A 229320-nucleotide genomic window follows, 5' to 3' on the forward strand; every position below is an offset into this window, starting at 1 on the left:
TCGTCCTACCCGCACCCCCGCCTCATGCCGGAGTTCTGGCAGTTCCCGACGGTGTCGATGGGTCTCGGCCCGATCAATGCGATCTTCCAGGCGCAGCTCAACCGGTACCTGACCAATCGAGGCATCAAGGATGCCTCCGACCAGCAGGTCTGGGCGTTCCTCGGCGACGGCGAGATGGACGAGGTCGAGAGCCGCGGGCAACTGCAGGTCGCCGCGAACGACGGCCTCGACAACCTCAACTTCGTGATCAACTGCAACCTGCAGCGCCTCGACGGCCCCGTGCGCGGCAACGGCAAGATCATCCAGGAGCTCGAGAGCTTCTTCCGCGGTGCGGGCTGGAACGTCATCAAGGTCGTCTGGGGTCGCGAGTGGGACGACCTGCTCGCCCGCGACCACGACGGAGCCCTCCGCCACCTCATGAACGTCACGCCCGACGGCGACTACCAGACCTACAAGGCCGAGTCGGGCGCGTACGTGCGCGAGAACTTCTTCGGACGCGACCCGCGTGCCCTCGATCTCGTCTCCCACCTCAGCGACGACGAGGTCTGGGGCCTCAAGCGCGGCGGCCACGACTATCGCAAGATCTATGCGGCGTTCAAAGCGGCCACCGAGCACAAGGGCCAGCCCACAGTCATCCTGGCGAAGACCATCAAGGGCTATGGCCTCGGCAAGTCCTTCGAGGGGCGCAATGCGACGCACCAGATGAAGAAGATGACGCTCGACAACCTCAAGACGTTCCGCGACGAGATGCGCATCCCCATCTCCGACGCGCAACTCGAGGAGAACCCCTACCTGCCGCCGTACTACCACCCCGGCCAGGGCGACGAGGCGATCCAGTACCTCCAGGAGCGTCGTCGCGCACTCGGCGGCTACGTTCCCGAGCGCCGCACCAAGCACGTCGAGATCTCGCTGCCCGACGACTCGGCCTACGCCATCGCGAAGAAGGGATCGGGCACCCAGGAGATCGCCACGACCATGGCGTTCGTCCGGCTGCTGAAGGATCTCATCCGGTCGAAGGACTTCGGCCACCGCATCGTGCCGATCATTCCCGACGAGGCCCGCACGTTCGGCATCGACGCATTCTTCCCGACGGCCAAGATCTACAACCCGAACGGCCAGCACTACACCTCGGTCGATCGCGAACTGCTGCTCGCCTACAAGGAGAGCCCGCAGGGCCAGATCGTGCACGTCGGCATCAACGAGGCGGGCGCGTTCGCGGCGTTCACGAACATCGGCACGTCGTACTCGACGCAGGGCGAACCGCTCATCCCGGTCTACGTCTTCTACTCGATGTTCGGCTTCCAGCGCACCGGCGATGCCATGTGGGCGGCCGGCGACCAGATGGCCCGCGGGTTCATCATCGGTGCGACGGCCGGTCGCACGACCCTCACGGGTGAAGGCCTCCAGCACGCCGACGGCCACTCGCCGCTGCTGGCCTCGACGAACCCCGCCGTCGTCTCGTACGACCCGGCGTACGGCTATGAGATCGGGCACATCATGCGCTCGGGGCTCGAGCGCATGTACGGCGGCTCGCACCCCGACCCGAACGTCATGTACTACGTCACCGTCTACAACGAGCCGCTCGTGCAGCCGGCCGAGCCCGAGGGTGTCGACGTCGACGGAATCATCAGAGGCATCCACCGCCTGAACGAGTCGGCCGTCGAGGGCCCCAAGGCGCAGCTGCTCGCCTCAGGCGTCTCGGTGCCGTGGATCCTCGAGGCGCAGCAGCTCCTCGCGGACGACTGGGGCGTGTCGGCCGATGTGTGGTCGGTCACGAGCTGGGCCGAGTTGCGCCGCGACGGTCTCGCCGCCGACGAGCACAACTTCCTGAACCCCGATGCCGAGCGGAAGGTCGCCTACGTCACGCAGAAGCTCGGAGGGGCGAACGGCCCGTTCGTCGCCGTCTCCGACTTCATGCACGCCGTTCCCGACCAGATCCGCGCGTACGTGCCCGGAGACTACGCCACGCTCGGCGCCGACGACTTCGGGTTCTCAGACACGCGGCCCGCAGCACGTCGCTTCTTCAAGATCGACGGCCCGTCGGTCGTCGTCCGCACGCTCGAACTCCTCGCAGACCGCGGTGAGGTCGACCGTTCACTGCCGACCCAGGCGATCGAGAAGTACCGCCTGCACGACGTGAACGCCGGCACCACCGGATCGGCCGGCGGCGAGAGCTAGCAGGCGACGAGGTGGCGACGAAGCCCAAGACGAAGGCGGAGACGCTCGCATGGTTGCGTACCATCGCGGGCGAGCTCGCGACGGCGACGCTCAAGCGTCTCGAAGACACCTTGCCGTGGTACGGCGACATGCCGCCGAGTCGTCGCTCCGCCGTCGGCCTCGTCGCCCAGGCGGGCATCTCCTCCTTCGTCGCCTGGTTCGACGACCCCAGGTCCACCCCGTGGATCGCAGCCGACGTCTTCGGTGCCGCTCCGCGTGAGCTGCTCCGCTCCGTGAGCCTGCAGCAGACCCTGCAGCTCATCCGGGTGACGGTAGAGGTCGTCGAAGACCGCGTCAAAGACGGCGGTGAGCCGCTTCGCGAGGCGATCCTCCTCTATTCGAGGGAGATCGCCTTCGCGGCGGCCGACGTATACGCACGAGCTGCTGAGGCACGCGGTCTCTGGGACGCACGGCTCGAGGCACTCGTGGTCGACTCGATCCTCTCGGGCGAGGCCGACGACGAACTGCCGAGCCGCATCGCGGCACTCGGCTGGCACGGACACGGCGAGGTATCGGTGCTCGTCGGCACCGCTCCGAAGCAACTCGACGTCGATCATGTACGTCGCGCGGCCCGCCACATGCACGCCGACGTCCTGATCGGCGTGCAGGGCAACCGGCTCGTGCTCGTGATCGGCCGCGCCGACCCGCTCGCGCGCGAGACCGAAGAGGCGATCGGCACCGCCCCGGCGCTCACCTTCATGGAGATCGCCGCGCAACTCGAACCGCAGTTCGGGTCGGGGCATCTGGTGCTCGGGCACGCGGTGCCGAATCTCGTGGATGCCTCGAAGAGCGCCAAGGCGGCGCTCGCGGGTTTCGCCGTGGCGAGATCGTGGCGTCACGCACCTCGCCCGGTGCACGCCGACGATCTGCTGCCCGAACGGGCCCTCGCCGGCGACCCCCTCGCCCGGGCGACGCTCGTGCACCGCATCTACCGCCCCCTGCAGGCGCACTCGACCGAACTGCTCACCACGCTGTGGAGCTACCTCGACAACGGCCGCTCGCTCGAGGCCACGGCTCGTGAGCTCTTCGTGCACCCCAACACCGTGCGTTATCGCCTGAAGCGGGTCTCCGACGTGATCGGCTGGGACGCGACGGGCGCGCGCGAGGCGCTCATCCTGCAGTCGGCGCTCATCATCGGCTCGATGAGCGACCACGAATCGGCGCCTCGTCGGCGACCGACCAGCTGACACGCTTCTGTACCGTTCGTACAAGCCTTCTGCCGAGAGCTTGTCGCGTGTGCACACCCGAGGCCGTCGTCCGGTTGGCAGACTGGTGTGGTGATCGTCGTCGTCTGCCCTGGACAGGGCTCTCAGACCCCCGGATTCCTCGCTCCCTGGCTTGCCGAATCGGCCTACGCCGAACGGCTGTCGACGCTCTCGGACGCCGCTGGGCTCGATCTCGCGCACCTCGGCACCGAAGCGGATACCGACACGATCCGCGATACCGCGGTCGCGCAACCGCTCATCGTGGCCGCGGGCATCCTGACCCTCGGCTCGCTTCTCGCCGACGGCCGGGCCGCGCGCATCGGCGGCATCGCGGGCCACTCGGTCGGCGAGATCACCGCAGCCGCCGGTACCGGCGTGCTCAGCGAGAGCGATGCGATCCGTTTCGTCGCCGAGCGCGGCCGTGCGATGGCGGATGCCGCTGCGCTCGAGCCGACCGGCATGAGTGCGGTCATCGGCGCCGACGAGGCCGTATTGCTCCCCCGTCTCGACGAACTCGGTCTCGAGCCCGCCAACTTCAACGGCGGCGGCCAGATCGTCGTGGCCGGCGCGCTCGAGGCACTCGACGCGCTGAAGGCCGACCCGCCCGCGGGCGCCCGAGTCATTCCCCTCCAGGTCGCCGGCGCCTTCCACACCCGCTATATGCGGCCGGCGACTGATCGCCTTGCCGCAGTGGCGACCGAGCTCTCCCCCGCCGACCCGGCGCTGGCCCTCTGGTCGAACTGTGACGGCGGCCAGGTGACATCCGGTGCCGCATTCCTCGAACTGCTCGTCGGTCAGGTCTCCTCACCCGTACGCTGGGATCGCTGCATGGATTCCCTCCAGGCGGCAGGAGTCACCGGCATCATCGAACTCGCCCCCGCCGGCGCGCTCGTCGGTCTCGCGAAGCGCGCCCTGAAGGGCGTGCCGACGGTCGCCGTGAAGACTCCCGAAGACCTGTCGGCGGCGATCGAGCTCATCGAGCAACACGCCTGAGCCGACGACGCAGACGAGAAAGCCGAGCATGACGAACCCCACTCTCCAGCAGTCGCACGGGCCAGCCTTCACGAGGATCTACTCGGTCGGCGCCGCCCGAGGCGAGAACGCCGTTCCGAACGACGATCTCGTCGGCCCGATCGATTCGTCCGACGAGTGGATCCAGCAGCGCACGGGAATCGTGACCCGCACGCGCGCCGGTGCCGAGGTCTCGGCCACCGATCTGGCGACCGACGCTGCACGTGAGGCGATCGCACGCTCCGAACTCGACCCCGGGCTCATCGACCTCGTCATCATCGCCACCATCTCGAACGTGCAGCAGACGCCGTCGATGGCTGCGGTCGTCGCCGACCGTGTCGGGGCGAACCCCGCCGCCGCGTTCGACATGAACGCGGCCTGTGCGGGCTACGCATACGCGGTCGCGCAGGCCGACGCGCTCATCCGGTCGGGCGCGGCGACGTACGCGCTCGTCATCGGCGCCGAGAAGCTCTCCGACGTCGTGGACCCGACCGACCGGTCGATCTCCTTCCTTCTCGGCGACGGCGCCGGCGCGATCGTCATCGGCCCGAGCGACACGCCCGGCATCGCACGCACCATCTGGGGATCCGACGGCTCGAAGGCGGGCGCGGTCGGCATGAACCACACACTCACCGAGTTCCGCAACGGCGAATCCGAATGGCCGACGCTCCGTCAGGAGGGCCAGACGGTCTTCCGCTGGGCCGTCTGGGACATGGCGAAGGTCGCGAAGCAGGCACTGGATGCCGCGGGCGTGACCTCCGACGACCTCGCCGCGTTCATCCCCCACCAGGCGAATCTGCGCATCATCGACGAGTTCGCCAAGCAGCTGAAGCTGCCGGAGACGGTCGTCATCGCCCGCGACATCACGACGACGGGCAACACCTCGGCCGCCTCGATCCCGCTCGCGACGCACCGTCTGCTCGACGAGCACCCCGAACTTTCCGGAGGCCTCGCCCTCCAGATCGGCTTCGGCGCCGGACTCGTGTTCGGTGCCCAAGTGGTGGTTCTGCCCTGAACCACCTCCCCCTGTCCATCTAGACTGTCTCTCGGTCAAACGAGACACCCTCAAGGAGAAGAACAATGGCATTGTCCACGGAAGAAGTGCTTGCCGGCCTGGCCGAGCTCATCAATGACGAGACCGGCATCGCGACCGACACGGTTGAGCTGGACAAGTCGTTCACCGACGACCTCGACATCGACTCGATCTCCATGATGACGATCGTCGTCAACGCCGAAGAGAAGTTCGACGTGAAGATCCCCGACGAAGAGGTCAAGAACCTGAAGACCGTCGGCGACGCCGTCACCTTCATCGTCAAGGCTCAGGCCTAGCAACTGCGTGGAGCGGGCCGGCGCGTTCGCCCGGCCCGCTCGATCAGTGCGACCAATCTCTCCATCGGAGTGTTTCTCGAATGACCAAGAAGATCGTCATCACCGGCATCGGTGCGACCTCGCCGCTCGGCGGCACCGCCACTGAGAGCTGGAGTGCCCTGCTCGCCGGCGAGTCCGGCGCGCACACCCTCGACTACGACTGGGTCGGCGAGTACGAACTGCCGGTCACGTTCGCCGCCGAGGCGAAGGTGCGGCCCGAAGAAGTACTCGAACGGCCCGTCGCGAAGCGTCTCGACCCCTCCAGCCAGTTCGCCCTGATCTCCGCGAAGGAGGCCTGGGCCGATGCCGGCGCCCCCGACGTCGCCCCCGAACGCCTGGGCGTCGACTACGCGACCGGGATCGGCGGCATCTGGACCCTGCTCGACGCCTGGGACACGCTGCGCGAACGCGGCCCCCGCCGCGTGCTGCCGATGACCGTGCCGATGCTGATGCCGAACGCTGCTTCCGCGGCGATCTCGATGCACTTCGGCGCCCGGGCGTTCGCCCGCACCGTCGCCTCCGCCTGCGCCTCGAGCACCGAGTCGCTCGCGAACGCCTTCGAGCACCTTCAGCTCGGACTCGCCGACGTCGTCATCGCCGGCGGCTCCGAGTCCGCCGTGCACCCGATCACCCTCGCCTCGTTCTCGTCGATGCAGGCGCTCTCGCGTCGCAACGACGACCCGGCGCACGCCTCGCGTCCATACAGCGTCGATCGTGACGGATTCGTCATGGGCGAGGGCGCCGCGAGCCTCGTGCTCGAAACCGAAGAGCACGCGCTCGCACGTGGCGCGCGCATCTACGCCGAGCTGGCCGGCGGATCGGTGAGCGCCGATTCCTACCACATCACCGCGAACGACCCCGAGGGCCACGGCGCGAGCCGCGCGGTGCTCGACGCACTCGCGCAGGCGGGCGCCACGCCCGACGAGGTCACGCACATCAACGCGCACGCGACGAGCACCCCGGTCGGCGACATCGCCGAGTACACGGCGCTGCGCAGCGTCTTCGGCGATCGCGTGCACGAGATTCCGCTCTCGGCCACCAAGGCGTCGACCGGTCACCTGCTGGGCGGCACCGGGGCACTCGAAGCGGTGTTCACGATCCTCGCGCTGCAGAATCGCCTCGCCCCGCCGACGATCAACCTCACGACGCAGGATCCCGACATTCCGCTGCTCATCTCCGGCGAGCCGCAGGCGCTCGGCGATGGGCCTCAACTCGCGATCAGCAACTCGTTCGGGTTCGGCGGCCACAACGCCGTCGTCGCGATCCGCACCCCGTAGAGCCAGGGGTCGCGGTGCCCCGCACCCGCCGCATGCATGAGAAGACCCCGGTCGCAGTTCTGCGCCGGGGTCTTCTCGTGCACGGTCCGAGGGTTTCGCTCGTGCGCTGCCGGGAAGCATCATCCGACCTCGCGTCACGCCGCCGGCGGACCGAGGTTCGCTCAGCCCACCTGGTGCAGCCAGACGACCGGGGCGAAGTCGCTCGCATGACGGAAGGGTTCGAGTTCGTCGTCCCACGCCTGCCCGAGGGCGAGGCGCAGTTCGCGATGCAGTTCGACGGGGTCGGAGCCGCCGACGTCCATCGCGTAACGGATGCGATCTTCGGGCACCACGGTGTTGCCCGCTGTGTCGGTCTGGGCGAAGAAGACGCCGAGCTCCGGCGTGTGCATCCACCTGGCACCATCGGATCCGGGGGTCGGGTCTTCACTCACCTCGAATCGCAGCTGCTCCCAACCGCGCAGCGCCGAGGCGAGCCTCGCGCCGCTGCCGGCCTCGCCCTCCCAGTAGAACTCCGCGCGCATCGCGCCGCGAAGCACCGGCTGCTCACTCCAGTCGAAATTCACGGCGCCGCCGAGCGCAGTGCCCGCGGCCCACTCGACATGCGGACACAGCGCCCTCGGCGAGGAGTGCACGAACAGCACGCCTCGCGCGGTGCGCGACGCCCGCGTGGCATTCATCGTCATCACTGTCTCCGTTCTCGAGGTGCGTCTTCCCCAACGACCTCTGACAGACAGCTGACGGTATTCGATTGTCGACGAGCGAGCCGTCACCGCTGATTATGCCCCGCATCAGGCTGATTGACAAGGCAAAAAACCATATACTCGGTGAAACGTTGATTTCGATCGGAGAACGCATGGCCGTCCGTGACGCATTGCTCGCCCTGCTCTCGGCAGGCCCTGGCTACGGGTTCCAGTTGCACGGCGATCTCGCGGGTCGCACCGGCGGGCGACGCCGCGTGAACGTCGGGCAGAGCTACGCGACGCTCGAACGGCTCGGCAAGCAGGAACTCGTCGAATCGGCGGGCACCACCGACGACGGCCTTCCGCTCTACCGGGCGACGGCCGCCGGCTCTGCTGCGACTTCGGCATGGTTCGCCGGCACGGATGCGCCGGGCAGCGACCCATGGGATGAGACCGTCGATCGGGTGCTCGTTGCCGCGTCGCTGCCCGGGGTCGACGCCGGCCCGATCGTCGCCGCGGAGCGCGTGCGATGGCGAGAGCGGGAGCGCGCGACATCCGCTCGCTCGACGCCCGACGCGGATGCGAGTGCCGAGACGGCGGCCGACGCGCTCGCAGCCGCTCGCCTCGTCGCCCTTGCTGCAGCGGCGGAGTCGGCGCGCGCGACGGCAGTGCTGAGCTGGCTCGATGCAGTCGATGCTGCCTCGGCCGCCGGCGATCTGTCTTTCGCGACGCGACTGGAGCGGCCGCGACGCGGTCGGCCTTCGGCCACGAAGCCCGGCGATGCTCGTGCCGAGCCCGGTCAGGCGTCGACGGAGGCGTAACTCTCGACGATCGCGAGGTCGAGCGGGAACTCCACCGGGAAGTCGCCGAACAGCAACCGACCCGCGCCGGTCGCCGCGTCTGTCACGGCGCCCGCGACCTGCTCGGCGAGCTCCGTCGGCGTGTGCACGATGATCTCGTCGTGGAGGTAGTAGACGAGGTGCGGCATCCGCTCGAAGGCAGACCCCGAGCGGGAGGCGGCGACGCTCGGCTGCGCAGCAGTACTCGCGATGGTCACGAGCTTCGATCGCAGGCCCGCCATCCAGCAGAGCGCCCACTCCGCCGCGGTGCCCTGCACGACGAAGTTGCGGGTGAAACGGCCCCAGTCGCGAGCCCGCGACCTGGCACGGCGTTCGTCGGCGGCGGTGGCCTCCGGCTGACTGGCCAGTGACTGCGCCGCGCGCCACTCCGCACCCGGCGGCGGCGACGAACGGCCCAGAAGCGTCGTGACACCGGCGCCGCGTTCACCTTCGGCGGCAGCACGATCGACGAGCGCCATCGCGCGCGGATACGCACGGGCGAGCCGCGGCACCAGGCGACCGCTCTCACCTGAGGTGGCTCCGTACATGGCGCCGAGGATCGCGACCTTCGCCTGATCGCGGGTCTGGACGACGCCCGCACCGACGATGCCGCTATAGAAGTCCCGCCCCCGGCCTGCGGCGGCCATCGCCTCGTCGTGCGCCAGCCCCGCGAGCACACGCGGCTCGAGCTGCGCTGCATCGGCGACGACGAGCGACCAGCCGGGGTCGGCGACGACCGCGTGGCGAACGTTCTTCGGCAGCTGCAGGGCGCCGCCGCCCGACGTCGCCCATCGCCCGGTCGCAGTGCCGCCCGGCACGTACTCGGGCCGGAACCGCCCGTCGACGATCCATTCGTCGAGCCACGACCACCCGTTCGCGCTGAAGAGTCGCGCGAGTTTCTTGTATGCGACGAGGGGCTCGATCGCCGGGTGATCGTGCTCGCCCAGCTCCCACCGACTCGTCGACTCGACCTGGATGCCGGCCCCACGAAGCGCTTTCAGCAGGTCGACCTGGGAGTCGACGTTCACCGTCGGAGCGCCGAGCATGGCGCGCACCTCGGCCGCGAGCTGCTCCATGCGCGCGGGCTTCCGGCCGGGCGCTGGCCGAGGGCCGAGCTCGGTCTCGAGCACCCGTTCGTGCACCTCGCGGTGCCAGGGCAGCCCGGCTGCGTGCAGTTCGGCGCCGATGAGCGCGCCGGCGGACTCCGCCGCGAGCAGCAGGCGGAGGGCCCCCGGCCGCTCCGACGCCGCGACGAGGGCGAGCTGTCGCGCGTGCTCGGCGAGCACGGCATCGACCGGCACGCCGAGCACATCGCGTGGGCCGACGGCCTGCTCGGGCATCGGGGCATCCGTCGCGATCTCGAAGTCATCGAGATCGAAGAGCGCCGAGTGCGCAGCGGATGCCGCGGGCACGACCAGCGCCGCCTGCTCCGCCTGCCCGGCCTCCGACGGTCCGGCGGGCAACCACTCGGCGCGCGGGCGGCCACCGTGCGCGCGGGCGGCCACCGTGGTCGTCGAATGATCGAGGATCGCGGCTGCGAGCACGAGGTCGTGGCAACGGTCGACACGCACGCCGGCGGCGAGGAGGCGGGGGTACCACCGCCTGGTATCGGCCCAGACCCACCGGGGGTGATGCGACGATTCGAACGCCTGCACGACGCCCGCCAACTCGTGCAGCGCCACCGTCTCGAGTGGCCCGCTCGAGACGGAGGGATCCACGAGGCCGACCCTGCCGGGCCCCATCGCACCGACCGCAATCCGCATGCCCCCATTCTCGCGGATGCGTCCGACATGCCCTGCTGCCGTCGAATACCGAGGTTCGCCTGTCGGTGGCTGCGACGAGGGTGATACTCATGCAGGTGAGCTTCCGATGCGGGCACGGTGCCGAGCCGGGCGAGCCGGGCGTCGTCGCGCTCGCTCGCGCGTGCCCGCTCTGCGTGCTGCTGCACGAGACCCAGCGTTCGCGGCACGAGCTGCTCGGGCGGGTGACGCCGCCGCACCGACGGGCGCTCGCCCGCGAGACGCGTATCGGCACGAGCTACGAGTGGCGATGCGCACGGGGGCACGACCGGTACCTCGCGACGATCGGCGAGGTGCTGACCGGGCCGAGCTGCGCGAAATGCCGAGCGAACGCCGCGGCGCCCGGCGCGCGCCGCGAGGCCGGCGTCGCGTTCATGAAGCCGGGGCTCAGGGTCGGCACCTCGCAGATCGAACAGCGCCTGCGCATGCTGCTCGGCGAGCGCATCCGCCTGCATCATCGTGTCAACGCCGTTCGCATCGCCCGCATGTTCTACGGCAAGCAGGAGGTCTGGCCCGACATCCTCGTGCCGCAACTTCGCATCGCCGTCGAGTACGACGATCCGGGGCGATCGCGGCGGGCTCACCTCGGCGTCAAGGCCGGATCGGACCTCGAGAAGGATGCGGCGCTGCGCGAGGTCGGGTGGGAGGTCATCCGCATCCGTGCCGGCGGGCTCGAGCCGATCGGCCCGTACAGCATCGTCTGCCGCAGCCTCACGATCGCCGTCGTCGACGACGTCGTCTCGACCATGCGCGAGATCCGGGGCGACGCGGCGGTCGACGCGCTGCTATTACCGCAGGGGCAGGCCGTTGATCCGCAAGCGTGAATCCTCGATGACCTCGGCATTCGCCGACGGGTCGAACCTCCATCGGCCCGACCGGTAGATTGGGCCACCATGAGTTCCGTGCGGCCTGCTGGCGCGCCACTGCTTCTCCGGTTTCCGTTCACCGGACGTTGGGTGGCGCAGAACAGCCCTGCCGACCGCGTACCCAGCCACGGCACGCATGCGTTCGGGTCGAGCCATGCGATCGACTTCGTCGCCGTCGACGAACACGGCCGCTCGGCGCCGCGAGGCTGGCGCTCGGCGTTCGCGACCGAGCCGCCCGATCGGTTCATCGGGTTCGATGCTCCGGTACTCGCGCCGGTCGACGGCAGCGTCGTGATCGCCCACGACCGAGAACCCGACCACGAGGCCCGGCGCTCACCGCTGACGCTCCTGCCGTACCTGCTCAGCCAGTCGCGCCGGGCTCAGCAGAGCGCAGGCGGACTCGCCGGCAACCACGTCGTGATCGCCGCGCGCGAGGCCGGGCCCTTCGTGCTGCTCGCGCACCTGCGCCGAGGATCGATGGGTGTTCGGGTCGGCGACGTGGTGCGCGTCGGCATGCCGATCGGCCGATGCGGCAACTCGGGCAACAGCACCGAACCGCATGTGCACGTCCAGGCATCAGATTCCATCGAATGGTCGACGGCACGCGGCATTCCGATCGCCTTCGCTTCGGCAGCCGAGCGAGCAGGGTGGATGCCGCGCAACCGCGTTGCCTTCGACGTGAAGTGAGGCCGCACCGACCCCGAACGCCGGTGTCACCGCTCCCCCGGGCGATTCATGCGAATCGGATGATGCGTGCTGAACAGGCGGCCCAGTAGCCTCCGGGCAGATGCGAAGACATCGCACGAAACGAAAGGCCGTCGAAATGAACAGCTTCTGGGATTTCCTTGTCTGGCTCTTCTGGTTCTACGTGATCATCTCGTGCATCTGGATCTTCATCACGGTGATCATCGACATCTTCAGGGACAGCACCCTGAACGGATGGGCGAAGGCCCTGTGGGTGCTGTTCCTCGTGTTCCTGCCGTTCCTCGCCGCGTTCATCTACCTGATCGCGCGCGGCCGCAGCATGTCGGAGCGCAATGCAGCCAGGGTCGCCGACTCGCAAGCGGCAAGCGCCGAATACATCCGGAGCGTCGCCGGCGGCTCAGCATCGTCTGCGGCAGCGGAGATCGAGAAGGGCAAGCAACTCCTCGACTCGGGTGCGATCACGCAGGCTGAATACGACGCACTCAAGAACAAGGCGTTGCAAGCCGCGTAGGGTCGCAGCTCGGGAACTGCTCGCGCTCAGCGCTCAGCGCTCAGCGCTCAGCGTGCCTGCGACCGCGTCTCGGCGAGTGATCGCTCGAGCAGTGTTCGCAGTGCGCCTCGATCCACACCCGTCAATCGCGTGAGGTAGAGGCAGACCTTGCTCGCACGATGCGTTCCGAGCGCGGCGACGAGGTCGGGCCATCGTTCCGAGAAGTCGTCGACGAGGTAGATCGTGTGCTTCGCGGGGCCCGGCGCGAATGCGAGCAGCGGTGCGCGGCCCTCGCGACCGCTCTCATAGCGGTACTCGTACGCTCCGAACCCGATGATGCGACCGGCCCACACGACCGGCCGTTCACCGCTGACTTCGCCGAGCATCGCGAGCAGTTCGTCGGCTTCGGCCCGCCGAGGGCCCGCGGCGCGGTCGAGTACCTCGGCGACCGGCAGATCGGACGGTGACATTGCGGGCTGCTTCGCTGCCATGGGATCTCCCTGTGATCGTCGGGAACATCCAGCGTACTGCGACCGGGTTCGTCCAAGGTCAGGTGATCAGGCGGAGGATCACCGCGGCGATCTCGTCGATGAACGACTCGCGCTCCGATCGCTCGGACTCAGGAGTCTGCACGCGTTGCACCAGTGCCTCGGTGATCCCTCCGACGAGGATCAGGCTCGTCAGACCCCCCGGCGCTTCGTTCGTCAACCCGGCGCGCACGAAGGCCGCGAATGCCTCGTCGATCGCATCGGCGAAGGTGCGATATGCGATGCGCCGCTGCCGCTCCAGTTCGGCAGAGACACCGACCGACTCGACCTCGAGCACGCGCGCCTTTCGCCCGTCACGGAGCATCGGCTCGAGCGAGCGAGCAAGCAGCGCCCGCACGGATGCTGCGAGTTCATCGGTTGCGCTCACCTTCGCGCCCGAGATGCCGCTGAGCACCTCGTCGTTGAGCGCCCGATAGAGCTCTGTCAGGAGCATCTCCTGATCGGGGTAGAGCTCATAGAACGAACGGCTGGAGACGCCCGCCGACTTGCACACCGCCTGCACCGTCGTCGCGCGATAGCCGATCGTGCCGTACAGCTCGAGCGCTGCATCCATGAGCTGACGGCGCCGCGTCTCGTCACGCATGCGACGCACGGAACCGCGCCACACCACAGCTGTCGTTCGATCGTCGCCCATACCACCACCATGCCATTGAAAATGTGTGTTTTCGATGCAATACTCAGCCGCATGCCCTATCTGGTCAAGCAGAGCGACCGCAGCGCCGCGGTCACGAAATCCATTCCCACCGACGATTCGCTCCCGAGAGCCTGCATCATCGGAGCCGGATCGAGCGGCATCGCCGCAGCGAAGGCGCTTTCTCTCGCCGGAGTTCCGTTCGACTGCTTCGAAGCAGGTGGCGCGATCGGCGGCAACTGGGTCTTCGACAACCCCAACGGCCGCTCCGCCTGCTACGACACGCTCGAGATCAACACCTCGTGCGCGCGCATGGCGTTCTCCGACTTTCCGATGCCGGCGAGCTACCCCGCCTATGCGCGCCATGACCAGGTGCACGCCTACTTCGAGCAGTACGTCGACCACTTCGGCTTCCGCAGCGACATCACGCTGCACACCTCGGTGACCGACGTCGCTCGAAGTGACGACGGCGCGTGGCTGGTGCAGACGAACGGACCAGACGGCGAACGCACCCGGAGCTACGATGCGGTGCTCGTCGCCAACGGCCACCACTGGGATCCGCGGCTGCCGGATCCCGCCTACCCGGGAGCGTTCGACGGGGAACAGCTGCATGCGCACGACTACCGATCGGGTGACCAGCTCGAGGGCCGCAACATCGTCGTCGTGGGGGCCGGCAACTCCGCCATGGACATCGCCGTGGAAGGGTCGCACCGCGCCCGCAGCGTCAACCTGTCGATTCGCCGGGGGCAATGGGTCATGAAGAAATGGCTGCTCGGTCGGCCTGCCGATCAGATCGCGTTTCCGGGGTGGCTGCCGTGGTGGGCGACGAGCCTCCGCTTGCGCATCGGTGCGCTGACCTCCGGCGGTCTGGCGAGATACGGCCTGCCCGAACCGTCGCATCGGCCGGGGCAGTCCCATCCCGTGCAATCGGATCGCATTCGACAACGAATCGCCGCCGGACGTGTGATCGTGCGCCCCGGCATCGAACGACTCGACGGCGACGGGGTGGTCTTCACCGACGGCAGCCGGGTGGCCGCAGACCTCATCGTGTGGGCGACCGGATACAACGTCACGTTCCCGTTCCTCGACCCGGCACTGGTGGCGGCGGAGGAGAACGAGTTGCCGCTCTTCAAGCGGACGCTGCACCCCGACCTGCCCGGGCTGTACTTCATCGGACTTCTCCAGCCGGTCGGCGCCGTGATGCCCCTCGCAGAGGCGCAGAGTGCGTGGGTCGCCGAGATTCTCGCAGGGCGCTATGTCGCCCCCGCCGATGCTGAGCTGCGGAGCCGGATGGAACGAGATCACCGCCGCAACAAGCGGCAGTTCTACCGTTCCCCGCGACACACCATGGAGGTCGACTTCGATCACTTCCTGTGGGATCTCGCGCGCGAGCGCAAACGCGGCCGCGGTCGCGCCGAGCGCCGTCCTGTCGCGACCCCGTCGCCGGTTCCGAGTGACGGGCCCTCGCGCCAGGCAACGGAGGTGCGAGCATGACCGGCCTGGCCGACCGTGTCGTCGCCGTGATCGGCGGCGCGAACGGTATCGGCCGCGAGACGGCACGCCGGCTCGCACTCGCGGGCGCCAGGGTCGCGATCGGCGACCGGGACGGAGCCGCCGCCCTCCGCGCTGCCGAGGCGCTGGAAGGCACAGCCATCGGCCTTGCGGTCGATGTGACGAGCACCGCATCGCTCGAGTCGTTCCTCACTGCGGTCGACTCCGCTTTGGGCCCGGTCGAGACGCTCGTCAACAGCGCCGGAGTGATGTGGGTCGGGCCGTTCGATGCAGAACCCGAATCTGCGGCCCGTGCGCAGATCGACGTCAACCTGCTCGGGGCGATCAACGCCGTGAAGGCGACGGCAGCCCGCATGCTGCGGCAGCGCTCGGGCCACATCGTCGTGATCGCCTCGGCGGCCTCGCTCCTGCCGACCCCCGGTGAGGCGACGTATGCCGCCAGCAAGCACGGCGTGCTCGGCTACCTCAAAGCCGTGCGGGCAGAACTGCGCGGCAGCGGCGTGGAGGTCTCGGTCATCATGCCGACCGTGGTCGAGACAGCACTGGCCGCCGGTACTTCCCCGGGTGCGGCGAAGATGCTCCAGCCGGCGGATGTCGCTCGCGCCGTGCTCACCACGATCACGCGTCCACGGTTCGAGGTGACGATCCCTGCCTACCTCGGTCCGGTCCGTCGCGCGATCGATATCCTCCCTGCCGCGATGCGCGACGCTCTGCTCCGCCGGCTCGTTCCCGACCAGGTGCGGGCGAGTGACCGCAAGGCCCGGCAAGACTATGAGGCGACGTTCCTGGATCGCGCCTGATGGCGGCGGTGACCGTCGGACTCGATGCACAGCTGCACCGCCGCAGTCCGCGTCGTTCGGCCTGGCCGGACGACTGCTGGTGAGTGCCATACTCGAAGTATGAGCGACGTAGACGAGCGACCCCCGAGCCGCCTTCTGACCGAGGACGAGTGCTGGCAGCGCCTCACCGACGCCCCGTACGGGCGCGTCGCCGCGAGCGCCGCGGGTGAAGTCGACATCTTCCCGGTGAACCATGCCGTCGATCACGGCACCATCGTCTTCCGCACATCGGCAGGTACGAAGCTGCTGGAGCTGACGATCCACCACGGCGTCGCCTTCGAAATCGACGGGTACTCCGACACCGATGCGTTCAGCGTCGTGGTGAAGGGCACCGCCGAGGAATTCGACCGCCAGTCGGAGGTGGCTGAGGCGGAGCGGCTCGGCATCACCCCCTGGGCGCCCGAGCAGAAAGACCGCTGGGTGCGAATCAGGCCGACCCACGTGGGCGGCCGCACCTTCCAGCGGCCCCGCGACTGACCCGGCCCGAGCCGCTCACAGACCCGGCTCGACTCCGGCGCGCGGTCGGCGCAGCACGGTTCGCCAGATCGTGACGAGCATCGCGGCGAAGGTGACGAGCCAGGCTGCGAGTGCGATCCAGATCTCGACGGAGCCGATCGCGTGCACCAGCGGCAGATGGTCGACATCGCCGAGGAACTGGGAGCCGACACCGTACATTCCCAGCGGGAAGATGATGCTCCACAGCGTTGCCTCGTAGCGCAGCGGCACTCGGTGGCGCACGTGACGCCAGTATCCGGCGATCACGAGCGGCGGAATCAGCCAGGTTCCGAATGCCCAGAAGAACACGGATGCACCGGCGATGAGTCCGCGGGTGGCATCCACCACCGGGGCATCGGCCATCTCCACGATGCGAGCGCCGGCGACCACGGTGATTGCGGTCGCACCCATCGCCACCCAGTAGGGCGGGGTGAGATCGGCCGGCCGGAACGGGTACGCCAACATCCGCACGCCCACGAAGACGCCCACCGCGCCGTAGAGGAATATGCCGACCGACCACGAGAAGACCGCGAGCAGCGACATCGCCGGCCGCATCGAGGCGGGCAGTTCCACTTGCAGCGTCGCCGCGAGTACCGCGATCGACTGGCTTGCCACCGCCCAGATGAACCAGGTGCCGTTCGCCGTGGCCAGCGCCCTCGCTGGCCGATGCTGCCCGAGCACGGCGGTCCACGGCACCGTGTAGCCGAGCACGATCCACGCGAGCGCGGCGAGGATCATCAGAACGAGCGATGGGGCATGGAGCTCCTCTTGGGCCAACCGACTGCCGAGCACGCAGGTCGCTGCCACGAAGGTGAAGAAGCCGAACGCACGAGCCGGATCGGCGAAGTCGGCGGCCATGGCCTCGCGGTGGCGCACCACGCGCACGACGCTCAGAGCGACCAGCACCACATAGGCGACGGCGGCGATCACCAGTAGCAGTTCGGAGATCGCCATCGCGTTGTTGGTGCGCATCGCCACCGACAGGATGCCGGTCGCCATCACCAGCGCGAAGTACCCCGGTGTGAGCCCGCGCACTGCCGCGTCGGCGCGTGAGAGCAGCGTGCTGCGGTCAGCAGGCGTTCGCGGCGGCGTGGACACGCGCTCAGAGTATCGCCCGCGGGGACGGCGGTTCGACGATCAACGCCTCGTCGTGGATGAACCACACGGCGACGCACCCTTGAATGTGCGCGCATCGGGCGCTGCAGCGCGGGGGCGCTGGATCATCGAGCGCGCACCCGGAACACGTGCGTGAAGCTCGACTCGCGCGGACTCAACACGTACGCATCGAGCACTCCGGGCCCGCATGCAGCTGTTCCGACGCCGTGCTGTCGGGCGTCGAGGGAGAGGTGGGTCCGCCCGTCCGCAGTCAGATCCGACTCATGCGACGCGGCCGCGAGCGTCGCCTGACTGAACGACCGAACGGTCATCGCGAACGGATCGCCCTCGATGGCGAGCTGCGCGCCCTCGAAGCCGAGGGCCAGTCTCGTGACGTCGGCGCGCGCACCGGATTCCTGCGGTCGCACGTAGTCCACGTGAAGATCAACAGGTGCGGCCTCGTACCAGCCGAACTTCGCACCCTGGCCGGTGTCCGGATAGGCCTGGCCCGGCCCGCGACCGCGCCAGGCCACCGTCTGCGCTTCGCCATCGATGACGAGCTCGAGCCCGATTCGGGCCCACGGCACCTCCCAACCGCCTTCGGGACGCACCTTCGTTTCGAGCGCGAGTGTCTCGCCGTCGCTCGACCACACGAAGTCGACCGAGATGCCATTGGCTTGATCAGCTGCGGCGTAGCGCATTCGGACGGTCAGCACCTCGCCGCCGTCGGAATCGGGCACCGCCACCATCTCGATGAGTCGCGGATGAAGCCGGTCGAGCCCGGTGTCGGTCCACTGCCGTTCCACCGGCACGCCACCGACGATGAAGTCGGCGACGCCGAAGTCGTTGTCGATCGGTGCACGCCAGAAGTTCGCCCTGAACGACGAGATGCGGAGGCCGTCGAGGTCGATGAGCGATCCGGTCGTGCGATCGAAGGCAGCTGGACCGAGCCGGGCGACGGCGGCATCGGTCACGACCACGGCCGTCGCCCGTGGGCGCGGCGGCGTCGGCGGCGTCGCAACGAATTGACCCCACGCGATCTCGTGGCCCGCTTCAGCCCATGGGGTCGCGGTTGCGAGGCGAGCGGACACGGTGACGATGGCCGGCCTCGAGCTGCCTCGAGAAGCATCGTCGGGCAACTGCACGCGCACCTCCTCCCCCGGCGCAAGGCTCGGCACGGTCAGCACACCGTGGGCCTCGACCACACCGTCCGCTGCGACGGTGTACTCGAAGACCACGTTCGATGTGTCGGCGAAGTCGAAGGCGTTCCGCACGTCCGCGCAGCCGGCGTTCACTGTGATGCGGATCGGCTCGATGACCTTCTTGAAGTCGATGAGACCCGGGCGAGGGCCCAGATTCGCATCGACGAGACCGTCGGCAACGAAGTTGCCGTCATGGATCTCCTCGCCGAAGTCGCCGCCGTATCGGAAGTGGTTCGCCCCCGAGGCATCCGTTGCCGAAATGCCGTGCTCGATCCATTCCCAGACGAACCCGCCCATCAACCGCGGGTAGGTCTCGAACAGGGATTGGTACTCGCTCAGCCCCCCGGGGCCGTTGCCCATCGCGTGACCGTACTCGCAGAGCACGAACGGCATGCGTCGTCGCTGCGCGTCGAGTTCGGCGTCGGCAAGGGGTTCCTCCTGGCAGCGACCGATCAGCTCGGTCTCGTGGTGGTCGGCGTACATTCGGGAGTAGACGTCGGCGTACGCGCACGTCTGGTCGCCCTCGTAGTGGATCGGGCGGGAGGGGTCGCGCTGTTTCGCCCAACGGGACATCGCCGCGAGGTTCTCGCCCGTTCCCGACTCGTTGCCGAGTGACCACATGATGACGGACGGATGATTCTTGTCGCGCTCGACCGTACGTCGCATGCGGTCGACGAGCGCATCGTGCCACGCCGGCTCGTCGGCCGGGTTGCGCTGCCAGGCCTGATGCTCGAAGCCGTGGGTCTCGAGGTCGCACTCCAGCACGACGTAGAACCCGAGGCGATCGGCGAGGTCGAGGAAATCGGGATGGGGCGGGTAGTGCGACGTGCGAACGGCGTTGATGTTGTGCTGCTTCATGAGCCGCAGCTCCGCCTCGAGCCGATCTCGCGGCACGATGCGTCCGAGCTCCGGGTGGTGCTCGTGCCGGTTGACGCCTCGCAGCAGGATGCCGCGGCCGTTGACGAGGAACCGGCCATCCTCGACGACGACGGTGCGGAAGCCGAGCTGCACCGTGACGGTCTCGCTCGGTGTGCTGATCGTCGCCTCGTAGAGTCGCGGCGACTCCGCCGACCAGCCGTGAACTTCAGGGATGCGGTGCTCGGTGCCGGACACCGTGACCAACCCGAGCTCGGGCACGGAGATCTCGGCTTCGATGCTCTCGCCGTCGCGCGTCGCCTCGATGCGGAGCACTCCCACCGAGGTTCGGTGGTCGAAGTCGGCGTGGACGAAGACGTCGTCGATGCCGTCCACCGGTCTCGCGAGCAACGTGACGTCGCGGAAGATGCCGGGCAACCACCACATGTCTTGATCTTCGAGATAGCTGGCGGCCGAGAACTGGGCGACCCGCACCGCCAGCACGTTCCGACCCTGCGTGAGGGCGTGGCTCGCGTCGAACTCATGCGACAGACGGCTCCCCCGGGTGGTGCCGAGCCGGATTCCGTTCAACCAGACCGTCGCGGCGGAGTCGATGCCGTCGAATCTCAACACTGCGGAGGGCAGGAACTCGGGTCCGACGTCGAACTCCAGCACGTGGTCGCCGATGGGATTGGCATCGGGGGCGTGCGGCGGCTCGACCGCGAACGGGTACTGGATGTTCGTGTACGCGGGTGAGCCGTGACCATGCATCACCCAGCTCGAGGGAACGGGCAGCTCGCCGAAGCCGTCGAGACGCCTGCCCGCCTGCCACCCGTCGTCGGGTGCCTGGCGGATTCCCGGGTGGAGACGGAAGCGCCAGGTGCCGTTGAGCGACCGGCTGGCGGCGTCGGTCTGGAGTCGAGCCCGGGGGGCGTTCGTACCGTTGGGCGGCGCCGGCGAGTGGAGGGCCTCTGCCCGGTCGCTTCCGCGGTCCACTCTGCGCTCCGGCTCGGCATCGGGAGTCATCGCCGCTGCAAGGCCCGGCTCGTCGGAACGTCGGCCGGCGATCACTGCATCGTCCCCGCGACCTTGCCCTTGATGCTTCAATCGTCTGTCCTTCGCTCGAGCGTGAGTGCGCCCACGACCTTCATGGGCGTCGCAGCGACTCTATGCGGGAAGACTCTGTGATCCCCCCGAGCGCGCTGAAGCTCTCGTGGCAGCGGAGTCGCTCGCTGACAACGCTGTTGCCGAGTCGCGCGAATCAGTCGCCGTCAGATTCGATGCCGCGCCGGGGAAAGCCGTCGAGCAGCTTCCGCATGACTCGCCAGTCGTCGTCGGTGTCCGTCCAGTTCACCTCTGGGTCGCGAAGTCGTTTCAGCCGGACTCCGTCGAGGAGCAGCCGAAGGATCCGCGCGACCTCGTCACCGTCTTCGAACTCGCGCTCGATCTGCGGCACCATGAGATCGAACGTGCGCTCGCTGCGTCGCGCGAAGTACTCATGTGCGGGGTGCCCCGGGTCGAGCGCCTCCGCCTCGAGGGCGTCGAAGCTCCGCGCCTCGTCGGGATGCGCCGCATAGAATCCGCGCGCCGCATCGAGCATCTCGAGGAGCGGCACGTCGAAACCTCCGTCATCGAGGATCTCGGCGAGGTCGACTTCGTCGCGATGATCGAGCACCGCCTCGAGCAATGTCGGTATGTCGGGGAAGTAGTGCATCAGCCCCGGCGCGGACATGCCGCAGCGTCGGGCGATCTCGCGCAGGCTGAGCCCGCGGTAACCGTCGCTCGCGATGGCCGCCTGGGTGGCGTCGATGATCTCGGCTCGTCGAGCCTCGGGAGTCAAACGGCGTGCCATGCGTCCTCCTTTGCTCATTCGTACTTGCGCTTCCGCCACGATACACGTGCGCTCACCCCTATCTTACAGCTGTTAGATAGAACGGAAAGGCTGTTCAATGACGAACTCGTCCCCCGACACCGTGACGATCACGGCGTCGAATCCGGCGGTGAAGGTGCGACTCTCGCCGCGCGTGAAGCACCTGTTCGGCTTCATCGTTCCGGTCAACCTCGCGATCTACATCGTGGTCGACGCGGTGCCCGGCATCCTCCTCCCGCTCCAGATCCAAGGCATCGACGAGGCGAACAAGGCCGCGAACCTCGCGCTCGTCACCGGCATCGGAGCCTTCGCGGCGATGATCGTGAGTCCGATCGCGGGTCTGGTCTCAGACCGCACGCGGAGCAGGTTCGGTCGGCGCACCCCCTGGATCCTCGGCGGAGCGCTCGCGACCGGACTCACGCTCTTCGCGATGGGCTTCGCCAACGGCGTCGTGCAACTGGTCATCGCCTGGACGATCATGCAGATCACGCTCAACCTGATGATCAGCCCGCTGACGGCGCTGCTGCCCGATCGGGTGCCGTCGGCCGTGCGCGGTGCGTTCTCGACGCTCGTCGGCATCGGCATGATGGTCGGCATTCTCGGTGGTCAGATCCTGGGCGCGAGCCTGGCATCCGACATCCAGACCGCATACCTGATCCTGCCCGGCCTGATGATCGTCATGATCGTGCTGTTCGTGGTGTTCTGCCCCGACACCGACTCACGAAGCCGGGTGAACGAGAAGTTCTCGTTCATCGTCTTTCTGAAGACGTTCTGGGTGAACCCCCGCCGACACCCCGACTTCTTCTGGGGCTTCATGAGCCGACTGACGCTGTACACCGGGTACTTCATCATCACCGGCTACCAGCTCTACCTGCTGCAGGACTACATCGGACTCGGAGACGATGCCATCACCCTCGTCCCCCTCCTCGGTCTGGTGCATCTCGTCGTCATCGTCATGGCGATGGCCTTCGCCGGCCCCCTCTCCGACAAGATCGGTCGCCGCAAGCCCATCGTCATCGGTGCGGCGCTGCTGATGGGCATCTCGATGCTCGCCCCCGTGATTCTGCACACCGTCACCGGCATGTTCGTGTTCACGGCGATCTGCAGCCTCGGCTTCGGCGCCTACATGTCGGTCGACGCCGCACTGATGAGCGAGGTCCTCCCCTCCGAGGGAACCTTCGCGAAGGATCTCGGCGTGCTCAACATCGCCGCCACCTTGCCGCAGACGATCGGCCCGTTCCTCGGCGGCGCCATCGTGGTCGGCTTCGGGTACCTCGGACTGTTCCCGGTCGCGATCGCGCTCGCGATCGTCGGCGCACTCTGCATCGCTCCCATCAAGTCCGTTCGATAGGAAACTGGATATATGACTCTCTCGCTCGTCCCTGCACCCGCCCGCATCCTCGCGCATGAAGGATCGCTCGAGATCGGCGACGGCACGCACGTCGTCGTCGAGTCGAACGAATTGACAGCGACGGCGCGGCGCTTCATCGACGACGTGCGCATCGACACCGGCATCGCCCTCGAACTTGCGTCGCCCTCCGATTCGGGGACTCCCGTCGTGCTCGCGCTCGACACCGCCGAACTCGATTCCGTGGCTGCGGCCGGTGGCGTTCGCGCCGACGGCAGATCGGTAGCGGATGCCGCAGACGAGCGCCATGGCATCAGCATCACCCCTGAGGGGGTGCGTGTCTGGGGCGCCACCGCCGAGGGCGTGCACCGCGGCCTCACCTCGCTGCGCCAGCTCATCGCCGCCGTATCCCGGGACCGACTTGCGGCGCTGCCCGCTGCAGAGATCCTCGACGGCCCCCGGTTCGCGTGGCGCGGACTGTCGTTCGACGTCGCGCGCACCTTCCACGGGCCCGAGACGGTGCGACGCGTGATCGACATGTGCTCACTGCACAAGCTGAACGTGCTGCACCTGCACCTGACCGACGACCAGGGCTGGCGCATCGAGGTGCCGACCCGGCCGGCGCTGACCGCGATCGGCGGCGCCGGCGCGCTGGGCGACCGCCCCGGCGGCTACTACACGCTCGCCGAGATGGCCGAGCTCGTCGAATACGCAGCCGCGCGCTTCGTCACGCTCGTGCCCGAGATCGACATGCCCGGACACACCGGCGCGATCTTCCGCGCCTACCCCGAACTCGCACCCGCGGACGGGCGGGCGGGCGAGGTCGCCCCCGGACTTGCGATCGGCACCCTCGACCCGGAGCGCCCGGAGACGTGGGCCTTCGTCGAAGACGTGCTCGACGCCGTCATCCCCCAGTTCCCGCAGAGCGCGTACGTGCACGTCGGCGGCGACGAGGCGTTCGGCATGGCCGACGAGGCACACGCTGCGTTCGTCGAGCGGGCCGTCGCACTCGTCCGCGCCCGCGGGCGACGCGCACTCGGATGGCAGGAGACCGCACGCGCGGCGATCGGTGCAGACGAGATCGTGCAGTACTGGATCGACTCGCGCGAAACGTCGGCGATGATGGACAACGAGGCGCTCAAGACGATGGTCCCGTCAGAGCTCTTGCCGCTCATCGTCGAAACGATGGCCAAGGCCGAGCACGACGTGCCCCGTGCCCTCGCGACGGGCGCCAAGCTCCTCATCTCACCGACGAGTCGGCTGTACTTCGATCGACCCCACGCCGAGGACTCCGCCGACCCCGCGCAGGAAGAGATGCGCGCCCGGGTCGGACTGCCGGTCTACCCGCCGATGTCGCTCCGGCACGGCGTCGAGTGGGATCCGGTCGACGACACCCCTGGCGTTTCATCCGACGACCAGATCGCGGGCGTGGAGGCGGCCATCTGGTGCGAGACCATCGCCAACCGCGACGAACTCGAGTTCATGCTCCTGCCACGCATCGGCGGCCTCGCTGAGAAGAGCTGGGCACGGCGCACTGTCACCGAGTGGAATGACTACGCCGAGCGGATCGCCGCACAGGCGACGATATGGGACGCGCGCGGCTGGACCTGGTTCGCCGCGAACACCGTCGACTGGGCGGCAGACGAAGTCACCGCCCGCTGAACCGCACCGGACTGCGCCGATCCCGAGACGGAGAACTGAATTGACCACTGACACCACCGTCGTGCGCTTCCCGTACGAAGACTCGTCCTTGCCCATCGAGAATCGCATCGAAGACCTCCTCTCCCGCCTGGACGATGCCGACAAGGCCGGTCTCCTCTTCCACACGATGGTGTCCGTGCAGGAGCTCACCGAGCCGAATGCCATGTTCGGCCTGCCTTCCGTGGCGAGCCTGATCCACGACCGGCGGATGAACCACTTCAACCTCCTCGGGTCGGCACCGAGCGGGCGCGAGTTCGCGGAGTGGCAGAACGCTGCGCAGCGACTCGCCCGCGAACTGCCGCTCCGCATCCCGATCACGTTCTCGACGGATCCACGCCATTCGTTCACCGACAACCCCGGCGCATCGATGCTCGCCGGCCCGTTCTCGCAGTGGCCGGAATCGCTCGGCCTCGCGGCGATCGGATCAGCCCGCCGCGTCGAGCGGTTCGCCGACGTCGCGCGGCAGGAGTACTTGGCCGTCGGGCTGCGCGTGGCGCTGCATCCCCAGATCGATCTGGCCACCGAGCCGCGCTGGTCACGCATCAACGCGACCTTCGGGGAAGACGCCGATCTGGCCTCGCGGCTCGTCGCGGGATACATCCGCGGATTTCAGGGCGACCATCTCGGCGCCGAATCGGTCTCGACCATGGCCAAGCACTTCCCCGGCGGCGGGCCGCAGAAAGACGGCGAGGACCCCCACTTCGAGTACGGCCGCGAGCAGGTCTACCCCGGCGACAACTTCGAGTACCACCTCGAGCCGTTCGCGGCCGCCATCGCCGCCGGCGTCTCGCAGATGATGCCGTACTACGGGATGCCGGTGGGAACCGAGTACGACGAGGTCGGGTTCGGATTCAATCGCTCGGTGCTGCAAGGACTGTTGCGAGATCGCTTCGGGTTCGACGGCATCGTCTGCACCGACTGGGGGCTGATCACCGATTCTCCCCTGATGCCGGCGAAGGCCTGGGGTGTCGAGCACCTCACGCCCGCCGAACGGATGCTGAAGATCCTCGACGCCGGCGCCGACCAGTTCGGCGGCGAACTGTGCACCGACCTCCTGCTCGAACTGGTCGACGCCGGCACGCTCACCCGCGATCGCCTCGACGTCTCCGTGCGCCGTCTGCTTCGCGAGAAGTTCAGGCTCGGCCTGTTCGACGACCCCTTCGTCGACGCAGACCGTGCGCAGTCGGTCGTGGGCAACGCCGACTTCGTTGCCGAGGGTCTCGCCGCGCAGAGCGACTCGCTCACACTTCTCACCAACAGGGATCAGACGCTCCCCCTCGGCCGGGGCATCCGCGTCTACGCCGAAGGTGTGGATGCCCGGCATCTTCGCGAGTACGCGACCATCGTCGCAACCCCTGACGAAGCGGATGTCGCGATCCTGCGGGTCAAGGCACCCTACGAACCCCGGACGAACGGGTTCGAAGCGTACTTCCATACCGGGTCTCTCGAGTTCCCATCGCAGGAGCTCGAACGCCTGACGAGTATCGCCTCCGCCGTGCCCACGGTCATCGACATCTACCTCGAACGGCCGACGGTACTCGGAGGGATGGAGCACACCGCAGCTGCCGTGATCGGGAGCTATGGGGCATCCGACGCTGCACTCCTCCGCGTGCTGTTCGGTGACCGCAGTCCGCTCGGATCACTCCCGTTCGATCTGCCACAGTCGATGGACGCCGTGATCGCCAGCCGCACGGACGTGCCGTTCGACACCGCCGAACCCACCTTCCGGTTCGGGCACGGTCTGCGCTACGACGCGTAAGCGTGTGCAGCACCGTCCCGACCCCCGATGCCCGGCACTGCAATCGTGGCGCTCAACCGTCGCGCGAGACCGGCGCGTCGCCCAGCGCTGCGGCGAGCTCCGCGCCCCGAGGGTCGTGCGTGGCGAACGCCGTCCCTGAGCCGCGCCGATCGCGCGAGAACTCGCTCAACCCGGCTTCGACGGTCTTGCTGTACGGCAGGAATGCCATCGCGATCGCACCCAGCAGCGCGAACACGATCGGCACCCCCGCGGTCGCGATGCGTATGCCGAGTTGAGCGGTCTCAGATTGGACCTCGGCGAGCTGGTCGTAACCGAATGCGGAGATGATCCACATGAACAGCGCCGTCTGGATTCCGATGAGCGGAGCAGACAGGAGCGCACGCAACGACGCGAACGACCCCGTCTTGCGGGTGCCGGTGGTGCGTTCGTTCTCGTCGATGAGCGCTGCCTCGAGGGGGCTGCCCGCGGTCATCATGATCTGGCGTCCGCTCATGAGCACGAGGTAGCACAGCAACGCATGCCACCATTCGGTCGCGAAGAACAGCGCGGCGAGTCCGAGCACGTACGGAACCATCCCGACGAAGATGCTGGTTCGGCTGCCGATGCGCTTGATCATGCGGGCGAACAGCGGCAGGAGCAGGAGCACGACGGCCATCGAACCGATGTCGGTGATCGTGGCCTCGGTGCCGGAGCTGCGGATCACGTGATCCATGAAGTAGAGGAACGCCGTGAAGTACATGCCCATCGGTGCGAGCGCGGTGGCACTGTAGGCGAACCAGGCCCAGAACGCCCGCATCCGGAGGATCGATGCGGCATCCGCTGTGAGTTGGCTCCAGGTGACGTGCTGTTCGCCTGCGTCGCCGTTCTCGTAGAGCTCGGGAGGATCCTTGAGTTTGAGGATGGGGATGAGGTAGAGCGCGGCGTTCAGCAGCACGACGCCCATGAGCATCGCGGCGATCGTGGTGCGCTCGGTGATCGAATCGCCCACGAGTAGTTGCGTGGCGACCACGGTCGCGAAGGCGGAGGTGATGTTGCCGATCCACGTCTTGCCGACCTCGACGTCGATGCGATCCTCGCGCGTCGGTGCCGCGAGGTAGATGTAGCCGGTGGCGGAGATGAGGTAGAAGGTCGACGCGACATCGAACAGGAACAGCTCGAACAGGAAGACCAGCATCATCGTGCTCTGCGACCACGACGGGTCCGTCCAGGCCATCGCGACGAGCCCGATGAGCATGAACGGAACGGTCGTGCGCATGACCCGCAGGAACTTGCCCCGCCCCGGCCGGTAGCGCATCTTGTCGAGCATCACCCCGAACACGGGATCGTTGATCACGTTCCAGATGTTGAAGGCGAGGTACACCCATCCGACATACTGCGGATCGAGTCCGATCACGTCCGTGTAGAACTTCACGTACACGTTGTGGATGATGACCGTCGACATCCACGTGGCCGGCAACGGCGTGGAGAGGAGCGCCTTCTGCCGGAAACTCAGCGCCACGACTCAACCGACTGTCAGCTCGAAATCACCCAGACCTGCTGCGACCGACACCCACACGCCATCGCGCGTGAACGGCATCGGCTCGCCGTCGCGGAGCACACTCACCGCTCCGTCGGGAGCGAAGAAGACGGAGGGTGCCCCCGTTTCCGCTCCACGCCACCCGGCGTGCAGCGTGCCGTCGACGACGCGCCAGTGCAGGCCGTCTCCGGCGAAGGCGAGCGGGCGGGGGCGGGTCAGGGCTGCCGCCGCCTCGGACGCGGCGAAGCCCTTCTGCCAGCACCAGTAGGTCCACGACCACCCGCGAGCATCGAACACGTCCTGCAGAGCCTCGGCATGACTTTCGACCCCGTCGCCGAGGTCGAGGGCACCCCATTCGCCGACGATCACCGGCACGCCGAGGCGCTCGGCGGTCTCGGCGTGGCGGGAGAAGATCGTCGCCGCGCGGGTGTTGCTCGACAACGCGATTGCCGCGGTGTCGACGGTCAGGTCGTACCCGTGCGGTGAGTAGGCCCAGTTCGCGTCATCGAGCGCGGGCTGTCCGGAAGGCACTCCGAGGTTTGCGAAGTAGTTGTGCTCGCGCAGGATGAGGCCGTGCGGGTCTTCCGCCCGGACCGAGGCGCGCACGCGCTCCATGAATGGGGCGACCGCGTCGGATTCGAAGGCAGCCACGAGGGGATGAACCGCGTCGCCGACCTCTCGGTGCACCGTCTCGTCTTCGAGACGAGCCAGCTGCGCGAACTTCGCCTCCGGATCCGCGAAGTCGGCGAACACCTGCTCAGGATCCTGGCCGGTCGCGTGTGCGAACGCACCGATGAGCGAGGCGAAGATCTGAGGTGCGATGCTGCCGGGTGTCGGCTCGTTCAGAAGGTCGTATCCGACGACGGCGCGGTGATCGCGGAACCGCCGGGCGACGTGCGCCCACATGGCGGCGAAACGATCCTGCAGTCCGACGCCCCCAGGCCCCGCGGCGTTCGACCAGAACTGGTCGAGTGCCTCGTGCACCGCAGGACTCGCGAGATACGCATCGCTCCACAGTTCCGTGGCAGCGAAATCCTGCGAGGTGAGCGTCGCCCAGACCGGCGCACCGTCGCTGAACGCCTGCGAGTACAGGTCTTGGTGCGAGTCGAGCACTGCGAGCATGCCCGCATCGTGGATCACATCCAACTGACCCGCGACCCAATCGAGGTACGCCTCGTCGTAGTGGCCGGGCTCGGGCTCGACAGCCGCCCAGATGACCCCGAACCGCACGAGCGTGAACCCACGGGCGGCGAGGTCTGCAATATCCTCCGGGGTCCAGTCGCCACCGAACCCTCGATCGAGGTAGCTGCCGGTCGGCAGATGGTTGCCCTTCGAGATGAGGTTGATGCCGTGGAATACCCGATGACGACCGAGAGAGTCGCGCAGGCGAGACCCATCCGTACGCAGAATCGTGCCGTGGCCGCTCACGTCGGGCCGGAGAAGAGCTTCGTCACTGCTCGCAGCGGGTGCGGTGCGACTGAGGGTCTGGTCGTGCGTCATTGCTCTCCCGGCGCGAACCTCAGCGTTCGCGCATGCTCATGAAAGTGGGACATCTGACCCACTCGGACGAAAGTACCGTGCACGCGCACTGAGATCAAGCGCCGGCATCCCACTCCGCGGCGACCAGATCGACGCCCGCTGCACCCGATGGCCGCAGGTGCTCCTGAGTTCGCTGCCGTACGGCGGTCCGCACGGGCGGAGCCCCGTCCAAGAGTGGGCGGAAGCCGGTAGGGTCGGGAGAGGTGCGCGAATCCTCAAGGCGCGCCTCGACATGTACGACGATTAGGGCTGCGGCGGCTCCAGATCTCCGAGCTCGCAGTCCTCCCCGGCTGATCGGAGTTCCCGTGGTCGCTCCTGCTTCGCTTCCGTACATCGACGGCGACGCCGCCCGCGCTGCGCTCCCCCTCCGTGACGCGATCGACGCCGTCGCCCGGGTCCTCGCGGTCGTCGATGCCGATGCACAGCCCGCTCGCACCTCCACAGCGCTGAGCCGCGGCCAGTTCCTCCTCATGCCGGGCGAGCTCGGCGAGTTCGCCGGATGCAAGGTACTCACGGTCGCCGAGCCCGGACTCGCACAGGCGCCCGAACGGATCCAGGGGATGATGCTGCTGTTCGATGCGCGCTCGCTCGCTCCCGTCGCCGTGCTCGACGGCGCCGCCCTCACCGCTCTGCGCACGCCCGCCGTCTCCGCCGCGATTGCGGACCTCGTCACCCCCGCGGACGCGTCGACGGTCGCCGTGTTCGGCACCGGCCCGCAGGCGCGGGCCCACATCGAGGCGATCCGTGCGATCCGCCCCGTGGCACGCACGTTCGTGGTCGGGCGCACCGCCGACCGGACTGCCGCTGCCGCCGCGAAGTGGAGCGACCACCGTCTCGCAGTGATCCCGGCCAGACCGGATATCGTCGCCGAGTGCGACATCGTCGTCTGCGCAACGACGGCCGCGGCACCGGTGCTCACCTCTGGAAGCATCGGGCCGCGCACCACCGTCGTGGCCGTCGGATCGCACGAGCCGCATCGCCGCGAGTTGCCCGGGGAGTTGCTCGGCCGGAGCCAAGTGCTGGTGGAGGGTCGCAGAGTGGCGCTGTCAGAAGCCGGCGACGTGATCATGGCGATCGCTGAGGGTGAACTCGACGACTCGGACCTCGTCACGTTCCGCGACATCGCGACAGGGTCGGCCGAAATCGCATTCGACAAACCCCGCGTGGTCAAGACGTGCGGCATGGTCTGGCAGGACGTGGTCATCGCCGCCGCTGTCGCCGCACGACGCGGCATCCGACTGCAAGAAGGAGATCTCGGCTGACGGTTCCCCTCACGACCGAGGAGTGGACGGACTTCGCGGCGTAGCAGTCATCGTCACCGTCGTGCGATCTCGGTGATGCGCCGTCGCGGACCGGGTGCCATGATGACGAGACATGATCTGCAAGGGGGAATGCGCATGTCGATCGAAGCAACCACAGGGGCGGGGCTGACGAAGGACGAGATGGCCGAGGAGGTGGCCCGTCTCTCAACGCCCGACCGCTTGTCGACGCCGTTCGGTGACTTCGAGTTCTTCGACGGCGTGCCTGAGCCGAACTCGGTTCAGACGATCTTCGACGGACTCGATCTCGTCCGCGGCATCACTGCGTTCCTCAACACGATCCCGGGTGCGTCACTCGTCGCCATGCGGCACGGGCTGCGCATCGCCGGCGTCGACTCGCCCGACAAGATCGCGTTCACCGATCCGAAATGCAACTCCGGCGCTCTCTGGCTCACGCCGAACACCGAGACCACCTACGGCGTCGCCTTCCTCGATCTGCTGGCGTGGGGTCCGACGGTGATCGAGGCGCCCCCGCAGGCGCTCGGCGTCGTCGACGACTTCTGGTTCCGGTACGTCGCCGACATGGGCATCGCAGGCCCCGACAAGGGCGCCGGCGGCAAGTACCTCTTCCTGCCGCCGGGCTACGACGGCGAGCGGCCCGACGGGTACTACACCTACGAGAGCCCGACGTTCACGAACTTCGTCGTGATCCGCGCCTTGGGCGGCGTGCCATCCATCTTGCAGTCCCGTATCTACCGATTGAGTGACGCCGCGGCCCCGCCGGAGAACACGTTCGTGAACATCGCCGACCAGGTCTTCAACACGATCCACTCGAACGACTTCTCGTTCTTCGATGAGGTCGCCGAACTCGTCGCCGAAGAACCAGCCGCCGCGCTCGACCCGGAGCGCGCGGGCACGCTGGCCGCCCTCGGCATCGCACACGGAGTGCCCTTCGCACCCGATGAGCATCGGCGCGGGATCCTCGACGACGCCGCCCGCATCGGTGCCGGAATGGCGCGTGCCAACCTCTACCGGCCGCGCAACCCGGAGTCGTACCGCTGGGATGGGTCGTCGTGGAAGGAGGGGTTCGTCGGCGGCAGCTACGAGTTCTTGAACGACGGTGCGCGCAATCTCGATGCCCGTACGCTCTTCCACTATGCGGCGACGGTGATCACGCCGGCGATGGCGCACGCACAGGTCGGCGCCGGCTCGGCCTACATCTACACCGCTCAAGACGCAGATGGCGCCCTGCTGGATGGAGCTGCCACGTACTCGCTGACGATCCCGCCGAACCCGCCGGCGAAGAACTTCTGGGCGTTCGACCTGTACGACACCCAGACCCGTTCGCTACTGCAGTCAACGCTCTACCCGGCACTGTCCAGCCTCGGCGAGGGTCTCCAGGCCGAGGCCGACGGTTCGTACGTGCTGTGGTTCGCGCCGACCGCCCCGGAAGACAAGGAATCCAACTGGATCCCGACGCTGCCCGGCAAATCGTGGTGGCCCCTGCTGCGCCTCTACGGCCCGCTCGAGTCATGGTTCGACAACACCTGGCGCCTGCCCGAGATCGTCCGCGTGAGCGAGTGAGTCACGAGTTTCTGCCCGGCCTTGCGCAGTTGCGCTGTCAACCGGGGGTTCGAGGGTTGGATCATCGTCGAAACTCCTCGGGCCGCTCATTGCGAACTTGTTCCACCGCTCGGGCGTCTTCGGCGTCGACGGTGCGTGCCTCGGCGAGGACCCGATCGATGCTGCCGGCCGGGATCACCACGGCCCCGGCGGTGTCCGCGTAAATGTAGTCGCCCGGGACGACCGTCACGCCGGCGATTTCGACTGCGACGTCGGCCGCGTATGGCACCACGGTGCTCCCGCCCCATCGGGTCGCCTCGCCTCGGCACCAAGTAGAGAATTCAAAGCCGCCCAGCTGAGCGAAGTCCCGCAGCCGCCCATCGGCGAGAACGCCGGCGATGTGTCGGTGTTCGCCGCGTGAAAGCTTGATGCCCCCTCCGTGAGACGCGTCGGGATAGCCGCCGCTGGAAAGGACGAGTACCCGCCCTTGCGCGTCTGGCCCGACGGCCTGAGAGAAGACGCGGGCGAAGTCCGTCTGTTGCAGGTCGTCGCGGTACGGCAAGTAGGCGATGGTGGCAGCCGGCCCGAAGAGCGGACGGGTCGGATCGGGACTGATGAGGGGAAGGAGATCGGCTCGATGCGGGTGGATCCGGCCCACGGCGTCCACCAGGGCGGCGCATCCCAGTTCGGCGGCTTCAGCGGCTCGGTCCTGGGTGTCGTGATCGCTCATCAGGTCTACCCATCGGCCTTGGTCGGGCGGTCGGCGTACACGCCTTCGAGCATGCCTGTAGCCTGGCCGATCTCGATGAGGTAGCCGTCTGGGTCGCGCAGGTAGCATCGCAGTTCGGCTTTGCGATCGAGAGGCTCGGTGAGGAACTCGGCACCTTTGCCGACGGCGTGCGCATAGAACGCGGCGATATCGGCGACGCGGACATTGAGGAAGCTGGACACCGGGTCGCCTGGTTGCGGGACGGTCAAGGTGACTCCCGGCTTGTCCGGGGTGGGGCCGCCGCCGGGGTTCATGATGATCCAGCTACCCGCGATCTTCACGATCGCCGGATTCTCTTCCAGCACGACCTCGCCGCCGAAGACGTCGGCGTAGAAGGCCCGTGAGGTGGCGACGTCGCGGACGGTGATGAAGTGGGTGAGGACTATCCCCTCGACGGGGGGCCGGAAGGTTGTCGTGGGTGGTCATCGGTCTGTCCCTTGAATGAGTGCAGCCTGGTTGCTGCGGTCGTTGCTGTCGTGACCTAGCGGAGGTGGTTCCACCGGTCAGGGTCGTCTTCGAGCGTGTCCCGGTCCCAATCGCCGTGTACGGCGGCGGCCCGATACGCAGAGTGCAGGAACTCCAGTACCGTTCGGTCGGGATCGTCAGTCGCGGCCACGGCTTCGTAGGGCAGCAGGAACTGGCCGTTCTCAGCGCTGTAATAGGCAGCGTCGGGTCCGACCCGATAGTCGGCGAAACCATCGGGCTCCGGGTAGGCATACGCGTAGAACGCGCCTTCCTCCCCGCCGCCGGGCCAGAACCCGCAGCTGAAGAGCTCCTGCGAGTAGCCCTCCACCATCACCCAATCGCCCACGTTCGGGGCACCGCCGGGATGCTTGGGCGCGTCCCTGCCGGAGAACCGGGTGCAGGCGAGATCCATCGACCCCCAGAAGAAGTGAACCGGGCTGACCTTACCGACGAAGTGCGACCGGAACTCGTCCATCACCCGGTGCGCCTGCAGCAGCTGCTCCCAGAACAGGCGCGCCGCAGCGCGGTCGTAGGAGGCATGCTCGGTGTCCTCGGCGAACGGGATGGCGGGATCCACCTCGTTCGGCCCGGATGAGATCTCGGCTTCGATGCCCAACTCGCTCAGCGCTTGCAAGGTCTGAGCGTGGAACTCCGCCACCGGCTTCGCCTCCAGTCGGACGGTTCGAGCGTCGCCGTCGCTGTTGCGAAGGCGGAGTTGGTGGTCGATGAAGTCGAACTCGAGATCGAACAGCCGGCGCCCGGCGGGAATGCTGCCGGTGCTCAGCCCGCGCGGGGTGACGTAGAGGGTCACCTGCCACCAGTGGTTGACCAGTGGCGCGTGCACGAGCCGGACCTTGCCAACGATCTGGGTCCACATGTGCAAAGTGTCACGGGTCGCCGTCCAGTCGTCGACTCTCAGCTGGGGCCAGACCCTGTTCGGTGTCGGCGTATCTGTGCTCATGATCTTCTCCATCAGGGAGAGCGGGACTCAATGAGGGTTAGAGGAGCAGCTCGATGAGCGGGTTCAGGAAGTAGCGCAGTGAGTATGCCTCCCACACCGCACCGAGAACGAGCAACGCGAGCGCCGGCAGCGCCAGCAGGCCGAGCCGTTGCAGACCCCGGACATAGCCTTGGCGCCGGTTCTTCGCACCGACGGTTCGGGGGAAGAGCCAGTGCGTGCCCAGGAGGTATACGCCGAGCAGGAGCAGTATGTAGGCCTGGAACTCGATCACGAGCGTCAGTGAGTGCGGAATGAGCACGACCCATCTCTCGGGTGAGGCCGGAACGAGCGTGATGCCGGTCTCGACCGCCCAATAGCCGAAGAACGCGAGACCGGCGAACGGCACGATGACCGACGGCAGCACGATGGTCAGCAGGCTGAGCCGGAAGAGGTTGACAGCCAGGATCGTGAGCGCGAACAGCGGCGGGGTGGTGACGAGCCAGCGGACCAACTCGCCGGTGCCGTCGGTCTCCAGGGACGCGGCCCGCAATGCGTTGAGGTCGGGGAAGATGAGCCCGATCGCGAACCCGATGATGAAGAGGCCGTAGGCCGCCGCGTTGATGATGAGATACGCGCGCATGTGTTGACGGATGATTCGGAAGGGCCGCCGCCAGAAGGGCCCGCGTTGGGCCGACGCCTTGGGAGGGGCGTCGGTCATGGATGTGCTCGGCGAGTGGACGGATGCCATCGGTGCGTCTCCTTCTCAGATCTGCGATGCGTCGAATGCTGTGGCGCAAGTCCACACCGTGTTCTCGGAACCAGGTCAAGCGGCGGGGTCTGCGCGGCACAGTCGGAGAACCTCCTAGGCGGCCGGCGGGCGATGGTCTCCGGGAGACCTGCTTCGGACCCGGCCCGCTTACGGCGTCGAGCGAGACGTTCGGCACATGGTCCGAACACGGCTCCACTGTGCAGGACTTCCGGATCTCCCGGCTCGGCCTCCTGCGCGGGGGCAGGAGCTGCACGGCGCGGTCGTTGGGGCCGCCCGGGTTCGCGTGGCACGCATCCCCGCAACCGACGTATGGTGAGCAGGGATACTGCGCAGTTCTTCATCCCGGCTGGTGGCGGGCCGAGTCGACCACACCGATCCGCGCTTCCCGCGGCGCATCACCTCAAGGAACAGGAGTACCAGGATGCCTGAAACGAACTCGCTCGGACTCGCCGAGAAGAACGGCCTCGTCACCGCTGCCGGAGACGGGATCGGCCGGGCCAGCGCCTTGGCCTTCGCGGCGGCCGGAGCGCGCGTGTTGATCTCGGACATCGCGCCTGAAGGTCTCGAGGAGACTGCGCGATTGATCCGCGAGGCCGGCGGCATCGTCGAGACCATGGTCGGCGACGCATCCGCTGAATCCATGGCGGAAGCGAGCGTCGCTCGGGTCGTCGAACTGTGGGGGTCTCTCGACTTCGCCCACAACAACGCCGGTATCGGCGCGCCGAACGCTCCGTTCACCGAACAGGACCGCGCCGCTTGGGAGCGCATCTTCTCCGTCAACGTGTTCGGGACCATGGCCTTCATGAAGCACGAGCTCCGTCAGATGGAGAAGCAAGCCTCCGGCGCCATCGTGAACACTGCGTCGATGGCGGGTAAGGACGGATCCCCCGGGCTGTCGCCGTATGTCGCTTCGAAGTGGGCAGTGAACGGTATGACGCAGACCGCTGCACTCGAGTACGCCGCGAGGGGTATCCGCGTCAACTCGATCTGCCCCGGAGCGACGCTGACGACTGCACTGCGAACCTGGCGAGCCTCTTCGCCCGAGGCGTACGACGCCGTCGCCGCATCCATCCCGATGCGACGGATGGGTGAGCCGGAGGAGCAGGCCGCGGCGGCCGTGTGGCTCTGCTCCGCCCAGGCGAGCTACATCACCGGCACCCTGCTCAATGTCGAAGGCGGCGACGGCATCCTCGGCAAGCAGTAGCCCCAAGCGCGCCAGCGGACCGATCGCAACCCACAGCCGGACACGGTCCAGCGTGCACATTCGCTGGGTCTGCCGACGCCACCGCCTGGTGACCCGCCCCGCTGAGGGATGGCTTAGTGCTTTCTCTCTCTTCGACACCCTCTTCGACGTTCTACGCGGAGAGGGGGTCGATGGGGATTGAGCATCGTTCAGCGCCAGAGGCCGCTAAACCGCCGGCGCGGGGCTGCCCTGGCGCAAGTGGCGGGCGGTGAGCACGAGGTCGAGCAGGCAGATCGCGGCGACGAGGAGGAGGCATCCTCTTGTCACGGAGTCGGCGTAGGGCTGCGCGAAGATCGGACCGGCTGCCACCCACCAGACGAGCAGGACGACCCAGAGCGTGTTCCCGACGATGGCGAGCAGCCTGGTTGTGCGTGTCCAGCGCCCCGCGACGAGAACGGCGATCATGCTTGCCAAGGTCGCCGCCCAGAGCACGATCGCCCATGGACCCCGCGTGGCCAAGAAGGCCTCGTCGATCACGAACGCGTCGAGGAGCGGCTGCGGCAACTCGGGCCACAACGTGGCGAGGTTGATCGCGGCCACCAGAGCTGCGATGCCCACGAGTGCGCCCGCGATCGCGAGCACATAGAGCGGGCGACTGATGCGGTCGCGGTCGAGCGCCGCTGCTGCCCGGGGCGTCCACTCCGGAGCATCACCGCCGCGCCGCGCCGCCATCACTGCCGCCACGATGCTCAGCGAAACGAGCAGACCCGGCCACCAGAACGCGCCGAGACCCGCGGACAGCCACCAGGTGCCGAGCCGACTGAGCCAGTCGTCGCCGGCGCCGGTCGCGGGGGCGGTGTAGGCCGCGATGAGCGTGATCACCCACTGCACCGCCACGCCGCCGAGCGAGATCCATGCGAATCGGGGCGCGTCCGCAGGTCGGATGATCGTGAACCCGGCGGGTCGGTAGCGGTCGGCAACGTCGGCGGGTCGCCCGAACTCCGCGAGCAGTTCGAGCGTCGTCGCGGTGTCGGGCTCGTTGTCGCCGACGCGCCCGCGCAGTTCCTCGGTGAGCAGCGAGCGCAGTTCGAACCCAACGTCGGTGCGCTGCCGCTTCGGTAGGTGGCGTACGACTTCGGTGACGTAGGACTGTATGAGGGCATCCGGCTTCATTGCTTCTCTCCGTCCAAGAGTTGGGACATGACGGTTGCGAGAGAGGCCCACGATGCAGACAGCTCTCGATAGAGCTCGGCGCCGATGGCGTTGAGCGAGTAATACCGACGTGGTGGGCCGTTCTCCGCCTTCCACTGCGAGGCGAGGAGTCCTTGGGCCTCGAGCCGTCGCAGCAGGGGGTACAGCGTGCCTTCTTCAATGGGCAGCCCGCGCTTGGCAAGCGCCTGGCGCAGTGAGTAGCCGTACTGCTCCTCGCGGAGCTGGGACAGAACGGCGAGCACGAGGACGCCCTTGCGAAGGTCCTGTTCGTGCTTCGCGATCGCTACCATGCGGCATACATTACATAGTGCTACACAGTACCGCAAGCAGACCGGCCCGCTCGCTCGCGTGAATGCGACCCTGACTCTCACCGATTCCAGGTATCGGGGGTGCGCCGGGGGTGCGCGACTTGAAGGCTGAGAGCCGAAGCGGGCGAGCAGAGGGGCTAAGAACGCCGTCTAGTCAGCCGTTTGAGTGGTAGGGCGGACGGGACTTGAACCCGTGACCGATGGCTTAGACCGGGCGCGACTCCCCCGGCCGAACACCTGGAGATACCTCGAGTGATCTCGAGCTGATCAGGTTCTTCTCGTCGAACCTGCGATCAGTCTATCGAATTGCCTCGGCTCGCCTCGGGCGGGATCGAATCGATAAACGACCAATAAACGTGCACGCATCAAGTGCGATTCGATCTCCAGCCCCCCTCAGCTCAGCGCACCTCTGGATCCAGCACGATCCTGGGCACTTCTCGCGGCCCCTCAAGAACTAAAAGCTCAGCGGCAGTTTCCAGCACTTCCGAGCCCGGTGCATCAGCAATGAGCTCATGGATCGGGATTCTCGGTGTCAATGATTTCGCTCGCGTCGCCGACTGCGCACAACGACTCAGCTTCGATCACGGTCTGGTCGATGTCGGCGTACAGGACGATGCCTTCGAGCGGTCCAGCTTCACCGTACAGACGGATGAGGGTGTCGTCCGGGCTGCTGGCTTCGACGGTTCGGGTGACCATCCCGAGGCTCGTCCAGTGCGCCTCGACGGTTGCGATCGTGGATTCAGGGTCTGCACCCGGGCCGGTGGTGTCGCCAACGAAGGTGACACCTGTTTCGCCGTCCTTTAAGGTGCAGTCCTCGATTCCGAGATCATCGAACGGTGACCAACCTTCGGTTCCGAGTTCGGCGATGGTGGAGCTCAGAACATCGACCACCGACTGTCGAGATTTCTCGGGAGTCATGGATTCCTCCTTCGACGGGGCTGGAGAGCCGCATGCGGTGAGCGCGGCCAGCGAGAGCGAGAAGGCTACGAAGGCATACGGTAGGCGGCGTCTGGGCCTCACAGGCTCGGTCCCCTCATTCCTTCGAGCAGCATTCGCTGGGTGTCTGTCATCTGCGGCGGGGTGTGCACGCTCATCCGCTCTGGCTGTCCCGTGGTGGCGAAGGCGACGTTGGACAACGATTCGGTTCGTCTATCGAGATACCCGAAATCCGGCGCCTTCATCGTAGTGCTGTGGTCCGTGACCGGGTTTTTCGCGGGATCCCCATCAATGCCATTCGTGCCGAAGGTCGTGGCGCCGAAACTGTCGTCCATAGGGTTTGCTCGCCCGCTGCCCTCGCGACCTGTCCATGCCCACTGATCTCCATCGCCTGCTTCTAGTTGAGGGATCACGTCCTGCGCCTGCCCAGCGTAGAACGTGTCAGCTTGCACAGAGTCGGCCGTGCCGATAACTGGCTCGATACCGGCCGAGCCAATGCTGACGAACGCGTCGACGTTCAAATCGGATCGGTAAAGCGCAAGAGTTGCCGTTGTTGTGCCATAAGAATGGCCGACGACGTTCAATGAAACGTCTCGCCCCTCTCGCGTTGCGTTGAACCCCTCGAGGTCTCGGATGAGGTTGCCCGCTCCGGTGTCGGCGTAGTCGCCGTGAAGAACACCGAAGTTGAAGTCCGGATATCCAGGAACCGGTGGCGTCTCGTATCCAACCCAGGCCACAACCGAGTGCGCTGTTCCACCATCAACAGCGTGCTGTGCGAGATAGAGATTCTGGGCCGCTGCAGTCCAACCGCTCATGTCCGCAGTGGTCGCGCTCATACCCGGGATCGCGTAGGTGACGTTCTCAGCGGAGTCAAGATCACCGACCGCGATCTGTGCAAGCGGCGGGTTGTCATCTGTGAGGCCAACCAGCTGACGTTCAACGCCACTTCGCGTATCGAGGGCGTCCTTGATGTTCAAGAGCGCATCGAGCTTCTGCTGTGGTAGCTCGAGGTTGACGGCGTAGGGGCGTTGAGTGGCGGCCTCTGCACGTGTCCTTGCAATGTCGGCCTTGGCTGCTTTGATCTCAGCGGCGAGTTGGATCCTGTTGGCTTTGTCGCGTGCCCAGTAGGCGACGCCGCCGAGGTTGCCGATGACGGCGGGCATCGCGGCGATCAACGCTAGATGTTCGGAGGCAGGCGTGCCTGCATCGCCGTCGAGGTTGTAGCCGTTCCACCATGCGGCGACGTCTTCGGGTGCTGCGCGGGCGACGAGGTCGGCGAGGTTCGGGTTCATCGCCAGGGCCGCACGGATCTCTGCGGCACTCAGCCCGGCAAGGAGCGCGAGCGCAGCAGCGGGTGTCGTCTCGGTGCTGATCGCGTCCATCCGGCCGAGTTGACCGCGAGACTCCAGACCGGTCAATGACGCGATGCACTCCCGGTCGGCCGATTCCCGCCGGGCGACGAGTTCATCGCGCTGCGCCTCGATGAGCGCCAACTTGCTGGCCGCTCCCTCGAGGAGGTCGTCGACACGCGCGATCTCCGAACTCGGGCCGAGCGGCGCCCCCGGCGTAGCAGCTTCCGCCGTCAACCGATCAAGAGACCTATTCCACGAGCCGACATCACTGTGGATGCCGCGCGCTTTCGCTTCGAGCGCATGAGATTCCCCCGCGATCTGCTCGATCGTCGTGGCGTAGCGATCGAGTGCTGCGGCATCGATCTCGAGGCTGTTGACGAGATTCTGGATGTCGGCAGTGGTCGCTGCGACAGCGCCGGTGAAGGCGACCGCCGTCACGCTCGACCATTGAGCCCCGGCTGCGGTCGCGGCGCGTTCGACAGCCGGCACAGTCGTGCCACGCAGCGTTTCCGCCTTCGATCGTCGGAGACCGGCCGCATACCGAAGATCGTCAACGCTGCCGGCGCCGGGCTGCTGCCTCGTCCACTCGTTCATCGTGTGGTCGCCGACGACGCCAGCTGACGATCAGCGTTCTCCATCTCGGAGACAAACACGCGGGCGCCGCCGGCAGCATCCGTCAACATCGCGGTGACGGCCGTACCAAGCGCGGCCTGCAGCTGAGCCGACCGATCTGCGGCGTCGACGACAGCCTGGGACCCCGCGAACACGACCGTTCGCGGCATGCTCGACAGTGGTACCACCGCATTCTCGAGCGTCGCCGAGATATCGGTGATGAACGCCCCCGAGACTCTCAGTTCAGAGCTCATCGGCGGGGAGCGCTACCGGGCGATGCGCGAAGCGATCTGCGCATCGACGTCGCCCAGCGTCGTCGCCGTCGTACGGAGGAACAACGCGAGGTCGTCGAGCCCGCCGATCGCGTTCGTCGCACCCGACGTGAACCGGTTGTACGCATCAGCGAACGCACCCGACGCCTTGTCGGTCGTGAAGCCCTGAGCGACGAGCGCATTGATCTGACCCTGCAGCTTCGCGAGCGTCGTGTTGATCTCGTCACGGCCCACCGCGAGCTGGTCGGCCTTCGCGTTCAGCTCACCGAAAGTGACGTTCATGTTCGCCATGCTGGTTCCCCAAGTCTCTGATGGTCGGCGCAGTCGCCGACGCAACTGGCATCGAGCCTATGCCACCGCAGACCACCGAATTGCGCTTTTCCACAGGCTTCCGCCCGCTCCTTCAGCGGCGGTCGAGGTGGGAGCGGGCTTCATTCCGATGACATCAGGGCTACCCCTGAGATTCGCTCCTGCGCGTACTGCTCGACGACTCGAGCCAGCCGCAGGCGTCCGACTCCGCGCTCGCGCGTCGGTTAGGCTCGTCGCGGTCAAGTCCCGGGTAGTGGTGTAGCGGCTGGTGGTCCTTCGGGTTGGTGATTGGTCAGGCGGTCAACGCGAGGGGTGGGTCGGTGGTCACCTCGTTTCCGGTGTCGGGCACGAGGTTGAGTCGGCAGCGGGCGAGGACATCCAAGCCGAGGTAGCGGCGGCCTTCGGCCCATTCGTCGGTCTGTTCGGCCAGCACGGCGCCGACGAGGCGGATGATCGCGTCCCGATTCGGGAAGATGCCAACACTGTCGGTGCGGCGGCGGATCTCCTTGTTGAGCCGTTCGGCGGGGTTGTTCGACCAGATCTGCATCCACACGTCCTTCGGGAAAGTCGTGAACGCGAGGATGTCCGCGCGGGCCGCGTCGAGGTGCTCAGCAACCTTGGGCAGCTTCTCGCTCACGTAGTCGATGAGCCGGTCGAACTGGGCGTGCACACTGTCGGCGTCGGGCTGGTCGTAGACGGAGTGCAGCATCGCTTTCACGGCCGGCCACATGCTCTTCGGGCAGATGGGACTGCTGAAGGTTTGGTTGACTCCTGACCCGCATCTGTTGGGGTGCGGGAGGATGGAGCATCATGCCCAAGAAGTACACGGATGAATTCAAGCGCGATGTCGTCGCGGTGGTTCGGCAGGGAGGGGCGACGCAGCGGCAGATCGCGGCGGACTTCGGGATCTCGAAGACCGCACTGTCGACCTGGATCCAGAAGGTCGAGCTCGAGGAGCGGGGGCTGATCGATCGTGCACCCGATGGGAGTCTGCCGGCCGGTGATGACGGGGTCGCGTTGCGGGAAGCGTTGAAGCGGATTCGGCTGCTCGAGCAGGAGGCCGAGGTCATGCGCCGCGCGGTCGCGTATCTGTCCCAGGCGGCACTCCCAAAATGATGTACCCGCTGGTCCGTGACCTTGCCGATACGACCGCGCCCGTCCGGGTGCCGGTCGCGGTGACCTGCCGGGTGCTCGGCTTTTCGAAGCAGGGCTATTACGCATGGGTGGCCAACCCGGTCTCTGACCGGGACTGGGGCGAAGCGCATCTGATCAACGCCGCGTACGACGTCCATCACGACGATCCGGCGTTCGGGTATCGACTGATCAGCGACGAACTCGCCGAGCAGGGGTTCGTGCTCAGTGAGCGGCGGGTGTGGCGGCTCTGCTCGCAGCAGGGCTTGTGGAGCGTGTTCGCGAAGAGGAAGAGCAAACGGCCTCGCCCCGGGCCTCCCGTGCACGACGATCTCTGCGCCGTGACCGATGAGCACGGGCGGATTCGGCACGAGTTCACCGCTGACGGCCCGAACGAGTTGTGGTTGACCGACATCACCGAGCACAAGACCGCCGAGGGCAAGCTGTATCTCTGCGCGATCAAGGACGTGTACTCGAACCGGATCGTGGGCTACTCGATCGACTCGCGGATGAAGGCGCGTCTGGCCGTCGACGCTCTCACCATGGCTGTCACACACCGAGGGAACCCGCGGGGCGTGATCGTGCACTCCGATAGGGGGTCGCAATTCCGTGCCAGGAAATACGTTCGCGCGCTGCGCCAGCACAAGCTGCACGGATCAATGGGCCGTGTCGGGGCGTGTGGCGATAACGCGGCGATGGAATCGTTTTTCGCCTTGCTGCAGAAGAACGTCCTCGATCGGCAGAAGTGGACCACCCGGGAAGAGCTCAGACGAGCGATGATCACCTGGATCGAACGGACCTATCACCGGCGGCGACGCCAACGCGGACTCGGCAAGCTCACGCCCATCGAGTTCGAGACCATAATGAGAACCGACGTCGCTCTCGCGGCATAAGGACACGAGTCAACTCAACCTTCAGCAGTCCCGATCGACATCAGGTTCGCGGCGTAGTGGGTTCGGCACCGCTGCCAGCTGGCGGCGGGCAGGTTCGCCGCGATCGCGTCGCGGAGCCCGGCGTGCGCGTCGGACGTGACCAGGCGCACCCCGGACAAGCCGCGGGCGACGAGGTCGGCGAAGAACGTGTTCCACGCCGCCCCGGTCTCACTGGTCGCGACGCGCACGCCGAGGACCTCGCGGTGTCCGTCGCCGTTCACACCGGTGGCCAGCATCACGACGGCGTTGATCACCCGCCCGCCTTCACGGACCTTCATGGTCAGCGCGTCCGCGGCGACGAACGTGAACGGGCCCGCGTCGCCGAGGGGGCGGTGCCGGAACTGGTCGACGTGTTCGTCGAGGTCGGCCGCCATGCGGGAGACCTGCGACTTCGACAACGAGTGGATCCCAAGCTGTTTGACGAGCTTGTCCATCCGCCGGGTGGACACGCCGGCCAGGTAGCAGTCCGCGACCACGGTGATCAGGGCGGACTCCGCCCGCTTCCGTCGCTCGAGCAGCCAGTCCGGGAAGTACGTACCCTGCCGCAGCTTCGGCACGGCGACGTCGATCGTGCCGACCCGGGTATCCAGGTCGCGGTGCCGGTACCCGTTGCGCTGCGCGATCCGATCCGGGGACGCCTTGCCCCATTCGGCGCCCACGACGGCGTCAGCGTGTTCGGACAGCAGTGCGTTGATCATCGTCTGCAGCAGGCTGCGCATCAGATCCGGCGACGCATCGGTCAGGGCTTCGACCAGCAGGCCGGAAGGGTCGACAATATGAGGAGCGGTCATCGTGAGATGTCCTTTCGAGTGGGTTGTAGGAGATTCCTCGAAGGGCCACCACGGTGACCGCGCCCACGTCCAAGACGAGGTCGGCCCCGGGCGGGCTACACCACTCTATGGGGCACTACTTCCCGAGCCGAAGAGCGTGTAGGTCGAACCGCCGTAGCTGGCGTCTGAGTAGACGGTACCAAGCACGACGCTGGACGCAGCCGTCGCGCTTCGACTCGTGACTTGGGTGAGCCCGTCGATGTAGGCGGATGCCTCCTCGGTCGTGTCGAAGCAGACCGGTTCGGGCGCAGTCTCGGTTGAACCGATGGGGAGCGCCTCGCCGACGCAATGCGTCTCGCCTTCGGACACGGAGGCAGACGCAGTCGCGCTCTGCACTGAAACGCTCGGCGCGGCGTGAGCAAGCGAAACAGGGGACAGCGCGCCGGCGACCAATGCGATCGCGGTCATGGTGACAGAGAGGTTCATCAGGTGGTTCCTTCGGGTCTTTCCAGATGACAGCGGATTCGCCGTCTACCACTGATGTCCCGATGGGCTGCCACGGTTGCATCTCCGCGACCACCGCGTTCCGAGTGAGGCGATTTGCAGAAAAGTGCAACCACCCGCCTCCATTCGGACATCAGTGATCAGGACCCGGTATCGGTGCCGCGTCCATGACTGGAGGGAACGCAATGTCAAAACTGCTGAGAATGGGGGCCGCAGTCGCGGCGGCATCACTCGCGATGGGTCTCCTGGCCACATCGCCAGCATTCGCAGACGAGCCATACCCAGACGCTTCGCCCGGACAGCTCACCGCGATCAATGAAGCCGGCGACTTCCTCACCGAGTACGGCGTCGATCAGGCGACTCAGGACGCACTCTTCGACAAGTTCCTGGCCGGCGAGCCGTGGGACTCGTTCACGAGCGCGTCGACCCCCGTTCGCGTCGAAGAATCGGTCGAGGACGGATACGACAAGACGGTCTCGTACTACTCGGACGGCTCCGTGGCTGTGTCCCGACTCGAGATCCCGGTGGCCCGCGCCAGCAGCGGCGGCATCAGTACCATGAGTGAGCCGAACGGCTGCACAATCGGAAGCGGCGGTGCACGTACCAACTGCAACGTCGACACCTGGGTCGGGCTCATCTCGATGGGCTTCAAGGCAAACTACAATGTCAGCAGCAACACCGTATCCAGCGTCTGGGGTGCATCGTGGACGATCGGCGGCTCGTGCTCGTCGTCGTTGGCCTACCTCGGACGTCCGAACAGCAACACCGGCCTCGAGACCGTTTCTGCGCAGATGTGCGGCGTGCCCTATGCCACGTCGTTCAACCTCCAGGTCCAGGTCTCGGGCGGCACGGCAACTGAGAGTTGGTGGTGATCTAGATGGTCGAGTGGCATCTGCTTGTCGCAGGACAGGTCGTTCTGCTCGCTGGAGTGGTGACTGCACTTGTGATCTGGGTGCGTCGACGCAACCACGCACGGCAGCGATAACTCGAACTCACGACCAGGCGGCCCTCCCTCGGGAGGGCCGCCTTTCGTACGCCCGGTCGAGATGTCGTAGCGTAGCTCAGCGACAACTCAGCCTGAGCTGACCGCACCACGTGGTGGATAACGCTCGAGTTCGGCGCTGTGCCTAGCTTGGGAGCTGCTGCCGGGCGTGGTTGAGTCGGTAGGAGGTGGTGCCGGTTTCGATGATGGTGCCGTTGAAGGTGAGTCGGTCGACGATCGCGGCGCAGAGGCGCGGGTCGGTGAAGGTCTTCGTCCAGCCACTGAACGATTCATTCGAGGCGATCGCGACGGAGGCTTTCTCTTCGCGTTCGGTGAGGACCTGGAAGAGGAGTTCGGCGCCGCGGCGGTCGAGTTCCATGTACCCGAGTTCGTCAATCTATGCGGATATCCGCATAGATTGACGAGGTCGGCTACCTCCCCTTCGAGCAAGACGCCGCGAACCTGTTCTTCCAACTCGTGTCGTCGCGGTACGAACACGCGTCGCTGATCCTGACGAGCAACCTACCGTTCAGCGGATGGGGCGGCGTATTCGGCGACCAGGTCGTCGCCGCCGCGATGATCGACCGCATCGTCCACCACGCCGACGTCCTCGCACTCAAGGGCGCCAGCTACCGGCTACGCGACCGCGGCATCGACACCCTGCCCAGCATCAGAGCCGAACAAGACCAGGGCTAAACTGCCCGCAGACCGTTCACTTTTCGACCGCCGCAAACGACCAGAATTCGAGCGTCGTCGACATTAGGGATTCTACGGAAGATGGCAAGAATGCCATCGGCATGCCAACTGCCGTGGAAAATGCCATCTTCGCTTGGAACCTACAGCTAGATCCACCGCGCAAACAGCTCTACTCCTTCGGCGCCAGCTGCTGCAACACATCGGCCGGCGCCGACTTGACCGTCCGATCAGGCTCGGCGTAATGCGCCTTCGTCGTCGACGTCGACGTGTGGCCGAGCATGTCCGCGGCTGCTTGCATCCCGAGCTCCTTCGCGAGGAGCGTCGGTCCGGTTCGACGGAATGCGTGAGGCGAGATCTTCAGATCCTTGAGACCGGCGACTTCTAGGATCTTCCGGAAGGTTCGCCTGATGTTGTTGGGCGTGAGTGGTGTGCCCGTCCGAGTCGCAAACAGCAGGCTCTCGTCGCCCTCCCCGCCGATGATCGTCAAGCGATGCCGAATGACCTCTGCTGCGAACGCCGGCACGGCAACGACGCGATTCGACTCGTGCGTCTTCGGGTGGTCCTGCCGAAGCACGCCGACACCCGTGCGCACGATCACCGTGCCGTTGATGTGCACCTGCGGCGGATCCGCCGTCATGTCAACATCGCGCTTGCGCAACGCCAGCACTTCGCCGATTCGCGTCGCTGTCCCGAGCATGACCTCGATGAGGTCGCGCACAAGGCCATCTGACTTCGGCCCCATCGTTTCCGCGCTCGTGCGATAGTGGCGCGCGGCTTCGCGGATGGCCGCGATCTGCTCCGGTGTGAGTGCCTTCGGCGTGCGTTTCGGTGCCTTCATCCGCCAGACCTCTTTGATCGGATTCCTCGGAATGAGCTCCCTGCGCGCCGCAAAGCCCAGCACCATGCTCAACATCGTGCGCGAGTGCTTCGCCTTCGTGTACGACACCGCACGCTGCACTTTCAGGAATCGCTCGATACGCGCGACCGTCACCTCGCGAATCGTGAACTCCTTGAACGTCGGCAGCACAAGGCCACGCAACTCGCTGGCGTAGACCTCCTTCGTACTCGGCGCACGGTCGGGGTCGAGCATCAGATCTTCGAGCCAAGCCTCTGCGAGCATCGTGAACGGCGAGTCTGCCGTCAGGTCGGTCGAGTCCCCGACGCGCATTCGCGATGCGAGTTCGACCTTCAGTGCGGATCGAGCCGCGTTCCGACTCGCAGCGGTGACCGTCACGCGCCGCGTCTGCCCGTCCCAGTCCCTGAAGCGGGTCACTGCACGAAACCGCCCGCCTCCGAGCGAAGAGACTGCGATGTCGCCGAACGTTCCGATCGGCAGCCGCGGACGCCCGGCCATCAGCTGGCGCCCTCGAGCGCGCCGCTGAGGCTTGGCTCATGCAGACCCTCGAGCCAGCCGAGCACGTCGGACACGCGGAACCGGATTTCGCGGCCGACGCGAATTCCGGATGGACCACGGCCATGGGCGCGCAGGTCGTAGATCGCCTGCACCTGGACGCCGAGATACTCGGCGAGTTCGCATGTCGTCAGCACCGGCTCCAAGCCGATTGCGGTAAGTCGTTCGGCGTTCATACCTAGGAGGTATGCGAGGCCGTTCCAGCTGAACCGAGGCCAGCCGTGGCTGACTCGAACACGCCACCGCAGAACGATGGAGTTGTCGAATAAACGGCCAATAAGTGGCACACACATCAGGTCTCATCCTTTTCACTAGGACGAGAAACCCTGATCAGATCGATTTCAAGGTAGGGCGGACGGGACTTGAACCCGTGACCGATGGATTATGAGTCCACTGCTCTGACCGGCTGAGCTACCGCCCCGCGCGCCGGATCACTCGGAAGTGGAGGCCGACGCGGCGTCGGTGACCGGATCGGCCACCGGCCTTCCACGATACAGGCTCTCGAAGGTCGAGATCGTGCGCTGGATATCGTGTGCCGCGATGAGACGGATCGACCCTTCCTTCAGCGCACGGTAGTCGTCTGGCGAGGCCTCGAGCACGGTGCGGAGTTTCGCGGCGAGGTCTTCGGCACTGCCCGGCTCGAAGAGGTAGCCGTTCTCACCGTCGTGCACGAGGTGAGGCAGGGCCATCGCGTTCGCCGCGACCACGGGCAGGGCCGAGGCCATGGCCTCCATCGTGACGATGCTCTGCAACTCCGCGATCGACGGCATCGCGAGCACGGATGCCCGGTGGTAGGCCTCACGCAACTGCTCGTCGGTCACGTAGCCGGTGAAGGTCACGCGGTCGGCGATGCCCAGGTCGGCGGCCATGTGCTCGAGGTGCCGCTTCTGGTCTCCCCCGCCGACGATCTCGACCTTCGCGTCGAGCTCTTTCGGCAGCAAGGTGAGGGCCCGCAGGAGCACGTCGATCTGCTTCTCGCCGGTCACCCGACCGACGAAGAGGATGCGGTTCTCGGTGCGCGGCTCCCAGTTCGGCGAGTACTTGTGCGCGTCGATGCCGCACGAGATCGCATGAACACCCACGAGGTCAGTGTGCTTCTCGAGGAACTGCGCGGCCTTGCGGGTCGGCGTCGTGACGGCTTCCGCACGACCGAAGGTGCGGCCTGCGGCCTTCCACGCAAGGCCCACCGCCCACTCCTGCCAAGCCCTCGGCAAGAGCGTGAACTCGAGCATGTTCTCGGGCATGAAGTGGTTGGTGCCGACGATGCGGATGCCGCGCTTCTGGGCTTCGATCGAGAGCCCACGACCAGTGATGATGTGCGACTGGAAGTGCACGACATCGGGCCCGACACGGTCGATGACTCTGGCGCTGTTCTGTTTGATACGCCACGGCAACGCGAACCGCAGCCAGTCGTGCGGGTACCAACGCCAGCTGAGCAGGCGGTGCGCGGTGATCTGCTGCCCCTCGTGCACCTCTTTCCAGGTTCCGTGCTTGCGGCTTCCGGCCGGGGCCATGACGTGCACGTCGTGACCGCGCTCCGCGAGGCCTGCCGCGAGGCGCTCGGCGAACCGCGCGGCGCCGTTGACGTCGGGGGCGAAGGTGTCGGCGCCGATCAGAACCGTGAGTGGTCGTTCGGGTGCGGCTCCGGCGGTGTCGGCGGTACTCGCACCGGGGGTGTCAGACACGTTGGGGTAGTTCCTCACCATTTCAAGGGATCGAGGGCCATCGGCCCTCGTCGGGGCGCCGCCATAGGGATCGGCGCGCGAACTCAATCCGACGATAGTCTACGCAATCGACCAGGTCGTTCCCTGCGCATGCATGTCGCCGAAGCGGCATCCGCTCGGTTCACAGGCGCGTCTGCGGGTGATTGCGCGCCAGTTGGAAGACGCCCCAGACGGCGATGACCCCGGCCACGATGAACACGCCGATGGCCCACGGCGGGGCCTGCGACGCCTCGCCGAGCACGACGATGCCGATCGCCACGGCGACCATCGGGTCGACGACCGTGAGCCCTGCGATGACGAGGTCGGGCGGCCCCGAGGCGTAGGCGTTCTGTACGAAATACGCGCCGAGCGCGGCCGCACCGACCAGACCGAGCACGCAGAGGGTGGTGAGCCAATCGAACTCCCCCTGCTCGATGCGCCCGATCACGACCTTGGCGAGCGTGGCGACGAAGCCGTAGAGCACGCCGGCCATGATGACGTAGAAGATCGCGCGGATGTGCTGGCGGAAGATCGCGAAGGCGAGGCCCGCGAGCACGAGCACGACGGCGAGGATGATGAGGATCGTGACGAGCTGCCGGTCGGTGACCGGCTTGTCGACCGCCGTGAACGCCGCGACGCCGACGAAGAGGAAGACGCCGCCCACGCACATGACGATCGCCGAGATCGATTTGCTGTTCAGCTTCACATGGTTGATGCGCGAGTTGAGGATCGAGGTGATGACGAGTGCGATGGCGCCGAGCGGCTGCACCACGATGAGCGGGGCGAAGTAGAGGCTCGACAGCTGGAAGACGATCGCGAGGCCGAGCATGACCGTGCCGAGCACCCACGAGGGCCGCGCGAGCAGCAGTGCGAGCTGCTTGACGTTCAGGCCCTTGCCGAAGCTGTCGACCGTGCGCGACTCGACCTTGACCACGCCTCGGTGCTGGAACTGCGCGCCGAGCGAGAGGAACACGGCGCCGACGAGGGCGAGCGGGATTCCGATGAACTGTGTGGGGTCGAGTGCGATCTGCTCAGTGAGGTCGCTCAAGTCCGGTTCCACGCATCGACCCTACCGGTTCGGCGGTGGATATCCTTGCCGAATGGCCGTGCTCCCCATTCGAATCACCGGCGACCCGGTGCTGCATTCCCCAGCCCTCCCGGTCGAGAACATCGACGACGAAGTGCGCGCCCTCGTGGCCGACATGTTCGAGACGATGGATGCCGCGCCGGGCGTGGGGCTCGCCGGTCCGCAGGTGGGCGCGGGGCTCCGCCTGTTCACCTATGCATGGGTGGAGGAGAGCGGCAACCGCTGGCGCGGCGTCGCGATCAATCCCGAGCTCTGGATCTCGCCCCCGCCCGCCGGGGAGCCCGACATCGACGAAGAGGAGGGATGCCTCTCATTCCCCGGCGAACGCTTCGGGCTCCGCCGCGCCGAGCGCGCGATCCTTCGCGCCACTGACCTCGACGGTGAGCGCTTCGAGATCGAGGCCGAAGGATGGCTCGCTCGCATCTTCCAGCACGAATACGACCACCTCGACGGCACGCTGTACACCGATCGGCTCGGGGAGCGCGACCAGCGCATCGTCGCGAAGATCACCCGCAAGCTCGGGTGGGGCCGGCCGGGTGCGCAGTGGATGCCGGGCGTCGACGACCTCGACGCCTGAACAGGCCCAGATTCACGGATGCCGCGTGGCGCCGATTCACGCCAGCGCGCGGATGCCGGCCGCGACCACAGCGGCGACGGCCACGACGATGACGAACGGCACTCGGAGCGCGTAGAGCGCCGCGGCGACGATCACCGCGGGCACCCGTGCGTCGACCACGATCTGCTGGCCGACGCCGAGGGTCTGCACCGCGATGAGCGCTGCAAGCAGCGCGACGGTGAGCAGGTCGGCGATGCGCGCCGGACGCTCGCGCTCGAGGAACCCGGCGGGCACGAGGTGGCCGGCGAGCTTGAGTGCGAGGGTCGCCGCACTGGCGATGAGGATGATGTGCCAGGTGGTCACGCGGTTCGCCTCCGATCGAAGAGGTTGAACCAGCCGACGACGACCGCGACGACCGCGGCGACGAGCACTGGGAGCCCGGGCATGAGCACCGGAGTGGCGAGGGTTGCGACGATCGCCGCTGCGACGGCGACGGCACCCGCCTGGAACCGCTTGAGCCGGGGCCACAACAAGCCGAGGAAAGCCGCAGCCGCAGCGGCATCCAGCCCCCAGGTCCGGGTGTCGCCGATGGCGTCGCCGATGAGGGCACCGGCGAGCGTGGTCAGGTTCCAGCCGACGAAGACCACGATGCCCGTGACCCAGAAGCCCACCCGTGCGGCCCGATCATTCGGTTGGGCGAGCGCGACGGCGGTCGACTCGTCGATCGTGATCCACGCGGCGGCGACGCGGCGCACGATGCTGCCACGCCCCGTTTCGGGGTCGATGCCGTCGACGATCGGCTTCATGCGCATGCCGTAGACGACGTTGCGGATGCCGAGCATCGCCGCGGTGGCGATCGCCGAGCCGCCTGCGGCGACGCCCCCGCTCGCGAGCACCCCCACGAGGGCGAACTGCGAGCCTCCCGTGAACATCACGAGGCTGAGGAAGCACGTCTGCCAGACATCGAGCCCGGCCGCGACCGCGAGGGCTCCGAACGAGATGCCGTAGATGGCGGTGGCGATCCCGACGGCGAGGCTGTCACGGATCGCAGCGGTTCGGCCTGCGGCCTCGACGGCAGCCTCATCGCCGCCACCGGGTGCCGCTGCCTCGGCGCGCTCGTCCACAGGCCACTCCAGAATCCGTTCAGGCCGCCCGACTCCGACGACGCTCGCCGATCCGACTCCGCTCGCCGATCGAGCGTCTCACGATCGATCGGAGACGAAAGAGGCCCGGCCTCCGAAGAGACCGGGCCGCTGCTCCCCCACTTGGACTCGAACCAAGAACCTACCGGTTAACAGCCGATTGCTCTGCCAATTGAGCTATGGAGGATCGCTTGTTCAGCGATGGATACTCTAGCAAAAGGTACGCCCGACTCCCAATCCGAGGCACCCCGCACGATGCGGTTTCATGCGCACGTCGGGAACACCGCGGCATCCATCATGCCGTCGGGCCCATGTCGAGGTCGTCGATCACCGCGTGACCGGCATCGAGCGCTCCGGCCAGCGCCTTCACATACGGATGCCGCGGGTCGTCGAGTACCTCGTCGATCGTGCCGATCGCCACGAGCCGGCCGCGATCGAGCACGGCGATGCGCTCGGCCGTGCTGCGGAGCACCGGCAGGTCGTGGCTGATGATGATCGCCGAGAAGGTGTGTTCGTGACGGAGTTCGCCGATCAGCTGCGCCACGACGTCGCGCACCGTGAGGTCGATGCCGGCGGTCGGTTCGTCGGCGATGAGCACCGATGGGCCGAGCACGAGCGCCCGCGCCAGCGCGACGCGCTGCCGCTGCCCGCCCGAGAGCTCGTACGGGTACAGGTCGAGCTTGCCGAGCGAGAGCCGAACGCCGTCGAGCATCGTGGCCACCCTCGTGGCGAGGGCGCGGGCGTTGTATCGGTGGTCGCGCTCGAGGATCGGCTCGCCGATGATCTCGGCGACCGTGCGATCGGCCGGCAGCGTCGAGGCGGCATCCTGCGGCAGGTAGCCGATGTGGAACTGGTACTCGGGAAGCCGGCGTTTCTGGATGCGGCGCAGCGACTGACCGAGCACGGTCGCATCACCGCCGGTGACGACCGGGCGCCCCTCAGCCGACCGCGTGTCGAACGCGACCCCCGAGAGCAGCCGGGCGAGGGTGGTCTTGCCGCTTCCTGCGCTGCCCAGCAGCCCGAGCACCTCGCCGGGAGCGACCGTGAGGCTCAGCCCGTGCAACGCGACGTGAGCGGGGCTCGGCCCCTTCGCCGGGTACTCGACCGACAGGTCGTCGAGCACGATCGGGAAGCCGTGGGCGGCGGCACGCATCATCCTGCCTCCCGGATTCGACTGAGCTCGACGCGCCGCTCGGCCTGGGCCACCGGGTCGGGCACCGGCAGCGACGCGAGCAGGCGCTGCGTGTACGGCTCGCTCGGCGCACCGAGCACCTCGGCACCCGTGCCCTCCTCGACGAGCGCACCCCGGTAGAGCACCGCGATGCGGTCGGCGACGATGTCGACGACGGCGAGGTCGTGACTGATGAAGAGCGAGGCGAACCCGAACTCCCGCTGCAGCTCGGCGAAGAGCTCGAGCACCCTCGCCTGCACCGACACGTCGAGCGCAGACGTCGGTTCGTCGGCGATCAGCAGCTCGGGCTCGAGCGCGAGTGCGCGGGCCAGGCTCGCGCGCTGGCGCTGGCCGCCCGACAGCTCATGCGGGTATCGATCGCCGTAGGCCTTCGGCAGTTGCACCGCCTCGAGCAGTTCATCGACGCGTGCTCGCGCCGCCGCGGGGTTCGACGCCCGCCCGTGGATGACGAGCGGCTCCGCGACGCAGTCGGCGATCGTCAGCAACGGGTTGAAGCTCGAAGCCGGGTCTTGGAAGACGAAGCCGATGCGGCTGCGCAGCGGCCGGAACGCACGCTCGCGCACACCGTGCATCTCGTGACCGAGCACGCGGAGCGAGCCTCCGGTGACCTTCGTCAGGCCCGCGATCGCGCGACCGATCGTGGTCTTGCCCGATCCGGACTCCCCCACGAGGCCGAGTACTTCGCCCGGTCGGATCACGAAGTCGACGCCGCCGACGGCCTGGAAGCCAGGCCTTCCCATGCGACCCGGGTAGACGATCTCGAGACCGGATGCCTCGACCACCGGCGTCTGCTCAGCCCAGTCCGACGGTCGCTGCGCGACACGTTCGATGGCGCTCGCGGTGCCGGTGCCGACGTACGGCACCGCGGCCAGCAACGTCTTCGTGTATTCGTCGTTCGGCGAGGCGAAGAGCGTCTTCGCGTCGGCCTCCTCGACGACACGCCCCTGGTACATCACGGCCACCCGGTCGGCGAGATCGGCGACCACGCCCATGTTGTGCGTGATGAGCACGATGCCCATGCCGAACTCGTCGCGGCAGCGGCGAAGCAGGTCGAGGATCTCGGCCTGCACCGTCACGTCGAGCGCGGTGGTCGGCTCGTCGGCGACGATGAGGCCGGGGTCGAGCACGAGCGCCATCGCGATGACGACGCGCTGCTTCTGACCGCCCGAGAACTCGTGCGGGTAGTGATCGATGCGGTGCTCTGGGTCGGGGATGCCGACGCGCCCGAGGATCTCGATCGCCTTCGCCCGCGCTTCCTTCTTCGAGATCTTGCTGTGGGCGCGGAGCCCCTCGATGATCTGCCAGCCGACCGTGAATACCGGGTTCAGCGCCGTCGAAGGCTCCTGGAACACCATCGCGACATCCGTGCCCCTGACGGCGCGAAGCTGCTTCTTCGAAAGCGCAACGACGTCGTGCTCTGCCGTGCCCGCCTTGTTCGACAGGATGACGGCACCGCTCGTGGTCGCCGTCTCGGGCAGCAGTCCGAGGATCGTCTTCGCCGTGACCGTCTTGCCGCTGCCGGACTCGCCGACGATCGCGAGCACCTCGCCGCGATCGACCGTCAGCGAAACGCCGTCGACGGCCTTCACCGCACCCGCGTCGGTGGAGAATGAGACGCCGAGCGCCTCGATGTTGACGACCGTGCTCATGGCCGTACCTCGATTCCGTGCTCGTCGAATGATTCGCCGCCTTCGAGACCGTCGAGTCCCCCGGGGCCGGCCGTCAGCGTTCCGCCGGGAACGACGGATGTCTCGGCGACGTCGCCCGATGCCTGCGCCACCCGACGACGACCGCGCAGTCGCGGGTCGGCGAGGTCGTTCAGGCTCTCACCGACGAGCGTGACGCCGAGCACCACGAGCACGATCGCGAGGCCCGGATAGAGGGCCGTCCACCAGATGCCGCTCGAGACGTCTGACAGCGAATTGTTGAGGTCGTACCCCCAGTCGGCCGCCGAGGTCGGCTCGATGCCGAAGCCGATGAAGCCGAGGCCCGCGAGCGTCAGGATCGCCTCCGACGCGTTCAGCGTGAAGATGAGCGGGAGGGTTCGGGTCGCGTTCCGCAAGACGTGGCGGAACATGACGCGGCCGTTGGAGGCGCCGAGCACCTTCGCCGACTCGACGAAGGCCTCGGCCTTGATGCGGACGGTCTCGGCGCGGATCACCCGGAAGTACTGCGGGATGAAGACCACGGTGATGGCGATCGCCGCCGCGAACACGCCGCCCCAGAGGCTCGACTGGCCGCCCGAGATCACGATCGCCATGACGATCGCGAGCAGCAGCGAGGGGAAGGCGTAGATGGCGTCGCTGAGGACGACGAGCAGGCGGTCGAGCGCGCCGCCAAAATACCCCGAAACGAGGCCGAGCAGCACGCCCGCGAAGATCGAGAGCACGACGGCGATGATGATCACGAGGATCGCGGTCTGCGACCCCCAGATCACGCGCGACAGCACGTCGTAGCCGCCCACCGTGGTTCCGAAGAGGTGCTCCGCCGACGGGGGCTGCTGGGCGCCGAACGGACCATCGGCACCGCGCAACTGCGCGAAGCCGTACGGAGCGATGAACGGCGCGAGGATCGCGATCAACACGAACAGCCCGGTGAGCAGTAGGCCGGCGACGAGCATGCCGCGCTGCAGGCCGACGCTCTGGCGCAGTTGGTGCACGACGGGAAGCCGGTCGCGGAGGCGCCGCTTCGGCGCACTGGTGACGGTGTCGGTCGACATGTCAGTACCTCACCCTCGGGTCGATGAGCGCCGCGATGATGTCGACGATGAAGTTGGTGAGCGCGACGATGACGGCGAGCAGTGCGACGATGCCCTGCACGGCGACGAAGTCGCGCGCCTTGATGTACTCGATGAGCTGGAAGCCGAGTCCGTTCCACTCGAACGTCGTCTCGGTGAGCACTGCGCCGCCGAGCAGCAGAGCGATCTGCAGCCCGATGACCGTGATGATCGGGATGAGTGCCGGGCGGTACGCGTGCTTGCGCACGAGCCGGTACTCGCTGACCCCGCGTGAGCGCGCCGCGTCGACGTAATCGGTCGACAGCGTGCCGATGACGTTGGTGCGGACGAGTCGCAGGAAGATGCCGGCCGTCAGGAGGCCGAGCGCGATGGCCGGCAGCACCGCGTGGGCGAGCACGTCGCCGAGCACGGCCGGGTCGCCGGTCATGATCGCATCGATCGTGTACAGGCCCGTCTTGTTGGGCAGCACCTGCATCTGCAGCTGCGCGCCGACGGAGGCCCGCCCGGCCACCGGCAGCCACCCGAGCCAGACGGAGAAGACGAGCTTCAGCAGCAGGCCGGCGAAGAACACCGGAGTTGCGTAGCAGAGGATGGCGAACACGCGCAGCGAGGCATCCTGCCCCTTGTCGCGGAAGTACGCGGCGACGAGTCCGAACGGGATGCCGACGACGAAGGCCACGAGGAGCGCGTAGAACGCGAGCTCGAGGGTCGCGCTGCCGTAGGTGAAGAGCAGCTCGGTGACCGGACGGTTGTCGGTGAGCGTGGTGCCGAAGTTGCCCGTCATGATCTGCCCGATGTACTCGAAGTACTGCACGATGATCGGGCGATCGTAGCCGGCGGCCTGGATGCGCTCGGCGAGCTGGTCGGCGGGGAGCTGGCCTCCGAGCTTGGCGGTGATCGGGTCGCCGGTCGAGCGCATGAGCACGAAGACCAGGGTGACGAGGATGAACACCGTCGGGATGATGAGGAGCGCCCGCACGATGATGTAGCGGCGCAGGCCGCCGCCGGAGGATCTCGGCGGTCGCCGCCGTTCAGTGGAAGCGCTGCCGGCGGGCGCCGTCGTCGTTGAGGTCAATGTTCGCCAATCGGGTGGGGGCTCGAATGCGGGTGGCCCGCTCCGAAGAGCGGGCCACCCGTTCCTGCGTATGCGACTCTAGTCGCTCAGCCGACTCAGCCCTTCGAGAGCGCCGCGTAGCGGAACTTGAACGACGCGTCGAGCGTCTCGTCGGCGCCCTCCACATCGGTGCCGGTGACCGCGACCTGAGCACCCTGCAGGTACGGCACGGTCGACAGGTCGGCCGCCACCATCTGCTGGATCTCCTCGATCTGCGCGGTGCGCGCGGCGGGGTCGGGCTCCGATGCCTGCTTGATGATCAGGTCGTTGACCTCCTGGTTCACGTAGTGGTTCGAGAGGAAGTTCTCGATCAGGAAGAACGGCGTGACGTAGTTGTCCGCATCCGAGTAGTCGGGGAACCAGCCGAGCTGGTACGCGGGGTAGGCGTCGGCGACGCGGTCTTCGGAGTACTGCACCCACTCGGTGGTCTGCAGGTTCACCGTGAACAGGCCGCTCGCCTCGAGCTGGTCCTTGATGAGCGCGTACTCGTCGGCCGACGAGGGGCCGTAGTGGTCGTTCGAGTACTGCAGGTTCAGTTCGACCGGCGTGGTCACGCCGGCGGCTTCGAGCGTGGCCGTCGCCTTGTCGGCGTCGGGCGCGCCCGCGCCGTCGCCGTAGAGCTCCTTCAGCGGCTCGATCGAACCTTCGATGCCGGCGGGCACGTAGGAGTAGAGCGGCGTGTAGGTGCCCTTGTAGACCTGCTCGGCGATCTCGTCGCGGTCGATGAGGTCGGCGACGGCCTGACGCACGGCGAGCGCCTTGGCCGGGTCGGCTTCAGCGGTCTTCGCACCGAACGGCTGCGTGTCGAAGTTGAAGACGATGTAGCGGATCTCGCCGCCGGGGCCCTCGACCACGTTGACCGCGTCATTGCCCTTGAGGTCTTCGATGTCGGTCGCGGAGAGGCTGCGGTAGGCGACGTCGATGCCGCCCTCCTGCACATCGAGCTTCAGGTTCGACGACTCGGCGTAGTACTTCAGGTTGACCGTTTCGGTCTTCGCCTCGGCGAGAAGGCCCTGGTACTCGGGGTTCTTCTTGAACGAGATGAGCGTGTTGAAGTCGTAGCTCGTGATCATGTAGGGCCCGGCGAACGCGTTCGCCGCGACGATGTCGTCGTCGGAGGTGAGCTCATCGGCCGCGAAGGACTCTTCGTCGACGATCGCGCCCGGGAAGCTCGTGAGGATGAGCGGGAAGACCTGGTCGTTCTCCGCCTTCAGGTGGAACACGACGGTCGTGTCGTCGACGGCCTCGGTGCTGTCGAGGTTGTACAGCAGGCTCGAAGCGCCGTTGGGGTCGGCGATCGCGAGCTGGCGGTCGAACGAGAACTTCACGTCGGAAGCGGTGAGATCGTTGCCGTTGGCCCACTTCAGGCCCTCGGGCAGGGTCACCGTGTACTCGGTCGGCGAGGTGAACTCGGCCGTCTCGGCGAGGTCGGGCACGACGTCGGTGCTCTGGTAGTCGGTGTTCAGCAGGTATGGGAAGACCTGCGTCTGCACGGCGAGCGAGCCGTTGTCGTACGAGCCGGCCGGGTCGAGCGTGGTCACCTTGTCGGTCGTGCCGATGGTGAGGGTGCTGCCCGAGGCCTCGCCGCCGCCACCACCGCCGGCGGAGCAGCCGGCGAATGCGAGGGCTGCGACCGAGAGACCGGCCACTGCGATGAGGCCGCGCCGACCGTTCTTGGATGCGGATGTCATATCCGTCTACCTCTTCCTGTCATGACTGAAGCGCGCTGCGCCGAGCGCACGCGCGTTTTCGTATCCCCAAGACGTAGCACACGGCGCTTGAATGCTGCTTGGCACAGCTGACCGACGGCCGAATATTTACCGATCTGCAACCTTCGACGCAAGCGATGCGCGTTCGGGGCCGCGCATGAGCGGGTGACTCGAAGCCGGCCGTCAATCGGCTCTGGTCAGTCGGCCCTGAGTCAGTCGGCCCTGAGCGCCCGGCGCTCGGTCTCGATCTCGACGAGAGCCCGCTGCAGGGTTGCGAACGCGGCGGTGTCGGCGCGATCGGTGCGCTGCAGTCGGCCGAGCAGCTCCGATTTCTGACGCAGCAGTTCGCGGTCGATGAGCGCACCCGCCACGCCCTGCACGTAGACCGCGAGCTCTGCCTCGCTGCGCTGCGGCACGGGAGCGACGGCGAGCTGATGCACGAGTCCGGCGAACGGCGCCGGCACCTCGGCGATGACGCGGTCGACGCTCACGTGCGGGTCGGACGAGGCGAGCACGGATGCGATGCCGTCGCGGATCACTGCGAGCGACGGGTTGCCGAAGCGGCAGTCGACCGCGTGACGGAGCAGCTCCGTGCCGAGCGCGTCGGGGTACTGCACCATGACCTGCAGCGCGTCGCGCTCGAGGCGGGTCGCGGGGTCGCTGGGCAGTTGCGTGATGGAGAACGGGCGCTCAGGGGCATCCGGCGTCTCGGTGGCGGCGGTGGCGGATGCCGCAGGCCGCCCGCCGCCCGCCTCACCCGGCTTCGGCCGGCTCGACGCCGAGCGCACCGCGCGCGTGACCTCCCCGAGCTCGACGCCGAGCATGCGGGCGAGCTCGCGTGTGTATCCCGGTCGCATGGCCGGGTCGCGAATCTCGGCGACGACGGGCGCCGCCGCCCGGAGCGCGGCGACCCGGCCCTCGACGGTCTCGAGGTCGTAGCGGGCGAGCGTGTGCCTGATCACGAACTCGAACATCGGCGTGCGCGACTCGACGAGCGTACGCACGGCCGCGTCACCGCGGGCGAGGCGCAGGTCGCACGGGTCGAGCCCGTCGGGCGCCACGGCGACGAAGGTCTGGGCCGCGAAACGCTGCTCTTCTCCGAAGGCGCGCATCGCCGCCTGCTGGCCGGCGGCATCACCGTCGAAGGTGAACACGACCTCGCCGACGCCGGAGGCATCGCCGAGCACTCTGCGCAGCACCTTGATGTGATCGACGCCGAACGCGGTGCCGCACGTCGCGATCGCCGTGGTGACGCCGGCGAGGTGGCAGGCCATGACGTCGGTGTACCCCTCGACGACGACGACGCGGTGGGTCTTGGAGATGTCGCGCTTGGCGAGGTCGAGCCCGTAGAGCACCTGCGACTTGTGATAGATCGCGGTCTCGGGGGTGTTCAGGTACTTGGGCCCCTTGTCGTCGTCGAGCAGGCGCCGGGCGCCGAAGCCGACGGTCTGGCCCGTCACGTCGCGGATCGGCCACACGAGGCGGCCTCGGAAGCGGTCGTAGACACCGCGGTCGCCCTGGGAGACGAGGCCGGATGCCGCGAGCTCCTCGGTCGTGAACCCCCGGCCCGTGAGGTGGTCGGTCAGGGCATCCCAGCTCTTCGGCGCGAAGCCCACCCCGAAGCGCCGCGCGGCCTCGGCGTCGAAGCCGCGCTCGCCGAGGAACCGCCGTCCGACGTCGGCGTCGGGGGCGCTCAGACGCTCGACGAAGAAGTCGGCGGCCGCTTGGTTGGCCGCGAGCAGTCGGGCACGGTTGCCGTGGTCGGAGGCCTGGCCTCCGTCTTCGTAGTGGAGCTCGAAGCTGATGCGGCCCGCGAGTCGCTCGACCGCCTCGGTGAACGAGACATGGTCCATGCGCTGCAGGAAGGTGTAGACGTCACCGGATTCGCCGCAACCGAAGCAGTGGTAGTAGCCGAGCCCGGGGCGCACGTGGAAACTCGGGCTGCGTTCGTCGTGGAAGGGGCAGAGCCCCTTCATCGAGCCGACCCCGGCGGACTTCAGGCTGACGTGCTCGCCCACGATGTCGGCGATGTTCGTGCGTGCCTTCACTTCTTCGACGTCATCCTGTCGAATTCGGCCCGCCATGGCTCTCATCCTATGTTCCCCGGGCTCGCCGAAGGGATGCCGCGGACCGGAGCCGTCACTGCCGCACGAGCCGCTCATGCCAGGCGAGCGCCGACTGGTCGGTGAGACTCGCGACCTGGTCGGCGACGACGCGTTTGCGGGCCGCATCGTCGGCCGCCGAACGCCAGTCTTCCGCGAAGCCGACATCGAGGTGCGCCTCGCCCGTCTCGTACAGCGCTTCGGCCAGTGTCGTGAGCACCTCCCGCTGCTGGTGGTAGATCGGCTGACGCGTGTTCTTCGACATCACGTACGCCGCCACGATGCCCTTCAGCACCGCGATCTCGGCCTGAATCTCGCGTGGAACGATGACATCGGCATCGAAGCGGATGAGGCTCGCGAGCGGGAAGGCCGAACGAGTGGCATCCGTCGCCGCATGGGCGAATCGACCGATGAGCTGACTCGTGAGGTTCTTGAGTCGCGCCTGGTCGCGGCGACCGCCGCTCCAGGTGTCGAGCCAGCCGTCGAGGGAATCGAGTCGGTCGAAGGCCGCGATGAGCTCGTCGTGGCCGATCGCGCCACCGATCCACTCGTGCATCGAATCGACGAGGCTCTCGTGGTCGACGCGGGCCCCGAGCGCGGCGACGTCGACATAGCCGCCGACGATCGCGTCTTCGAAGTCGTGCACCGAGTAGGCGATGTCGTCGGAGAGGTCCATGACCTGCGCCTCGATGCAGAGCCGGCGCTCGGGTGCACCCGCCCGGAGCCATCTGAACACCTCGGTGTCGCCCTGGTAGAAGCCGAACTTCGCCCGGCCCGACGGGTCGGCGACGCTCGTCGCCTCGGGCCACGGGTACTTGCAGCTCGCGTCGAGGCTCGCACGCGTGAGATTGAGGCCGTAGCTGCGGCCGTCGGCACCGAACACCTTCGGCTCGAGTCTCGTGAGCAGCCTCAGCGTCTGCGCGTTGCCCTCGAAGCCCCCGATGTCGGCGGCCCAGGCGTTGAGCGCCCGCTCGCCGTTGTGGCCGAACGGCGGGTGCCCCAGGTCATGCGCGAGGCACGCGGTGTCGACGACATCGGGATCGAGCCCGAGACTCGCGGCGAGCTCGCGGCCGACCTGGGCGACCTCGAGCGAGTGCGTGAGCCGATTGCGTGCGAAGTCGAGGCCTGCGGCAGGGCTCAGTACCTGGGTCTTCGCAGCGAGTCGCCGCAGCGCGCTCGAGTGCAGCAGCCTGGCACGGTCGCGCGCGAAGTCGCTGCGCCGCGAGGAGTGCTCTTCGGGGAGCCGGCGCTCGGTGTCGAGGGCCTCGTAGCCCCCGAAGAGTGGTTCGCGCACGCTCAGCCGCCACTCGTGTCGAGTTCGGCGCCGACCAGGGTGACCCGGTCGTGGCCGACCAGCTCCTGCGAGTCGAGCCAGCCCTCGGGCAACGCTGGCTTCTTGGGCGTGCCAGCCCGCCCCCGCGGCCCTTCGGCGCCTTCACCCGGGTAGGGCATCGACCAGTCGAGCGTGCCGAGCAGTTCGTCGAGTTGCGCGAGCGACTCCACGGTCGCGAGCCTTGCCCGCAGGTCGCCGCCCACGGGATAGCCCTTGAAGTACCAGGCGACGTGCTTGCGGATGTCGCGGCACCCGCGCTCTTCGCTGTCGAAGAACTCGGCGAGGAGCTCGGCGTGCCGCCGGAACGTCTGCGCGACCTGACCGAGCGACGGCTGGAACGTGACGGTCGCCGAGTCCGCCGAAGGGCGGAACGCCGCCGCGAGATCGCCGAAGAGCCACGGGCGCCCGAGGCATCCGCGCCCGACGACGACGCCGTCGCATCCGGTCTCTTCGACCATGCGCAGCGCGTCGTCGGCCGACCAGATGTCGCCGTTGCCGAGCACCGGCACACTCGTAACGGTCTCTTTGAGCTTCGCGATGGCAGACCAGTCGGCCTGACCTGAGTAGAACTCCGAGGCTGTGCGCGCGTGCAGCGCGACGGCGGCGACGCCCGCGCCCTCGGCGATGCGGCCGGCCTCGAGGTAGGTGAGGTGGTCGGCGTCGATGCCCTTGCGCATCTTGACGGTGAGCGGAATGTCGCCGGCCGCCTTCACGGCGCCCTCGACGATGTCGCGGAAGAGCCCGTTCTTCCACGGCAGCGCCGCGCCGCCGCCTTTTCGGGTGACCTTCGGCACGGGGCATCCGAAGTTCAGGTCGATGTGGTCGGCCCGATCTTCGGCGACGAGCATGGTGACCGCCTCTGACACGGTCTTCGGGTCGACGCCGTAGAGCTGGATGGAGCGCAGCGACTCGGACTCGTGGTGCGTGATGAGGCGCATCGACTCGGGTGTGCGCTCGACGAGGGCACGCGAGGTGATCATCTCGCTGACGTAGAGGCCGGCGCCGAACTCGCGGCAGAGCAGGCGGAAGGCCGTGTTCGTGATGCCGGCCATGGGGGCGAGCACGACGGGCACGTCGAGCGCGAGCCGGCCGATCGCCAGCGGGCCGCGAGACAGTGTGGTGGAGGACATCACCGTCGATTCTCCCAGAATTCCGGGCGCACTCGCCCGCTTCGCCCGAGCGCGCCTAGGATTCTCGGAGGACGAGGCTGGGGAGGACGAGATGGCGGAGCTCACGGGCGCGGATCGGGTGCGGGCTGATGCCGAGGCCCGCGGCCTCGACGTCGAGATCATCGACCGACCGGCGGCGCGCAGTCTCGAGGAGGCCGCCGAGCTCATGGGCATCACGCCCTCCGACATCGTCAAGTCACTCGTCGTCAAGCGCAGCGACGGCGCGTTCGTCTTCGCCCTCGTTCCGGGTGGTCGCAAGATCTCGTGGCCGAAGCTGCGCACGCTGCTCAGCGTGAACAAGCTCCAGCTGCCCGATGCCTCCGTCGCGCTCGCCGCGACGGGCTACGAACGCGGCACCATCACGCCGCTCGGATCGACCACGGCTTGGCCGGTCGTCGTCGATGCCTCGATTGCGGGGCGGCGCGTGTCGATGGGCGCAGGCGAGCACGGTCGCAGCCTCTTCGTCGACGCCGATCGGCTCATCGACGCCTTCGGCGCGACCGTGGCCGACATCAGCGATCCCGAGTAGCTACTCCCCCGGCCGAGTGCCCGGAACGTAGCAGGCGTCGCCCTCGCAGACCATGGCCGACGGGTCGCCCATGATCATCGAGAACGGCGTGGGCGCCGCGGCATCCGCCCTGCCCGTGGCCTCCGCCGCAGCCTCGGCCACTGTCTCGGGCGCCGGCACGGGGGCCGTCACGCGGCTGCTCCGTCACGCTCACCGGCGACCTGGGTGATCGCCCGGGCGAAGACCTCTGCGGGCTGTGCACCCGAGATGCCGTACTTGCCCTCGATGACGAAGAACGGCACGCCGTTGATGCCGTACTCCCGTGCTTGCGCGATGTCGGCCTGCACGGCGGCGGCATAGCGACCCGATTCGAGTGCCTCGCGTGCCGCGTCGGCGTCGAGGCCGACCTCGGCACCGAGTTCGACGAGTTCGTCGACGCGGCCGAGGTGACGGCCCTCGGTGAAGTAGGCACGCAACAGGCGCTCGGTCAGTTCGAGTTGGCGACCCCGCTCCTTCGCGAAGTGCAGCAGTTCGTGCGCCTTCAGCGTCTTCGTGTGCTGCAGTGCGTCGAAGTCGTAGTCGAGTCCGGCGCTCGCCGCCACACCCGTGACGTGCTCGAGCATCTGCTGCACGCGCTCGGCGGGCATGCCCTTGTGCCTCGCGAGGAAGTCGATCTCCGAGCCTTCGAAATCGACCGGGGTGTCGGGCGCGAGCTCGAAGGAGTGATACGTGATGTCGAGCTCCGGCGCATCCTCGCCGAGCGATGCGATCCCGCTCTCGAGATGGCGCTTGCCGATGTAGCACCAGGGGCAGGCGATGTCGGACCAGATGTCGATCTTGATGGGTTCACTCACACTGCATGCGAACGGATGCTTCGCCCTCCGTATTCCCGGGTGGGCTCCGCTCCCGGTCGGGCTGCGACGAAGCCCTGCTCAGCTGACGGTCGGCGCGTCGATCGCCCCGCCGAATCGACGGCTTCGGCCCGCGTACAGCCCGATCGCATTCCACAGGTCGACGCGCGAGAAGTCGGGCCACAGCGTGTCGAGGAACACCATCTCGGCATACGCCGACTGCCACAGCATGAAGTTCGAGGTGCGCTGCTCCCCCGAGCTGCGCACGAAGAGGTCGACATCGGGAAGGTCTGGCACGTAGAGGCGCTTCGCGATGAGCTTCTCCGAGACCGCAGAGGGCCTCAGACGACCGGATGCCACGTCGTCGGCGATCGACCGCACGGCGTCGGCGATCTCGGTGCGCCCGCCGTAGTTGACGCACATCGTGAGAGTCAGCGTGTCGTTGCCCGCCGTCAGCTGTTCGGCGAACTGCAGCTCTGTGATGACCGAGGCCCAGAGGCGTGGCCGGCGACCGGCCCAGCGGATGCGCACGCCCCACTCGTTGAGCTGGTCGCGCCGCCGGTGCAGCACGTCGCGGTTGTAGCCCATGAGGAACCGCACCTCCTCGGGCGACCGCTTCCAGTTCTCGGTCGAGAACGCGTAGACCGAGAGGTGCTTGACGCCGGCCTGGATGGCACCGGCGACGACGTCGAGCAGTGCGGCCTCGCCCGCCTTGTGCCCTTCGATGCGGGTCAGGCCCCGCTTGTTCGCCCATCGGCCGTTGCCGTCCATGACGATGGCGACATGCTCGGGCACGGCGCCCCTCGGCAGTTCGGGCGGATAGATACCCGTCCAGTCGAGCGGTACGTAGGCGACCGCGTCGCGGTGGGTGAAGGGCTTCGGGCTCACTGTGCGGTCGTCTCCCTCGACACGTGGGGCAGCGAGCGGAGGCCGCGCTCGAGATGCCACTGGGTGTAGGCGGCGATGATGCCGCTGGCCTGGCCGCGATCGCGATCTCCGGAGGCCTCTGCGTGGGCCCAGTCGCCGGCGAGCAGTGCGCCGAGGAGCGCAACGGTGGAGCCGGCGATGCGGGGCGTGCCCGGCGGCGCGCACTCGTCGCACGCGACGCCGCCCAGTTGCACGACGACGGCCGTATGCTCGCCGGCCCTGCCGCAGCGCGCGCAATCCTGGAAGCTCGGCGCCCACCCCGCGAGAGCGAGCGCGCGCAGGAGGTAGGAGTCGAGGGTGAGGCCCGCGCCGTGCTCGCGTCGTGAGAGCGAGCGCAGTGCGCCGACGAGCAACAGGTACTGCTGCAGCGAGCCTTCGGCCTCGGTGAGCTTGTCGGCTGCCTCGACCATGGCGTTCGCCGCCGTGTAAGCCGAGTAGTCCTGCGTGATGAGGGCGCCGTAGGCGCCGAGCGACTCGGCCTGCGTCACGACGTCGAGGCTCCGGCCCTCGTAGAGCTGCAGGTCGGCGACCATGAACGGCTCGAGCCTCGATCCGAACTTCGAGCCGGTGCGCCGCACGCCCTTGGCGACGGCGCGGACCTTGCCGTGCTGCCGGGTCAACAGGGTGACGATGCGGTCGGCTTCGCCCAGCTTGTGGGTGCGGAGCACGACGGCTTCATCTCGGTACACGGGCACCCTTCATTCTCCCACCCTCCATGGGCGAACCGGCCGAAGCGGATGCCGCGGCGCGGTGGTCTCTCCGCACCGACCACGCGTGATTCACTGGTGCCGTGAGCTCAGCACTCTTCACCCTTCCGCTCTGGCTCGACCTCACCGCCGTCGCCATCGGAGCGATTCAGGGGGCGATGTTCGCCGCCCGCCTCACCGAACGGCGCATCGACCTGCTCGGCGTCGCCCTCATCGGCATCATCGTCGGCCTCGGCGGCGGTCTCCTGCGCGATCTGCTGCTGAACCAGCTGCCGGCAGCGATGTCGAGCAACTGGTACCTGCCGATCGCAACCGCCGCAGCGCTGCTCGGCATGGCGCTGCTACGGGTCTTCACCCGACTCAACGGCCTCATCATCGCGCTCGACGCCGTGACGATCGGCATGTTCGCCGCGATCGGCACCTCGAAGGCCCTCGCCTACGGTGTTCCCGTCATCCCAGCGATCTTCGTCGGTGTGGTCACCGCCGTCGGCGGCTCGATCCTGCGCGACGTCGCCCTGAACCTTCCGATCGCGGTCATGCACGTCGGCTCGCTCTATGCCGTCGCCGCGACCGCCGGCACCGTGCTGCTCGTCGTGCTCTTCTCGCTCGGGGTGAACATCTTCATCGCCGCGACGGTGTGCGTCGTCGTCACCACGCTCACCCGTCTCGGCTCCGTGCGCTTCGGCTGGAGCCTCCCCGAGCAACGAGCGCTCGGCTCGTGGAAGGTGTGGCGCCGAGCCTGACCGTCTCGGGTGCCGTCGAGTCGCCGACGGTGCTGCGGAACCAGATCGGAATCAGACCCCGACGACCTCACGCTCGGCCTCGACGAGCGCTGCGCTGCGGAGCGCACGGTTGATCGCCGAGACGACCGCCTTCAGCGATGCCGTGGAGATGTCGGCGTCGATGCCGACGCCCCAGAGCACCCGGCCCTCGACCTCGAGCTCGACGTAGGCTGCGGCCAGCGAGTTGCCGCTCGCCGCGAGCGTGTGCTCGACGTAGTCTCGCAACGACACCTCGACGCCCTCGGCACCCATCACGGCGAGGAACGCGGAGATCGGACCGTTGCCGCTCGCATCGGCCTCGACCCGCTCGTCGCCGTCGCGCAGGCCGACGCGAACGTTGACGACCCCGTTGAGCGCGCTCTCGGTGCGCAGCGACAGCAGCTCGAACCGGCCCCACTGCTCGTCGGGGCGGTCCTGTGATGCCGGCAGGTACTCGTCGGTGAAGACGCGCCAGATGTCGTCGCTCGAGACCTCGCCGCCCTCGGCGTCGGTCTTGGCCTGCACGACGCCCGAGAACTCGATCTGGAGGCGACGCGGCAGGTCGAGTGCGTGGTCGGTCTTCAGCAGGTACGCGACCCCGCCCTTGCCCGACTGCGAGTTCACGCGAATGACCGCCTCGTAGCTGCGGCCCAGGTCTCGTGGGTCGACGGGCAGGTACGGCACCGCCCACTCCAGTTCTCCGAGCGCGACGCCTCGGCGGTCGGCCTCGGCATCCATGGCCTCGAAGCCCTTCTTGATCGCATCCTGATGCGAACCCGAGAAGGCCGTGTAGACCAGATCGCCGGCCCACGGATGGCGCTCGGCCACGGGCAGCTGGTTGCAGTACTCGACGGTGCGCTTGATCTCATCGATGTCGGAGAAGTCGATCTGCGGGTCGACGCCCTGCGTGAACAGGTTCACGCCGAGCGCGACGAGATCGACGTTGCCGGTGCGCTCGCCATTGCCGAACAGGCAGCCCTCGATGCGGTCGGCTCCGGCCAGGTAGCCGAGCTCGGCGGCGGCGATCGCTGTGCCGCGATCGTTGTGCGGGTGCAGCGAGAGCAGCACGTTCTCGCGGTGGTTGAGGTGCCGCGACATCCACTCGATCGAATCTGCGTAGACGTTGGGCGTCGCCATCTCGACCGTCGCGGGCAGGTTGATGATGACCTTGCGTTCGGGAGTGGGCTCGAAGATCTCGATGACCTGGTTGCAGACATCGACCGCGAACTCGAGTTCGGTGCCCGTGTAGCTCTCGGGCGAGTACTCGTAGTAGACCGTCGTGCCCGGCACTCTCGCCTCCATGGCGCGACAGGTGCGCGCACCGTGCAGCGCGATGTCGATGATGCCCTGCTTGTCGGTGCGGAAGACGACCTCGCGCTGCAGGATGCTCGTCGAGTTGTAGAGGTGCACGATCGCCTGCTTGGCGCCCACGATCGACTCGTAGGTGCGCTCGATCAGGTGGTCGCGTGCCTGTGTCAGTACCTGGATGGTGACATCGTCGGGAATCGCGCCCTCTTCGATGAGGCTGCGCACGAAGTCGAAGTCGGTCTGGCTCGCCGAGGGGAACCCGACCTCGATCTCCTTGTAGCCCATCTTGACCAGGAGGTCGAACATGATGCGCTTGCGCTCGGGGCTCATCGGGTCGATGAGGGCCTGGTTGCCATCGCGCAGGTCGACGGCGCACCAGCGCGGCGCCTGCTCGATGCGCTTGGACGGCCACGTACGATCGGGCAGATCGACGCGGATCTGCTCGTGGAACGGGCGGTAGCGATGCACGGGCATCGATGACGGCTGCTGTGTGTTCTGCATGGGGTGCTCTTCTCGCTTACGGATGGGTTTCAGCCGACGACGAACTCCGCAGCGAGGGAGGCCTGTGACTAGGACTCGCTGCGGCAGCTAAGGAGAAGCAGGCCGTGAAGCACAGGTCAAGGCTAGCACCGCGCGCACGCCGGCGCGCAAGAATGACGAGCGAGCGGATGCTTCCCGCGAGGCATCCGCTCGCTCGCCGGCCGGTGACGGGTCGAGCCGCGGGCTATTCGACCGCCAGCGCCGCAACGGGTGAGACCCGCATCGCGCGCCGCGCCGGTGCGACAGAGGCGACCACTGTGAGCACGGCCGCCGCGACGAGCAGCCCTCCGAAGAGTGCCCACGGGATTCCCGGCAACACGAGGGCGGGCGCGCCCTGGGCCTGCGTACTGCCGAGGAGCGATTGCGCACCCGCCCACCCGTACCCGAATCCCAGCAGCAGGCCCGTCAGTGTGGCCGCGAGTGTGAGTGCCGCGCTCTCGGCGACGATCATGCCGCGCAGCTGTCGCCGGTCGAAGCCGAGCGCACGCAGCAGGCCGAGCTCGCGAGTGCGCTGCATGACGCTCAGCGACAGCGTGTTCACGAGGCCGACCGCGGCGATCACGGCGCTGAAGCCGATGAGCGCTGAGAACACCGCAACGGTCGCGTCGATCACCGGGGTGATCTCACGCAGCAACTCGGGTCGATCGGCGAACGCCGTCGTGAGCATCGTGCGGTACGACTCCATCGTCACGGCGAACGTCGTCACGAGCGTCACGCCGATGACGAGGCCGATCGTCATGCGCGAGCTGCGCTCGGGGTGGCGCACGGCGTTCTCGGCTGCGAGCCGTGCCGCCGGAGATGCGCCGAACATCCGCCCGACGAGTCGCAGGACGGGCGGCATGACGACGTCGGCGCCGAGCACGATGCCCGTGAACGACACGACACCGCCGACCAGACCGACCAGCACGCCCAACGGCGACGAGAGCCCCGCCACCACGCCGATGATGAGCAGCAGCGTGCCGCAGGCGACGAAGACGAGAGCGGTGATGTTGCGCCCGCGACGGTTGCCGAGCTCGTCACGGTCGTGCTCGTTCGCGTTGCCGATCGCCTGGATCGGGCGCACCTTCAGCACCCGGCGCGACCCCACCCACGAGGCGAGCCATGTCGTCAGCACGACCGCGACGGCGGGCAGTGCCGCCCACGGGTTCGCGTAGTCGTACCCGGTTGCCGGCAGCAGTTCAGCCGCGACGGCGACGCGCTCGAGCGCGAACGCCGCCCCGGTGCCTGCGATGACACCGACGGAGGCACCCGCGACCCCGACGAGCAGGCCGGTGCGGGCGATCTGTGCGCGCTGGTTTCGAGCGCTCGACCCGAGGAGCCGCTGCAGGGCGATGAGTCGCGTGCGCCCTGCCACCACCGTCGCCACCGTGTTCGCGGTGACGACCGAGCTCACGTACACGGCGATCACGATGAACACCGTGGCGACCAGCACGAGCAGGAGTCCGACCATCTCGCTAGCGCCCGTGACGTCGTCGGCCGCGATCGCCGCGGCCAGGATTCCCGTCACGTGCAGCAGTGCACTGCCGAAGGTTCCCGCGAGCGCCGCGACCAGCAGGGTCGGCCACTGGCCGGCGAACGTGGTGCGCATCAGGCCGCACGCTCCATGCCCAGCATGAATGCCGAGATCTCTTCGGCGCTCGAGCGCCCCGCGTCGCGCACGATTCGGCCGTCGGCGAGGAACAGGATGCGGTCCGCGTGGCTCGCGGCGATCGGGTCGTGCGTGACCATCGCGATCGACTGGCCGTAGCGGGCGCTCGCTGCGGCGAGGAGGCCGAGCACCTCGCGACCGGTGCGAGAGTCGAGATTGCCGGTGGGCTCGTCGGCGAAGACGAGATCGGGACGGGTCGCGAGTGCCCGCGCGATCGCCACGCGCTGCTGTTGTCCGCCCGAGAGTTCGTGCGGGCGGTGGCCGACGCGCGGGCGGAGGCCGAGCGTGTCGAGGAGTTCGTCGATCCAGGCCTGTTCGTCGCGGCTCGGGCTGCGTCCGTCGAGTTCGAACGGCAGCAGCACATTGCCGCGCACGTCGAGCGTCGGCACGAGGTTGAACGATTGGAAGACGAATCCGATGCGGCGCCGGCGCAGGACGGTCAGGGCGGAGTCGGAGAGCTCGGTGATGTCGGTGTCGCCGAGCCACACCTGGCCGGTGCTCGGCGAATCGAGGCCCGCCATGATGTGCATGAGCGTCGACTTGCCCGACCCCGATGGGCCCATGATGGCGGTGAACTCACCGCGGCGGAGGCCGAGCGAGATGTCGTCGAGGGCGGTGACGGCGCCGGGGCCGGTTCCGTAGCGCTTGCCGAGTTCAGCGACGCGGGCGATCAGACCGAGGTCGGAGGGTTGGATCTGCATGTCGTCGACGCTACGGATGGCACGGGAACGTGGCATCCGGCCGTCGGATGGTTCACCGTCATCCTGCAGGATGACCTTTCTCAGGAACGACTCCGCGAAATCGGCCGCTTCTCAGGAAAATTCGGGTCGATCGCAGCGCCCGGCACGAATTTCTCCTGAGAAGAGGTAATGCGGGGTCAGGGGGCCGTCGGCAGCTCGTGCTCGTAGGCGAAGACGACGAGCTGCACGCGATCGCGCAGGCCGAGCTTGGCGAGGATGCGGCTCACGTGGGTCTTCACCGTGGCCTCGGAGAGGAACTCGGATGCCGCGATCTCGCCGTTGCTGAGTCCGCGCGCGGCGAGCCCGAAGATCTCGCGCTCGCGCGGGGTGAGCTCCGACCAGGCAGCGGGCGTCGCGCGACGACCGCTCCCCCGCCCCACGTGCGCGAAGAGCGCTCGCGTGGCCGCCGCCGCGATGACCTGGTTGCCCTGATGCACCGTGCGCACGGCGGCGAGCAGGAACTCGGGATCGGCGTCTTTCAGCACGAAGCCGCTCGCACCCGCGCGGATCGCCCGGGCCGCGTTCTCGTCGAGGTCGAAGGTCGTGAGCACGACGATGCGCGGCGGCGCGACCCCGTCACGGTCGGCGGCGGCCAGGATCTGCTCGGTGGCGGCGATTCCGTCTTGCACCGGCATTCGTACGTCCATGAGCACCACGTCGGGTCGCTCACGGCGCACGAGCTCGACGGCGGCCCCGCCGTCGCTCGCCTCCCCGATGACCTCGAGGTCGGGTTGCGATTCGATCAGCATGCGCACTCCGGCACGGAAGAGCGCCTGGTCATCGACGAGGGCCACGCGGATGCCGCTCATGCCGGGCTGCCCGTCTGCGCCGGAATGCGGGCGGTCACGCGGAACATGCCGTCGGCGCCCGCCTCGATCTGCAAGGTGCCCCCGGCGAGCTGCGCCCGTTCACGCATGCCGGGGATACCGTGCCGGAACGCGTGCGTCTCTGGCGTCGGGGCATCCGCTCGCCTGGAGTTCACGATCTCGACCGTGACGCCGGCGGCGTCCCACACCAGTTCGAGTTGCACGGGCGCGGTGACATCGCCGTGACGTAGTGCATTGGTCAGCGCCTCCTGAACGATGCGGTAGACCGCGATCTGGTGCCCGGTGCCGAGCGGAAGCCGCTGCCCTGCCTCGGAGAAGCGCACATCGAGTCCGGCGGAGCGCACCCGCTCGAGCAGACCCGTGAGGTCGTCGATCACGGGCTGCGGCGCCCCGGCCTCGTCATGGCGGAGTTCGGCGAGGAGCAGCCGCACATCGCCGAGCGCCCCTCGGGCGACGCCCGCGATCGTATCGAGCGCCTCGACGGCCGCGTCCGGCCGCGTCGGCGCGGCGAACCGGCCGCCGTCGGCCTGCGCGATCACGACCGCGAGCGAGTGGGCGACGACGTCGTGCATGTCGCGGGCGATGCGGTTGCGCTCCTGCTCGACGACGTAGCGGTACTCGACGAGCCCGCGTTCGCGGTTCGCCGCATCTTCGCGACGACTGACCTCGCGGGTGTCGCGCACCGAACGCACGAGGAGGCCGGCGGTCCACGACAGCACGAGCACGGCGATCGAGGCGACGAAGAGCACCCCCGTCACGACCACCGTGCTGATCACGTTCGACGGGTCGGCGAAGCCGGCATTGTCGATGAGCGGTTTGACCACGGCGAGGTATCCCGTGGCGAGCACCGCGCCGGCGCCCGCCGAGGCGAGCCCGACCCATCTCACGACGCGGCCGCCGTGCGCCGCGCTCGAGTAGAGCACACCGAGCACCGCGGCGTCGTAGAGCTGCAGGTCGCGCAGCATGAGCATCTGCACGAGGGCACCGATCCACGCGAGTGCGAGCGACCACGCGGGCAGGCCACGGCGAACCGCGAGCGCCGATGCGAACAGGCAGAGCGCCACGACATCGACCCAGTTGCCGAGCAGCGCGAACGGAAGGCAGGCCAGCCCGAACACCCCGGCGAGCACGATATCGATCGTGAGCTTCGAGCGGCTGATCCTCATGGGCACCGATCCACCGTACGCGTTCGGGCAGGGTCGACCCGCAGCCGAGGCCCGGAATCATCCTCGAGTCGTACGGCGGCGCCGCCCTCGCTCGGTCTCAGAACCCGAGGCGGCCGAGCTGCTTCGGGTCGCGTTGCCACTCCTTGGCGACCTTCACGTGCAGTGCGAGATGCACCTTGCGGCCGAGCAGCCCCTCGATCTGCGCGCGCGCGGTGGTGCCGACCTCGCGAAGCCGCGAACCGCCCTTGCCGATGATGATGCCCTTCTGACTGTCGCGTTCGACGTACAGATTCGCGTAGATCTCGAGCAGGTTCTTGTCTTCGCGTTCGACCATGTCGTCGACCGTGACCGCGATCGAGTGCGGCAGTTCGTCGGAGACGCCCTCGAGCGCGGCCTCGCGGATGAACTCGGCGATGCGCTCACTCGTGTCTTCATCGGTCAGCGTCTCGGCCGGATACAGCGGCTGGTCGGACTCGGGCAGGAGTGCGAGCAGTTCGTCGACCAGCACGTCGAGCTGCTCACCGCGCGGGGCGGAGACGGGAATGATGGCCGACCACTCGCGAAGCGTGGAGACGGCGAGCAGTTGCTCCGCGACCTTGGTCTTCGACACGGCATCCGTCTTCGTGACGATCGCGACCTTCCTGGCCCGCGGGTACTGCTCGAGCTGCTCGTTGATGTACTTGTCGCCCGGCCCGATCGGTTCGTTCGCCGGTACGCAGAACGCGATGACGTCGACGTCGCCGAGCGTCGACTGCACGAGCGAATTGAGGCGCTCGCCGAGCAGCGTGCGGGGGCGGTGCAGCCCCGGCGTGTCGACGAGGATGACCTGACCGTGCTCGCGATGGACGATTCCGCGGATGGCGCGGCGCGTCGTCTGCGGCTTGGAACTCGTGATCGCGACCTTCTCGCCGACGAGCGCGTTGGTGAGCGTCGACTTGCCGACGTTCGGCCGCCCCACGAACGAGACGAATCCGGCACGGTATTCAGCCACGGCTGTTCCTTCCATCGGTGTCGCCCGACTCGAACGCGCTCTGCACGTCGATGAGCGCCTGGTCGCGCTCGACGAGGATCGTCGAGATGCGCTTGCGCCGGCCCTCGGTGCGCTCGGCTTCGAGCACGAGGCCCGAGACCGAGACCCGCTCACCGGGCTGCGCGAGACGCCCGAGTTCCTTCGCGAGCAGGCCCCCGGCCGTGTCGACGTCGTCGTCTTCGATGTCGAGCCCGAAGATGTCGCCGAGTTCGTCGATCGGAAGCCGCACGTTCACGCGGAACCGCCCGTCGCCGAGATCTTCGACCTGTGCGGCCTCTCGGTCGTACTCGTCGGCGATGTCACCCACGAGTTCCTCGATGACGTCTTCGAGCGTGACGAGGCCGGCGATGCCGCCGTACTCGTCGACCACCATCGCGAGGTGGTTCGACTCGAGCTGCATCCGGCGCAGCAACGCGTCGGCCTTCATCGACTCGGGCACGAAGATCGCGGGTCTCACGAACTCGCCGACCGTCAACGACTCGGCGTCGAGCGGCCGCTCGAACGCGAGACGGGCGAGATCACGCAGGTAGAGCACGCCGGTGACGTCGTCGGCATCACTCTCGACCACGGGGATGCGCGAGTAGCCGGCCTTCAGGAACAGGGCCATCGCACTCGGCAGGTGCGCAGCGGCCTCGATCGTGATCATGTCGGTGCGCGGCACCATGACCTCGCGCACGACCGTGTCGTTGAACGCGAAGATCGAGTGGATGAGCTCGCGGTCGGCTTCTTCGAGCACATCGAGCTCGGCCGCCTCGTCGACCATGCTGAGCAGTTGTTCTTCGCTGGAGACGCCGGCGAAACGGATGCGGCCGGGGGTCACGCGGTTGCCGAGCGAGACGAGTGCACCGGCGAGCGGGCCGAGAAGCACGCGCAGGAAGTGCACGAGCGGCGCCGTCAGCTTCAGGACGAGCTCGGCGTTGACCCGCCCGACGCTGCGGGGGCTCGCGCCCACGAGCACGAATGAGACGGCCGTCATGATGAGTGCCGAGTAGACCAGCACGAGCCAGACATTGTCGAGGAAGGAGGCGAAGGCGAGCGTCACGAGCACCGCCGCGGTCGTCTCGGCGATGATTCGCATGAAGTTGACCGCGTTGACGTGCGCCCCGGTGTCGTCGGCGATCGCGAGGAGCGAACGTCGCGCGCGGGACGTGAGCGCGAGATCCGTCACGTCGGCGCGGGAGCTCGAGGCGATCGCCGAGTCGACCGCGGCCATGAGACCGCCGAAGGCGACGAGCGCGAGAGCTGCGCCGAGGAAGAGCCAGGGCAGCATGGTCAGCGGCGTCGCTCCTGCATGGAGAAGCCGACGAGGATGTCGCGCTGGGCGCCGAACATCTCCTTCTCCTCCGCCGGTTCGGCGTGGTCGAACCCGAGCAGGTGCAGGATGCCGTGCGTCGTCAGCAGCAGCAGTTCGTCGATGAGCGGATGCCCCGCGGTGCGCGACTGCGCCTCGGCGACCTGCGGGCACAGCACGATGTCACCGAGGAGCCCCGGCGGGGTCGGCGCGTCGTCGGTGCCCGGACGCAGCTCGTCCATCGGAAAGCTCAGCACGTCGGTCGGCCCGGGCTCGTCCATCCACTGCACGTGCAGCTGCTCCATCGCTCCCTCGTCGACGAGCACGATGGCGATCTCGGCGTCGGGGTGCACGTGCATCGCGTCGAGCGCATACACCGCCAACCGCTGGAGGGCGGCCTCGTCGACCTCGATCGCTGACTCGTTGTTGATCTCGATGCTCATGCCTTGCCCTTCCTCGGCTGGTGATCGCGAGGGCCGGCGCGACGTTCGGCACGATTGGCGAACTCGCGCGCCTGGTCGCGCTCGAATCGCTGCGCCTGCTGGCGCTGGTCGTACTCGGTGTAGGCGTCGACGATGCGGCCGACGAGCGTGTGCCGCACGACGTCGTCGCTCGTGAGCCGTACGAACTCGATGTCGTCGACGTGGTCGAGGATTCGCGTGACGAGCCGCAGGCCGCTGGCCCCGCCCGGCAGGTCGATCTGGGTGACGTCGCCGGTGACGACCATGCGCGAGCCGAACCCGAGCCTGGTCAGGAACATCTTCATCTGCTCGGGCGTGGTGTTCTGCGCCTCGTCGAGCACGACGAACGAATCGTTCAGGGTCCTGCCTCGCATATACGCGAGCGGAGCGACCTCGACGGTGCCCGAGGCCAGGAGCTTCGGCACGAGCTCGGGGTCCATCATCTCGTTGAGCGCGTCGTACAGCGGCCGCAGGTACGGGTCGATCTTGTCGGTGAGGGTGCCGGGCAGGAATCCGAGTCGCTCGCCCGCCTCCACGGCCGGGCGCGTCAGGATGATGCGGCTGACCTCTTTGCGCTGCAGCGCCTGCACGGCCTTGGCCATCGCCAGGTAGGTCTTGCCGGTGCCCGCCGGCCCGATGCCGAACACGATCGTGTGCTCGTCGATCGCATCGACGTAGGCGCGTTGGCCCTCGGTCTTCGGCCGGATCGTCTTGCCCCGGCTCGAGACGATGACCTGTCCGAGCAGTTCGGACGGCCTGGAACTGGAATCGGCTTCGAGCATTCGGGCCGAGCTCCTCACTTCGGTGGGTGTGGGGTCCTGCCCGCCGCGCACGAGTTCGAGCAGTTCTTCGATGAGTCGGCGCACATGCATGCGGCCGTCGAGGTCGCCGCGGATCGCGATCTCGTTGCCGCGAACGTGCACTTGCACGCCGGGGTATTCGCGCTGCACCTGGGTGAGCAGACGATCCTGCGGACCGAGGAGTCGCACCATGGCGACGCCGTCGACGGTCAGCCGCTCCTCGTCGGGTGCCGCGTGATCGCCGATCGGATCAGTCTCCGGCAAGCGTGGCCTCCTCGAGACCTCCGGCCAACACGTGCGCGTGCACGTGGAAGACGGTTTGGCCCGCCGCAGGCCCGGTATTGAAGACGAGCCGGAACTGACCGGCGGCGAGTTCGTCTGCGACGCCGTGCGCGACATCGACGAGTTCGGCGAGCAGGCCCGGGTCGCCGGCGGCGAGTTCGACGACGTCGCGGTACTCGCCGGACTTCGGGGTGACGACGACGTGCACGGGTGCCTTCGGCGCGATGTCGTGGAACGCGATGACGCGATCGGTCTCTGCGACCAGGCGCGCGGGGATCTCACGGGCGGCGATGCGCTCGAAGAGGGTCGGTTCTGCGCGGGACTCGGTCATGACTCCATCGTAGCGACGGATGCCTCACCACCGCCCGAGCGCGGCATTGAGCACCGCGATCGCGGCGGGCCCGGCCGTCGAGGTGCGAAGCACGGATGCCCCGAGCCGCACCGGTTCGGCGCCGGCGACGGTCAGCCGTTCGAGCTCCGCCGGCGAGATGCCGCCCTCGGGGCCGACGACGAGCGCGAGGTCACGGCCGTCGGTGCGGAGATCGGTGAGCGACGCCGTCGCGGCCGGTTCGAGCAGCAGCACCCGCTGGCCGTCGAGGCGCTCGACGAGCTGGGCGGTCGTCGCGACGGGAGCAACCGGCGGCAGCCAGGCGCGCATCGACTGCTTGACCGCTTCGCGCACGATGGTCGACCAGCGGGCTCGGCCCTTCTCGGCCTTCGGCCCTTCCCAGCGGGAGACCGAGCGGCTCGCCGCCCACGGCACGATCGCGTCGACGCCGAGTTCGGTCGCCGCCTGCACCGCGAGTTCGTCGCGATCGCCCTTCGCGAGCGCCTGCACGAGGGTGATCCGCGGCGACGCCGGCTCCTCGACGAGCACCTCGTCGACCGTGAGTTCGAGCTCACGTGTGCCGGTCGACGAGACGACGCCGTGCACGAGCGCGCCGCGTCCGTCGCCGATCGCGATGCGCTCACCCGGCCGCACCCGCGAGACGGTGACGGCGTGCCGTGCCTCGTCGCCCGAGAGCGCCACCGTCGCGCCGGGCGCGACAGCGGCGAGATCGAGCGTCTCGTCGAGGTAGAGGTGGCTCACCGGGGCGTCCGCCTAACCGAGGAAGCGGTCGCGCAGGCGGGCGAAGATGCCCTGCTGGAAGTGGCTGAGCTCGGGAGCGGGCGCCTTCTTCGACGCGGCGAACTGCTGCATGAGATCGCGCTCCCTCGACGAGAGCTTGGTGGGCGTGACCACCTGGATGCCCACCTTGAGATCGCCACGACCGGAGCCGCGCAGGCGCGAGACGCCCCGGTCTCTCACCGTGAGGATCTCGCCGCTCTGCAGGCCCGCCTTGAGTTCGAGCTCGACGTCGCCGTCGAGCGCGGGGATCGTGGCGTTCGCACCGAGGATCGCATCGCTCATCGCGACCTCGAGCGTGCACAGCAGATCGTCGCCGTTGCGGCTGAAGACCTCGTGGTTCTTGACCTTGATCTCGAGGTAGAGGTCGCCGTTCGGGCCCCCGGCGGGGCCCGCCTCGCCGGAACCCGGCATCTGCAGGCGCACGCCCGTGTCGACGCCCGCGGGAACGTCGACGGGCACCGTGCGGCGTGCCCGAACGCGGCCCTGGCCCTGGCAGGTCACGCACGGCGTCGCGATGACGGTGCCGTAGCCGCGGCACGTTCCGCACGGGCTCGAGGTCATGACGTTGCCGAGGAGTGAGCGCACCGAGCGCTGGATCGAGCCGGTGCCGTGGCAGATGTCGCAGGTGACGGGCGAGGTGCCGGGCTGGCAGCACGAGCCGTGACAGGTCTCGCACGTCACTGCGGTGTCGACCTCGATGTCGCGGTGCGTGCCGAAGATGACCTCGTCGAGGCCGACCTCGACTCGGAGCAGCGCGTCTTGGCCGCGTTCGCGGCGTGATCGCGGCCCGCGGGTCTGTTGACCCGCACCGAAGAAGGTCTCGAAGATGTCGCCGAAGTTGCCGAAGTTCTGGCCGCCGCCGAAGCCGCCCTGGCCGCCGAGGTCGTACTGCTCGCGCTGCCGGGCGTCGGAGAGCACGTCATAGGCGTGCGTGACCTCCTTGAAGCGCTCGGATGCTTCGGCGCCCGGGTTCACATCGGGGTGCAGTTCACGCGCGAGGCGTCGATACGCCTTCTTGATCTCGTCTGGCGTCGCTTCGCGCGAGACGCCGAGGACCTCGTAGTGGTCTGCCACGGAGGGCTTGTCCTTTCGATTGCCGGATGCCGGTCGGGTGCGACGGGCGGCGGGTTCAGTTCTCGCCGAGCGTTCGGGAGAGGTAACGGGCGACGGCGCGAACGGCCGCCATGCTGTGCGAATAGTCCATGCGCGTCGGGCCGACGATGCCGAGCCGCGAGATGTCACGGCCGGGGATCTCGAAGGCGCTCGAGACCACCGAGGTCTCACCGAGGCCGAACGAGGCGTTCTCCCGGCCGATGCGCACAGTGACGGCGTGCTCGTCGGTCGCCATCTCGCCGAAGAGCTTCAGCAGCACGACCTGCTCTTCGATCGCCTCGATGACGCCGAGGATGGAGCCGGCGAAATCCTGCTCGGTGCGCACGAGGTTCGCCGCACCGGCGACCACCAGACGATCTTGCCGCTGGGCTCGCGCCTGGTCGGCGAGCGTGGCGGCGAGGGTGTGCAGCACTGCGGCGTGATGCCGGTCGACCTGGTCGATCTCGCCCGACAGTGCGTCCGCGGCATCCGCCATGGCTCGGCCGCCTGCGATCTCGTTCAGGCGCACACGGAGGTCGCCGAGCGTCTGCTCGTCGACCGGCTGCTCGAGCTCGGCGAGGCGCTGCTCGACCTGACCGGAGTCGGTAATGAGGATGCACAGCACCCGGTCGGGTGCGAGCGAGATGAGTTCCACGTGCCGAACGCGCGCGCTGCCGAAGCTCGGGTACTGCACGACCGCGAGCTGATTGGTCAGCTGGGCGATGAGGCGCACGGTTCGCGCGAGCAGTTCGTCGAGGTCGCTCGATTCGCCGAGGAAGGTCTCGATCGCCGTGCGCTGGGCCGAACTCAGCGGCCGCACGTCGGTGAGTCGATCGACGAAGACCCGGTACCCCTTGTCGGTCGGAATCCGGCCCGACGAGGTGTGCGGGGCCGCGATGAGCTCCTCCTCTTCGAGGAGGGCCATGTCGTTGCGGATCGTCGCCGCTGACACGCCGAAGGCATGCCGTTCGACGATCGACTTCGAGCCGACGGGCTCACGCGACGCGACGTAGTCCTGCACGATCGCGCGCAGCACGGCGAGACTGCGTTCGGAGACCATGTCCGCCCTCGCTTCCTCCTGCGCTTAGCACTCGTACCGAGTGACTGCCAATCATATCGCGACATCCGGGGCGCGGGCGTTGCCAGCCGCTGCTCGGCGGCGCTAGCTTATGGGTACCCGCGAGTCCTCTCAGGCTGCGATTCCCCCGTCGCGCGAGCCGCGGTTCGACCCGAGAACCCGAAAGGCACCCCATCATGACCGATCCCAACACCCCCGCGCCCGACTCCGACTCGCGCCCGACGCCGCCTCCGCCGCCCGCAGCACCGCAGGCCGCACCCGCGGGCGCGCCGGTCGCCGCCGCGCCCCTCTCGCAGGAACAGGATGTGCAGTGGGGTTCGTTCGCGCACCTCGGCGGCGTGCTCGGTTTCCTGCCGTCGCTCATCATCTGGCTCGTCTTCAAAGACCGTGGATCGTTCACGAACACCGAGGCGAAGGAGGCGCTGAACTTCCAGATCACGATTCTCATGGCCTACGTGGTCGGCGCGATCCTGTCGGTCATCCTCATCGGCGTCTTCGTCGTCTGGGCCGCCTGGATCGTCAGCGTCGTCTTCTCGATCATCGCCTTCCTCAAGGCGAAAGACGCACAGCACTACCGCTACCCGTTCGCGATCCGCCTCATCAAGTGATGAGGCGGCGGTGACCGCGCCGGGCGAATTCCGCACCTTGCGCGCGCCGCTGTGCCAACATGAAGTGATTCGAACCTCGCCCGTCGGGCGTCGAGACCGAGCCTCGCCTCCGGGCGAGCCGACCAAGGAGAAACCATGTCCGACACGACTCCGCCTCCCCCGCCGCCGTCGAACCCCTACCAGCAGCCGGGTGCCAACCAGTTGAGCCCCTCAGACGAGAAGCTCTGGGCCACGCTGGTGCACATCGGAGGCATCTTCTTCAGCTTCGTGCCCGCCCTGATCGGCTATCTGATCCTGAAGGACCGGGGCCCGTTCGTGCGCGCGCACACGGCGACGGCCCTGAACTTCCAGATCACGATGGCGATCGCCTACGTGATCGGGTACATCCTCATCTTCGTCCTCGTCGGCGTCATCGTGCTGGCCGCGGTGTGGGTCGTCAACATCATCTTCAGCATCATGGCAGCGGTGAAGGCCAACCAGGGCCAGCCCTACACCTACCCGCTCGCGATCAAGTTCGTGAGCTGAGCTCCGACGAATCGTCGAGCAGCCGCCTGACCACGGCGTCCGCGAGCAGCCGCCCTCTCCTGGTGAGTGTCACCACTCCCGAGAGGGCGGCTTTCGCGTCCACGAGGCCGTCGGCGATGAGGCCCGCGACGGCATGACGGCCACCGGCGTGCATCGAGGTGACGGCGATGCCCTCGCGGATGCGGGTGAGGAGCAGCACCCGCTCGATCTCGCGGGTCGGAGCGTCGAGCGTTTCACGGCCGACCGCGGGTGAGACGCCGGCCGTCACCCGGTCGGCATATGCCGAGGGGTGTTTCGCATTCCACCAGCGCACACCTCCGACGTGGCTGTGGGCGCCGGGTCCGATACCCCACCAGTCGTCACCGCGCCAGTAGCCGAGGTTGTGCCGCGAGCGATGCCGGGCATCGCTCGCCCAGTTGCTGACCTCGTACCATTCGTAGCCGGCAGCGGTGAGCGCGTCGTCGACCAGCTCGTACATGTCGGCCTCGAGGTCGTCGTCGGGCTGGGCGAGCTCGCCTCGGCGGATCTGCCGCGCGAGCTTCGTGCCGTCTTCGACGATCAGCGCGTAGGCGCTCACATGGTCGGGTCGCTCGACGACGACAGCCTCGACGCTGCGGCGCCAGTCGTCGATCGATTCCCCGGGCGTTCCGTAGATCAGGTCGAGGCTGACGTCGAGACCCGCGTCTCGCGCCCAACGTACGACGAGCGGCACTCGCACCGGGTCGTGCGTGCGGTCGAGCGCTGCGAGCACGTGCGGCACGGCCGACTGCATGCCGAACGAGACGCGGGTGAAGCCGCCCTCGGCGAGCCGCACGAGGTCTTCGGGGCCGACCGAGTCGGGGTTCGCCTCGGTCGTGACCTCGGCGCCAGGCTCGAATCCGAACTCGTCGCGCACTGCACCGAGCATGCGCACGAGGTCGTCGGCCGGCAACAGGGTCGGAGTGCCGCCGCCGAAGAAGACCGTCGAGGCCGGTCGCGCAGGCACAGCGGATGCCTCGAGCATCTGTCGCGACATCCGGATCTCGGCGATCGCATGGTCGGCGTAGTCGACCTGTCGTGCCCCACGCAACTCATCGGAGGTGTAGGTGTTGAAGTCGCAGTATCCGCAACGCACACGGCAGAACGGCACGTGCAGGTACACGCCGAAGGCACGGTCTCGGGCGCCGACCGCGGCCGAGACCGGGAGGAGCCCGTCAGCGGGCGCCGGATCGCCCAGCGGCAGGGCGGATGCCACGACTAGACGCCGCTTGCGGGGTGCAGCGCCCGCAGCTCGAGCTTCGTGAGCTCACGGCGGCGCTTGCGCCGTCGCGGTGCGGTGACGCCCGATGTGGCGAGCAGCGAGCGGATGGTCAACCAGACGGTGTCGTCGTCGCGGTGCTCGAGGATGAACGACTCCTCGCCGCTCTCGGGGCCGTCGGCCGTGGTGCCGTAGGCGAAGCCGATGCGACCGGGCTCGTCGATGACGTAGACCACCAGCACCGGCGTCTTCGCGACGCCGAAGCGGCGCTTGCGTTCGAGCACGGCCGTCATGCCCGACGCGATGTACGGAGTGCCGTCGGCACCGAAGCGTTCCTCGGCGCGCTGCTCCGGCTGCTCAGCGAGCGGTGCGCCGCCGGCGTCGTAGACGATGCCCGGATACTGAGCGCCCGTGCCCGCCGAGACCTCGGAGACCTCGAACCCTGAACCGCGTTGGATACCCCACGTCATGAGCGACTCCGCAGCACGTTCGAATCGCGCGGCGCCGGAGCCGAGACGGACCGCGTCCTCGGCGGGACGGTAGCCGGCAGGCGGGTATCGCAGCAGATCGGGTGCGAGGGTCGCTCCGATGGCGCCATAGGTGACCGACTGGTCGGTGAACGTGCTTCGGCGGGTCATGATCGGCCTTCTACTTCTTGTCCTTCTTCTCGACGTCTCCGCTGAGCGCGGCGATGAATGCCTCTTGGGGCACTTCGACGCGACCGACCATCTTCATGCGCTTCTTGCCCTCCTTCTGCTTCTCGAGGAGCTTGCGCTTTCGGCTGATGTCACCGCCGTAGCACTTGGCAAGCACGTCTTTGCGCATCGCGCGGATCGATTCGCGCGCGATGATGCGGGCGCCGATCGCAGCCTGGATCGGCACCTCGAACTGCTGGCGCGGGATGAGTTCGCGGAGGCGCCCCGTCATGAGCACGCCGTAGGCGTACGCCTTGTCGCGGTGCACGATCGCGCTGAATGCGTCGACCTGCTCGCCCTGCAGCAGGATGTCGACCTTCACGAGATCGGCGGCCTGATCGCCCGTCGGCTCATAGTCGAGCGAGGCGTAACCGGCGGTCTTCGACTTCAACTGATCGAAGAAGTCGAAGACGATCTCGCCGAGCGGGATGTTGTAGCGGATCTCGACCCGATCTTCGCCGAGGTACTCCATGCCGATGAGCGACCCGCGACGCGACTGGCAGAGCTCCATGATCGTGCCGACGTAGTCCTTCGGTGCGAGGATCGCGGCCCGCACCATGGGCTCGCGCACCTCGGTGATCTTCGCTCCGGTCGGGAACTCGCTCGGGTTGGTGACCGTGACGGTCTTCCGGTCTTCGCTCGTGACTTCGTAGACCACCGACGGTGCCGTCGCGATGAGGTCGAGGCCGAACTCGCGCTGCAGGCGCTCGGTGACGATCTCGAGGTGCAGGAGGCCGAGGAAGCCGCAGCGGAAGCCGAAGCCGAGCGCAACCGAGGTCTCCGGCTCGTAGACGAGCGCGGCATCAGACAGCTTGAGCTTGTCGAGTGCTTCGCGAAGCTCGGGGTAGTCGCTGCCGTCGATCGGGTAGAGCCCCGAGAACACCATCGGAAGCGGCTCGGTGTACCCGGGCAGCGCCTCGGTCGCCGACTTCGCCGCCGTCGTCACCGTGTCGCCGACCTTCGACTGCCGCACGTCTTTCACGCCCGTGATGAGGTAGCCCACCTCGCCGACGCCGAGGCCCTTCGAGGGTTGCGGTTCCGGCGCGCTCACGCCGATCTCGAGGATCTCGTGGGTCGCCCTCGTCGACATCATCTGGATGCGCTCGCGCGGGTTCAGGTGTCCGTCGATCATGCGGACGTAGGTGACGACACCGCGGTAGCTGTCGTACACCGAGTCGAAGATCATCGCCCGCGCCGGGGCATCCGCGTCGCCGACCGGTGCCGGAATGCGCTCGACGACCCGGTCGAGCAGGTCTTCGACGCCGACGCCGGTCTTGCCCGAGACCTTGAGCACGTCGTCGGGCGAACCGCCGATGAGGTCGGCGAGCTCTTTCGCGTACTTCTCGGGGTCGGCGGCCGGCAGGTCGATCTTGTTCAGCACGGGGATGATCTCGAGGTCGTTCTCGAGCGCCAGGTAGAGGTTCGCGAGGGTCTGAGCCTCGATGCCCTGTGCCGCGTCGACGAGCAGGATCGCGCCCTCGCAGGCCGCGAGCGAGCGGGAGACCTCGTAGCTGAAGTCGACGTGACCGGGTGTGTCGATCATGTTCAGCGCGAAGGAGGTGTCGCCGAGCTGCCACGGCATGCGCACCGCCTGGCTCTTGATCGTGATGCCGCGCTCGCGCTCGATGTCCATGCGGTCGAGATACTGCGCGCGCATGTCGCGGTCGCTCACGACGCCGGTGATGCCGAGCATTCGGTCGGCGAGCGTCGACTTGCCGTGGTCGATGTGCGCGATGATGCAGAAGTTGCGGATCAGCGCGGGGTCGGTGGTTGCAGGCACCGGCGGGTTCGTGGCTCTCGGGGACATCCCGTCGATTCTCCCACGACTTCGCCGCTGACTTCGGACAGGTGCCTCCCGGCACGCCCCGGCTACGCTCGGAAGGACCATGACCGTCGCCCGCGTCGTATTCGTGCACGGCCTGCGCACCTCGGCGACGATGTGGCGCAGGCAGCTGATCGATCTCGCCGGTCATGACATCGACGCCGTGGCGATCGACCTGCCGGGTCACGGCTCGCGCATCGGCGAACCGTTCACAGTGAGCGCCGCGATGCACGCCTTGGCCGGCGCGTTGCCGGCCCGCGACGAACCCGCACGTACGACAGTGCCACCGACACTGCTCGTCGGCCTGAGCCTCGGTGGCTATCTCGCCGTCGAGTTCGCGGCGAGGCACCCGGGTCGCATCGACGGACTCGTGGCGGCCTCGTGCGGAACTCGGCCGAGGGGTGCGGGCCTCGCAGGCTACCGGCGACTCGCCGCGCTGATCGGCCGGCTCCCCGATCGCGGCAGGGCCCTGAACGATGCGATGGTGCGAACCTTCCTCCGAGGTGCCGCCATCGACGATGTGCTCGCGGGCGGGGTGGCGATCGACGTCATGCGTCCGGTGCTCACCGCAATCTCGGAGCTCGACCCTGAGGCGGCGCTCGCTCGGGTCGACAAGCCCGTATGGTTCGTGAACGGGCGCTTCGACCATTTCCGTCTCGAAGAACGGCGGATGCTGCGTGCCACCGCTCGTGGACGGCTGGTCGTGGTGCCGGGGGCCACCCACCTGGTCAGCCTCAGCCGGCCAGACGATTTCTCGGCCGTGGTACTGGGCGCCGTCGCCGAACTCCAGACGCTCGCGCACCGGCGACGCGCATGACCTGTCGCGCCGGACCGACCCTTGTCTGGGAATCATCGTTCGGCGCGCCTGGGCGAGCGTTGGTGCCGTGGCCGCGGAACTGGTATCGTTGCCTGTTGGCTTGCGTGCGGGTCCCACCCCGCACGATTCGCCGGTGGGGCCCCTCTACCTCTCCCGGCACATCCGGTACCCGCATAGAACGAAAGACGAACTCCACGTGGCAAACATCAAGTCGCAGATCAAGCGCAACCGCACGAACCTCAAGGCGCAGGAGCGCAACAAGGCCGTCAAGAGCGAGCTGAAGACCGTCATCCGCACCGCGAAGGACGCGATCGCGACGGGCGACAAGGCCTCGGCGACGACCGCCCTCCGTGCCGCGACCCGCAAGCTCGACAAGGCCTCGAGCAAGGGCGTCATCCACAAGAACCAGGCCGCGAACCGCAAGTCGGCCCTCGCGAAGCAGGTCGCCGCGCTCTGACGCAGCACGCACTCGAATGAAGGCCTCGGCACGAATGTGTCGAGGCCTTCGTCATGCCGCGGGCGCGACACCGGGAGGATGTGGGCGGGCCTGCCGGTCAGTCGCGAGACGCTAGTCTCGCCCGCGCGAGGAGATGACGCCGACGAGTCGCTCGAGGGCGAACACGGGATCGCGCTCGGCGCCCTTGACCGCGGCATCCGTGGCAGCGAGCGCCTCGATCGCGCGGCCGAGCCCCTCGTCGGTCCAGCCCGCGAGATCGCGCCGGGCGCGGTCGACCTGCCACGGAGCGAGCCCGAGCGAGCCGGCGAGCTGAGCCCCACCGCCGCGGGCGCCCGACACCTTGGCCATGGTGCGCACCTTCATGGCGAACGCGGCGACCAAGGGCACCGCGTCGGCACCGCTGTCGAGCGCGTGACGGAGTGCGATGAGCGCCTCGCCATGCCTGCCGGCGATCGCGGCGTCGGCGACCGCGAAGGCGTTGGTCTCGACCCGACCGCCGTAGTAGCGTGCGACGACGGCCTCGGTGATGTCGGATGGCGCGTCGGCGAGCAGCTGCCGGCAGGCGGCCGAGAGTTCGCGCAGGTCGTCGCTGAACGCCCCGACGAGAGCCCGCAGCGCACCGGGGCTGATCTTGCGGCCGGCGGCACGGAACTCGGCTGCTGCGAACTCTTGCTTCTCGGCGTCCTTCTTGAGTTCGGCGCAGACGATCTCGATGCCGCCCCCACCCCCGCCGCGAATCGCGTCGAGGAGCTTCTTGCCGCGCACGCCGTTGCGGTGGCGCAGCACGAGTGTCGTCGACTCGGCGGTCTGCTCGAGGTACTCGAGTGCGTCGAGCAGGAAGTCGTCGCTCGCACGCTCGACGCCGCTCACCCGGATGAGGCGCGGCTCACCGAACAACGAGGGACTCGCGAGCGTCATGAGCTCGCCGCGTCGATAGCCGTCGGCTTCGAGGTCGCTCACTTCGAGAGCGGGATCTTCGCCGCGCAGGAAGTCGCGCAACATCGTGATCGACCGCTCGGCGAGCACGTCTTCGGCCCCCGTGACGAGCACAACGGGCGCGGGCCGAATCGCATGCCACGCGAGTTGCGGGATCACCGCCTTCGTCTTGGGCGATGCCCCGGAGCGTGAACCCCCTGTGCGCGATGCGCCTGTGCGCGATGCGCCTGTGCGCGATGCCACCGCACCTCCCGTTCGTCGCATCGAGTCTACGGGCCGCCGGCGACACCGGCGCCTGCGTTCCCGCGCTCGCTCCACACCCGGAACCCGTCTCCGTCGGCCGTCAGCAGCGCGGTGCCCGAGCGGTCGGTTCGCACGACCGTCGTGCCCTCGGCGCGCAGCAGATCGAGAAGCCGATCGGTCGGGTGGCCGTAGCTGTTCTCGCTCCCGACGCCCACGACCCCCGCAGTCGCGCCGAGCTCGTCGTACAGGCGCTCGCTCTGGTCGGCCGACCCGTGGTGCGCGACCTTCACGAGATCGACCCGACCGATGTCGGCGGAGCGGAGCAGACGATCCTGCGCCCCTTCACCGAGGTCGCCGAGAAAGGCGCCGCGGTAGCGCGGCGTGGTGACGTCGAGCACGATGCTCGCGTCGTTGCCCGGCTCGGCGCCCGGCGTCGGCCAGAGCACGCGCCACCGGGCATCGCCGAACGTGCCGCCGAAGCCCGCCACGACCTCGACCGGTTCGGCGCCGGCCTCGACGAGCTGATGCAGGGCCCGAGCCGATCGATCGCCGTCGAGCGGCCCGTGGAGGACGGTGTCGACCCGGCCGGCGACCGCCGAGACTCCCCCGACGTGGTCGGCATCCCAATGCGTCAGCACGAGCAGGTCGATTCGAGCGATGCCGAGCAGGGTCAGGCAGCGAGACAGTGCGGCGGGCTCCGGACCGGTGTCGATGAGCGCCGTCGCCGCTCTCGTGCGCAGGAGGATCGCGTCACCCTGCCCCACGTCGCACGCGGCGACATCCCAGTCTGAAGGCCGAGTCGCTGCGCCGACGAGCGGCCGGCCTGCGAAGAGGCCGACCGGGACTGCGATCGCGACGAGCAGCACCGCAGCGGCGATACCGCGGAGCGGGCCGCGACGGCGTGAGCCGAGCGCGAGCCAGAGCGTGACGGCCGTGCACGCCGCGAGGAGCAGGGCGCCCGGGGCGTCGGGCAGCCACTCGAGACGCGACGCGGGCATCGCCGATGACGCCCGGGCAAGCAGCGCGATCCACGACGCCGGGAGCCACGCGAACTGCAGGCACGCGAAACCGACTGATGGCAGTACCGGGAGGAGCAGGCAGCCGATGAGTCCGACGACCGTGCCGACGGGCGCTGCCGGCGCCGCCAGCAGGTTCGCCGGCACTCCGTACAGGGCGATCGCCGGGTCGAGCAGCACGAGCACGGGCTGGCACGCGAGCTGGGCCGAGAGCGGAACGCCGATGAGGGCGGCGATCGGCACGGGCATCCACCGTGCCAGCGCTTCGGTGAGCGGCCGCGCGAGCAGCAACAGGCCGGCGGTCGCGAACACCGACAGCGCGAACCCGTAGTCGCGGGCATACCAGGGGTCGACCACGAGCAGCACGATGACGGCGACCGACAGTGCGGCGGCCGGCCCGCCCGGCCGGCCGGCCGCGACCGCCAGGAGTACGACGACGGCCATCGCCGCGGCTCGAACGACGCTCGGCTCGGGCGTGACGAGCACGACGAATCCCGCGAGGGCGGTGAACGCGATCGCCGCTCGCACGAGACGAGGCAATCCGAGCAGCGCGGCGAACGCGAAGGCCGCGGCCGTGACGATGGCGCAGTTCGCGCCGGAGACGGCGGTCAGATGGCTGAGCGACGACGCTTTCATCGCCGCGTCGAGGCTTTCGTCGACCGCGCTCGTGTCACCGATCGCGAGCCCGGGTACGAGCGCCCCGCCGTCACCGTCGAGCGAGCGCGCCGCCTCGGCGAAGCCCGTGCGCAGACCCACGGTCCAGGCGATCCACGGGGGCGGCCCGGCAATCGAGCCGACCTCGCCGGCAAGTCGGAGCCGGAAGGCCGCCCCCTCTTCGGCGGGCAGGGCCGTGACCCTCGCCGTGACCGCGACGCGAGCACCGAGTTGCAACTGCGAGGCCGGCAGCGACATCACCGCCGTCACCGGCACCGCGCGCACTGCAGCACCGTCGACGGAGATCGCCCGGCCCTCGACCCGAAGCGCCGGCGCCTCACCATCGGTGAACCAGCCCGCCCGCATCGCTCGGGGAGCGCCGGTGAGTTCGATCACGGCGCTCACGCTGCGGTGATTCTGTGCCGCGTCGGCGAGCCGAGAACCTTCGCGCGCGTCGAGCCCGAGGGCCGCGGCGCTCGTCACCAGTGCTCCGGCCGACAGTATGACGAGTCCCGTCGCCGAGAGCCGTACGATCGGCGCGGCGACGGCGCGCTCGCCCTTCGAGACGAATCGGCACCGCCCGCGCACGGCAGCAGCGACTGCGACGCCGGCTGCGAGGCCCGCCCCCGCCCAGAGGCCCCACGCGAGGCCCCAGGAGCTCTCAGCACCGCCGGGAATGCCGATGGCGCACCAACCGGCCACCCACGCGAAGGTCGCGGGCACGAGCAGTCGCACGTCGTGCACTTCAGGGCGCCACGAGTTGCTCGAGGCCCGCGAACACGGCGTCGCCGATGCCGGCCACGTCGAGCAACTGGTCGACGGAGGTGAACGGCCCGTTGGCTTCGCGCCAGTCGATGATCCGTTGGGCGAGCGCCGGGCCGATGCGCGGGAGCGTCTCGAGTTCGGTGATGCCCGCGGAGTTCAGATGCACGAGCCCGTCGGCACCGCCCGGCCCCGAGGCGACACCACCGGCCTCGGCGGGCGGTTGGGCCTGACCCGGTACCGGAACGACGAGCTGCTCGCCGTCGACGAGCGGGCGCGCGAGGTTCACGCCGGCGGGATCTGCCTCGGCCGTGAACCCGCCGGCCGCCGCGACCGCGTCGACCACCCGGGCGCGGTCGCGAGTTCGACGAGGCCCGGCGCGCGACCGCGCCGAGCACGTGCACGAGCACGGACGGTGACGCCGCTTGCGACGGCGGGTCGGTCGATGCATCCGCTCGCCCGGCGCCGGATGCCTCGATTCGTGCCTGCTCACCGCCGCCGCCCCCGCTGAACGACAGCAGAGCTGCGACCGCCACTGCCATCACGAACAGCACGACGGCCGCACCGACCGCAACCCGCACCCGCGGGCCGGCTCGGCGCGCCGACGGGTCGAGTGCCGCGAGCGGGTCGACGGCGTCGCGTGCGGGCATGCTGGCACGCTAGATCGACCGGCATCACTCGAGGCGAAGTCTGACGCGCCCAGTGAAACCGGCGTGACATCCGCACCCTGTCGAGGAGGAGTCGCTCAGCGCGTGTCGTCGGCCAGGATCCGGTTCATGACGGCGACGGCCTCGGCCACCAACGCCACCCGTTCCGCGAGCGGCGCGTCGGCGCGGGCACAACCGACCTTCACGCCGGCCCACTCGAGCCGGCCCGCAGCCGTCACGACGTCGGCGACGGCCCGCTCGGTCATCAGCGAACTCGTCGTGCCATGCAGGATCTGCGGCGACGGAGCGAACGGCAGGTGCGCATCGATCCAGGCGGGCCCGAACTCGGTGTCGGTATCGGCCACGCCCGAAGCGATGAACCCCTTCAGAAGCCCGCGTCCGGCCGCCAGACGCGCGTGCTCCACCGCCGTATCGGTCGTGCGCCCCTCGATGACCGAGCGTCCCCAGTTGAGCGAGACACCGATGTCGGCACCCGAGCGCTCGATCGCGTCGAGCTCGTCTGCCAGATCGAGGAAGCCCTTCTCCGGCGCCCGGCCTTCCCGCCATGCGTCGCAATGCTCGAGCACGAGCTCGACGTCGCCCCAGTTCCACGCGGCGATCTCGTCGAGAGACCGGGCGAGCGCATCGGCGCTGCCCCGCGCACCCCTCGGCGCGCTGTGCAGCTCGACGACACCCACGACCGGTCGGGCCTGCGCATGGTCGAACGCGCGCACGCCGTCGAGCAGCCGACGGACCTCGGCGACGGCGGCCTGGCGACCGCCGGCCTCGACGGACGCGAGACCGTACTCCGGTGCCGTCGCGATCCGGCCCATCGTGAACGGGATGTCGGTCACGACGGCCCGGAGCGCCGCAGGGAACCGGCGATGAAGCCAGCCGTCATCGTGCGGATGGATGCTGCCCGACCACGGCAGCTCCAGCGCCCCGACACCGGCTGTCGCGGCCAACGCCTCGAAGAACTCGGACTCGACGACCGGATCCCATGAGCGGTGCGCGGGCGACGCCGCATACGCCCCGACGACGAGGCCGGCGAATCGGCCTGATGCCGGTTCCGCCTCGGTGCCCGGGTCACTCACGGTCGATCAGGCCTTCGTCGCGATGTTCACGAGGCGCGGAGCGCGGACGATCACGTTCACGACCTCGCGCTCACCGACGGCGCGGGCGACCGCCGCCGAGGCACGCGCCATCGCCTCGAGCTCGGCGCCCGAGACCTTTGGCGACACTTCGAGGCGATCGCGCACCTTTCCGTCGACCTGTACGACGGCCGTCACCGACTCCTCGACGAGGAGCGCGGGATCGGCCTTGCGCCACGGCACGAGCGCGACGGACGGCTCATAGCCGAGTCGCTGCCACATGTCTTCCGCGGCGAACGGTGCGAAGAGGTCGAGGATCATCGCAGTGACCTCCGATGCCTCGCGCACCGCGGCATCGCCGGCACCCGCGCCGGAGTCGATCGTCTTGCGCGTCGCGTTGACGAGTTCCATGAGCCGTGCAACCACGACGTTGAACTTGAACGCCTCGACGAGCGCCGGAGCATCCGCCAGCAGTCGATGCGTGATGCGGCGCAAGGCGATGTCGCCCGTCTTCCATTCGACATCGGGGGTCGAGGTGACCTCGCCCGAGATGCGCCAGGCACGCGCCAGGAACTTCGCGGAACCGACCGGCGAGACATCCGCCCAGTCGATGTCGTCTTCCGGCGGACCGGCGAACGCGAGCGTGACCCGCAGTGCATCGGCGCCGTGGGCCGCGAGCTCGCTCGCGAACTCGACGAGATTGCCCTTCGACTTCGACATCTTCGCGCCGTTCAGGATCACCATGCCCTGGTTCAGGAGCGAGGTGAACGGTTCGGTGAAACTCAGGTACCCGAGATCGAAGAGCACCTTCGTGATGAACCGCGAATAGAGCAGGTGCAGGATCGCGTGCTCGACCCCGCCGACGTACTGGTCGACGGGCAGCCACTTCTCGGCCTCGGCCGGATCGAACGCGCGCTCGTCGTTGTTCGGGTCGAGGTAGCGCAGGTAGTACCACGAACTGTCGACGAACGTGTCCATCGTGTCGGAGTCGCGCTGGGCGGCACCGCCGCAGTTCGGGCAGTCGACGTTGACCCACTCCTCGGCTGCTCCGAGCGGGCTCTTGCCCTTCGGCTTCAGGTCGAGCCCCGCGGCATCGGGCAGTCGCACCGGCAGTTCGGCCTCGGGAACCGGCACCTCACCGCACGTCGGGCAGTGGATGATCGGGATCGGCGTGCCCCAGTAGCGCTGACGGGAGATCAGCCAGTCGCGCAGGCGGTAGTTCTTCGACGAACGGCCGAGGCCGCGCTCGGCGAGGATCTCGGTCACCCGGCGGATCGCGTTGGACTTGGAGAGCCCGTCGAGCGGACCCGAGTTCATGAGCCGGCCCTCGCCCGCGAGCGCGATGCCGGTCGACGCGGGGTCTTCGACGGGCAGGTCGTCGGGCAGCACCGGGTCGCCGTTCTCGTCGAGCGGGATGACGGGGATGACGCCGGTGACCGGGGCATTCGTGTCGACGACGACCCGCACCGGCAGGTCGAAGGCCCGAGCGAAGTCGAGGTCGCGCTGGTCGTGTGCCGGTACGGCCATGATCGCGCCGTGCCCGTAGTCGGCGAGCACGTAGTCGGCGGCCCAGATCGGCAGCCGCTCGCCGTTGACCGGGTTGATCGCGTAGCGCTCGAGGAAGACGCCCGTCTTCGGCCGGTCGGTCGAGAGCCGGTCGATGTCGCTCTCGGCACGGACCGAGTCGAGGTAGTCCTGGAAGCGTGCGCCCACCTCGGCCGAGGCTCCGCCCGCGAGCTCTGCCGCGAGCTCGGAGTCGGGCGCGACGACCATGAACGTCGTGCCGAAGAGGGTGTCGGGGCGAGTCGTGAAGACCGGGATGCGCTCTTCGCGCCCCTCGATCTCGAACTCCACGTCGGCGCCGGACGAGCGGCCGATCCAGTTGCGCTGCATCGACAGCACCTTCGCCGGCCAGGCGCCCTCGAGCTGGTTGAGGTCGTCGAGCAGCCGGTCGGCGTAGTCGGTGACCCGGAAGTACCACTGCGTGAGGGCCTTCTTCGTGACGACCGCGCCGCAGCGCTCGCAGTGGCCGTCGACGACCTGCTCGTTGGCGAGCACGGTCTGGTCGTTCGGACACCAGTTGACCTGGCCCGCCTTGCGGTACGCGATGCCCTGCTCGTAGAGCTTCAGGAAGAGCCACTGGTTCCACTTGTAGTACTCGGGGTCGCTCGTGTGCAGCTCCCGCGACCAGTCGAACGACGGCGCATATTGCCGGAAGGCGCGCTTCTGCTGCTCGATGTTCTCGTAGGTCCACGCGCGCGGGTCGACGCCGCGCTTGATGGCGGCGTTCTCGGCAGGCAGGCCGAAGGAGTCCCAGCCGACGGGGTGCAGCACATCGAACCCCTGGTGACGCCAGTACCTCGCGACGGTGTCGCCGTAGCCGAACGCCTCGGCGTGACCCATGTGCAGGTCGCCGGAGGGGTAGGAGAACATGTCGAGCACGTACTTGCGCGGCCGCGTGTCGCCGGCGCGACCTGCACGGAAGGGTTCGGACTCGTCCCACACGGGAAGCCACTTCGCCTGGATGGCGGCGAAGTCGTACGCGCCGGCATCGGCGTGCGCTGGGTCCTGGTCGTGTGCCACGTGACTCTCAATCGTGTGTCGCTCGGGGAGGGGTTTCGGGCACGCCGGATCGCGGCGTACTCGGACATCAAGACTACTCACTCCGAGTCGCGGCCCGCGCCGAGAACTGCGAGCAGTGCGCGTGCCTTGACGCGGGTCTCCTCGATCTCCTCGGCTGCGACCGAGAGCGCGGTGATGCCGCCGCCGGTGCCGATCGAGGCACCTCGCGGGGTGAGCACGATCGAGCGGATCACCATGGCCAGATCGGCGCTGCCGTCGACGCCGAGGTACCCGAACGCACCGGAGTAGACACCCCGGGGCCCCTGCTCGAGCTCGTGCAGGATCGTCATGGCGCTGCGCTTCGGAGCCCCGGTCATGGAGCCGGCAGGGAACGCCGACTCCACGACATCGAGCGCGGTGAGCGGATGCCGCAGCCGCGCGGTCACCGTCGAGACGAGTTGGTGCACGTGCGCGTACTGCTCGACCTCGAGCAACCACGGCACCTCGACCGTGCCGAGCTCGGCGATGCGGCCGAGATCGTTGCGCATCAGATCGACGATCATGAGATTCTCCGCGCGCTCCTTCTCGCTCTCGACGAGCTCGCGGCGGAGCGCCTCGTCGGCGACGGGATCGCCGCTTCGCGGCCGAGTGCCCTTCATCGGCTTCGTCGTGACGAACCCGCCGGAGTCGACGCGGAGGAACTGCTCGGGCGAAGCGCTGAGCAGCGCGACGTCGCCGAAACGCACGTAACCGCCGTGATGGCTCGGGCTCGAGGCCCGCAGCGCCAGGTAGGCGGTGGCGGGGTCGGGGTGCACGTCGACGTCGATCCGGTTCGTGAGACAGAGCTGGTAGGCGTCGCCGCGCACGATCGCAGCCTGGCACTCCGCGATGAGCCCCGTGTACCGCTCCGGGTCGTGGCGCCAACGTGCCGATCCGACGGCTCGACGCGCGTCTGCGGTCACCTGCGCGGCCGAGTCCCCCGGCACGGATGACGCGTCGAGCCCGTCGACGGCACGGGCGAGTTCCTCGTCCCAGCCGGCGACGGGCGCAGCTGCGTCCTCGACATCGTCGCCGTCGCCGTCGCCGTCGACCAGCCAGACGAGCCGCATCGAACGCGCGCCGTGATCGAACACGAGCGCCCGGTCGATGAACAGGAACGCGGCATCCGGAGTCTCGGCCTCGGCGATCGCCACCTCGTTCAGCTGCGCTCCGAGCTCGTAGCCGAACCAGCCGAACCAGCCGAGGGGCAGGGGGCAGTCGGCGAATGCGTCGGCCTCGTCGAGTGCGCTCGCGCCCGCGACCGGTCGACCTTCGCCGAGCACCCTGCCGAGCACCTCGAAGATCGATCCCGAGGTCGTGACCGGGGCCCGCACGGCCCCGTCGGCGAGAGGCAGCGACCGGGTCACGGTGCCCCGGAGCGCGTCGGCCGTCACGAACTCGGAGCCCGGGTTCGCGACCGCGAGCACGCTCGCGCCCGACGAGGCGTCTGCGCCGCCGTCGAGCCATACGACGTGCGTCGACTCGGCGTACAGCGCGGTGAAGACCGCGTCGGGTTCGCGCCACCCCGGCAGAGTGCGGTGGCGGAGGCGACGCGGCATCCCCTCAGCCTAATCAGGGCTGTGCGCCGCCCGGAACGCCGGCAGACGGGAACGCCGGCAGACGGCCGTGTTCGATCGTCACCACGCGATCGACGAGTGACCGGTCGACCGGAGCATGCGAGATGAGCACCACACTGCAGCCGGTGCGAGTCGCGGCGTCGGTCAGATCGCGCAGCAGTGCGTCGGCATGCGCGGGGTCGACGCTCGCCGTCGGTTCGTCGAGCACGAGCACCGGAAAGCGGGCGAGCATCGCGCGGGCCAGTGCGATGCGCTGCGCCTGCCCACCCGAGACGAGGGCGCCGCGCTCGCCCACCTTCGCGCCCAGTCCGCCGCGCTCATCGACCCAGTCGCGCAGGCCCACCCGGCCCAGCACCTCGAGCAGTTCGTCGTCGCTCGCCGTGTCGCGCGCGAAGATGAGGTTCTGGCGGACATCTTCGTCGAAGAGCCACGGTCGCTGCTCGACGAGGCCCACGAGGCCGCGCACCTCGGCAGGATCGAGTGTCGAGGCTTCCACGCCGCCGAGCCGGTACGAGCCCGCGTAGTCGAGGAACCGAACCAGCACGTGGGCGAGCGTGGTCTTGCCCGCGCCGGATCCACCGCGGACGAGCAGGCGTTCGCCGGGTGCGATCGTGAGGTCGACGCGGTCCAGCGCTGCTCCCGTGCCGTCCGCGGTGACGCCTCCGGCGCCATCGGCGGCCGTCGGCGGCCAGCTCGCACGCACCCCGCGCAGCTCGATCATCGGCGGCCGATCGGACGCCGGCGGCGCGGCCGGCGCCACCGGCGCCAGGGGGATGCCGGCCGGCACCGTGTCGGGCACGGCGCTCGCGACTCGCGTGGCGCTCGCCCGCGCGAGTCGGAGCGACGATGCGGCGAGCGGCACGGCCGTCGCGACCTCTGCGATCGCGAGCGGCACGAGGCAGAGCATGGCGAAGGTCGGGCCGTCGATGCGGCCGTCGTGCAGAAGCGGCACCGCCGCCGCGAGGCTCGCGGCCACGGCGAAGCCGCCGATCGTGCTCATCGCCGCTGCCGCGACGCCCGTGGCTGCCGCGCGCGTGCGCGTCGCTCGCGCATACCGATCACCGAGTTCGTCGATGCGCCGACGACCGACTGCCGCGGCATCGAAGGCCACGAGCACGTCGAGCGTCTGCACGTACTCGACGACCGCCGCCTGCAGTTCGCCGCGAAGCGGCGCCGTCGTGCGCTCGGCCCGGGCGAGCGCACGCTGCTGCACGAGAAGCGCGCCGCCGATGCCCACGACGAGGCAGACGAGCACCGCGAGCGCCGACTGCGGTGCGATGAACCCGATGCCGACGACGGCGGCCGCGAGCACGATCGCCGCGCTCACGAGCGGCTGCACCGCCCGCAACGGCACGTTCTGCAGCTCGTCGACATCGCTCACGAATCGATCGAGCAGATCGCCTCGTCGCACGGACGCGATGCCGTCGGGGGCGACCGGCAGCATGCGCTCGAACACGTCCGAGCGGATCGCAGCGAGCTGCCTGAACGAGGCGTCGTGGCCGCTCAGTCGCTCGAGGTAGCGGAACACCGAGCGGCCGAGCGCGAACGCACGAACACCCACGATCGCCATCGAGAGGTACAGCACGGGGGGCTGCTCATCCGCACGCGCGATCAACCAGGCCGAACAGGCGAGCAGGACGACGCTCGATCCGGCCGAACCGATGCCGAACAGCACAGCAGGGGCGAACCGGCGCCAGTTCGGAATGGCACGGCGCAGGATGTCACGGGCCGGATCAGACACGGGCCGCCTCCAACTCGATCACGCGGTCGGCGTCGTCGGCGAGTGCCGCGCGATGGGTCGACACGACGACGATCCGTCCCTCCGCGACGAGCTCGAGGAGCGCGCTGCCGAGCTCGGACTCGCGGCCGGCGTCCTGCGCAGAACTCGGCTCGTCGAGGAGCAGCAGCGGGGCGTCGCGAGCGAGCAGGCGATGGATCGCCCGAGCGGTCGCGACACGCTGCGCCTGACCGCCCGAGAGCCCGGAACCACCCGGTCCGAGCCGCAACTCGGGATCGAGGTCGACGCCCGCGAGCCGGCAGGCGCGAGTGCAGAGCGCGGGGTCGGCGTGCTCGTCGCCGAGCCTGACGTTCGAGGCGATCGTGCCGGCGAGCAGTGCCGTCGTCTGGCCCGACCACGCGATCTGCGACCGGCTGCTCGCGCCCTCACCGGTGCGTGCACCGAGCCTTCCCCCATCGAGTCGGGCCTCCCCCTCGAACACCGCGAAGCCGAGCAGCGCGGAGAACAGGCTCGACTTGCCCGAGCCGCTCGCCCCGATCACCGCGACGAGCTCGCCCCGATGCGCCTCGAGATCGAAGCCGTCGAGCACGACCCGGTCACCGCGCAGGACCCGGATGCCGCGGAGCCGCAGCCCCTCACCGACATCCGCGATCTCGTCGGTTCCGTCGGTCTCGCCGATGTCATCGCATACCGGTGCCCGGCCCTCCCGCTCGCTCGCGTCGAGCAGGTCGAACGCGTCGACCGACGCTTCGACTCCCTCGGTCGAGGCGTGGAAGGCGGCGCCGACGTTCCGGAGCGGGAGGAAGACCTCGGGCGCGAGCACGAGCACGAACAATCCCGCGATGAGGGTCATGTCGCCGACGACGAGTCGCAGGCCGATCGAGACGGCGACGAGGGCGACGGAGAGGCTCGCCGCGAATTCGAGGGTGAAGCCCGAGAGGAAGGTGATGCGCAGCACTTTCATGGCGTGTGAGCGGTAGTCGTCGGTCACGGCCCGGATCCGTGCCGTCTGCCGCTCGGCACGACGGAAGAGCAGCAGCGTCGACAGCCCGCCGACGACCTCGAGGAAGCCGCGTGAGAGTGTCGCGAGACTCTCCCACTGTCGTCGTTGCACGACCTGGGTGGCCATGCCGATGAGCGCCATGAACACGGGGATGAGCGGCAGCACGATGACGAGCACGAGCCCCGAGAGCGGGTCGGCGAACCACGCCATCGTGACGAGCACGGGCGTGACGACGATCGTCGACACGAGCTGCGGCAGATACTGCCCGAAGTACGCGTCGAGCGCGTCGAGGCCGGGCCCGAGCAGCGTCGCGATGCGCGCGGTCGGAAAACCGGGCAGCCCCTCCGGGTCGGCCTCGAGCGCCTCGAGCAGTTCGCGCCTCAGCTCACCCTTCACCCGGGTGGCGCCGGCCGTGCCCACGACGTCCCACGCCCACGCGGCGGCGGCGCGAACGGATGCCGCGGCGACGAGCAGCACGAGCAGCGACACGGCCTCGGGCATTCGCCTGCCGTCGAGGATGCCCGTCACGAGGGTGGCGAGCGCCCACGCGAACGCGACGATGGCGCCGCTCTGCACGAGCGCCAGGGCACCGCCGGCGGCAATGAAGCGGCGGGCGGATCGGGAGCGGCGAAGGAGCCGCGGATCGAGCGGTTTCACCTAGTGCGCAGCCGCCTCGATCGTGTCGCGTGAGACGCGTTTGCGGAAGACCCAGTACGTCCAGCCCTGGTAGAGGAGCACGAGCGGAAGGAAGACCACGGCGACCCAGCTCATGACGGTGAGCGTGTACGTCGAGCTCGAGGCGTTCACGATCGTGAGGCTGTTCGCCGGGTCGTTCGATGCCGGCATCACGTCGGGGAACAACGCGGCGAAGAGCGCGAACACCGCGGCCGCGACCGTGACGGCCAGCAGGGTGAAGGCGATGCCCTCCGCGCCGCGCAGGTTGGCGAGCCATCCGCCGATCAATGCGATCGCGGCGACGACCGCGAGGATCCAGAACCAGGGTGTGCCGTATGCGAGACCCGTCCAGAGCAGGAACGCGGCAGCGACGACGATCGTGATGAGACCCGACTTCGCGGCGAGGCGCCGGGCGCGCTCGCGCAACTCGCCCTCGGTCTTCAGCGAGGCGAAGATGACCCCGTGGGTGAAGAAGAGCAGCAGCGTCGTGAGACCGCCGAGCAGCGCGTACGGGTTCAGCAGATCGAAGAGCGTGCCCGTGTAGTTGTGATCCGCGTCGAGGGGCACCCCCTGCACGATGTTCGCGAACGCGACGCCCCAGAGCAGTGCCGGCACGGCGGAGCCCACGACGATCATGCCGTCGAACCACTTCTTCCACTTCGACTCGGGTCGCTGATGGCGGTACTCGAACGAGACGCCGCGAGCGATGAGCGCGAGCAGGATGAGGAGCAATGCGAGGTAGAACCCCGAGAAGAGCGTGGCATACCACTCGGGGAACGCCGCGAAGAGCGAGGCTCCCGCGACGATCACCCACGTCTCGTTGAGATCCCAGACGGGGCCGATCGTGTTGATGAGCACGCGGCGATCGGTGTCGTCCCTGCCGAGGAACGGGAGGGACATGCCGACGCCGAAGTCGAAGCCGTCGAGCACGAAGTAGCCGACGAAGAGGAACGCGACGATCCAGAACCAGAGCACTGTGAGATCCATGGCGGTGTCCTTCTAGTAGACCGTCGAGGCGGGCTCGACGCGGCCGGTTTCGGGATCGGGTTCGCCGACTTCCGGCGGGCCCTTCCGGATGGCGCGGATGATGAGGCGCACCTCGACGACGGCGAGGGCGCCGTAGATGAGGGTGAACGCCACGAGCGAGATGAGCACGTCGAGTCCGGTCACGTTCGGCGAGACGGCCGATTCCGTCGGCAGCAGGCTGAACACGATCCAGGGCTGACGCCCCATCTCGGTGAAGACCCAGCCGACGATCATCGCGGCGAGCGAGAGCGGGAAGCTCCAGACGGCGACCCTCCAGATCCACGTCTGCTTCGGCATCCGTCCCCGACGTGTCAGCCAGAGGCCGACGACGGCGACGAGCACGTGGGCGAGCCCGAGGCCGATCATCCAGCGGAACGACCAGTACGTGACCCAGATGATCGGCGTGTAGTCGCCGGGTCCGTAGAGCTCCTGGTACTGCGCCTGCAGATCGTTGATGCCTTCGACGCAGCCGTCGAAGGTGTGTGTCGACAGGAACGAGAGCAGGTAGGGCACGCGGATCGAGAAGAGCTCGGTCGAGCCGTCGGGGGTGCCGAGGGTGAAGATCGAGAAGGAGGCGTCCGCGCCGCACGCCGTGTCGTACATCGCCTCGGCCGCCGCCATCTTCATCGGCTGGGTCGCGACCATGGCGAGGCTCAGCTGGTCGCCGAACAGGGTCGTGAGGATGCCGGAACCGACCATCACCCAGAGGCCGAACTTCAGGGCGGGACGCATGGTGTCGAGGTGCTGATTGCGGGCGAGGTGCCACGCGGCGGCGCTGATGATGAGACCGGCCGACACCATGAAGCTCGCGGCGATCGTATGCGGAAACGCTGCGAGCGCGACCGGATTGGCGAGCAGTTCGCCGATGTCGACGAGTTCGGCACGGCCTCGCTCGACGTTCATCTCGTAGCCGACCGGGTTCTGCATGAACGCGTTCGCGGCGATGATGAAATACGCCGAGACGATCGAGCCGATAGCGGTGCACCAGATGGTGGCGAGGTGGAGTCCGCGCGGGAGCTTGTCCCAGCCGAAGATCCAGAGTCCGATGAAGGTCGCCTCGAAGAAGAAGGCGAGCAGACCCTCGAGCGCGAGCGGGGCGCCGAAGACATCGCCGACGAATCGTGAATACTCCGACCAGTTCATGCCGAACTGGAACTCCTGCACGATGCCGGTGACGACGCCCATCGCGAAGTTGATGAGGAAGATCGTGCCGAAGAATCTCGTGATCCTCAGGTACTCGGCCTTCCCCGTGCGGTGCCAGGCCGTCTGGAAGACGGCCGTCGAGGTCGCGAGTCCGATCGTGATCGGCACGAAGAGGAAGTGGTAGACGGTGGTGAGCCCGAACTGCCACCGGGAGAGAAGCAGCGGATCCAGCAACTCGTTCAAGAGCGGTCCCTTTCGCACGCGATCGTGTCGTGACGTGGTCGGTTTCTACGCACGGTAGAACTTTCTTCTACCGAGAGTAGAACATTTCACCGACGGCCGGTAATCTGGACGTATGGCGAGTCTGGGCGAACTGGAGCGCTCCGTGATGGAGGTGCTGTGGTCGCGCGACGCCGAGCTCACGGCGAACGAACTGCGCGATGAGCTCGCGCATCGCGGCGGCGAGCCCGGGCGTTCCGTCGCGACGACGACGATGCTCACGGTGCTGTCACGACTCGAGCGCAAGGGGTTCGTGTCGCGCGCGCGCGACACCCGCCCCCACCGCTACCAGGCGCTCCTGACCCGTGAAGAGCACACCGCTGAGCTCATGCACGAAGTGCTCGACCGCGCGAGCGATCGCGATGCCGCGCTCGCACGATTCGTCGGCACGGTGAGTGCCGGAGAGGCCGCGACGCTGCGGCGAATCCTCGACGGCCTCCCCCGATCCTGACGATGCTCGCCGTCGCCGCACTGCTCGGCGGGTTCGCCCTCCTGCTCGCCTGGCCCGTTCCCCTCGCGCTCTCGCGCGCCTCGTGGCCCGCCCGATCGCCGGCGATCGCTCTCGCGCTCTGGCAGGCGATCGCGCTCGGCGGCGGTCTCTCGATGATCGGCTGCCTGCTCGTCTTCGGCGCCTCCCCGGCCGGTTCGCTGCTGGGCGCCGCCGAAGCGCTCCTCCCCCGGCTGTTCTTCGGCCCGATCCCGCCCGAATTCGGCGTCGTGCACCTCGCGGCTCTTCACCCTCGCAGCGGGGCTCGCGCTCCACCTCGCCCTCAACCTCGCGCTGACCGCGGTGCGTGCCGAGCGCGAACGCCGCCGCCAGCACCAGCTCATCGACCTGCTCAGCGACCCGATGCCCGGTCAGCCCAGCACCCGGGTACTGGCCCATCCGGCTCCCCTCGCCTACTGCGTGCCGGGCATTCGTACGGCGACCGTGCTCACCGAAGGCCTCGTCGACGCCCTCGACGAGGCCGAGCTGCGCGCCGTCATCGCGCACGAACGCGCGCACCTCGACCAGCTCCACCACCTCGTGCTCCTGGCGTTCCGAGCCTGGCACAGCGCCCTGCCCTGGTTCCCGATCGCCAACCGCGCCGAGCGATCCGTCGCGCTCCTCGCCGAGATGCTCGCCGACGACCGCGCCCGCCGCGAAGCGGATGACGACGCGCTTCGTCGCGCGATGCTGCAGGTGGGCAGCGACGGCGAACCCGGAGCGTATTCCGAGTCGGGCGGCGTCGTTCCCGACGCGATGATGCTCGATGCACGGCTCGCCCGCCTCGACGATTCGCAGCGCCCCTCCGGGCCGCTGACCGGCTCGGCCGTGGTGTGGGCCGCCGCGGTCATCGTCGCCGTGCCGGTCGTCGCCCTGGTCGCCACCCTCGGCGCGGTCGTCTGACCGGCCACGCTCCGAGGCGCTCGCAGCGAATCATTCCGCGGGGTGATGCCGTTGTCCAGCGCGGGTCGCTACGCTCGAACGATGAACGAGATCCTCGACTGGATCCTCGACACCGTACAGGCCGTCGAACCGATCGCCCGAACGCTGATCGCCGGCATCGGCATACTGCTCGAGACCTCCGTGCTCATCGGCCTCGTCGTACCGGGCGACACGATCGTGATCGTCGCCTCGACGGCCGTCGGCGGCATCGGCGAGTACCTCGCGCTCACGGTCACGGTCATCGTCGGCGCGCTCATCGGTGAGAGCATCGGCTTCGCCCTCGGCCGGTGGTTCGGTCCGCACATCCACCGCTCATGGGTCGGGCGCAGGATCGGCGATGAGAATTGGGCGAAGGCCCGGCGATACCTCGAACGCCGCGGCGGCCCCGCCGTCTTCATCTCGAGGTTCCTCCCCGTGTTGCACTCGCTCATCCCCCTCACCGTCGGCATGAGTTCGATGCGATATCGCAGGTTCATGGCCTGGACGGTGCCGGCATGCGTCATCTGGGCCTTCACCTACGTGACGGTCGGGTGGCTGGCCGCGGGCAGCTACCGGGAGCTGAGCGGGCAACTGCACTGGGCGGGCTACCTGTTCGTCGGCGTCATCGCACTCTTCCTCCTGGCGGTCTGGAGCGTGAAGAAGCTCCTCGTGCGCTCCGAGGCCAAGCACATGAGGGCGACGGATGCCCCGGAGCAGGTGTCGTCGAAGGCCGACGGCGGGGTGCCCGCCGACGGCGAAGGGCCGGACACCGCGGCATCCGACCCTTCGAACCTCGACGCGAAGAACCGCTAGAAGAGCGACTTCTCGGCGAGCCAGTCCGTCGCGATCTGCTCGGCCGACTGCTGTTCGTCGACGCTCAAGGCGTTGAGCGCCACGAGGTCGTCGGCGGTCAACGCCGCGCTCACGGTGTTGACGACCTCTGCCATCTCGTCAGTGACCTTCTCACTCACGACCGGCACCACGTTCGACGCCAGGAAGAGCCCTTCGGGGTCTTCGAGCGTCACGAGGTCGCTCGTCGAGATCGCCGGGTTGGCGCTGAAGATGTTGACGAGCTGCACTTGGCCGTCTTCGAGCGCTTTGATGGTCAGCGGGCCGCCGTTGTCTTCGATCGGGGTGAACCCGACCTCGACGCCGTACACCGACTCGAGGCCATCGGGACCGTATGGGCGTGTCGCGAGTTCGGAGTTGCCGCCGAGAGTCAGCGGAGTCGTGACCCCCGCGAGGTCGGCAAGACTCGTCACCCCGTTCGCCTCCGAGAACTCCTTCGTGACGTTGTAGGAGTCTTGGTCGGTGGCGGGTGCCTGATCGAGCACGCGCAGTCCGTCAGGCAGCGAAGTCTCGAGCTCGGCGTACACGTCGTCGCTCGTCGTGGCCGTCGTATCGGGCACGTAGTACTGCAGCAGGTTGCCCGTGTACTCGGGGAAGACGTCGATCTCGCCGGCCTCGATCTCGGGGATGTACACCTCGCGCTGGCCGATGCGGAACTGGCGATCGACGGTGAATCCGTTCTCCTCGAGCGCCTGTGCGTAGATCTCGGCGATGATCTCGTTGGAGTAGTAGTCCTGCGAGCCGACGACGATCGCCTCGGACGAAGCGTCGCCGGTTTCCGATCCGCTCTCCAGCGGATCACCCGACGCGCACCCTGCCAGGGCCACTGTCGCCCCGACCGCGACCGCTGCGAGTGCAACGAGCCGGCCTTTTCCTGTGATGTTCATTCTCGATTCCCTTCGGTGACGGGTTGCCCCACGACCGCTCGGGGCCGGGTCGGCCCTGAGCGGAGCTGTCTGGTTCTGGTCGCCCGCACGCCGGCGGGCACGACGAGGCGCTGCACGATGGCGAAGACGCCGTCGATCGCGAGAGCGAGCAGGATCACGAGGATCGAACCGCCGAGCATCTCGTCGTAGTTGCGGGTCTTCAGCCCCGCGAAGATGAACCGGCCGAGGCCGAAATCGGCGATGTAGGCTGCGAGCGTCGCCGTCGCGACGATCTGCAGCGTCGCAGACCGGATGCCGCCCACGACGATGGGCATGCCGAGCGGGAGTTCGACCTTGCCGACGATCTGCCGCTCGCGCATGCCCATGGCGCGCGCGGCGTCGACCGTGCGCCGATCGACGGATTCGAGACCCGCGTACGCTCCCGCCAGCAGCGGCGGGATCGCGAGGATGACGAGCGCGATGATCGGTGCGCGCAGGCCGATGCCGAGCCAGAGTCCGAACAGGGTCAGCACGCCCAGGGTGGGCAGCGCACGGAGGCCGCCCGCGATCATCACCGTGAGCTCTCTGCCCCGCCCGGTGTGCCCGACGAACGCTCCGATCGGCAGCGCGATGAGCGCGGCGATGGCGAGCACGATCACCGAGATCGCGAGATGCTGCACGATGCGCTCGGGAATGCTCCCGGCCCCGGTCCAATTCGCGGGGTCGATGATCCAGGCGATGGCCTCGAGCACGAGGTTCACGAGCGGTCGACCTCCTTCACGAGCGTCGTCGCCGCGGCACCCCTGCCCGTCTTCGCCTTCGGCCTCGACCACGGCATGAGCATCCGCCCGAGGGCCACGCTCGCCCAGTCGAGCCCGATCGCGAGGGCCATGGTGGCAACGATGCCCGTCACGATCTCGCCTTCGATACCACGCTGCAGCCCGTCGGTGAAGAGGCTGCCGAGACTCTGCACGCCGATGACGGCGCCGATCGTCGCGAGGCTCACGGTGCTCACGATGACGACCCGGAGTCCGGAGAGCAGCACCGGTCCGGCGAGCGGCAGCTCGACCGCCCAGAAGCGGCCCGTCGACGAATAGCCGATCGCGGTCGCCGACTGCCGCACGTCGGGTTCGACCGCGTCGAACGCGTCGGCGGCGGTACGTACGATCACGGCGATGCCGTAGAGCGTCAACGCGACCACGAGGTTGATCGGGGAGGTCGTGCGCTGCCCGGTGACGACCGGCAGTGCGATGAGCAGCGCGAGCGACGGGATCGCGTACAGGAGCCCGCAGAGCGTGAGCAGCACCCCGCGCGACCACTGGTGGCGATGCGCGAGCCATCCGATCGGCACGGAGATCACGAAGCTCAGTATGATCGCGGGCACCGACAATGCCAGGTGGATGAGCAACAGCTCGCCGACCAGGTCGAGGTTCGCCCAGAACCAGGTCACGAGGCGAGCACTCCCGCGGGGCGTCCGTCGTCGTCGACGACGAGCCTGCGCCCGTCGACCTCGGTCACGTGCAGGGCGCGCTTGCCGCGATCGGCCCCGACGAAGTCGGCGACGAAGTCGTCGGCGGGATTCGCGAGGATCTCCGCCGGTGACGCGGCCTGCGAGATCTGACCGCCGAGCTGCATGATCACGACCTGATCGCCGAGGAGGAACGCCTCGTCGATGTCATGGGTGACGAAGACGACGGTCTTGCCGAGTTCGCCCTGCAGACGCAGCAGCTCCCGCTGCAGTTCGGCACGCACGATCGGGTCGACGGCTCCGAACGGCTCGTCCATGAGCAGGATGTTGGGGTCGACGGCGAGTCCGCGTGCGACGCCGACGCGTTGCTGCTGCCCACCCGAGAGCTGGCTCGGATATTTATCGGCGAGCGAGCGGTCGAGCCCCACGGTGTCGAGCAGTTCGAGCGCCCGAGCGTGCGCTTCGCGCCTCCGTTCGCCGCAGAGCATCGGCACGGTGGCGACGTTGTCGATCACCTTTCGGTGCGGCAGCAGCCCCGAGTTCTGCATCACGTAGCCGATACCGCGTCGAAGCCCGACGGGTTCGAGCGTGGCGACATCCGTGCCGTCGATGAGCACCTGGCCCGACGTCGCATCCACCATGCGGTTGATCATGCGCAGGAGCGTCGTCTTGCCCGAGCCGGAAGAGCCGACGAGGACCGTCGTCTTCCGCGGCGGGATGACGATGTCGACGCCCGAGACGGCGACGGTGCCGTCGGGGAACTGCTTCGTGACGCCACGGAACTCGATCATGCTGCCTCATTCCACGCCCGGCGTTCGCCGGACCGGATACCAGCCAAACACCATTCGCAGCTCTGGGCAACGAGCACGACTCGGCGCGTCGCGCCCGCAGCGCGTCAGGCGACGTGGCTGGCCGCGACCGGCTCGCCGAGGTGTTCGGTGAGGTACTCGCGCACGAGGCGCTTCGCCTCAGCGAGGTACCGGTCATCGCCCGCGACATCCCGCTCGAATGCACGGCTGACGAGGGCATCGCCCAGCTCGATCGAGACACCGATGCGGAAGCGCAGCTCGGCCTGGTCGGAGTCGCCGCCGAACTCGGCCTCGATGAGGCGCGCGAGGCGGTGGGCGAGCTCGGGTTCGATGTCACCCTCGGCGGTCTCACGGCGCCCAGCGTGCACGACGCTGAAACCCGGTTCGTCGCGATACATCGCGGCCGCCGCTTCGAGCGCCACATCCATGACGTGCCACCAGTGGAGCAGCTCGATGCCCTCCATGTCGTCGGCGACGCGCTCGCGGAAGCGCCGGACCGAACGTTCGCGGAGCGCGTACAGCACGGCAACGCGATCGGGGAAGTACCGGTACACCGTGCCGATCGAGGCGCCGGCACGTTCGGCGACCATCTGCGTGGTCAGCCGTTCGAACCCGGACTCGTCGACGATCTCGGCCGCGGCATCGAGCAGGGCGTCGAGCCGCTGCGTGCTGCGTCGCTGGGTCGGTTCGGTGCGGATCGAGCGTCTCCGTCGCGGATCGGCCCCCAGGATCAGGTCGACGTTGGGCACGGAACCTCCTCAGTTGCCCGTCCACTCTACCCGGAGCGACGCCCGTCATCCGACCACGGCACGCTCGTTTCGCACCGGGGCGCCGCCCCATGACAGACTGAGTGGATGCCGGCGAGCTCCCCCACTCCGGCCGGGCAACGAGAGCATCAGGTCCGGCATCGTGCCGCGCGCCTCGAAGACCGCATCCACGAGATCCGTGACCGCTGGGCCCGACGACGAGGCCATGTTCCGACCGTCGTGCCCTACACCGGCTACGGCTCCACCGAATGGGTTCGAGTGCTCTGCCGCGTCCTGCTCAGTCGGCCGGTCGACCCCGATGACACGTCGAAGCGGCGGCGTCGCCGCCGTGAACAGGGCATCCGCGGATGGCGCAGCTTCACGAGCGTGCCGGTCAGCGATGTGCCCGTCGTGATCGAGGTCGGCGGCAGCCGCATCGAAGTGCTCGCCGACCGCGGCGGGGTGGTCGACACGAAGGTGCCCGTCGAACTCGAGCCCGGTTGGCACCGTGCGACCCTGTACACCGAGGGGGCCGAACCCGTCGAGGCACCGATCTGGATCGTCGGTCCGGACGTCGGGTTCGGCGTCATCTCCGACGTCGACGACACGGTGATGGTCACCGCACTCCCCCGGCCGTTCGTCGCCTTCTGGAACACCTTCGTGCTCGACGAGCACGCGCGAATCCCCACCCCGGGCATGGCGGTGCTGTTCGAGCGACTGGTGCGCGCGCACCCGGGGTCGCCGGTCATCTACCTCTCGACCGGTGCTTGGAATGTCGCACCGACGCTCACGCGATTCCTCTCGCGCAACCTCTATCCGGTCGGTCCCCTGCTCCTCACCGACTGGGGGCCGACGCACGACCGCTGGTTCCGAAGCGGCCGGGCGCACAAGCAGGAGAACCTCCGCAGGCTCGCCGAGGAGTTCCCCGACATCCGATGGCTCCTGATCGGCGATGACGGTCAGCACGATGAAGAGCTCTACGAGCGTTTCGCGCTCGAGCATCCCGAGAACGTCGCCGCCGTCGCGATCCGCCGACTCTCCGCAGGCGAGGCCGTGCTCGCCGGCGGCCGCACCAAGGGCGAGCAGCACGCTCCGAGCGTGCCCTGGGTCTCGGCGAGCGACGGCTCGGCGATCGCCGACCGGCTCGCCGACCTCGGCGTGCTCTGACCGGAACTACGCCGCGACTGCGGGGCGTCGCCCGCGTGCGAGCCGCGCGAGCCCCCGGTTGACCTGCCTGGCCCACAGGGGACCGAGGTAGAGGAAGGCCGTATACCCCTGCACGAGGGTGGCGCCGGCATCGAGTCGTTCCTGCACGTCGGCGGCGGTCTCGACCCCGCCGACCGAGACGACGCAGAGCTCAGCGGGCACCTGTGCACGGATGAGGCGGAGCACCTCGAGCGATCGAGCGGCGAGCGGCGCGCCCGAGAGTCCGCCGGCACCGATTGCCTCGACAGCGGATGCCTCGGCGCGGAGCCCCTCTCGGGAGATGGTCGTGTTCGTCGCGATGATGCCGTCGAGGCCGAGGCGGCCGACGAGTTCGCAGATGCGTACGATCTCCGAGTCGGCGAGATCGGGGGCGATCTTCACGAGCAGGGGGGTCTCGCCCGCCGCCGCGCGGACCGCTTCGAGGAGCGGCGCGAGCGAGTCGATCTCCTGCAGGCCGCGAAGGCCCGGAGTGTTCGGCGAGCTGACGTTCACCACGAGGTAGTCGGCGTACGGCGCGAGCACCGTGGCGCTCCGCTCGTAGTCGGCGATCGCGTCCTCGACGGCCGTCACCCGGCTCTTGCCGATGTTCACGCCGAGCACCGGTCGGTGGCGGCGACGTGACAGCCGGGAGAGACGACCGGCCGCGGCATCCGCACCGCGATTGTTGAAGCCCATGCGGTTGACGACCGCTCGATCGCTCACGAGCCGGAAGAGTCGCGGGCGCGGGTTGCCCGGCTGGGCGATCGCCGTGATGGTGCCGACCTCGACGTGCCCGAAGCCGAGGTGTCCGAGGCCCCGCACCGCGAATCCGTCTTTGTCGAAGCCGGCGGCGACGCCGAACGGTGACGGGAAGCGCAGGCCCAGGGTCTCGACGGAGAGCGCCGGATCAGGCGCCGTGAAGCGCTCGACGAGCCTGCCGAGACCGAGCGTCGGCAGCGCCCGGATGGCGCGGAACGCGAGATGGTGGGCATCCTCCGGGTCCATGCGGGAGAGGAAGACGGAGAAGAGAAGTCGATACATCGCGCCTCAGGCTACCGGAACAGGAGCGCCCGGCCCGACCCGGTCCGACCTCACTCGACCGGTCTCGCCGGGATACGGCCGTGCTCCTCGCGGAGCTGATCGATCGCCGACTCGAAGTCGTCGAGCGAATCGAACGCCTGGTACACGCTCGCGAAGCGCAGGTACGCCACCTCGTCGAGTTCGCGGAGCGGCGGCAGGATCGCGAGGCCGATGTCGTTCGCCTCGATCTGCGACGTGCCCGTCGAGCGGATCGTCTCCTCGACCTTCTGCGCGAGGACCGCGAGATCGGAGTCGGTGACGGGGCGGCCCTGGCACGCCTTTCTGACGCCGAGCACGACCTTCTCGCGGCTGAACGGTTCGACCACACCGGAACGCTTGATGACGACGAGGCTCGCCGTCTCGGTGGTGGAGAATCGGCGCCCGCACTCGGGGCACTGTCGTCGGCGCCGGATCGACAGTCCGTCATCGCTCGTTCGGGAGTCGATGACACGCGAATCGGGGTGACGGCAGAAGGGACAGTACATGGTGCTCCCAGACTAGCGAGGCGATCGGGACGGAGGGCTCAGGCGTCAGTCGGAGAATCGGGCGGTGACCGCCGCGCCGTGGGCGGGCAGGTTCTCTTCCGCCGAGAGTGCGGCGATGACGGGCGCCACCTCGCGGAGCGCAGCCTCGTCGTATCGGACGATCTGCTGCGGACGAAGGAACGTCGCCGCCGAGAGGCCCGAAGCGTGGCGCGCCTGACCACCGGTCGGCAGCACGTGATTCGATCCGGCCGCGTAGTCGCCGAGACTGACCGGCGAGTACGGGCCCACGAAGATGGCGCCGGCGTTCTCGACGCGGGCGAGGGTGCCGTCGACATCGCGCACCTGGATCTCGAGGTGCTCGGGCCCGAAGGCGTTCGCGAAGTCGGCGGCCTGCTCGAGGTCGTCGACGAGCACGAGCGCCGACTGCACGCCGCCGATCGCCGATCGCACCCGCGCGCTGTGCTTCGTGGCTTCGCTGCGGGTCTCGAGCCGCTCTTCGACACGGGCCGCGAACTCCGCCGAATCGGTCACGAGCAGCGAGGCGGCGAGTTCGTCGTGCTCGGCCTGGCTCACGAGGTCTGCCGCGACGAAGTCGGGGTCGGCACTGTCGTCGGCGATGACGAGGATGTCGGTCGGCCCTGCCTCGGCATCGATGCCCGTGACCGCCTGCACGACCCGCTTCGCAGCAGCCACGAAGACGTTGCCGGGCCCCGTGACGCGCTGCACCGGCTCGAGCCCGATGCCGGCCACACCGTACGCGAAGGCGCCGATCGCGCCGGCCCCGCCCATGGCGTAGACCTCGGTGATGCCGAGGAGCGCCGCGATACCCGCGATCGTCGGGTGGATGGCCCCGCCGAACGCCGACTGCGGCGGGGACGCGAGCGCGATCGAACGCACCCCTGCGACCTGCGCCGGCACGACGTTCATGATGACGCTCGACGGATAGACGGCCTTGCCGCCCGGCACGTAGAGCCCGACACGGCCGACCGGCTGCCACCGCTGCTCGACCACCGCGCCGGGCGCGAGTGCGGTCACCCGCGGCGCGGGCACCTGCGCCTCGCTCGCCGCACGAACGCGCTCGATGGTCTGGAGCGCGGCCGCCCTGATGTCGGGAGCGAGCCCGGCAAGCGCTGCGGTGAGCTCGTCGGCCGGCACCCGGACTGCGGCGGGACGAACACCGTCGAACCGCTCAGCCTGATCGAGCAGCGCCGTCTCGCCGTGGCGACGGACCTCGTCGACCAGTGCGCCGGCGGCGTCGAGCGCCGCCGAGACGTCGGTCGCAGCACGCGGCACGAGGGCCAGCAGCTCCGCCGTCGTCGGTCGTCTTCCACGGAGATCGATGGTGCGCAGCATGATGTCTCCAGCCTATCGACGCGCCACCGAGCCGGCAGCGCCGACGTCAGACGAGGCAGTTCGGACCGAGCAGGCTCTTCAGCTCCCCGTAGAGGTCGGCGGTCACCGTGACCGGGTACTGCCCGACCTCGAAGATGCGACCGACGCGTCCCTTCGTCAGTGTGATTCGCACCTCGGTCTGCCCGCGATGACGTACGAGCACGTCTCGGAGCGCCTCGGTCGTCTCCTGCGTCGCCCGCTGGTCGGGCAGCGAGATCTTCACGATTCCGGATTCCTCGTCTTGACCGATCTCGGGCGTGAACACGCTGTAGGCATGCAGGTTCATGCCGTCGTCACGCATGCTGACCCGACCGCGAACGACCACGATCGAATCGGCCTGCAGGCCGGGGGCGAACTCCTGGTACGCCTTGCCCATGAACATCACCGTGATCTCGCCCGAGAAGTCCTCGACCGTGATCATGCCGTACTGGTTGCCCGAGGCCTTCGCAATGCGATGCTGCACGCTCGTGACGAGACCCGCCACCGTGACGGTGTCGGCATCCTGCGTCGAGTCCGAGGTCATCAGGTCGGTGATGGTCGTCGAGGCGTGCTTCGCGAGTGGAACCTCGAGCCCGGCGAGCGGGTGATCGGACACGTAGAGTCCCAGCATGTCGCGCTCGAAGGCCAGTTTCTGCTTCTTCGGCCATTCCGGACGCGCGGGCACGAGCGACGGCGCGGCATCCCGCTCGGCGTCGTCGAAGAGGCTGTCGAAGTCGAAGCCGAAGTCGCCGACCTCCTCGGCCCGCTTCTCCTTCACGACCGACTCGACGGCGCCCTCATGGATCTCGACGAGCGAGCGACGCGTCGCGCCGAGCGAGTCGAACGCGCCGGCCTTCACGAGAGACTCGACCGTGCGCTTGTTCGCCACCGGGAGCGGCGACTTCTTCAGGAAGTCGTGGAAGGACTCGAACCGGCCCTTCGTCTCACGTGCGCTGCGGATCGCGTCGACCACGTTGAACCCGACGTTGCGCACCGCGCCGAGCCCGAAGCGGATGTCTTCACCGACGGCGGCGAAGTAGCCGATCGATTCGTTCACGTCGGGCGGCAGCACCTTGATGCCCATTCGACGGCATTCGTTGAGGTAGAGGGCGAGCTTGTCACGCGAATCACCGACACTGGTGAGCAGCGCCGCCATGTACTCGGCCGGGTAGTGCGCCTTGAGGTACGCGGTCCAGTAGCTCAGCACGCCGTAGGCGGCCGAGTGGGCCTTGTTGAACGCGTAGTCCGAGAACGGGAGCAGGATCTCCCAGAGCTTCTGGATCGCAGCATCCGAATAGCCGTTGGCCTTCATGCCTCCCGAGAAGCCCTCGTACTGCTTGTCGAGTTCGGACTTCTTCTTCTTGCCCATCGCGCGCCGCAGGATGTCGGCCTGGCCGAGCGAGAACCCTGCGACCTTCTGCGCGATCGCCATCACCTGCTCCTGATAGATGATCAGGCCGTAGCTCGTATCGAGGATCTCCCGGAGCGACTCTTCGAATTCGGGGTGGATCGGGGTGATCTCCTGCAGGCGGTTCTTGCGCAACGCGTAGTTGATGTGCGAGTTCGCACCCATGGGGCCAGGGCGGTACAGTGCGATGACGGCCGAGATGTCTTCGAAGTTGTCGGGCTTCATCTGTCGCAGCAGCGACCGCATCGGCCCGCCGTCGAGCTGGAAGACCCCGAGCGTGTCGCCCCTCGCAAGCAGGTCGTAGGCGCCCTGGTCGTCGAGCGCGAGGTCTTCGAGCACCGGCCGATGCCCGCGGTTCGCCTCGATGTTGTCGAGGGCGTCGTCGATGATGGTGAGGTTGCGCAGCCCCAGGAAGTCCATCTTGATGAGGCCGAGCGACTCGCACGCCGGGTAATCGAACTGCGTGACGATCTGACCGTCCTGCTCGCGCTTCATGATCGGGATGATGTCGATCAGCGGATCGCTCGACATGATCACGCCGGCCGCGTGCACGCCCCACTGGCGCTTCAGGTTCTCGAGGCCGAGCGCGGTCTCGAAGACGGTCTTCGCCTCGGGATCCGTCTCGACGATGGCCCGGATGTCGGAGGCCTCTTTGTACCGCGGATGCTTCGTGTCGAAGATGCCGGTGAGCGGGATGTCTTTCCCCATGACGGCGGGCGGCATCGCCTTCGTGAGCTTCTCGCCCATCGAGAACGGGAAGCCGAGCACGCGGCCCGAGTCCTTGAGCGCCTGCTTGGCCTTGATCGTGCCGTAGGTGACGATCTGAGCGACGCGCTCGTCGCCGTATTTCTCGGTCACGTACTTGATGACCTCGCCGCGCCGACGCTCGTCGAAGTCGACGTCGAAGTCGGGCATCGAGACGCGGTCGGGGTTCAGGAACCGCTCGAAGATGAGGCCGTGCTGCAGCGGATCGAGATCGGTGATGCGCATGGCGTAGGCCGCCATCGAGCCGGCACCGGAGCCGCGGCCGGGCCCGACGCGGATGCCGTTGCTCTTCGACCAGTTGATGAAGTCGGCGACGACGAGGAAGTAGCCGGGGAAGCCCATCTGCAGGATGACGCCGACCTCGTAGTCGGCCTGTTTGCGCACCTCGGCGGGGATGCCGTTCGGATATCGCGCCTCGAGTCCGCGGTCGACCTCTTTGACGAACCAGGTGTCTTCGCTCTCGCCCGCCGGCACCGGGAAGCGCGGCATGTAGTTGGCGCTGGTGTTGAACTGCACGTCGGCGCGCTCGGCGATGAGCAGCGTGTTGTCGCACGCCTCGGGGTGGTCGCGGAAGACGTGCCGCATCTCGGCGGCCGTCTTCAGGTAGAACTCGTCGGCATCGAACTTGAACCGGTTCGGGTCGTCGAGCGTCGAGCCCGACTGCACGCAGAGCAGGGCCGCGTGGCTCTTGGCGTCGGCGGCGTGCGTGTAATGCAGGTCGTTCGTGGCGAGGAGCGGCAGCCCCAGGTCTCTCGCGAGCCGGTGCAGGTCTTCCATGATGCGGCGCTCGATGCCGAGGCCGTGGTCCATGATCTCGGCGAAGTAGTTCTCTCTGCCGAAGATGTCGCGAAAGTCGGATGCCGCCTTGACCGCCTCGTCGTACTGGCCGAGCCGGAGGCGTGTCTGCACCTCGCCCGACGGGCACCCGGTCGTCGCGATGAGCCCCTTCGAGTACGTCGACAACAGCTCGCGATCCATGCGGGGCTTGAAGTAGTAGCCCTCGATCGAGGCCCGGCTCGAGAGCCGGAAGAGGTTGTGCATGCCCTCGGTCGTCTCGGACAGCAGCGTCATATGCGTGTACGCGCCGGACCCTGAGACATCGTCGCCGCCGCCGTTGCCCCAGCGGATGCGGGTCTTGTCGCCGCGCGCCGTGCCCGGCGTGACATACGCCTCGGTGCCGATGATCGGCTTGATGCCGGCGTCGGTGGCCTGCTTCCAGAAGTCATAGGCGCCGAACACGTTGCCATGGTCGGTGACGGCGACGGCGGGCATGCCCTCGCCCTTGGCCGCCTGGATGAGCTCCCCCACCCTGGCTGCGCCGTCGAGCATCGAGTACTCGCTGTGCACGTGCAGATGGACGAAGGAATCGGTGGCCACTGGGCTCCTCATCGGGGTGTTGCGAGTGTGTTCCGGGGGTCTTCGAAGTCTACGGCGACCGGGCGACGCCCGGCTGCGTGGCACGCGATCGGTGCGGCTTCAGTCGCCGCGGAGCACGCCGAGCGCGTGAGCGAGGTCGGCCGGGTACTCCGACACGAACGTCGACCACTCGCCGTCGCCGGGGTGCGTGAAGGCGAGTTGCTTCGCGTGGAGCCACTGCCGGTCGAGGCGGAGCTTCGCCGAGAGCGTCGGGTCTGCGCCGTACATCGAGTCACCGGCGCACGGATGCCGCTGCGCCGCCATATGCACCCGGATCTGGTGCGTGCGGCCGGTCTCGAGGTGTACTTCGAGCAGCGACGCGTAGGGGAACGCCTCGATGGTCTCGTAGTGTGTGACGGCGTGCTTGCCGTCAGCCGTGACCGCGAACTTCCACTCGGAGCGTGGGTGACGGCCGACCGGCGCGTCGATCGTTCCCGCGAGCGGATCGGGATGGCCCTGAACGACCGTGTGGTAGATCTTCTCGACCTCGCGGTCGTGGAACTGACGCTTGAGCTCGGTGTAGGCGCGCTCCGACTTGGCGACGACCATGAGCCCGCTGGTGCCGGCGTCGAGACGGTGCACGACGCCCTGTCGCTCGGATGCGCCGGACGTCGAGATGCGGAAGCCCGCGGCCGCGAGCGCCCCGACGACAGTCGGTCCGTTCCAGCCCACCGAGGGGTGGGCGGCGACGCCCGCCGGCTTGTCGACGACCACGAGGTCGTCGTCATCGTGGACGATGCCGAGGTCGGACACCGCGATCGGGTCGATCGTGAGCCCGCGGGGTTCCTCCCAGCTCACCTCGAGCCATGCGCCGCCTCGGAGTCGATCGGACTTGTCGACGGGCGCCCCGTCGAGCGAGACGCCCCCGGCCGATGCGATGTCGGCCGCCAGCGTGCGCGAGAAACCGAGCAGTTTCGCGAGGCCCGCGTCGACGCGCGCGCCCTCGAGCCCGTCGGGGACGGGAAACGAACGGTGTTCCATCAGGCTCCGGTCGCGGCGGCCTTCGACGGCCGCAGCTCACGGGACCCGTCGAGACCGATGCCGCGGATCGTGAGCATCATGAAGATCACCATGCTCGACACGATCGCGATGTCTGCGATGTTGTAGATCGCCGGGATCAGCCACGGCGTCGAGATGAAGTCGACCACGTGTCCGAGGCCGAACGACGGCTCGCGGAAGAGCCGGTCGGTCAGGTTGCCGAGCACGCCGCCGAGCAGGAGTCCGAACACCACGGCCCAGGCGATCGAACGGATGCGCCGCGCGAACCAGATGATGACGGTGATCACGCCGGCGGCGAGGATCGTGAAGATCCACGTCATGCCGCTCGCGAGCGAGAACGCGGCACCGGGGTTGCGCACGAACTGCCATTCGAGCACCGAGCCGAGCACGGGCACGATCTCGCCCTCGGTGAGATTGCCGACGACGAGGAACTTGCTCAGCTGGTCGAGGCCGTACGCCGCGAATGCGGCGCCGGCCACGACCAGGAGGGCGGTGGCTGAGCCGACCTTCGCGGCCCGCTCAGCCCCCAAAGCCCTGGAACGTCGGTGCCGGCTGTTCGGCGACCGGCGACGAGAAGCCCTGGTTGCCGCTGACCTGCACCGGCGCGGCGGTGTCGAGCTCGCGGAGCTGGCCCTCGATGTAGCCCTTCAGCTTGGCGCGGTAGTCGCGTTCGAACACGCGGAGCTCGTCGACCCGCTTCTCGAGCGCCACGCGCTCCTGGTCGAGCACGCCGATCTGGGCGCGCTGCTTGGCTTCGGCCTCGGCGACGACCCGCGCGGCGGTGGCGTGGCCCTCGGCGATGAGCGCGTCGCGCTTCTCGACACCCTCGCGGACATGCTCTTCGTGCAGACGACGGGCGAGCTGCAGGAGGTTCGTCGTGCTCGCCTGCTCATCGAGGTCGGACTGCTGCGATGCGGGCTGCTGCATCGGCACCGCGACCGTGGGCGCGGGCGCGGCCGGCGCAGCCGGCTCGGTGTAGATCGCGGCGGCGGGCGCGGCGGCAGGCGCTTTGGCGACCTCCGCGGCACGGGCCTCGGCCGCCGACAGCCGCTGACGCAGCTCCTCGTTCTCTCCGCTCAGTCGACGAAGCTCCACCACGACCTCGTCGAGGAAGTCGTCGACCTCGTCCTGGTCGTAGCCTTCGCGGAATTTCGTCGCCTGGAAGCGCTTGTTGACCACATCTTCCGGAGTTAGCGCCATGGCTTTCCACCCTCAAATCTGTCGAGCTCGATCGATAACGTTCAGCTAACGGTAGCAAAGACATCCTCAGAGTCGTGAGTGCCGATCGTCTCGACCTCGACCCTCGCAGGAGATCATCAGCCGGGCATGGATGCTGCCTGTGCCAGAAGGGACACCACGGTCATCGCCACGATCACGACGAGCATGGCGAGACTCCACCCCAGATCCAATGCGATCTGACCGATGCGGATCGGCGGCACGAGCCGCCTGAAGAAGCGCACGGGAGGATCGGTGAGGCTGTAGACGGCCTCCACGATCACGAGCCAGGCGCCGGTGGGGCGCCACGACCGATTGAACGTTCGCACGAGATCCAGCACGAACCGCCCCCACATCACGAAGAAGTAGATGAGCAGCAGCGCATAGAGGATGTTCCAGACGACGAGCAGCGCGCCCACGACGGGCTACGCGTGCGTGAAGAACGACGCGTCCACGTCGCCTTCGCTCTCGCCGGTCTCCCCCGAGACGACCACATGGGCGGGCGAGAGCAGGAACACCTTGTTCGTGACCCGTTCGATCTTGCCGTAGAGGCCCTGCGAGAGGCCGCTTGCGAAGTCGATGAGACGCCGTGCGTCGGCATCCGACATCTGCGAGAGGTTGATGATCACCGGTACTCCCTCACGGAAGGACTCGGCGATCACCTGCGCGTCACGGTACTGACGCGGGTGGACGGTCAGGATCTCGTTCATCTCCACCTGCGGTGCGGTCGGTTGGACATGGTTCTTGCGCAATGGCGTGACCGATGCCCCGGACTTCGGTACGGGCGCGGCGTTCGCGACCGGGGCAACCGGTGCGGGCGCTTGCGCCTGGGTGGTCTCCTCTTCGAACTCTTCATCGGCGAGTCCGAGATAGACCATCGTCTTCTTGAGCGGGTTCGACATCGCTGCCTCCGTCTGTGTTCCGTCTCTTCGAGGTTAACCGGCGACCGGCCGATTCCCGGTGATTGCCGTGCCGATTCTCAGGTGTGTCGCACCCTCCAGGATCGCGTCGCGAAAATCGTGCGACATCCCCATGGACAGATCGCTCGCCGTCGGCTCGAGTCGTCGCAGCCGCTCCGACATCGCACGCACGCGCGCGAACGCCGGGCGCGCGGGTTCGCCGAGCGGCGCGACCGCCATGAGCCCGCGCAAGCGAAGCCCGGCCGTCTCGAGCACGTGTTCGGCGAGCGACTCCAGGGCTTCGGGAGCGACGCCCCCGCGACCCGGGTCCTCGGTGAGGTTGACCTGCACGAAGCAGTCGACCGATGCCTCGTCTGAACGCAGGGCATCGACGAGCGCCGCACGGTCGACCGAGTGGATCGCCGATGCGTACGCGCGCACCTGTCTGGCCTTCTTGCTCTGCAGCTGGCCGACGAAGTGCCAGCGAAGCTCGAGGTCGCCGAGCTCGGCGGCCTTCGCCTGTGCCTCTTGATGGCGGTTCTCGCCGATGTCGAGCACACCGAGCTCGGCCAGTTCGGCGACGAGCGCCGCCGGGTGGAACTTGGTGACGACGATCGTCGTGATCGCGTCGGGGTCACGGCCCGCATCGCGGGCGGCCTCCGCGACCCGGCCCGTCACCTCGGCGAGGCGCCCGGCCAGGGAACCGGAGTCCCCCGCGTCGGTGCCGGGAGCCGTGCTCACTTCAGGAAGTCGGGAATGTCGAGATCGTCATCGGACGCGTCGAAGGCCGGGTCCGAGACGATCTGGTCGGCCGTCGTCGTCTCGGCCTCGCCCCAGTTCGCCGTCTCGACGAGTTCGTCGATGTCGATCTCGGTGATGACCTCGGCAGCGTCGCCGGCGAGGACGCCGCCTCCGACGGCGGCACCGACCGCCGCCGGTACGAAGTTGGTGCGTCGCGCCTCGACCGGCTTGGCGTTCGGCTCGCCGCCGTCGAAGCCGGCCGCGATGACCGTGACGCGCACCTCGTCGCCGAGCGTGTCGTCGATGACGGCACCGAAGATGATGTTGGCCTCAGGGTGCACGGCCTCCTGCACGAGCCGTGCGGCGTCGTTGATCTCGAAGATGCCGAGATTCGAGCCGCCCTGGATCGAGAGCAGCACCCCGTGGGCACCGTCGATCGATGCTTCGAGCAGCGGACTCGCGACGGCGAGTTCGGCCGCCTTGATCGAACGATCGGCCCCCCGCGACGAACCGATGCCCATGAGCGCCGAGCCCGCCCCCTGCATGACCGATTTCACGTCGGCGAAGTCGAGGTTGATGAGGCCCGGGGTCGTGATGAGGTCGGTGATGCCCTGCACACCGGCGAGGAGCACCTGATCGGCGGTGGCGAAGGCCTCGAGCATCGAGATGCCGCGATCGCTGATCTCGAGAAGTCGATCGTTCGGCACCACGATGAGGGTGTCGACCTCTTCCTTCAGGCGTGCGACGCCCTGCTCGGCCTGCGTCTGCCGGCGCTTGCCCTCGAAGCCGAACGGCTTCGTGACGACACCGATCGTGAGGGCGCCGATGGACTTCGCGATGCGAGCGACCACCGGTGCGCCGCCGGTGCCGGTGCCGCCGCCCTCGCCCGCCGTGACGAAGACCATGTCGGCGCCCGCGAGCGCCTCCTCGATCTCCTCCGCGTGATCCTCGGCGGCGTGACGGCCGACCTCGGGATCTGCACCGGCCCCCAACCCGCGCGTGAGGTCGCGCCCCACATCGAGCTTGACGTCGGCGTCCGACATCAGCAGTGCCTGTGCGTCGGTGTTGATCGCGATGAACTCGACTCCGCGGAGTCCGAGCTCGATCATGCGGTTGACGGCGTTGACACCGCCGCCGCCGATACCGACGACCTTGATGACGGCGAGGTAGTTCTGGTTTGTCGACATGACCGGCCTTCCGTGCGAACTCTGAACCCTGAACCTCTAGTCGAAGGTTAAAGTTTTGCTGAGTATGCAATTCCTGATTCGAAGGTAGGCGCCCTGCACCCCGCGAGGCGCCATGACACTCCGCGTGTCGCGAACCTCACGGCCGATCGCCCCGGATTCGAGGCCACGGGCACCCGAACGGGTCATCGATCAGCGGGTGACGGCGCTCGTCGGCGACGACACGTCGTACTCGCCGACCGATTCGGGCGGTGCTGCGACCATGAGCCGTGCGAGCACCGCTGCCTTCTGCGCAGACTCCTCCGCGCTCCCCCACACGACCGTGGCACCCGTCGAGAGCTCGAGCCGAACATCGTCGGCGGTCGCCGCCGAGGCACCGACGAGGAGGCTCCGAACCTCCGCAGGCAGGCTCCGGATGACTGCGGCCGCAGCGCGGAACCCCTCTCCGGCGACGCCGCCCTCCGCGACGATCAGCGGCTGCCCGTCCGGGCGTTCCTCCGGCCGCTCGATGACGACGCCCGCCGCATCGACGAGCTCGAGCCCGTCGCCCGTGTCGACGACGCCCACGGGCACCCGTTCGACGATGCGCACAACCAGGGTGCCGGGCGGAACGGTCTCGGTCGAGTACGTCTCGATGAGCGGGAAGCTCGAGAGCGCGGCGAGCACATCGGCGCTCGCGATGAGGGGCAGCGGCGTGCCGAGTTGCTCGTCGAACGCCGCCTGCACTTCGGTGACGGGAATGCGCGAGGCACCCTCGACGCGCACCTCACGCAGCGCCATGAGCGGCGAATACGCCCCGACCGCGACGACGACCACGAGGGCCGCGATCGAGCCGAGCCCGACCGACCACGCGATGCGTCGGCGTCGCGAACGCTTCGTGAAGCGCCGCACCTCCTGACGCTCGTATCTGCGGCGTTCCCGTGCCGCGGCGGCGAGCTCGCGCTTGGCAGTGCGAGCACTCTTCGGCGTTGCGGGTCGCGCCTGCCCGGTGCCGGGGTCGGGATCCGCCGCGTCGATGCGCGGCGCCACCGGAGCGTCGACCACGATCGCGATCGGCTCGGTGGTGACCCGGTCGGCGTCGGAGCCGTGACTCCGGCTCGCGTCGCGTGCCGCCGCCGCCGGCTGCTGCGTCGCCGCCGATCGCGACGTTCGCGCGATCGGCCCGTCGAAGCCCTGCGGCCGTTTCACGCGCGCTCCGGCGTCATCCGCGCTCCCGCTCGAGCGACCCGAGGAGCTGCGGCACGATGCGGTAGACGTCGCCGCAACCGAGGGTGATCACGAAATCGCCGTCACGGGCGATGCTCGCGGTGTAATCGGCCGCCCGCTGCCAATCGGGCTCGTAGGCGACGTGCCGGGAATCGGCGAATCGCTCGCTCACGAGCGCACCGGTCACTCCGGGCACCGGGTCTTCGCGCGCGCCGTAGACCTCGAGCACGACGGTCTCGTCGGCATACTCCTCGAGCACCTCGGCGAACTCCTTCGCGAAGGCCTGCGTGCGGCTGTACGTGTGCGGCTGGTGCACCGCGATGATGCGGCCTGCACCGACGACCGTGCGCGCAGCCGCCAGCGCGGCAGCGACCTCGGTCGGGTGGTGCGCGTAGTCGTCGTAGACGCTCACACCGCCGACCGTGCCGTGCAGTTCGAAGCGACGCCCGGTGCCCGCGAAGCGGGCGATGCCCGCGAGGGATGCCGCAGGGTCGAAGCCGAGTCCCACGAGCACGGCGAACGCACCCGCCGCGTTGATCGCATTGTGCAGTCCGGGAATCAGCAGCTCGGCCCGATACGTCGCGCCCGCATAGTCGAGGGCGAATGCCACCGGCCCGTCGGTCTCGACCGAGTGCAGCCGCACGGTGGCATCGGCCGCCTGGCCGAACGTGACGACGCGCCGGTGCGACATCCGCTCGGTCACGCGCACGGCGCCCGCGTCGTCGGAGGAGACCACGACCAGTTCGCGTGAACGATCGGCGAACTCGACGAACGCCTGCTCGAACGCGTCGCGCGAACCGTAGTGGTCGAGGTGGTCGGGGTCGACGTTCGTGATGAGCGCGACCGAGGTGTCGTAGAGCAGGAACGAACCGTCGGACTCGTCGGCTTCGACGACGAACAGTTCGCCGTCGCCCGCGGCCGACGAGACGCCGAGTCCCTCGATGACCCCGCCGTTGACGAAGCTCGGGTCTTCGCCGAGTGCGAGCAGGGCGGTCACGATCATGCCGGTCGAGGTCGTCTTGCCATGGGCGCCGGCGACCGAGACGAGTCGGCGGCCGGCGATGAGGGCGGCCAGGGCGAGCGATCGGTGCAGCACCGGGAGGCCTCGCTCGAGTGCGAGCCGGTACTCGGGATTGTCCTCCCAGAGCGCGCCGGTGACGACCACGGTGTCGATGTCGTCGGCGAGGTTCGCGGCGTCATGGCCGATCGCGATCTCGGCACCGAGTTCGCGAAGCGCCGCGATGTTCGCGGAATCGCGAACATCGGAGCCCGTCACCCGGTGCCCGTCGCCGAGCATGAGGCGGGCGATGCCGCTCATGCCCGATCCGCCGATGCCGACGAAGTGCACGGCGCCGAGTTCGGCGGGGATCTGAGCGGAGAGGTCGGGCTTGATCGTCACGTGCTGCGGCTTCCTGGGTGGGTCGATTGCGGACGGATGCGGTGCGCCGAAGCGCTGAGGTTCCGATGAGCGGATGCTGCGGCATCCGCACACTCAACGTTACGCGCCTTGCGGGCTCGAGCCGGCTGCCCCGCCGAGCGCTTCGTCGACGAGGGCGACCATGCGGTCGGTGCCGTCGCGGAACCCCACGGATGCGGCGGCCGACGCCATCGCACGCAATCGCTCGGAGCCCGAGAGCATCGGCAACAAGTTCGTGCCGACCCATTCGGGCACGAACTCGGCGTCGTCGACGAGCACCGCCCCGCCCGCGGCCACCACTCCGGCGGCGTTGAAGCGCTGCTCGCCGTTGCCGACGGGATACGGCACGAAGACGGCGGGGATGCCGAGCGCAGAGAGCTCGCACACCGTCGCCGCCCCCGCGCGCGACACTGCAGCGTCGGCGATCGCGAGTGCCAGGTCCATACGATCGGCGTACTCGACCATGCGGTAGCCGGCGACGCCGGGATCGGCGACCTCTGCGTTCGCCCCGGTGACGTGCAGCACCTGCCAGCCGGCCGCGGTGACGGCCTCTGCCGACTCGACCATCGTGCGGTTGATGCGCCGGGCGCCGAGGGAGCCGCCGGTGGCCAGGAGCACCGGACGCGAGGCGTCGAGTCCGAAGAGGTCGGCCGCCTCGCCGCGGAGTGCGGCGGGGTCGAGGGTCTCGATCTCTCGGCGAAGGGGCATGCCGACGAGCCTGGCCCGCGGCAGCGGTGTGCCTTCGAAGGCGACCCCGACCGTCGCGGCGAATCGTGCGCCGAGGCGGTTCGCGAGCCCCGGGCGTGCATTGGCCTCGTGGATCGCGATGGGGATGCCGAGACGACGGGCTGCGAGATAGGCGGGGGTCGACACATACCCGCCGACGCCCACGACCACCTCGACGCCGCGCTCCTCGATGATGCCGCGAACCGTCGCGATCGAATCGCGGAACCGGCCGGGGAACGCCAGGGCGGCGCGGTTCGGCCGGCGCGGGAACGGCACCTTCGCGATCGTCAGCAGCTCGTAGCCGCGGGCCGGCACGAGGCGAGCCTCGAGGCCCTCTGCGGTGCCGAGCACGAGCACGGATGCCTCGGGGTCGCGTTCACGCAGTCGATCGGCGACCGCGAGCAGCGGGTTGACGTGGCCGGCGGTGCCGCCGCCTGCGAGCAGGTACGTGGTCATCGCGCTGCCCGTGTCGCCGCGGAGCGACTGCTCTTGCGGGCCGCGGCACGCGCGGCAGCACGCGCCGGGGCCTCCGGGTCACGCGCGACCGACAGCACGATGCCGATCGCGAAGAGCGTGGTGAGCAGGGCCGTGCCGCCCGCGGAGACGAGCGGCAACGGCACACCGAGAACAGGGAAGACGCCGAGCACGACACCGATATTGACACACGCCTGACCGACGATCCACACGAGCACCGCCGCCGATGCCGCGCGTCCGAATGGCGTGCGCGCCCCGCGCAGCACACGTGCGAGGGCGACGGCGAGCACGACGAACATCGCGATGACCACGATCGCGCCGATCAGTCCGAGCTCCTCGCCGATGATGGCGAAGATGAAATCGTTGTCGGCCGCGGGCAGCCACGACCACTTCGCGGCCGAGTTGCCGAGCCCGACGCCGAACACACCGCCGTTCGCGAGGGCGAACGAGCCGTGCTGGATCTGCCAGCAGTCGCTGATGGCGTCACCGGTGCCGCCGCTCCCGCAGTTCGCGTCGAGGAAGGAGGTGATGCGCCGCAGGCGATTCTCGCTGGAGACCGCGACGAGCACGAAGACCACGATCGCGGCGAAGATCGGAGGAAGCAGCAGCCGCAGTCGCACGCCGATGAGGAAGAGCGAGCCGAGCAGCATCGCGCCCATGATCATGACCGTGCCGAGATCGCCGCCGAGGAGCACCAGACCGATCGCACCGCCGCCGACGAGCACGATCGGCAGCACGCCGTGCACGAAGTCCCCGAGCTGCGCCTCCTTCTTCGTGACGATGAGACCGAGCCACATGACGAGGGCGACCTTGATGATCTCAGACGGCTGGAACTGCATGGGCCCGAGCTGGATCCAGTTGGTGTTGCCGCCGACCGTGATGCCGAGCGGCGTCGCCACGACGAGGACCTGCAACGCGCAGGAGGCGGCGAGCACCGGCCAGGCCAGCCGCATCCACAGCTTCTCGGGCATGCGGCTCGCGATGAGCATGATCGGGATGCCGAAGGCGGCGAAGACGCCCTGACGCAGCGCCTGGGCGAAGAAACTCTCGTCTTCGAGGTGCGACTGCACGACGGAGGCCGACAGCACCATGACGAGGCCGAAGGCGACCAGGAAGAGCGTCGTGCCGAGCAGCAGCAGGTAGTCGGCAGACTCGACGCGGAACACGCGGCCGAGCCGGATGCGAGCAGCCGAGATGCCCGGTCGGTCAGGCCCCTGGGAGCGGTTCGCTCGGGGCGGAGTCGCCATCCGCCTCACCTCCCAGCATCGATCCGACCGCCTCGTGGAACCGTCGTCCACGGTCGCCGTAGTCGGCGAACTGGTCCATCGACGCCGCAGCGGGCGCGAGGAGCACGGTGTCGCCCTCTTCAGCAACCGCCGCAGCCAGGGCGACCGCGTCGGGCATCACCGTCTCAGTGTCATCCGTGACCACTTCGAAGAGCGGCAGATCGGGGGCGTGTCGGCGGAACGCCGCCACGAGCTCTGACCGATCCACGCCGATCACGATCGCGGCGCGGAGGCGCGCCGCGTGATCGGCCACGAGCGCATCGGCGTCGACGCCCTTCAGGAGCCCGCCGACGATCCAGACGACCTTCCCGAAGGCGCGCAACGATGCCTCGGCGGCGTGCGGGTTGGTCGCCTTCGAGTCGTCGACCCAGCGGATGCCGCCGGAGACCGCCACCGTCTCGATGCGGTGCGCGTCGAGGCGGAACTCGCCGAGCGCGTCGTGGATCACGCCCACCGGCACCCCGAACGATCGCACGAGCGCCGACGACGCGAGAATGTTCGCGACGACGTGCGGAGCAGCGAGGCCGCGGGGCTCGAGTTCGTCGACCGTGATGAGTTCGAGCGCCGCGGTACGACGATCGTCGAGGAACGCGCGGTCGCACAGAATGCCGTCGACGACGCCGAAGTCGCTCGGGCCCGGCACGTCGAGTCCGAAGCCGATGGCACGGGCACCCTCCTCGACCTCCGCGTCCTCCACCATGCGGCGGGTCGCCTCGTCGGCGCGGTTGTACACGCACGCGGCCTTCGTGTTCGCGTAGACCCGTGCCTTGGCGGCCCGGTAGGCATCGAACGAGCCGTGCCAGTCGAGGTGGTCGTCGGCGACGTTCAGCACGGTCGCCGCCCAGGGGTGCACCGCGCCCGGCCCAGACGTCGGCAGGTGGTGCAGCTGGTAGCTCGAGAGCTCGACCACGAGCACGTCGAAACCGCCCGGATCACGCACGGCGTCGAGCACCGGCACGCCGATGTTGCCGCACGGCGCCGCCCGCAGGCCGTTCGCCGCCAGGAAGGTCGCGGCCATCTGCACCGTCGTCGTCTTGCCGTTCGTGCCGGTCACGAGGATCCACTCGGCGGTGTGCACCTTGTCGCGAACCCGCCAGGCGAGTTCGATGTCGCCCCAGACCGCGATCGACGACTCGGCCGCCCAGGTGAGCACCGGGTGGTCTGGATGGAACCCCGGAGAGACCACGACGAGCTCCGGTGCGAAGCCGACGACGTCGTCTGGCACGGCATCGAGCGGATGCCGCAGCAGGTCGGCCCCGATGACCTCGAGAATGCGCGCGCGGTCGTCGTCGACCTCGGGCGCGACGACGAGCACCGAGGCACCGAGCTCTGTGAGCGTGTCGGCGACGGCGAATCCGGTCACGCCGAGCCCCATGACGACGACCCGGAGGCCCTGCCAGTCGGCGTTCCAGCCGGTCAGCGTGTCGAGGCGGCCGGCGGCGGGCGAAGCGGCATCCGTCATCAGCTCTGCAGCCACTCGAAGTAGAAGGATCCGACGCCGGCTGCGACGAGCAGTCCGCCGATGATCCAGAAGCGCACGACGATCGTGACCTCCGCCCAGCCCTTCAGCTCGAAGTGGTGGTGGATCGGGCTCATCAGGAAGATGCGCTTGCCGCGCGTGAGCTTGAAGTACACCCGCTGCACGATGACCGAACCGGTCTCGATGACGAAGAGTCCGCCGATGAGCAGCAGGAGGAGTTCGGTGTGGCTGACGATCGCGAGCGCCGCCAGTGCACCGCCGAGGGCCAGCGATCCGGTGTCGCCCATGTAGATCTTGGCCGGGTTCGTGTTCCACCAGAGGAAGCCGATGAGCCCGCCGACGATCGCTGTCGCCACGATGGCGATGTCGAGCGGGTCCCGCACGTCGTACGCGCGGTAGGCGTCGCTCGCATTGAGGCTCTCGCTGAAGCGGGACTGGTTGAACTGCCAGAAGCCGATGACCACGAACGAGCCGATCGCGAGGATCGAAGCGCCGGTGGCGAGCCCGTCGAGGCCGTCGGTGACGTTCACGGCGTTGGAGGTGCCGGCAGTGATCAGGCAGATCCAGAGCACGTACAGGATGACGCCGACGACCGTGCCGAACACCATGAAGTCGAGCGGGAGGTCTCTGATGAACGAGATCTTCGTGTTCGCCGGCGTGATGCCGTAGTTGTTCGGGAACTGCAGGGCGAGCAGCGCGAACACGCCCGCCACGATCACCTGGCCCGATATCTTGGCCCAGCCGCCGAGACCGAGGCTCTGCTTCTTGCGGGTCTTCAGGAAGTCGTCGAGGAAGCCGACGGCACCGAGTCCGACCATCATGAAGAGCACGAGCATGCCCGACGCCGTGGGTCTCTCGTTGCTGATCAGCAGGGTCGACACGAAGTACCCGAACAGGGTGCCCAGGATGAAGATGATGCCGCCCATCGTGGGCGTGCCGCGCTTGACGTGATGGCTCTGCGGCCCGTCGTCGCGAATGAACTGCCCCCACCCGAGCCTCGTGAAGAGGCGGATGAACAGCGGTGTCAGGAATAGCGTGAAGGCGAGTGACAACGCCCCAGCGGCCAGCAGTGCTCTCACGCGAACCATTCTCCCAGTCGGTCGCCCAGCAGCCGAAGACCCGCCGCGTTCGACGATTTCACCAGCACGGTGTCACCCGGCCGCGCCGACGACGTGACGAGGGCGAGCGCTTCTTCAGCGGAATCGACGAACGCGGATTCGCCGTCCCACGAGCCCTCATTGATCGCCGTGATGTGCAGGCGCCGCGCGCCAGCCCCCACGACGATGAGCTGCGAGATGCCGAGTCGCACCGCGAGCAGTCCGATGCGGTCGTGCTCCTCACCGGAGAACTCGCCCAGCTCGCTCATCTCGCCGAGCACGGCGATGGTGCGTGCGCCGGGATTCTTCACCTGTGCGAGCGTCTTCAGCGCCGCCGACATCGAGTCGGGGCTCGCGTTGTACGCGTCATTGATGATCGTGATGCCGTCGCGGCCCCCCATGACCTGCATGCGCCAGCGCTCGGCCAGCGTCACCTGTTCGAGCGCGGCGACGACCGATGCGAGCGGCACACCGAGTTCGACGGATGCCGCGATCGCCGCGAGCGCGTTCATGACGTGGTGCTCCCCGAGCACCGAGAAGTGCACATGTGCCCGCTCACCGCCGGGGATCGTCACCGTGAAGTCGGTGCCGCGAGCGTGGGCCCGAACATCGGTGGCCCGAACATCGGCGGAGTCGCCGAATCCGAACCAGACGATGCGCGCCGCCGTCCGGTCCGCCATGGGCACCACGCGCGGGTCGTCGACGTTCAGCACCGCGACATCCGTCTCGAGGAGGTCGGTGACCATCTCGGACTTGGCGCGCACGGTCTGCTCGATGCCGCCGAACTCGCCGGCGTGGGCGAGGCCGACCTTCAACACGATGCCGACATCGGGCCTGGCCATGCGCACGAGCCGGGCGATCTCGCCGACACCGGAGGCGCCCATCTCGGCGACGAGGAACTCGGTCTCGTTCGTGAGCTCGAGCATCGTGATCGGCGCACCCACCTCGTTGTTGAACGAGGCGCGCGCTGCGACGGTCGGGCCGACGCGCTCGAGCACGGTTCGCAGCAGGTTCTTCGTGGTCGTCTTGCCGTTCGATCCGGTGACTCCGACGATGCGGAGGCGCCCGAGGTCTCGGACGCGACGCACGACCTCGGTCGCGAGCGCGCCGAGCGCATCGACCGAGTCGGCGACGACGATCTGCGGAACGGGTAGGTCGAGCGCGTGCTCGACGACGAGGAGTGCCGCGCCTCGTTCGGCGGCGGCCGGTGCGAAACGGTGACCGTCGTCGAATTCGCCGCGCTTTGCGACGAACACGCCGCCGGTGCCGACCTCGCGGGAGTCGGTCGTCACGGCGCCGTCGACGATCGTGTCGGGAGTGGCCGGCGTCCCGTCGATGCGGAGCACGCCGCCGACGGCCGACGCGATCTCGGCCAGGGTCAGGGCGATCATTCGAGCCACCCCGCATCGCGCAGGGCCTGCTTGGCGTCGTCTCGTGCGGAGTACGGGATCTTCTCGCCCTTCACTTCGTGGTAGTCCTCGTGACCCGGACCGGCGTAGAGGATCGCGTCGCCGTCGCCCGCGAGGGCGAGGGCCGCGCGGAACGCCTCGCGTGGATCGGCGATCTCGTGGATCTCACCGCCGGGCACCACCTCGCGCGCACCTGCGATGAGCGTCGCACGGATCGAGGCCGGGTCTTCCCATCGCGGATGGAAGTCGGTCACGACGACCACGTCGGCGCCTCGGGCGGCGATCGCACCCATCTCGGCGCGTTTGGTGGTGTCGCGGTCGCCGTCGGCCCCGAAGACCATGATGATGCGGCCCTCGGTCGAGCGCCGGATCGCACCGAGCGTCTGCAGGAACGCGTCGGGCGTGTGGCCGTAGTCGATGTAGACGACGGGCCCGCGATCGCCCGAGATGCGCTCGGCCCGCCCGGGGATGAACGCATCGATTCCGTCGCCCTCGAGCGCCGCCGCGATGACGTCGAGCTCGTGGCCCGCCTCGACGAGCATGACGATCGCGAGGGCTGCATTGGCGGCCATGTACCAGCCGAGGAGCGGCACCCGCGTCTCGAGGCGCCGGCCCCCGGAGCCCTCGAGCACGAAGGACGTGTGGTCGGCGCTCTCTTCGAGCACGGTGACGCGCCAGTCGGCGTCGACGCCGTCGATCGTCGTCAGGGTCGTCACGGGGATGCGCGACTCGCCCACGAGGCGCCGGCCCCACTCGGAGTCGATCGTGACGACGCCGCGCCGCGCACGCTCGGGCCGGAACAACTCGCGCTTCGCATCGAAGTACTCGTCCATCGAGGAGTAGTCGTCGAGGTGGTCGTGGGTGAGGTTCGTGAACCCGACGACATCGAACACGAGACCGTCGACGCGGTGGCGCGACAGCGCCTGCGCCGAGACCTCGATGCCGACCGCTCGCACCTCGACCTCGCGCATGCGGGCGAGGAGCGCGTGCAGCTCGCTCGCCTCGGGAGTGGTCAGCGAGCTCGTGACGACCTCGTCGCCGATGCGGCGCTCGGCCGTCGATGTGAGTCCGGCCGTGATGCCGAGTTGACGGAGGATGCCGTACAGCAGGTAGACGACGCTCGTCTTGCCGTTGGTGCCGGTGACCGCGAACATCGTCGCCGGGTTCTCGGCGGTGCGGTGGATCCACGCCGCGACCTCGCCGAGCGCGGCGCGCGCGTCGTCGGCCACGAGGATCGGGAGACCCGCGTCGGCGGCATGCTCGGCGCCCGCCCGGTCGGTGAGCAGAGCGACGGCGCCCGCTTCACGCGCGGATGCCGCGAAGTCTGCGCCGTGGGCGTTGCGCCCGGGCACGCCGACGTACAGGTCGCCGGGCTCAGCGGACTTCGAGGAGAGGCCGACCCCGGTGACCTCGAGACCGTCGACCGCGCCGAGCACGGTGAACCCGAACTCTTCGGCGAGCTCGGAGAGCGATCGAGGACTCGGGTGCTTCGGCCGGAGAGCCGTGAGAGGCGATCCGGTCACGAACCCAACTTTCTCACCAGGTTGCTGGCAGCTCGGGCGCCGGGGCGCCGGATGGAACGGTCCGATACTTCTTCAGCACCTGGCTCATCACCTCTTGGAAGACGGGAGCGGATGCGGCGGACGAGTTCATCTTAACTGGATTCATGATGCTCACCGAAACGACGAACTCCGGATCGTCTGCCGGGGCGAAGCCGGAGACGGAGACGAGGTATCCCTCCTGATAGCCGCCGTTGCCGTCCGGCACCTGCGCAGTGCCCGTCTTCGCGGCGACCCGGTACCCTGGGATGTTCCATTCATCCGAGAGCCAGGCGTCCTGGTAGACGCGTTCGAGCATCTGGCTCGTCGCGGTCGCGGCCTCGGGCGAGACGACCTGTTCGCCCTGCGGCGCGGGCGTCTCGGCGGTCACATCGTCGCCGTCGCGGACGCAGCCGTCGACGAGCGTCACGGGCATGCGAACGCCGCCGTTGGCGATGGTCTGGTAGACGCTCGCGATCTGCACCGCGGTCGTCGTCAGGCCCTGTCCGAACATCGTGGCGTACTTGGTCTGGTTGTCCCAGTCGTCGGGGTCTCCGTGCAGGTCACCGCTCGCCTCGGCGAGGAATCCGACCTCGGACTCGGCACCGAGTCCGAACTTCAGCATGTCGTCGTAGCGAGCGCGGTCGGTCATCAGCTCGCCGAACTGCGACATGCCGGTGTTCGACGACTCGACGAGAACGCCGGTGAGGGTGAGCTGCTGATCATCGTGGAACGAGCTGTCGTTGACGTCGGCCCCGTTGGGGGAACTTGATGCGATACGGCGCGACGATCCTGCTATACGGGTCGGCGAGGCCCGCATTGATCACGGATGCCGCGGTGAGCGCCTTGAACGTCGAGCCCGGCTCGTACGGGGCGGTGAACGAACGCGATCCGCGGTCGTCTGCGTCGATGGCCGACGGGTCGTTCGGATCGACGGTCGGCACGTCGGCGACGGCCAGCAGCCGCCCCGTCTTCGCCTCCATGACGGTGACCGTCGCCCAGTCTGCGCCGGTCGCCTGGCGCTGGGCCTCTGCGATGCGCTGCACTTCCCATTGCAGGTCGGTGTCGATCGTGAGCTGCAGCTTGCCGCCGTCGTGCGCCTGCTCGTGCACGATCTCGGTACCGGGGATCTTGACCCAGTCCTGCAGGCTGTGCAGATAGCTGATCTTGCCGTTCTCGCCGGCCAGGCACTGGTCTTCCGAGAGCTCGAGGCCCTGGAGCGGATTGCCGTCGGGACCGACCCAACCGACGAGGTTGCCCGCCACCGCCCCGCTCGGGTAACGCCGACTGGGGTGTTCGTCTGCATAGACCCACGGGATGTCGAGCGCCTTCACCTTCTCGTACGTCTCGGTGTCGACGAGCTTCGAGACGTACGCGTAGTCGGCCTTCGGGTCCTCTGCGAGTTCAGACGTGATGATGCCCTGCACCTGGTCGCCGGTCAGCCCGACGACGGCACCGAGTTCCGCCGCGAGTTCCGGCAGCGGCACGACGACCTCCTTCGTCGCCTCCGGGTTCTCGGGGTCGGGCACCTCCCGCACGACTTCCGCCTTCGACGCCTGCTTGGGCGAGAGCACGATGTCGTACCTCATGACGGTGTCGGCCAGCACCTTGCCGTTCGCATCGACGATGTCGCCGCGTGCACCGTAGACCGTGACCGGCTCCGAGCGCGCCTCCTGTGCCTGCTCGTTGAGCTCGGCCGCGCGCACGATCTGGATGTCGACGAGCCGCACGACGAAGACGCCGACCAGCGCGACCAGCACGGCGGCGGAGAGCAGGATCCTCCGCATCGGGTGGCGGCTGGTGCGATTCATCCGGTACTTCCTTGCATGCATCGTGCGATCAGTGCGTGGCGGGGGTCGGCAGGCCGCCGTCGACGGGCATCGCCGGAGTTCCCGCTGGGATGTCGGTCTCCGCCCCTGCCGCCTGACCGGGAGCCGCCCCGATCGGAGTCTCTCCTGCCGTCGGCTGAGCCTCGAGCGGCGCGCCGTCGATCAGCGCATTCGGGACGAGCGGCGCAGATGCCCGCGCACCGCCCTCCGCCGCCATCGGTTGGCCGAGCACCGCGCCGTCGGAGAGCCGGAGGTAGACCGGGTTGGCGTTCGACACCATGCCGAGTTCCTCGGCCCTCGTGGCGAGGTACTGGGGCGACTCGACGCGGTCGACCGCTTCGGAGAGCTTCTGCTCGTCGCGCATGAGTGAGGACTGCTGCATCTGCAGCGCATCGATCTCGTAGGCGCCCTGGGTGACCGCGATCGAGAGCAGCAACTGCGCGACGATGATGACCGCGACGCCGCCGAGCGCGATGATCGCGTAACCGAGGCGCGGCTTCGACCGCGGCGCCCGTTCGGGTGCCGGGCGGAGGCGACGCGGCGCGCGCTCGGGAGCCCGTGGTGCGGGAAGGGACTGGACCGGCACGGCGCTCATGACGGCCTCCTCACTCGTTCTGCGGCTCGGAGTCGCACGGGCTTGGCTCGCGGGTTCTCGGCCTGCTCGTCTTCACTCGCGAGCTCGGCCCCCCGCACCAGGAGGGTGAACTCCGCTCGGTGCTCTGGCAGCTCCATCGGGAGACCGGCGGGGGCGGTGGAACTCGACGCGGCCGAGAGCGAACGCTTGACGATACGGTCCTCGAGCGACTGGTAGGCCAGCACGACGATGCGACCGCCGACGGCGATCGCGTCGAGGGCGGCCGGCATGGCCCGCTCGAGCACGGAGAGTTCTTCATTGACCTCGATGCGGAGCGCCTGGAAGACGCGTTTCGCGGGGTGACCCTGACGCTGCACGGCGACCGGCGTCGCTGCTTGGATGACCGCGACGAGTTCGGCAGAGCGGGTGATCGGCGATTCGGCCCTCGCTCGCACGATCGCCCGGGCGTATCGCGCTGCGAGCTTCTCCTCGCCGTAGTCGAGGAAGATGCGCCGAAGCTCGTCTTCACCCTCCTCGGCGATCACGTCGGCAGCGGTGCGCCCGCTCGTGAAGTCCATGCGCATGTCGAGCGGCGCATCCTTCGAGTAGGCGAACCCCCGCTCGGCCCGGTCGAGCTGGAGCGATGAGACGCCGAGGTCGAAGAGCACCCCCTGCACCTCGCGGTAGCCCTCGCTGCGAACGGCCTCGCCGATGCCGTCGTAGACCGTGTGCACGAAGCGCGCACGGTCGCCGAACTTCGAGAGACGTTCGCGGGCGATGCCGAGGGCGTCGGTGTCGCGGTCGAGACCGATGACCGTGAGGTTCGGGAACCGTTCGAGGAACGCGGCGGCGTGACCGCCCATGCCGAGAGTCGCATCGACCATGACGGCGCCGTCGGCCTCGAGGGCCGGCGCCAGAAGCTCGAGCGTGCGCTCGAGCATGACCGGGGTGTGGATGCGTTCGATGTCCATGATTCCGCCTTCCCTTCGTGGCCTCGGGTTCCGATCCCCATCCGTTCGTCCTGATGCGGGGAAGTGCACCAGGCGCGGCCGGCTGGGAGTCGGAGCCAGAGGACTAGAAGAGTCCGGGGATCACCTCCTCCGCCGTGTCCGCGAAGGCCGCCTCCTGCTCGGCGAGGTAGCTCGCCCATGCCGTCGCGTCCCAGATCTCCACCCGGCTGCCCGTGCCGATGACCGTGAGGTCGCGGTCGAGGCCCGCATAGGCGCGGAGCGTTGCGGGGATGGTGACGCGATGTTGCTTGTCGGGGGTCTCCGCGGAAGCTCCCGACAGGAAGACGCGCATGTAATCGCGCGCTTGCTTGCTCGTGACCGGGGCTTGGCGGATCTTGTCGCTCATGTTCTCGAATTCCCGCGCGCTGAACACGTAGATGCAGTGTTCCTGCCCGCGCGTGAGCACGAGACCGCTCGAGAGCTCCTCCCGGAACTTCGCCGGAAGAATGACGCGGCCCTTCTCGTCGAGCTTTGGTTCATAGCTACCGAGGAACACCACATCACCCCCTTTCCTCCGGCCAGAATCCAGGTGACCCCACTTTACTCCACTCTCATCCACCAATCAATGACAAACGCGATTTTCTGCAAAGTGACGCGCGCGAAGCCCCCGTGAATGCTGGGACTCAGCGAGTGGAGCGGAGTGGAGGGACTACGCCCGGCGCGACCTGGCATGACGCAGGTGACTCGGGTGCTCGGGCCCGGGGCGGACGCAGCAATCGCCGTCAACGCCGTCGTGAGCGCGCCGGGCGCACGAAAAAACGGGCCGATCCGAAGATCGACCCGTTCAGGTGGTGTGAAGTGGAGGGATCAGTCCTGCCCGTCCTGGCGGCGGTCCCAACGATCGTTCATACGATCCATGAAGCTGCCGCCGGAAGTGCTGCGGCCACGCTGCTTCTCGGCGGTGGGCTCAGCAGGTGGAGCAGCGGCTGCACCGCGCTTGGACGGGGTGATCGCGACGAGGACGCCGGCGAACATGAGCGCGAAACCCACGACCCCGATGACGAGGAGTTGCGAGGCGACACCCGCGATGAGAGCGCCGGCACCGGCGACGGCGAGCAGCACACCGAGCACGATGGCCCGGTAGTTCGGGCGTCGACCGCGACCGCCACCGACCGCTTGCACGAAGTCGGCATCGTTGCGATAGAGGTTCCGCTCCATCTCCTCGAGAAGACGTTGCTCCTGCTCCGAAAGCGGCATCTCATTCCCCTCAGCCTCGGGACCGACGCATCCGAGTCCATTCTAGCCCCGCTCAGCCTCGCTAGGCTAGGCGGGTGGCTCACGGTTCCCGACTGGTCGATCTGGTGCACGAACGCATCGAGGGTTTCCTCGCCGAACGCTCTTCCATTCTCCGCGAGATCAGCCCCGACCTCGAACCGCTCGACACGTTCTCAAGGCGGTTTCTCAGCGGAGGCAAGCGCTTCCGGGCGCTGTTCTGCTATTGGGGGTGGGAGGCCGTCGACGGGCGCACCTTCGACCCGTTCGCACCCGAGGGCGGCCGCGATCGGTTCCCGGTCGTCTCGGCGGCAGCCGCGCTCGAACTGTTCCACGCCGCAGCCCTGCTGCACGACGACATCATCGACAATTCCGACACCCGCCGCGGCGCGCCGTCGGGCCACCGTCTCTTCGAACTGCTGCACGCCGAGTCCGGCTGGGACGGATCCTCGCCCGAGTTCGGTCGGGCCGCCGCACTCCTCCTCGGCGATCTCCTCCTCGGGTGGAGCGACGAGCTCTTCGACGAGGGCCTCGCGACCCTCGCCGACCGCGAGGCGGCGCGACGCGCGCGCACCGAGTTCATGCGCATGCGCACCGAGGTGACGGCCGGACAGTACCTCGACATCCTCGAGGAACGTGCATGGCGGAGCCAGGCCGAATCCGAACAGCGCCTCCGAGCCGAACGCGTCATCGTCTTCAAGTCGGCCAAGTACAGCGTCGAGGCACCGCTCGTGATCGGCGGCGCCATCGCAGGGGCCACGACGGCACAGGTCGCGGCGCTCCGCGCCTTCGGCATGCCGCTCGGCATCGCCTACCAACTGCGCGACGACCTGCTCGGCGTGTTCGGCGATCCCGAGGTCACGGGCAAGCCGAGTGGCGACGACCTCCGAGAGGGGAAGCGCACCATCCTCATCGCCGTCGCCCGGGAACGGCTCGCGCCCGGCCAGCGCCGTCTCCTCGACGAACTCCTCGGTGATCCCGAACTCGCGCCGGAACAGGTGCGGATGCTGCAGCAGACTATCCGCGAGTGCGGTGCCGTCGACGAGGTCGAGGCCCTCATCGCGTCGAACGTCGCGACGGCCATGGCCGCGCTCGAGGATGCTCCGCTCAGCGGGAGCGCCCGCGCCGAACTCGGCTCGCTCGCCAGAACGGTCACGCGTCGCACGAGCTGAGCGCCGGGGGTCGGCGGCGAGGGCGCCTCGTCAGCTCAGGCGAGGGCCTGCGCGATGCGCCGCACCTCGGCCTTGCGTCCGGCGAGGAGCGCGGCGATGGGCGTCGTGCCGAGGCTGTTCTCCTCGGCGAGCATCCACTCGAGCGCCTCTGCGTCGGTGAAGCCCGCGTCGGAGAGCACATTGGCGGTGCCGTGCAGCTCCGGCAGTGGCGCGTTGTCGCGCAGGAACACGGACGGCACCTTCAGCACACCGTCGACGCGCCCCGCGAGGAGATGGCGGTCGTCGATGAGTCGCCGGATGCGGCTCGGGCTCTGCCCGAGCAACTCGACGAGTTCGGGAACGGTCAGCCAGTCGGTTTCGGCAGCATCGGTCACGGTTCAAGCCTGCCACGACCCTGCCGACTTCGGTAACCCGGCGAATGCGACGCGCACGGGCGGGCCGGCCGACCGGCTTCGGCGGACTCGCGCCGAGGTGTTTGACACCCTTTTCTCCCTGTGCGACGGTTGCCGCATGGTCGGGAGCACGCCGCCGACCTACTGGGGAGGACGATGACGTACGACGCCGCGCCGTTGGACGGGCAGGCAGGCCGCACGGGCCGAGCCTCGTCCGATGCGCACCGACGCCGCGGCATCCGTCACCTGATCACGCTGCCGCTGGCCGTGATCGGCACGATCGCCGTCACGCTCGGCATCGCGCAACCCGCCGAGGCGGCTCCGCAGTCGTCGAAGCGCATGCCGAAGGCGAAGCCGTCCTCCACCGACGCGGCCGCGACGCACACGACGCCGCGCTCCGTCGGCAGGTCATCGAACGCTGCGCCGCCCGAGGTGACGGTCGGCGACGGCGACACCGTCAGCGGGATCGCCGAGCGGTACGGCGTTGCCACCGCCGACATCCTCGCGCTCAACGGACTCAGCTGGTCGAGCCTGATCTTCGCCGGGCAACGACTCGCGCTGCCCGGCGGCGCGTCGGCACCCGCGACATCCCCGGTCGCCGCAGAACTGCCCCGGCACATCGTCGTCGCCGGCGACACCATGAGCGGCATCGCCGCCGTCCACGGCGTCTCCCTCGACCAGATGCTGAGCGCGAACGGGCTGAGCCGGCAGAGCCTCATCTTCCCGGGGCAGTCGATCGTGCTTCCGCCAGGCGGCGGCGAGGCCGTATCGGCATCCGCCGCTCCCGATGCACCCGCTTCTCCCCCGACTGCGCCCGTCGCACCGGTCGCCTCGGTCAGCGTCGCGCTCACCGAGGAGATGCGGTCGAACGCGAGCATCATCATCGAGGTCGGCCGCTCGCTCGGCGTGCCGGAGCAGGGCATCGTCGTCGCCCTCGCCGCCGCGGCACAGGAGTCCGGACTCAAGAATTCCGACTACGGCGACCTCGACTCACTCGGCCTGTTCCAGCAGCGCCCGAGTCAGGGCTGGGGCACGGTCGATGAGGTGCTCGACCCGGTGCGGGCGGCGAGCGCGTTCTACGGCGGTGCCCAGAACCCCAACGCCGGACGCACGGTCGGCCTGCTCGACATTGCCGGCTGGGAGTCACTCACCGTCACTCAGGCCGCGCAGGCGGTGCAGGTGAGTGAGTTCCCGGACCACTATGCGAAGTGGGAGACCGCGGCGCGGGCCTGGCTCTCGGAGCTCGGCTGATCGTCGGAACGAGCATCACGATGACATTCCGATCGGCGCGCCATCGGCGTTTGCACGGGTTGGGGCATATGCCCTTTCGTAGACTCTCAGGGTGACCACCGCACCCGTCGACCCCATGATCGGCCGTCTCATCGACGGCCGTTATCAGGTGCGCTCGCGGATCGCCCGCGGCGGCATGGCGACGGTGTACCTCGCGACCGACCTGCGCCTGGAGCGCCGCGTCGCGATCAAGATCATGCATGGCCACCTGGCCGACGACAACACGTTCAAGACCCGGTTCGTGCAAGAGGCGCGTTCGGCCGCCCGCCTCGCCCACCCGAACGTCGTGAACGTCTTCGATCAAGGTCAAGACGCCGACATGGCGTACCTCGTCATGGAGTACCTGCCCGGCATCACGCTGCGCGAACTGCTGAAGGACTACAAGAAGCTCACACCCGAGCAGACCGTCGACATCATGGACGCGGTGCTCGCCGGGCTCGCAGCAGCGCACAAGGCGGGCATCGTGCACCGCGATCTGAAGCCCGAGAACGTGCTGCTCGCCGACGACGGCCGCATCAAGCTCGGCGACTTCGGTCTGGCACGCGCTGCGAGTGCCAACACGGCGACCGGCCAGGCGCTGCTCGGAACGATCGCCTACCTCTCCCCTGAACTCGTCACGCGCGGCGTCGCCGACGCGCGCAGCGACATCTATGCCGTCGGCATCATGATGTACGAGATGCTCACCGGCGAGCAACCGTATGTGGGCGAGGCGCCGATGGCCATCGCCTACCAGCACGCGAACGATCAGGTGCCGACTCCGAGCTCGAAGAACCCCGCCGTCCCCGTCGAGCTCGATGAACTCGTGCTGTGGGCGACCACGCGCGACCCCGAAGAGCGGCCGAACGACGCCCGGGCGATGCTCGAACGGCTGCGTGAGGTCGAACCGTCGATCCGGTTCTCGCACCTTCCGCTTGCGACACAGGCCACCATGGTGCTGTCGGATGCCTCGCTGCCCGGCGTCGCGACGGCCGAGACCAGCGTGCTCGGCGCAGGCGCGGCGCCGCTCGCCGTCACCGAGACGACGAGCGGCGGGTCATCCGACGGTGAAGACGCACAGGCGCTCACGAAGAGCGCAGCGAGCCGCAAACGACGCGGGTACTGGATCATCGCACTCGTGCTGCTGCTCACCGGCCTTGCCGCGGGCACAGGCTGGTATTTCGGCGCCGGCCCGGGCGCCCTCGCCCCGGTGCCCGAAACGGCGACGCTCGCACCCGACGCGGCGACCGGCATCCTCGAAGAGGCCGGGTTCTCCGTCGAACCGGCCGAGCGCAACGATCCGATCGTGCCGGCCGGCCAGGTGTCGGGCACCGACCCCGCTGCCGGCGAGCAGGCGCAGCGGGGTTCGACGGTGACGCTCTTCGTCTCGATCGGTCCGAGCATCCTCCCGGTTCCCGAGGTACGCGGCACGCCTTCCGACGACGCGCGAGCGGCGTTGGAGGACTTCACCGTCGTCGATCCCGACATCCTGCAGTACACAGAGGATGCTCCCGTCGACACGGTCATCGACGTGCTCGACGCCGACGGAGCCACGGTCGGTGCCGAATACCCCGAGCTCGGAGAACTGACGCTCGTCGTCTCGGCCGGGCCCGTTCCCGATGTCGTCGGAATGCCCGTCGCCGAGGCGGAAGCGACGCTCACCGCAGCCGGGTTGCAGTTCGCCCACCTCGATCCGGTCTTCGACAACTCGGGCGCGATCGCCGACGGACACGTCGTCGCCGCAGAGCCGACGACGGAGACCGTACGACAGGGCGACACGATCAACCTCACGCTCTCGAAGGGTCAAGACCTCGTCGCCGTGCCGAACGTCGTCGGGAAGAAGATGCCCGAGGCGATCGCCGCGCTGGAAGCCGCAGGCTTCGAAGTCGGTCATTCCTTTCCCGAGCTCTTCCTGCCCGCGGTCACCGTGACGGCGCAAGATCCGGTTGCAGAAGCCCCGGCGGTCCGTGGCAGCAAAGTGAATCTCGTCGGTACGCTCACGCTCTGATCGCGCTGAGACATCCCCGAGACGCAGAAACGGCGAATGCCACCGGCATCCGCCGTTCCGTCTCGACGCGCTCGGGTCAGCGAGCTGCGAGCTCCTCGGCGACGAGGAACGCGAGCTCGAGCGACTGCATGTGGTTCAGCCGCGGGTCGCAGAGAGACTCGTAGCGCGTCGCCAGCGTCGCCTCATCGATGTGCTCGGAGCCGCCGAGGCACTCGGTGACGTCGTCGCCCGTGAGCTCGACGTGGATGCCGCCCGGGTGGGTGCCCGCGTCGCGGTGCGCCTCGAAGAAGCCCTTGACCTCGTCGACGACGTCGTCGAAGCGACGCGTCTTGTACCCGTTGGGCGTCGTGATGCCGTTGCCGTGCATGGGGTCGGTGACCCACAGCGGAGTCGCGTCGCTCGCCTTGATCGCCTCGAGCAGCGGCGGCAGCGCCTCGCGGATCTTGCCGGCGCCCATGCGCGTGATGAAGGTGAGGCGACCCGGCTCGCGCTCGGGGTCGAGCTTCTCGACGAGTTCGAGCATCGTCTCGGGCGTCGTCGACGGGCCGAGCTTCACGCCGATCGGGTTGCGCACCCGCGAGAGGAAGTCGACGTGAGCGCCGTCGAGTTCGCGCGTGCGCTCGCCGATCCAGATGAAGTGGCTCGAGGTGTCGTAGGGGGTGCCCGTGCGGGAGTCGATGCGGGTCATGGGGCGCTCGTAGTCCATGAGCAGCCCCTCGTGGCCGGTGTAGAACTCGGTGTGCTTGATCGCCTCGAAGTCGGCGCCGCACGCTCCCATGAACTTGATTGCACGATCGATCTCGCGCGCCAGATTCTCGTAACGGGCGTTCGCGGGGTTGGCCGCGAAGCCCTGATTCCACGAGTGCACCTGACGGAGGTCGGCGAAGCCGCCCTGGGTGAATGCGCGGATGAGATTCAGCGTCGACGCTGCCGTGTGGTAGCCCCTGATGAGCCGTGCGGGGTCGGCCGCACGCGACTCCGGGGTGAAGTCGTAGCCGTTGACGATATCGCCGCGGTAGGCGGGCAGTGTGACCTCGCCGCGCGTCTCGGTATCGCTCGAGCGGGGCTTGGCGAACTGGCCGGCCATGCGGCCCATCTTCACGACCGGCATGGATGCCCCGTAGGTGAGCACGACCGCCATCTGCAGCACCGTCTTGACGCGGTTCCGGATCTGGTCGGCCGTGGCCCCCGCGAAGGTCTCGGCGCAGTCTCCGCCCTGCAGCAGGAACGCCTCTCCGCGCGACGCGGCCGCGAGACGATCGCGCAGGCTGTCGACTTCGCCCGCGAAGACGAGCGGCGGCAGCGACGCCAGTTCAGCGGATGCCGCGTGGGCGGCCTCGAGATCGGGCCACGTCGGCTGCTGCTTGATGGGCAGGGTACGCCAATAGTCGAGGCCGGCAATCACGGAGGGATCAGCATTCACGACCGGCTCGACGAGCTGTACCACGGGGACGTCCTGAGGGTTCGGGGCGCACTCGGCGCCGGAAAAGATGGCGGCGACGCACGTCGCGTCGCCGCGGATCGAGCCTATCGCGATTGCGAGGCGCGCTTCTCCTTGACCGAACTCGCGTAGACGTCGACGTATTCCTGGCCGCTCAGTCCGCGAAGATCGTAGACGAGTTCATCCGTCACCGAACGCAACACGAACCGGTCGCCCTCGAGCCCTTCGAAGCGACTGAAGTCGATCGGCTCGCCGAGGATGATGCCGATGCGACGCACCTTTGGCAGACGTGAACCGATCGGCATCACGTGCTCGGTGCCGATCATCGCGACGGGAATCACTGGAACACCCGCTTCGAGCACCATGCGCGCCACGCCGGTGCGCCCTCGATAGAGCTTGCCGTCTGGACTGCGGGTGCCTTCGGGATAGATGCCGAGGATCTTGCCGTCTCCGAGCACCCGGAGGCCGGTCTCGAGAGATGCCTCGGAGGCCTTGCCGCCCGAGCGGTCGATCGGCAATTGCCCCGCGGCCTGGAAGAAGACCTTCGTCGCCCAGCCCTTCAGCCCCTTGCCGGTGAAGTACTCGCTCTTGGCGAGGAAGACGACCGGGCGATCGATGATGAGCGGAAGGAAGATGGAGTCGATGAACGAGAGGTGGTTCGAGGCGAGCACGACCGCACCCTCTTTCGGCACGGACTCGAGCCCGACGACCCACGGACGGAAGATCGAGAGGAGGATCGGCCCGATCACGAGGTTCTTCATGATCCAGTAGAACACCGTCGACCTCCTTCGCCCTTCCGCACCGACCAAGCCTAGCGTCGCTGGTCTCAGCCGTGCTCGGCGACCCACTGGCGGGCGAGGTCGGCCGCACCGACGACACCGGCGTCGTTGACGAGTTCGGCGATCACGAAATCGGGCTCCGGGTGGTAACCGCGGGCCGGCAGATGGTCGAGGTACGCGGCACGGATCGGCTCGAGCAGGAGTTCGCCTGCGACGGCGACGCCGCCGCCGAAGACGAAGCGTTGCGGGTCGAGCACCGCCGAGAGGCTCGCCGCTGCCTGCCCGAGCCACCCGCCGAGCTGCCGCAGTGCCGCCGCCGCACCGGCATCGCCGGACTGGATGAGCTCGCCGACGAGTCGGCCGTCGAGTTCGCCGTGCTCCGACCGCGCTCGCGCGAGAGCCTGGCCGATGCCGCCGGCGTCGGCGATGTCGTTCGCCATGCGCAGCAGCGCGCGGCCGGAACCGTACTGCTCGATGCATCCGTGCTGACCGCACCCGCACGCGAGGCCGCCGGGCACGATGCGGAGGTGGCCGAGTTCGGCGCCGGCGCCGAAACCGCCGCGGAACAGGCGATCGCCGGCGACGATCGCCCCGCCCACGCCCGTGCCGATCGTGAGCATCACCATGTCGCTGACGAGGCGGCCGGCACCGAACCGGAACTCGGCCCATCCCGCCGCGTTGGCGTCGTTGTCGACGACGACGGCGGTGCCGACGCGCGCCTCGAGCTTCGCCCGGAACGGTTCATTGCGCCAGTCGATGTTCGGCGCGTAGTACACGGTCGACTGGGCCGCGTCGACGAATCCGGCAGCGGCCACGCCGATCGCGACGATCTCCTCGTCGGCGCGCGCGCGAAGCGACTCGATCATCTCGACGACCGCGTCTTCGAGGCCGGTCGAGTCGCCGGCGGGCGTCGCCACGCGCTCGCTCGCTCGGATGTTGCCGAACTGGTCGACGATCGCACCGGCGATCTTCGTTCCACCGATGTCGATACCGATCGCATGCACCGAAAAGGCTGCCTTTCAGACGGGAAGCGTGATGGAGCTGAGACCGAGATCGGCCGCGAGCAACGACTAGAGTGTAATAGACCCCAAATGCCGAGGTTCGCGCAGTACCCGAGCCGCGCGCATCCCGCCGGTGCCGAAGGAGCTACCGTGATCGAGTTCGCCACCCCGCCCCTGGTCGCAGCTGACCCAGAGGCGAACACCACTGACCTGCTGGTCGATCGCGTCGCCGCGACGCCCGACTCCGTGCTGTTCTCACTCCCGACCGCCGACGGCGGCTGGTCGCCGGTGACCTCCAAGGAGTTCTACGACCAGGTGATCGCCCTCGCGAAGGGCCTCGTCGCGGCGGGCATCCAGCCCGGCGACAAGATCGGCCTGATGTGCAAGACGCGGTACGAGTGGACCCTGATCGACTTCGCGACGTGGTTCGCCGGTGCAGTGCTCGTGCCGATCTACGAGACGAGCTCGCCGTCGCAGGTGCGTTGGATCCTCAGCGACTCGGGCGCCATCAGCGTCATGGTCGAGACCCCCGACCACTTCGCCCGGTTCGACGAGGTGCACCCCGACCTCCCCGCGATCCGCAGCGTCTGGCAGATCGACCTCGGCGATCTCGACAAGCTCGTCGCGGGCGGCGCCGAGGTGACCGACGACGAGATCGAACGTCGTCGCAACCTCGCAGTCGGCTCCGACATGGCCACGCTCATCTACACGTCCGGTTCGACCGGCAAGCCCAAGGGCTGCGTGCTCACACACTCGAACTTCGTCGAGCTCTCCCGCAACTCCGCGGTCGCGCTCGACGAGGTCGTGCTCGACCCCGATGGCGCCTCGACGCTCCTCTTCATCACCACGGCGCACGTCTTCGCCCGCTTCATCGCGGTGCTCTCGGTGCATGCCGGTGTACGGGTCGGCCATCAGGCCGACACGAAGCAGCTCCTGCCGGCGCTCGCGAGCTTCAAGCCGACCTTCCTCCTCGCCGTCCCCCGAGTGTTCGAGAAGGTCTACAACGCGTCGGAGCAGAAGGCCGAGGCCGGCGGCAAGGGCAAGATCTTCCGTGCCGCGGCCGACACCGCGGTCGCGTATTCGATGGCGAAGGAGTCGGGTTCCGTACCGCTCGGCCTGAAGCTCAAGTTCAAGGTGCTCGACTCGCTCGTGCTGTCGAAACTCCGTGCAGCGATGGGCGGCAACGTCAAGTACGCCGTCTCGGGCTCCGCACCGCTCGGCCCGCGACTCGGCCACTTCTATCACGCACTCGGAATCACGATCCTCGAGGGCTACGGCCTCACCGAGACCACGGCGCCCGCCACCGTGAACCTGGCCAGCAAGTCGAAGATCGGCACCGTCGGTCCGACGCTGCCCGGCGTCTCGGTCCGACTCGCCGACGACGGTGAGATCCACGTCAAGGGCATCGACGTCTTCAAGGAGTACTGGAAGAACCCCGAGGCGACTGCCGAGTCGTTCGACGGCGAGTGGTTCAAGACCGGCGACCTCGGCTCGTTCGACGCCGAGGGCTTCCTCACGATCACGGGCCGCAAGAAGGAGATCATCGTCACGGCCGGTGGCAAGAACGTATCTCCCGCCGCGCTCGAAGACCCGATCCGTGCGAATCCGCTCGTCGGCCAGGTCGTCGTGGTCGGCGACAAGAAGCCCTTCATCTCGGCACTCATCACGCTCGACCCCGAGATGCTGCCGGTCTGGCTCAACAACAACGGTGAAGACGCGGGCATGTCGGTCGACGAGGCCATTGTGAACCCCGCCGTGCTCGCCGAGGTGCAGCGCGCCATCGACGCAGCCAACGAGACGGTCTCGCGTGCGGAGTCGATCCGCAAGTTCACGTTGCTCCCGATCGAGCTCACCGAGGCCAGCGGCCACCTGACGCCCAAGCTGAGCATCAAGCGCAGCGTCATCCTCGAGGACTTCGCTCCGAACATCGAGGCGATGTACTCCGGCGCCCCGGCGACCGAGGGCCACTCGATCGTGCACTGAAGTCGTTCCGAACGACGAAGGCTCCGCGGATTCCGCGGAGCCTTCGTCATTCGCCTGATGTTCTGAGAACCCCGGTCGTGGGACTCCGGTTCGGTGACAGCTGAGCGTCACCGACGGCGGAGGCTCAGAACCAGTCGGACTCGCGCACTTCCTTCATCGCGAGTCGGCGCTCGGCCTTCTCGAGGCGGTCGAGGTAGAGCAGTCCGTCGAGGTGATCGGTCTCGTGCTGCAGCGCCTGCGCCATGAGTCCGGTGCCCGAGAGCTCGATCTCGTCGCCATCGAGGTCGATCCCCCGCACGCGCGCGAACGGATGCCGCGGCGTCTTGTGCCAGAGGCCGGGAACCGAGAGGCATCCCTCGTCGATGAGGTCCTGCTCCCCCGAGACCTCGAGCACGGGATTGAGGATGTAACCGACCTCACCATCGACGTTGTAGCTGAACGCGCGCAGGTTCACCCCGATCTGGGCGGCGGCGACCCCCGCTCGGCCCGGCAGCCTGACGCTGTCGAGCAGGTCGGCCACGAGTCCGCGCACTCGATCGTCGACCTGTTCGACGGGGGCGGAGACGGTCTTCAAGACGGGGTCGCCGAACAGGCGAATCGGGCGTTCCGGCAAGGGTTCTCCGTTTCAGTGCTCGCGCTCGGCGGGCATGCCTTCCACCACGAGTGCCGCGAGCTCACGAGCTGCCTGCTGGGTGACTGGACGCAACTCGTGCCAGTTCACGACGGAACCTGCGGCGAGCTGTGGGTCGTAGGGAATTCGCACGATCTCACGGACGCGCGATTGGAAGTGCGCCTCGATCTCATCGACTTTCACGAGGTGCGTTCCCTGTGTCGCGAGGTTGATCGCGACGACCGCGTTGCGCACGAGTTCGCCGTAGCCGTTGGCTTCGAGCCAGGTGAGCGTCTCGGAGGCGAGTCGTGCCTCGTCGACGCTGCCGCCCGAGACGATCACGACGGAGTCGGCGCGCTGCAGGGTCGACCGCATGACCGCGTGCACGATGCCCGTACCGCAATCGGTGAGCACGATCGAGTAGTAACGGGCCGCAAGGCCGGCGACGACGTTGTAGTCGTTGTCGTCGAACGCCTCGGAAAGCGTCGGGTCGGTGTCGGACGCGAGAATGTCGAGGCGCGTCTCGTCACGCGAGACGAAGCGCGAGAAATCGGTGTAGCCGCTGATCGACGACGCCTTCGCCACGACGTCGCGCACCGTCTCGCGGGTCTGCCGGTCGACGCGCTCGGCGAGGGTGCCCCGGTCTGGGTTGGCGTCGATGGCGATGATGCGGTCGTCACGGGCATCGGCGAGCGCCATACCGAGAAGTGCCGTGATCGTCGTCTTGCCGACCCCGCCCTTTCGGGTGAGCACCGGAACGAACCGCGCGCCGCCCTCGAACCGGCGCTGGATGCGTTGGCTCAAGGCCTTGTACGCCTGCACCTTCGGCGAGTCGCCGAGATTCACGAGGTGCAGCGACGCCTCATAGACCAGCCGGTTGAGCCCGCCCTGCGGGGCCGGCCGGGTCGTTCGGTTCAGGTCGATCAGCCGGTCGGCCGTGAGCGACTCCGCCGACTCGGGCACTTCGACCGGGAGGGCGGCGTCATCGGGCACATCGGGATCATCGACGATCGCGACGTGGCTGCCGGTGTCGGAGCTGACGCGCTCACGCCGGGTCTTCGATGCGTCGGACGCGAGCAGCGCGCTGTAGGGCGACGGGTCGCGCCGTGATCGGTAGCCGACGCCGGCGAGTGCGGGCGTGACGAGCTCGACCGACGTCGTGCCGGTGCTGCCGCCGACGAGGCTGCCGGGGTTCACTGCGACGTCATCGATCGCCACGGCGACCTCGTCGTCTGGCATCTCGTGCACCGGGGCCGGTGGAAGGTCGACGCGCACGTTCGGGTTCTCAGCGTCGTCTCCGGCCGAATGCACGCCGGATGCCGGTGACCTGCGGCCGCGCTCGAGTGCGGACGCGCGTCGAGCTGCGGCGCCGCGACGCGATGCAACGCCGTTGTCGAATTCGTCTTCCGTCACCGATACCCCTCCTCGTCAGTGCCAACCGGTACTCAGCCTAGCGCGGCCGCACCACGACGAGCAGGTCACCCGCCTCGACCTGCTGCGTCTTGGGGATCGCGACACGCTCGACCACGCCCGCGATCGGCGACGTGATCGCAGCCTCCATCTTCATGGCCTCGATCGATGCGACGCTCTGGCCGGCGGCGATCTCGGCACCGTCTTCGACCTGGAGCGTCACCACACCGGAGAACGGCGCGGCGATCTGCCCGGGCTGCGAGGCATCCGCCTTCTCTGCCGTGCGAGTCTCGACGACGATCGAGCGATCGCGAACGAACACGGGACGAAGCTGCCCGTTCAGGATCGTCATGACCGTGCGCATGCCCTTGTCGTCGGCCTCGCCGATCGCTTCGAGCCCGGCATAGAGCCGCACACCCTTGTCGATCTCGACGACGTGCTCGGCCCCTTGCTGCAGACCGTAGAGGTAGTCGGCGGTGTCGATCGCCGAGAGATCGCCGAAGAGCTCGCGAATCTGCTCGAACTGGCGCGTGGGTGCAGGGAACAGGAGCGCGTTCAGCATCGCCCGCCGAGTGATGCTGTCAGCCTCGAGCGCCTCGCGCTGCTCTGCGGTGAGCTCGGTCACGCCGGTGCGGACGTCTTTGCCGGCGAGCACCTTCGTGCGGAACGGCTCGGGCCAGCCGCCGGGCAGATCGCCCAGCTCGCCGGCCATGAACCCGATCACCGAATCGGGTACGTCGTACTTCTCGGGATTCGCAGCGAAGTCGTCGGGGTCGGCCCTGACCGCCGCGAGGTGCAGCGCGAGGTCGCCGACGACCTTCGACGACGGCGTGACCTTCGGTACGCGGCCGAGGATGCGGTCGGCGGCGGCGTACAGGTCTTCGATGAGTTCGAAGTCGTCGGCAAGGCCGAGCGCGATCGCCTGCTGGCGCAGGTTCGACAGTTGACCGCCGGGGATCTCGTGGTGATAGACGCGGCCCGTGGGGCCGGGCAGGCCCGACTCGAACGGGCGATACAGCCGACGCACCGCCTCCCAGTAGGGCTCGAGATCGGAGACCGCGTCGAGCGAGATGCCCGTGTCGCGCTCGGTGTGGGCGAGCGCCGCGACGAGTGACGACGCCGAGGGCTGGCTCGTGGTGCCCGCCATCGGTGCGCTCGCGACGTCGACGGCATCGACACCGGCCCGACTCGCGGCCAGGAGCGTCGCCAGCTGGCCGCCTGCGGTGTCGTGGGTGTGCAGGTGCACGGGAAGGTCGAAGCGCTCCCGCAGGGCGCCGACGAGCTTCTCAGCTGCGGCCGGGCGCAGGAGACCCGCCATGTCCTTGATCGCGAGCACGTGCGCGCCGGCGCCGACGATCTGCTCGGCGAGCGACAGGTAGTAGTCGAGCGTGTACAGGTCTTCGGCCGGGTCGAGAAGATCGCCCGTGTAACACAGCGCAACCTCGGCCACCGCATGCCCGGTCGAGAGCACCGAGTCGATCGCCGGACGCATCTGCGAGACGTCGTTCAGCGCGTCGAAGATGCGGAAGATGTCGACGCCCGTCGCGGCAGCTTCGCGCACGAACGCATCGGTCACCTCGGTCGGGTACGGCGTGTAGCCGACCGTGTTGCGCCCGCGGAGCAGCATCTGGATGTTGATGTTCGGCAGTGCCTCGCGAAGCGCGGCGAGGCGCTCCCACGGGTCTTCACCGAGGAAGCGCAGTGCGACGTCGTACGTTGCACCGCCCCACGCCTCGACCGAGAGCAACTCGGGGGTCATGCGAGCCACGTAGGGCGCGACGGCCACGAGGTCGCGCGTGCGCACTCGGGTCGCGAGCAGCGACTGATGGGCGTCACGGAACGTGGTCTCGGTCACCGCGAGCGGCGTCTGCACGCGGAGCGCCTTCGCGAAGCCGGTCGGGCCGAGCTCGAGCAACTGCTGGCGGGAGCCGGCAGGCGCCGGGGTCGAGAGGTCGATCTCCGGCAGCTTCTCGGCGGGGCTGACGGTGGTCGGCGCAGGCCCGTTCGGCTGGTTCACCGTGACATCCGCGAGCCAGTTGAGGATCTTCGTGCCGCGGTCCTTCGAGACCCGGCCGCGCACCAGTTGCGGGCGCTCGTCGATGAACGACGTGCTCAGGTCGCCGGCGACGAAGGCGTGGTCTTCGAGCACGGCCTGCAGGAAGGGGATGTTGGTCGAGACGCCGCGGATGCGGAACTCGGCGAGTGCGCGCTTGGCACGGGCGACGGCCGCCGGGTAGTCGCGACCGCGGCACGTGAGCTTGGCGAGCATCGAGTCGAAGTGCGGGCTGATCTGGGCGCCCGGGTTGATCGTGCCGCCGTCGAGTCGGATGCCGGCGCCGCCGGGCGAACGGTACGTCGTGATCTTGCCCGTGTCGGGCCGGAACCCGGCGGTCGGATCCTCGGTCGTGATGCGGCACTGCAGCGCAGCGCCGCGGAGGCGGATCGACTCCTGCTGCAACCCGAGGTCGGTGAGCGACTCCCCCGCCGCGATGCGGATCTGCGAGACGACGAGGTCGACGTCGGTGACCTCTTCGGTCACCGTGTGCTCGACCTGGATGCGCGGATTCATCTCGATGAACACGTGCTGACCGGCACGCTCGCCTGCGGTGTCGAGCAGGAACTCGACGGTGCCGGCGTTGATGTATCCGATCGACTTCGCGAACGCGATCGCGTCGCGGTACAGGGACCGGCGCACGTCGTCGGAGAGGTTCGGCGCCGGTGCGATCTCGATCACCTTCTGGTGGCGGCGCTGCACCGAGCAGTCGCGCTCGAAGAGATGCACCGTCTCGCCCGAGGCATCCGCCAGCACCTGGACCTCGATGTGACGGGGCCGCAGCACCGCCTGTTCGAGGAACATCGTCGAGTCGCCGAAGGCGCTGTCGGCCTCGCGCATGGCCTCTTCGAGGGAGGCGCGCAGCTCGTCTTTCGAGGCGACGCGACGCATGCCCCGGCCGCCGCCGCCGGCGACCGCCTTGGCGAAGATCGGGAAGCCGACCTCATCGGCCTGAGCGACGAGTTCTTCGATGTCGCGCGACGGTGGCGTGGACTTCAGCACGGGGACGCCGGCCGCGATCGCGTGCTCCTTCGCCGTGACCTTGTTGCCCGCCATCTCGAGCACGTGCTTGGGCGGGCCGATGAAGGTGATGCCGGCCGCCTCGGCCGCCTGTGCGAGTTCGGGGTTCTCGGAGAGGAACCCGTAGCCGGGGTAGATCGCGTCGGCGCCCGAGAGCCTGGCCACGCGGATGATCTCGGCGACATCGAGGTACGCGCGCACCGGATGTCCCGGCTCGCCGATCTGGTAGGCCTCGTCGGCCTTCAACCGGTGCAGGGAGTTGCGGTCTTCGAAGGGATACACCGCGACCGTCTTCGCACCGAGTTCGACGGCGGCGCGGAACGCTCGGATGGCGATCTCGCCGCGATTGGCAACCAGGATCTTCGTGAACATGCAGGCCTTTCAGACGGGACTTCGCACAGCGAACGTTTAGGTATCGCCCGAGTAGTAAAGGTAACGTATCTGCCGTGCACGTACTCAGCGTCAGTTCTCTCAAGGGCGGTGTCGGCAAGACGACCGTCACTCTCGGGCTGGCGTCTGCCGCGTTCGCACGCGGTGTCAAGACCCTCGTGGTCGACCTCGATCCGCAGTCCGATGTCTCGACCGGCATGGACATCCAGGTCGGCGGCCACCTCAATGTCGCCGATGTGCTCGCCTCCCCCAAGGAGAAGATCGTGCGCTCGGCGATCGCGCCGAGCGGCTGGGCGCGATCGAACCCGCAGTCGACGATCGACGTCATGATCGGCAGCCCGTCGGCGATCAACTTCGACGGGCCGCACCCGTCGATCCGCGACATCTGGAAGCTCGAAGAGGCGCTCGCCAACGTCGAGGCCGACTACGAGCTCGTGCTCATCGACTGCGCGCCGTCGCTGAACGCGCTGACCCGCACCGCGTGGGCGGCGAGCGACCGTGTCGCCGTCGTCACCGAACCCGGGCTCTTCTCAGTGGCCGCCGCCGACCGAGCGCTCCGTGCGATCGAGGAGATCAGGCGTGGACTCTCACCCCGGCTCCAGCCGCTCGGCATCATCGTGAACCGTGCACGAGTGCAATCACTCGAGCACCAGTTCCGCATCAAGGAGCTGCGCGACATGTTCGGCCCGCTCGTGCTCGCGCCGCAGTTGCCCGAACGCACCTCGCTCCAGCAGGCGCAGGGCGCGGCGAAGCCGCTGCACATGTGGCCCGGCGAGAGCGCCGAAGAGATGTCGACGAATTTCGATCAGCTGCTCGAGCGGGTGCTTCGCACCGCTCGCATCGGCGAGTTCGCCGGCACACCGCTCGAGGCCGCCCCGACTCCGACGGTCTGAACCGCCGAGCCCGTCGCAGTGCCGTGCACCGCGCGGTTCAGGAGATCTTGCGCGAGCGCTCGCCACGCCGTGCGGCGAGTTCGTCAAGCGGATCGGCCGGATGCGTGTCGATCTCGACGAGGGTCGACTCGACCTCGCGCAGCACCTTGCCGACCGCGATGCCGAACACCCCCTGGCCGCGGTTCACGAGGTCGATCACCTCGTCATCAGAGGTGCAGAGGTAGACGCTCGCGCCGTCGCTCATGAGCGTCGTCTGGGCGAGGTCTTCAATACCGGCCTCACGGAGCTGCGTCACCGCGACGCGGATCTGCTGCAGAGAGATGCCGGTGTCGAGGAGGCGCTTCACGAGCTTCAGAACGAGGATGTCGCGGAAGCCGTAGAGCCGCTGCGTGCCGGAACCTGCGGCGCTGCGCACCGTGGGTTCGACGAGCTGGGTGCGTGCCCAGTAGTCGAGCTGGCGATAGCTGATGCCCGCCGCTCGCGCCGCGACCGCCCCGCGATAACCCGCGACGTCGTCGTACTCGGGCAGGCCGTCGGTGAACAGCAACCCGAGGTCGTATCGCGGGCGTCGAGTCGGGTCGAGCTCACTCATCGGATTCGCCCCTCACTCTCGCGCCGGCACCCCGTCGACGCGAGTTCCACGCTACCGAGGGCTGCAGCCTCTGTCGAACACATCCGGCCGAACGTCACGGCGTGTCGCGAGTTCATCGTGAGAGTCGGCCGAGCGTGGCGCGCACGACGCTGGCATGCACAGCCTCGAGATGCTGCGCGAGTTCGAGCCCGCGCTCGGCGGCACGAGCCTTGTCTGCGGCATCCGCTCGTCGCGACGGCGCGATCGCGCGCTCGACGAGTGCGGCTTCGCGCTCGGCCGCCGTGCGCACGCCTCGAAGATGACGCGGCTCGATGCCGACCGATCTGAGAGCGACGAGCGATCGCAGCACGCCGAGCGCCTCATCGCCGTAGTGCTCGGCCGCAGGCAGGAGCGAAGCCGAGACCGCCTCGTCGAACAGGGCAGCTGTGGCGCCGGCCTGCGCGATGAGTTCGCCCCGACGCAGCCTCTGCGCACCCGCGAGGAACGAAGCAGCGCTCGTGGCCCCGGGCAGCGCGGGCGTCTCGCCCGCGTCGATCGCTTCGAGGTGGGTTCGGATGACCTTGAGCGGCAGGTAGTGATCGCGCTGCATGGACAGCACGACCGTGATGCGCTCGACGTCGGCCGCCGAGAACTTGCGGTAGCCGGCCGCGGTGCGCGCCGGTGAGACGAGACGTTGCTCTTCGAGGAAGCGCAGCTTCGACGGGGTCAGGTCGGGGAACTCGGGTTGCAGCCGCGCGAGCACCTGACCGATGCCCAGCAGTGGCGCCTGACCGCTCGCGCGCGTTGACGCAGCGGGAGCCGACACTATTCGCTCGCCACCGGCGCCAGGTCGCGGCGCGAAGCGTAGAACGTGAGGCGGAACTTGCCGATCTGCACCTCTGCCCCGTCGCTCAGGAGCGCAGTCTCGATGCGGACTCCGTCGTAGTACGTGCCGTTCAGCGAACTGAGGTCCCGCACTTCGAAGGCGGAACGATGCCGCAGGAACTCCGCGTGCTTGCGGGAGACGGTGACGTCGTCGAGGAAGATGTCGGCGTCGGGGTGGCGACCCACGAGGGTCACGTCGGTGTCGAGGAGGAACCGGGCGCCGCTGTTGGGGCCGCGACGCACGATGAGCAATGCAGAGCCCGAGGGCAGCGCGGCGATGGCCTCCTGTTCTTCGGCGGTGATATCGGCGTCGAGCGCGCTCAGCTGCGCCGCCGCTTCACGGCTGAAGCCCATGGTCGTGTCGGTCGCTCCGTCGACCGTTGCATGCGTCGACGTGATCGTCGACGGCTCGCCCCTGGTCTCGTCGGCACCACCGGTCTGAGTGTTGTCGGAATCCGCCACACTAACCTCCCTGCTCAAGCGTATCCGATCGAGGCTCCTCCGCCACCCGCGGAATGCGGATGACGCGAGCGGTCTCGATCGCGTAGATGATGCCCGCCCACCAGTACAGGAACGCACCCCAGAGGGTGATGGCCCAGCCGATCGGCTGACTGAGATCGGCGACGGCCGGGAATGCCAGCCCGAGCATGATGACCGGCAGGCCGAAGAACAGCGCGAACGTCGCGACCTTGCCGAGCTGATGCACGGGCAGCGGCCCGAACCCGTGGTTCGCGAGCACCACGCCGAGCGCGAGGAGGAAGACGTCACGGGCGGCGATGACGATGACGATCCACCACGGCACGAGGGACTGCGCAGCAAGTCCCACGAGCGCGGCGAAGATGTAGAGCCGATCGGCGGCGGGATCGAGCAGTTGCCCGAGCCTGGTCACCTTGCCGAGACGGCGCGCGAGATAGCCGTCGAGCAGGTCGGTCAGGCTCGCGACGATGAGCACGACGAGCGCGACCGTGTAGTCGCCGCGGACCACGTAGATCAGGAAGACCGGCACGAGCGCCAGACGGAGCATGCTGAGGATGTTCGGGATCGTCCAGATCTCCGAACCGATCTCCCCCGAGCGCTCCCCAGCCACGCTCCGATCCTATCGACCTCGCAGAAGGCACACCGGGCCGGCTCATCGTGTGTCTCGTCATCCGCCCTGTGATCAGAGACGGGTGGCGAGCGTCGACCATGACTCGGCGAATCGCGGATGCAGCGGCAGCTCCACGACCCGTTCGACCGAGATCCAGCGCAGCTCGATGCTCTCGGGGTCGTTCACGACGGGTTCGAATCGCTCCGCAGCATCCGCGACGACCGTCGTGTACGACCAGTAGCCGAGGTCGAGGACGGAACTGAAGCGCACTTCGAGCAGCTCGGGCGGTACGCCGGCCTCTTCGCCCGCTTCGCGGACAGCCGCCTCGACCGCGCTCTCGTGCTCGTGTCGAGCTCCGCCAGGCATGCCCCAGGTGCCGCCGAAGTGGCTCCACAGGGCTCGATGCTGCAGGAGCACCTCGGAGTCGGGGCTCACCACGAGCAACCCCGCCGCGCCGTATCGGCCCCAGTACTTCGCCCCGTCGGGCCCCTGGACCCACTCGTCGCCGGATGCACCGCTCATGACTCCAGCATGGTGCACGAAGGGCGGACTCGGCGTGCCGCACCCGTAGGCTGAGGAGATGAACGGCGAGTCCCCCGTGCGCGTCGACGCCTGGCTGTGGGCGGTGCGACAGTTCAAGACGCGGTCCGCGGCCACGAGCGCGTGCCGCGCCGGGCATGTTCGAGTGAACGGCGAGCGGGCGAAGGCGGCTCAGCCGGTGCGACCGGGCGACGAGGTGCGGGTGCGCATCGACGGGTTCGACCGCATGCTCGTCGTGCGCCGGACACTGGTGAAGCGGGTCTCCGCGACGATCGCCGCGACCGCGGTCGAGGACCGCACGCCTCCCCCACCGCCGCGCGAGACCGTCGCGCTCGTCGCGGTGCGCGATCGCGGGGCCGGTCGTCCGACCAAACGCGAACGGCGCGACCTCGAGCGCCTCCGCGGTCATTGAGTCGGCGCGGCGTAGCCTGAGCATCGTGCGCAAAGAACTGAGCCATGAACCCGACGCCCGCCGGTACGTGCTGCGGGTCGACGGCGACATCGCGAGCGTGCTCGACTACCGGGTGCTCGGCGATGCCGTCGCATTCACCCGAACCTTCACGAATCCGCGCTATCGCGGCAGCGGCCTCGCGGGCGAGCTCGTCGAGTTCGCCGCTGATGACGTCGAAGCCGACGGGGCGCTCCGAATCGTGCCGAGCTGCTGGTACGTCGGCGAGTGGTTCGACCGGCACCCGGATCGAGCAGCTCTGCTCGACCCGCGCACGGCCTGAGCCGGATCAGTACCAGTTCATCGACTGCGAGTGCGACCACGCGCTGCACGGCGTGCCGTATCCGCGCGAGATGTAGTCGAGCCCCCAACTGATCTGCGTCGCGGCGTTCGTCTGCCAATCGGCGCCGGCGGTGGCCATCTTGCTGCCGGGCAACGACTGCGGAATACCGGTGGCGCCGCTCGAGGCGTTGTAGGCGGTGTACGACCAGCCCGACTCCTTTTGCCAGAGCTGGCTCAGGCACTGGAACTGCGACTCGTCCCAGCCGTACTTCGACGCGGCGAGCGCGCGTGCGGTCGCCTTGGCGCCCTCCGGCGTGTTCGCCTGGGCGAGCGCCGCGGCCGCAGCCGCAGTCTGCTCGACCTGCACGCGGTCGAACTCGGCGGCCGCGGCGGTGGCCTTCGCCGCCTCGCTGCGGGTCTGCTTCGTGAGGTCGACGATCGAGTCGATCGGCAGCACCTCGTAGTCGCCGAGCGAGGCGACGGATGCCGCGAGGCCGCTGGCGTCGACCTTGCCGTCCACGGCAGCAAGAGTGACGCTCGCGGCCGTGAGCGTGTCCTTCGCACTGTTGCGCGTGCGAGCCTCGGCGATCGCGCTGTACGCGCCGAGCTGTCCCTCCTGCACGCCCATGGTCTCGGTGAGCGAGGTCGTCTCGTCGATGCTCGCCTGCGTGGCGATGGCCGACTGCACGGTGAAGCCGGTGCCGACGACGGCACCGACCGCGACGACGGCGGCCGCTGCGATGACGAGTCGCCGTCGGCCGAGTCGACGGCGACGGATGCTGCGGCGGGGGTGCTGCTCTTCTGAGACGTGTGCGGTTTCGGACGTGGAGGGGGTGACGTTTCGCATAGGTTCGGGATGCTCGGATCGATTTCTGATCGGTGACGCCCGCCGAGCGAGGGCACAAGTCAGCCACTCTGCCCCGTGTTTCTGAAGAGATCCTCAGTTCACCCTGTGCAAAGCATGATGATCGACCTCCCAGCCAGGGATACTGGGCGAATGCCCAGCTGATCCGGTCGGTTCACCAGGCTCGACGGCCGCTCAGCCCCGATCCGCTTCCGTGTCGAATCCGTCGCGCAGCGCCCGCTCCTCGGAATCCTCGAGTTCTTCGAACACCGTGATCTGGAGCCCGGCCGGGGCGTCGAGCCGCGAGTTGAGCGAGCGCCACGGCGTCTCGACCGGTTCGGCGACGACCGAGGCACCTGCCTCTGCGAGTCGTCTCGTGGTGCCCGCGCCATCGGTCACCTCGAAGGCGAGCCGGATGCGCTGGCTCGGGCGTCCGTCGGCCTCGATCTCATCGATCACGCGCTTGTGCGTCGGATTCGCGATCTCGATCGTCGCGCGCCCCGCCTCGAGGATCGTCACCCGGTCGTCACCGCCCTCCGCATAGGCCATGAGCTCGGGCATGCCGAGCGCGTCGCGGTAGAAGGCCACGGCTCGCTCGTAGTCCTCTGCCTCGATCACGACTCGCAGTTGCAGAACCGGGGGCTGCGCGGCATCCGTCATGCCTGCATCATCCCAGACCGGATCGCGAGTGGTCAGCCCGCGTCGCGGGCGACGGGCCAGCACCGCGTCGTCACGCCGATGGCATCCCACACGTTGATGACGATGATGAGCGAGATGAGCGCGGCGGTACGCTCCTCGCCGAAGACGGCGATCGCAGCGGCGAGATCCTCTTCGGGCACGTGGGTCTCCGAGAGTCGGGTGACCGACTCGGTGAGGTGGAGTGCGGCACGTTCCGCAGCAGTGAACAGCCCGGAATCGCGCCACACCACGACGGCGTGCAGCTTCTGCTCCGAGACCCCGGCGGCGCGCGCGTCCTTCGAGTGCAGATCGACGCAGTAGACGCATCCGTTGATCTGGGAGGCGCGCAGCGCCGACGTGGTGAACCAAGCGACGCTCGACGCCTTCATGAAGGCGCACGAGTACGACCGAACCCTGCGCCGGCGCCGCGCCGAGTACCGCGCACGCCGCGAACTCCTCGAGGGAAGCGTCGCGGCAGAGCTCCACGGATGCCGGGTGAGCGGCATGCGCGCCGGCCTGCACTGCCTGATCGAGTTGCCGACCGACATCGACGAGCGCGACGTCACCGCCGCCGCGTTGCGGCTCGGCGTTCGGCTCGACGGGCTCCGTTCATTCCGGCTCGGTGGGCCATCGGCGCTCCGGGCGCCGGCGATGGTCGTCGGCTACGGAGCCCCGGCGCCGCATCGCTTCGAAACGGCCCTCGACCGCGCGATCACCGCGATCCGCGCGGAGCTCGAGAGCTGACCGCCGCAGTCATGCCCCGGTCTCCGACTCCGCATCCAATGCGAGATACGCACGTTCGACGGCGCCGACGAGCCCCTCGACCGGAATCGGCCAGTCGTCGTGCGCGTCGAGGGCTTCGGCCGCCGTGGATCCAGACGTGTGAGCCCTGCGGAACCGATCGGCGATGAGCCCCAGCTCCGCCGCCTGCCGTTGCACGAAGGCGCGGTCGACGACGCGGCCGTGACCGGGCACCACCCGGTCGTCCGGCCGCATGGCCGCGGCGAGGTCGTCGAGCACACCGGGCCAGCCGAGCGGAAAACTGCCCGACCCGTACATCACGGGGCCGGACTCCTCGATCAGGTCGCCGAGGATCCAGACCCGCTCGTCGGGCACGAAGAGCACGAGATCGGTGTCGGTGTGCGCGGGCGGCTGCGGCCGCAGTTCCACGAGCCGGTCACCGAGATCCAGCACCAGGGGTTCGGCGAGCGGATGCGTCGGCGGCGTGAGCATGACATCGGCCCACTGTCGCTCGGGCTCACGGCCCGGATCAGCGCGCCACGCGGTGAGACGCGGCCCTTCGAAGGCAGCGAAGTGAGCGGCGATGCGGGCGTGGCCGTAGATCGCGGCATCCGTCACCGTGCCGGGCCCGAAGATCTGGTTGCCGAAGGTGTGGTCGAAGTGCGCGTGAGTGTTCACGACCCACCGCACCGGGCGCTCGAAGCGATCCGCGATGTCGGCAGCGAGTTCGACGGCCTCGTTCGGCTGCACACGCGTGTCGACGAGGAGGAGCCCGCCTGCGCCCTCGATCACGACGATCGAGATGTCGAACGGGTCGTACCGGCGTTGGTGCACGCCGGGCGCCACGGTGAGCCAGGTTGCCATGGCTCGAGACTACGGTGCGCCGCCGGTGAGCATCGGGGCAGACAGAGGAAACGCAAAGCTTCGCGCCGTAGCGTGGCATCCGTGACCCCGCTCGACGGTACCCCGCCCACCCGGCACGGCACCCCGCCCATGCTCACGGACCGCGCACAGCGCACGCTCGAGACCATCGACGGCCAGACCCTCGACGAGATGCGCGCCCTTCGCGACGAGACCGAGCGCTTCATGCTGCGCTACAAGTTCGGCATGGACGAGGTGATCACGAAGCTGTCGATCCTGCGCGAGGAGTTCAGCCAGACGCACGACTACAACCCGATCGAGCACATCTCGAGCCGCCTGAAGAGCCTCGACAGCGTCGTCGAGAAGATGCAGCGCAAGGGCGTCGATCCGACGTTCGAGACGATTCGCGAAACGATCACCGACATCGCGGGCGTGCGGGTGACGTGCAGCTTCGTCTCTGACGCGTACCGCATCTTCGAGCTGCTCACGGCGCAGCCTGACATCCGAGTGCTGCAGGTCAAGGACTACATCAGTGCACCGAAGGCCAACGGCTATCAGAGCCTGCACGTCATCCTCGAAGTGCCGGTGTTCCTCTCGACCGGTGCGCACCCGGTCGCCGTCGAAGTGCAGATCCGCACGATCGCGATGGACTTCTGGGCGAGCCTCGAGCACAAGATCTACTACAAGTACGATCGCAAGGTGCCGCAGGAACTGCTCGACGGCCTGACGGATGCCGCGCACACCGCATCCGAACTCGACGCGCGCATGGAACGGTTGCACCGCGAGGTGCACGGAGCGCCGCAGACGCCGATCGGCGGGGCGGTGCACCCGGCTCCCGGGCGGCCCGGCAACCCGATCTGAGCGACAGGCAGTCGACGTCGGGTGAGCATCGCGACCTGATTCAGGGTTGTTGCTTCGCCCGGCTCGGTTGCACGCGCATCGGTTCGCCCGGCATCTTCGGAAAGTCGGGTGGGAACGGCAGCTCGCCGAGCCCATCGTCGAGATCACGCTGCCACCACTCGAGTAGCACGTCGATGCGGCCGGACGCGTCGTGCATGCCGTGCCACGGGTCGCCCCGCTGCGCGAGCCTCTCGGGCACTGTGCGCACCGTGTGGTCGCCCGGGTCGGTCGACTCGAGCTCATCCCACTCGAGCGGGCACGACACCGATGCCTCGGGCAGTGGGCGCGGGCAGTAGGCACCCGCCATGGTTCGGTCGCGGTTCGCCTGGTTGTAGTCGATGAAGATGCGGTCGCCGCGCTCCTCCTTCCACCAGTTGGTGGTGACCTCGCCCGGCATCCGGCGCTCGAGTTCGCGACCCAGGGCGATGACGGCGTGCCGGACGTCAAGGAACTCGTGCTCGGCCTCGATGGGCGCGAAGACGTGGATGCCGCGACTGCCCGAACTCTTCACGAACGCAGAGAGCCCGACCTCGCCGAGGAGCTCGCGCAGCGCGAGGGCGACGGGTACGGCCTCCGCGAAGCCGGTGCCGGGCTGCGGATCGAGGTCGATGCGCAACTGATCCGGATTGTCCGGCCGCTCGGCGCGCGAGGCCCACGGGTGGAAGACGATCGTGTTCATCTGCGCCGCCCAGACCGCTGCGGCGGGCTCGTCGATGACCAGCTGCGGATGCGTGCGACCGCTCGGGTAGGTGACGGGAACGGAACGCACCCACTCGGGTGCGCCCTTCGGCGGGTTCTTCGAGAAGAACTGCTCGCCGTCGACGCCGCCCGGAAATCGCTGCAGCGACACCGGACGGTCTCCGTTCGCCTCGACGAAGGGGGCACCGACGGCGATGAAGTACTCGGCGAGCTCGAGCTTCGTGATGCCGGCCTCGGGCCAGATCACTCGCGATGGACTCGATATCCGCACGTCGCGATCGCCGTGCGGGCCAGGGACGGTGAGAGTGACGGCATCGGCCATGAACGAGACGCTACTCCTCTCGCGGGGGCCATGCCGATGCGCCGACGCGTCAGGCGATCTGCGCCGTCGCCTGCGTCGCGTATCGGCGTGCCGCCCGCTCTCTGGCTTTGGCGGCCTCCTCGTCGCGGTTCTTCGGCGGCGCGGTGGTCACGAGGTCGTCGAGCAGATGGCGCGTCACGTGCGCGATCTCGGCCACTGCGCGGTCGAACGCCTCGGCGTTGGCCTTCGAGGGTTTCGTCGAACCGCTCACCTTGCGCACGAACTGCAGCGCCGCGGCGTGCACCTCGTCGTCGGTGGTGGCCGGCTCGAAATTGTGGAGGGTGTGGATGTTCCTGCACATGTCACGAGCCTAACCCGCGTCGTCGAGGATGTCTCGGTTCGGCGCCGCTCGGTTCGGTTCGTCAGTGCTTCTGGACGCGAGCGGCACGAGCCGCTTCGCGGGCGGCTTCCCTCGCCGTGTCGGCGGCCGCAGCCTCCTCAGGCGTCGGAGCGGAGCCGCCGAGCGCCCGCGGCTGCCACCACTTGCCGGCGCCATCGACGGGATACTCGGCCTGCAACCGGTCGACCATGCGCTGCAGCGTCGCCCGCAGTCGCTCGGTCACCGAGTGCGGGTCTTCATCGGCCGACACCGTGATCGGGTCGCCGAACGCGAAGCTCACCGGCACGCCGAACCGCTCGAAGAACCCCACCTTGTGTCCCTTGGTCATCAGCCGGTGCCCGCCCCAGACGGCGACGGGGATGATCGGGACCCCGGCCTCGGCGGCCAGACGTGCCGCCCCGGTCTTGAGTTCGCGCACCGTGAACGACGCACTGACACCGGCCTCGGGGAAGACGCCGAGGAGTTCACCGTCGCGCAGAGCTGCCACTGCCTTCGAATAGGCGGCAGCGCCCGCCTTCATGTCGACGGCGATGTGCTTCATGCCGCGGAGCAGCGCCCCGACGATCGGCTTGTCGAAGGCGCCCTGCTTGGCCATGAAGCGGATGCGCCGGCGATTGGCGAGCCACGTCGCCCACTCCACGAGGGCGAACTCGAAGTAGCCGAAATGCGTCATCGCGAGCACGGCGCCGCCGGTCGCGGGCAGGTGCTCGGCTCCGGTCGTGCGGCGTCTGAGCCCCCAGAACCCGAAGAGCGCACGCCCGGCGACGATCGCCGTGCTGTAGATCGGTTCACTCGGGCGTCGCGTCATGTGCTCAGCGTAAGCCTCAGCGCTGAGCGCGACCTGCGTTCGCGCGCGTCACATCGGCGCGTGGTGCAGGTCGGCGACCGGCTTCAGCCGGAACAGTCGTACGACCCGGCCCGACTCCCGTTCATATGCGCGGTATCCGGGCCACTGCGCCTCGATGCGCGCCCAGGCCGCGTCGCGCTCGTCGTCGACGACGAGGCTTGCGCGCACCGGCATTCGCCTGCCGCGCACCGTGATCGAGGCCTCGGGGTGTGCAAGCAGGTTGTACGTCCAGCCGGGATGCCGGTCGCGGGCGAAACTCGTGCCCGCGACGATGGCGTGCCCGCGGCCGTCAGGGGTGTACATGAGTGCCGTGTCGCGCGGCTCGCCCGACTTCGCACCCGTCGTGTGCAGCACGAGCGACGGCACGAGCAGGGCGCTCAGTTGCAGCCGCCCGCCCGAAGCCCCACCGACCACGCGCTCGAGCGGGGGCAGGATCCGCGGTGCGCTCCAGCGGAAGAGGCGCGTGCGGGTGAGCGGCGACACCACGGAACGGACGAGCTGCAGCACGATCGGCATCCCGCCATTCTGCCGCGCGAAGGTACGGCGTCACCAGCCGGCGTCAGGGTGCCCGTCACGAACCGTCGTCGCGCTCCTTCTCCACGGCTTCGCGCGCGGCGACGAGTTCGTCCGCGGCATCCGCTGCTCGTTGCTCTGCCCGCTGCATGCGCCGAATCGCCATCGTCGGCGCGCCGTACCGTGCACTCACGCGGTCGTGCTCGTCGTGAACCCCGGTCACGATGTAGGCCCCCGCGATGAGAATGACCTGGCTCGAGAGATTCAGCCAGATGAGCAGTGCGATGAGCGAGGTGAACGAAGCCAGGAGCGGATTGCTCGACGCTCCCCCGACGAACAGGCTCGAGAGCAGCTGCAGCACCGAGAGCCCGACTCCGCCGAGCAGCGCCCCCGTCCAGAGCGAGCGCGCATTCGGTCGAATACCCGAAAGCACGCGGAACATGACCGCGATCAGCAGCGTGTCGATCGCGAAGATCACGAGGATCGAGATGATCCGCGTGACCCCGTCGAAGACCGGGTCGCGCGTCGAGATACCGAGCCAGCCGAGCGCGGTGCCGAGCGCGGTCGTGCTGAAGACGGTGATCGCTGCGGCGACGGCGAATGCGGCGCCGAACGCGATCGCGAGGAGCAGGTCGCGGAGCAGCAGCCAGAGGAAGAACGTCTGATCGTCGGGCTGCGAGCCGAGGGTTCGGAACGCGGTGCGGAGCGAACTGATCGCACCGATCGCGGCACCGATGAGACCGACGAGCGCGACGGCCCCGGCGATGCTGAGCGTCAGCGGCTGCACGATGTCGTCGGGATCGATGAGGCCGTCCTCGCCCAACAGGCCAGGGATCGCGGCGTCGACGGTCTCGACGAGGGCCGCGAGTGCGTCGGGATTGCCGGCCAGCACGACGCCGGCGACGGCGAACCCCAGGAACACGCCTGCGAAGATCGAGAAGAGCACGCGATAGGTGACACTGTCGGCGAGCATCGCGCCATGGCGTTCGAGGTACAGCAGGAACGCACGCACCGGCTTCCGCTCGAGCGACCACGCCGTCACGCGCGTGCCGACGGCGATGAGTCCCGCGAACGGCCCGGTCTTCACCGTCGCCTCACGATCTGCCCCTTGATTGCTCATGCTGTCAGGCTATCGAGGCACGGACACCCCGTGATGGCGTTGCACGCCGGCGCAACGCAGAACGGCGGCGACGCCGAGCGTGAGCCCGCCGTCGCCGCCGCCTGATCGTTCAGCGCGGATCAGTACCAGCCGGACGACTCCGACTTGTCCCAGGCTCCGCACGGGTTTCCGTAGCGCCCGGCGATGTAGCCGAGACCCCACGTGATCTGGGTGGCGGGGTTGGTCTGCCAGTCGGCGCCTGCCGAGGCCATCTTGCTCCCGGGGAGGGCCTGCGGAATGCCGTAGGCGCCGCTCGACGAGTTCTCGGCGTAGACGTTCCAGCCGGACTCCTTGTTCCAGAGCGAGACGAGGCAGCCGAACTGGTCTTCGCCCCACCCGTACATGGAGGCCATCAGGTCGCGGGCGATCGCCTGGGCGCCGCTCGGGTTGGCAGGGCCGGTCGGTCGAGACCCGGTCGAGGGCGTCGCCGCCGCCTTCTCCGCCTCGGCTGCGGCGGCAGCAGCGGCCGCGGCAGCAGCAGCCGCGGCGGCGGCCTGCTCGGAGGCGATGCGATCGACCTCGGCCACGGCGGCCAGCACCGGCTCGACGTGCGCTTCGGTGCGATCAGCGAGCTCGAAGACCCGCTCGGGCGAGAGCAGCCGGTAGTGGCCGAGCGCGGCGACCGAGGACGCCAGCTCCGTGGCATCCGTCTTGCCCTGGGCGGCGACGAGCGTGTCGTTCGCCGCGGCGAGGGTGTCGTTCGCGGTCTTGACCGCGCGGGCCTCGAGGATGCCGGCATGGGAGCCGAGTTGTTCGACGTCGAGGTTCGCGGCGTCGCGCAGCACGTCGGTCTCGGCGATGCTGTCGTTCGTCGACGCGACGGCGGACTGCACGGCGAAGCCGGTGCCGACCATTGCGCCGACTGCGACGACGGCCCCGGCTGCGAGAATCGGACCGCTGCGCCAGAGTGGGACCTTGCGGTGGTTGCGTGGGCGGAGCGCCCCCGTCTCATGGGCTTCGGGCGTGTGGAGTTCTGAGGAGGAAGGCTGGTTCTGCATGACTTTCACAATGCGGATCGCCGCCCGCGCACTGCGCAGGGTGACCCTTGATCGACGTTCCTCGGGCGGGGGCGCCCGGGCGAAGTGGCCAGTCTGCCGAGGTGTTCTGGACAGAACCTCACCTTCTCCTGTGAAAGTCATCTGAACCGGGCCCTCCTACCCCACGCGATTCGGCGCGGCGGAACAGCATCGCCTCCGTCGATGTTCTCCTCAGTGGACGTCACGATCGGTGACCCACGAGCGCTCGCTCGCCCGTGGGACTACGGTCGAGAACGAGCACTGCTCGAGAATCAGGAGAACGCACGATGAGCACACGAACCGAGACCGCGATCCTCGCCGGCGGCTGCTTCTGGGGCATGGAGGACCTGATCCGCAAGCGGCCCGGCGTCATTGCCACGCGCGTCGGCTACACGGGCGGAGACGTGCCGAACGCGACCTACCGCAACCACGGCACCCACGCCGAGGCGATCGAGATCGTCTACGATCCCGAGGTCGAGTCGTACCGCGACCTGCTGGAGTTCTTCTTCCAGATCCACGACCCGTCGACGCTGAATCGCCAGGGCAACGACATCGGCACGAGCTACCGCTCGGCGATCTTCCCGACGAACGACGAGCAGGCCGATATCGCTCGCGAAACCATCGCCGACGTCGACGCCTCCGGCCTCTGGCCGGGCCCGGCCACGACCGAGATCACGCCCGCCGGCCCGTTCTGGGAGGCCGAGCCAGAGCACCAGGACTACCTCGAGAAGTATCCGAACGGGTACACCTGCCACTTCGTGCGGCCGGGGTGGAAGCTGCCCAAGCGCGACAGCGCGACGACGGCCTGAGCTCGATCGCGGCGCGGCCGGCGCGGCCTGAGTCGGGCGGCCGCGGCCGCCTCAGGCGGGCACGCCCAGTCCGTCGAGCGCATCCTGCACGATCGTGAGACCTTCGAGGCCGGGCATCCCGCTGATGCTGTCGTCGACCTTTCGCGCGGCGCGTCGGCCTTCGGGTCCGCTCATCAGGTGATGCATCATGTGCTGCACGTCGTCGACGGTCATGATGCTCGACCCGACCGGAGCCCAGAACCGGCTCAGCGCGAAACGCGTGATCTTCTGCGCCCTCACGCTCGCGCCGAGCCGGTCGCGCGCCTGCGAGGTGTAGAAGGCAACATGACGTGCCTCCTGCTTCGCGATTCGCCGTAGCAGTTCGGCGAGCACCGGATTGCCCTCGAGCTCGGCCATGCGCTGGTAGGCGGAGATCGCCGACCACTCGTTCGCCGCGCCCCACGACATGTGCACGGCGACGAAGTCGGTGCCGACGAGTGAGCCGAGCACCGATTGCTTGATCGGATCGAGGCGATCCTTCCAGCCGAGCTTCAGGCGGCTCGCTCTGAGCACGTCGTAGTCGATCGTGATGTCGTGCATCGCGAGCACCGCAGCGAGCGCCTCGCCGTGCCAGAACTCCTCGCGGTTCCACATCGTCATGAAGGCGCTCACGTCGGCCTCGCGATGCGACGGAGTCGTCAGCAGGTCGCGGGTGTAGCAGACGGTGTGGTACTCGACGTCAGCCATGTACCGCACGGTGCGAAGTGATCGTGCAGGCAGCGGGTGCTCGCGAAAGCTCTCGAGGTCGAGATCGTCCCAGTTCACGCTGACGGATGTCGCGGTGTATCGGTCGATGTCGAATGCCATGCGAGTCCTTCCTCGAGTGTGCACGCGATCAGCGTGAGAGTTCCGCTCGCACGCGTGCGGCGGTGCGAGCGTGCGTTCCGGGCAGATCACGGATCCGGCGATCGATGCCGTCGGCGAGCGCCGAGCCCTCCTGCCCCGACCAGACGAATCGGGCGAAGAACCGGCGGTCGGTCGGGCCGAGTGCTCGGGCGCCGACGGGCATGCCCGAACTGCGAACCTCGCTGCGGGTCAGTCGCACCGTTCTCGGCGATGCCGCCAATCGGTGCCGGGCCTCCTCGTCGAAGAACCTCGTGTGGCGTTCCTTCACCATGAGTACGCGAGTGAGCGCCTCGGCGAGCGCGCCGTCTCCCGCGCGGTCGATCGCGCGTCGGTACGCGGCATCCAGCACCCAACCGTCGATGAGCCCGATCGCCATGTGTGCGCCCACGATCGAGCCGCCCTGCACGAAGCCGGCGAGCGAGCGCCGCACCGGGCCGCGCCTCGGTCGCGCGGTCGTTGCGTGACCTGATGCGAGAGGACGCGCGCCGTTCGCTTCGACGAGCGCGCCGAGCGCGTCGGCGATCCAGAACTTCTCGTACGCCCAGGTCACCAGAAATGCGGTGACGCGGGCGTCTTTGTGCGTCGCCGTGACGAGCAGGTTGCGAAGGTGCGCCATGGTGGCGCCCTCGAGCACCTGAAGCACCGCGAGCAGCCGCGTCACGTCGGGGGCGATCGGCGTCGCTGCGACCGCGGCGAGATCGAACCCGGCCCGAAGGCTGCCGTGCGCGGTGCGCGTGTACTCGCGCACATCGAACTCCGTCGCCAGAGCGACCGTCATGTGTCGAGCCGCGGCATCGGTGCCCCTCCGTTTGACTTCAAGGGTACTTGAAGTTTTACGGTAGAGACATGCAAATCGTGAAGTCGGTGACCGCCAGGTGACCTATGTGATCGCCCTCCCGTGCGTCGACGTGAAAGACAAAGCCTGCATCGACGAGTGCCCGGTCGACTGCATCTACGAGGGTGAACGGTCGCTGTACATCCACCCTGACGAGTGCGTCGACTGCGGGGCGTGCGAGCCCGTCTGCCCGGTCGAGGCGATCTACTACGAAGACGACCTGCCCGAGATGTGGTCCGACTACTACACGGCCAACGTCGAGTTCTTCGAGATCTCGATGGGCGCGGCTCCCGCACTCGGCTCGCCGGGCGGTGCTGCGAAGACCGGCGCACTGCCGTTCGATCACCCGGTCATCTCGGCCCTGCCGCCGCAAGAGGTTCGCGCATGACGGATGCCGCCACCGCGCGCCGATCTACCGGCACGCCGATCGCCACCACCTCGACCACCGACGCATTCAAGACCGCGTTCCGCGGTCACCCGGCCGGCGTCGCACTCATCACGAGCATGGCGCCGGACGGACCGGTGGGCCTGACCGCATCGAGCGTCGCCTCGGTCTCCGCCGAGCCTCCGGCGATCTCGTTCTCGGTGACCAGGGCGACCGGATCGGCGGGCGGTCTGCTTGCGGCCGAGAGCATGCTCGTGCACTTCCTCGGGGCCCAGCACGTCGATGTCGCCCGTGCTTTCGCGCGGTCGGGTCAGCCGCGGTTCACGCCCGAGCAGGGCTGGTCGCATCTCGAGACCGGCGAACCGTGGCTTTCCGACGCCCCGGCGGCGCTCCGCTGCCGTACGCTGCACGTGGTGCAGGTCGGCGGGTCATCGCTCGTGGTCGCCGAAGTGCTCGACGTATTCCTCGGCGAAGAGGCGCCGTCGCTTCTCTACCGCGATCGGGGCTTCATCCGCCTCGACCACGGCGTTGCCGAACTCTGACCACCCCGCCGCGCCGCACCCGCGGACGGCACATCGAAAGGAAGCATCCGGATGCCCGCCTATTCTCTGCCCGAACTGCCCTACGACTACGCTGCGCTCGCCCCGCACATCTCGGCGACGATCATGGAGCTGCACCACTCAAAGCACCACCAGGCCTATGTGACGGGCGCGAACACGGCGCTCGAACAGCTCGCCGAAGCCCGAGAGAGCGGCAACCTCGCGAACGTCAACAAGCTCGAGAAGGACCTCGCGTTCAACCTCGGCGGCCACATCAACCACAGCGTGTTCTGGCAGAACATGTCGCCCGATGGCGGCGGCTCCCCCGAAGGCGAGCTCGCGGCGGCGATCGATGACGGCTTCGGCTCGTTCGACGCGTTCCGCGCGCACTTCACGGCGACGGCACTCGGCGTGCAGGGCTCGGGGTGGGCCGTGCTGGCCTGGGACAGCGTCGGCGCGCGTCCCGTGGTCTTCCAGCTCTTCGACCAGCAGGGCAATGCGCCCTTGGGCGTGACTCCGTTGCTGCAGCTCGACGTGTGGGAGCACGCGTACTACCTCGACTACCGGAACGTGCGCGCAGACTATGTGAAGGCGTTCTGGGAGATCGTGAACTGGGCCGACGTGCAGGCCCGGTTCACGCGGGCCAGCACCGCCACCAGCGGCCTCATCGTGCCGAGCGCCGACTGAGCACTCCGCCCGAAGCCCCTCGTGCGCCCCGGCGCCGGCGTCGACCGCGCCGGCGCCCGTCGGTCGCGCTCCTCGCGGTGCAGCTTCGGCGCTACGGCCTCGCCGCGATCATCGTGCTCACCGCGATCGGCACGCTCATCGCCTGGCTGAGCCAGTAGCACCGAAGCCGCACCGAACTCCCCAGATTCCGGCATCTCGGCTAGGATGGGAAGTTCTGTGCCAGACGACCCGGTTGGATCGGGCGAAAGGGAGGAATTCCGCGATGACCACGAAATCCGTGTGGATGACCCCGGCCGCGCTCGCGCGCCTCGAAGCCGAACTCGCCGAACTCTCGCGGCCCGGTCGAACGCTGAGCGACACCGAACAGGCCCGCGCCGCGGAGCTCCGCACGAGCGTGCGCAACGCCGAGGTGGGCCAGAAACCCGATGACGGACTCGTCGAGCCCGGCATGCGCATCGCGGTGCGATTCGACGACGACGAAGAGCCGACGAGCTTCCTGCTCGGCAGCCGCGAACTCGCCGATCTCGACGCGACGGTCGACCTCGACGTCTACTCGCCGACCTCACCGCTCGGCGCCGCGATCACCGGCCGGTACGTCGGCGACACCGTCACCTACGAGGCGCCGAACCGAGCCGTGCGGGTCACCGTGCTCGAAGCTGTGCCGTTCGGCTGAGACGAGATGTGCGCCGGCGCTATTGCCGGTGCACCACCCGATGGCGGAGGAAGACGACTCCAGAGCCGAAGGTGCGGTTCTCGATGAGCTCGAGATCCACACGTCGCTCGTGCTGGGGGAAGAACGGAATGCCGCCGCCGACCAGCACCGGATAGACCCTGGCCCGGTACTCGTCGATCAGGTCCGACTCGGCCGCCGCGGCGGCGAGGGTCGCACCGCCGATCGCGATCTCGCTCTCTCCGGGCTCCGCTCGCAGCCGCGCGATCTCGTGCGCGACGTCGCCGGAGGCCAGACGGGCATTGCCCTGCACCTCCGACAGCGTCGTGGAGAACACCACTTTCGGGAGCGGATTCCAGAGCGCCGCCCACTCTCGCTCGGCGTCGTCGAGCGATGGATCTTGGTCGGCCGTCTCCCAGTACAGCATCGTCTCGTACAGTCTTCGACCCAGTAGGTGGACACCGACCCCACGCGCCTCGTCGATCGCGAGACGGAACACCTCCTCATCGGGAACCGTCCAGTCGAACCCGCCGTCCGGCCCGACGATGTACCCGTCGAGCGAGACACTCATCGAATAGGTCACGCTGCGCATCAGACGTCCTCCTCTGTCACAGGGTCGACGATACGCCGGCTCGCAACTCGCCGCTGAGCGCCTTGTCTCGCCCCTGGTTTGATGGAGGCTCTGATCGTCCCGAAAGGATGAGGAGCATACCAGCAGTGAAGAAGTATCCGCCGGAGTTGAAGGAGCGTGCGATCCGTCTGGTGATGGACAGCCGTGATGCGAACGGCTGCGGCGGACGAACGCGATCCTGCGTAGCGCGTCGGCGTTCTTCGCGGCGGAGCTCGACCGCCCACAGAGCAGATGATCGACTACGTCGTGCGCGCCGAGGAACGACAGCATCAGCGGCGCGTTGCGGGCGCGAAGCAGCCGCCATGCTGGATGCCGCTCCCAGAGGCGTTCGAGCTCGGTGAAGTCCATGTGGTATGGGCGTATGACGCCCGGCCCACACTGGCTCATTCGAGCGTAGGACGGGCACGCTCGATCGGTGCGACCGCGGCGACGATCGCGTCGTCCCACTCGCGCCGCAGACGATCGATACGCCGGCGCTGCTCCTTGTTCAAGCCGGCCCGCGAGGGCAGCAACTCGAACGCCGTCGCGATGTGGGCCCGAAGATCGTCGACTTGCCCCGCGGTCGCGGCAGCGAGAATGCGAGTCGCAACCCGAGCATCCACACCCTGCTCCAAGAGCCGCCAGATCTCGCGCGCGTCTTTGAAGCCCTTCTCGGAGTCAGGCCGATCGAGCAGTGCGGCGAGCTTCGAGATCGTGTGCGCCTCGATGGTCAGCAACCGCCAGGCTCCATGGCCGAGTTCATCGGTGTATTCCGCGAGGACCTCGACCTTCAGCCGAAGCTTGCCGCCGAGTTCCGACTCATGCGGCAGATAGACGTCGACATGTATACCCTCGACCTCGCCGCGCCATTTGCGGCCCTGCAGGTGCCGCGACTCCGAAACACCATCGACTGCAGAACGAACCCGCTCTCGTACTTCCGGTGAACCGATGATGAGGTCGATGTCGTGGCTGATATCGCCGCCGACGCGGAAGAACGTCGCCCACCCACCGATCAGGATCGACGGCTCGAGCTCATGTCCCAGATAGTCGAGCACGAGTACCAGATGCCCGTGGTCTCCGAGAGGGGTTTCAGTCACCGGATGCCTCCGCTCGCGCCCAGTCATCGACTGCGAACCATTGCCGCCACAGAGCGCGACGGAACTCGCTGGCCTGCCAGCCCGGTTGTGCGAACAGATCCGCGTAGGTTTGCGCCCTGCTCGTGAAACCGGTCTCCCAGGCGCGTAGCGCCCGCTCATCGGCGGCCAGCACCAGCGCGGTCTCTCCTGGCGGCAGGTCATCGAGCGCGATGGCCTCGGGTACGTACACGAGCGCCGGGGCATGGTCGGCAATCACGTTTCGCCCACCAAGGTACTGCACCGCCGCGCGCGTCCCGCCGATCGCATACTCCGGCACGCGCGGCAAAATTGCTTGGGCCGACTCGAGCGTTGTGCGGCGGGCAGACGATAACGACCTACGCGCTGCCAGCAGCATCAGAACGCGCTCCGGGTCAGTGACGCTGAACCCGCCGCCAGGATGCTTCGTCACCGCACCGATCGACGCAGGCCTGCTAAGCGCCTTGTAGGCGAGCTTTTCACCAGCCCTCGCCTCCCAGGCAAGGTCGCCCACGTTGGCCCAAGACCGCCGCCCAGCGAGGGCGGCGTCGACGAGCGTGCGAAGCACGACATCCGTGTCCAGCATCACACCTCCACGATTCTACCGATCAATAGAGACTCAAGTATACCAAGTAGTAGAATCATGTTCCTACTAATCGGTAGCTTTGCGTGGAGGTGGCGGCCAGCAGCATGGGTGGTAACGATCCCGTGGGGCAGGTCAACGAGTCGAACCACCCCAATCGATTTGAACCTGCGACCGCCCGCAACACACGTCGAGTCCGATCAACGCGCGACCGCCTCGAGCATGCCCGCAACGCGCCAACTCCCCCGGAAACACGCGGATCGGAGCCGGCACTAGACCTTGCATACGTCAATTCCGGTTACTCCCGGCCCGTTCATCCCGCAACTCTCGACGCGACCCCGAGAAACAGGCAAACCCCGGCAAGAAATCACTTCTCACCAAGATTCTTCACTGCGGTCGGGCTGACAGGATTTGAACCTGCGACCCCTTGGAGATTCCAGCCCATTTCGGGTTGGCTTCGGATGTCTCGGGAACTCGCGGATTCCCTCGTAATGACTGGGGAACCGGGCGGTTCGACAGTTCCGAGTGTACGCGGACGATGCCGGACGTTCACGGTTGATTTCGATGGGAAAGCGGTGGGCGAGGCTGAGAAGCACCCGTCTGCTAGCATCGCCCCAAATGGGGGCCAACAGCCACCCCGGTGACATCAAAGGAGACATCAGTGCATCTGTCTCGACCAACTTCGAATCCTATGAGGCGGCTTGCGATCCTCGCAGCCTCATCCATCCTCGCTCTCGGCGCAGTCTTCGCCGGAGGCCCCGCCTACGCATCACCCCTCAACGAGCCCAACCAACCGGTTGCCGCGAGCGAGGCCGGACCACTCGCGTGGTGGGCCCAGTATGACGGCGCACACATCACGACTCCCGAAAAGTGCGAGGCCCGGCGGCAGCAGCTCATCAGGGACGTTGCCTGGATCACTGCTTCAAATTCCGACTGCTGGGTTGAGTGGAGCGAGACGTGTCCCTCATCTCAATACTGGGTGGTGATGGTCCTCACTAACGGATTCGCCAGCGAGTCGGCCATCGAGCCCACGTCCACACCTCTCGTGGCAGCCTGCGGCTAACCCGAACAATCGACGGGGGTGCCCGGCGCCAGTCAGGGATCGGGCGCCCGCGGGAAGGAAATCGTGGCTTTCATAGTCCAGGCTGGGCGAATCGTGAGCGTTGCACCTACACGAAGTGGAGGGCGCTCTGCTTGGTACGAGGTCGAGGCAGACAACGTCCACCACATGGATGATTCCGACCAGGTTCAGAGTTCGACCGTCGTCTACCACGTACTCGTTTCAGACCTTCCACATCAACGACTCACCGGTGTCATGGCCAAACATGCCGGGGTGCGGATCATCTTCGCCGGCCGCTATGACGTGGTGACCGGGGCCGAAGGCACCCGACACGAAGTCGCCGCGCATGAAATCGGCATCAGCCTGGTCGATCCGATTATCGAGTCCCTGTAGCCAGTGCTGCTCCTTGTGGTGCACGTGTCGACGACGCGTGAATACTGACCCTGTAGCGACGGGTGAATCTTGACCCTCCGACACTCTTGGAGGGTGGTTTCAGTGGAAGATTGGGCGGAGATCCGCCGACTGCACAAGGCCGAGGGGATGCCGATCAAGGCGATCGTCAGGCATCTCGGGGTGGCGCGGAACACGGTGCGTGCGGCGTTGGCGTCAGATGCGCCGCCGTCGTATCAGCGGGCGTCGAAGGGGTCGCTGGTCGACGCGGTCGAGCCCGAGGTCCGCAAGCTGTTGCGGCTCGACGCGAAGATGCCGGCGACAGTGATCGCGGAGCGGATCGGGTGGGAGCACTCGCTGACGATCCTGAAGGACCGGATCCCGCAGATCCGACCCGAGTACGCCGGCGTCGACCCGGCGGATCGGATCGTGCACGAGCCGGGCCAGGCGGCGCAGATGGATCTGTGGTTCCCGGAGCCTCGGATCCCGGTCGGGTTCGGGCAGGCGGCGATGCTGCCGGTGCTGGTGATGACGTTGACGTTCTCGAGGTTCCTGTCCGCGGTGATGCTCCCGTCGTCAGGCCGGGGATCTGCTGGCCGGGATGTGGCAGCTGATCTCGCAGGTCGGCGCGGTGTCCAAGACGCTGGTGTGGGATCGGGAGGCCGCGATCGGTGGGAAGGGCGTCGTCACCCAGGCGGCGGCCGCGTTCGCAGGGACGCTCGCGACGAGGGTCGTGCTCGCCCCGCCGCGGGATCCGGAGTTCAAGGGCATGACCGAACGCAACAACGGGTATCTCGAGACGTCGATCGGGTCCGGGGCCACACACTTATGCGTCGAGCGCTCGCTGCCAAGCATCAGCCACCGTGATCCGAAGCTGATTCTCACCAGCGATTCTGCGCTGTCGGATGAATTCGGTGCGTTGCTCGTCCGTGGCCCCGACGTGTTCCAAGAACCGATTGAGCGACTCTGGTCCGAGATGCCAGACCAACTCGTCACCTACTATCTCCGGTGGAGCGTTGAGGTGACGCGCCGCCACCGAAACGTACTCTGGACGAGTCTGGGTGAGCTGCTGCAGCATCTTGGTCGTCACGTTCGGATTCTGAAGGACAGCACGAACGATGTTCACGTCGTTGTCATGGAGCATGATTTCCAGGACTTCGGAGGCCGTTTCTGGCGAAGCTGCTATTTGCCACTTCTCTACGTAGGTGCCACTTCTGGCGACACGAAGGTCATCGGCGTCGCTCACGGACGGGTCCTATGCCCACCACTTGCAGATCGGAATCGGCGACTGGTCGCAATGCGCACTCAGCGTCCGGTACATTCCTTCGATTGGCCCGATTTCAGAGAGGATGCTCGTTCGGATCCCGATGATCATCATCACCCCTCGGCTGCTGCTACCTGCAATGTACTCCTCGTCGAACGAGTTGTTCGAGAAGTTCCACCAGTTGTACGTATCGCCCCTCTGTACACCGTCGTGGTAGGTGGTCAGGTTCTGATCGAACGCCTCAAAAGTCCCGGAAACTCCGTGAGTTTCCGGGACTTTCTGGTCGGGCTGACAGGATTTGAACCTGCGACCCCTTGACCCCCAGTCAAGTGCGCTACCAAGCTGCGCCACAGCCCGATGCCACCGGATTTCTCCGAAGACAACTTGTCCATCATAGCGGCATCCGGAGGGGTGCTCGTGCACACTCGACCGCACCGATGATCCGTCGGCAGCCCTCGACCCGACGCCGGATCCCGGCAAGACTGGAGCGAAGGCACACCGTTCTGAGGAGGACACCGTGGCACGCACCATCGCCGATCAGCTCGTCGCTCAACTCATCGATGCCGGCGTCGATCACATCTACGGCATCGTCGGGGACTCGCTGAATCCCGTCGTCGACGCCGTGCGCCGCTCAGGCGGCAAGGCGAAGGGCGGCATCGACTGGATCCACGTGCGCCACGAAGAATCAGCAGCTCTCATGGCCGCAGCCGAGGCCCAGCTCACGGGCAGGCTCGCGGTGTGCGCCGGCAGTTGCGGGCCGGGAAACCTCCACCTGATCAACGGCCTCTTCGATGCGCACCGCTCGGGCGCTCCGGTTCTCGCGATCGCAAGCCACATTCCGAGCGCGCAGATCGGCTCGGCATACTTTCAGGAGACCCACCCCGAGCGCCTCTTCGTCGAGTGCTCGAACTATTGCGAGCAGATCATGACCGCCGTGCAATCACCTCGGGTGGTGAACTCGGCGCTTCGTCACGCGATCACCGGCCCCGGAGTGGCGGTGGTCGTGTTGCCCGGAGATGTCGCGGGGTTCGACGCATCCGCTTCATTCCCCTCGCTCGTGCCGACTGGGCCGGCGACGCTCATGCCGAACGACGCCGATGTGCGCCGACTCGCGGAGGCGATCGATGCCGCGAAGACGGTCGCGATCTTCGCCGGTGCCGGCGTCGAGGGCGCGCACGACGAGGTCATCGCCTTCGCCGAGCTCCTCAAGGCGCCGATCGGGCATTCGCTGCGCGGCAAGCAGTGGATTCAGTACGACAACCCCTTCGACGTCGGCATGACCGGCCTCCTGGGCTACGGCGCCGCCCACGCCGGCATCCACGACGCCGACCTGCTGCTGCTCGTCGGCACCGACTTCCCGTACGAACAGTTCCTGCCCGACACCGGCAAGGTGGTCATTGCCCAGATCGATACGGATGCCGCCCACCTCGGTCGTCGCGTCAACGTCGCGCACCCTGTTCACGGTGATGTGCGCGCGACGCTCGACCGTCTCACGAGTCTCGTGAAACCGAAGAAGAGCAGTGCGTTCCTCGATCGTACGCTGAAGAAGCACCGCAAGCTCCTCGACTCCGTCGTGGGCACCTATACGGATGTCTCGGAGACGACGCCGATCCATCCGGAGTACGCGATCTCGCTCATCGACGAGGCCGCGGCCGACGACGCGGTCTTCACGGCAGACACCGGCATGGGCAACGTCTGGCAGGCCCGCTACGTGACACCCGGCCCCGATCGCCGCATCATCGGATCGTTCATCCACGGCTCGATGGCGAATGCACTCCCCCACGCGATCGGTGCGCAGCTCGCCTACCCAGAGCGGCAGGTCGTCGCGATCGCCGGCGATGGCGGCCTCTCGATGCTGCTCGGGGAGCTGATCACCGCAGCGGCATACGAGCTGCCGATCAAGGTCTTCGTGTTCAACAACTCGACGCTCGGACTCGTGAAGCTCGAGATGCTCGTCGACGGCTTCCCGTCGTTCGGCGTCGATGTGCCGGCGGTCGACTACGCGGGCATCGCCGAAGCGATCGGATTCCACGCCGTGCGAGTCGAAGACCCGCACGCGCTGAACGACGCCGTGTCGGCCGCCTTCGCCCACGACGGTCCGGCACTCGTCGACATCATCACCGATCCGCGCGCGCTCTCATTGCCCCCGGCGATCACAGGCGAACAGGTGAAGGGCTTCGCGCTCGCCATGTCGAAGACGGTGCTGCACGGCGGCGCCGCAGAGGCCGTCGCGATGGCCCGCTCCAATATCAGGCACCTGCCGGGTCTCTGAGGGCGTTCGCCGCGGTCGCTCAGCACGAACCGCACCTGCGGATGTCAGTGGCCAGCGCTAGGTTCGAAGCGTGATCACCGACGTGACCGAAGACCTCGAACCGATCCAGCTGCGGGTCGCGCCTGCGAGCGAGGTTCCATTTTCCGATATCGAGGCCGTCTTCGGCACTCGCGGCGACCCCGCGCACTGCTGGTGCCAGTGGTACAAGATTCCGGGCAGCGACTGGCGCAGATTCGGCGACGAGGGGCTGCACGACCGGCTGAAAGAGCAGGTTCGCGCGACCGGTCTCGGGCGCGGGCTCATCGCCTACGACGGCGAGACTCCGGTCGGCTGGTGCGCCGTCGAACCGCGCACCGACCTCCCCCGCATCCGCCAGAGCACCATCATCAAGGGCGGCACCGCGCATCCCGACTTCGACGACACCGCGGTCTGGGCGGTCTCGTGCTTCGTCGTGCCTCGCAATCATCGGGGCCGGGGCGTCGCTCGCGTACTCGCCGAGGCGGCCGTCGACTTCGCCCGCACTGGCGGGGCCCTCGTCGTCGAGGCCTACGCCGTCGACCCGAAGATCCGCACGAAGGTGACAGCCGACGCGCTCTTCCACGGCACGGTCTCGATGTTCGCGCGCGCCGGATTCACCGAGGTCGCTCGCCCGAGAGCAGATCGAGCGATCATGCAGGTCGAGCTGACGAAGTAGCGAAGCGCGAGCCGAGACCTCGGCCTTCGGCATCAGTCGCTCGAGAGATGTCCTCGGCTCTCAGTACCGCGCCTCGTGCCGCTTCGGCAACACGTGCCCCGGCAGCTCGGCGGATTCGGGGAACTCGCTCACGAACCAACCCTCGTATCCGAAGAGAAAGCCGAAGACGCGGTTGCGCACTTCGAGGCGCACCCTGAACACTCCATGGTCTTCATCGAACCGTTCGCGCAATTCGGCGTACCCCGAGAACAGCATCGGAAACCTGAAGTCGATCCACCCCTCGCGAAAGCGCTGCGCACCCGAACGCAGCAGCAGCGACCCGTCGGACTCCACTTCGAGCGTGAGATCGACGGCGAGGTGCTGGTGCGTGCCGAGGTAGTCGACCACGACGCACCGCCGCGGGTCGAACACCATCGTCGCGTCGAAGCGGCTCGAGCGCCGTCGGTCCGGCACCCGGTACTCGCGCACGAACGTCACGGTCTCCCGCCCGAACGGGTCGAGGTAGGCGTGGTTCTCGATCGTGAACGGCACATCACGGCCGACCTCGGGAATCAGGATGTTGCGGAGCCGCCCGAACTGCAGGAACGGCACCGTCCACCACGGTCCGCGCCGAACCCGCGTCATCACACCTCGGCCGACGCACGCATACCCGCCGTCGAGCGAGACGCCGAAGCGCCGCTGCATCATCGGGTGCAGGCGTCGGAAATCGTCGCCGAGTGCCCGAGGGAACACCGCCCCGACCGTGGCGGATGCGACGGCCGGAACGTCGCCGGCCGCGTCGGTCATGGGCTCCCCAGAGCGGCGAGGCTGTCGGGAACGAACGAGAACGCGCCGCGCGCGGGCGGTGAGGTGCGGCAACGCCGGGCACGGGGGCGCCCGCGCCGCCAGAACATCGCAGCCGATGCCACCGGCCAGTGCTCGGGCGGCGCGCCCGTCTCGGCCCAGATGCGAAGCCGATCGAAGCTCCACGCCGTCATCCAGCGCACGAACGGGCGGATGACGCGGTCTGCGAGCTTCCCGAATCCGGGCTCGTAGTCATACCCCGTGATGAAGCGCACACCGTCGGGAGTCTGGATATATCGCCAGTAGCCGCGGCCGTCGCGCAGCGGCGACCACGGGTCATCCGTGTCGAATCGCAGGGCCGAGGTCGCACCGCCGTCGGCGTTGGCTCGCTCGCCGATCGAGACGCCGGTGCCGCGGATGGTGTGCACGCCGAGCGCGCGTTCGTACGTGAACCGCGAACCGCCGCCGGGCAGCGAGCCATCGGGCATGATCGAGGAGAAACGAAGATCCCACCGCGGGTGCAGCGACGGATCCTGCGTGAGCCGCCACACCTCGTCGAGGTCCGCGCGAATGAGGATCTCGATGTAGAGCCCATGAGCCCCCGACCTGCTCGTTCGAGCACGACTCGGGCGCCGTGACATCCGCTCGCCCTACTTGTTGCGGTCGCGCCGCTCGCGCACGCGCATGTTGATGACGATGGGCGAGCCCTCGAAACCGTAGATCTCGCGCAGGCGCCGCTGGATGAACCGCCGGTAGCCCGGGTCGAGGAATCCGGTCGTGAACAGCACGAAGGTCGGCGGTCGGCTGGCCGCCTGGGTGCCGAACAGCACGCGAGGCTGCTTGCCGCCGCGCACCGGGTGCGGGTGCTCCTGCGTCAACTCGGTGAGGAACGCATTGAACTTGCCGGTCGGAATTCGCGTGTCCCACGACTCGAGCGCCGTTTCGAGTGCCGGTACGAGCTTCTCGAGGTGGCGGCCGGTCTTCGCAGAGATGTTGACGCGAGGTGCCCACGACACGTGGTGCAGGTCTTGTTCGATCTCTCGCTCGAGGTACCGGCGGCGTTCGTCGTCGAGCAGGTCCCACTTGTTGTAGGCGAGCACGAGCGCGCGCCCCGACTCGAGCACGAGGTCGATGATGCGCACGTCTTGTTCGGAGATCGGCACCGAGACGTCGAGGAGCACGACGGCGACCTCGGCCTTCTCGAGCGCCGCCTGGGTGCGGAGCGAGGCGTAGAAATCGGCGCCCTGCTGCAGGTGCACGCGGCGGCGGATGCCGGCGGTGTCGACGAAGCGCCAGATCTTGCCGCCGAGTTCGATCTGCTCGTCGACCGGATCGCGCGTGGTGCCCGCGAGTTCGTTCACGACGACGCGCTCTTCGCCTGCCGACTTGTTGAGCAGGCTGGACTTTCCCACGTTCGGGCGTCCGAGGATCGCGACCCGGCGCGGGCCGCCGAACTCGTCTTTGGCGACGGCGGAGACCTGCGGCAGCACGGTGAAGACCGATTCGAGCATGTCGGCGACGCCGCGGCCGTGCAGAGCCGAGACGGGGTACGGCTCGCCGAGGCCGAGGTTCCAGAGTGCGGCCGCCTCGGGCTCCTGCCGAACGTCGTCGACCTTGTTCGCCAGCAGGAAGACGGGCTTGTCTGCCTTGCGGAGCAGTCGCACGACGTGCTCGTCGGTCGACGTCGCCCCGACGGTTGCGTCGACGACGAAGAGCACGACGTCGCAGAGGTCGATCGCGACCTCGGCCTGCGCGGCGACGGAGGCGTCGATGCCCTTCGCATCGGGCTCCCAGCCGCCGGTGTCGACGAGGGTGAATCGGCGGTCGAGGTACTCGCCCTTGTACGACACACGGTCGCGGGTGACACCCGGCGTGTCTTCGACGACGGCCTCGCGTCGCCCGAGGATGCGGTTGACGAGGGCGGACTTGCCGACATTCGGGCGGCCGACGATCGCGATGACGGGCAGCGCGGGCAGGTAGCGGATGCCCTCCTCGCCCTCCTCCGACAGTTCGAGCACGTCGAGGTCGTCGTCGTCGAGCGCGTAGTCGGCGAGTCCCGACCGCAGCGTGGCCGCACGCCGCTCGGCAAGATCGTCGTCGACGCTTTCGAGGCGCTCGGCGAGATCGTCGTCGGGAGCGTCGAAGTCTTCGCCCTGATCGGTCATGGTGTCTCCTCTGAAATCTGTGTGCCCGGCACGCTCGACTCGGGAGCGAACGCCGGCTGCGCCGCGCGGATCACGCCGATCACCGCATCGACCGTCTGGTCGAAGTCGAGTTCGGTCGAATCGACGGTGGTGACGCCGGGCGCCGCGGTCATGAAGTCCACGACCTTGGAGTCCGCCGCGTCGCGCCTCCGCAACTGCTCTCCCACTGCCTCGGCCGATGATCCGGCCAGCTCGGCGGAGCGCCTGCCCATTCTAACTGCTTCGGATGCTGTGAGGAGGATGCGAACAGGCGCATCCGGCGCGACCACGGTCGTGATGTCGCGCCCCTCGACGACGATGCCGTCGGTATCGACGGCCGCCATGATCGACCGGAACAACTCGATCAGATGCCGGCGCACCTCGGGCACGCGCGCGACGGCACTCACGACCGCAGAGATCTGCGGGTCGCGGATCGCCTCGGTCACATCGGTGTCGCCGACCTGCACGGCGTAGCCGGTCGGATCGGTGCCGATGCGGTAGTCGAACGAATCCAGACACGAGACGACGGATGCCGCGTCGCCGGTGTCGACTCCGGATGCCTCGGCGTGCCACGCCAACGCCCGATACGCGGCGCCCGTGTCGAGGAAGCCGAAGTCGAGCCGGCGCGCGACCTCTTTCGACACGCTCGACTTTCCGCTGCCGGCCGGGCCGTCGACGGCCACGACGAGCGGGATGACCGGTGCCACGTTCAACCTGCAATCCGCCAGCCGCGCGCGGCCAGCTCATCGGTGAGGTGCTGCTGCATCTCGGGGAGCACCGAAATCTCGGCGAGGCCGATCTGCGCCTCCGGCGAGTGCTCGAGGCGCAGGTCTTCGATGTTGGCGCCGGCTTCGCCGACGTCGTTGAAGAGCCGCGCGAGCTGGCCGGGCCGGTCGTCGATCATGACGATGAGGCTCGAGTAGCGACGGTCGACGCCGTGCTTGCCAGGCAGGCGCTCGACGCCCGTGTTGCCGCCGAAGAGCTCTTCGGTGACGCGGCGACGGGCGCCCGGCGCATCCAGGTTGTCGAGCGCGTCGAGAAAGCGATCGAGATCGTCGCGGTAGCCGTGGAGGATCTCGGCGACCGGCCCGGCGTTCTGCCCGAGGATCTGCACCCAGAGCTCGGGGTCGCTCGCCGCGACCCGCGTGACGTCGCGAAGACCTTGCCCTGCGAGGTTCACCGAGGCGTGCGGTGCGTCGATCAGGCGACGGGCCATGAGGCTCGAGACGACCTGCGGCACGTGCGAGACGAGCGCGACGGCGTCGTCGTGCTGCTCGGGCGTGAGCTCGACGAGCGTGGCCCCGAGATCGAGGATGAGGTCGTCGATCGCCGACCCGTCTTGATAGGAGATGCCGCCGTGGGCGGCGACCACCCACGGGCGGCCGACGAAGAGATCGGCACGACCCGACATCGGGCCGCCACGCTCGCGCCCGGCCATGGGGTGGGTACCGATGTACCGCGAGAGGTCGGCGCCGCGCGCCTTCAGGTCTTCGTAGACGGCGAGCTTCACGCTCGCCACATCGGTGACGATCGCGTCGGGGTGAGCATCGAGCTCGGCGGCGACGACGTCCGCGGTCACATCGGGCGGAACGCACACGACGACGAGCTGCGGACGATCACTCGCAGCGGCGGGCCGGCCCGCACCGTAGTCGACCGCGATCGCGAGATGCGTCGGCGAGGCATCGGCGAGGATCACCTCGACGCCTTTCGCGCGCAGCCCGAGCCCGATGCTCGCGCCGAGCAGGCCGACGCCGACCACGCGCACCGGACCGGTCAGACGTGATTCGGTCACGACTCACCTTCGTTCGGGTCGGCGCCGTCATCGCGGCCAGCATCCGCGGCGCGGGAGATGGTGAGCAGCTGGCCCAGCTCCACTGTAGTCAACTCGCGCAGGTGGCCTGATCGGAGGGTGCCGAGGTTCAGCGGCCCGAAGCTGCGGCGCACGAGGTCGACGACCGGGTGCCCCACCGCGTCGAGCATGCGGCGCACGATGCGGTTTCGGCCGGAATGGAGCGTGAGCTCGACCATCGAGTGCCGATCGTCGCCCTGCTGCTGCAGGATGCGCGCCCGGTCGGCGGCGATGGGCCCGTCGTCGAGCTCGATGCCGTTCTTCAGCTGTTGGATGACCTGGGGTGTGACGCGGCCGGCGACCTTCGCGATGTACGTCTTCGAGACGCCGAACGACGGGTGCGCGAGCACGTGAGCCAGGTCGCCGTCGTTCGTGAGCAACAGCAGGCCGCTCGTCTCGGCATCGAGTCGGCCGACGTTGAACACGCGATCTTCGAGGTCGTCGGTGAACCGCGTGAGGTCGGGTCGCCCCTGCTCGTCACGCATCGACGAGACGACGCCACGCGGCTTGTTCAGCATGTAGTAGCGCTTCGCGGGGTCGAGTTGCACGGCGACGCCGTCGACGGCGACGAGGTCGGTCTCGGGGTCGATGCGGCGGCCGAGCTCGGTGACGACCACGCCGTTCACCTCGACACGGCCCTCGACGATGTACTGCTCGGAGACGCGCCGGCTCGCGACGCCGGCCGCGGCAAGCACCTTCTGCAGTCGAACGCCCTCGGGCGCCGGCTCGCCGCCCCAGCCGGTCGTGTCAGTCAAGATCGAATCCTTCCTGGCCGTCGTCGAGCAACGGCGAGATGTGGGGCAGTTCGTCGAGCGAGTTGATTCCCAGATTCGTGAGCAGCAGCTCGGTCGTGCCGTAGAGGATCGCGCCCGTCTCTGCATCGGTGTCGACCTCGGTCACGAGCCCGCGGCCGAGCAGCGTGCGCACGACCGAATCGACGTTCACCGCGCGGATCGACGCGACCTGCGAGCGCGAGATCGGCTGCTTGTAGGCGATCACCGAGAGCGTCTCGAGCGCCGCCTGCGACAACCGCGTCGACGACTGCGTGAGCACGAAGTCGGCGACGAGGGTGTCGTACTCGGCACGCACATAGAAGCGCCAGCCCCCGCCGACCTCACGGAGCTCGAACCCGCGACGGGTGCTTGGCGCCTCGGGCTCCCCCGCGACATCCGTTCGCGGTTCGCCCGACGCACCGGCACCGTCGTAGTCCGTCCGAAGTCGCGCGATCGACGCACGCACCTCGGCGACCGGCCGGGCGACGGCGGCCGCGAGCGACACGACGCTCTGCGGCTCATCGGCGATGAAGAGGATCGCCTCGAGGGCACGGTCGAGATCGAGCCGCGGCTGGCCCGGCACGTCGAGCGGGGTCGCGACCGACACCTCGGGGCCGTTGCCCTCGCCCGCGTTCATCGCGTCGGCACTCTGCCCGTCGGGCGCGTCCGTCGCCGCGACATCCGTCTCACTCGTCATAGTCAGCCCCCAGGCTCTCGAGGTTCTCGTCAGACCAGTTCTCGGCCGACCAGCGCAACGTCAGCTCGCCGAGCGGCTCGAGCTGTTCGAAGCCGATCGCCGCGTGCCGGTAGAGCTCGAGCACCGCAAGGAATCGTGCGACGACGACCCCCGGCCGCCCGACGCCGGCGATCAGCTGGCGGAACGTGACTGGGTCGCCGCGGCGGAGCACTGCCACGACGTGCGCCGCCTGCTCGCGGATCGACACGAGCGGCGCGTGCAGGTGATCGAGACCGACGATCGGAATCTCGCGTGGCGTGAGCGCCAGGGTCGCGAGCGCGGCGAAGTCTTCGACCGACAGTGTCCAGAGCAGCTCGGGAGCGCGCTGGCGGAACTGCTCTTCGAGCCGCACGTTGCGGGCATGCCGCCGCGACTCCTGCTCGAGGTGGCCCGAGAACCATCGGGCTGACTCTTTGAAGGCGCGATACTGCAGCAGTCGCGCGAAGAGCAGGTCGCGGGCCTCGAGGAGGACCACGTCTTCGGCGTCGACGAGTTCGCCCTGTGGAAGCAGGCCGGCGACCTTCAGGTCGAGCAGCGTCGCCGCGACGACCAGGAACTCGGAGGCGCGATCGAGCTCCTCTTCGGAATCGAGGCCTCGCAGGTACGAGATGAACTCGTCGGTGACCGCCGAGAGCGAGACCTCGGTGATGTCGAGCTCGTGCTTCGTGATGAGCGAGAGCAGCAGGTCGAACGGACCCTCGAAGTTCGTGAGGGCGACACGGAAGCCGCGTTCGTCGGTCGCGCCCTCGGCCGGCACCGTCGTCGCCGAGTCATCAGGCCGCGCCTGCGCGTGCTCCGCCTCGGCCGACTCCGTCGCGCCGTGCGCGTGCTGCTCGGGGGCCGAAGCCGCCTCAGGCGACCGCGCCACGGAAGACCAGCTCCCTGGCGAGCTGGCGGTACGCCTTCGACGCCTGGTGCTCGGGTGCGAACTCGGTGATCGGGGTACCGGCGACGCTCGCGTCGGGAAACTTCACGGTGCGCGAGATGACCGTCTCGAGCACCTTGTCGCCGAATGCGTCGACGACGCGCTCGAGCACCTCTCGGGAGTGCAGGGTGCGGGCGTCGAACATCGTCGCGAGGATACCGTCGAGCTGGATCGCCGGGTTCAGCCGATCGCGCACCTTGTCGATCGTCTCGATGAGCAGCGCCACGCCGCGCAGAGCGAAGTACTCGCACTCGAGCGGAATGACGACGCCGTGGCTCGCCGTGAGCGCGTTGACGGTGAGCAGGCCGAGCGACGGCTGGCAGTCGATGAGGATGACGTCGTAGTCGGCCGAGACGCGGCGCAGCACGCTCGCGAGGATCTGCTCACGGGCGACCTCGGTGACGAGGTGCACTTCGGCCGCCGAGAGGTCGATGTTCGCGGGGATCACGTCGAGCCCTTCGACGCTCGTCTGCTGGATGACCTCTGCAGGGTCGAGGGTGCGCGAGAGCAGCAGGTCGTAGATCGTCGGCACGTCGTGCGTCGGCACGCCGAGTCCGGCCGAGAGCGCGCCCTGCGGGTCGAAGTCGATCGCGAGCACCCGGCGGCCGTACTCGGCGAGCGTGGCGCCGAGATTGATCGTCGTGGTCGTCTTGCCGACCCCGCCCTTCTGGTTGCAGAGGGCGATGATGCGTGCCGGGCCGTGCGTGGTGAGGGTGACGGGCTCGGGGAACTCGCGATACGGGCGACCAGTGGGACCGAACTCCGGCGGAGTGGCGATTCCGTCCGCTGAGTGGTGCGTCTGGTGCGTCACGTGTCAACTCTCTCCTGTGGCAAGGCGTGTGCTTGGTCGATTCTAGCGAGCGCGCGGGTGCGCTGCCGTGTACATCTCCCGGAGTGTGTCGGCTGTGACGAGCGTGTAGATCTGGGTGGTCGCGACCGACGAGTGACCGAGCAGCTCCTGCACGACGCGCACATCGGCGCCGCCCTCGAGCAGGTGCGTCGCGAACGAGTGCCGCAGCGTGTGCGGCGAGACGGATGTCGCGAGCCCCGCGATCTCGGCGGCATCGCGGATCGCCTCCCATGCGGCCTGCCGCGACATCCGCTTGCCGCGAACGCCGAGGAAGAGTGCCGGCGTCGCCGTGCCGCGCGCCGAGAGGAGCGGTCTCGCCCGCACCAGGTAGGCGTCGACGGCTCGTCGGGCGTAGCTGCCGAGCGGCACGATACGCTGCTTGCCGCCCTTGCCGAAGAGCCGCACCACCTCTTGGTCGACGAGGTCGTCGACGTTGAGCGACACGGCCTCCGACACCCGGGCGCCCGTGGCATACAGCACCTCGAGCAGCGCGGTGTCGCGCAGATCGGTCGGTTCGTCGCCGCCTGCGGCCGCGATGAGCGCCTCGATGTCGTCGACCGGGATCGCCTTGGGCAGGCGCATCGGAAGCTTCGGGGGGCGGAGCAGGCGCGAGACGTCCTCCGCCACGAGACCCTCCTCGGCGAGGAAGCGGTGCAGGCCGCGAACGGCCGACAGCACTCGGGCGATCGACGAGGTCGCGAGCGGCGGTATGCGATCGGCGCCGAGAAAGCGAACGAACGCCGAGAGGTCCTGTTCGGTCGCCGCGGACGGCTCGCCGATGCCCTCGGCTTCGAGCCAGTCGGTGTAGATGCCGAGGTCGCGCCGGTACGACGAGGTGGTGTTCGGTGCGAGCCCCCGCTCCACGGCCAGGTGCCGCAGGTAGTCGTCGACGGGGGTTCGGGTCATGGGTGCGCCGGCTCCGCAGCGCCGCTGGAGTGCCCCGGCCACGGGGCATCCGCTGCGCCGAGGCTCGACCATCCACGTGCCCGCGCCGCGGCCGCCGCGAGCACCGCGATCGACAGCGGAGCGTTGCAGATGCGCCGGTCGAGCACCGCGTCGACGCACTCGTCGAGCGGCACCCATCGGGTCTCCATGTCGGCCTCTTCTCCCTCGCGGGTGAACTCCTCTGCTGTCGCCGACAGGCCCCGTGCCAGGTACACGCGAATGAGTTCGTCGCTGCCGCCGGGCGACGTGGCGATGTCTGCGAGCACCATCCACTCGGATGCCTCGAGGTCGGCCTCTTCGGCGAGTTCGCGCTTCGCGGCCGCCAGGGGCGGTTCGCCGTCGACGTCGAGGAGTCCGGCGGGAATCTCCCAGTCGCGCAGGCGCACGGGATGGCGGTACTGCTTGATGAGGAGCGCGCGATCCTCATCGTCGAGGGCGAGCACGCCGACGGCGCCCGTGTGGTCCATGTACTCGCGCACGATGGTCTCGCCGCCGAACTCGAATGCGTCCTGGCGGATGTCCCACACCCGACCTTCGAAGACTCGATCGCTCGAGACGACGGGCACTTCGACCCGCTCGTCGGCGAGCGGCTCGCGCCGCCCGTCGTCACCGGTGTCGTGGAGGTCAGTCATCGTCGACGTCGTCGAAGAGCTGGCTCGCCTGCTGGCGCTCGAGCGCCGCGGCGACCAGGCCGCGGAACAGGGGGTGCGGGTCGTTCGGGCGACTGCGCAGCTCGGGGTGAGCCTGCGTGCCGACGTAGAACGGATGCACGTTGCGCGGCAGCTCGACGAACTCGACGAGCTGACGATCGGGCGACATGCCCGAGAACGAGAGCCCGGCGTCGGCGATGCGGTCGCGATACGCGTTGTTGACCTCGTAGCGATGCCGGTGGCGCTCGGAGACATCGGCCGAGCCGTAGAGCTCGGCGGCGATCGACCCGTCGGCGAGCCTGGCCGGATAGAGACCGAGTCGCATGGTGCCCCCGAGGTCACCGCCGGCGATGATCTCGACCTGCTCCTCCATCGTCGCGATCACGGGGAACTGCGTGTCGGGGTCGAACTCGCTCGACGAAGCACCGGGAAGCCCGGCGACATTGCGCGAGTACTCGATGACCATGCACTGCAGCCCGAGGCAGAGACCGAGCACGGGGATGCCGTTCTCACGCGCGAAGCGCAGTGCGCCGAGCTTGCCCTCGATGCCGCGAACTCCGAAGCCGCCCGGCACGCAGATGCCGTCGAGGTGGGCGAGGTGCTTCTGCGCTCCCTCTGGCGTCTGGCAGTCGTCAGACGGAATCCATTCGAGGCTGACCTTGGCGTCGTTCGCGAAGCCGCCGGCGCGCAGCGCCTCGGTGACCGAGAGGTAGGCGTCGGGCAGGTCGATGTACTTGCCGACGAGCCCGATCGTGACCTCGTGCTTGGGGTCGTGCACGACGTCGAGCAGGCCGCTCCAACCCGACCAGTCGACGTCGGCCGCCTTCTCGTCGAGACCGAGGATGTCGATGATGTACGCGTCGAGCCCCTGGTCGTGCAGCATCGTGGGGATGTCGTAGATCGACGGCACGTCGACCGCGTTCACGACGGCCTGCTCGTCGACGTCGCACATGAGCGCGATCTTGCGCTTGTTGGATTCGGTGACGGGCCGGTCGCTGCGGAGCACGAGCGCGTCGGGCTGGATGCCGATCGAGCGCAGGGCTGCGACCGAGTGCTGCGTGGGCTTCGTCTTCTGCTCACCCGAGGCGCCCATGAACGGTACGAGCGAGACGTGCACGAAGAAGACGTTCTTTCGGCCGAGCTCATGACGCACCTGGCGGGCGGACTCGATGAACGGCTGCGACTCGATGTCGCCGACCGTGCCGCCGATCTCGGTGATGATCACGTCGGGCTTCGGCGACTCCGACGCCTGCAGCCGCATGCGGCGCTTGATCTCGTCGGTGATGTGCGGGATGACCTGCACCGTGTCGCCGAGGTACTCGCCGCGGCGCTCCTTGGCGATCACCGTCGAGTAGATCTGGCCGGTGGTGACGTTCGCCGCCTGGCTCAGGTTGATGTCGAGGAACCGCTCGTAGTGACCGATGTCGAGGTCGGTCTCCGCACCGTCGTCGGTCACGAAGACCTCGCCGTGCTGGAAGGGGTTCATCGTGCCCGGATCCACGTTCAGATATGGATCGAGCTTCTGCATGACGACTCGCAGGCCCCTGGCAGTCAGAAGGTTGCCGAGACTTGCGGCCGTGAGACCCTTGCCCAACGAGGAGACGACACCTCCGGTCACGAAGATGTGCTTGGTCTCGCCGTTCGTCGGCGCAGGGTTCGAATTGTCTGTTCCGCGTTCATCCACCACGGGCTTATAGTCTAAGCCACGATCTCGGTCATTCGCCCCGACATGCCCCACGCGCTCCCCCATATCTTCTCGGAATCGCCTGATTCCATCGTTTGCGATGCTCGATCGCGTGTCACGCCGCACGTTGCGCGGCGATCTCCAACAGTTCTCTCGCGTGCGCGAGTCCGCTCTCCGAATCGGCCAGCCCCGACAGCAACCGCGCCATCTCGGCCTCGCGATCGCCGCCGGCGAGCTGACGCACGCTCGACGAGGTGACCCGCCCGTCGGTGCCCTTGACCACGCTCAGGTGATTCGTCGCGAACGCGGCGACCTGCGCGAGGTGGGTCACGACGATGACCTGCGAGCGCTCGGCGAGTCGTGCCAGCCGGCGCCCGATCTCGATCGCGGCCGCGCCGCCGACGCCCGCGTCGACCTCGTCGAAGACGAACGTCGGCACCGGGTCGCTGCCCGCGATGACGACCTCGATCGCGAGCATGACGCGCGACAGCTCGCCGCCCGATGCCCCGCGCGACACGGGCCGCGCCTCGGCGCCGGGGTGGGGTCTCAGCAGAATCGAGACGGCGTCGCGGCCGTGCGCCGTCACCTCGGTCGTCGGCTCGATCACGACGGTGAGCTGTGCGTCTGGCATTGCGAGGGCCGCGAGCTCAGCGCTGACCGCGGTCGCGAGCCGACCTGCGGCGTCGGTGCGCAGTTCGGTCAGCCGAGCCGCCAGTCGGTCGACCTCGGCCTCGAGCGCGGTGACGGATGCGTCGAGACCCTCGATGCGATCGTCGTCGCTGTCGAGCTCGACGAGCCGAAGACCGCCGACGTTCCGGAACCGGAGCACCTCGTCGAAGCCGCCGTGACGTCGTACGAGCCCCCCGAGCAGGGCCCGGCGATCCTGCACGATCTCGAGTTCGCGCGCCCCATCTGCGTCGAGTCCTCCGAGGTACCCCGACAGCTCGGCGGCGGCGTCGGCCAGCAGAAAACCGGCACTCGCCAGCATCTCGCTGATCGGCAGCAGCGCCGCATCGTGCTCTGCGACGCGCTCGAGCTGCCGGCGCGCACCGTCGACGAGGGCGACCGCGTCGGGAACGTCGTCGATGACGTCTTCGGACGAGATCAGCGCGCGAGCCTGAGCAGCGGCGAGCCGCAGCTCCTCGAGGTTCGAGAGCCGGTCGGCGCGCTCGGCCAGTTCGAGGTCTTCGCCGGGCTGCGGGTCGGCGGCCTCGACCTCGTCGAGAGCCGTGCGGAGCTCGTCGGCCTCGCGGATGCGCGACTCATGGTCGGCGCGAAGATGCGCCAGCTCGGCGGCATCCGCTCGCCAGGCCGTGAAGGCGGCGCTGTACTCGTCGAGCACGGCCTGCAGTGCCGGCCCCGCGAATCGATCGAGCGCCTCGCGTTGCGCGACCGCTGAGCGGAGCCGTTGCTGGTCTGCTTGCCCGTGCACGACGACGAGCTCGTCGCCGAGCTCGGAGAGCACGCCGACGGGGGCGCTCCGGCCGCCGACGACCGCCCGGCTGCGGCCCTCGGCCGAGACGGATCGGCCGAGCAGGAGTTCACCCGCCTCGACCTCACCGCCGGTCTCGGCGACGCGCTCGGCGACGACACCGTCTTCTGACACGAGCCAGCGGCCCTCGACCCACGCCTGCTTCGCCCCGGCCCGCACTGAGCCGGCATCGGCGCGTGAGCCGAGCAGCAGCCCGAGCGCGGTCACCACCATGGTCTTGCCTGCGCCGGTCTCGCCGGTCACGGCCGTGAATCCGGCGCCGAGCGGCAGCGTCGCCTCGGCGATGACGCCGAGATCGCGAATGCCGAGCTCTTCGATCATCGCCTGCCCTCACTCACGCCCGACCGGTCCCCTCCACCCGGTGACCGGGAGCTGGAACTTGTTGACGAGCCGATCGGTGAACGGCGCCTCGTGCAACCGCGCGAGCCGCACGGGAACCGGCGACCTGCGCACGATCACGCGCGCTCCCGGCGGCAGGTCGAAGGTGCGCCGGCCATCGCACCAGATGACCGCGGATGCCTCGGTGCGCTGCAGGATCTCGACCGCGAGCGACGACTCGGGGCCGACGACGAGCGGTCGGGCGAAGAGCGCGTGTGCGCTGAGCGGCACGAGCAGCAGTGCTTCGAGACTCGGCCAGACGACCGGGCCGCCGGCAGAGAACGAGTACGCGGTCGATCCCGTCGGAGTTGACATGACGACACCGTCGCAGCCGAATGAGGAGAGCGGGCGCCGATCGACCTCGATGACGACCTCGAGCATGCGCTCGCGTTCGGCCTTCTCGACGGTCACCTCGTTGAGTGCCCAACTCTCGTAGACGACCTCGCGGCCGACCTTCGCACGGACCGCGAGGGTCATGCGCTCCTCGACCGTGTAATCGCGTGCGAGGGCGCGGCCGACGGTGTAACCGAGGTCGTCGCGCTCGCTCTCGGCGAGGAAGCCGACATGGCCGAGGTTCACGCCGAGGAGGGGCACCGGAAGGTCGCGCATGATCTCAGCAGCACGGAGGATCGTGCCGTCGCCGCCGAGCACGATGATGAGCTCGATGGCCGTCGGATCGGTCTCTTCGAATCGCTCGACCGAGCCATTGAGGTCGGGCACGAAGTCGTGCACCTCGTCCCAGTGCTCGGCCGCGATGACGGGCACTGCGCCGGCGGCGAGCAGTTGGGTGCAGACCTCGCTCGTCGCCTCGAGGGCGGCCCGCCGGCCCGTGTGGGAGACCACCAGGAAGCGCCGTGCATCGCTCACGCCTTCGCCCTCCCTGTCACTTCGTCGACCCGACCTGACCATTCTGTCGGATTCACGCCGCGCACCGCGCTCAGATGCACGAGGTATTCGACGTTCCCGTGCCCGCCGACGATTGGGGAGGACAAGATACCGGCGGTGCCGAGTCCGGCGTCGAAGGCGGCCCAGAGCACGTTCGAGACGGCATCGGCGCGGAGCCCGGCGTCACGCACGACCCCCTCGCGCGCTCCCCCGCGCCCCACCTCGAACTGCGGCTTGACGAGCAGCACGAAGTCCGCGTCATCCGTCGCCGTGGCGCGCAGCGCGGGAAGCACCACGGTGAGCGAGATGAACGAGAGATCTGCGACGACGAGCGACGGTCGTTCAGCGACCCCCGTGAGTTCGGCGATCCGTGCGGCGTCGAGGTTGCGCACGTTGCACCCCTCGACGAGCACGAGACCGGCCGCATCGGCGAGCTGCGGCGCGAGCTGGCCATGCCCGACGTCGACGGCGAGCACCTGCTTGACGCCCCGTTCGAGCAGCACCTGGCTGAATCCGCCCGTCGAGGCGCCTGCGTCGAGCGCGACACGGCCCTCGACCTCGACGCCGAAGCCGTCGAGGCCGGCGATGAGCTTGTGGGCCGCGCGACTCACATAGTGATCGGATGACGCGACCTCGAGCACCGCGTCATCGCCCACCTTCACGGAGGACTTGACGACCGGCCGCCCGTCGACCGTCACGCCACCGGCGGCGATGAGCGTCGCGGCGTGTGTGCGCGAGCGGGCGAGGCCGCGCGCCGCGAGGGCCGCGTCGAGGCGTTGGGCGGTCATGCGTCAGGTGCGCAGCGACGGATCGGACTGTTCGAGCTGGGTGCGCAACTCATCGGCGAGGGCCTGGTAGCCCGCCGCGCGTTCGGCCAACGGCAGCCCTTCGATCTCGGCGATCACGCCGGGCGTCGACGACGCCGCCCCCTCGGGCGCGGACTGGCTCGTCTGGGTCTCGTCTGACGCGTCGGAATCGGTGGTCACGGTTCAACGCTACCCCGAGCAGCCGGCGCTCGGCCGACGACGGACCGCTCAGCCGTACAGTCTCGCAGGAACATCGAGCGAGTGGATGCCGATTCCCGAAGCCCAGATCGCGGCGCACGCCGCACGGAGCAGGTCGAGTTCGTCGCCGCCGTCCTCGACGATCTCAACCCGGTTGCCCGAGACTCGCACCCGAGCGGCGCCCACGAGCGAGACGCCACCGCGCACCTGTTCCGTCACCGGGTATGGGACATGGAGTCCGTCGAGATCGGCGAGGATGAAGTCCGGTCGGCTCGATTCGGGAGCTGCCAGCACCTGCTTCGCACGATCGATGCCCGTCAGCACCAGAGCACTCAGCATGCCGGCGCGCCGTGCGCCGAGGATATCGGTGTCGAGCCGATCGCCGACCACGAGGGGGCGCTCGGCGGCGAACCGGTGTCGTGCCTCGTCGAAGATCGGCGTTTCGGGCTTGCCCGCGACGAGCGGGAACCGCCCGACCGCCGTGTGCACCGCGGAGACGAGCGTGCCGTTGCCCGGTGCTATGCCCCGGGCGACCGGAATCGTCCAATCCATGTTCGTCGCGATCCACGGGATGGCGGGGCCGGCGGCATCCGGTCCGCCGTTCGCGGTCAGCGCGAAGGAGGCCTCGGCGAGCTCCCGCCAGCCGATATCGGGAGTGAAGCCCTGCACGACGGCGTCGGGCGCATCGTCGGCGGAGCGGGTGATGCGGTAGCCGCGCTTCTCGAGTTCGATCGTGATGCCCTCACCGCCGACCACGAACACCAGTGCGCCTGGTGAGACGTGCTCGGCGAGCATGGTCATCGCGGCTTGCGGCGACGTCACGACATCATTCGGCACGGCTTCGAGACCGAGCTCGGCCAAGTGGTCCGCGACGGTTGCATCGCTGCGCGACGCATTGTTCGTGATGTAGCCGACGGAGCGATCGCGCTTCGCGAGGTTCAGGCTCTCGACCGCACGCGGGATGGCCTGGGCGCCGGCATAGACGACACCATCGAGGTCGGCGAGCACCGCGTCGATGCCGTCGAGCGGCGTCGGGTGATCAGTCTTCCCGCGGAACAGTCCCATCGGAGGCATCCTCACTCTCTTCATCCGCGGCCGATGAACCTTCGGCGAGCACCGCGCGCACGTCGTCCTCGAGCACGTCGGCCGGATCGACCTCGACTGCGGCTTGGGGCTCGATTGCAGCTTCGGGCTCGACTGCGGTTTCGGGCTCGATTGGCGCAGCAGCAGCCTCGACCGCAGCGGGCGCCACGACCTCGGGAGCCTCATCGGCGGGCTCGGCGGCATCCTCGATCTCGATCTCGAAGATCTCGACCGACTCGGCCTCCGCTGGGCCCGCGAGAGCGGCCTCTGCGCGGTCGGCACGAACGCGCCATTTCGCGGCTTCATCACCGCGACCCAGTTCTTCGAGCACCTCTGCATACGCCGAGAAGAGCGCCGGACTGTAGGAGAATGCGCGATCGGGGTCGAGCTGCGGGATCTCGAGCTCGGCTAGCGCGATCTCGGGCTGGCCGAGATCGAGTCGGGCACCCGACATCGCGATGGCCAGTCCGACCTGGACCGCGGCGGGGAGGGTGGTGCGGTCGACGGCACGGCCGACCTCGAGGGCACGGTCAGGTCGGCCGACGCCGCGCTCGCTGTCGACCATGAGCGGCAGCTGATCGTTGCTGCCCGAGATGCGGCGGTAGGTGCGCAGTTCGCGGAGCGCGAGTACGAAGTCCCCGGTTGCGTAGGCCGTGATCGCCAGGGATTCGCGCACGACAGCGATGCGGCCCGCGCGTCGACCTGCAGACATCGCATGCTGGTGCGCGAGTTCGGGGTCGTCGTCGAGCAGTCGGGATGCTGCGACGAGATGTCGTGCGACCCAATCGGCGTTCTCCTTGCTCAGCGTCTTCAGCTCGGCACGGGCACCCTTGTCGAGATCGCGAGCCTCGATCGACTCGTCGATGTACGGATCGTCGTGTCGCGGCCGCACCTGCAGATCGGCTGCTCCGAAGTTCTCGCGAGGGGCCGCGTCGCGCTGGTCGTCACGACCTCCGGGCCGGCTGCCATAGGGCTTGCGGTTGTCGCGGTCGCCATACGACTTGCGGCTGTCACGGTCGCCATACGGCTTCTTCGCATCGCGGTCGCCATACGGCTTGCGGTTGTCACGGTCGCCATAGGGCTTGCGGTCGCGGTCACCATAGGGCTTGCGGTCGCGGTCGCCATAGGGCTTGCGGTCGCGGTCGCCATAGGGCTTGCGGTTGTCACGGTCGCCATACGACTTCTTCGCATCACGGTCGCCATACGGCTTCCGGTTGTCACGGTCGCCATACGACTTCTTCGCATCACGGTCGCCATACGGCTTCCGGTTGTCACGGTCGCCATACGACTTCTTCGCATCACGGTCGCCATACGACTTGCGGTCATCGCGGTCGCCATACGACTTCTTCGCATCGCGGTCGCCGTACGGCTTCCGGTTGTCACGGTCGCCATACGACTTCTTCGCATCGCGGTCGCCGTACGGGCGCTTCACCGAGCCACCGTCGCGGGCAGCGGAACCGGAACGCGCGCCACTCGGTCGGCCGCTCTTCTTGTCGCCGCCATCGCGCCGTTCTGGTCGCCCCTGGCTTGCCGAGTCCTGTCTGGAGTCGCTCACGATAGTCCCGTCGTGTGTGGAGTCCTCATGGAACTCAACCGTAATGGGGCCTCTTGTGAAGAGGCCCGTTAACGAAGAATGGCCACCCGCCGGTGTTCGCAATTGAACGCCGTGGGTGGCCATTCTCCTTAATGATTGTCCGGCGGTGTCCTACTCTCCCACAGGGTCCCCCCTGCAGTACCATCGGCGCTGCGAGTCTTAGCTTCCGGGTTCGGAATGTGTCCGGGCGTTTCCCTCGCGCTATGGCCGCCGAAACTCTAGAACCAACGGGCCCCGGTGTTGTTGGGGGTGGTTGGTGGTCTCGGTGACCGCACCGTGCCGTCCCCGGATGTGTTTGGGGGTTTGGGCGGTGCGGGTGTTGTTTCAGTGTTGAGTTGTTGGGTTTCCGTCTGAAGGGAACCACAGAGTGGACGCGAGCGATCGTTGGCCACACACACGGCCTTTACATGAAATGTGTTCAAACATGTGTGTGTAGTGATTATCAAGTTATCGGCTTATTAGTACCGGTCAGCTGCGACAGTCGTTAGTCCTGTCTTCCACATCCGGCCTATCAACCCAGTCGTCTGGCTGGGAGCCTCTCACCCCGAAGGGTATGGAAATCTCATCTCGAGGCCGGCTTCCCGCTTAGATGCTTTCAGCGGTTATCCATCCCGAACGTAGCTAACCAGCGGTGCTCCTGGCGGAACAACTGGCACACCAGAGGTTCGTCCAACCCGGTCCTCTCGTACTAGGGTCAGATCCTCTCAAATTTCCTACGCGCGCAGCGGATAGGGACCGAACTGTCTCACGACGTTCTAAACCCAGCTCGCGTACCGCTTTAATGGGCGAACAGCCCAACCCTTGGGACCTACTCCAGCCCCAGGATGCGACGAGCCGACATCGAGGTGCCAAACCATGCCGTCGATATGGACTCTTGGGCAAGATCAGCCTGTTATCCCCGAGGTACCTTTTATCCGTTGAGCGACAGCGCTTCCACAAGCCACTGCCGGATCACTAGTCCCGACTTTCGTCCCTGCTCGACCTGTCAGTCTCACAGTCAAGCTCCCTTGTGCACTTACACTCGCCACCTGATTGCCAACCAGGTTGAGGGAACCTTTGGGCGCCTCCGTTACTTTTTGGGAGGCAACCGCCCCAGTTAAACTACCCACCAGGCACTGTCCCTGAACCGGATCACGGTTCGAAGTTAGATATCCAGAGTGACCAGAGTGGTATTTCAACAATGACTCCACCGACACTAGCGTGCCAGCTTCATAGTCTCCCACCTATCCTACACAAGCCACACCGAACACCAATACCAAGCTGTAGTAAAGGTCACGGGGTCTTTCCGTCCTGCTGCGCGTAACGAGCATCTTTACTCGTAATGCAATTTCGCCGAGTTCGCGGTTGAGACAGCTGGGAAGTCGTTACGCCATTCGTGCAGGTCGGAACTTACCCGACAAGGAATTTCGCTACCTTAGGATGGTTATAGTTACCACCGCCGTTTACTGGGGCTTAAATTCTCAGCTTCGCTCCGAAGAGCTAACCGGTCCTCTTAACCTTCCAGCACCGGGCAGGCGTCAGTCCGTATACATCGTCTTGCGACTTCGCACGGACCTGTGTTTTTAGTAAACAGTCGCTTCCCACTGGTCTCTGCGGCCCTGCAGCGCTTCCCCAAGCAAGTTGGTTCACGCCTCAGGCCCCCCTTCTCCCGAAGTTACGGGGGCATTTTGCCGAGTTCCTTAACCACGATTCTCTCGATCTCCTTGGTATTCTCTACCTGACCACCTGAGTCGGTTTGGGGTACGGGCGGCTGGAACCTCGCGTCGATGCTTTTCTCGGCAGCATAGGATCACCCACTTTTCATCCGCATCGCGTCTCAACCATCTGGACCGCGGATTTGCCTACGGTCCGGTCTACACGCTTGCCCCGGGTCAACCATCGCCCGGGTTGGGCTACCTTCCTGCGTCACACCTGTTAATACGCTCACTCCACCAGATGGGGTCGCATGCCGCCACACGATCGTCCCCGAAGGGATCCACGCGTCTTGGGATGCTTAGCACTCCTGATTTCATGTGGGCGGTTCTTCGCCGGTACGGGAATATCAACCCGTTGTCCATCGACTACGCCTGTCGGCCTCGCCTTAGGTCCCGACTTACCCAGGGCAGATTAGCTTGACCCTGGAACCCTTGGTCTTCCGGAGGACGGGTTTCTCACCCGTCTTTCGCTACTCATGCCTGCATTCTCACTCGTGTGGCCTCCACGGCTGGATCACTCCGCCGCTTCACTGCCCACACGACGCTCTCCTACCCATCAACACGGCTGGACCACGAAGGCCTACCACAAATGTCAATGCCACAACTTCGGTGGCGTGCTTGAGCCCCGTTACATTGTCGGCGCGGAATCACTTGACCAGTGAGCTATTACGCACTCTTTCAAGGGTGGCTGCTTCTAAGCCAACCTCCTGGTTGTCTGTGCAACTCCACATCCTTTCCCACTTAGCACGCGCTTAGGGACCTTAGTTGGTGGTCTGGGTTGTTTCCCTCTCGACGATGAAGCTTATCCCCCACCGTCTCACTGCTGCGCTCTCACTTACCGGCATTCGGAGTTTGGCTGACGTCAGTAACCTGTTGAGGCCCATCGGCCATCCAGTAGCTCTACCTCCGGCAAGAAACACGCAACGCTGCACCTAAATGCATTTCGGAGAGAACCAGCTATCACGAAGTTTGATTGGCCTTTCACCCCTATCCACAGCTCATCCCCTCCATTTTCAACTGAAGTGGGTTCGGTCCTCCACGCGCTCTTACACGCGCTTCAACCTGGCCATGGATAGATCACTTCGCTTCGGGTCTAGGACCTGCGACTGAATCGCCCTATTCAGACTCGCTTTCGCTACGGCTACCCCACACGGGTTAACCTCGCCACAGATCACTAACTCGCAGGCTCATTCTTCAAAAGGCACGCTGTCACCCCAACAAGGAGGCTCCAACGGTTTGTAAGCAAACGGTTTCAGGTACTATTTCACTCCCCTCCCGGGGTACTTTTCACCTTTCCCTCACGGTACTTGTCCGCTATCGGTCATCTGGGAGTATTTAGGCTTATCAGGTGGTCCTGACAGATTCACGCGGGATTTCTCGGGCCCCGCGCTACTTGGGATACCTCTCCGGGCCGCCAGGCATTTCGACTACGGGACTCACACCCACTCCGGTCCGCCTTTCAATGCGGTTCGTCTATACCCGACGCGTCACCGTGACTGCACGGCAGTACAATCCGAAAGGTCCCACAACCCCGACCATGCAACCCCTGCCGGGTATCACACATGGCTCGGTTTAGCCTGATCCGCGTTCGCTCGCCACTACTGACGGAATCACTATTGTTTTCTCTTCCTGTGGGTACTGAGATGTTTCACTTCCCCACGTTCCCTCTACCCGCCCTATATATTCAGGCGGGAGTCACCAGGTCACCCAAAGGGCCTGGCGGGGTTTCCCCATTCGGAAATCCTCGGATCACAGCTCGTTTATCAGCTCCCCGAGGCTTATCGCAGATTACGACGTCCTTCTTCGGCTCCAGATGCCAAGGCATCCACCGTTTGCTCTTAGAAACTTGAAATCACATGAGATCGAATCGTGCAACACCACCCACAGGGCGATGCTGCAAAAATTGACCAGTGAACACGCCGACCAACACACCCGAAAGCATGCCATCGGCGTCTCACCTATTGTGAAACAGCCCAAACGGGCTGCTTCTAAGATGCTCGCGTCCACTATGTAGTTCTCAACAGACGGCCAGAACCCCCACACCCACCAACAACACAGCTGGCATCAGCGAAGGCCTGTAAGAAACCATCACCCCGAACCGAAGTCCAGGAATCGTCCGGTCCCTCAGGACCCAACAGCGTGCAACGTACCCGACCGGCCGGCCCCAACCCTTCCAACCACCCCCCGAAGGAAGCGGCGTACTAAGTCTGAACCAGACAGACGAGCACCCATGTCCAATGTTCCACCCATGAGCTGCCAGCAGACCCAATCTCATACTCCGAATGAGCAGAGCCGGCCTGATCTGGCATGCCTGGACCACCAAAAGTGGCCAGTGCTCCTTAGAAAGGAGGTGATCCAGCCGCACCTTCCGGTACGGCTACCTTGTTACGACTTAGTCCTAATCACCGATCCCACCTTCGACGGCTCCCTCCACAAGGGTTAGGCCACCGGCTTCGGGTGTTACCGACTTTCATGACTTGACGGGCGGTGTGTACAAGGCCCGGGAACGTATTCACCGCAGCGTTGCTGATCTGCGATTACTAGCGACTCCGACTTCATGAGGTCGAGTTGCAGACCTCAATCCGAACTGAGACCGGCTTTTTGGGATTCGCTCCGCCTTACGACATCGCAGCCCTTTGTACCGGCCATTGTAGCATGCGTGAAGCCCAAGACATAAGGGGCATGATGATTTGACGTCATCCCCACCTTCCTCCGAGTTGACCCCGGCAGTCTCATATGAGTTCCCACCATGACGTGCTGGCAACATACGACGAGGGTTGCGCTCGTTGCGGGACTTAACCCAACATCTCACGACACGAGCTGACGACAACCATGCACCACCTGTAACCGAGTGTCCAAAGAGTTCCACATTTCTGCGGCGTTCTCGGTCATGTCAAGCCTTGGTAAGGTTCTTCGCGTTGCATCGAATTAATCCGCATGCTCCGCCGCTTGTGCGGGCCCCCGTCAATTCCTTTGAGTTTTAGCCTTGCGGCCGTACTCCCCAGGCGGGGCGCTTAATGCGTTAGCTACGACACGGAAACCGTGGAAAGGTCCCCACATCTAGCGCCCAACGTTTACGGCATGGACTACCAGGGTATCTAATCCTGTTCGCTCCCCATGCTTTCGCTCCTCAGCGTCAGTTACGGCCCAGAGAACTGCCTTCGCCATCGGTGTTCCTCCTGATATCTGCGCATTCCACCGCTACACCAGGAATTCCATTCTCCCCTACCGCACTCCAGTCTGCCCGTACCCACTGCAGGCCCGAGGTTGAGCCTCGGGATTTCACAGCAGACGCGACAAACCGCCTACGAGCTCTTTACGCCCAATAATTCCGGACAACGCTCGGACCCTACGTATTACCGCGGCTGCTGGCACGTAGTTAGCCGGTCCTTTTTCTGCAAGTACCGTCAAGCCCGAAGGCCCTTCTTCCTTACTAAAAGCGGTTTACAACCCGAAGGCCGTCATCCCGCACGCGGCGTTGCTGCATCAGGCTTGCGCCCATTGTGCAATATTCCCCACTGCTGCCTCCCGTAGGAGTCTGGGCCGTGTCTCAGTCCCAGTGTGGCCGGTCACCCTCTCAGGCCGGCTACCCGTCGACGCCTTGGTGAGCCATTACCTCACCAACAAGCTGATAGGCCGCGAGTCCATCCCAAACCGAAAAACTTTCCACCCCACACCATGCGGTGCAAGGTCCTATCCGGTATTAGACGTCGTTTCCAACGCTTATCCCAGAGTCCAGGGCAGGTTACTCACGTGTTACTCACCCGTTCGCCACTAATCCCCCCAGCAAGCTGGAGATCATCGTTCGACTTGCATGTGTTAAGCACGCCGCCAGCGTTCGTCCTGAGCCAGGATCAAACTCTCCAAAAAAAATGGTTCCCAACACCCAAAGGCATCAGGGAGTTCGTTCACTGACAGAGAAACAACTGACTATCCAAAATCAAATTGTCCATCAATCAAAGGAATCCCACCCCACCAAAACGGCAGGGACAGGGTTCAAAAATTGGCATTGAACATAGTGCACGCTGTTGAGTTCTCAAGAAACGGACGCACCCGGTGCCCGACCCTGATCGGATCGAACTGCCGGAGCCTTCGTTCTCATTCGGTCATCCTGAAGAGGACGGATCCGAACGCTTCAAACACGAGAAGGCGATACCTTCGCGGTTTGGGATAGTCGTGCCGCTTGAGGAGGATGAGCTGGGCGCTATCAACACTGGGCTGATCCGCTCTGCCGCTCTTCCGCTCCTGTGGGGCAACGAGTGATTACATTACGGGCATTCCGGGAGACGCGCAAATCCCACCTGCATCCCGGGCGTGTCGTGCAGCGAGGCCCGCGAACGCGCGGAACTGCGGTGGCTCGCCGACGTGAGCGACCCGGGGCCGAACGTGCCTCGAGCGACTACTCGACGAAGACGCCCGCAAGCGTCTTCTTGCCGCGCCGGAGCACGGCCATGCCGCCCGCCGCGACGCGGCCTTCGAGCGTGGCCGTGTCATCGTCGATGCGCACGTTGTCGAGCGATACTCCCCCCTGGTTGATGGCACGCCGGGCCTCGCTCTGGCTCGAGACGAGTCCGGTGTCGACGAGGAGCTGGACGATCGAGGCATCCGTCGTCGCCGTGGTGTTCGGGAGTTCGCGCAGTGCAGCCATGAGTGTCGCGGGGTCGAGCGCGGCGAGATCGCCCTGGCCGAACAGCGCGCGTGATGCGGCGGTCACCGCCTCTGTGGCATCAGCTCCGTGCACCAGGGTCGTGACCTCGGTCGCGAGCACCCGTTGCGCTTCACGCTTGAACGGCTCGGTCGCCACGAGTTCTTCGAGTTGCTCGATGCGCTCGCGGCTGAGGAACGTGAAGATCTTGAGTCGTGAGATCACGTCGGCGTCGTCGGTGTTGAGCCAGAACTGGTAGAACGCGTACGGACTGCACATCGCGTCATCGAGCCAGATCGCATTGCCTTCGCTCTTGCCGAACTTCGTGCCGTCGGCGTTCGTCACCAGCGGCGTGCCGATCGCGTGCACGCTCGCACCCTCGATGCGGTGAATCAGATCGGTGCCGCTCGTGAGGTTTCCCCACTGGTCACTGCCGCCCGTCTGCAGCACGCAACCGTACTGGCGATGGAGCTCGAGGTAGTCGAAGCCCTGCAGGATCTGGTAGCTGAACTCGGTGTAGCTGATGCCGGCGTCGGAGTTGAGACGCGACGCCACCGCATCCTTCTTCAGCATCGTGCCGACCCGGTAGTGCTTGCCGATCTCACGCAGGAAGTCGATGGCGGAGAGACCGCCGGTCCAGTCGAGGTTGTTGACGAGCCGAACGGCGTTCTCACCCTCGCCGGAGAGGAACCTCGAGACCTGCCCCTGCAGGTACCCGACCCACTCGACGACGGTCTCCTTGGTGTTGAGCGTGCGCTCGGCGGTGGGCCGGGGATCGCCGATGAGGCCGGTCGAGCCGCCGACGAGGCCGAGCGGCCTGTGTCCGGCGAGTTGGATGCGACGCATCGTGAGCAGCTGAACGAGGTTTCCGAGATGCAGGCTCGGTGCGGTGGGATCGAAGCCGCAGTAGTACGTGATCGGCTCGCCCGCGAGGAGCTCTTTCAGCGCAGCCTGGTCGGTCGACACGTGCACGAGGCCGCGCCAGACGAGTTCCTCCCAGACATCATCGAATGAGGCATCGTTCTGTTGGGTAGCGAGGATCACGGGATCTGACACCACGTCAGGGTATCAGCGAGCGGATTAGGTCTCATCTCTAACTCGATGATGATTAATGATGTATGCTTATTTCCGTTGCGGTAAAGCTTGAAGGGTGAATGGGGGCGGAATGTTCGTCGTGACCGCAGATCAGGTCTCCAGCCGCACTCAGGCCGACCTCGCCGGCGCAGAACGCGATCGGATCCAGCGCGAGCACGGTGAGACGCTTCTGCTGCCGGTCGCCCGAAACGCGGGTGATGAGGTCCAGCTCCTCACCAGCGATGCGCTCACGGTCGTCGAGGTCGTCTTCGAGCTCACGCGTGATGGCGCTTGGAGCATCGGCATCGGCTGCGGCACGGTGCGTGCTCCGCTTCCCGCCGACATCCGGGAGGCGAGCGGCGAGGCGTTCTTCGCCGCACGCGACGCCGTCGAGCGGGCGAAGAAGAGCGCGCCCCGGCTCGCGATCGAGGCGGCGCACGACGACGCAGTGCACGTCGAGGCGCTGTTCAGGCTCGCGCTCCTCCTCCGCGAGCGCCGATCCGATCAGGGGTGGGAGGTCTACGACCGCATCATCGCGGGCGCGATGCAGTCGGAGATCGCCGATGAACTCGGAGTGAGCGCTCCCGCGATCAGTTCGCGCATGAAATCGGGCAACATCCGTGCAGAGCTCGACGCCGTGCCCGCGCTCGCTAGGCTGCTCGAGAACCTCGACAGCTCGACGGGAGCACGCGAATGAACCTCTTCGTCTTCGCCGATGCGATCACCTGGTCGGCCCTGGTGATCTCATTGGTCGCCACGGCCGCGCTCTCAGTGCTCGCCTACGTTCGCCCACGCCATGCGTACATCTGGTTCGCCGCGGGCACCCTCGCCATCGCACTCCTCGCCGCGGCCTCGGCGACCGGCCCCGCACAGTTCGGCCTCGCCCCCCTCATCACCGTGCTGGGTCTGACTGCCGCGGTGTTCGGCGGCAGCACTGCCGCCAGCACCGCGCTCGACCTCGCGATGCGCGGCAGCGTCGCGCCGGGCCTCCACGGCGGCATCATCGTCGCCGAGAGGCGATCGGCCGACGAAGAGCAGCGCGGGGTGATCGGCAGTGCGCGCCGCGAAGTGCTGCGAGGCGGGCTCACGATCGGCGTGCTCGAGCGCATTGCCTCCGCGGGCGCCATCATCGCCGGCTTTCCCGAGGCGCTCGCGATCGTCGTCGCGGTCAAGGGCGTCGGTCGATTCACCGAACTCGAAGCTCCCGAAGCACGTGAACGCTTCATCATCGGCACCTTCGCGAGCCTCATCTGGGCATGCGCGGCCGCGCTCGTCGTGCACCTCGCGGTGCGGTGAAGGCGCGCCGGCCTCACTCTGCCGCGAGCTTGTGCCGCCGGTACGGCGAGACGCCCTCGTCACCCGGGAGCCAGAACCGCCACGGATACTGCGATCCACCGCCCTCGCCGCCGACGCCCGTGCGCGGGCCGCTCGCCGAGTGCAGCGGCGTCGCCGGCACCTGCAGCGTGAACGGGAGCGCCAGCAGGTCGCTGCCCCGGGCGCCCAGAGGCACTCCGAGTGCTTTCGAGAGCCGACCCGGCCCGCGAGCGAGATCTCGGTCGCTCACCCCCGGGCGCCGGCGCCGTGCCACCTCGATGCCGTCGACGACGGTCGCCCCGCGCATGAGCATGCCCGACGAGCTGCCGGCCGCACGCGCGACGATGTTCAGGCAGACGTGCATGCCGTAACTGAAATACGCGTACAGGTGCGCGGGGTCGCCGAACATCACCTCATTGCGCGGGGTTCGCCCACGGAACGCATGCGAACCGGGGTCCTCGCCGACGCCCCGATACGCCTCGAGCTCCGACAGTCGGATCGCCACTCGCCCGTCGGGAGCGTCGTAGCTCAGCACCGAACCGAGGAGGAGCGGCGCGAGCACGACGGGATCCTGCAGGAAGAACTCCCGGTTGGGGGTGATGAGTGAGTTCAGCTCCGCGCCTCCGGGCTGCGTGCGTCCGGCAGGCCGGCGACGAGGTGGCGCACACGGTCGGCGAGTCGGGAGAACTGCTCGGCGACCCGCCCCGGGGCGGTGCCGCCGATGCCGTCGCGACTCGCGACCGATCCCTCGACCGTGAGCACCTCTCGCACCTCGGGCGTGAGGTGCGGCGAGATCGCCGCGAGGGCGGCATCGTCGACGTCGTCGAGTTCGAGCCCGTGCTCCTCCGCGTGGCGCACGAGCGCACCGGTGATCTCATGGGCGTCGCGGAACGGCACCCGCTGCTTCACGAGCCACTCCGCGACATCCGTCGCCAGTGAGAAACCGGCCGGCGCGAGCTGCGTCATGCGCTCGGTATGGAAGGTGAGCGTCGCGACCATGCCCGTGAAGGCCGGCAACAAGACCTCGAGCGTCTCGACGGAGTCGAAGACGGGCTCCTTGTCCTCCTGCAGATCGCGGTTGTACGCGAGCGGCAGCGCCTTGAGCGTCGCGAGGAGCCCCGTGAGGTTGCCGATGAGGCGACCCGATTTGCCGCGCGCGAGTTCGGCGATGTCGGGGTTCTTCTTCTGCGGCATGATCGACGATCCGGTCGAGTAGCCGTCGTGGAGCGTGACGAAGTCGAACTCACGCGTGTTCCAGAGGATGATCTCCTCAGCAATGCGCGACAGGTCGATGCCGATCATCGCGGTGACGAAGGCGAACTCGGCGACGACGTCGCGGCTCGAGGTGCCGTCGATCGAGTTCTCGGCCGGGCCGCCGAGGCCGAGGTCGCGAGCGACGGATGCCGCGTCCAGCCCGAGCGTCGAACCGGCGAGGGCTCCCCCGCCATACGGCGAGACATCCGCTCGCTTCGTCCAGTCGACGAGCCGTTCGAGATCGCGCGAGAGCGCCCACGCGTGCGCGAGGAGATGATGGGCGAGCAGCACCGGCTGCGCGTGCTGCAGGTGCGTGCGCCCGGGCATGATCGCCGTGCGGTGCGCGTCGGCCTGCGCGGCGAGCGCATCGATGAGGTGCACGAGGTCGCGTCCGATGATCGCCGCGTGATCTTTCAGATAGAGGCGAACGAGGGTCGCGATCTGGTCGTTGCGGCTGCGACCCGCACGGAGCTTGCCGCCGAGTTCGGCGCCGACGATGGCGATCAGCGCCGCCTCCAGCGCACCGTGCACGTCTTCGTCGGTCTCACCGGCGACGATCTCACCCGAAACGACGCGCGCCTCGAGGGTGTCGAGCCCCGCGAGCATGGCGTCGAGTTCGTCGGCTTCGAGGTATCCGGCTGCGGCGAGTGCCCGCGCGTGCGCCCGGGACCCCGCGAGGTCGTAGCCGGCGAGCTGCCAGTCGAAATGCGTCGACTTCGAGAGCCGCGCCAGCTCAGGGGCCGGGCCCGACGCGAAACGCGCACCCCAGAGCGATCCCTCGTTGGTGCCGTGGGCTTCGGCCGCCCCTCCGGCTTCGGTCACGTCGCTCATCAGGCGCCCTTCCTCTCGAGCAGCCAGACGAGCAGTGCCTTCTGTGCGTGCAGGCGATTCTCCGCCTCGTCCCAGATGATGGACCGAGGGCCGTCGATCACGTCGGCGCTGACCTCGTAGCCGCGGTCAGCGGGAAGACAGTGCATGAACACCGCATCGGATTCCGCGAGCGACATGAGTTCTGCATCGACCTGGTAACTGCCGAAGGTGGCGACGCGATGCGCCTTCTCCTCCTCTTTGCCCATCGACACCCAGGTGTCGGTGACGACGACGTCGGCACCTGAGACGGACTCGCGCGCGTCGGTCACGACGGCGACGGAGCCACCGGTCGTCGCCGCGATGCGCTCGGCATCTGCGACGACGGATGACTCGGGGGCGAACTCCGCGGGGGCGGCGATGCGCACATGCATGCCCGCGGTCGCTCCCGCGAGCAGGTAGGACTGCGCCATGTTGCTGCGCCCGTCGCCGAGGAATGTCACCGTGAGGCCGGCGAGACGCCCCTTGTGCTCGCGGATGGTGAGCAGGTCGGCAAGGAGCTGGCAGGGGTGGAAGTCATCGGAGAGCGCGTTGACGACGGGCACGGTCGTGCCGGCCGCCATCTGCTCGAGTCCCGCCTGCGCGTAGGTGCGCCAGACGATCGCCGATACCATGCGCTCGAGCACGCGGGCGGTGTCGGAGGGGGTCTCCTTGCCGCCGAGCTGGCTGTTCGCGGTCGAGATGATGAGCGGCGATCCCCCGAGATCGGCGATGCCGACGGCAAACGAGACGCGAGTACGCGTCGAGGACTTGTCGAAGATCACCGCGACCGTCTGGGGGCCTGCGAGGGGGGTACGCGACCACCGATCTGCCTTCAGCTGCTCGGCGAGATCGAGGATCTCGCTCTGCTCGGCTTGGCTGAGGTCGTCGTCTCTGAGGAAGTGGCGGGTCATGCGGTGCGTCCGTTCGTGGAGAGGTCGGTCGGGTACGGGTGGGCATCGGCGAGGGCGCGTGCGAAGCGAGACTCGAACTCGTCGATCTCGGCGTCGCCGATGATGAGCGGGGGCGCGATGCGGATGGTGGTGTCGTTCGCGGCGTTCACGATCAGGCCGTGGCGCATGGCGTGAACGACGACATCGCCGGCGACGGGCGCCGAGAGGGCGACGCCGACGAGGAGCCCGCGACCGCGCGTGCCCGCGACGAGCGGCGAACCGATCGCCTCGATGCGCCGGCGCAACTGCGGGCCGCGCACGGCGGCGTTCGCGACGAGACCGGCGCGTTCGATCTCGCCGAGCACGGCGTTCGAGACCGCGGTCGCGAGCGGGTTGCCCCCGAAGGTCGAACCGTGCTGGCCCTTCTGGTACAGCTCTGAGGCGTGGCCGAAGGTGATGAGGCCGCCGATCGGGATGCCGCCGCCGATACCCTTCGCGACCGTGATCGCATCGGGGGTGATGCCGGCGTGCTGAAAGCCGAACCACTCCCCGGTGCGCCCGGCGCCGGTCTGGATCTCGTCGACGATGAGCAGCGCGCCATGTCGGAGCGTCAGCTCTCGCGCTGCCTCGAGAAAGCCTTCCGGCAGTTCGCGGACACCCGCCTCGCCCTGAATGGGCTCGATGAAGACGGCGGCGACCGCGTCGTCGATGGATGCCTCGAGCGCCTCGATCGTCGCCGGGATGTGCTCCACTCCCCCGGCCAACGGCTCGAACGGCGTACGCATGTGGGGCTTGCCCGTCAAGGCGAGCGAACCCATCGTGCGCCCGTGGAAGGCGTCGACGAGCGCGATCACCCGCGTGCGGGCTCCGCCCGAGTTGTTGAGCCGGGCGAGTTTGAACGCCGCCTCGTTGGCCTCGGCGCCGGAGTTGCCGAACCAGGCGCGGCCCTCTGCGCCTGCGCCCGCGAGCCGGACGAGCCGCTCAGCGAGTTCGAGCGCCGGCTCGGTCGTGAAGTAGTTGGACACATGAGCGAGCTTCGAGGCCTGCGTCGTGACCGCTTCGACGAACACCGGGTGGGCGTAGCCGAGCGAGTTGACCGCGATGCCGGCGAGGAAGTCGAGGTAGGTCGTGCCCGCGGCATCCGTCACCCAGACGCCCGAACCGTGCTCGAGCTTCGCGAGCGGCATGCCGATCGAACGCATGATGCGCTGGTCGAAGCGCTGCTGCCAGTCGATCATGCCGCGACCACCTCTGTGCCGATGCCCGATTGCGTGAAGACCTCGAGCAGGATCGAGTGCGGCACTCTTCCGTCGATGATCGCGGCCTTCGAGACGCCGCCCTCGACGGCTTCGAGGCACGCGGCCATCTTCGGGATCATGCCCGATTCGAGGTTCGGCAGCAGATCGATGAGCGAGGGCACATCGATCACCGAGACGAGCGAGTCGCGGTTCGGCCAGTCGCGGTAGAGCCCGGCCACGTCGGTGAGGATGACGAGTTTCGCCGCGCCCAGTGCGACGGCCAAGGCGGCCGCCGCCGAATCGGCGTTCACATTGAGCGATTGCCCCGTCACGTCACCGTCGGGGGCGATCGAGGAGACCACCGGAATACGGCCGGCGTCGAGTTCGGCGAGCACCGCGGCGGGGTCGACCGCGACGACGTCGCCGACGAGACCGAGGTCGACCTCTTCACCGTCGACGACGGCGCCGCGCCGCCGGCCGGTGAACAGCCCGGCGTCTTCGCCCGAGAGGCCGGATGCCAGCGGTCCGTGCTCGTTGATGAGCGAGACGAGTTCACGGTTCACCTGGCCCGAAAGCACCATGCGCACGACGTCCATCGTCTCTGGGGTCGTCACCCGGTAGCCGCCGCGGAACTCACTCGGAATGCCGAGCCGCTCGAGCATCGTCGAGATCTGCGGGCCACCGCCGTGCACGACGACGGGTTTGATGCCCGCGTAGCGGAAGTAGACCATGTCTTCAGCGAATGCGCGCTGCAACTCGGGGCTCACCATGGCGTTGCCGCCGAACTTCACGACGATGGTCTCGCCGTGGAATCGCTTCAACCAGGGCAGCGAGTCGATGAGCACCTGCGCCTTCGCGGCGGCATCGTTCGTGTCGTCGGATCCTGTTTCGTCGGGTTCTGTGTCGTCGCTCATGCTCAACTCGCGTAGGCGCTGTTCTCGTGCACGTAGTCGTGCGTGAGATCGTTCGTGAAGATGGTGGCGGATGCCTCGCCGGCATGCAGCTCGATGAGCACGTGCGTCGCTCGCGGCGTGAGGTCGACGTCGTCGCGCGGCGCGTCGGGCCGCCCGGCATGACACACCCGAACCCCGTTCATCGAGACGTCGACGAGATACGGATCGAAGGGCGCGCTCGTGGTGCCGATCGCGGCGAGCACCCGGCCCCAGTTGGGGTCGTTGCCGAAGATCGCTGCTTTGAAGAGGTTGTTGCGGGCGACCGAGCGACCGACCTCGACCGCGTCGTCTTCGGTCACGGCGCCGACGACCTCGATCGCGATGTCGTGGCTCGCGCCCTCGGCGTCGGCCTGCAGTTGCATGGCGAGACTCCGGCAGGCCTCGGTGAGCGCCGCGGCGAACTCGGTGGGTTCGGGCGCCACGCCCGACGCGCCCGACGCGAGCAACGTCACCTGGTCGTTCGTCGACATGCAACCGTCGGAATCGAGCCGGTCGAAGGTCACGCGGGTCGCGGCGCGAAGCGCGGAGTCGAGGTCAGCAGCCGACAGTGCGGCGTCCGTCGTCACGACCACCAGCATCGTCGCGAGACCGGGTGCCAGCATTCCGGCACCCTTCGCCATACCGCCGATCGACCAGCCGTCGCCCACGACGACGACCTGCTTCGGCGTGGTGTCGGTCGTCATGATGGCGCGAGCCGCATCGTCGCCGCCACCGTCTTCGCTCGACAGGCGAGCGATCGCCGACACGACCCCCTCTTCGAGCACCTCGCCGTCGAGTTGATCGCCGATGAGCCCCGTCGAGCAGACGAGCACATCACCGGCGGCGACGCCGAGTCCCGACGCCGCTGCCTCGGCTGTGCGGTGCGTCACCTGGAACCCCTCGGGCCCGGTGAAGCAGTTGGCCCCGCCGGAGTTCAGCACGATCGCCGAGACGATGCCGTCGGCCGCGACCTGCCTCGACCAGATGATCGGGTTCGCCTGAGCGCGATTCGAGGTGAAGACCGCCGCCGCCTGCTGTGCGGGCCCTCGATTCACGACGAGTGCGAGATCGAGCGCTCCCGTTCGCTTGATGCCGGCCGCGATTCCCGCCGCCTCGAATCCCTGTGGGTGGGTGATGGTCACGGGGCGACTCCGTTCACGGGGAGTCCGGTCGACTCGGTGAGCCCGAGCGCGATGTTCGCGGACTGGATGGCGGCACCCGCGGTGCCCTTCACGAGATTGTCGACGGCGGCGACGACGACGACGCGGCCCGCCTTCTCGTCGATCTGCAGGCCGAGGAGTGCGGTGTTCGCGCCGAGCACGTCGGCCGTGCGCGGAAACTGCCCCGCGGGCAGCAGCTGCACGAAACGCTCGCCCGCGTAGGCGTCTTCCCACGCGGTGCGCACCGCAGCGGCATCCGTACCCGGCACGATGCGCGCCGTCGAGGTCGCGAGGATACCGCGCGACATCGGGACGATGACCGGGGTGAAGGAGATGGTCGGGTTCCCGCCGCCCGCCCAGCGCAGCGCCTGCTGGATCTCGGGGATGTGGCGGTGCACGCCGCCGACCGAGTACGGGTTCGCCGAGCCGAGGAGCTCTGACCCGAGCAGGTGCGCCTTCAGGCTCTTGCCCGCGCCAGAGGGGCCGACCGCGAGCACCGCGACGACGTCGGCTGCCTCGATCACGCCGGCACGAATGCCGGGAGCGAGCGACAGCGCGACCGTCGAGGCGTTGCAGCCCGGTGCCGCGATGCGCTTCGTCTTCGCGAGCCGGTCACGCTGCGTGCCCGACAGCCGGGGCAGCTCGGGAACGCCATAGGTCCATGCGCCGTGGAACTCGCCGCCGTAGAACGCCGCCCAGTCGGTCTCGCTCTCGAGGCGGTGGTCGGCACCGCAGTCGATCACGAGGGTCTCGGGGGGCAATTGCTCGGCAATCGCACCGGATGCCCCGTGCGGCAGTGCGAGGAACACGATGTCGTGACCGGCGAGGTTCTCGGCCGTCGTGTCTTTCAACGTGAGGTGCGTGTAGCTGCGCAGGTGCGGCTGCACCGCGATGAGCGGCTGGCCGGCGTTGGAGTGCGCGGTCACGGTGCGCACGTCGAAGTCGGGATGATCGGCGAGGAGGCGAAGGATCTCGCCCCCTGCGTAGCCGGACGCGCCGGAAACGGCGACGGTGAACGTCATGGTTCCACCTTAAAGGTCGAAGCGGGCGAGGGATGGTTCACGGCGACACTCACGACCTGAAAGGTCGAGGGGCGCGAGGGATGGTTCACGGCGACACTCACTGGCGGCGTCATTGCCGCGTGCGGGGTCGCCTAGAGTCGGCGCTCGCCACGACGTCGGTTGCGCACCACGGCACGCGTGACGCGTACGGAGCCTGCGAACCGAGCGGCGGACATACGGCGACCTTATCGGGCGCGGGTCGAGCCGCGCAAACACGTGACTGTGGGGAACGGCCGCCATGTTCACCGCAAACACGAGGGGATCGGCAGTTCCGAGGGCGGTTCGGGGTTTGAGTATCCTCGGAATCGCAGATCTCCTCGGAATCGCGCAGCTTCAGGAAGACCGCGGCGGCACCCGCCAACGGTCGGTGGGCCACGGCCGTCACTCGCGGATGGTGGCCCCCAAGCGCTCACGCGCGAGCGCCGCGCCCGCGAGCTTCGCCTCGCTCGCCTCGCCGGCCGTCAGCGTGCGATCGTCGGCACGGAACCGGAGGGCGAACGTCAGGCTCTTCGAACCATCCGGAACTCCGGGTCCGCGATAGTCGTCGACGATCGAGACGTGTTCGAGCAGAGCTCCCGCACCCTCGCGCACCGCCGCCGCAACCATGGCGGCGGCGACCTCGTTGGGAACGATGAGCGAGAGGTCCTGCGTCGCCGCCGGCAACGTGCCGATGGCGTGCGCTTCGAGGCTCGGTTCGGTGAGCGCGATGACGGCGTCGAGGTCGAGTTCGACGATCGCGACGACCCGCGGCAGGTCGGACTCGGCGGCGAGTGCCGGCAGCAACTCCCCGGCGAAACCGACGACGGTGTCGCCGATTCTCAGCTCGGCGGTGCGGCCGGGGTGCATCGCCTGGTGGGCGCCCTGCGCGATGTCGATGTGGGCGCCCGTCGCGAGCTCGATCTGGCGCACGACGTCGAGCGCATCGGCGATGCCGGCCGGCACTGCGGCCTGGCCCGGCTGCTTCGGCACCACCTCGCCGACGATGAGCGCGCCGAGGTGGCGCGGTTGCGGCGGGATACCCGCGTCGAGGGCGGCAAGCACCTCGTCGCTCGGCCTCTCATTGCCGACGGGCACCTCGAGTGACCCGTAGGTGCGACCCGGCTCGGGCAGGAACACCGTGCCGATCTCGAAGAGATCGAGGTCGGTGAGTCCGCGCGAGAGGTTGCGTCGCGCAGCGCCGATCAGGCCGGGCACGAGCGAGCGACGGAGGAACGGAGCGGTCTGGTCGAGGGCGTTCGCGATGCGCACGGATGCCACGGGCGAGCCGTCGGCGCTGCCGAACACGGCATTGTCGGCTGCGGAGGCGAACGGGAACGAGAGCACTTCGGTCGACCCCGCAGCCGCGAGCGTGTCGGCCGTGCGCCGGCGCAGCCGCTGCGAGCGGGTGAGGCCGCGCCCGGGCGGCGCGACGGGAAGCACCGAGGGAATGCGGTCGTAGCCGATCAGGCGGGCGACCTCCTCGGCGAGTTCTTCGCGACCGGTCAGGTCTGGACGCCACGCTGGCGGCACGACCGAGAAGCCGCTGTCGAAGGCGGTGATGGCGCCGCCGATCTCGGCGAGTGCGTCGTGCACCTCATCGGCGGTGTACTCGATGCCGATGATCGACGAGACGAAGCCGTCAGGCAGGAGAATCGCCTCACGCGCCGGTGCCGTCGAGATCAGGGAGCCGCCCGCGTCGGCGGTGCCGCCTGCGAGGTCGACCATGAGCTGGGCGACACGGGAGACGGCCGCGCCCGCGATCTCGGGGTCGACGCCGCGCTCGTAGCGTTTGGCCGCCTCGCTCGGCAGCTTGTGCCGGCGAGCAGTGCGCGCGATCGACACCGGGTCCCAGTTGGCCGCTTCGATGAGCACGTTGCGCGTCTCACCGCCCATCTCGGTCTCGGCGCCGCCCATGACGCCGCCGAGGCCGATCGGCCCGCGGTCGTCGGTGACGACGAGGTCTTCGACGTGAAGCGTGCGCTTCTTGCCGTCGAGCGTGGTGAACTTCTCCCCCACAGTCGCTCGCCGCACGACGATGCCGCCGCGGAGCCGGTCGAGGTCGTAGCCGTGGATCGGCTGGCCGAGCTCGAGCATGACGTAGTTCGTGATGTCGACGAGCACCGAGATCGAGCGGATGCCGGCGAGCTTCAGCCGCGCGATCATCCACGCCGGGGTCGATCGCCTCGGGTCGACTCCGCGCACGATACGCGTGGCGAAGACCGATGAGCCGAGCTTGCCGCGGATGGGTGCGGCGTCGTCGATCACGACGGAGAACGCGTCGTCCGATCCATCCGCCGGCGTCGCCTGCTCGACCGGGTCGCGGAAGCGGGCCCCCGTCGCATGGGCGTACTCACGAGCGACACCACGGATCGAGAACGCGTAGCCGCGGTCGGGGGTGACGTTGATCTCGATCGCGGCGTCGTCGAGGCCGAGGAGCTTGATCGCGTCGGTGCCGACTGGCGCATCGATGCCGAGTGTCGAGAGCCGCAGGATTCCGTCGTGCTCGTCGCCGAGCCCGAGTTCACGCGCCGAGGCGATCATGCCGTCGGAGACGTGACCGTAGGTCTTGCGCGCCGCGATCGGGAACGGCCCGGGCAGCACTGCGCCGGGCAGCGTCACGACGACCTTGTCGCCGACGAAGAAGTTGCGGGCACCGCAGACGATGCCATGCACGGCGTCACCGCCGTCGGCCGCCATCTCGCCCTCTGGGGCGACGCGCACCTGGCACCAGCGGATGGTCTTGCCGTTGGACTGCGGTTCTTCGACGAATTCGAGCACCTCGCCCACGACGATCGGTGCCTCGAGCTCGAAGGTGTGCACGTCCTCCTCTTCGAGGCCGACCCTGACGAGGGCGGCATGCACGTCTTCAGGCGTCGTGCCGGGCACGAGCTCGACGTACTCGGCGAGCCAACTCAGTGGAACTCGCATGTTCTAGACCACCATTCCGGATGACAGGGAGGGATTCGAGCCGCAGTGGGCTGCGCACGTGGCCATGTTCTAGACCACCATTCCGAACTGCTGGGAGAAGCGGATGTCTCCCTCGACCATTTCGCGCATGTCGTGCACGTCGTTGCGGAGCATGAGCCCGCGTTCGATGCCCATTCCGAAGGCGAACCCGGTGTAGACCTCGGGGTCGATGCCTGCGGCCTTCAGCACATTGGGGTGCATCATGCCGCAGCCGCCCCACTCGATCCAGCGTGCGCCGCCCTTGAAGGTCGGGTGCCAGAAGTCGAGCTCGGCAGAAGGCTCGGTGAACGGGAAGTAGCTCGGGCGCAGGCGGATCTTCGCCTCGTCGCCGAAGATCGCCTTCACGAAGTGGTCGAGAGTGCCCTTCAGGTGCGCCATCGTGAGACCCTTGTCGACCGCGACGCCCTCGAACTGCATGAACACCGGCAAGTGCGTGGCGTCGAACTCGTCGGTGCGATACACACGGCCCGGCGCGAGCACGTAGAGCGGCAGCTCACGCTCGAGCATCGAGCGAATCTGCACGGGGCTCGTGTGCGTGCGCAGCACGAGATGCGCCTCGGGCGGGTCGACGAAGAAGGTGTCCTGCATGGCGCGGGCAGGGTGATCGGCGTCGAAGTTCAGCGCGTCGAAGTTGAACCACTCGTTCTCGACCTCGGGGCCTTCGGCCACCTCCCAGCCCATGCCGGTGAACACGTCGCAGACCCGATCTTGCAGGAGCGTGAGCGGATGCCGCGCGCCCGGCCGGTACCCCGAGGCGAGCGCCGTGACATCCACCGTCTCAGCCTCGAGTTGCGCGGCCGCCTCGGCCTCGCCGATCTCGGCCTCACGAGCGGCGAATGCTTGGTTCACCCGGCCGCGGGCCCCGCCGACCAGCTTGCCGAGGGCGGCCTTCTGCTCGTTCGGAACGTTGCGAAGCTCGGCGTTCAGCAGCGCCAGCGCCGACTTCTCGCCGGTGTGCTCGGTGCGAACGGTCTTCAGCACGGCGGAGTCGTCGGCCGACGCGATGGCCGCGAGGGCTGCGTCGACCGCGGACACGACCGCGGATTCGGTGATTTCGAGGGGCTCGGACACGAGAACCGAGTCTACCGGCGGCAGCCGGTTGCTCGTGTCCGATTCCGGTCGGCTACGTTCTCGGTTCGTGGCTCTCGGACTGTCGTGCGGATGCGCTCGCTTCGGCGACGAGCACCGCCTGGTTCGGGTCCTCCGGGTCGAGTCGCTTGCCCGACGAACTCGACGAGGTGCGCTTCGACAGCCACCGCGCGAACCACGACAACGACAGGTTCATGGCGAGGTAGAGCACGAGGGTGACGACGAAGAACGAGAAGAGGTACCGGTTGCCGTAGAAGTTCACGAGGTTGTTCATGTTCACGCGAAGCAACTCGGTGTACCCCACGATGTAGCCGAGGGAGGTGTCCTTCAGCAGCACGACCAACTGGGCGACGATGATCGGCAGCATCTGGCGGAACGCCTGCGGGAACTCCACGAGCATCTTCGATTGCAACGGCCGCATGCCGAGGCTGAGGCCTGCCTCGCGTTGCCCTCTCGGCAGTGCCGCGAGCCCGGCCCGCAACGCCTCGCCGATGAGCGCCCCGTTGTACAGTGTGAGCGCTGCGACGACCGCCCAGAAGGCTCCGGTGTTCAACACCAGCAGGATGAACAGCATCATGAGCAGCACCGGCATGCCGCGCACGAACTCGAGCACGACGGCCGTGGGAATGCGAATCCACGCAATGGCGGAGCTGCGCAGGAGCGACAGGATGATGCCGAGGATGATCGCGAAGACCGAGGCGATGAGCGCCGCTCGGAGCGTGCCGAACACACCCTCGAAGACGATGAAGGACCACAACTCGGGGTCGGCGAAGATGTCCCAGCGACTCGGATCGAAGAAGCCGGGAAGTGTGATGCCGCCGCTCTCGCGCGGTGCGGCGAGCGTGAGCGCCATCCAGGCGAGCCCACCGACGATCAGCACACCGGCGACGATCGACGAGATCAACGACGCCCGACGAGCCTTGGGACCCGGCGCATCGAAGAGAACACTCGAGCCGCTCATCGCTGCACCACCCACTTCCGCTCGAGTTGTGCTGCGATCACTCCGAGCGGAATGGTGATCACGAGGTACAGGGTCGCGGCGCCCAGGAGGATCGCGATGACGGCGTCACCGTTCGCATTCGCGAGCCGACTGGTTGCGCCGAAGAGTTCGAAGACGAAGAAACCGCCGGCGACGGACGTGTTCTTGGTCAGAGCGATGAACACATTGATGAGCGGCGGGATGGTCATGCGGAACGCCTGCGGCAACACGATGAGGCTCACGGTCTGGCCGAAGCCGAGCCCGACGCTGCGGGCTGCCTCGGCCTGACCGACCGGCACCCCGTTGATGCCGGAACGAAGCGCCTCGGCGACGAACGGCGACGTGTACACCGACAGGCCGACCATCGCCGAGGCAGCGTACGCCAGGTCGGGGCCGAGGTACGGCAGCACGATCGCGCAGAAGAAGAGCACGAGGGTCAGTGGCGTGTTGCGCACGAGTTCCGTGTAGACCGTGGCGAATGCGCGCAGCGACGGAACAGGTGAGATTCGCATGGCGGCGACGATCGTGCCGAGCACGAGTGCCGAGATGCCGCTCACGACGAGCAGCAACAGCGTCATCCTGAAGCCCTCGAAGTACGTCGGCAGGTTGTCGATGACGGCGTCCACGCGCCTCCCTTCTGCAAGTCGGTGTCGGGTTCACGGCCCGGGCGGTTGAACCGCCCGGGCCGGGTACCGATCAGTAGCGGTCGGGAGCGGGCGGATCGACGAACGGCAGCACCGTACCGGCGGTCGCGTCCCAGGCCTCTTCATAACGGCCGTCTTCATACGACTCCTCGAGCACATCGTTGATCCAGTTACGGAACTCGGTGTCTTCGAGAGCCAGGCCGATACCGTAGGGCTCTTCGGTGAACGGTTCTCCGACGACCTTGAACTCGCCCTCATTCTGGGTGACGAGGCCGGCGAGGATCACGTTGTCGGTCGACACGGCGACGACCTCACCGCGGCGCAGCGGCTCCAGGCAGTTCGAGTAGGTGTCGGTCGCCACGAGTTCAGCGCCGAGTTCCTGCAGGTTCGCAGCAGACGTGGATCCGGTCACCGAGCACACGGGCTGGCCGACCAAGTCTTCCTCCGACTTGATGTCGTCGTTGTCGGCGAGCACCAGAATCGACTGGCCGGCCATGTAGTACGGCCCGGCGAACGAGACGACTTCCTTGCGCTTGTCGTTGATCGTGTACGTCGCGACGACGATGTCGACCTGGCCGTTCTCGATGAAGGGCTCGCGGTTGGCCGAGACGGTCTCGGTCCATTCGATCTTGTCTTCTGAGATGCCGAGCTCTGACGCGATGATCTTGGCGATCTCGACGTCGAAGCCCTCGGGCACACCCGACGGACCCATGAGCCCGAACAGGGGCTGGTCGAACTTCGTGCCCACGGTGATCGTGCCCGCATCGGCGAGCTCAGCCATCGTCGTTCCGGCCTCGAAGGTGGGGGCGGGTTCGGCCGAAGGCTCTTCTGTGCCGCCGGTGTCACCGCCGGCACAGCCGGCGAGCGCGAGTGCCGACGCCGCTGCAGCTGCGACGAGTGCGATTCTCATGCGTTTCATGTCTCTGCCTCTTCTCTGTGGTTGGTTCCCTCGCGGCCCCGGGCTCGGTGGCACGGTGCAGCGGAGGTCTAGTGCTCGAGGATCTTCGAGAGGAAGTCCTTCGCGCGGTCGGTCTCGGGGTGATCGAAGAACACGGCGGGAGTCGCTTCTTCGACGATCTTGCCGTCGGCCATGAAGAGCACACGGTCGGCGGCCTTGCGGGCGAAGCCCATCTCGTGCGTCACGACGATCATCGTCATGCCGTCTTTGGCCAGACCGATCATGACGTCGAGCACCTCGTTGATCATCTCGGGGTCGAGCGCACTCGTCGGCTCATCGAGCAGGATGAGCTTCGGGTTCATCGCGAGCGAGCGCGCGATCGCGACGCGCTGCTGCTGGCCGCCCGAGAGCTGCGCGGGCATCTTCTTCGCCTGGTTGGCGACGCCGACGCGCTCGAGGAGTTCCATCGCCTTGGCATCGGCGTCTTTGCGCGACATCTTCTTGACGCGGATCGGTGCGAGCGTCACGTTCTCGAGCACGGTCTTGTGGGCGAAGAGGTTGAACGACTGGAAGACCATGCCGACGTCAGCGCGAAGCTTGGCGAGCGCCGCGCCCTCTGCGGGCAGCTCTTGACCGTCGATCGCGATCGAGCCCGAGTCGATCGTCTCGAGCCGGTTGATCGCCCGGCAGAGGGTCGACTTGCCCGAGCCGCTGGGGCCGATGACGACGACCACCTCGCCGCGGTTCACGACCGTGTTGATGTCGTTGAGCACATGCAGCTCACCGAAGTGCTTCTCGACGTGATCGATGACCACGAGCGGCTCACCGCGACGCACCGAGATGTTCGACGTCGGCGGGGCAGGCTGCGTTGGCTCCATATTCCCAACGCTAGGGCCAGCGAGGCCCGAGCGACAACACGCGACGCGGAGGTTATCTAACCGTGATGCGAGCTGCGCTGGGCGAAGGCGCTTTCATACAGGCAGACGGATGCCGCGGTCGCGAGATTCATCGACTCGGCGTGCCCGTAGATCGGCACCCTGACCACCCGATGGGCGAGCGCGAGCTGCTCTTCGGGCAGGCCCCGCGCCTCGTTGCCGAACACCCAGGCCGTCGGCCCCGCGAGCACGCCGTCATTGCGGGCGACGAGCAGGTCGTCGCCTTTCACATCGGCGGCGAGCACGGTGAGGCCCGCTGCACGCACCCGCACGAGCACGTCTTCGAGCTCGGCCCCCATGGCGACCGGCAAGTGGAAGATCGAGCCCGTCGACGAGCGCACGACCTTCGGGTTGTAGAGATCGACCGTACGGCCGGTGAAGATGACAGCGTCGGCGCCGGCGGCATCGGCGGCCCGCACGATGGTGCCGGCGTTGCCGGGATCGCGCACCTCTTCGAGGATGGCGACGAGCTTCGGCTTCGACGCGAAGACGTCTTTGACCGCCGTCGGGAACTGGCGGCAGATGGCGACGAATCCCTGCGGCGTGACGGTGTCGGCCATCGAGTCGAGCACCTCTTCGGTCACGTACTCGATGTCGACGTCGGCCGACGCCGCGGCTTCGGCGATCTCGCCGTGGCGTTCGAGCGCGCTCGGCGTCGCGAACAGTTCGACCACGAGCTCCGGGCGGAAGGTGAGCGCCTCGGCGACCGCCTGCGGACCCTCGAGCAGGAACAGCCCGCTCTCGACGCGGGCCGCCTTGCGGGCGAGCTTCGCCACAGCGCGAACGCGCGGCGAACGGGGATTCTCGAGCATGCTTCGATTCTATTGCCGGGATGCCGAACGGCCCGGCACGCCCCGCGTGTTCACGCAGTGGGTGCCGGGCCGTTCGAGCAAGAATTCGCGCTTATGCAGCGTTCTTCGGTGCCGAGGTGTCGGCGGGGAGTGCCTTCTTGGCCGACTCGACGATCGCGGCGAACGTCGCGGGTTCGTTGACCGCGAGGTCGGCGAGGATGCGACGGTCGACCTCGATGCCGGCGAGGCCGAGGCCCTGGATCAGACGGTTGTACGTGAGGCCGTTCGCACGCGACGCGGCGTTGATGCGCTGGATCCAGAGACGACGGAAGTCGCCCTTCTTCTGGCGGCGGTCGCGGTACGCGTAGACGAGGGAGTGGGTGACCTGCTCCTTCGCCTTGCGGTAGAGACGCGAACGCTGACCGCGGTAACCCTCGGCGCGCTCGAGGATGACCCGGCGCTTCTTGTGGGCGTTGACCGCCCGCTTCACTCTTGCCATGACTCTGTTTCTTCCTTATGGGTCTCGCGGCTCAGCGGCCGAGAAGCTTCTTGATGACCTTGGCGTCGGGGGCCGACACGACCTTGTCCTGGTTCAGACGGGCCTTGCGCTTCGAGGACTTGACCTCGAGGTTGTGGCGCATACCGGCCTGCTGCTTCTTGACCTTGCCGCTGCCGGTGATCTTGAAGCGCTTCTTGGACCCGGAGTGGGTCTTCTGCTTCGGCATCTCGTATTTCTCCTTGGTTCTGCCGTCACGCGGGTGACGGACGGGGATGTTGGCTTCAGCCCTTGCTGGGCTCGGCCGTCTGCGCGTCGCCGTCGCCCGGGGCATCCGCCGCCGGTCGCGCCTTCGCCGCAGCACGCTGTGCATTCGCCTCGGCCTTGGCCTCGGACTTGTTCTTGAGGGGCCCGATGACCATGACCATGTTGCGGCCGTCGATCGTGGGGTTGTGCTCGACCGTGCCGTACTCGACCACGTCTTCCGCGAAGCGCTGGAGCAGGCGCACGCCCATCTCGGGACGCGACTGCTCGCGACCGCGGAAGAGGATCATCGCCTTGACCTTGTCGCCGGCCTTCAGGAAGCCGATGGCGCGCTTCATCTTGGTCTCGTAGTCGTGCTTGTCGATCTTGAGACGGAACCGCACCTCTTTGAGGATCGTGTTCGCCTGGTTGCGCCGGGCCTCTTTCGCCTTCTGCGCAGCCTCGTACTTGAACTTGCCGTAGTCCATGATCTTCGCGACCGGCGGCTTCGAGTTCGGAGCGACCTCGACGAGATCGAGATCGGCCTCCTGCGCGAGCCGCAGGGCCACCTCGATCTTCACGACGCCGACCTGCTCTCCGGCAGGGCCCACGAGACGAACCTCAGGGACGCGGATACGGTCGTTTGTACGGGGATCGCTGATGCGTGTTCTCCTCTACTCAAGCTGTTTCGCTCGGCCGGGAAGCGATTGCCGCCCGACGACGAAAGGAGAGATCCACGCATCCGCGCACGGAATCCCACCGTGCAACTCATGCGGCACCCTGTCTACTCCCGAGTCTTGCGACGCGGAAGCGGAGTGCAATCGACCCGGTAACCTTGATGAAGCGGTATGCGCGGGTGGGAGAATCTCCACTTTCGTACCGGGGTGAAGCCCCGGAGCCCGAAGTAGTCTAACAGAGGAAGTCCGTGAACAGTAGTTCAGACGAGACCACGGTCGAGGGCGCCACCCGCGACATCGCCGAGGTTCCCGCAGTCGAGATCATCACGACCGCAGCAGTGCACCTCATGAGCGCCGCCGCCGTGAAGGTCGGGCTCGCAGAAGACCCCGAGGAGCAGATCGACCTCGACGAGGCGCGCAAGCTCATCAACGCCCTCGCCGGGCTCATCACGGCCGGCGCGCCCGAGATCAGCGACATGCACGCGCGAAGCCTGCGCGACGGACTCCGTTCGCTGCAGCTCGCATTCCGTGAGGCATCCGTGGTTCCCGACCCGATCGGCAAGGGGCCCGGCGAGAAGTGGACCGGTCCGGTCAACTGAACCGGCCGCGCGTCAACGCTGGCAGTTCGGGCACCACCACGACTCGCGCAGCTCGATCTCGGTGCGCCCGAGCCTGCCGTGTTCGATGAGCGCGCCGCAGCGGCGGCACGCCTCACCGGCTCGGCCGTGGACCCAGAGCCGGCGGCCTCGACGCGTGTCGCCGGTCGTCGTGCGCACCGCACGATCGCGATTGGCACGGATGACGCGCACAGCGAGCGCCACGACGGGATCGAGTTCGACCTGCCCGACCGGCCGGGTCGGCAGGATGCCGCGGAGGAAGCACACCTCGTTGACGTAGACGTTGCCGAGCCCCGCGAGGTTGCGCTGCTCGGCGAGGGCGACCGCGATGGGCGTCTCGGGCACGCTCGCGAGTCGGCGCACCGCCTCCGCGGCGTCCCAGTCGGCCCCGAGCAGGTCGGGGCCGAGGTATAGGAGACGCTCGGCCTCCTCGGCCGCGCCGAACAGCTCGAGGGTGCCGAGGTCGAAGCCGACGGCCGAGGCCTCCGGTACCTCGACGATCGCGCGCGCCTGCCAGGCCGGTCGCCGCCACGGTTCACCGGGGCGGAACACCCGCCACTCCCCCTCCATCTTCAGATGCGAGTGCACGACGATGTCGCCGATGCGCAACAGCACGTGTTTGCCGCGACTGCCGACGGAATGCACCGGCAGGCCCGCCAGATCGACCTCGGCGAGCGCGGGCACCCGGAAGTCGGTGCGCGTTATCGTGTGGCCGGCGAGGGCCGCCTCGAGCACGCGTGCGGCTTGAAAGACGGTGTCACCCTCGGGCATCGAAGCGAAGCCCCCTCGGCGTCTCGCGGAACCCGGCCGCGCGGAGCGGCCGGTCGAGCACCGAGCCGAAGACTCCGCCGCCGTTCACCGTCTCGACTCGGAGCCGTTCGGTGCGGCCTCGGATGAGCGCTGCGGCGAGCGCAGCGGTCGCCGCCACGAGCGCCGCCTCGTCTTCGGTGAAGACGAGGGTCGTGCGCCCGCCGCGTTCGAGGTAGAGCACGGCCTCGCCGTCGACGATCGCGACGAAGGCGCCGGCCTTGCGGCCCGGTCGATGCGCGCTCTCACCGGGAAGCTCGGGCCAGTCGAGGGCGGCGCCGAACGGATTGGCCGGATCGGTTGCCGCGAGCGCGACGGCCTCGCCCTTCGGCGCAGCGCGGAGACGGTCGACGGCCGCGCCCGTCGCGAACTGGGCCCCGCCCTGACCGTCGATGAAGTACCCGCGCCGCACGCGGCCTGAATCCTCGAAGCCCGAGAGCGTGCGATAGGCGAGCGCGAAGCCGCCGACGTGCGCCTCGGCCATGACGGACCCACGGGTCACGATGCCGTAGCGCTCGAGGAGTGCTTCGCCGAGCGCGTGGGCCCGCGGTGTTGCCGCCGAGCTGGCGAGCGGCAGCACCGACCATCGGCCGGCAGCCCTCGGGGGATTGGCTCGGGCCGTGGCTGTGCGCCCGGCCTGCACAGTCGCCGCGAGCGAGCGTCGCGAGAGCGAACCCGCCCGCAGCCGGGCCCGCGGGGTCGGCGCCGTGGTCTTGTGGGCTCCCCCGCCGGTCAACAGGCCGCGCACCGGTGCGAAGGTGTCATTGGTGACGAGCCCCGCCCAGGCGAGGCGCCAGAGCGCATCGGCTAACGCACGGTCGCCGTCGGCATCGAGCCCAGCGGCACCGACCGCCTCGGACAACTGCCGGAAGAAGTAGCCTCCCCCGCCGCCGAGCACCGCGATGAGCTCGGATTCGAGCGGATCGAGCGGTGCTGCAGCAGGCGGCGGCAGTGTGAGCTCGGCCGTCTCGGCGAGGTGCAGGCTGATCCAGCCGTCGTCGGCGCCGAGCGACCCCGTGCCCGCCCAGAGCACCTCCCCGGCCGCCGTCAGCTCATCGAGCATTCCGGGCCGGTAGTCGGCGACCCTGGCAGGCAGTACGTACGCCTCCCATGCCGAGGCGGGGATGCGCGCACCCTCGAGTTGCTCGACCACCGCCGCGACGCCATCGACGCCGCCGAGCCCGCCGCCGACCTGCTGCCAACCCGGCAGGAAACGGGCGAACTCCCGCGGCTCGACAGATTCGACCTCATTGCGGAGTGCCGCGAGCGAACGGCGCCGGATGCGCCGCAGCACCCCGCTGTCGCACCATTCCATGCCGGAACCGTGCGGGAGGAACTCCCCCTCGACCACACGGCGCTCTGCGCCGAGCCGTGCAAGAGCAGCGGATGCCACGACGTGCCCGATGCCGAAGCGCGCCGCCACGGTCTGGGCGGTGAACGGCCCGTGGGTGCGTGCGAAGCGGGCCACGAGATCGCCGAGCGGGTCGCGCACCGCCTCGCCGAACGCCTCGGGGAGCCCCGGCGGGATCGGCACGCCGAGCGCATCGCGCAGCCTGCTCACGTCTTCGACGGCGACGAACCACGATTCACCCGCGAATCGCACCGGAGCCGCGCGGCGCGCGGCGACGAGCTCGGCCAGGGCCGCAGCGGCATCCGTCTCGTCGTCGACCCGCGCCGCGAGCTCGGCGGCCGTGAGCGGCCCGAGGTCGCTCAGCAGATCGGCGACCCCCTCGCCACCGCGCGCGACACGGTCGGGATGGAGACGCTGGAGCATGCGCTCGACCTCGTCGACCACGTCGGGGTCGAGAAGCTCGCGCAGCTCGACGGTGCCGAGCAGCTCGGCGAGGAGCGCGGGGTCGAGCGAGAGTGCGGCAGCACGCCGCTCGGCGAGCGGCGCATCGCCCTCGTACATGAACGCGCCCACGTACCCGAAGAGCAGGCTCGAGGCGAACGGACTCGGCGACTCGGTCGTGACGTCGACGAATCGCAGCTCGCGGCGGTCGATGCGTTCAGCGAGCCGGGTCAGGGCCGGCAGGTCGTAGACGTCTTGCAGGCACTCGCGCACGGCCTCGAGCACCATCGGGAACTCGGGGAAGTCGCGGGCGACCTCGAGCAGTTGCGAGGCCCGCTGGCGCTGCTGCCAGAGGGGCGACCGCTTGCCGGGGTTCGAACGCGGCAGGATGAGCGCCCGCGCGGCGCACTCGCGGAATCGGGCGGCGAAGAGCGCCGAACCGCCGACATTGGTCGTGACCAGCTCGGTGAGTTCGGCCGGTTCGAACGCGAACAGTTCGGCCCCCGGCGGGTCATCGCCGGTGTCGGGCATGCGCAGCACGATGCCGTCGTCGCTCGCGACGGCGTTCGAGTCGACGCCGCTCTGTTCGCGCACCCGCGCCCCGATGGCGAGGGCCCACGGTGCGTGCACGCGCATGCCGTAGGGCGAGTGCAGCACGATGCGCCAGTCGCCGAGCTCGTCGCGGAAGCGCTCGACCACGAGGTTGGTCGCGTCGGGAACCACCCGGGTGGCGGCGCGCTGGTCTTCGATGAACTTCACGAGATTCGTCGCGGCGCGCTCGTCGAGCCCGGCAGCGCGGCTGCGAGCGAGGGCGTCGGATGCCGGTGCGCCCGAGAGTTCGGCGATGAAGCCGCCGATCGCCGCCCCGAGCTCGGCCGGGCGGCCGATGCCGTCGCCTCTCCAGAACGGGAGCCGCCCGGGCTCCCCGAACGCCGGAGCGACGAGCACGCGATCGTGCGTGATCTCTTGGATGCGCCAGCTCGTGGCGCCGAGCGCGAACACGTCGCCGACGCGGGACTCGTAGACCATCTCCTCATCGAGTTCGCCGACACGGCGACCCGGCCCGGCCTCTCCGACCATGAACACGCCGAACAGGCCCCGGTCGGGGATCGTGCCGCCGCTCGTGACCGCGAGGCGCTGCGCCCCGCGGCGGCCGGAGATCGTGCCGGCGTCGCGGTCCCAGACGATGCGTGCGCGCAACTCGCCGAAGCGATCGGATGGGTAGCGCCCCGCGAGCAGGTCGAGCGTCGCGTCGAAGGCCGACCGGGGCAGCGCGGCATAGGGCGCGGCGCGGCGCACGAGCTCGAACCACGCCTCGACGTCCCACTCGTCGAGTGCTGTCGCCGCGATGGTCTGCTGCGCGAGCACGTCGAGCGGGTTCGCGGGGATGCGGAGCTCTTCGATCGCCCCGCCGATCATGCGTTCGGCGACGACCGCGGAATGCAGCACATCGGCGCGGTGCTTCGGGAAGATCAGGCCCTTCGACACCTCGCCGACCTGGTGCCCGGCCCGGCCGAGCCGCTGCAGGCCGCTCGCGACCGATGGCGGAGACTCCACCTGCATGACGAGGTCGACGGCGCCCATGTCGATACCGAGTTCGAGGCTCGAGGTCGCGACGACGCAGCGCAGCCGACCCGACTTGAGGTCGTCTTCGACGAGGGCCCGCTCTTCTTTGCTCACCGAACCGTGATGCGATCGGGCGATCACGGGCGCCGCTCCGCCCGTGACGCCCGAAGCACCGACCGCCTCGGCGGGCGATCGCCGCGCTGCCGCAGGCACGCTGGACGCCTCGACGGCCACCTCGGCCGAGGCCGTCACCGGCACCTCGACCGACGCCACCGGCGCCGCGATCGGCCCCGCAGCGCGCTCGGCCCACAACTCGTTGAGCCGTGCGGTCAACCGCTCGGCCAGGCGCCGGGAGTTCGCGAAGACGATCGTCGAGCGATGCGCGAGCACCTCGTCGAGGATCGCCTCTTCGACGTGCGGCCACACCGTGCCCGCCCCGGTCTCTCCGGCGAGGTCGGAGAGGTCGTCGACCGGCACGGTGACCCGCAGGTCGAACCGCTTGCCCGACGGCGGCGCCACGATCGTGACCGCCCGCGTGCCCCCGAGGAATCGCGCCACCTCTTCGTGCGGCCGCACGGTCGCCGACAACCCGATGCGCTGCACGGGCTCGGCGGTCAGCTCGTCGAGCCGTTCGAGCGAGAGCGCGAGATGCGAACCCCGCTTCGTTCCCGCGAGCGCGTGGATCTCATCGACGATGACCGTCTGCACCCCGCGAAGCGTCTCACGGGCCGCCGAGGTGAGCATGAGGAAGAACGACTCGGGCGTCGTGATGAGGATCTCGGGCGGATGCGCCACGAGCCGGCGCCGCTCGGCCGGCAGCGTGTCACCGGAACGCACCCCCACCGAGACCTCGGGCACCGTGGTGCCATGGGCCGCAGCGGTTCGGGCGATGCCCACGAGCGGCGCCCTGAGGTTGCGTTCGACGTCGACGCCGAGCGCCTTCAACGGTGAGAGGTAGATGACGCGGGTGCCGGTCGAGGCCGCCTCGGCCCTCTCGCGGTGCAGCCGGTCGATCGCCCAGAGGAACGCGGCGAGGGTCTTGCCAGAGCCCGTCGGCGCCACGACGAGCGAGTGGTCGCCCCGCGAGATCGCCTGCCACGCGCCGTTCTGCACGGTCGTGGGGGCGCTGAACGACTCGGTGAACCACGCCCGCGTCGCCGGCGAGAACGCGGCGAGCGCCTCAGGCGGGTCTCCGTTCACCTCGGGCATGCCTCCATTCAAGCGGATGCCACCGACGATGGCTCTTCCCCGCCGACGTCTCGAGACCCGCTACCCGATCGGCGGCGCCTCGGCCTCGAGCCCGACGAGCGCACGGGCGACGGCGTCGACCGTGCGGCGCACCTCTGCGGCATCCGTGCGCCAATTGCTCACCGAGAAGCGCACCACCGTGCGGCCATGCCATCGCGAGGTCATGGCGAGCACCTCGCCGTCGTTCCAGAGTCGCTCGCTGAGCGCGGCGGTCGCCTCGTCGGTGTCGAGGGCGATGCACACCTGGGTGAAGACGACCTCGTTCAGCACCTCGACGCCTGGCAGCGCCCCGACGCCGTCGGCGATGCCCCGCGCGGCTTCGGCGAGGCCGTCCACGAGTTCGGCGACGCCGTCACGGCCGAGGGAGCGGAGCACCGCCCAGGTCGGAACGCCGCGGGCGCGTCGCGACAGCTCGGGCGCCTTCTCCTGCGGATCGGAACCGACGGCGGTGGATTGCAGGTAGCTCGCGTGCATGCCGAGCGCGTGCCGCATCGCGGCGGGGTCGCGCACGATCGCGATGCCGCAGTCGTAGGGCACGTTCAGGGTCTTGTGGGCGTCGGTCGACCAGGAATCGGCGGCCTCGAAGCCCGACGTCAGGTGTCGGAGCCTCGGCGACGCCGCCGCCCAGAGACCGAACGCACCGTCGACGTGCACCCATGCGCCCGCCGCGTGGGCGACCGTGATCGCGGCAGCGAAGTCGTCGAACCCGCCCGAGTGGATGTTGCCGGCCTGCAGCGCGACGATCGCCGGGCGATCCTCTTCCGCGAGCACCGCGGCCAGGGCCTCGACGCCGATGCACCCCTGCTCATCGGCCGGCACCGTGACCGGCGCCCCCAGGCCGAGGTACCGGGCCGCGAGGTCCATCGTGCCGTGGCGCTCCTCGCCGGCGATGTACCGCACTGCCGGGCCGCCCGCGAGCCCATCAGCTTCGACGTCCCACCCGGCTCGGCGAAGCACGTCGCCGCGCGCTGCCGCCATGCAGGAGAACTGCGCCATCGTGGCGCCGGTCGTGAATCCGACATCGCACTGCGCCGGCAGGCCGAAGAGATCGAGCAACCACTCGCCGGCGAGCTCTTCGACGGCGACCGCTCCCGGTGTGATCGCCCGGAGCCCGGTGTTCTGGTCCCACGCGGAGACGAGCCAGTCGGCGCCGAGCGCGACGGGCTGCGTGCCGCCGATCACCCAGCCGTAGAAGCGCGGCGAACCGATCGCGATGAGCCCGGGCTCGACGCCCTCGGCGAGTCGT

Annotated in this window: 213 protein-coding genes, 3 tRNA genes, 3 rRNA genes and 5 pseudogenes (2 of these 224 only partly in view); 55 read left to right on the forward strand and 169 right to left on the reverse strand. The window is 68.1% G+C overall.

The genetic code is table 11. The features are described from left to right. From aceE to FHG54_RS10455, 6 genes are all read left to right on the forward strand, one after another. A protein-coding gene (gene aceE, locus FHG54_RS10430) for a pyruvate dehydrogenase (acetyl-transferring), homodimeric type (protein ID WP_139417213.1) crosses the window boundary here: on the forward strand, positions 1 to 2178 show its 3' portion. The gene continues 549 nt to the left of window position 1, outside the view; the window shows 2178 of its 2727 coding nt (coding positions 550-2727); its start codon lies off the left edge, out of view; it ends in the stop codon at positions 2176 to 2178. A gap of 11 nt (positions 2179 to 2189) precedes the next feature. Continuing rightward, a complete protein-coding gene (locus FHG54_RS10435; RefSeq protein ID WP_139417214.1) occupies positions 2190 to 3404 on the forward strand; it encodes a PucR family transcriptional regulator in 1215 nt (404 codons plus the stop codon). 90 nt (positions 3405 to 3494) lie between these two features. Then, positions 3495 to 4415, forward strand: a complete 921-nt coding sequence (locus FHG54_RS10440) for an ACP S-malonyltransferase (RefSeq protein ID WP_139417215.1) — start codon at positions 3495 to 3497, stop codon at positions 4413 to 4415. A gap of 28 nt (positions 4416 to 4443) precedes the next feature. Then, a complete protein-coding gene (locus tag FHG54_RS10445; RefSeq protein ID WP_139417216.1) occupies positions 4444 to 5448 on the forward strand; it encodes a beta-ketoacyl-ACP synthase III in 1005 nt (334 codons plus the stop codon). 65 nt (positions 5449 to 5513) lie between these two features. Further along, entirely contained in the window at positions 5514 to 5762 is a 249-nt protein-coding gene (locus tag FHG54_RS10450) for an acyl carrier protein (RefSeq protein WP_056008597.1), read from the forward strand. A gap of 80 nt (positions 5763 to 5842) precedes the next feature. Further along, positions 5843 to 7078 carry a beta-ketoacyl-[acyl-carrier-protein] synthase family protein gene (locus tag FHG54_RS10455; protein ID WP_139417217.1) on the forward strand — a complete coding sequence of 412 codons (1236 nt, stop codon included), beginning with the start codon at positions 5843 to 5845 and terminating at the stop codon, positions 7076 to 7078. A 161-nt stretch (positions 7079 to 7239) separates the two neighbouring features. On the opposite strand, the gene FHG54_RS10460 is transcribed toward FHG54_RS10455, so the two are convergent. Then, positions 7240 to 7761, reverse strand: a complete 522-nt coding sequence (locus FHG54_RS10460; RefSeq protein WP_415858819.1) for a DUF3145 domain-containing protein — start codon at positions 7759 to 7761, stop codon at positions 7240 to 7242. 170 nt (positions 7762 to 7931) lie between these two features. Here FHG54_RS10460 and FHG54_RS10465 point away from each other — a divergent pair, with 170 nt between their 5' ends. After that, the gene (locus tag FHG54_RS10465; RefSeq protein WP_168197158.1) at positions 7932 to 8579 is read left to right on the forward strand and encodes a PadR family transcriptional regulator; all 648 of its coding nucleotides are present in this window, start codon (positions 7932 to 7934) and stop codon (positions 8577 to 8579) included. Here the strand turns inward: FHG54_RS10465 and FHG54_RS10470 are convergent. Continuing rightward, positions 8558 to 10360, reverse strand: a complete 1803-nt coding sequence (locus FHG54_RS10470) for a bifunctional 3'-5' exonuclease/DNA polymerase (protein WP_139417219.1) — start codon at positions 10358 to 10360, stop codon at positions 8558 to 8560. The two genes, FHG54_RS10465 and FHG54_RS10470, sit on opposite strands and share 22 nt — an antisense overlap. 89 nt (positions 10361 to 10449) lie before the next feature. Here FHG54_RS10470 and FHG54_RS10475 point away from each other — a divergent pair, with 89 nt between their 5' ends. The 3 genes from FHG54_RS10475 to FHG54_RS10485 all read left to right on the forward strand — a co-directional run bounded on the left by FHG54_RS10475 (position 10450) and on the right by FHG54_RS10485 (position 12478). Beyond that, positions 10450 to 11220, forward strand: a complete 771-nt coding sequence (locus tag FHG54_RS10475) for a hypothetical protein (protein ID WP_139417220.1) — start codon at positions 10450 to 10452, stop codon at positions 11218 to 11220. Positions 11221 to 11289: 69 nt separating this feature from the next. Next, complete coding sequence (locus FHG54_RS10480; RefSeq protein WP_139417221.1) at positions 11290 to 11949, forward strand: peptidoglycan DD-metalloendopeptidase family protein; 660 nt, start codon at positions 11290 to 11292, stop codon at positions 11947 to 11949. Between the two features lie 136 nt (positions 11950 to 12085). Next, on the forward strand, positions 12086 to 12478 hold the full coding sequence (locus FHG54_RS10485) for an SHOCT domain-containing protein (protein ID WP_139417222.1): 393 nt from the start codon (positions 12086 to 12088) through the stop codon (positions 12476 to 12478). Positions 12479 to 12525: 47 nt separating this feature from the next. Here FHG54_RS10485 and FHG54_RS10490 read toward each other — a convergent pair whose 3' ends face one another. Together FHG54_RS10490 and FHG54_RS10495 are read right to left on the reverse strand one after the other, a co-directional pair. Further along, positions 12526 to 12927 (reverse strand): DUF1801 domain-containing protein, encoded by a 402-nt coding sequence (locus FHG54_RS10490; RefSeq protein ID WP_232333770.1) that lies wholly within the window; start codon positions 12925 to 12927, stop codon positions 12526 to 12528. Between the two features lie 79 nt (positions 12928 to 13006). Continuing rightward, positions 13007 to 13639 carry a TetR/AcrR family transcriptional regulator gene (locus FHG54_RS10495; protein WP_139417224.1) on the reverse strand — a complete coding sequence of 211 codons (633 nt, stop codon included), beginning with the start codon at positions 13637 to 13639 and terminating at the stop codon, positions 13007 to 13009. A 51-nt stretch (positions 13640 to 13690) separates the two neighbouring features. On the opposite strand from FHG54_RS10495, the gene FHG54_RS10500 reads away from it, so the two are divergent. The 3 genes from FHG54_RS10500 (at position 13691) to FHG54_RS10510 (ending at position 16464) form a co-directional block, all read left to right on the forward strand. Beyond that, on the forward strand, positions 13691 to 15130 hold the full coding sequence (locus FHG54_RS10500) for a flavin-containing monooxygenase (RefSeq protein ID WP_139417225.1): 1440 nt from the start codon (positions 13691 to 13693) through the stop codon (positions 15128 to 15130). Beyond that, the gene (locus tag FHG54_RS10505) at positions 15127 to 15948 is read left to right on the forward strand and encodes an SDR family NAD(P)-dependent oxidoreductase (RefSeq protein ID WP_139417226.1); all 822 of its coding nucleotides are present in this window, start codon (positions 15127 to 15129) and stop codon (positions 15946 to 15948) included. The genes FHG54_RS10500 and FHG54_RS10505 overlap by 4 nt, the downstream gene beginning before the upstream one ends. Before the next feature lie 99 nt (positions 15949 to 16047). Next, entirely contained in the window at positions 16048 to 16464 is a 417-nt protein-coding gene (locus FHG54_RS10510) for a pyridoxamine 5'-phosphate oxidase family protein (protein WP_168197159.1), read from the forward strand. 15 nt (positions 16465 to 16479) lie between these two features. Here FHG54_RS10510 and FHG54_RS10515 read toward each other — a convergent pair whose 3' ends face one another. The 3 genes from FHG54_RS10515 to FHG54_RS10525 form a co-directional block, all read right to left on the reverse strand. Continuing rightward, the gene (locus FHG54_RS10515; protein WP_233437750.1) at positions 16480 to 17580 is read right to left on the reverse strand and encodes a tellurite resistance/C4-dicarboxylate transporter family protein; all 1101 of its coding nucleotides are present in this window, start codon (positions 17578 to 17580) and stop codon (positions 16480 to 16482) included. Positions 17581 to 17702: 122 nt separating this feature from the next. Beyond that, entirely contained in the window at positions 17703 to 20630 is a 2928-nt protein-coding gene (locus FHG54_RS10520) for a glycoside hydrolase family 2 TIM barrel-domain containing protein (protein WP_338025679.1), read from the reverse strand. Positions 20631 to 20895: 265 nt separating this feature from the next. Then, the gene (locus FHG54_RS10525) at positions 20896 to 21486 is read right to left on the reverse strand and encodes a TetR/AcrR family transcriptional regulator (protein ID WP_168197160.1); all 591 of its coding nucleotides are present in this window, start codon (positions 21484 to 21486) and stop codon (positions 20896 to 20898) included. A gap of 97 nt (positions 21487 to 21583) precedes the next feature. Here FHG54_RS10525 and FHG54_RS10530 point away from each other — a divergent pair, with 97 nt between their 5' ends. From FHG54_RS10530 to FHG54_RS10540, 3 genes are read left to right on the forward strand one after another with little or no spacing between them, the layout of a single operon-like run. Next, positions 21584 to 22855, forward strand: coding sequence for an MFS transporter (locus FHG54_RS10530; RefSeq protein WP_139417230.1), 1272 nt, complete (start codon positions 21584 to 21586; stop codon positions 22853 to 22855). A 12-nt stretch (positions 22856 to 22867) separates the two neighbouring features. Beyond that, positions 22868 to 24514, forward strand: a complete 1647-nt coding sequence (locus FHG54_RS10535; protein WP_139417231.1) for a beta-N-acetylhexosaminidase — start codon at positions 22868 to 22870, stop codon at positions 24512 to 24514. Next, positions 24402 to 26312, forward strand: a complete 1911-nt coding sequence (locus tag FHG54_RS10540) for a glycoside hydrolase family 3 protein (RefSeq protein WP_139417232.1) — start codon at positions 24402 to 24404, stop codon at positions 26310 to 26312. Before FHG54_RS10535 ends, FHG54_RS10540 begins: the two co-directional genes overlap by 113 nt. Positions 26313 to 26364: 52 nt before the next feature. Here FHG54_RS10540 and FHG54_RS10545 read toward each other — a convergent pair whose 3' ends face one another. Both FHG54_RS10545 and FHG54_RS10550 read right to left on the reverse strand, forming a co-directional pair. Next, complete coding sequence (locus tag FHG54_RS10545; RefSeq protein ID WP_139417233.1) at positions 26365 to 27810, reverse strand: MFS transporter; 1446 nt, start codon at positions 27808 to 27810, stop codon at positions 26365 to 26367. A 3-nt stretch (positions 27811 to 27813) separates the two neighbouring features. Next, positions 27814 to 29328 (reverse strand): glycoside hydrolase family 5 protein, encoded by a 1515-nt coding sequence (locus FHG54_RS10550; RefSeq protein WP_139417234.1) that lies wholly within the window; start codon positions 29326 to 29328, stop codon positions 27814 to 27816. Between the two features lie 344 nt (positions 29329 to 29672). On the opposite strand from FHG54_RS10550, the gene FHG54_RS10555 reads away from it, so the two are divergent. Together FHG54_RS10555 and FHG54_RS10560 are read left to right on the forward strand one after the other, a co-directional pair. Continuing rightward, positions 29673 to 30629 carry an ornithine cyclodeaminase family protein gene (locus FHG54_RS10555; protein WP_168197161.1) on the forward strand — a complete coding sequence of 319 codons (957 nt, stop codon included), beginning with the start codon at positions 29673 to 29675 and terminating at the stop codon, positions 30627 to 30629. A 135-nt stretch (positions 30630 to 30764) separates the two neighbouring features. Continuing rightward, positions 30765 to 32210, forward strand: coding sequence for a DUF1254 domain-containing protein (locus FHG54_RS10560; protein ID WP_139417236.1), 1446 nt, complete (start codon positions 30765 to 30767; stop codon positions 32208 to 32210). A gap of 61 nt (positions 32211 to 32271) precedes the next feature. Here the strand turns inward: FHG54_RS10560 and FHG54_RS10565 are convergent, their stop codons facing one another. The 4 genes from FHG54_RS10565 to FHG54_RS10580 all read right to left on the reverse strand — a co-directional run bounded on the left by FHG54_RS10565 (position 32272) and on the right by FHG54_RS10580 (position 35003). Then, complete coding sequence (locus tag FHG54_RS10565) at positions 32272 to 32919, reverse strand: RraA family protein (protein ID WP_139417237.1); 648 nt, start codon at positions 32917 to 32919, stop codon at positions 32272 to 32274. Positions 32920 to 32924: 5 nt separating this feature from the next. After that, on the reverse strand, positions 32925 to 33344 hold the full coding sequence (locus FHG54_RS10570; protein WP_139417238.1) for a VOC family protein: 420 nt from the start codon (positions 33342 to 33344) through the stop codon (positions 32925 to 32927). A 95-nt stretch (positions 33345 to 33439) separates the two neighbouring features. Further along, positions 33440 to 34384, reverse strand: coding sequence for a DUF5996 family protein (locus tag FHG54_RS10575; protein WP_139417239.1), 945 nt, complete (start codon positions 34382 to 34384; stop codon positions 33440 to 33442). 37 nt (positions 34385 to 34421) lie between these two features. Then, the gene (locus FHG54_RS10580) at positions 34422 to 35003 is read right to left on the reverse strand and encodes a hypothetical protein (protein WP_198169856.1); all 582 of its coding nucleotides are present in this window, start codon (positions 35001 to 35003) and stop codon (positions 34422 to 34424) included. A 550-nt stretch (positions 35004 to 35553) separates the two neighbouring features. On the opposite strand from FHG54_RS10580, the gene FHG54_RS10585 reads away from it, so the two are divergent. Then, positions 35554 to 36336 carry an SDR family NAD(P)-dependent oxidoreductase gene (locus FHG54_RS10585; protein WP_139417241.1) on the forward strand — a complete coding sequence of 261 codons (783 nt, stop codon included), beginning with the start codon at positions 35554 to 35556 and terminating at the stop codon, positions 36334 to 36336. Between the two features lie 204 nt (positions 36337 to 36540). On the opposite strand, the gene FHG54_RS10590 is transcribed toward FHG54_RS10585, so the two are convergent. The 7 genes and pseudogenes from FHG54_RS10590 to FHG54_RS10620 all read right to left on the reverse strand — a co-directional run. Then, a complete protein-coding gene (locus tag FHG54_RS10590) occupies positions 36541 to 37488 on the reverse strand; it encodes a hypothetical protein (protein ID WP_139417242.1) in 948 nt (315 codons plus the stop codon). Next, on the reverse strand, positions 37485 to 37817 hold the full coding sequence (locus FHG54_RS10595) for a PadR family transcriptional regulator (RefSeq protein WP_139417243.1): 333 nt from the start codon (positions 37815 to 37817) through the stop codon (positions 37485 to 37487). Before FHG54_RS10595 ends, FHG54_RS10590 begins: the two co-directional genes overlap by 4 nt. Before the next feature lie 528 nt (positions 37818 to 38345). Next, positions 38346 to 38753 carry a hypothetical protein gene (locus FHG54_RS10600; RefSeq protein WP_139417244.1) on the reverse strand — a complete coding sequence of 136 codons (408 nt, stop codon included), beginning with the start codon at positions 38751 to 38753 and terminating at the stop codon, positions 38346 to 38348. A gap of 98 nt (positions 38754 to 38851) precedes the next feature. Beyond that, on the reverse strand, positions 38852 to 40717 hold the full coding sequence (locus FHG54_RS10605) for an alpha/beta hydrolase (protein WP_139417245.1): 1866 nt from the start codon (positions 40715 to 40717) through the stop codon (positions 38852 to 38854). Further along, complete coding sequence (locus tag FHG54_RS10610; protein ID WP_139417246.1) at positions 40714 to 40989, reverse strand: hypothetical protein; 276 nt, start codon at positions 40987 to 40989, stop codon at positions 40714 to 40716. The genes FHG54_RS10605 and FHG54_RS10610 overlap by 4 nt, the downstream gene beginning before the upstream one ends. Before the next feature lie 12 nt (positions 40990 to 41001). Continuing rightward, entirely contained in the window at positions 41002 to 41289 is a 288-nt protein-coding gene (locus FHG54_RS10615) for a WXG100 family type VII secretion target (protein ID WP_232333767.1), read from the reverse strand. A gap of 319 nt (positions 41290 to 41608) precedes the next feature. Further along, positions 41609 to 42061: pseudogene (locus FHG54_RS10620) on the reverse strand (transposase); the annotation flags it as partial. Between the two features lie 65 nt (positions 42062 to 42126). Between FHG54_RS10620 and FHG54_RS10625 the strand changes: the two are divergent. Then, positions 42127 to 43340, forward strand: a protein-coding gene (locus FHG54_RS10625; protein WP_139416612.1) for an IS3 family transposase whose coding sequence is annotated in 2 segments (ribosomal slippage) — positions 42127 to 42421 and positions 42421 to 43340 — 1215 coding nt in all. Because the reading frame shifts where the segments join, the coding sequence is not laid out codon by codon here. 32 nt (positions 43341 to 43372) lie between these two features. On the opposite strand, the pseudogene FHG54_RS10630 reads toward FHG54_RS10625, so the two are convergent. Beyond that, a pseudogene (locus tag FHG54_RS10630) lies at positions 43373 to 44170 on the reverse strand (IS256 family transposase); the annotation flags it as partial. Positions 44171 to 44275: 105 nt separating this feature from the next. Next, entirely contained in the window at positions 44276 to 44635 is a 360-nt protein-coding gene (locus FHG54_RS10635; protein ID WP_139417248.1) for a hypothetical protein, read from the reverse strand. Positions 44636 to 44889: 254 nt separating this feature from the next. Between FHG54_RS10635 and FHG54_RS10640 the strand changes: the two genes are divergently transcribed. Beyond that, entirely contained in the window at positions 44890 to 45525 is a 636-nt protein-coding gene (locus FHG54_RS10640) for a hypothetical protein (RefSeq protein WP_139417249.1), read from the forward strand. A 255-nt stretch (positions 45526 to 45780) separates the two neighbouring features. Here the strand turns inward: FHG54_RS10640 and FHG54_RS10645 are convergent. After that, a pseudogene (locus FHG54_RS10645) lies at positions 45781 to 46032 on the reverse strand (ATP-binding protein); the annotation flags it as partial. Positions 46033 to 46052: 20 nt separating this feature from the next. Between FHG54_RS10645 and FHG54_RS10650 the strand changes: the two are divergent. Continuing rightward, a pseudogene (locus FHG54_RS10650) lies at positions 46053 to 46331 on the forward strand (ATP-binding protein); the annotation flags it as partial. Positions 46332 to 46500: 169 nt separating this feature from the next. Here the strand turns inward: FHG54_RS10650 and FHG54_RS10655 are convergent. The 5 genes from FHG54_RS10655 to FHG54_RS10675 form a co-directional block, all read right to left on the reverse strand. Then, positions 46501 to 47421 carry a tyrosine-type recombinase/integrase gene (locus FHG54_RS10655; protein ID WP_168197162.1) on the reverse strand — a complete coding sequence of 307 codons (921 nt, stop codon included), beginning with the start codon at positions 47419 to 47421 and terminating at the stop codon, positions 46501 to 46503. 263 nt (positions 47422 to 47684) lie between these two features. Continuing rightward, entirely contained in the window at positions 47685 to 47918 is a 234-nt protein-coding gene (locus FHG54_RS10660) for a helix-turn-helix transcriptional regulator (RefSeq protein ID WP_139417251.1), read from the reverse strand. A gap of 171 nt (positions 47919 to 48089) precedes the next feature. Then, a tRNA-Ile gene (locus FHG54_RS10665) sits at positions 48090 to 48163 on the reverse strand. 10 nt (positions 48164 to 48173) lie between these two features. Then, the gene (locus FHG54_RS10670; protein WP_139417252.1) at positions 48174 to 49448 is read right to left on the reverse strand and encodes a glycosyltransferase; all 1275 of its coding nucleotides are present in this window, start codon (positions 49446 to 49448) and stop codon (positions 48174 to 48176) included. A 139-nt stretch (positions 49449 to 49587) separates the two neighbouring features. Further along, a complete protein-coding gene (locus tag FHG54_RS10675) occupies positions 49588 to 50505 on the reverse strand; it encodes a DMT family transporter (protein WP_139417253.1) in 918 nt (305 codons plus the stop codon). A gap of 40 nt (positions 50506 to 50545) precedes the next feature. On the opposite strand from FHG54_RS10675, the gene def (FHG54_RS10680) reads away from it, so the two are divergent. Continuing rightward, positions 50546 to 51109: a peptide deformylase gene (gene def / locus FHG54_RS10680; RefSeq protein WP_139417254.1), complete on the forward strand. Its 564-nt coding sequence runs from the start codon at positions 50546 to 50548 to the stop codon at positions 51107 to 51109. A 36-nt stretch (positions 51110 to 51145) separates the two neighbouring features. On the opposite strand, the gene FHG54_RS10685 is transcribed toward def (FHG54_RS10680), so the two are convergent. From FHG54_RS10685 to dusB, 11 genes are all read right to left on the reverse strand, one after another. After that, positions 51146 to 51451, reverse strand: a complete 306-nt coding sequence (locus FHG54_RS10685; RefSeq protein WP_139417255.1) for an AzlD domain-containing protein — start codon at positions 51449 to 51451, stop codon at positions 51146 to 51148. After that, positions 51448 to 52134 carry an AzlC family ABC transporter permease gene (locus tag FHG54_RS10690; RefSeq protein ID WP_233437912.1) on the reverse strand — a complete coding sequence of 229 codons (687 nt, stop codon included), beginning with the start codon at positions 52132 to 52134 and terminating at the stop codon, positions 51448 to 51450. Before FHG54_RS10690 ends, FHG54_RS10685 begins: the two co-directional genes overlap by 4 nt. Positions 52135 to 52344: 210 nt before the next feature. After that, positions 52345 to 52417 (reverse strand) — tRNA-Asn (locus tag FHG54_RS10695). A gap of 108 nt (positions 52418 to 52525) precedes the next feature. Continuing rightward, a complete protein-coding gene (locus FHG54_RS10700) occupies positions 52526 to 53383 on the reverse strand; it encodes an ATP-binding cassette domain-containing protein (RefSeq protein WP_168197163.1) in 858 nt (285 codons plus the stop codon). After that, a complete protein-coding gene (locus tag FHG54_RS10705) occupies positions 53383 to 55071 on the reverse strand; it encodes an ABC transporter ATP-binding protein (RefSeq protein ID WP_139417258.1) in 1689 nt (562 codons plus the stop codon). Before FHG54_RS10705 ends, FHG54_RS10700 begins: the two co-directional genes overlap by 1 nt. Beyond that, the gene (locus FHG54_RS10710; protein WP_139417259.1) at positions 55068 to 56141 is read right to left on the reverse strand and encodes an ABC transporter permease; all 1074 of its coding nucleotides are present in this window, start codon (positions 56139 to 56141) and stop codon (positions 55068 to 55070) included. The genes FHG54_RS10705 and FHG54_RS10710 overlap by 4 nt, the downstream gene beginning before the upstream one ends. A gap of 1 nt (position 56142) precedes the next feature. Then, positions 56143 to 57234: an ABC transporter permease gene (locus FHG54_RS10715; protein ID WP_139417260.1), complete on the reverse strand. Its 1092-nt coding sequence runs from the start codon at positions 57232 to 57234 to the stop codon at positions 56143 to 56145. 95 nt (positions 57235 to 57329) lie between these two features. Then, entirely contained in the window at positions 57330 to 58964 is a 1635-nt protein-coding gene (locus FHG54_RS10720) for an ABC transporter substrate-binding protein (RefSeq protein WP_139417261.1), read from the reverse strand. A gap of 230 nt (positions 58965 to 59194) precedes the next feature. Beyond that, entirely contained in the window at positions 59195 to 61066 is a 1872-nt protein-coding gene (dnaG, locus tag FHG54_RS10725) for a DNA primase (protein WP_139417262.1), read from the reverse strand. 55 nt (positions 61067 to 61121) lie between these two features. Further along, a complete protein-coding gene (locus FHG54_RS10730) occupies positions 61122 to 62378 on the reverse strand; it encodes a deoxyguanosinetriphosphate triphosphohydrolase (RefSeq protein ID WP_168197164.1) in 1257 nt (418 codons plus the stop codon). 2 nt (positions 62379 to 62380) lie between these two features. Further along, entirely contained in the window at positions 62381 to 63547 is a 1167-nt protein-coding gene (dusB, locus tag FHG54_RS10735; protein WP_139417264.1) for a tRNA dihydrouridine synthase DusB, read from the reverse strand. A 91-nt stretch (positions 63548 to 63638) separates the two neighbouring features. On the opposite strand from dusB, the gene FHG54_RS10740 reads away from it, so the two are divergent. After that, positions 63639 to 64115 carry an aminoacyl-tRNA deacylase gene (locus FHG54_RS10740; RefSeq protein ID WP_139418410.1) on the forward strand — a complete coding sequence of 159 codons (477 nt, stop codon included), beginning with the start codon at positions 63639 to 63641 and terminating at the stop codon, positions 64113 to 64115. On the opposite strand, the gene FHG54_RS16370 is transcribed toward FHG54_RS10740, so the two are convergent. The 4 genes from FHG54_RS16370 to recO all read right to left on the reverse strand — a co-directional run bounded on the left by FHG54_RS16370 (position 64116) and on the right by recO (position 66567). Beyond that, positions 64116 to 64286 (reverse strand): hypothetical protein, encoded by a 171-nt coding sequence (locus FHG54_RS16370; RefSeq protein ID WP_168197165.1) that lies wholly within the window; start codon positions 64284 to 64286, stop codon positions 64116 to 64118. Further along, positions 64283 to 64948: a DsbA family oxidoreductase gene (locus FHG54_RS10745; RefSeq protein WP_139417265.1), complete on the reverse strand. Its 666-nt coding sequence runs from the start codon at positions 64946 to 64948 to the stop codon at positions 64283 to 64285. The genes FHG54_RS16370 and FHG54_RS10745 overlap by 4 nt, the downstream gene beginning before the upstream one ends. 78 nt (positions 64949 to 65026) lie before the next feature. Continuing rightward, positions 65027 to 65833 carry an isoprenyl transferase gene (locus FHG54_RS10750; RefSeq protein ID WP_139417266.1) on the reverse strand — a complete coding sequence of 269 codons (807 nt, stop codon included), beginning with the start codon at positions 65831 to 65833 and terminating at the stop codon, positions 65027 to 65029. After that, a complete protein-coding gene (gene recO / locus FHG54_RS10755) occupies positions 65830 to 66567 on the reverse strand; it encodes a DNA repair protein RecO (RefSeq protein ID WP_139417267.1) in 738 nt (245 codons plus the stop codon). The genes FHG54_RS10750 and recO overlap by 4 nt, the downstream gene beginning before the upstream one ends. Before the next feature lie 95 nt (positions 66568 to 66662). Here recO and FHG54_RS10760 point away from each other — a divergent pair, with 95 nt between their 5' ends. Continuing rightward, positions 66663 to 67322, forward strand: coding sequence for a trimeric intracellular cation channel family protein (locus FHG54_RS10760; RefSeq protein WP_139417268.1), 660 nt, complete (start codon positions 66663 to 66665; stop codon positions 67320 to 67322). A 51-nt stretch (positions 67323 to 67373) separates the two neighbouring features. On the opposite strand, the gene leuA is transcribed toward FHG54_RS10760, so the two are convergent. The 13 genes from leuA to hrcA all read right to left on the reverse strand — a co-directional run bounded on the left by leuA (position 67374) and on the right by hrcA (position 80714). Next, positions 67374 to 69149: a 2-isopropylmalate synthase gene (gene leuA / locus FHG54_RS10765; protein WP_139417269.1), complete on the reverse strand. Its 1776-nt coding sequence runs from the start codon at positions 69147 to 69149 to the stop codon at positions 67374 to 67376. 223 nt (positions 69150 to 69372) lie between these two features. Continuing rightward, positions 69373 to 70776, reverse strand: coding sequence for an ABC transporter permease (locus tag FHG54_RS10770; protein ID WP_139417270.1), 1404 nt, complete (start codon positions 70774 to 70776; stop codon positions 69373 to 69375). Next, positions 70776 to 71537: an ABC transporter ATP-binding protein gene (locus FHG54_RS10775; RefSeq protein ID WP_139417271.1), complete on the reverse strand. Its 762-nt coding sequence runs from the start codon at positions 71535 to 71537 to the stop codon at positions 70776 to 70778. The genes FHG54_RS10770 and FHG54_RS10775 overlap by 1 nt, the downstream gene beginning before the upstream one ends. Positions 71538 to 71713: 176 nt before the next feature. Then, positions 71714 to 72385 carry a response regulator gene (locus tag FHG54_RS10780; RefSeq protein WP_139417272.1) on the reverse strand — a complete coding sequence of 224 codons (672 nt, stop codon included), beginning with the start codon at positions 72383 to 72385 and terminating at the stop codon, positions 71714 to 71716. Further along, positions 72382 to 73569: a sensor histidine kinase gene (locus FHG54_RS10785; protein WP_210415427.1), complete on the reverse strand. Its 1188-nt coding sequence runs from the start codon at positions 73567 to 73569 to the stop codon at positions 72382 to 72384. Before FHG54_RS10785 ends, FHG54_RS10780 begins: the two co-directional genes overlap by 4 nt. Positions 73570 to 73666: 97 nt before the next feature. Beyond that, positions 73667 to 74575 (reverse strand): GTPase Era, encoded by a 909-nt coding sequence (gene era, locus FHG54_RS10790; protein ID WP_139417274.1) that lies wholly within the window; start codon positions 74573 to 74575, stop codon positions 73667 to 73669. Next, positions 74553 to 75869 carry a hemolysin family protein gene (locus tag FHG54_RS10795; RefSeq protein WP_139417275.1) on the reverse strand — a complete coding sequence of 439 codons (1317 nt, stop codon included), beginning with the start codon at positions 75867 to 75869 and terminating at the stop codon, positions 74553 to 74555. Before FHG54_RS10795 ends, era begins: the two co-directional genes overlap by 23 nt. 2 nt (positions 75870 to 75871) lie before the next feature. Next, the gene (gene ybeY, locus FHG54_RS10800) at positions 75872 to 76333 is read right to left on the reverse strand and encodes an rRNA maturation RNase YbeY (protein ID WP_139417276.1); all 462 of its coding nucleotides are present in this window, start codon (positions 76331 to 76333) and stop codon (positions 75872 to 75874) included. After that, positions 76330 to 77343: a PhoH family protein gene (locus tag FHG54_RS10805; protein WP_139418411.1), complete on the reverse strand. Its 1014-nt coding sequence runs from the start codon at positions 77341 to 77343 to the stop codon at positions 76330 to 76332. The genes ybeY and FHG54_RS10805 overlap by 4 nt, the downstream gene beginning before the upstream one ends. A gap of 58 nt (positions 77344 to 77401) precedes the next feature. Next, positions 77402 to 77764: an HIT domain-containing protein gene (locus FHG54_RS10810; protein WP_139417277.1), complete on the reverse strand. Its 363-nt coding sequence runs from the start codon at positions 77762 to 77764 to the stop codon at positions 77402 to 77404. Between the two features lie 24 nt (positions 77765 to 77788). Next, positions 77789 to 78523, reverse strand: a complete 735-nt coding sequence (locus FHG54_RS10815) for a 16S rRNA (uracil(1498)-N(3))-methyltransferase (protein ID WP_139417278.1) — start codon at positions 78521 to 78523, stop codon at positions 77789 to 77791. Between the two features lie 12 nt (positions 78524 to 78535). Continuing rightward, a complete protein-coding gene (gene dnaJ, locus FHG54_RS10820) occupies positions 78536 to 79636 on the reverse strand; it encodes a molecular chaperone DnaJ (RefSeq protein WP_139417279.1) in 1101 nt (366 codons plus the stop codon). 55 nt (positions 79637 to 79691) lie between these two features. Further along, entirely contained in the window at positions 79692 to 80714 is a 1023-nt protein-coding gene (gene hrcA / locus FHG54_RS10825; RefSeq protein WP_139417280.1) for a heat-inducible transcriptional repressor HrcA, read from the reverse strand. Between the two features lie 194 nt (positions 80715 to 80908). On the opposite strand from hrcA, the gene FHG54_RS10830 reads away from it, so the two are divergent. Both FHG54_RS10830 and FHG54_RS10835 read left to right on the forward strand, forming a co-directional pair. Further along, the gene (locus FHG54_RS10830) at positions 80909 to 81340 is read left to right on the forward strand and encodes a DUF4870 domain-containing protein (protein WP_139417281.1); all 432 of its coding nucleotides are present in this window, start codon (positions 80909 to 80911) and stop codon (positions 81338 to 81340) included. Between the two features lie 135 nt (positions 81341 to 81475). Beyond that, the gene (locus tag FHG54_RS10835) at positions 81476 to 81865 is read left to right on the forward strand and encodes a DUF4870 domain-containing protein (RefSeq protein ID WP_139417282.1); all 390 of its coding nucleotides are present in this window, start codon (positions 81476 to 81478) and stop codon (positions 81863 to 81865) included. On the opposite strand, the gene hemW is transcribed toward FHG54_RS10835, so the two are convergent. From hemW to lepA, 3 genes are read right to left on the reverse strand one after another with little or no spacing between them, the layout of a single operon-like run. Continuing rightward, entirely contained in the window at positions 81849 to 83099 is a 1251-nt protein-coding gene (gene hemW / locus FHG54_RS10840) for a radical SAM family heme chaperone HemW (protein WP_139417283.1), read from the reverse strand. The two genes, FHG54_RS10835 and hemW, sit on opposite strands and share 17 nt — an antisense overlap. Positions 83100 to 83101: 2 nt before the next feature. Then, positions 83102 to 83740, reverse strand: coding sequence for a DUF1990 family protein (locus tag FHG54_RS10845; protein ID WP_139417284.1), 639 nt, complete (start codon positions 83738 to 83740; stop codon positions 83102 to 83104). A 10-nt stretch (positions 83741 to 83750) separates the two neighbouring features. Beyond that, complete coding sequence (gene lepA, locus FHG54_RS10850) at positions 83751 to 85604, reverse strand: translation elongation factor 4 (RefSeq protein ID WP_139417285.1); 1854 nt, start codon at positions 85602 to 85604, stop codon at positions 83751 to 83753. Between the two features lie 79 nt (positions 85605 to 85683). On the opposite strand from lepA, the gene FHG54_RS10855 reads away from it, so the two are divergent. Together FHG54_RS10855 and rpsT are read left to right on the forward strand one after the other, a co-directional pair. After that, a complete protein-coding gene (locus tag FHG54_RS10855; RefSeq protein WP_139417286.1) occupies positions 85684 to 86436 on the forward strand; it encodes an alpha/beta fold hydrolase in 753 nt (250 codons plus the stop codon). Between the two features lie 196 nt (positions 86437 to 86632). Then, positions 86633 to 86893 (forward strand): 30S ribosomal protein S20, encoded by a 261-nt coding sequence (rpsT, locus tag FHG54_RS10860; RefSeq protein ID WP_139417287.1) that lies wholly within the window; start codon positions 86633 to 86635, stop codon positions 86891 to 86893. A 111-nt stretch (positions 86894 to 87004) separates the two neighbouring features. Here the strand turns inward: rpsT and holA are convergent, their stop codons facing one another. The 10 genes from holA to FHG54_RS10910 all read right to left on the reverse strand — a co-directional run bounded on the left by holA (position 87005) and on the right by FHG54_RS10910 (position 102248). Then, positions 87005 to 88093, reverse strand: a complete 1089-nt coding sequence (gene holA / locus FHG54_RS10865) for a DNA polymerase III subunit delta (RefSeq protein WP_139417288.1) — start codon at positions 88091 to 88093, stop codon at positions 87005 to 87007. 5 nt (positions 88094 to 88098) lie between these two features. Then, positions 88099 to 90486, reverse strand: coding sequence for a ComEC/Rec2 family competence protein (locus FHG54_RS10870; protein ID WP_139417289.1), 2388 nt, complete (start codon positions 90484 to 90486; stop codon positions 88099 to 88101). 1 nt (position 90487) lies between these two features. Next, positions 90488 to 90850, reverse strand: coding sequence for a ComEA family DNA-binding protein (locus FHG54_RS16790; RefSeq protein ID WP_233437751.1), 363 nt, complete (start codon positions 90848 to 90850; stop codon positions 90488 to 90490). Between the two features lie 399 nt (positions 90851 to 91249). Next, complete coding sequence (locus FHG54_RS10880) at positions 91250 to 92245, reverse strand: DUF4862 family protein (RefSeq protein WP_139417290.1); 996 nt, start codon at positions 92243 to 92245, stop codon at positions 91250 to 91252. 6 nt (positions 92246 to 92251) lie between these two features. Further along, the gene (leuS, locus tag FHG54_RS10885) at positions 92252 to 94825 is read right to left on the reverse strand and encodes a leucine--tRNA ligase (RefSeq protein WP_139417291.1); all 2574 of its coding nucleotides are present in this window, start codon (positions 94823 to 94825) and stop codon (positions 92252 to 92254) included. Positions 94826 to 94902: 77 nt separating this feature from the next. Beyond that, positions 94903 to 96402, reverse strand: a complete 1500-nt coding sequence (locus FHG54_RS10890) for an anthranilate synthase component I family protein (RefSeq protein WP_139417292.1) — start codon at positions 96400 to 96402, stop codon at positions 94903 to 94905. A gap of 13 nt (positions 96403 to 96415) precedes the next feature. Beyond that, positions 96416 to 98161 (reverse strand): thiol reductant ABC exporter subunit CydC, encoded by a 1746-nt coding sequence (gene cydC / locus FHG54_RS10895; protein ID WP_139417293.1) that lies wholly within the window; start codon positions 98159 to 98161, stop codon positions 96416 to 96418. After that, positions 98154 to 99818, reverse strand: coding sequence for a thiol reductant ABC exporter subunit CydD (cydD, locus tag FHG54_RS10900; protein ID WP_139417294.1), 1665 nt, complete (start codon positions 99816 to 99818; stop codon positions 98154 to 98156). The genes cydC and cydD overlap by 8 nt, the downstream gene beginning before the upstream one ends. Further along, entirely contained in the window at positions 99819 to 100823 is a 1005-nt protein-coding gene (cydB, locus tag FHG54_RS10905) for a cytochrome d ubiquinol oxidase subunit II (RefSeq protein ID WP_139417295.1), read from the reverse strand. 12 nt (positions 100824 to 100835) lie between these two features. Next, positions 100836 to 102248 (reverse strand): cytochrome ubiquinol oxidase subunit I, encoded by a 1413-nt coding sequence (locus tag FHG54_RS10910; protein ID WP_139417296.1) that lies wholly within the window; start codon positions 102246 to 102248, stop codon positions 100836 to 100838. Between the two features lie 112 nt (positions 102249 to 102360). Here FHG54_RS10910 and FHG54_RS10915 point away from each other — a divergent pair, with 112 nt between their 5' ends. The 3 genes from FHG54_RS10915 to FHG54_RS10925 all read left to right on the forward strand — a co-directional run bounded on the left by FHG54_RS10915 (position 102361) and on the right by FHG54_RS10925 (position 104505). Further along, entirely contained in the window at positions 102361 to 102735 is a 375-nt protein-coding gene (locus FHG54_RS10915) for a BlaI/MecI/CopY family transcriptional regulator (protein WP_139417297.1), read from the forward strand. A 339-nt stretch (positions 102736 to 103074) separates the two neighbouring features. Continuing rightward, positions 103075 to 103674, forward strand: a complete 600-nt coding sequence (locus FHG54_RS16795) for a M56 family metallopeptidase (protein ID WP_233437752.1) — start codon at positions 103075 to 103077, stop codon at positions 103672 to 103674. 81 nt (positions 103675 to 103755) lie between these two features. Then, the gene (locus FHG54_RS10925; RefSeq protein ID WP_139417298.1) at positions 103756 to 104505 is read left to right on the forward strand and encodes a DedA family protein; all 750 of its coding nucleotides are present in this window, start codon (positions 103756 to 103758) and stop codon (positions 104503 to 104505) included. On the opposite strand, the gene FHG54_RS10930 is transcribed toward FHG54_RS10925, so the two are convergent. The 5 genes from FHG54_RS10930 to FHG54_RS10950 all read right to left on the reverse strand — a co-directional run bounded on the left by FHG54_RS10930 (position 104502) and on the right by FHG54_RS10950 (position 108433). Next, on the reverse strand, positions 104502 to 105428 hold the full coding sequence (locus FHG54_RS10930) for an ABC transporter substrate-binding protein (protein ID WP_139417299.1): 927 nt from the start codon (positions 105426 to 105428) through the stop codon (positions 104502 to 104504). The genes FHG54_RS10925 and FHG54_RS10930 overlap by 4 nt on opposite strands. Further along, positions 105425 to 106240, reverse strand: coding sequence for an ABC transporter permease (locus tag FHG54_RS10935; protein WP_233437753.1), 816 nt, complete (start codon positions 106238 to 106240; stop codon positions 105425 to 105427). Before FHG54_RS10935 ends, FHG54_RS10930 begins: the two co-directional genes overlap by 4 nt. Then, positions 106165 to 106857 (reverse strand): ABC transporter permease, encoded by a 693-nt coding sequence (locus FHG54_RS10940; protein WP_139417301.1) that lies wholly within the window; start codon positions 106855 to 106857, stop codon positions 106165 to 106167. The genes FHG54_RS10935 and FHG54_RS10940 overlap by 76 nt, the downstream gene beginning before the upstream one ends. Next, the gene (locus FHG54_RS10945; protein ID WP_139417302.1) at positions 106854 to 107666 is read right to left on the reverse strand and encodes an ABC transporter ATP-binding protein; all 813 of its coding nucleotides are present in this window, start codon (positions 107664 to 107666) and stop codon (positions 106854 to 106856) included. The genes FHG54_RS10940 and FHG54_RS10945 overlap by 4 nt, the downstream gene beginning before the upstream one ends. A gap of 104 nt (positions 107667 to 107770) precedes the next feature. Further along, a complete protein-coding gene (locus FHG54_RS10950; protein ID WP_139417303.1) occupies positions 107771 to 108433 on the reverse strand; it encodes a TetR/AcrR family transcriptional regulator in 663 nt (220 codons plus the stop codon). A 105-nt stretch (positions 108434 to 108538) separates the two neighbouring features. Between FHG54_RS10950 and FHG54_RS10955 the strand changes: the two genes are divergently transcribed. Beyond that, positions 108539 to 109597 (forward strand): App1 family protein, encoded by a 1059-nt coding sequence (locus FHG54_RS10955; protein WP_139417304.1) that lies wholly within the window; start codon positions 108539 to 108541, stop codon positions 109595 to 109597. A 6-nt stretch (positions 109598 to 109603) separates the two neighbouring features. Here FHG54_RS10955 and FHG54_RS10960 read toward each other — a convergent pair whose 3' ends face one another. The 25 genes from FHG54_RS10960 to FHG54_RS11080 form a co-directional block, all read right to left on the reverse strand. Then, on the reverse strand, positions 109604 to 110656 hold the full coding sequence (locus FHG54_RS10960) for a quinone-dependent dihydroorotate dehydrogenase (protein ID WP_139417305.1): 1053 nt from the start codon (positions 110654 to 110656) through the stop codon (positions 109604 to 109606). Between the two features lie 50 nt (positions 110657 to 110706). Next, positions 110707 to 111180, reverse strand: a complete 474-nt coding sequence (gene nrdR, locus FHG54_RS10965) for a transcriptional regulator NrdR (RefSeq protein WP_139417306.1) — start codon at positions 111178 to 111180, stop codon at positions 110707 to 110709. A gap of 45 nt (positions 111181 to 111225) precedes the next feature. Next, on the reverse strand, positions 111226 to 112533 hold the full coding sequence (hisD, locus tag FHG54_RS10970; RefSeq protein WP_139417307.1) for a histidinol dehydrogenase: 1308 nt from the start codon (positions 112531 to 112533) through the stop codon (positions 111226 to 111228). A gap of 46 nt (positions 112534 to 112579) precedes the next feature. Next, a complete protein-coding gene (gene dnaE, locus FHG54_RS10975; RefSeq protein WP_139417308.1) occupies positions 112580 to 116113 on the reverse strand; it encodes a DNA polymerase III subunit alpha in 3534 nt (1177 codons plus the stop codon). Positions 116114 to 116200: 87 nt separating this feature from the next. After that, entirely contained in the window at positions 116201 to 117121 is a 921-nt protein-coding gene (locus FHG54_RS10980; RefSeq protein ID WP_139417309.1) for an RluA family pseudouridine synthase, read from the reverse strand. Next, a complete protein-coding gene (gene lspA / locus FHG54_RS10985; protein WP_332310020.1) occupies positions 117121 to 117669 on the reverse strand; it encodes a signal peptidase II in 549 nt (182 codons plus the stop codon). Before lspA ends, FHG54_RS10980 begins: the two co-directional genes overlap by 1 nt. Then, on the reverse strand, positions 117659 to 118339 hold the full coding sequence (locus FHG54_RS10990; RefSeq protein WP_139417310.1) for a DivIVA domain-containing protein: 681 nt from the start codon (positions 118337 to 118339) through the stop codon (positions 117659 to 117661). The genes lspA and FHG54_RS10990 overlap by 11 nt, the downstream gene beginning before the upstream one ends. A gap of 116 nt (positions 118340 to 118455) precedes the next feature. Next, positions 118456 to 118773, reverse strand: coding sequence for a YggT family protein (locus FHG54_RS10995; RefSeq protein ID WP_139417311.1), 318 nt, complete (start codon positions 118771 to 118773; stop codon positions 118456 to 118458). Positions 118774 to 118779: 6 nt separating this feature from the next. Then, positions 118780 to 119256 carry a cell division protein SepF gene (locus FHG54_RS11000; RefSeq protein ID WP_139417312.1) on the reverse strand — a complete coding sequence of 159 codons (477 nt, stop codon included), beginning with the start codon at positions 119254 to 119256 and terminating at the stop codon, positions 118780 to 118782. A 33-nt stretch (positions 119257 to 119289) separates the two neighbouring features. Further along, on the reverse strand, positions 119290 to 119994 hold the full coding sequence (locus FHG54_RS11005; protein ID WP_420837413.1) for a YggS family pyridoxal phosphate-dependent enzyme: 705 nt from the start codon (positions 119992 to 119994) through the stop codon (positions 119290 to 119292). Next, a complete protein-coding gene (ftsZ, locus tag FHG54_RS11010; RefSeq protein WP_139417313.1) occupies positions 119991 to 121181 on the reverse strand; it encodes a cell division protein FtsZ in 1191 nt (396 codons plus the stop codon). Before ftsZ ends, FHG54_RS11005 begins: the two co-directional genes overlap by 4 nt. A 189-nt stretch (positions 121182 to 121370) precedes the next feature. Then, positions 121371 to 122366 (reverse strand): cell division protein FtsQ/DivIB, encoded by a 996-nt coding sequence (locus tag FHG54_RS11015; protein ID WP_233437754.1) that lies wholly within the window; start codon positions 122364 to 122366, stop codon positions 121371 to 121373. 13 nt (positions 122367 to 122379) lie between these two features. Beyond that, complete coding sequence (murC, locus tag FHG54_RS11020) at positions 122380 to 123783, reverse strand: UDP-N-acetylmuramate--L-alanine ligase (protein WP_139417314.1); 1404 nt, start codon at positions 123781 to 123783, stop codon at positions 122380 to 122382. A 99-nt stretch (positions 123784 to 123882) separates the two neighbouring features. Beyond that, positions 123883 to 124983, reverse strand: a complete 1101-nt coding sequence (locus tag FHG54_RS11025; protein WP_139417315.1) for a UDP-N-acetylglucosamine--N-acetylmuramyl-(pentapeptide) pyrophosphoryl-undecaprenol N-acetylglucosamine transferase — start codon at positions 124981 to 124983, stop codon at positions 123883 to 123885. Next, positions 124980 to 126248, reverse strand: a complete 1269-nt coding sequence (ftsW, locus tag FHG54_RS11030) for a putative lipid II flippase FtsW (RefSeq protein WP_139417316.1) — start codon at positions 126246 to 126248, stop codon at positions 124980 to 124982. Before ftsW ends, FHG54_RS11025 begins: the two co-directional genes overlap by 4 nt. After that, positions 126208 to 127749, reverse strand: coding sequence for a UDP-N-acetylmuramoyl-L-alanine--D-glutamate ligase (gene murD, locus FHG54_RS11035; protein WP_139418415.1), 1542 nt, complete (start codon positions 127747 to 127749; stop codon positions 126208 to 126210). Before murD ends, ftsW begins: the two co-directional genes overlap by 41 nt. Next, positions 127749 to 128846 (reverse strand): phospho-N-acetylmuramoyl-pentapeptide-transferase, encoded by a 1098-nt coding sequence (gene mraY / locus FHG54_RS11040; protein WP_139417317.1) that lies wholly within the window; start codon positions 128844 to 128846, stop codon positions 127749 to 127751. The genes murD and mraY overlap by 1 nt, the downstream gene beginning before the upstream one ends. After that, entirely contained in the window at positions 128843 to 130255 is a 1413-nt protein-coding gene (locus FHG54_RS11045; protein ID WP_139417318.1) for a UDP-N-acetylmuramoyl-tripeptide--D-alanyl-D-alanine ligase, read from the reverse strand. The genes mraY and FHG54_RS11045 overlap by 4 nt, the downstream gene beginning before the upstream one ends. After that, entirely contained in the window at positions 130252 to 131796 is a 1545-nt protein-coding gene (locus FHG54_RS11050) for a Mur ligase family protein (protein WP_139417319.1), read from the reverse strand. Before FHG54_RS11050 ends, FHG54_RS11045 begins: the two co-directional genes overlap by 4 nt. A 13-nt stretch (positions 131797 to 131809) precedes the next feature. Continuing rightward, positions 131810 to 132631 (reverse strand): penicillin-binding transpeptidase domain-containing protein, encoded by an 822-nt coding sequence (locus tag FHG54_RS16950; protein WP_139417320.1) that lies wholly within the window; start codon positions 132629 to 132631, stop codon positions 131810 to 131812. Then, positions 132534 to 133622 carry a penicillin-binding transpeptidase domain-containing protein gene (locus FHG54_RS16955; protein ID WP_139417321.1) on the reverse strand — a complete coding sequence of 363 codons (1089 nt, stop codon included), beginning with the start codon at positions 133620 to 133622 and terminating at the stop codon, positions 132534 to 132536. The genes FHG54_RS16950 and FHG54_RS16955 overlap by 98 nt, the downstream gene beginning before the upstream one ends. Positions 133623 to 133650: 28 nt before the next feature. Further along, on the reverse strand, positions 133651 to 134235 hold the full coding sequence (ftsL, locus tag FHG54_RS11065; RefSeq protein ID WP_139417322.1) for a cell division protein FtsL: 585 nt from the start codon (positions 134233 to 134235) through the stop codon (positions 133651 to 133653). Beyond that, complete coding sequence (gene rsmH, locus FHG54_RS11070; protein ID WP_139417323.1) at positions 134232 to 135185, reverse strand: 16S rRNA (cytosine(1402)-N(4))-methyltransferase RsmH; 954 nt, start codon at positions 135183 to 135185, stop codon at positions 134232 to 134234. The genes ftsL and rsmH overlap by 4 nt, the downstream gene beginning before the upstream one ends. 103 nt (positions 135186 to 135288) lie before the next feature. Then, positions 135289 to 135720 carry a division/cell wall cluster transcriptional repressor MraZ gene (gene mraZ / locus FHG54_RS11075; RefSeq protein WP_139418416.1) on the reverse strand — a complete coding sequence of 144 codons (432 nt, stop codon included), beginning with the start codon at positions 135718 to 135720 and terminating at the stop codon, positions 135289 to 135291. Positions 135721 to 136031: 311 nt separating this feature from the next. After that, positions 136032 to 136421: a DUF3040 domain-containing protein gene (locus FHG54_RS11080; protein ID WP_139417324.1), complete on the reverse strand. Its 390-nt coding sequence runs from the start codon at positions 136419 to 136421 to the stop codon at positions 136032 to 136034. A gap of 74 nt (positions 136422 to 136495) precedes the next feature. Between FHG54_RS11080 and FHG54_RS11085 the strand changes: the two genes are divergently transcribed. Continuing rightward, positions 136496 to 137608, forward strand: coding sequence for a polyprenyl synthetase family protein (locus FHG54_RS11085; RefSeq protein WP_139417325.1), 1113 nt, complete (start codon positions 136496 to 136498; stop codon positions 137606 to 137608). A gap of 35 nt (positions 137609 to 137643) precedes the next feature. Here FHG54_RS11085 and FHG54_RS11090 read toward each other — a convergent pair whose 3' ends face one another. Continuing rightward, complete coding sequence (locus FHG54_RS11090) at positions 137644 to 137982, reverse strand: Rv2175c family DNA-binding protein (protein ID WP_139417326.1); 339 nt, start codon at positions 137980 to 137982, stop codon at positions 137644 to 137646. Between the two features lie 174 nt (positions 137983 to 138156). Here FHG54_RS11090 and FHG54_RS11095 point away from each other — a divergent pair, with 174 nt between their 5' ends. Beyond that, the gene (locus tag FHG54_RS11095) at positions 138157 to 139251 is read left to right on the forward strand and encodes a LysM peptidoglycan-binding domain-containing protein (RefSeq protein WP_139417327.1); all 1095 of its coding nucleotides are present in this window, start codon (positions 138157 to 138159) and stop codon (positions 139249 to 139251) included. A gap of 91 nt (positions 139252 to 139342) precedes the next feature. Further along, positions 139343 to 141274 carry a Stk1 family PASTA domain-containing Ser/Thr kinase gene (gene pknB, locus FHG54_RS11100; protein WP_139417328.1) on the forward strand — a complete coding sequence of 644 codons (1932 nt, stop codon included), beginning with the start codon at positions 139343 to 139345 and terminating at the stop codon, positions 141272 to 141274. Between the two features lie 76 nt (positions 141275 to 141350). Here pknB and FHG54_RS11105 read toward each other — a convergent pair whose 3' ends face one another. The 3 genes from FHG54_RS11105 to FHG54_RS11115 form a co-directional block, all read right to left on the reverse strand. Further along, positions 141351 to 142679: a class II 3-deoxy-7-phosphoheptulonate synthase gene (locus FHG54_RS11105; RefSeq protein WP_139418417.1), complete on the reverse strand. Its 1329-nt coding sequence runs from the start codon at positions 142677 to 142679 to the stop codon at positions 141351 to 141353. 122 nt (positions 142680 to 142801) lie between these two features. Beyond that, the gene (locus FHG54_RS11110) at positions 142802 to 143491 is read right to left on the reverse strand and encodes a lysophospholipid acyltransferase family protein (protein ID WP_139417329.1); all 690 of its coding nucleotides are present in this window, start codon (positions 143489 to 143491) and stop codon (positions 142802 to 142804) included. Positions 143492 to 143541: 50 nt separating this feature from the next. Further along, the gene (locus tag FHG54_RS11115; RefSeq protein ID WP_139417330.1) at positions 143542 to 144498 is read right to left on the reverse strand and encodes an ROK family glucokinase; all 957 of its coding nucleotides are present in this window, start codon (positions 144496 to 144498) and stop codon (positions 143542 to 143544) included. 147 nt (positions 144499 to 144645) lie between these two features. Here FHG54_RS11115 and FHG54_RS11120 point away from each other — a divergent pair, with 147 nt between their 5' ends. Beyond that, positions 144646 to 146478 carry an AMP-dependent synthetase/ligase gene (locus tag FHG54_RS11120; RefSeq protein WP_139417331.1) on the forward strand — a complete coding sequence of 611 codons (1833 nt, stop codon included), beginning with the start codon at positions 144646 to 144648 and terminating at the stop codon, positions 146476 to 146478. Between the two features lie 124 nt (positions 146479 to 146602). Here FHG54_RS11120 and def (FHG54_RS11125) read toward each other — a convergent pair whose 3' ends face one another. Genes def (FHG54_RS11125) through FHG54_RS11135 form a run of 3 tightly spaced genes read right to left on the reverse strand, consistent with a single transcriptional unit; the run spans position 146603 to position 151943 of the window. Beyond that, complete coding sequence (def, locus tag FHG54_RS11125) at positions 146603 to 147091, reverse strand: peptide deformylase (RefSeq protein ID WP_139417332.1); 489 nt, start codon at positions 147089 to 147091, stop codon at positions 146603 to 146605. Between the two features lie 12 nt (positions 147092 to 147103). Continuing rightward, on the reverse strand, positions 147104 to 148501 hold the full coding sequence (locus FHG54_RS11130) for a MinD/ParA family ATP-binding protein (RefSeq protein ID WP_232331479.1): 1398 nt from the start codon (positions 148499 to 148501) through the stop codon (positions 147104 to 147106). Between the two features lie 37 nt (positions 148502 to 148538). Continuing rightward, positions 148539 to 151943, reverse strand: coding sequence for a pyruvate carboxylase (locus tag FHG54_RS11135; protein ID WP_139417333.1), 3405 nt, complete (start codon positions 151941 to 151943; stop codon positions 148539 to 148541). 74 nt (positions 151944 to 152017) lie between these two features. Here FHG54_RS11135 and FHG54_RS11140 point away from each other — a divergent pair, with 74 nt between their 5' ends. Then, complete coding sequence (locus tag FHG54_RS11140; RefSeq protein WP_139417334.1) at positions 152018 to 152854, forward strand: ParA family protein; 837 nt, start codon at positions 152018 to 152020, stop codon at positions 152852 to 152854. A gap of 37 nt (positions 152855 to 152891) precedes the next feature. Here FHG54_RS11140 and FHG54_RS11145 read toward each other — a convergent pair whose 3' ends face one another. The 5 genes from FHG54_RS11145 to FHG54_RS11165 form a co-directional block, all read right to left on the reverse strand. Beyond that, positions 152892 to 153446, reverse strand: coding sequence for a MerR family transcriptional regulator (locus tag FHG54_RS11145; protein ID WP_139417335.1), 555 nt, complete (start codon positions 153444 to 153446; stop codon positions 152892 to 152894). Positions 153447 to 153558: 112 nt separating this feature from the next. Continuing rightward, positions 153559 to 154251 (reverse strand): transcriptional regulator FtsR, encoded by a 693-nt coding sequence (gene ftsR, locus FHG54_RS11150; protein ID WP_139417336.1) that lies wholly within the window; start codon positions 154249 to 154251, stop codon positions 153559 to 153561. Further along, positions 154251 to 154664 carry an FHA domain-containing protein gene (locus tag FHG54_RS11155; protein ID WP_139418419.1) on the reverse strand — a complete coding sequence of 138 codons (414 nt, stop codon included), beginning with the start codon at positions 154662 to 154664 and terminating at the stop codon, positions 154251 to 154253. The genes ftsR and FHG54_RS11155 overlap by 1 nt, the downstream gene beginning before the upstream one ends. A 109-nt stretch (positions 154665 to 154773) precedes the next feature. Beyond that, on the reverse strand, positions 154774 to 155397 hold the full coding sequence (locus FHG54_RS11160) for a CDP-alcohol phosphatidyltransferase family protein (RefSeq protein WP_139417337.1): 624 nt from the start codon (positions 155395 to 155397) through the stop codon (positions 154774 to 154776). A 72-nt stretch (positions 155398 to 155469) separates the two neighbouring features. Beyond that, positions 155470 to 155919, reverse strand: coding sequence for an NUDIX domain-containing protein (locus FHG54_RS11165; protein WP_139417338.1), 450 nt, complete (start codon positions 155917 to 155919; stop codon positions 155470 to 155472). Positions 155920 to 155977: 58 nt separating this feature from the next. Between FHG54_RS11165 and FHG54_RS11170 the strand changes: the two genes are divergently transcribed. Then, entirely contained in the window at positions 155978 to 156349 is a 372-nt protein-coding gene (locus FHG54_RS11170) for an RNA-binding S4 domain-containing protein (protein ID WP_139417339.1), read from the forward strand. Positions 156350 to 156374: 25 nt separating this feature from the next. After that, positions 156375 to 156668, forward strand: coding sequence for a GNAT family N-acetyltransferase (locus tag FHG54_RS11175; RefSeq protein WP_139417340.1), 294 nt, complete (start codon positions 156375 to 156377; stop codon positions 156666 to 156668). Positions 156669 to 156674: 6 nt separating this feature from the next. Here FHG54_RS11175 and FHG54_RS11180 read toward each other — a convergent pair whose 3' ends face one another. From FHG54_RS11180 to FHG54_RS11190, 3 genes are all read right to left on the reverse strand, one after another. After that, positions 156675 to 157514, reverse strand: coding sequence for an aggregation-promoting factor C-terminal-like domain-containing protein (locus FHG54_RS11180; RefSeq protein ID WP_232331480.1), 840 nt, complete (start codon positions 157512 to 157514; stop codon positions 156675 to 156677). 192 nt (positions 157515 to 157706) lie between these two features. After that, positions 157707 to 158171 carry a VOC family protein gene (locus tag FHG54_RS11185; protein WP_139417341.1) on the reverse strand — a complete coding sequence of 155 codons (465 nt, stop codon included), beginning with the start codon at positions 158169 to 158171 and terminating at the stop codon, positions 157707 to 157709. A gap of 32 nt (positions 158172 to 158203) precedes the next feature. Next, positions 158204 to 158578: a carboxymuconolactone decarboxylase family protein gene (locus tag FHG54_RS11190; protein ID WP_233437755.1), complete on the reverse strand. Its 375-nt coding sequence runs from the start codon at positions 158576 to 158578 to the stop codon at positions 158204 to 158206. Between FHG54_RS11190 and FHG54_RS11195 the strand changes: the two genes are divergently transcribed. Beyond that, complete coding sequence (locus FHG54_RS11195; RefSeq protein WP_168197035.1) at positions 158577 to 158933, forward strand: hypothetical protein; 357 nt, start codon at positions 158577 to 158579, stop codon at positions 158931 to 158933. The genes FHG54_RS11190 and FHG54_RS11195 overlap by 2 nt on opposite strands. Positions 158934 to 158942: 9 nt before the next feature. On the opposite strand, the gene FHG54_RS11200 is transcribed toward FHG54_RS11195, so the two are convergent. Continuing rightward, a complete protein-coding gene (locus FHG54_RS11200; protein WP_139417344.1) occupies positions 158943 to 159794 on the reverse strand; it encodes an MBL fold metallo-hydrolase in 852 nt (283 codons plus the stop codon). 129 nt (positions 159795 to 159923) lie between these two features. Between FHG54_RS11200 and FHG54_RS11205 the strand changes: the two genes are divergently transcribed. Beyond that, on the forward strand, positions 159924 to 160652 hold the full coding sequence (locus tag FHG54_RS11205; RefSeq protein WP_139418421.1) for a GTP pyrophosphokinase: 729 nt from the start codon (positions 159924 to 159926) through the stop codon (positions 160650 to 160652). Positions 160653 to 160692: 40 nt separating this feature from the next. Here FHG54_RS11205 and ligD read toward each other — a convergent pair whose 3' ends face one another. The 6 genes from ligD to FHG54_RS16805 all read right to left on the reverse strand — a co-directional run bounded on the left by ligD (position 160693) and on the right by FHG54_RS16805 (position 165608). Further along, positions 160693 to 161712 carry a non-homologous end-joining DNA ligase gene (gene ligD / locus FHG54_RS11210; protein ID WP_198165882.1) on the reverse strand — a complete coding sequence of 340 codons (1020 nt, stop codon included), beginning with the start codon at positions 161710 to 161712 and terminating at the stop codon, positions 160693 to 160695. Positions 161713 to 161761: 49 nt separating this feature from the next. Beyond that, positions 161762 to 162052, reverse strand: coding sequence for a DUF2277 domain-containing protein (locus tag FHG54_RS11215; RefSeq protein WP_056008142.1), 291 nt, complete (start codon positions 162050 to 162052; stop codon positions 161762 to 161764). Between the two features lie 61 nt (positions 162053 to 162113). Next, the gene (locus FHG54_RS11220; RefSeq protein WP_139417345.1) at positions 162114 to 162899 is read right to left on the reverse strand and encodes a lysophospholipid acyltransferase family protein; all 786 of its coding nucleotides are present in this window, start codon (positions 162897 to 162899) and stop codon (positions 162114 to 162116) included. A 48-nt stretch (positions 162900 to 162947) separates the two neighbouring features. Continuing rightward, positions 162948 to 163454, reverse strand: a complete 507-nt coding sequence (locus tag FHG54_RS11225) for a nitroreductase family deazaflavin-dependent oxidoreductase (RefSeq protein ID WP_139417346.1) — start codon at positions 163452 to 163454, stop codon at positions 162948 to 162950. Between the two features lie 55 nt (positions 163455 to 163509). Next, complete coding sequence (locus FHG54_RS11230) at positions 163510 to 164571, reverse strand: YihY/virulence factor BrkB family protein (protein ID WP_139417347.1); 1062 nt, start codon at positions 164569 to 164571, stop codon at positions 163510 to 163512. Positions 164572 to 164690: 119 nt separating this feature from the next. Continuing rightward, entirely contained in the window at positions 164691 to 165608 is a 918-nt protein-coding gene (locus FHG54_RS16805; protein ID WP_233437756.1) for an aggregation-promoting factor C-terminal-like domain-containing protein, read from the reverse strand. A 305-nt stretch (positions 165609 to 165913) separates the two neighbouring features. Between FHG54_RS16805 and msrA the strand changes: the two genes are divergently transcribed. Next, positions 165914 to 166435, forward strand: a complete 522-nt coding sequence (gene msrA / locus FHG54_RS11240; protein ID WP_139417348.1) for a peptide-methionine (S)-S-oxide reductase MsrA — start codon at positions 165914 to 165916, stop codon at positions 166433 to 166435. A 51-nt stretch (positions 166436 to 166486) separates the two neighbouring features. On the opposite strand, the gene FHG54_RS11245 is transcribed toward msrA, so the two are convergent. Together FHG54_RS11245 and FHG54_RS11250 are read right to left on the reverse strand one after the other, a co-directional pair. Further along, complete coding sequence (locus tag FHG54_RS11245; RefSeq protein ID WP_139417349.1) at positions 166487 to 167281, reverse strand: ferritin family protein; 795 nt, start codon at positions 167279 to 167281, stop codon at positions 166487 to 166489. 28 nt (positions 167282 to 167309) lie between these two features. Next, complete coding sequence (locus FHG54_RS11250; RefSeq protein WP_139417350.1) at positions 167310 to 168098, reverse strand: hypothetical protein; 789 nt, start codon at positions 168096 to 168098, stop codon at positions 167310 to 167312. 97 nt (positions 168099 to 168195) lie between these two features. On the opposite strand from FHG54_RS11250, the gene fdxA reads away from it, so the two are divergent. The 4 genes from fdxA (at position 168196) to FHG54_RS11270 (ending at position 170439) form a co-directional block, all read left to right on the forward strand. Then, the gene (fdxA, locus tag FHG54_RS11255; RefSeq protein WP_139417351.1) at positions 168196 to 168543 is read left to right on the forward strand and encodes a ferredoxin; all 348 of its coding nucleotides are present in this window, start codon (positions 168196 to 168198) and stop codon (positions 168541 to 168543) included. Next, on the forward strand, positions 168540 to 169082 hold the full coding sequence (locus FHG54_RS11260) for a flavin reductase family protein (protein ID WP_139417352.1): 543 nt from the start codon (positions 168540 to 168542) through the stop codon (positions 169080 to 169082). Before fdxA ends, FHG54_RS11260 begins: the two co-directional genes overlap by 4 nt. A gap of 51 nt (positions 169083 to 169133) precedes the next feature. Further along, entirely contained in the window at positions 169134 to 169766 is a 633-nt protein-coding gene (locus FHG54_RS11265; protein WP_139417353.1) for a superoxide dismutase, read from the forward strand. 262 nt (positions 169767 to 170028) lie between these two features. Next, positions 170029 to 170439: a GreA/GreB family elongation factor gene (locus tag FHG54_RS11270; RefSeq protein ID WP_139417354.1), complete on the forward strand. Its 411-nt coding sequence runs from the start codon at positions 170029 to 170031 to the stop codon at positions 170437 to 170439. A 19-nt stretch (positions 170440 to 170458) separates the two neighbouring features. Here the strand turns inward: FHG54_RS11270 and FHG54_RS11275 are convergent, their stop codons facing one another. From FHG54_RS11275 to FHG54_RS11285, 3 genes are all read right to left on the reverse strand, one after another. Next, positions 170459 to 171028: a dihydrofolate reductase family protein gene (locus FHG54_RS11275; RefSeq protein WP_139418423.1), complete on the reverse strand. Its 570-nt coding sequence runs from the start codon at positions 171026 to 171028 to the stop codon at positions 170459 to 170461. 422 nt (positions 171029 to 171450) lie between these two features. Continuing rightward, on the reverse strand, positions 171451 to 172143 hold the full coding sequence (locus tag FHG54_RS11280) for a hypothetical protein (RefSeq protein ID WP_139417355.1): 693 nt from the start codon (positions 172141 to 172143) through the stop codon (positions 171451 to 171453). Beyond that, complete coding sequence (locus tag FHG54_RS11285) at positions 172136 to 172744, reverse strand: hypothetical protein (protein ID WP_139417356.1); 609 nt, start codon at positions 172742 to 172744, stop codon at positions 172136 to 172138. Before FHG54_RS11285 ends, FHG54_RS11280 begins: the two co-directional genes overlap by 8 nt. 1225 nt (positions 172745 to 173969) lie before the next feature. Here FHG54_RS11285 and FHG54_RS11290 point away from each other — a divergent pair. Next, the gene (locus FHG54_RS11290; protein WP_139417357.1) at positions 173970 to 174194 is read left to right on the forward strand and encodes a hypothetical protein; all 225 of its coding nucleotides are present in this window, start codon (positions 173970 to 173972) and stop codon (positions 174192 to 174194) included. A 93-nt stretch (positions 174195 to 174287) separates the two neighbouring features. Further along, a pseudogene (locus FHG54_RS16810) lies at positions 174288 to 175008 on the forward strand (DDE-type integrase/transposase/recombinase); the annotation flags it as partial. Between the two features lie 727 nt (positions 175009 to 175735). Here the strand turns inward: FHG54_RS16810 and FHG54_RS11300 are convergent. Next, positions 175736 to 175812: transfer RNA gene (locus tag FHG54_RS11300), tRNA-Pro, on the reverse strand. Between the two features lie 160 nt (positions 175813 to 175972). Here FHG54_RS11300 and FHG54_RS11305 point away from each other — a divergent pair. Together FHG54_RS11305 and FHG54_RS11310 are read left to right on the forward strand one after the other, a co-directional pair. After that, positions 175973 to 177727: a pyruvate dehydrogenase gene (locus tag FHG54_RS11305; RefSeq protein WP_139417358.1), complete on the forward strand. Its 1755-nt coding sequence runs from the start codon at positions 175973 to 175975 to the stop codon at positions 177725 to 177727. Between the two features lie 70 nt (positions 177728 to 177797). Then, on the forward strand, positions 177798 to 178421 hold the full coding sequence (locus FHG54_RS11310; protein WP_139417359.1) for a GNAT family N-acetyltransferase: 624 nt from the start codon (positions 177798 to 177800) through the stop codon (positions 178419 to 178421). A gap of 60 nt (positions 178422 to 178481) precedes the next feature. Here the strand turns inward: FHG54_RS11310 and FHG54_RS11315 are convergent, their stop codons facing one another. The 21 genes from FHG54_RS11315 to FHG54_RS11415 all read right to left on the reverse strand — a co-directional run bounded on the left by FHG54_RS11315 (position 178482) and on the right by FHG54_RS11415 (position 201799). Beyond that, positions 178482 to 179207, reverse strand: coding sequence for a DUF4166 domain-containing protein (locus tag FHG54_RS11315; RefSeq protein ID WP_139417360.1), 726 nt, complete (start codon positions 179205 to 179207; stop codon positions 178482 to 178484). Beyond that, positions 179204 to 179845, reverse strand: a complete 642-nt coding sequence (locus tag FHG54_RS11320; protein ID WP_139417361.1) for an SRPBCC family protein — start codon at positions 179843 to 179845, stop codon at positions 179204 to 179206. The genes FHG54_RS11315 and FHG54_RS11320 overlap by 4 nt, the downstream gene beginning before the upstream one ends. Positions 179846 to 179854: 9 nt before the next feature. Beyond that, on the reverse strand, positions 179855 to 181369 hold the full coding sequence (gene der / locus FHG54_RS11325) for a ribosome biogenesis GTPase Der (RefSeq protein WP_139417362.1): 1515 nt from the start codon (positions 181367 to 181369) through the stop codon (positions 179855 to 179857). Continuing rightward, on the reverse strand, positions 181366 to 182094 hold the full coding sequence (cmk, locus tag FHG54_RS11330) for a (d)CMP kinase (RefSeq protein ID WP_233437757.1): 729 nt from the start codon (positions 182092 to 182094) through the stop codon (positions 181366 to 181368). The genes der and cmk overlap by 4 nt, the downstream gene beginning before the upstream one ends. Before the next feature lie 2 nt (positions 182095 to 182096). Continuing rightward, complete coding sequence (locus FHG54_RS11335) at positions 182097 to 183179, reverse strand: prephenate dehydrogenase (RefSeq protein ID WP_139417363.1); 1083 nt, start codon at positions 183177 to 183179, stop codon at positions 182097 to 182099. Next, a complete protein-coding gene (locus FHG54_RS11340) occupies positions 183176 to 183991 on the reverse strand; it encodes a pseudouridine synthase (protein WP_139417364.1) in 816 nt (271 codons plus the stop codon). The genes FHG54_RS11335 and FHG54_RS11340 overlap by 4 nt, the downstream gene beginning before the upstream one ends. Then, the gene (gene scpB, locus FHG54_RS11345) at positions 183984 to 184646 is read right to left on the reverse strand and encodes an SMC-Scp complex subunit ScpB (RefSeq protein WP_139418425.1); all 663 of its coding nucleotides are present in this window, start codon (positions 184644 to 184646) and stop codon (positions 183984 to 183986) included. Before scpB ends, FHG54_RS11340 begins: the two co-directional genes overlap by 8 nt. A 49-nt stretch (positions 184647 to 184695) precedes the next feature. Next, positions 184696 to 185502, reverse strand: coding sequence for a segregation and condensation protein A (locus tag FHG54_RS11350; RefSeq protein ID WP_139418426.1), 807 nt, complete (start codon positions 185500 to 185502; stop codon positions 184696 to 184698). 94 nt (positions 185503 to 185596) lie between these two features. After that, the gene (locus tag FHG54_RS11355; protein ID WP_139417365.1) at positions 185597 to 186481 is read right to left on the reverse strand and encodes a ParA family protein; all 885 of its coding nucleotides are present in this window, start codon (positions 186479 to 186481) and stop codon (positions 185597 to 185599) included. Between the two features lie 42 nt (positions 186482 to 186523). Next, the gene (gene xerD, locus FHG54_RS11360) at positions 186524 to 187426 is read right to left on the reverse strand and encodes a site-specific tyrosine recombinase XerD (protein ID WP_139417366.1); all 903 of its coding nucleotides are present in this window, start codon (positions 187424 to 187426) and stop codon (positions 186524 to 186526) included. Beyond that, the gene (locus FHG54_RS11365) at positions 187423 to 188097 is read right to left on the reverse strand and encodes an NUDIX domain-containing protein (RefSeq protein WP_139417367.1); all 675 of its coding nucleotides are present in this window, start codon (positions 188095 to 188097) and stop codon (positions 187423 to 187425) included. The genes xerD and FHG54_RS11365 overlap by 4 nt, the downstream gene beginning before the upstream one ends. Next, positions 188090 to 189709 (reverse strand): CTP synthase, encoded by a 1620-nt coding sequence (locus FHG54_RS11370; RefSeq protein ID WP_420837427.1) that lies wholly within the window; start codon positions 189707 to 189709, stop codon positions 188090 to 188092. Before FHG54_RS11370 ends, FHG54_RS11365 begins: the two co-directional genes overlap by 8 nt. 205 nt (positions 189710 to 189914) lie before the next feature. Continuing rightward, positions 189915 to 191612 (reverse strand): DNA repair protein RecN, encoded by a 1698-nt coding sequence (recN, locus tag FHG54_RS11375; RefSeq protein WP_139417369.1) that lies wholly within the window; start codon positions 191610 to 191612, stop codon positions 189915 to 189917. A gap of 9 nt (positions 191613 to 191621) precedes the next feature. Then, positions 191622 to 192578, reverse strand: coding sequence for an NAD kinase (locus FHG54_RS11380; RefSeq protein ID WP_198165888.1), 957 nt, complete (start codon positions 192576 to 192578; stop codon positions 191622 to 191624). Next, entirely contained in the window at positions 192533 to 193342 is an 810-nt protein-coding gene (locus FHG54_RS11385) for a TlyA family RNA methyltransferase (protein WP_139417371.1), read from the reverse strand. The genes FHG54_RS11380 and FHG54_RS11385 overlap by 46 nt, the downstream gene beginning before the upstream one ends. A 3-nt stretch (positions 193343 to 193345) precedes the next feature. Continuing rightward, a complete protein-coding gene (locus FHG54_RS11390) occupies positions 193346 to 193540 on the reverse strand; it encodes a hypothetical protein (RefSeq protein ID WP_139417372.1) in 195 nt (64 codons plus the stop codon). A 48-nt stretch (positions 193541 to 193588) separates the two neighbouring features. Beyond that, a complete protein-coding gene (locus FHG54_RS11395; protein ID WP_139417373.1) occupies positions 193589 to 194623 on the reverse strand; it encodes an HAD-IIA family hydrolase in 1035 nt (344 codons plus the stop codon). Next, the gene (locus FHG54_RS16815) at positions 194598 to 196319 is read right to left on the reverse strand and encodes a primosomal protein (protein ID WP_233437759.1); all 1722 of its coding nucleotides are present in this window, start codon (positions 196317 to 196319) and stop codon (positions 194598 to 194600) included. Before FHG54_RS16815 ends, FHG54_RS11395 begins: the two co-directional genes overlap by 26 nt. 14 nt (positions 196320 to 196333) lie before the next feature. Then, positions 196334 to 196450 (reverse strand): 5S ribosomal RNA (rrf, locus tag FHG54_RS11405). A gap of 223 nt (positions 196451 to 196673) precedes the next feature. Continuing rightward, positions 196674 to 199781: ribosomal RNA gene (locus FHG54_RS11410) — 23S ribosomal RNA — on the reverse strand. Between the two features lie 491 nt (positions 199782 to 200272). Beyond that, positions 200273 to 201799 (reverse strand): 16S ribosomal RNA (locus tag FHG54_RS11415). Together the 16S, 23S and 5S rRNA genes form the textbook arrangement of a ribosomal RNA operon. Positions 201800 to 201985: 186 nt before the next feature. Here FHG54_RS11415 and FHG54_RS11420 point away from each other — a divergent pair. Beyond that, the gene (locus FHG54_RS11420) at positions 201986 to 202192 is read left to right on the forward strand and encodes a hypothetical protein (RefSeq protein WP_139417374.1); all 207 of its coding nucleotides are present in this window, start codon (positions 201986 to 201988) and stop codon (positions 202190 to 202192) included. Positions 202193 to 202328: 136 nt separating this feature from the next. Here FHG54_RS11420 and tyrS read toward each other — a convergent pair whose 3' ends face one another. Further along, positions 202329 to 203630: a tyrosine--tRNA ligase gene (gene tyrS, locus FHG54_RS11425; RefSeq protein ID WP_232331425.1), complete on the reverse strand. Its 1302-nt coding sequence runs from the start codon at positions 203628 to 203630 to the stop codon at positions 202329 to 202331. A gap of 109 nt (positions 203631 to 203739) precedes the next feature. Here tyrS and FHG54_RS11430 point away from each other — a divergent pair, with 109 nt between their 5' ends. Together FHG54_RS11430 and FHG54_RS16820 are read left to right on the forward strand one after the other, a co-directional pair. Next, positions 203740 to 204345 (forward strand): DNA-binding protein, encoded by a 606-nt coding sequence (locus FHG54_RS11430; protein WP_139417376.1) that lies wholly within the window; start codon positions 203740 to 203742, stop codon positions 204343 to 204345. Next, complete coding sequence (locus tag FHG54_RS16820) at positions 204342 to 204944, forward strand: hypothetical protein (protein ID WP_232331426.1); 603 nt, start codon at positions 204342 to 204344, stop codon at positions 204942 to 204944. The genes FHG54_RS11430 and FHG54_RS16820 overlap by 4 nt, the downstream gene beginning before the upstream one ends. A 13-nt stretch (positions 204945 to 204957) precedes the next feature. Here FHG54_RS16820 and FHG54_RS11440 read toward each other — a convergent pair whose 3' ends face one another. From FHG54_RS11440 to infC, 17 genes are all read right to left on the reverse strand, one after another. Continuing rightward, a complete protein-coding gene (locus tag FHG54_RS11440) occupies positions 204958 to 205524 on the reverse strand; it encodes a DNA-3-methyladenine glycosylase (RefSeq protein ID WP_232331427.1) in 567 nt (188 codons plus the stop codon). A 47-nt stretch (positions 205525 to 205571) separates the two neighbouring features. Then, positions 205572 to 207047 carry an argininosuccinate lyase gene (argH, locus tag FHG54_RS11445; protein WP_139417378.1) on the reverse strand — a complete coding sequence of 492 codons (1476 nt, stop codon included), beginning with the start codon at positions 207045 to 207047 and terminating at the stop codon, positions 205572 to 205574. Then, positions 207047 to 207976: an ornithine carbamoyltransferase gene (argF, locus tag FHG54_RS11450; RefSeq protein ID WP_139417379.1), complete on the reverse strand. Its 930-nt coding sequence runs from the start codon at positions 207974 to 207976 to the stop codon at positions 207047 to 207049. The genes argH and argF overlap by 1 nt, the downstream gene beginning before the upstream one ends. After that, positions 207973 to 209193, reverse strand: coding sequence for an acetylornithine transaminase (locus FHG54_RS11455; protein WP_139417380.1), 1221 nt, complete (start codon positions 209191 to 209193; stop codon positions 207973 to 207975). Before FHG54_RS11455 ends, argF begins: the two co-directional genes overlap by 4 nt. Next, positions 209190 to 210107 (reverse strand): acetylglutamate kinase, encoded by a 918-nt coding sequence (argB, locus tag FHG54_RS11460; RefSeq protein ID WP_139417381.1) that lies wholly within the window; start codon positions 210105 to 210107, stop codon positions 209190 to 209192. The genes FHG54_RS11455 and argB overlap by 4 nt, the downstream gene beginning before the upstream one ends. Positions 210108 to 210109: 2 nt before the next feature. Then, positions 210110 to 211267, reverse strand: coding sequence for a bifunctional glutamate N-acetyltransferase/amino-acid acetyltransferase ArgJ (gene argJ / locus FHG54_RS11465; protein WP_139417382.1), 1158 nt, complete (start codon positions 211265 to 211267; stop codon positions 210110 to 210112). Next, the gene (argC, locus tag FHG54_RS11470; RefSeq protein WP_139417383.1) at positions 211264 to 212307 is read right to left on the reverse strand and encodes an N-acetyl-gamma-glutamyl-phosphate reductase; all 1044 of its coding nucleotides are present in this window, start codon (positions 212305 to 212307) and stop codon (positions 211264 to 211266) included. Before argC ends, argJ begins: the two co-directional genes overlap by 4 nt. 420 nt (positions 212308 to 212727) lie before the next feature. Next, positions 212728 to 215253: a phenylalanine--tRNA ligase subunit beta gene (pheT, locus tag FHG54_RS11475; protein WP_139417384.1), complete on the reverse strand. Its 2526-nt coding sequence runs from the start codon at positions 215251 to 215253 to the stop codon at positions 212728 to 212730. A 69-nt stretch (positions 215254 to 215322) separates the two neighbouring features. Beyond that, positions 215323 to 216363: a phenylalanine--tRNA ligase subunit alpha gene (gene pheS / locus FHG54_RS11480; RefSeq protein WP_139417385.1), complete on the reverse strand. Its 1041-nt coding sequence runs from the start codon at positions 216361 to 216363 to the stop codon at positions 215323 to 215325. Positions 216364 to 216415: 52 nt separating this feature from the next. Next, complete coding sequence (locus FHG54_RS11485; RefSeq protein ID WP_332310013.1) at positions 216416 to 217285, reverse strand: amino acid ABC transporter permease; 870 nt, start codon at positions 217283 to 217285, stop codon at positions 216416 to 216418. A gap of 53 nt (positions 217286 to 217338) precedes the next feature. Beyond that, positions 217339 to 217986, reverse strand: coding sequence for an amino acid ABC transporter permease (locus FHG54_RS11490; RefSeq protein WP_139417387.1), 648 nt, complete (start codon positions 217984 to 217986; stop codon positions 217339 to 217341). Between the two features lie 70 nt (positions 217987 to 218056). Next, complete coding sequence (locus tag FHG54_RS11495) at positions 218057 to 218923, reverse strand: glutamate ABC transporter substrate-binding protein (RefSeq protein WP_139417388.1); 867 nt, start codon at positions 218921 to 218923, stop codon at positions 218057 to 218059. Between the two features lie 68 nt (positions 218924 to 218991). Next, on the reverse strand, positions 218992 to 219780 hold the full coding sequence (locus FHG54_RS11500; RefSeq protein ID WP_139417389.1) for an amino acid ABC transporter ATP-binding protein: 789 nt from the start codon (positions 219778 to 219780) through the stop codon (positions 218992 to 218994). Positions 219781 to 219836: 56 nt separating this feature from the next. Next, a complete protein-coding gene (locus FHG54_RS11505) occupies positions 219837 to 220649 on the reverse strand; it encodes a TrmH family RNA methyltransferase (RefSeq protein WP_139417390.1) in 813 nt (270 codons plus the stop codon). Positions 220650 to 220740: 91 nt separating this feature from the next. Further along, the gene (gene rplT, locus FHG54_RS11510) at positions 220741 to 221127 is read right to left on the reverse strand and encodes a 50S ribosomal protein L20 (protein ID WP_139417391.1); all 387 of its coding nucleotides are present in this window, start codon (positions 221125 to 221127) and stop codon (positions 220741 to 220743) included. Between the two features lie 31 nt (positions 221128 to 221158). Continuing rightward, positions 221159 to 221353 carry a 50S ribosomal protein L35 gene (rpmI, locus tag FHG54_RS11515; protein ID WP_139417392.1) on the reverse strand — a complete coding sequence of 65 codons (195 nt, stop codon included), beginning with the start codon at positions 221351 to 221353 and terminating at the stop codon, positions 221159 to 221161. 55 nt (positions 221354 to 221408) lie between these two features. Beyond that, positions 221409 to 222029 carry a translation initiation factor IF-3 gene (infC, locus tag FHG54_RS11520; RefSeq protein ID WP_139417393.1) on the reverse strand — a complete coding sequence of 207 codons (621 nt, stop codon included), beginning with the start codon at positions 222027 to 222029 and terminating at the stop codon, positions 221409 to 221411. Positions 222030 to 222292: 263 nt separating this feature from the next. Here infC and FHG54_RS11525 point away from each other — a divergent pair, with 263 nt between their 5' ends. Then, positions 222293 to 222643: a DUF1844 domain-containing protein gene (locus tag FHG54_RS11525; protein WP_139417394.1), complete on the forward strand. Its 351-nt coding sequence runs from the start codon at positions 222293 to 222295 to the stop codon at positions 222641 to 222643. 12 nt (positions 222644 to 222655) lie between these two features. Here the strand turns inward: FHG54_RS11525 and FHG54_RS11530 are convergent, their stop codons facing one another. The 3 genes in view from FHG54_RS11530 to FHG54_RS11540 are tightly spaced (at most 60 nt apart) and all read right to left on the reverse strand, a layout consistent with a single transcriptional unit that may run on beyond the window. Further along, positions 222656 to 223432 carry a DNA-formamidopyrimidine glycosylase family protein gene (locus FHG54_RS11530; RefSeq protein ID WP_139417395.1) on the reverse strand — a complete coding sequence of 259 codons (777 nt, stop codon included), beginning with the start codon at positions 223430 to 223432 and terminating at the stop codon, positions 222656 to 222658. Then, a complete protein-coding gene (locus FHG54_RS11535; protein ID WP_139417396.1) occupies positions 223419 to 228035 on the reverse strand; it encodes an ATP-dependent helicase in 4617 nt (1538 codons plus the stop codon). Before FHG54_RS11535 ends, FHG54_RS11530 begins: the two co-directional genes overlap by 14 nt. Positions 228036 to 228095: 60 nt before the next feature. Continuing rightward, on the reverse strand, positions 228096 to 229320 hold the 3' portion of the coding sequence (locus FHG54_RS11540; RefSeq protein ID WP_139417397.1) for a pyridoxal phosphate-dependent decarboxylase family protein. Its footprint extends 221 nt past the window's final position; the window shows 1225 of its 1446 coding nt (coding positions 222-1446); the start codon falls outside the window, past its right edge; the stop codon is at positions 228096 to 228098.

The sequence above is a fragment of the Agromyces laixinhei genome (assembly GCF_006337065.1).
GTDB classification, from domain to species: domain Bacteria; phylum Actinomycetota; class Actinomycetes; order Actinomycetales; family Microbacteriaceae; genus Agromyces; species Agromyces laixinhei.

What these genes read in the sequence shown, in the direction of transcription:
- FHG54_RS10445 (WP_139417216.1), top strand. Translation starts at nt 4,444, where the DNA reads ATGACGAACCCCACTCTCCAGCAGTCGCACGGGCCAGCCTTCACGAGG.
- FHG54_RS10450 (WP_056008597.1), top strand. Translation starts at nt 5,514, where the DNA reads ATGGCATTGTCCACGGAAGAAGTGCTTGCCGGCCTGGCCGAGCTCATC.
- FHG54_RS10455 (WP_139417217.1), top strand. Translation starts at nt 5,843, where the DNA reads ATGACCAAGAAGATCGTCATCACCGGCATCGGTGCGACCTCGCCGCTC.
- FHG54_RS10460 (WP_415858819.1), bottom strand. Translation starts at nt 7,761, where the DNA reads ATGACGATGAATGCCACGCGGGCGTCGCGCACCGCGCGAGGCGTGCTG.
- FHG54_RS10465 (WP_168197158.1), top strand. Translation starts at nt 7,932, where the DNA reads ATGGCCGTCCGTGACGCATTGCTCGCCCTGCTCTCGGCAGGCCCTGGC.
- FHG54_RS10470 (WP_139417219.1), bottom strand. Translation starts at nt 10,360, where the DNA reads ATGCGGATTGCGGTCGGTGCGATGGGGCCCGGCAGGGTCGGCCTCGTG.
- FHG54_RS10475 (WP_139417220.1), top strand. Translation starts at nt 10,450, where the DNA reads ATGCAGGTGAGCTTCCGATGCGGGCACGGTGCCGAGCCGGGCGAGCCG.
- FHG54_RS10480 (WP_139417221.1), top strand. Translation starts at nt 11,290, where the DNA reads ATGAGTTCCGTGCGGCCTGCTGGCGCGCCACTGCTTCTCCGGTTTCCG.
- FHG54_RS10485 (WP_139417222.1), top strand. Translation starts at nt 12,086, where the DNA reads ATGAACAGCTTCTGGGATTTCCTTGTCTGGCTCTTCTGGTTCTACGTG.
- FHG54_RS10490 (WP_232333770.1), bottom strand. Translation starts at nt 12,927, where the DNA reads ATGTCACCGTCCGATCTGCCGGTCGCCGAGGTACTCGACCGCGCCGCG.
- FHG54_RS10495 (WP_139417224.1), bottom strand. Translation starts at nt 13,639, where the DNA reads ATGGGCGACGATCGAACGACAGCTGTGGTGTGGCGCGGTTCCGTGCGT.
- FHG54_RS10500 (WP_139417225.1), top strand. Translation starts at nt 13,691, where the DNA reads ATGCCCTATCTGGTCAAGCAGAGCGACCGCAGCGCCGCGGTCACGAAA.
- FHG54_RS10505 (WP_139417226.1), top strand. Translation starts at nt 15,127, where the DNA reads ATGACCGGCCTGGCCGACCGTGTCGTCGCCGTGATCGGCGGCGCGAAC.
- FHG54_RS10510 (WP_168197159.1), top strand. Translation starts at nt 16,048, where the DNA reads ATGAGCGACGTAGACGAGCGACCCCCGAGCCGCCTTCTGACCGAGGAC.
- FHG54_RS10525 (WP_168197160.1), bottom strand. Translation starts at nt 21,486, where the DNA reads ATGGCACGCCGTTTGACTCCCGAGGCTCGACGAGCCGAGATCATCGAC.
- FHG54_RS10530 (WP_139417230.1), top strand. Translation starts at nt 21,584, where the DNA reads ATGACGAACTCGTCCCCCGACACCGTGACGATCACGGCGTCGAATCCG.
- FHG54_RS10535 (WP_139417231.1), top strand. Translation starts at nt 22,868, where the DNA reads ATGACTCTCTCGCTCGTCCCTGCACCCGCCCGCATCCTCGCGCATGAA.
- FHG54_RS10540 (WP_139417232.1), top strand. Translation starts at nt 24,402, where the DNA reads ATGACTACGCCGAGCGGATCGCCGCACAGGCGACGATATGGGACGCGC.
- FHG54_RS10550 (WP_139417234.1), bottom strand. Translation starts at nt 29,328, where the DNA reads ATGACGCACGACCAGACCCTCAGTCGCACCGCACCCGCTGCGAGCAGT.
- FHG54_RS10560 (WP_139417236.1), top strand. Translation starts at nt 30,765, where the DNA reads ATGTCGATCGAAGCAACCACAGGGGCGGGGCTGACGAAGGACGAGATG.
- FHG54_RS10565 (WP_139417237.1), bottom strand. Translation starts at nt 32,919, where the DNA reads ATGAGCGATCACGACACCCAGGACCGAGCCGCTGAAGCCGCCGAACTG.
- FHG54_RS10575 (WP_139417239.1), bottom strand. Translation starts at nt 34,384, where the DNA reads ATGAGCACAGATACGCCGACACCGAACAGGGTCTGGCCCCAGCTGAGA.
- FHG54_RS10580 (WP_198169856.1), bottom strand. Translation starts at nt 35,003, where the DNA reads ATGCGCGCGTATCTCATCATCAACGCGGCGGCCTACGGCCTCTTCATC.
- FHG54_RS10585 (WP_139417241.1), top strand. Translation starts at nt 35,554, where the DNA reads ATGCCTGAAACGAACTCGCTCGGACTCGCCGAGAAGAACGGCCTCGTC.
- FHG54_RS10590 (WP_139417242.1), bottom strand. Translation starts at nt 37,488, where the DNA reads ATGAAGCCGGATGCCCTCATACAGTCCTACGTCACCGAAGTCGTACGC.
- FHG54_RS10595 (WP_139417243.1), bottom strand. Translation starts at nt 37,817, where the DNA reads ATGGTAGCGATCGCGAAGCACGAACAGGACCTTCGCAAGGGCGTCCTC.
- FHG54_RS10600 (WP_139417244.1), bottom strand. Translation starts at nt 38,753, where the DNA reads ATGACTCCCGAGAAATCTCGACAGTCGGTGGTCGATGTTCTGAGCTCC.
- FHG54_RS10605 (WP_139417245.1), bottom strand. Translation starts at nt 40,717, where the DNA reads ATGAACGAGTGGACGAGGCAGCAGCCCGGCGCCGGCAGCGTTGACGAT.
- FHG54_RS10610 (WP_139417246.1), bottom strand. Translation starts at nt 40,989, where the DNA reads ATGAGCTCTGAACTGAGAGTCTCGGGGGCGTTCATCACCGATATCTCG.
- FHG54_RS10615 (WP_232333767.1), bottom strand. Translation starts at nt 41,289, where the DNA reads ATGAACGTCACTTTCGGTGAGCTGAACGCGAAGGCCGACCAGCTCGCG.
- FHG54_RS10635 (WP_139417248.1), bottom strand. Translation starts at nt 44,635, where the DNA reads ATGAACCTCTCTGTCACCATGACCGCGATCGCATTGGTCGCCGGCGCG.
- FHG54_RS10640 (WP_139417249.1), top strand. Translation starts at nt 44,890, where the DNA reads ATGGGTCTCCTGGCCACATCGCCAGCATTCGCAGACGAGCCATACCCA.
- FHG54_RS10655 (WP_168197162.1), bottom strand. Translation starts at nt 47,421, where the DNA reads ATGCTCGACCCCGACCGTGCGCCGAGTACGAAGGAGGTCTACGCCAGC.
- FHG54_RS10660 (WP_139417251.1), bottom strand. Translation starts at nt 47,918, where the DNA reads ATGAACGCCGAACGACTTACCGCAATCGGCTTGGAGCCGGTGCTGACG.
- FHG54_RS10670 (WP_139417252.1), bottom strand. Translation starts at nt 49,448, where the DNA reads ATGGTGAGGAACTACCCCAACGTGTCTGACACCCCCGGTGCGAGTACC.
- def (WP_139417254.1), top strand. Translation starts at nt 50,546, where the DNA reads ATGGCCGTGCTCCCCATTCGAATCACCGGCGACCCGGTGCTGCATTCC.
- FHG54_RS10700 (WP_168197163.1), bottom strand. Translation starts at nt 53,383, where the DNA reads ATGCGTGCCGCCGCCCACGGCTTCCCGATCGTGCTCGACGACCTGTCG.
- FHG54_RS10705 (WP_139417258.1), bottom strand. Translation starts at nt 55,071, where the DNA reads ATGAGCACGGTCGTCAACATCGAGGCGCTCGGCGTCTCATTCTCCACC.
- FHG54_RS10710 (WP_139417259.1), bottom strand. Translation starts at nt 56,141, where the DNA reads ATGTCGACCGACACCGTCACCAGTGCGCCGAAGCGGCGCCTCCGCGAC.
- FHG54_RS10720 (WP_139417261.1), bottom strand. Translation starts at nt 58,964, where the DNA reads ATGACATCCGCATCCAAGAACGGTCGGCGCGGCCTCATCGCAGTGGCC.
- dnaG (WP_139417262.1), bottom strand. Translation starts at nt 61,066, where the DNA reads ATGGCGGGCCGAATTCGACAGGATGACGTCGAAGAAGTGAAGGCACGC.
- dusB (WP_139417264.1), bottom strand. Translation starts at nt 63,547, where the DNA reads ATGTCCTCCACCACACTGTCTCGCGGCCCGCTGGCGATCGGCCGGCTC.
- FHG54_RS10740 (WP_139418410.1), top strand. Translation starts at nt 63,639, where the DNA reads ATGGCGGAGCTCACGGGCGCGGATCGGGTGCGGGCTGATGCCGAGGCC.
- leuA (WP_139417269.1), bottom strand. Translation starts at nt 69,149, where the DNA reads ATGCAGAACACACAGCAGCCGTCATCGATGCCCGTGCATCGCTACCGC.
- FHG54_RS10770 (WP_139417270.1), bottom strand. Translation starts at nt 70,776, where the DNA reads ATGCGCACCACGTTCGCCGGCCAGTGGCCGACCCTGCTGGTCGCGGCG.
- FHG54_RS10775 (WP_139417271.1), bottom strand. Translation starts at nt 71,537, where the DNA reads ATGCAGATCCAACCCTCCGACCTCGGTCTGATCGCCCGCGTCGCTGAA.
- FHG54_RS10780 (WP_139417272.1), bottom strand. Translation starts at nt 72,385, where the DNA reads ATGAGCGGCATCCGCGTGGCCCTCGTCGATGACCAGGCGCTCTTCCGT.
- FHG54_RS10785 (WP_210415427.1), bottom strand. Translation starts at nt 73,569, where the DNA reads ATGAGGATCAGCCGCTCGAAGCTCACGATCGATATCGTGCTCGCCGGG.
- era (WP_139417274.1), bottom strand. Translation starts at nt 74,575, where the DNA reads ATGGAAGGAACAGCCGTGGCTGAATACCGTGCCGGATTCGTCTCGTTC.
- FHG54_RS10795 (WP_139417275.1), bottom strand. Translation starts at nt 75,869, where the DNA reads ATGCTGCCCTGGCTCTTCCTCGGCGCAGCTCTCGCGCTCGTCGCCTTC.
- ybeY (WP_139417276.1), bottom strand. Translation starts at nt 76,333, where the DNA reads ATGAGCATCGAGATCAACAACGAGTCAGCGATCGAGGTCGACGAGGCC.
- FHG54_RS10805 (WP_139418411.1), bottom strand. Translation starts at nt 77,343, where the DNA reads ATGGTGCGACTCCTCGGTCCGCAGGATCGTCTGCTCACCCAGGTGCAG.
- FHG54_RS10810 (WP_139417277.1), bottom strand. Translation starts at nt 77,764, where the DNA reads ATGACCGAGTCCCGCGCAGAACCGACCCTCTTCGAGCGCATCGCCGCC.
- hrcA (WP_139417280.1), bottom strand. Translation starts at nt 80,714, where the DNA reads ATGGTCTCCGAACGCAGTCTCGCCGTGCTGCGCGCGATCGTGCAGGAC.
- FHG54_RS10830 (WP_139417281.1), top strand. Translation starts at nt 80,909, where the DNA reads ATGACCGATCCCAACACCCCCGCGCCCGACTCCGACTCGCGCCCGACG.
- FHG54_RS10835 (WP_139417282.1), top strand. Translation starts at nt 81,476, where the DNA reads ATGTCCGACACGACTCCGCCTCCCCCGCCGCCGTCGAACCCCTACCAG.
- FHG54_RS10845 (WP_139417284.1), bottom strand. Translation starts at nt 83,740, where the DNA reads ATGACCCGCCGAAGCACGTTCACCGACCAGTCGGTCACCTATGGCGCC.
- lepA (WP_139417285.1), bottom strand. Translation starts at nt 85,604, where the DNA reads ATGTCCCCGAGAGCCACGAACCCGCCGGTGCCTGCAACCACCGACCCC.
- FHG54_RS10855 (WP_139417286.1), top strand. Translation starts at nt 85,684, where the DNA reads ATGACCGTCGCCCGCGTCGTATTCGTGCACGGCCTGCGCACCTCGGCG.
- holA (WP_139417288.1), bottom strand. Translation starts at nt 88,093, where the DNA reads ATGCGACGAACGGGAGGTGCGGTGGCATCGCGCACAGGCGCATCGCGC.
- FHG54_RS10890 (WP_139417292.1), bottom strand. Translation starts at nt 96,402, where the DNA reads ATGCCGCGTCGCCTCCGCCACCGCACTCTGCCGGGGTGGCGCGAACCC.
- cydB (WP_139417295.1), bottom strand. Translation starts at nt 100,823, where the DNA reads ATGGATCTCACAGTGCTCTGGTTCTGGATCGTCGCGTTCCTCTTCGTC.
- FHG54_RS10915 (WP_139417297.1), top strand. Translation starts at nt 102,361, where the DNA reads ATGGCGAGTCTGGGCGAACTGGAGCGCTCCGTGATGGAGGTGCTGTGG.
- FHG54_RS10925 (WP_139417298.1), top strand. Translation starts at nt 103,756, where the DNA reads ATGAACGAGATCCTCGACTGGATCCTCGACACCGTACAGGCCGTCGAA.
- FHG54_RS10930 (WP_139417299.1), bottom strand. Translation starts at nt 105,428, where the DNA reads ATGAACATCACAGGAAAAGGCCGGCTCGTTGCACTCGCAGCGGTCGCG.
- FHG54_RS10945 (WP_139417302.1), bottom strand. Translation starts at nt 107,666, where the DNA reads ATGATCGAGTTCCGTGGCGTCACGAAGCAGTTCCCCGACGGCACCGTC.
- FHG54_RS10955 (WP_139417304.1), top strand. Translation starts at nt 108,539, where the DNA reads ATGCCGGCGAGCTCCCCCACTCCGGCCGGGCAACGAGAGCATCAGGTC.
- FHG54_RS10960 (WP_139417305.1), bottom strand. Translation starts at nt 110,656, where the DNA reads ATGTATCGACTTCTCTTCTCCGTCTTCCTCTCCCGCATGGACCCGGAG.
- nrdR (WP_139417306.1), bottom strand. Translation starts at nt 111,180, where the DNA reads ATGTACTGTCCCTTCTGCCGTCACCCCGATTCGCGTGTCATCGACTCC.
- hisD (WP_139417307.1), bottom strand. Translation starts at nt 112,533, where the DNA reads ATGCTGCGCACCATCGATCTCCGTGGAAGACGACCGACGACGGCGGAG.
- dnaE (WP_139417308.1), bottom strand. Translation starts at nt 116,113, where the DNA reads ATGAGGAGCCCAGTGGCCACCGATTCCTTCGTCCATCTGCACGTGCAC.
- FHG54_RS10980 (WP_139417309.1), bottom strand. Translation starts at nt 117,121, where the DNA reads ATGGAACACCGTTCGTTTCCCGTCCCCGACGGGCTCGAGGGCGCGCGC.
- FHG54_RS10990 (WP_139417310.1), bottom strand. Translation starts at nt 118,339, where the DNA reads ATGGCGCTAACTCCGGAAGATGTGGTCAACAAGCGCTTCCAGGCGACG.
- FHG54_RS11000 (WP_139417312.1), bottom strand. Translation starts at nt 119,256, where the DNA reads ATGTCGAACCCGCTCAAGAAGACGATGGTCTATCTCGGACTCGCCGAT.
- ftsZ (WP_139417313.1), bottom strand. Translation starts at nt 121,181, where the DNA reads ATGTCGACAAACCAGAACTACCTCGCCGTCATCAAGGTCGTCGGTATC.
- FHG54_RS11025 (WP_139417315.1), bottom strand. Translation starts at nt 124,983, where the DNA reads ATGACCACGTACCTGCTCGCAGGCGGCGGCACCGCCGGCCACGTCAAC.
- ftsW (WP_139417316.1), bottom strand. Translation starts at nt 126,248, where the DNA reads ATGGCGACTCCGCCCCGAGCGAACCGCTCCCAGGGGCCTGACCGACCG.
- murD (WP_139418415.1), bottom strand. Translation starts at nt 127,749, where the DNA reads ATGACGGATGCCGCTTCGCCCGCCGCCGGCCGCCTCGACACGCTGACC.
- FHG54_RS11045 (WP_139417318.1), bottom strand. Translation starts at nt 130,255, where the DNA reads ATGATCGCCCTGACCCTGGCCGAGATCGCGTCGGCCGTCGGCGGCGTG.
- FHG54_RS16950 (WP_139417320.1), bottom strand. Translation starts at nt 132,631, where the DNA reads ATGCGGGCCTCGCCGACCCGTATAGCAGGATCGTCGCGCCGTATCGCA.
- FHG54_RS16955 (WP_139417321.1), bottom strand. Translation starts at nt 133,622, where the DNA reads ATGAATCGCACCAGCCGCCACCCGATGCGGAGGATCCTGCTCTCCGCC.
- ftsL (WP_139417322.1), bottom strand. Translation starts at nt 134,235, where the DNA reads ATGAGCGCCGTGCCGGTCCAGTCCCTTCCCGCACCACGGGCTCCCGAG.
- rsmH (WP_139417323.1), bottom strand. Translation starts at nt 135,185, where the DNA reads ATGGACATCGAACGCATCCACACCCCGGTCATGCTCGAGCGCACGCTC.
- FHG54_RS11080 (WP_139417324.1), bottom strand. Translation starts at nt 136,421, where the DNA reads ATGCCGCTTTCGGAGCAGGAGCAACGTCTTCTCGAGGAGATGGAGCGG.
- FHG54_RS11095 (WP_139417327.1), top strand. Translation starts at nt 138,157, where the DNA reads ATGACGTACGACGCCGCGCCGTTGGACGGGCAGGCAGGCCGCACGGGC.
- FHG54_RS11135 (WP_139417333.1), bottom strand. Translation starts at nt 151,943, where the DNA reads ATGTTCACGAAGATCCTGGTTGCCAATCGCGGCGAGATCGCCATCCGA.
- FHG54_RS11145 (WP_139417335.1), bottom strand. Translation starts at nt 153,446, where the DNA reads ATGAGTGAGCTCGACCCGACTCGACGCCCGCGATACGACCTCGGGTTG.
- FHG54_RS11155 (WP_139418419.1), bottom strand. Translation starts at nt 154,664, where the DNA reads ATGGGCTTCAGCCGTGAAGCGGCGGCGCAGCTGAGCGCGCTCGACGCC.
- FHG54_RS11165 (WP_139417338.1), bottom strand. Translation starts at nt 155,919, where the DNA reads ATGAGCGGTGCATCCGGCGACGAGTGGGTCCAGGGGCCCGACGGGGCG.
- FHG54_RS11170 (WP_139417339.1), top strand. Translation starts at nt 155,978, where the DNA reads ATGAACGGCGAGTCCCCCGTGCGCGTCGACGCCTGGCTGTGGGCGGTG.
- FHG54_RS11180 (WP_232331480.1), bottom strand. Translation starts at nt 157,514, where the DNA reads ATGCGAAACGTCACCCCCTCCACGTCCGAAACCGCACACGTCTCAGAA.
- FHG54_RS11185 (WP_139417341.1), bottom strand. Translation starts at nt 158,171, where the DNA reads ATGACGGATGCCGCGCAGCCCCCGGTTCTGCAACTGCGAGTCGTGATC.
- FHG54_RS11195 (WP_168197035.1), top strand. Translation starts at nt 158,577, where the DNA reads ATGAAGGCGCACGAGTACGACCGAACCCTGCGCCGGCGCCGCGCCGAG.
- FHG54_RS11190 (WP_233437755.1), bottom strand. Translation starts at nt 158,578, where the DNA reads ATGAAGGCGTCGAGCGTCGCTTGGTTCACCACGTCGGCGCTGCGCGCC.
- FHG54_RS11200 (WP_139417344.1), bottom strand. Translation starts at nt 159,794, where the DNA reads ATGGCAACCTGGCTCACCGTGGCGCCCGGCGTGCACCAACGCCGGTAC.
- FHG54_RS11205 (WP_139418421.1), top strand. Translation starts at nt 159,924, where the DNA reads ATGCTCACGGACCGCGCACAGCGCACGCTCGAGACCATCGACGGCCAG.
- ligD (WP_198165882.1), bottom strand. Translation starts at nt 161,712, where the DNA reads ATGGCCGATGCCGTCACTCTCACCGTCCCTGGCCCGCACGGCGATCGC.
- FHG54_RS11215 (WP_056008142.1), bottom strand. Translation starts at nt 162,052, where the DNA reads ATGTGCAGGAACATCCACACCCTCCACAATTTCGAGCCGGCCACCACC.
- FHG54_RS11220 (WP_139417345.1), bottom strand. Translation starts at nt 162,899, where the DNA reads ATGACGCGACGCCCGAGTGAACCGATCTACAGCACGGCGATCGTCGCC.
- FHG54_RS11225 (WP_139417346.1), bottom strand. Translation starts at nt 163,454, where the DNA reads ATGCCGATCGTGCTGCAGCTCGTCCGTTCCGTGGTGTCGCCGCTCACC.
- FHG54_RS11230 (WP_139417347.1), bottom strand. Translation starts at nt 164,571, where the DNA reads ATGAGCAATCAAGGGGCAGATCGTGAGGCGACGGTGAAGACCGGGCCG.
- FHG54_RS16805 (WP_233437756.1), bottom strand. Translation starts at nt 165,608, where the DNA reads ATGCAGAACCAGCCTTCCTCCTCAGAACTCCACACGCCCGAAGCCCAT.
- msrA (WP_139417348.1), top strand. Translation starts at nt 165,914, where the DNA reads ATGAGCACACGAACCGAGACCGCGATCCTCGCCGGCGGCTGCTTCTGG.
- FHG54_RS11245 (WP_139417349.1), bottom strand. Translation starts at nt 167,281, where the DNA reads ATGGCATTCGACATCGACCGATACACCGCGACATCCGTCAGCGTGAAC.
- FHG54_RS11250 (WP_139417350.1), bottom strand. Translation starts at nt 168,098, where the DNA reads ATGACGGTCGCTCTGGCGACGGAGTTCGATGTGCGCGAGTACACGCGC.
- FHG54_RS11260 (WP_139417352.1), top strand. Translation starts at nt 168,540, where the DNA reads ATGACGGATGCCGCCACCGCGCGCCGATCTACCGGCACGCCGATCGCC.
- FHG54_RS11265 (WP_139417353.1), top strand. Translation starts at nt 169,134, where the DNA reads ATGCCCGCCTATTCTCTGCCCGAACTGCCCTACGACTACGCTGCGCTC.
- FHG54_RS11270 (WP_139417354.1), top strand. Translation starts at nt 170,029, where the DNA reads ATGACCACGAAATCCGTGTGGATGACCCCGGCCGCGCTCGCGCGCCTC.
- FHG54_RS11275 (WP_139418423.1), bottom strand. Translation starts at nt 171,028, where the DNA reads ATGCGCAGCGTGACCTATTCGATGAGTGTCTCGCTCGACGGGTACATC.
- FHG54_RS11285 (WP_139417356.1), bottom strand. Translation starts at nt 172,744, where the DNA reads ATGCTGGACACGGATGTCGTGCTTCGCACGCTCGTCGACGCCGCCCTC.
- FHG54_RS11290 (WP_139417357.1), top strand. Translation starts at nt 173,970, where the DNA reads ATGGATGATTCCGACCAGGTTCAGAGTTCGACCGTCGTCTACCACGTA.
- FHG54_RS11315 (WP_139417360.1), bottom strand. Translation starts at nt 179,207, where the DNA reads ATGACCGACGCGGCCGGCGACGTTCCGGCCGTCGCATCCGCCACGGTC.
- FHG54_RS11320 (WP_139417361.1), bottom strand. Translation starts at nt 179,845, where the DNA reads ATGTCACGGCGCCCGAGTCGTGCTCGAACGAGCAGGTCGGGGGCTCAT.
- der (WP_139417362.1), bottom strand. Translation starts at nt 181,369, where the DNA reads ATGACCGATCAGGGCGAAGACTTCGACGCTCCCGACGACGATCTCGCC.
- scpB (WP_139418425.1), bottom strand. Translation starts at nt 184,646, where the DNA reads ATGAACGCGGGCGAGGGCAACGGCCCCGAGGTGTCGGTCGCGACCCCG.
- xerD (WP_139417366.1), bottom strand. Translation starts at nt 187,426, where the DNA reads ATGACCCGAACCCCCGTCGACGACTACCTGCGGCACCTGGCCGTGGAG.
- FHG54_RS11365 (WP_139417367.1), bottom strand. Translation starts at nt 188,097, where the DNA reads ATGACTGACCTCCACGACACCGGTGACGACGGGCGGCGCGAGCCGCTC.
- recN (WP_139417369.1), bottom strand. Translation starts at nt 191,612, where the DNA reads ATGATCGAAGAGCTCGGCATTCGCGATCTCGGCGTCATCGCCGAGGCG.
- FHG54_RS11380 (WP_198165888.1), bottom strand. Translation starts at nt 192,578, where the DNA reads ATGGTCAGGTCGGGTCGACGAAGTGACAGGGAGGGCGAAGGCGTGAGC.
- FHG54_RS11385 (WP_139417371.1), bottom strand. Translation starts at nt 193,342, where the DNA reads ATGACCGCCCAACGCCTCGACGCGGCCCTCGCGGCGCGCGGCCTCGCC.
- FHG54_RS11395 (WP_139417373.1), bottom strand. Translation starts at nt 194,623, where the DNA reads ATGGGACTGTTCCGCGGGAAGACTGATCACCCGACGCCGCTCGACGGC.
- FHG54_RS16815 (WP_233437759.1), bottom strand. Translation starts at nt 196,319, where the DNA reads ATGGCCACCCACGGCGTTCAATTGCGAACACCGGCGGGTGGCCATTCT.
- FHG54_RS11430 (WP_139417376.1), top strand. Translation starts at nt 203,740, where the DNA reads ATGTTCGTCGTGACCGCAGATCAGGTCTCCAGCCGCACTCAGGCCGAC.
- FHG54_RS16820 (WP_232331426.1), top strand. Translation starts at nt 204,342, where the DNA reads ATGAACCTCTTCGTCTTCGCCGATGCGATCACCTGGTCGGCCCTGGTG.
- argH (WP_139417378.1), bottom strand. Translation starts at nt 207,047, where the DNA reads ATGAGCGACGTGACCGAAGCCGGAGGGGCGGCCGAAGCCCACGGCACC.
- argF (WP_139417379.1), bottom strand. Translation starts at nt 207,976, where the DNA reads ATGACCCGCCACTTCCTCAGAGACGACGACCTCAGCCAAGCCGAGCAG.
- FHG54_RS11455 (WP_139417380.1), bottom strand. Translation starts at nt 209,193, where the DNA reads ATGATCGACTGGCAGCAGCGCTTCGACCAGCGCATCATGCGTTCGATC.
- argB (WP_139417381.1), bottom strand. Translation starts at nt 210,107, where the DNA reads ATGAGCGACGACACAGAACCCGACGAAACAGGATCCGACGACACGAAC.
- argC (WP_139417383.1), bottom strand. Translation starts at nt 212,307, where the DNA reads ATGACGTTCACCGTCGCCGTTTCCGGCGCGTCCGGCTACGCAGGGGGC.
- pheT (WP_139417384.1), bottom strand. Translation starts at nt 215,253, where the DNA reads ATGCGAGTTCCACTGAGTTGGCTCGCCGAGTACGTCGAGCTCGTGCCC.
- FHG54_RS11495 (WP_139417388.1), bottom strand. Translation starts at nt 218,923, where the DNA reads ATGAAACGCATGAGAATCGCACTCGTCGCAGCTGCAGCGGCGTCGGCA.
- FHG54_RS11500 (WP_139417389.1), bottom strand. Translation starts at nt 219,780, where the DNA reads ATGGAGCCAACGCAGCCTGCCCCGCCGACGTCGAACATCTCGGTGCGT.
- FHG54_RS11505 (WP_139417390.1), bottom strand. Translation starts at nt 220,649, where the DNA reads ATGCTCGAGAATCCCCGTTCGCCGCGCGTTCGCGCTGTGGCGAAGCTC.
- rplT (WP_139417391.1), bottom strand. Translation starts at nt 221,127, where the DNA reads ATGGCAAGAGTGAAGCGGGCGGTCAACGCCCACAAGAAGCGCCGGGTC.
- rpmI (WP_139417392.1), bottom strand. Translation starts at nt 221,353, where the DNA reads ATGCCGAAGCAGAAGACCCACTCCGGGTCCAAGAAGCGCTTCAAGATC.
- FHG54_RS11530 (WP_139417395.1), bottom strand. Translation starts at nt 223,432, where the DNA reads ATGCCCGAGGGTGACACCGTCTTTCAAGCCGCACGCGTGCTCGAGGCG.
- FHG54_RS11535 (WP_139417396.1), bottom strand. Translation starts at nt 228,035, where the DNA reads ATGCCCGAGGTGAACGGAGACCCGCCTGAGGCGCTCGCCGCGTTCTCG.